The organism is Lentzea sp. NPDC037011, assembly GCF_055607425.1.
Genome location: NZ_JBVJRT010000003.1, coordinates 168,002 through 396,301, shown reverse-complemented (window position 1 = coordinate 396,301; position 228,300 = coordinate 168,002). Strand labels below are relative to the sequence as shown.

At 71.2% G+C, this 228,300-nt stretch carries 204 protein-coding genes and 1 pseudogene (2 of these 205 only partly in view); 81 read left to right on the top strand and 124 right to left on the bottom strand.

The window, feature by feature from the left end; genetic code table 11:
* A protein-coding gene (locus tag ACZ7CH_RS10380; protein WP_470373654.1) for an APC family permease crosses the window boundary here: on the top strand, positions 1 to 790 show its 3' portion. 458 nt of this gene lie to the left of the window's left edge; the window shows 790 of its 1,248 coding nt (coding positions 459–1,248); its start codon lies beyond the left edge, outside the window; its stop codon occupies positions 788 to 790.
* Positions 787 to 2,364 (top strand): tyrosine 2,3-aminomutase, encoded by a 1,578-nt coding sequence (gene cmdF, locus ACZ7CH_RS10375; RefSeq protein WP_470373653.1) that lies wholly within the window; start codon positions 787 to 789, stop codon positions 2,362 to 2,364. Before ACZ7CH_RS10380 ends, cmdF begins: the two co-directional genes overlap by 4 nt.
* 421 nt (positions 2,365 to 2,785) lie before the next feature.
* Here cmdF and ACZ7CH_RS10370 read toward each other — a convergent pair whose 3' ends face one another.
* Positions 2,786 to 3,556, bottom strand: a complete 771-nt coding sequence (locus ACZ7CH_RS10370; RefSeq protein ID WP_458431790.1) for a dioxygenase family protein — start codon at positions 3,554 to 3,556, stop codon at positions 2,786 to 2,788.
* A gap of 558 nt (positions 3,557 to 4,114) precedes the next feature.
* Here ACZ7CH_RS10370 and ACZ7CH_RS10365 point away from each other — a divergent pair.
* From ACZ7CH_RS10365 to ACZ7CH_RS10355, 3 genes are all read left to right on the top strand, one after another.
* Positions 4,115 to 4,609 (top strand): NucA/NucB deoxyribonuclease domain-containing protein, encoded by a 495-nt coding sequence (locus ACZ7CH_RS10365; RefSeq protein WP_458431789.1) that lies wholly within the window; start codon positions 4,115 to 4,117, stop codon positions 4,607 to 4,609.
* Between the two features lie 9 nt (positions 4,610 to 4,618).
* Entirely contained in the window at positions 4,619 to 5,248 is a 630-nt protein-coding gene (locus tag ACZ7CH_RS10360; protein WP_470373652.1) for a hypothetical protein, read from the top strand.
* 241 nt (positions 5,249 to 5,489) lie between these two features.
* The gene (locus ACZ7CH_RS10355) at positions 5,490 to 5,885 is read left to right on the top strand and encodes a hypothetical protein (protein WP_470373651.1); all 396 of its coding nucleotides are present in this window, start codon (positions 5,490 to 5,492) and stop codon (positions 5,883 to 5,885) included.
* Positions 5,886 to 5,941: 56 nt separating this feature from the next.
* Here the strand turns inward: ACZ7CH_RS10355 and ACZ7CH_RS10350 are convergent, their stop codons facing one another.
* Positions 5,942 to 6,214, bottom strand: coding sequence for a hypothetical protein (locus ACZ7CH_RS10350; protein WP_470373650.1), 273 nt, complete (start codon positions 6,212 to 6,214; stop codon positions 5,942 to 5,944).
* Positions 6,215 to 6,727: 513 nt separating this feature from the next.
* On the opposite strand from ACZ7CH_RS10350, the gene ACZ7CH_RS10345 reads away from it, so the two are divergent.
* The gene (locus tag ACZ7CH_RS10345) at positions 6,728 to 7,054 is read left to right on the top strand and encodes an MFS transporter (RefSeq protein WP_458431787.1); all 327 of its coding nucleotides are present in this window, start codon (positions 6,728 to 6,730) and stop codon (positions 7,052 to 7,054) included.
* 47 nt (positions 7,055 to 7,101) lie between these two features.
* Here ACZ7CH_RS10345 and ACZ7CH_RS10340 read toward each other — a convergent pair whose 3' ends face one another.
* From ACZ7CH_RS10340 to ACZ7CH_RS10300, 9 genes are all read right to left on the bottom strand, one after another.
* Positions 7,102 to 7,677 (bottom strand): NADPH-dependent FMN reductase, encoded by a 576-nt coding sequence (locus ACZ7CH_RS10340; protein ID WP_470373649.1) that lies wholly within the window; start codon positions 7,675 to 7,677, stop codon positions 7,102 to 7,104.
* A gap of 16 nt (positions 7,678 to 7,693) precedes the next feature.
* On the bottom strand, positions 7,694 to 8,218 hold the full coding sequence (locus ACZ7CH_RS10335; protein WP_458431785.1) for an NUDIX domain-containing protein: 525 nt from the start codon (positions 8,216 to 8,218) through the stop codon (positions 7,694 to 7,696).
* 90 nt (positions 8,219 to 8,308) lie between these two features.
* On the bottom strand, positions 8,309 to 9,622 hold the full coding sequence (locus ACZ7CH_RS10330; RefSeq protein ID WP_470373648.1) for an NtaA/DmoA family FMN-dependent monooxygenase: 1,314 nt from the start codon (positions 9,620 to 9,622) through the stop codon (positions 8,309 to 8,311).
* A 2-nt stretch (positions 9,623 to 9,624) separates the two neighbouring features.
* The gene (locus ACZ7CH_RS10325) at positions 9,625 to 10,407 is read right to left on the bottom strand and encodes a creatininase family protein (RefSeq protein ID WP_458431783.1); all 783 of its coding nucleotides are present in this window, start codon (positions 10,405 to 10,407) and stop codon (positions 9,625 to 9,627) included.
* On the bottom strand, positions 10,404 to 11,270 hold the full coding sequence (locus tag ACZ7CH_RS10320) for a beta/alpha barrel domain-containing protein (RefSeq protein WP_458431782.1): 867 nt from the start codon (positions 11,268 to 11,270) through the stop codon (positions 10,404 to 10,406). The genes ACZ7CH_RS10325 and ACZ7CH_RS10320 overlap by 4 nt, the downstream gene beginning before the upstream one ends.
* Positions 11,267 to 11,836 (bottom strand): nucleoside 2-deoxyribosyltransferase, encoded by a 570-nt coding sequence (locus tag ACZ7CH_RS10315; protein ID WP_458431781.1) that lies wholly within the window; start codon positions 11,834 to 11,836, stop codon positions 11,267 to 11,269. Before ACZ7CH_RS10315 ends, ACZ7CH_RS10320 begins: the two co-directional genes overlap by 4 nt.
* 226 nt (positions 11,837 to 12,062) lie before the next feature.
* Positions 12,063 to 13,607 (bottom strand): MFS transporter, encoded by a 1,545-nt coding sequence (locus tag ACZ7CH_RS10310; RefSeq protein ID WP_470373647.1) that lies wholly within the window; start codon positions 13,605 to 13,607, stop codon positions 12,063 to 12,065.
* 114 nt (positions 13,608 to 13,721) lie between these two features.
* Positions 13,722 to 14,099: a winged helix-turn-helix transcriptional regulator gene (locus ACZ7CH_RS10305; protein ID WP_470370422.1), complete on the bottom strand. Its 378-nt coding sequence runs from the start codon at positions 14,097 to 14,099 to the stop codon at positions 13,722 to 13,724.
* 111 nt (positions 14,100 to 14,210) lie between these two features.
* Positions 14,211 to 14,510: a hypothetical protein gene (locus tag ACZ7CH_RS10300; protein WP_458431778.1), complete on the bottom strand. Its 300-nt coding sequence runs from the start codon at positions 14,508 to 14,510 to the stop codon at positions 14,211 to 14,213.
* Between the two features lie 279 nt (positions 14,511 to 14,789).
* On the opposite strand from ACZ7CH_RS10300, the gene ACZ7CH_RS10295 reads away from it, so the two are divergent.
* Both ACZ7CH_RS10295 and ACZ7CH_RS10290 read left to right on the top strand, forming a co-directional pair.
* Entirely contained in the window at positions 14,790 to 15,662 is an 873-nt protein-coding gene (locus ACZ7CH_RS10295) for an SDR family oxidoreductase (RefSeq protein WP_470373646.1), read from the top strand.
* Between the two features lie 28 nt (positions 15,663 to 15,690).
* On the top strand, positions 15,691 to 16,197 hold the full coding sequence (locus ACZ7CH_RS10290; protein WP_470373645.1) for an LLM class flavin-dependent oxidoreductase: 507 nt from the start codon (positions 15,691 to 15,693) through the stop codon (positions 16,195 to 16,197).
* Between the two features lie 393 nt (positions 16,198 to 16,590).
* Here the strand turns inward: ACZ7CH_RS10290 and ACZ7CH_RS10285 are convergent, their stop codons facing one another.
* A complete protein-coding gene (locus tag ACZ7CH_RS10285; RefSeq protein WP_470373644.1) occupies positions 16,591 to 16,965 on the bottom strand; it encodes a DUF6927 domain-containing protein in 375 nt (124 codons plus the stop codon).
* Between the two features lie 69 nt (positions 16,966 to 17,034).
* On the opposite strand from ACZ7CH_RS10285, the gene ACZ7CH_RS10280 reads away from it, so the two are divergent.
* A complete protein-coding gene (locus ACZ7CH_RS10280; RefSeq protein ID WP_470373835.1) occupies positions 17,035 to 17,460 on the top strand; it encodes a nitroreductase family deazaflavin-dependent oxidoreductase in 426 nt (141 codons plus the stop codon).
* A 40-nt stretch (positions 17,461 to 17,500) separates the two neighbouring features.
* Here ACZ7CH_RS10280 and ACZ7CH_RS10275 read toward each other — a convergent pair whose 3' ends face one another.
* From ACZ7CH_RS10275 to ACZ7CH_RS10220, 12 genes are all read right to left on the bottom strand, one after another.
* Positions 17,501 to 18,922, bottom strand: coding sequence for a cellulose binding domain-containing protein (locus tag ACZ7CH_RS10275; RefSeq protein ID WP_470373643.1), 1,422 nt, complete (start codon positions 18,920 to 18,922; stop codon positions 17,501 to 17,503).
* Between the two features lie 162 nt (positions 18,923 to 19,084).
* Positions 19,085 to 20,392 (bottom strand): jacalin-like lectin, encoded by a 1,308-nt coding sequence (locus ACZ7CH_RS10270; RefSeq protein ID WP_470373642.1) that lies wholly within the window; start codon positions 20,390 to 20,392, stop codon positions 19,085 to 19,087.
* Between the two features lie 161 nt (positions 20,393 to 20,553).
* Positions 20,554 to 21,216: an NADPH-dependent F420 reductase gene (locus tag ACZ7CH_RS10265; protein ID WP_458431772.1), complete on the bottom strand. Its 663-nt coding sequence runs from the start codon at positions 21,214 to 21,216 to the stop codon at positions 20,554 to 20,556.
* 317 nt (positions 21,217 to 21,533) lie between these two features.
* Positions 21,534 to 23,546, bottom strand: a complete 2,013-nt coding sequence (locus tag ACZ7CH_RS10260) for a cellulase family glycosylhydrolase (protein ID WP_470373641.1) — start codon at positions 23,544 to 23,546, stop codon at positions 21,534 to 21,536.
* A 24-nt stretch (positions 23,547 to 23,570) separates the two neighbouring features.
* Positions 23,571 to 25,052, bottom strand: a complete 1,482-nt coding sequence (locus tag ACZ7CH_RS10255) for a glycoside hydrolase family 43 protein (protein ID WP_470373640.1) — start codon at positions 25,050 to 25,052, stop codon at positions 23,571 to 23,573.
* A 3-nt stretch (positions 25,053 to 25,055) separates the two neighbouring features.
* Complete coding sequence (locus ACZ7CH_RS10250) at positions 25,056 to 27,095, bottom strand: alpha-galactosidase (protein ID WP_470373639.1); 2,040 nt, start codon at positions 27,093 to 27,095, stop codon at positions 25,056 to 25,058.
* Positions 27,092 to 29,080 (bottom strand): beta-galactosidase, encoded by a 1,989-nt coding sequence (locus tag ACZ7CH_RS10245; protein WP_470373638.1) that lies wholly within the window; start codon positions 29,078 to 29,080, stop codon positions 27,092 to 27,094. Before ACZ7CH_RS10245 ends, ACZ7CH_RS10250 begins: the two co-directional genes overlap by 4 nt.
* Positions 29,077 to 31,116, bottom strand: coding sequence for a glycoside hydrolase family 31 protein (locus tag ACZ7CH_RS10240; protein ID WP_470373637.1), 2,040 nt, complete (start codon positions 31,114 to 31,116; stop codon positions 29,077 to 29,079). Before ACZ7CH_RS10240 ends, ACZ7CH_RS10245 begins: the two co-directional genes overlap by 4 nt.
* A 62-nt stretch (positions 31,117 to 31,178) precedes the next feature.
* Entirely contained in the window at positions 31,179 to 32,207 is a 1,029-nt protein-coding gene (locus ACZ7CH_RS10235) for a LacI family DNA-binding transcriptional regulator (RefSeq protein ID WP_360389504.1), read from the bottom strand.
* A 6-nt stretch (positions 32,208 to 32,213) separates the two neighbouring features.
* Entirely contained in the window at positions 32,214 to 33,191 is a 978-nt protein-coding gene (locus ACZ7CH_RS10230) for a carbohydrate ABC transporter permease (protein ID WP_470373636.1), read from the bottom strand.
* Positions 33,188 to 34,135 carry an ABC transporter permease gene (locus ACZ7CH_RS10225; RefSeq protein WP_458431765.1) on the bottom strand — a complete coding sequence of 316 codons (948 nt, stop codon included), beginning with the start codon at positions 34,133 to 34,135 and terminating at the stop codon, positions 33,188 to 33,190. The genes ACZ7CH_RS10230 and ACZ7CH_RS10225 overlap by 4 nt, the downstream gene beginning before the upstream one ends.
* Positions 34,132 to 35,811: a type 2 periplasmic-binding domain-containing protein gene (locus ACZ7CH_RS10220; RefSeq protein WP_470373635.1), complete on the bottom strand. Its 1,680-nt coding sequence runs from the start codon at positions 35,809 to 35,811 to the stop codon at positions 34,132 to 34,134. The genes ACZ7CH_RS10225 and ACZ7CH_RS10220 overlap by 4 nt, the downstream gene beginning before the upstream one ends.
* A gap of 161 nt (positions 35,812 to 35,972) precedes the next feature.
* Between ACZ7CH_RS10220 and ACZ7CH_RS10215 the strand changes: the two genes are divergently transcribed.
* Together ACZ7CH_RS10215 and ACZ7CH_RS10210 are read left to right on the top strand one after the other, a co-directional pair.
* Positions 35,973 to 38,807 (top strand): glycoside hydrolase family 3 C-terminal domain-containing protein, encoded by a 2,835-nt coding sequence (locus tag ACZ7CH_RS10215; protein WP_470373634.1) that lies wholly within the window; start codon positions 35,973 to 35,975, stop codon positions 38,805 to 38,807.
* Positions 38,808 to 38,933: 126 nt separating this feature from the next.
* On the top strand, positions 38,934 to 39,920 hold the full coding sequence (locus ACZ7CH_RS10210) for an acetylxylan esterase (RefSeq protein ID WP_458431762.1): 987 nt from the start codon (positions 38,934 to 38,936) through the stop codon (positions 39,918 to 39,920).
* Between the two features lie 67 nt (positions 39,921 to 39,987).
* Here ACZ7CH_RS10210 and ACZ7CH_RS10205 read toward each other — a convergent pair whose 3' ends face one another.
* Together ACZ7CH_RS10205 and ACZ7CH_RS10200 are read right to left on the bottom strand one after the other, a co-directional pair.
* Positions 39,988 to 40,680: a GH12 family glycosyl hydrolase domain-containing protein gene (locus ACZ7CH_RS10205; RefSeq protein WP_360389519.1), complete on the bottom strand. Its 693-nt coding sequence runs from the start codon at positions 40,678 to 40,680 to the stop codon at positions 39,988 to 39,990.
* 139 nt (positions 40,681 to 40,819) lie between these two features.
* Positions 40,820 to 41,818, bottom strand: coding sequence for a LacI family DNA-binding transcriptional regulator (locus ACZ7CH_RS10200; RefSeq protein WP_360389522.1), 999 nt, complete (start codon positions 41,816 to 41,818; stop codon positions 40,820 to 40,822).
* 233 nt (positions 41,819 to 42,051) lie between these two features.
* Here ACZ7CH_RS10200 and ACZ7CH_RS10195 point away from each other — a divergent pair, with 233 nt between their 5' ends.
* Positions 42,052 to 43,053 (top strand): LacI family DNA-binding transcriptional regulator, encoded by a 1,002-nt coding sequence (locus tag ACZ7CH_RS10195; protein WP_470373633.1) that lies wholly within the window; start codon positions 42,052 to 42,054, stop codon positions 43,051 to 43,053.
* Between the two features lie 238 nt (positions 43,054 to 43,291).
* Complete coding sequence (locus ACZ7CH_RS10190) at positions 43,292 to 44,137, top strand: cellulose binding domain-containing protein (protein ID WP_470373632.1); 846 nt, start codon at positions 43,292 to 43,294, stop codon at positions 44,135 to 44,137.
* On the opposite strand, the gene ACZ7CH_RS10185 is transcribed toward ACZ7CH_RS10190, so the two are convergent.
* A complete protein-coding gene (locus tag ACZ7CH_RS10185; protein WP_470373631.1) occupies positions 44,138 to 46,357 on the bottom strand; it encodes a glycosyl hydrolase family 95 catalytic domain-containing protein in 2,220 nt (739 codons plus the stop codon). It lies immediately after the preceding gene.
* 72 nt (positions 46,358 to 46,429) lie between these two features.
* Positions 46,430 to 47,833: an RICIN domain-containing protein gene (locus tag ACZ7CH_RS10180; protein ID WP_470373630.1), complete on the bottom strand. Its 1,404-nt coding sequence runs from the start codon at positions 47,831 to 47,833 to the stop codon at positions 46,430 to 46,432.
* A 343-nt stretch (positions 47,834 to 48,176) separates the two neighbouring features.
* Here ACZ7CH_RS10180 and ACZ7CH_RS10175 point away from each other — a divergent pair, with 343 nt between their 5' ends.
* The gene (locus ACZ7CH_RS10175; RefSeq protein ID WP_360389536.1) at positions 48,177 to 48,551 is read left to right on the top strand and encodes a hypothetical protein; all 375 of its coding nucleotides are present in this window, start codon (positions 48,177 to 48,179) and stop codon (positions 48,549 to 48,551) included.
* Positions 48,552 to 48,556: 5 nt separating this feature from the next.
* The gene (locus tag ACZ7CH_RS10170; protein ID WP_360389862.1) at positions 48,557 to 49,033 is read left to right on the top strand and encodes a roadblock/LC7 domain-containing protein; all 477 of its coding nucleotides are present in this window, start codon (positions 48,557 to 48,559) and stop codon (positions 49,031 to 49,033) included.
* 95 nt (positions 49,034 to 49,128) lie between these two features.
* On the opposite strand, the gene ACZ7CH_RS10165 is transcribed toward ACZ7CH_RS10170, so the two are convergent.
* From ACZ7CH_RS10165 to ACZ7CH_RS10120, 10 genes are all read right to left on the bottom strand, one after another.
* A complete protein-coding gene (locus ACZ7CH_RS10165) occupies positions 49,129 to 49,446 on the bottom strand; it encodes a helix-turn-helix domain-containing protein (protein WP_360389539.1) in 318 nt (105 codons plus the stop codon).
* Entirely contained in the window at positions 49,443 to 50,831 is a 1,389-nt protein-coding gene (locus ACZ7CH_RS10160) for a nucleotide pyrophosphatase/phosphodiesterase family protein (protein WP_470373629.1), read from the bottom strand. Before ACZ7CH_RS10160 ends, ACZ7CH_RS10165 begins: the two co-directional genes overlap by 4 nt.
* Positions 50,828 to 51,910, bottom strand: a complete 1,083-nt coding sequence (gene eboE, locus ACZ7CH_RS10155; RefSeq protein ID WP_470373628.1) for a metabolite traffic protein EboE — start codon at positions 51,908 to 51,910, stop codon at positions 50,828 to 50,830. The genes ACZ7CH_RS10160 and eboE overlap by 4 nt, the downstream gene beginning before the upstream one ends.
* Positions 51,907 to 52,761 (bottom strand): TatD family hydrolase, encoded by an 855-nt coding sequence (locus ACZ7CH_RS10150; protein WP_458431755.1) that lies wholly within the window; start codon positions 52,759 to 52,761, stop codon positions 51,907 to 51,909. The genes eboE and ACZ7CH_RS10150 overlap by 4 nt, the downstream gene beginning before the upstream one ends.
* Positions 52,761 to 54,089, bottom strand: coding sequence for an EboA domain-containing protein (locus ACZ7CH_RS10145; RefSeq protein ID WP_470373627.1), 1,329 nt, complete (start codon positions 54,087 to 54,089; stop codon positions 52,761 to 52,763). Before ACZ7CH_RS10145 ends, ACZ7CH_RS10150 begins: the two co-directional genes overlap by 1 nt.
* The gene (locus ACZ7CH_RS10140) at positions 54,086 to 54,865 is read right to left on the bottom strand and encodes an SCO3242 family prenyltransferase (RefSeq protein WP_458431753.1); all 780 of its coding nucleotides are present in this window, start codon (positions 54,863 to 54,865) and stop codon (positions 54,086 to 54,088) included. Before ACZ7CH_RS10140 ends, ACZ7CH_RS10145 begins: the two co-directional genes overlap by 4 nt.
* Before the next feature lie 7 nt (positions 54,866 to 54,872).
* Positions 54,873 to 56,066 (bottom strand): substrate-binding domain-containing protein, encoded by a 1,194-nt coding sequence (locus tag ACZ7CH_RS10135; RefSeq protein ID WP_470373626.1) that lies wholly within the window; start codon positions 56,064 to 56,066, stop codon positions 54,873 to 54,875.
* A gap of 70 nt (positions 56,067 to 56,136) precedes the next feature.
* Complete coding sequence (locus ACZ7CH_RS10130; RefSeq protein WP_470373625.1) at positions 56,137 to 57,123, bottom strand: ABC transporter permease; 987 nt, start codon at positions 57,121 to 57,123, stop codon at positions 56,137 to 56,139.
* Positions 57,120 to 58,112, bottom strand: a complete 993-nt coding sequence (locus tag ACZ7CH_RS10125) for an ABC transporter permease (RefSeq protein ID WP_470370612.1) — start codon at positions 58,110 to 58,112, stop codon at positions 57,120 to 57,122. The genes ACZ7CH_RS10130 and ACZ7CH_RS10125 overlap by 4 nt, the downstream gene beginning before the upstream one ends.
* Before the next feature lie 5 nt (positions 58,113 to 58,117).
* Positions 58,118 to 59,602, bottom strand: a complete 1,485-nt coding sequence (locus ACZ7CH_RS10120; RefSeq protein WP_360389562.1) for a sugar ABC transporter ATP-binding protein — start codon at positions 59,600 to 59,602, stop codon at positions 58,118 to 58,120.
* Between the two features lie 156 nt (positions 59,603 to 59,758).
* On the opposite strand from ACZ7CH_RS10120, the gene ACZ7CH_RS10115 reads away from it, so the two are divergent.
* Entirely contained in the window at positions 59,759 to 60,934 is a 1,176-nt protein-coding gene (locus ACZ7CH_RS10115; RefSeq protein WP_470373624.1) for an ROK family transcriptional regulator, read from the top strand.
* A gap of 18 nt (positions 60,935 to 60,952) precedes the next feature.
* On the opposite strand, the gene ACZ7CH_RS10110 is transcribed toward ACZ7CH_RS10115, so the two are convergent.
* The 16 genes from ACZ7CH_RS10110 to ACZ7CH_RS10035 all read right to left on the bottom strand — a co-directional run bounded on the left by ACZ7CH_RS10110 (position 60,953) and on the right by ACZ7CH_RS10035 (position 83,307).
* Positions 60,953 to 61,933: a polyprenyl synthetase family protein gene (locus tag ACZ7CH_RS10110; protein WP_470373623.1), complete on the bottom strand. Its 981-nt coding sequence runs from the start codon at positions 61,931 to 61,933 to the stop codon at positions 60,953 to 60,955.
* Positions 61,930 to 62,574, bottom strand: coding sequence for a hypothetical protein (locus tag ACZ7CH_RS10105; protein ID WP_470373622.1), 645 nt, complete (start codon positions 62,572 to 62,574; stop codon positions 61,930 to 61,932). The genes ACZ7CH_RS10110 and ACZ7CH_RS10105 overlap by 4 nt, the downstream gene beginning before the upstream one ends.
* Positions 62,575 to 62,630: 56 nt before the next feature.
* Positions 62,631 to 66,068, bottom strand: a complete 3,438-nt coding sequence (locus ACZ7CH_RS10100; protein WP_470373621.1) for a ThuA domain-containing protein — start codon at positions 66,066 to 66,068, stop codon at positions 62,631 to 62,633.
* An 88-nt stretch (positions 66,069 to 66,156) separates the two neighbouring features.
* On the bottom strand, positions 66,157 to 67,005 hold the full coding sequence (locus ACZ7CH_RS10095) for a sugar phosphate isomerase/epimerase family protein (protein ID WP_360389577.1): 849 nt from the start codon (positions 67,003 to 67,005) through the stop codon (positions 66,157 to 66,159).
* Between the two features lie 74 nt (positions 67,006 to 67,079).
* Positions 67,080 to 68,309: an ROK family transcriptional regulator gene (locus ACZ7CH_RS10090; protein ID WP_360389579.1), complete on the bottom strand. Its 1,230-nt coding sequence runs from the start codon at positions 68,307 to 68,309 to the stop codon at positions 67,080 to 67,082.
* Positions 68,310 to 68,351: 42 nt separating this feature from the next.
* Complete coding sequence (locus tag ACZ7CH_RS10085) at positions 68,352 to 69,083, bottom strand: glycoside hydrolase N-terminal domain-containing protein (protein ID WP_470373620.1); 732 nt, start codon at positions 69,081 to 69,083, stop codon at positions 68,352 to 68,354.
* A 138-nt stretch (positions 69,084 to 69,221) separates the two neighbouring features.
* Positions 69,222 to 70,538: an RICIN domain-containing protein gene (locus ACZ7CH_RS10080; protein ID WP_360389585.1), complete on the bottom strand. Its 1,317-nt coding sequence runs from the start codon at positions 70,536 to 70,538 to the stop codon at positions 69,222 to 69,224.
* A 5-nt stretch (positions 70,539 to 70,543) separates the two neighbouring features.
* Positions 70,544 to 72,238, bottom strand: coding sequence for a ThuA domain-containing protein (locus tag ACZ7CH_RS10075; RefSeq protein WP_470370396.1), 1,695 nt, complete (start codon positions 72,236 to 72,238; stop codon positions 70,544 to 70,546).
* A gap of 37 nt (positions 72,239 to 72,275) precedes the next feature.
* On the bottom strand, positions 72,276 to 75,116 hold the full coding sequence (locus tag ACZ7CH_RS10070; protein ID WP_470373619.1) for a PQQ-dependent sugar dehydrogenase: 2,841 nt from the start codon (positions 75,114 to 75,116) through the stop codon (positions 72,276 to 72,278).
* A gap of 332 nt (positions 75,117 to 75,448) precedes the next feature.
* The gene (locus ACZ7CH_RS10065) at positions 75,449 to 76,612 is read right to left on the bottom strand and encodes an inositol-3-phosphate synthase (protein ID WP_470373618.1); all 1,164 of its coding nucleotides are present in this window, start codon (positions 76,610 to 76,612) and stop codon (positions 75,449 to 75,451) included.
* 37 nt (positions 76,613 to 76,649) lie between these two features.
* Positions 76,650 to 77,657, bottom strand: coding sequence for a sugar phosphate isomerase/epimerase family protein (locus ACZ7CH_RS10060; protein ID WP_470373617.1), 1,008 nt, complete (start codon positions 77,655 to 77,657; stop codon positions 76,650 to 76,652).
* Positions 77,658 to 77,670: 13 nt separating this feature from the next.
* Positions 77,671 to 78,810, bottom strand: coding sequence for a Gfo/Idh/MocA family protein (locus tag ACZ7CH_RS10055; protein ID WP_360389868.1), 1,140 nt, complete (start codon positions 78,808 to 78,810; stop codon positions 77,671 to 77,673).
* Positions 78,811 to 78,844: 34 nt separating this feature from the next.
* Positions 78,845 to 79,888, bottom strand: a complete 1,044-nt coding sequence (locus tag ACZ7CH_RS10050) for a substrate-binding domain-containing protein (protein ID WP_458431741.1) — start codon at positions 79,886 to 79,888, stop codon at positions 78,845 to 78,847.
* 44 nt (positions 79,889 to 79,932) lie between these two features.
* Positions 79,933 to 80,961, bottom strand: a complete 1,029-nt coding sequence (locus tag ACZ7CH_RS10045; RefSeq protein ID WP_360389599.1) for an ABC transporter permease — start codon at positions 80,959 to 80,961, stop codon at positions 79,933 to 79,935.
* The gene (locus ACZ7CH_RS10040) at positions 80,958 to 82,472 is read right to left on the bottom strand and encodes a sugar ABC transporter ATP-binding protein (protein WP_458431740.1); all 1,515 of its coding nucleotides are present in this window, start codon (positions 82,470 to 82,472) and stop codon (positions 80,958 to 80,960) included. Before ACZ7CH_RS10040 ends, ACZ7CH_RS10045 begins: the two co-directional genes overlap by 4 nt.
* A gap of 274 nt (positions 82,473 to 82,746) precedes the next feature.
* Positions 82,747 to 83,307 carry a DJ-1/PfpI family protein gene (locus tag ACZ7CH_RS10035; protein WP_360389605.1) on the bottom strand — a complete coding sequence of 187 codons (561 nt, stop codon included), beginning with the start codon at positions 83,305 to 83,307 and terminating at the stop codon, positions 82,747 to 82,749.
* Positions 83,308 to 83,634: 327 nt separating this feature from the next.
* Between ACZ7CH_RS10035 and ACZ7CH_RS10030 the strand changes: the two genes are divergently transcribed.
* Entirely contained in the window at positions 83,635 to 84,903 is a 1,269-nt protein-coding gene (locus ACZ7CH_RS10030; protein WP_360389608.1) for an SGNH/GDSL hydrolase family protein, read from the top strand.
* Between the two features lie 38 nt (positions 84,904 to 84,941).
* Here ACZ7CH_RS10030 and ACZ7CH_RS10025 read toward each other — a convergent pair whose 3' ends face one another.
* The 7 genes from ACZ7CH_RS10025 to ACZ7CH_RS09995 form a co-directional block, all read right to left on the bottom strand.
* On the bottom strand, positions 84,942 to 86,483 hold the full coding sequence (locus ACZ7CH_RS10025) for a glycoside hydrolase family 43 protein (RefSeq protein WP_360389610.1): 1,542 nt from the start codon (positions 86,481 to 86,483) through the stop codon (positions 84,942 to 84,944).
* Between the two features lie 13 nt (positions 86,484 to 86,496).
* Positions 86,497 to 87,504, bottom strand: coding sequence for an endo-1,4-beta-xylanase (locus ACZ7CH_RS10020; protein WP_458431737.1), 1,008 nt, complete (start codon positions 87,502 to 87,504; stop codon positions 86,497 to 86,499).
* A gap of 101 nt (positions 87,505 to 87,605) precedes the next feature.
* On the bottom strand, positions 87,606 to 88,625 hold the full coding sequence (locus tag ACZ7CH_RS10015; protein WP_360389615.1) for an endo-1,4-beta-xylanase: 1,020 nt from the start codon (positions 88,623 to 88,625) through the stop codon (positions 87,606 to 87,608).
* A gap of 19 nt (positions 88,626 to 88,644) precedes the next feature.
* Positions 88,645 to 91,707: a glycosyl hydrolase 115 family protein gene (locus tag ACZ7CH_RS10010; protein WP_470373616.1), complete on the bottom strand. Its 3,063-nt coding sequence runs from the start codon at positions 91,705 to 91,707 to the stop codon at positions 88,645 to 88,647.
* A 20-nt stretch (positions 91,708 to 91,727) separates the two neighbouring features.
* A complete protein-coding gene (locus tag ACZ7CH_RS10005) occupies positions 91,728 to 92,543 on the bottom strand; it encodes a carbohydrate ABC transporter permease (protein ID WP_458431735.1) in 816 nt (271 codons plus the stop codon).
* Between the two features lies 1 nt (position 92,544).
* Positions 92,545 to 93,522, bottom strand: coding sequence for a carbohydrate ABC transporter permease (locus tag ACZ7CH_RS10000; RefSeq protein ID WP_360389622.1), 978 nt, complete (start codon positions 93,520 to 93,522; stop codon positions 92,545 to 92,547).
* Positions 93,522 to 94,808 (bottom strand): ABC transporter substrate-binding protein, encoded by a 1,287-nt coding sequence (locus ACZ7CH_RS09995; RefSeq protein ID WP_470373615.1) that lies wholly within the window; start codon positions 94,806 to 94,808, stop codon positions 93,522 to 93,524. Before ACZ7CH_RS09995 ends, ACZ7CH_RS10000 begins: the two co-directional genes overlap by 1 nt.
* Before the next feature lie 141 nt (positions 94,809 to 94,949).
* Between ACZ7CH_RS09995 and ACZ7CH_RS09990 the strand changes: the two genes are divergently transcribed.
* Positions 94,950 to 95,963, top strand: coding sequence for a LacI family DNA-binding transcriptional regulator (locus ACZ7CH_RS09990; protein WP_470373614.1), 1,014 nt, complete (start codon positions 94,950 to 94,952; stop codon positions 95,961 to 95,963).
* A 14-nt stretch (positions 95,964 to 95,977) separates the two neighbouring features.
* Positions 95,978 to 98,287, top strand: a complete 2,310-nt coding sequence (locus tag ACZ7CH_RS09985; protein ID WP_470373613.1) for a beta-xylosidase/alpha-l-arabinosidase — start codon at positions 95,978 to 95,980, stop codon at positions 98,285 to 98,287.
* 189 nt (positions 98,288 to 98,476) lie between these two features.
* Here ACZ7CH_RS09985 and ACZ7CH_RS09980 read toward each other — a convergent pair whose 3' ends face one another.
* Genes ACZ7CH_RS09980 through ACZ7CH_RS09960 form a run of 5 tightly spaced genes read right to left on the bottom strand, consistent with a single transcriptional unit; the run spans position 98,477 to position 103,120 of the window.
* Positions 98,477 to 99,523: a pyridoxal-phosphate dependent enzyme gene (locus ACZ7CH_RS09980; protein ID WP_458431732.1), complete on the bottom strand. Its 1,047-nt coding sequence runs from the start codon at positions 99,521 to 99,523 to the stop codon at positions 98,477 to 98,479.
* Positions 99,520 to 100,320 carry a Rossmann-like domain-containing protein gene (locus ACZ7CH_RS09975; protein WP_470373612.1) on the bottom strand — a complete coding sequence of 267 codons (801 nt, stop codon included), beginning with the start codon at positions 100,318 to 100,320 and terminating at the stop codon, positions 99,520 to 99,522. The genes ACZ7CH_RS09980 and ACZ7CH_RS09975 overlap by 4 nt, the downstream gene beginning before the upstream one ends.
* 10 nt (positions 100,321 to 100,330) lie before the next feature.
* Positions 100,331 to 101,098 (bottom strand): ABC transporter ATP-binding protein, encoded by a 768-nt coding sequence (locus ACZ7CH_RS09970; RefSeq protein ID WP_470373611.1) that lies wholly within the window; start codon positions 101,096 to 101,098, stop codon positions 100,331 to 100,333.
* Positions 101,095 to 102,144 (bottom strand): FecCD family ABC transporter permease, encoded by a 1,050-nt coding sequence (locus tag ACZ7CH_RS09965; RefSeq protein ID WP_360389638.1) that lies wholly within the window; start codon positions 102,142 to 102,144, stop codon positions 101,095 to 101,097. Before ACZ7CH_RS09965 ends, ACZ7CH_RS09970 begins: the two co-directional genes overlap by 4 nt.
* Positions 102,137 to 103,120, bottom strand: a complete 984-nt coding sequence (locus ACZ7CH_RS09960; protein WP_360389641.1) for an ABC transporter substrate-binding protein — start codon at positions 103,118 to 103,120, stop codon at positions 102,137 to 102,139. Before ACZ7CH_RS09960 ends, ACZ7CH_RS09965 begins: the two co-directional genes overlap by 8 nt.
* A gap of 88 nt (positions 103,121 to 103,208) precedes the next feature.
* Here ACZ7CH_RS09960 and ACZ7CH_RS09955 point away from each other — a divergent pair, with 88 nt between their 5' ends.
* From ACZ7CH_RS09955 to ACZ7CH_RS09940, 4 genes are all read left to right on the top strand, one after another.
* Positions 103,209 to 104,420 carry an MFS transporter gene (locus ACZ7CH_RS09955; RefSeq protein ID WP_470370386.1) on the top strand — a complete coding sequence of 404 codons (1,212 nt, stop codon included), beginning with the start codon at positions 103,209 to 103,211 and terminating at the stop codon, positions 104,418 to 104,420.
* Positions 104,417 to 105,142, top strand: coding sequence for a TauD/TfdA family dioxygenase (locus ACZ7CH_RS09950; RefSeq protein ID WP_470373610.1), 726 nt, complete (start codon positions 104,417 to 104,419; stop codon positions 105,140 to 105,142). Before ACZ7CH_RS09955 ends, ACZ7CH_RS09950 begins: the two co-directional genes overlap by 4 nt.
* 136 nt (positions 105,143 to 105,278) lie before the next feature.
* Positions 105,279 to 106,691: a rifampin monooxygenase gene (gene rox / locus ACZ7CH_RS09945; protein ID WP_360389646.1), complete on the top strand. Its 1,413-nt coding sequence runs from the start codon at positions 105,279 to 105,281 to the stop codon at positions 106,689 to 106,691.
* Between the two features lie 190 nt (positions 106,692 to 106,881).
* Positions 106,882 to 107,793 (top strand): ArsR/SmtB family transcription factor, encoded by a 912-nt coding sequence (locus ACZ7CH_RS09940; RefSeq protein WP_458431729.1) that lies wholly within the window; start codon positions 106,882 to 106,884, stop codon positions 107,791 to 107,793.
* A gap of 30 nt (positions 107,794 to 107,823) precedes the next feature.
* Here ACZ7CH_RS09940 and ACZ7CH_RS09935 read toward each other — a convergent pair whose 3' ends face one another.
* The 4 genes from ACZ7CH_RS09935 to ACZ7CH_RS09920 are packed head-to-tail and all read right to left on the bottom strand — an operon-like array spanning position 107,824 to position 110,805.
* On the bottom strand, positions 107,824 to 108,870 hold the full coding sequence (locus ACZ7CH_RS09935; protein ID WP_470373609.1) for an ABC transporter ATP-binding protein: 1,047 nt from the start codon (positions 108,868 to 108,870) through the stop codon (positions 107,824 to 107,826).
* Complete coding sequence (gene modB, locus ACZ7CH_RS09930; RefSeq protein ID WP_470373608.1) at positions 108,867 to 109,655, bottom strand: molybdate ABC transporter permease subunit; 789 nt, start codon at positions 109,653 to 109,655, stop codon at positions 108,867 to 108,869. The genes ACZ7CH_RS09935 and modB overlap by 4 nt, the downstream gene beginning before the upstream one ends.
* A complete protein-coding gene (gene modA, locus ACZ7CH_RS09925) occupies positions 109,652 to 110,389 on the bottom strand; it encodes a molybdate ABC transporter substrate-binding protein (RefSeq protein ID WP_458431727.1) in 738 nt (245 codons plus the stop codon). The genes modB and modA overlap by 4 nt, the downstream gene beginning before the upstream one ends.
* A 17-nt stretch (positions 110,390 to 110,406) precedes the next feature.
* On the bottom strand, positions 110,407 to 110,805 hold the full coding sequence (locus ACZ7CH_RS09920; protein WP_470370381.1) for a TOBE domain-containing protein: 399 nt from the start codon (positions 110,803 to 110,805) through the stop codon (positions 110,407 to 110,409).
* A gap of 410 nt (positions 110,806 to 111,215) precedes the next feature.
* Between ACZ7CH_RS09920 and ACZ7CH_RS09915 the strand changes: the two genes are divergently transcribed.
* On the top strand, positions 111,216 to 112,232 hold the full coding sequence (locus tag ACZ7CH_RS09915; protein ID WP_470373607.1) for a gamma-glutamylcyclotransferase: 1,017 nt from the start codon (positions 111,216 to 111,218) through the stop codon (positions 112,230 to 112,232).
* A gap of 11 nt (positions 112,233 to 112,243) precedes the next feature.
* Entirely contained in the window at positions 112,244 to 112,876 is a 633-nt protein-coding gene (locus ACZ7CH_RS09910) for a VOC family protein (RefSeq protein WP_470373606.1), read from the top strand.
* Here ACZ7CH_RS09910 and ACZ7CH_RS09905 read toward each other — a convergent pair.
* From ACZ7CH_RS09905 to ACZ7CH_RS09885, 5 genes are read right to left on the bottom strand one after another with little or no spacing between them, the layout of a single operon-like run.
* Entirely contained in the window at positions 112,837 to 114,213 is a 1,377-nt protein-coding gene (locus ACZ7CH_RS09905; protein ID WP_470373605.1) for a cellulose binding domain-containing protein, read from the bottom strand. The two genes, ACZ7CH_RS09910 and ACZ7CH_RS09905, sit on opposite strands and share 40 nt — an antisense overlap.
* On the bottom strand, positions 114,210 to 115,649 hold the full coding sequence (locus ACZ7CH_RS09900; RefSeq protein WP_360389667.1) for a beta-N-acetylhexosaminidase: 1,440 nt from the start codon (positions 115,647 to 115,649) through the stop codon (positions 114,210 to 114,212). Before ACZ7CH_RS09900 ends, ACZ7CH_RS09905 begins: the two co-directional genes overlap by 4 nt.
* Complete coding sequence (locus tag ACZ7CH_RS09895; RefSeq protein ID WP_470373604.1) at positions 115,646 to 116,467, bottom strand: carbohydrate ABC transporter permease; 822 nt, start codon at positions 116,465 to 116,467, stop codon at positions 115,646 to 115,648. The genes ACZ7CH_RS09900 and ACZ7CH_RS09895 overlap by 4 nt, the downstream gene beginning before the upstream one ends.
* A complete protein-coding gene (locus tag ACZ7CH_RS09890) occupies positions 116,464 to 117,384 on the bottom strand; it encodes a carbohydrate ABC transporter permease (protein WP_470373603.1) in 921 nt (306 codons plus the stop codon). The genes ACZ7CH_RS09895 and ACZ7CH_RS09890 overlap by 4 nt, the downstream gene beginning before the upstream one ends.
* Before the next feature lie 26 nt (positions 117,385 to 117,410).
* A complete protein-coding gene (locus ACZ7CH_RS09885) occupies positions 117,411 to 118,652 on the bottom strand; it encodes an extracellular solute-binding protein (RefSeq protein ID WP_470373602.1) in 1,242 nt (413 codons plus the stop codon).
* Between the two features lie 180 nt (positions 118,653 to 118,832).
* On the opposite strand from ACZ7CH_RS09885, the gene ACZ7CH_RS09880 reads away from it, so the two are divergent.
* Positions 118,833 to 119,537 (top strand): GntR family transcriptional regulator, encoded by a 705-nt coding sequence (locus ACZ7CH_RS09880; RefSeq protein ID WP_360389679.1) that lies wholly within the window; start codon positions 118,833 to 118,835, stop codon positions 119,535 to 119,537.
* Between the two features lie 27 nt (positions 119,538 to 119,564).
* Here ACZ7CH_RS09880 and ACZ7CH_RS09875 read toward each other — a convergent pair whose 3' ends face one another.
* Positions 119,565 to 120,305 (bottom strand): class I SAM-dependent DNA methyltransferase, encoded by a 741-nt coding sequence (locus tag ACZ7CH_RS09875; RefSeq protein WP_470373601.1) that lies wholly within the window; start codon positions 120,303 to 120,305, stop codon positions 119,565 to 119,567.
* A 54-nt stretch (positions 120,306 to 120,359) separates the two neighbouring features.
* A complete protein-coding gene (locus ACZ7CH_RS09870; RefSeq protein ID WP_470373600.1) occupies positions 120,360 to 121,139 on the bottom strand; it encodes a bestrophin-like domain in 780 nt (259 codons plus the stop codon).
* 297 nt (positions 121,140 to 121,436) lie between these two features.
* Between ACZ7CH_RS09870 and ACZ7CH_RS09865 the strand changes: the two genes are divergently transcribed.
* On the top strand, positions 121,437 to 123,581 hold the full coding sequence (locus ACZ7CH_RS09865; protein WP_470373599.1) for a hypothetical protein: 2,145 nt from the start codon (positions 121,437 to 121,439) through the stop codon (positions 123,579 to 123,581).
* A gap of 31 nt (positions 123,582 to 123,612) precedes the next feature.
* Here ACZ7CH_RS09865 and ACZ7CH_RS09860 read toward each other — a convergent pair whose 3' ends face one another.
* Positions 123,613 to 124,380: an amino acid ABC transporter ATP-binding protein gene (locus ACZ7CH_RS09860; RefSeq protein ID WP_470373598.1), complete on the bottom strand. Its 768-nt coding sequence runs from the start codon at positions 124,378 to 124,380 to the stop codon at positions 123,613 to 123,615.
* Complete coding sequence (locus ACZ7CH_RS09855) at positions 124,377 to 125,843, bottom strand: ABC transporter substrate-binding protein/permease (protein ID WP_458431717.1); 1,467 nt, start codon at positions 125,841 to 125,843, stop codon at positions 124,377 to 124,379. Before ACZ7CH_RS09855 ends, ACZ7CH_RS09860 begins: the two co-directional genes overlap by 4 nt.
* An 82-nt stretch (positions 125,844 to 125,925) precedes the next feature.
* On the opposite strand from ACZ7CH_RS09855, the gene ACZ7CH_RS09850 reads away from it, so the two are divergent.
* Positions 125,926 to 127,419 (top strand): PIN-like domain-containing protein, encoded by a 1,494-nt coding sequence (locus ACZ7CH_RS09850; RefSeq protein ID WP_470373597.1) that lies wholly within the window; start codon positions 125,926 to 125,928, stop codon positions 127,417 to 127,419.
* Here ACZ7CH_RS09850 and ACZ7CH_RS09845 read toward each other — a convergent pair.
* Entirely contained in the window at positions 127,391 to 127,942 is a 552-nt protein-coding gene (locus ACZ7CH_RS09845) for a CGNR zinc finger domain-containing protein (RefSeq protein WP_470370370.1), read from the bottom strand. The genes ACZ7CH_RS09850 and ACZ7CH_RS09845 overlap by 29 nt on opposite strands.
* 41 nt (positions 127,943 to 127,983) lie before the next feature.
* Here ACZ7CH_RS09845 and ACZ7CH_RS09840 point away from each other — a divergent pair, with 41 nt between their 5' ends.
* From ACZ7CH_RS09840 to ACZ7CH_RS09815, 6 genes are all read left to right on the top strand, one after another.
* Positions 127,984 to 128,646 carry an AzlC family ABC transporter permease gene (locus tag ACZ7CH_RS09840; protein ID WP_470373596.1) on the top strand — a complete coding sequence of 221 codons (663 nt, stop codon included), beginning with the start codon at positions 127,984 to 127,986 and terminating at the stop codon, positions 128,644 to 128,646.
* Positions 128,643 to 128,951, top strand: coding sequence for an AzlD domain-containing protein (locus ACZ7CH_RS09835; RefSeq protein ID WP_360389705.1), 309 nt, complete (start codon positions 128,643 to 128,645; stop codon positions 128,949 to 128,951). Before ACZ7CH_RS09840 ends, ACZ7CH_RS09835 begins: the two co-directional genes overlap by 4 nt.
* A 150-nt stretch (positions 128,952 to 129,101) precedes the next feature.
* Positions 129,102 to 130,844 carry a non-ribosomal peptide synthetase gene (locus ACZ7CH_RS09830; RefSeq protein WP_470373595.1) on the top strand — a complete coding sequence of 581 codons (1,743 nt, stop codon included), beginning with the start codon at positions 129,102 to 129,104 and terminating at the stop codon, positions 130,842 to 130,844.
* Positions 130,841 to 132,055, top strand: a complete 1,215-nt coding sequence (locus ACZ7CH_RS09825) for a cytochrome P450 (RefSeq protein WP_470373594.1) — start codon at positions 130,841 to 130,843, stop codon at positions 132,053 to 132,055. The genes ACZ7CH_RS09830 and ACZ7CH_RS09825 overlap by 4 nt, the downstream gene beginning before the upstream one ends.
* Entirely contained in the window at positions 132,052 to 132,777 is a 726-nt protein-coding gene (locus tag ACZ7CH_RS09820) for a thioesterase II family protein (protein WP_360389713.1), read from the top strand. The genes ACZ7CH_RS09825 and ACZ7CH_RS09820 overlap by 4 nt, the downstream gene beginning before the upstream one ends.
* 14 nt (positions 132,778 to 132,791) lie before the next feature.
* Positions 132,792 to 132,959 carry an MbtH family protein gene (locus tag ACZ7CH_RS09815; protein ID WP_063798670.1) on the top strand — a complete coding sequence of 56 codons (168 nt, stop codon included), beginning with the start codon at positions 132,792 to 132,794 and terminating at the stop codon, positions 132,957 to 132,959.
* Positions 132,960 to 132,965: 6 nt separating this feature from the next.
* Here the strand turns inward: ACZ7CH_RS09815 and ACZ7CH_RS09810 are convergent, their stop codons facing one another.
* On the bottom strand, positions 132,966 to 133,991 hold the full coding sequence (locus ACZ7CH_RS09810; protein WP_360389717.1) for a PucR family transcriptional regulator: 1,026 nt from the start codon (positions 133,989 to 133,991) through the stop codon (positions 132,966 to 132,968).
* 340 nt (positions 133,992 to 134,331) lie between these two features.
* On the opposite strand from ACZ7CH_RS09810, the gene ACZ7CH_RS09805 reads away from it, so the two are divergent.
* Entirely contained in the window at positions 134,332 to 134,814 is a 483-nt protein-coding gene (locus ACZ7CH_RS09805) for a GtrA family protein (RefSeq protein WP_470373593.1), read from the top strand.
* Positions 134,815 to 135,099: 285 nt separating this feature from the next.
* Here ACZ7CH_RS09805 and ACZ7CH_RS09800 read toward each other — a convergent pair whose 3' ends face one another.
* From ACZ7CH_RS09800 to ACZ7CH_RS09790, 3 genes are all read right to left on the bottom strand, one after another.
* Complete coding sequence (locus ACZ7CH_RS09800; RefSeq protein WP_470373592.1) at positions 135,100 to 135,534, bottom strand: hypothetical protein; 435 nt, start codon at positions 135,532 to 135,534, stop codon at positions 135,100 to 135,102.
* A 44-nt stretch (positions 135,535 to 135,578) separates the two neighbouring features.
* A complete protein-coding gene (locus ACZ7CH_RS09795) occupies positions 135,579 to 138,269 on the bottom strand; it encodes an ATP-binding protein (RefSeq protein WP_470373591.1) in 2,691 nt (896 codons plus the stop codon).
* Between the two features lie 117 nt (positions 138,270 to 138,386).
* On the bottom strand, positions 138,387 to 138,632 hold the full coding sequence (locus tag ACZ7CH_RS09790) for a DUF2630 family protein (protein WP_360389728.1): 246 nt from the start codon (positions 138,630 to 138,632) through the stop codon (positions 138,387 to 138,389).
* Between the two features lie 58 nt (positions 138,633 to 138,690).
* On the opposite strand from ACZ7CH_RS09790, the gene ACZ7CH_RS09785 reads away from it, so the two are divergent.
* Positions 138,691 to 139,095: a PRC-barrel domain containing protein gene (locus ACZ7CH_RS09785; protein WP_360389731.1), complete on the top strand. Its 405-nt coding sequence runs from the start codon at positions 138,691 to 138,693 to the stop codon at positions 139,093 to 139,095.
* Between the two features lie 62 nt (positions 139,096 to 139,157).
* Here the strand turns inward: ACZ7CH_RS09785 and ACZ7CH_RS09780 are convergent, their stop codons facing one another.
* Complete coding sequence (locus tag ACZ7CH_RS09780) at positions 139,158 to 139,526, bottom strand: STAS domain-containing protein (RefSeq protein ID WP_360389734.1); 369 nt, start codon at positions 139,524 to 139,526, stop codon at positions 139,158 to 139,160.
* A gap of 151 nt (positions 139,527 to 139,677) precedes the next feature.
* Between ACZ7CH_RS09780 and ACZ7CH_RS09775 the strand changes: the two genes are divergently transcribed.
* The 4 genes from ACZ7CH_RS09775 to ACZ7CH_RS09760 are packed head-to-tail and all read left to right on the top strand — an operon-like array spanning position 139,678 to position 143,684.
* Entirely contained in the window at positions 139,678 to 140,511 is an 834-nt protein-coding gene (locus tag ACZ7CH_RS09775) for an MEDS domain-containing protein (protein ID WP_470370363.1), read from the top strand.
* The gene (locus tag ACZ7CH_RS09770; protein WP_360389740.1) at positions 140,508 to 141,410 is read left to right on the top strand and encodes a sensor histidine kinase; all 903 of its coding nucleotides are present in this window, start codon (positions 140,508 to 140,510) and stop codon (positions 141,408 to 141,410) included. The genes ACZ7CH_RS09775 and ACZ7CH_RS09770 overlap by 4 nt, the downstream gene beginning before the upstream one ends.
* Before the next feature lie 40 nt (positions 141,411 to 141,450).
* Complete coding sequence (locus ACZ7CH_RS09765; protein WP_360389743.1) at positions 141,451 to 142,212, top strand: IclR family transcriptional regulator; 762 nt, start codon at positions 141,451 to 141,453, stop codon at positions 142,210 to 142,212.
* Between the two features lie 29 nt (positions 142,213 to 142,241).
* Complete coding sequence (locus tag ACZ7CH_RS09760) at positions 142,242 to 143,684, top strand: aldehyde dehydrogenase family protein (RefSeq protein ID WP_470373590.1); 1,443 nt, start codon at positions 142,242 to 142,244, stop codon at positions 143,682 to 143,684.
* 196 nt (positions 143,685 to 143,880) lie between these two features.
* Here the strand turns inward: ACZ7CH_RS09760 and ACZ7CH_RS09755 are convergent, their stop codons facing one another.
* From ACZ7CH_RS09755 to ACZ7CH_RS09730, 6 genes are all read right to left on the bottom strand, one after another.
* The gene (locus ACZ7CH_RS09755) at positions 143,881 to 144,522 is read right to left on the bottom strand and encodes a response regulator (RefSeq protein ID WP_470373589.1); all 642 of its coding nucleotides are present in this window, start codon (positions 144,520 to 144,522) and stop codon (positions 143,881 to 143,883) included.
* Entirely contained in the window at positions 144,519 to 145,391 is an 873-nt protein-coding gene (locus tag ACZ7CH_RS09750; protein ID WP_470373588.1) for a sensor histidine kinase, read from the bottom strand. The genes ACZ7CH_RS09755 and ACZ7CH_RS09750 overlap by 4 nt, the downstream gene beginning before the upstream one ends.
* Entirely contained in the window at positions 145,379 to 146,665 is a 1,287-nt protein-coding gene (locus tag ACZ7CH_RS09745) for a serine hydrolase domain-containing protein (RefSeq protein ID WP_470373587.1), read from the bottom strand. The genes ACZ7CH_RS09750 and ACZ7CH_RS09745 overlap by 13 nt, the downstream gene beginning before the upstream one ends.
* 102 nt (positions 146,666 to 146,767) lie before the next feature.
* A complete protein-coding gene (locus ACZ7CH_RS09740; protein ID WP_470373586.1) occupies positions 146,768 to 148,321 on the bottom strand; it encodes an MDR family MFS transporter in 1,554 nt (517 codons plus the stop codon).
* A complete protein-coding gene (locus ACZ7CH_RS09735) occupies positions 148,318 to 148,941 on the bottom strand; it encodes an acyl-CoA-like ligand-binding transcription factor (protein WP_360389760.1) in 624 nt (207 codons plus the stop codon). Before ACZ7CH_RS09735 ends, ACZ7CH_RS09740 begins: the two co-directional genes overlap by 4 nt.
* Positions 148,942 to 149,016: 75 nt before the next feature.
* Positions 149,017 to 149,769 carry a DUF427 domain-containing protein gene (locus ACZ7CH_RS09730; protein ID WP_470373585.1) on the bottom strand — a complete coding sequence of 251 codons (753 nt, stop codon included), beginning with the start codon at positions 149,767 to 149,769 and terminating at the stop codon, positions 149,017 to 149,019.
* A gap of 334 nt (positions 149,770 to 150,103) precedes the next feature.
* Here ACZ7CH_RS09730 and ACZ7CH_RS09725 point away from each other — a divergent pair, with 334 nt between their 5' ends.
* The gene (locus ACZ7CH_RS09725; RefSeq protein ID WP_470373584.1) at positions 150,104 to 151,612 is read left to right on the top strand and encodes an alpha/beta hydrolase; all 1,509 of its coding nucleotides are present in this window, start codon (positions 150,104 to 150,106) and stop codon (positions 151,610 to 151,612) included.
* A gap of 36 nt (positions 151,613 to 151,648) precedes the next feature.
* Positions 151,649 to 153,130: an alpha/beta hydrolase gene (locus ACZ7CH_RS09720; protein ID WP_470373583.1), complete on the top strand. Its 1,482-nt coding sequence runs from the start codon at positions 151,649 to 151,651 to the stop codon at positions 153,128 to 153,130.
* Between the two features lie 120 nt (positions 153,131 to 153,250).
* Here the strand turns inward: ACZ7CH_RS09720 and ACZ7CH_RS09715 are convergent, their stop codons facing one another.
* Both ACZ7CH_RS09715 and ACZ7CH_RS09710 read right to left on the bottom strand, forming a co-directional pair.
* Positions 153,251 to 154,189 carry a sigma-70 family RNA polymerase sigma factor gene (locus tag ACZ7CH_RS09715; protein ID WP_360389772.1) on the bottom strand — a complete coding sequence of 313 codons (939 nt, stop codon included), beginning with the start codon at positions 154,187 to 154,189 and terminating at the stop codon, positions 153,251 to 153,253.
* A gap of 64 nt (positions 154,190 to 154,253) precedes the next feature.
* The gene (locus ACZ7CH_RS09710; RefSeq protein WP_470373582.1) at positions 154,254 to 155,537 is read right to left on the bottom strand and encodes a hemolysin family protein; all 1,284 of its coding nucleotides are present in this window, start codon (positions 155,535 to 155,537) and stop codon (positions 154,254 to 154,256) included.
* Between the two features lie 91 nt (positions 155,538 to 155,628).
* Between ACZ7CH_RS09710 and ACZ7CH_RS09705 the strand changes: the two genes are divergently transcribed.
* The 4 genes from ACZ7CH_RS09705 (at position 155,629) to ACZ7CH_RS09690 (ending at position 158,565) form a co-directional block, all read left to right on the top strand.
* Positions 155,629 to 156,018 (top strand): ATP-binding protein, encoded by a 390-nt coding sequence (locus tag ACZ7CH_RS09705; protein ID WP_458431700.1) that lies wholly within the window; start codon positions 155,629 to 155,631, stop codon positions 156,016 to 156,018.
* A gap of 93 nt (positions 156,019 to 156,111) precedes the next feature.
* Entirely contained in the window at positions 156,112 to 156,852 is a 741-nt protein-coding gene (locus ACZ7CH_RS09700; RefSeq protein WP_458431699.1) for a hypothetical protein, read from the top strand.
* A 10-nt stretch (positions 156,853 to 156,862) separates the two neighbouring features.
* Positions 156,863 to 157,963, top strand: a complete 1,101-nt coding sequence (locus tag ACZ7CH_RS09695; RefSeq protein WP_470373581.1) for a sensor histidine kinase — start codon at positions 156,863 to 156,865, stop codon at positions 157,961 to 157,963.
* The gene (locus ACZ7CH_RS09690) at positions 157,960 to 158,565 is read left to right on the top strand and encodes a response regulator transcription factor (protein WP_470373580.1); all 606 of its coding nucleotides are present in this window, start codon (positions 157,960 to 157,962) and stop codon (positions 158,563 to 158,565) included. Before ACZ7CH_RS09695 ends, ACZ7CH_RS09690 begins: the two co-directional genes overlap by 4 nt.
* On the opposite strand, the gene ACZ7CH_RS09685 is transcribed toward ACZ7CH_RS09690, so the two are convergent.
* Complete coding sequence (locus ACZ7CH_RS09685) at positions 158,562 to 159,203, bottom strand: GntR family transcriptional regulator (protein WP_360389789.1); 642 nt, start codon at positions 159,201 to 159,203, stop codon at positions 158,562 to 158,564. The genes ACZ7CH_RS09690 and ACZ7CH_RS09685 overlap by 4 nt on opposite strands.
* 109 nt (positions 159,204 to 159,312) lie before the next feature.
* On the opposite strand from ACZ7CH_RS09685, the gene ACZ7CH_RS09680 reads away from it, so the two are divergent.
* A complete protein-coding gene (locus tag ACZ7CH_RS09680) occupies positions 159,313 to 159,699 on the top strand; it encodes a VOC family protein (protein WP_458434378.1) in 387 nt (128 codons plus the stop codon).
* A gap of 100 nt (positions 159,700 to 159,799) precedes the next feature.
* Positions 159,800 to 161,047 carry a cytochrome P450 gene (locus ACZ7CH_RS09675; protein WP_360389795.1) on the top strand — a complete coding sequence of 416 codons (1,248 nt, stop codon included), beginning with the start codon at positions 159,800 to 159,802 and terminating at the stop codon, positions 161,045 to 161,047.
* On the opposite strand, the gene ACZ7CH_RS09670 is transcribed toward ACZ7CH_RS09675, so the two are convergent.
* Positions 161,031 to 161,627 carry a TetR/AcrR family transcriptional regulator gene (locus ACZ7CH_RS09670; protein ID WP_470373579.1) on the bottom strand — a complete coding sequence of 199 codons (597 nt, stop codon included), beginning with the start codon at positions 161,625 to 161,627 and terminating at the stop codon, positions 161,031 to 161,033. The two genes, ACZ7CH_RS09675 and ACZ7CH_RS09670, sit on opposite strands and share 17 nt — an antisense overlap.
* 196 nt (positions 161,628 to 161,823) lie before the next feature.
* Between ACZ7CH_RS09670 and ACZ7CH_RS09665 the strand changes: the two genes are divergently transcribed.
* From ACZ7CH_RS09665 to ACZ7CH_RS09635, 7 genes and pseudogenes are all read left to right on the top strand, one after another.
* Entirely contained in the window at positions 161,824 to 164,922 is a 3,099-nt protein-coding gene (locus ACZ7CH_RS09665; RefSeq protein WP_470373578.1) for a S8 family peptidase, read from the top strand.
* Between the two features lie 143 nt (positions 164,923 to 165,065).
* Positions 165,066 to 166,493, top strand: a complete 1,428-nt coding sequence (locus ACZ7CH_RS09660; RefSeq protein ID WP_470373577.1) for an alpha/beta hydrolase family protein — start codon at positions 165,066 to 165,068, stop codon at positions 166,491 to 166,493.
* 284 nt (positions 166,494 to 166,777) lie between these two features.
* Positions 166,778 to 170,482: a discoidin domain-containing protein gene (locus ACZ7CH_RS09655; protein ID WP_470373576.1), complete on the top strand. Its 3,705-nt coding sequence runs from the start codon at positions 166,778 to 166,780 to the stop codon at positions 170,480 to 170,482.
* Positions 170,483 to 170,507: 25 nt separating this feature from the next.
* Complete coding sequence (locus ACZ7CH_RS09650; RefSeq protein WP_470373575.1) at positions 170,508 to 173,840, top strand: CARDB domain-containing protein; 3,333 nt, start codon at positions 170,508 to 170,510, stop codon at positions 173,838 to 173,840.
* Positions 173,841 to 173,895: 55 nt separating this feature from the next.
* Positions 173,896 to 173,970, top strand: a pseudogene (locus ACZ7CH_RS09645) (hypothetical protein); the annotation flags it as partial.
* A 37-nt stretch (positions 173,971 to 174,007) separates the two neighbouring features.
* On the top strand, positions 174,008 to 174,748 hold the full coding sequence (locus ACZ7CH_RS09640; protein WP_470373574.1) for a universal stress protein: 741 nt from the start codon (positions 174,008 to 174,010) through the stop codon (positions 174,746 to 174,748).
* 6 nt (positions 174,749 to 174,754) lie between these two features.
* Positions 174,755 to 175,177, top strand: a complete 423-nt coding sequence (locus ACZ7CH_RS09635) for a hypothetical protein (protein WP_458431692.1) — start codon at positions 174,755 to 174,757, stop codon at positions 175,175 to 175,177.
* A gap of 63 nt (positions 175,178 to 175,240) precedes the next feature.
* On the opposite strand, the gene ACZ7CH_RS09630 is transcribed toward ACZ7CH_RS09635, so the two are convergent.
* The 3 genes from ACZ7CH_RS09630 to ACZ7CH_RS09620 all read right to left on the bottom strand — a co-directional run bounded on the left by ACZ7CH_RS09630 (position 175,241) and on the right by ACZ7CH_RS09620 (position 179,211).
* Positions 175,241 to 176,176, bottom strand: coding sequence for an alpha/beta hydrolase (locus tag ACZ7CH_RS09630; protein ID WP_360389818.1), 936 nt, complete (start codon positions 176,174 to 176,176; stop codon positions 175,241 to 175,243).
* 147 nt (positions 176,177 to 176,323) lie between these two features.
* Complete coding sequence (locus ACZ7CH_RS09625) at positions 176,324 to 178,309, bottom strand: neutral/alkaline ceramidase (protein WP_360389821.1); 1,986 nt, start codon at positions 178,307 to 178,309, stop codon at positions 176,324 to 176,326.
* A 41-nt stretch (positions 178,310 to 178,350) separates the two neighbouring features.
* Entirely contained in the window at positions 178,351 to 179,211 is an 861-nt protein-coding gene (locus ACZ7CH_RS09620) for an EamA family transporter (RefSeq protein WP_470373573.1), read from the bottom strand.
* A gap of 69 nt (positions 179,212 to 179,280) precedes the next feature.
* Between ACZ7CH_RS09620 and ACZ7CH_RS09615 the strand changes: the two genes are divergently transcribed.
* A complete protein-coding gene (locus tag ACZ7CH_RS09615) occupies positions 179,281 to 180,129 on the top strand; it encodes a LysR family transcriptional regulator (protein WP_470373572.1) in 849 nt (282 codons plus the stop codon).
* Here ACZ7CH_RS09615 and ACZ7CH_RS09610 read toward each other — a convergent pair.
* On the bottom strand, positions 180,117 to 181,052 hold the full coding sequence (locus ACZ7CH_RS09610; RefSeq protein WP_470373571.1) for a LysR family transcriptional regulator: 936 nt from the start codon (positions 181,050 to 181,052) through the stop codon (positions 180,117 to 180,119). The two genes, ACZ7CH_RS09615 and ACZ7CH_RS09610, sit on opposite strands and share 13 nt — an antisense overlap.
* 82 nt (positions 181,053 to 181,134) lie before the next feature.
* On the opposite strand from ACZ7CH_RS09610, the gene ACZ7CH_RS09605 reads away from it, so the two are divergent.
* Entirely contained in the window at positions 181,135 to 182,349 is a 1,215-nt protein-coding gene (locus ACZ7CH_RS09605) for an MFS transporter (protein ID WP_470373570.1), read from the top strand.
* Here the strand turns inward: ACZ7CH_RS09605 and ACZ7CH_RS09600 are convergent.
* Positions 182,330 to 182,986: a YwqG family protein gene (locus tag ACZ7CH_RS09600; RefSeq protein WP_360389834.1), complete on the bottom strand. Its 657-nt coding sequence runs from the start codon at positions 182,984 to 182,986 to the stop codon at positions 182,330 to 182,332. The two genes, ACZ7CH_RS09605 and ACZ7CH_RS09600, sit on opposite strands and share 20 nt — an antisense overlap.
* A 66-nt stretch (positions 182,987 to 183,052) precedes the next feature.
* On the opposite strand from ACZ7CH_RS09600, the gene ACZ7CH_RS09595 reads away from it, so the two are divergent.
* Positions 183,053 to 183,532, top strand: coding sequence for a hypothetical protein (locus tag ACZ7CH_RS09595; protein ID WP_470370342.1), 480 nt, complete (start codon positions 183,053 to 183,055; stop codon positions 183,530 to 183,532).
* 49 nt (positions 183,533 to 183,581) lie between these two features.
* On the opposite strand, the gene argG is transcribed toward ACZ7CH_RS09595, so the two are convergent.
* Positions 183,582 to 185,027, bottom strand: coding sequence for an argininosuccinate synthase (gene argG, locus ACZ7CH_RS09590; RefSeq protein ID WP_360401358.1), 1,446 nt, complete (start codon positions 185,025 to 185,027; stop codon positions 183,582 to 183,584).
* Between the two features lie 49 nt (positions 185,028 to 185,076).
* Positions 185,077 to 185,919 carry a polysaccharide deacetylase family protein gene (locus ACZ7CH_RS09585; protein ID WP_470373569.1) on the bottom strand — a complete coding sequence of 281 codons (843 nt, stop codon included), beginning with the start codon at positions 185,917 to 185,919 and terminating at the stop codon, positions 185,077 to 185,079.
* Between the two features lie 57 nt (positions 185,920 to 185,976).
* Between ACZ7CH_RS09585 and ACZ7CH_RS09580 the strand changes: the two genes are divergently transcribed.
* Both ACZ7CH_RS09580 and ACZ7CH_RS09575 read left to right on the top strand, forming a co-directional pair.
* Positions 185,977 to 186,342 (top strand): MerR family transcriptional regulator, encoded by a 366-nt coding sequence (locus tag ACZ7CH_RS09580; protein WP_360401352.1) that lies wholly within the window; start codon positions 185,977 to 185,979, stop codon positions 186,340 to 186,342.
* A gap of 201 nt (positions 186,343 to 186,543) precedes the next feature.
* Positions 186,544 to 187,293 (top strand): NPP1 family protein, encoded by a 750-nt coding sequence (locus ACZ7CH_RS09575; protein ID WP_470370340.1) that lies wholly within the window; start codon positions 186,544 to 186,546, stop codon positions 187,291 to 187,293.
* A 30-nt stretch (positions 187,294 to 187,323) separates the two neighbouring features.
* On the opposite strand, the gene ACZ7CH_RS09570 is transcribed toward ACZ7CH_RS09575, so the two are convergent.
* The 8 genes from ACZ7CH_RS09570 to ACZ7CH_RS09535 form a co-directional block, all read right to left on the bottom strand.
* A complete protein-coding gene (locus ACZ7CH_RS09570; protein ID WP_470370339.1) occupies positions 187,324 to 187,809 on the bottom strand; it encodes an NUDIX domain-containing protein in 486 nt (161 codons plus the stop codon).
* Positions 187,810 to 187,922: 113 nt separating this feature from the next.
* Entirely contained in the window at positions 187,923 to 188,645 is a 723-nt protein-coding gene (locus ACZ7CH_RS09565) for a polysaccharide deacetylase family protein (RefSeq protein ID WP_470373568.1), read from the bottom strand.
* Positions 188,642 to 188,995, bottom strand: a complete 354-nt coding sequence (locus ACZ7CH_RS09560) for an MOSC domain-containing protein (protein WP_470373567.1) — start codon at positions 188,993 to 188,995, stop codon at positions 188,642 to 188,644. Before ACZ7CH_RS09560 ends, ACZ7CH_RS09565 begins: the two co-directional genes overlap by 4 nt.
* A gap of 326 nt (positions 188,996 to 189,321) precedes the next feature.
* A complete protein-coding gene (locus ACZ7CH_RS09555; protein WP_470373566.1) occupies positions 189,322 to 189,675 on the bottom strand; it encodes a hypothetical protein in 354 nt (117 codons plus the stop codon).
* A gap of 14 nt (positions 189,676 to 189,689) precedes the next feature.
* The gene (locus tag ACZ7CH_RS09550; protein ID WP_470373565.1) at positions 189,690 to 190,367 is read right to left on the bottom strand and encodes an ABC transporter ATP-binding protein; all 678 of its coding nucleotides are present in this window, start codon (positions 190,365 to 190,367) and stop codon (positions 189,690 to 189,692) included.
* Between the two features lie 12 nt (positions 190,368 to 190,379).
* Positions 190,380 to 192,356: a hypothetical protein gene (locus tag ACZ7CH_RS09545; protein WP_470373564.1), complete on the bottom strand. Its 1,977-nt coding sequence runs from the start codon at positions 192,354 to 192,356 to the stop codon at positions 190,380 to 190,382.
* 127 nt (positions 192,357 to 192,483) lie between these two features.
* Positions 192,484 to 192,906 (bottom strand): lactococcin 972 family bacteriocin, encoded by a 423-nt coding sequence (locus ACZ7CH_RS09540; RefSeq protein ID WP_470373563.1) that lies wholly within the window; start codon positions 192,904 to 192,906, stop codon positions 192,484 to 192,486.
* Between the two features lie 1,318 nt (positions 192,907 to 194,224).
* Positions 194,225 to 194,389 (bottom strand): hypothetical protein, encoded by a 165-nt coding sequence (locus ACZ7CH_RS09535; RefSeq protein ID WP_470373562.1) that lies wholly within the window; start codon positions 194,387 to 194,389, stop codon positions 194,225 to 194,227.
* 289 nt (positions 194,390 to 194,678) lie between these two features.
* Here ACZ7CH_RS09535 and ACZ7CH_RS09530 point away from each other — a divergent pair, with 289 nt between their 5' ends.
* From ACZ7CH_RS09530 to ACZ7CH_RS09510, 5 genes are all read left to right on the top strand, one after another.
* On the top strand, positions 194,679 to 194,849 hold the full coding sequence (locus tag ACZ7CH_RS09530) for a hypothetical protein (protein WP_470373561.1): 171 nt from the start codon (positions 194,679 to 194,681) through the stop codon (positions 194,847 to 194,849).
* A gap of 314 nt (positions 194,850 to 195,163) precedes the next feature.
* Positions 195,164 to 195,517 (top strand): STAS domain-containing protein, encoded by a 354-nt coding sequence (locus tag ACZ7CH_RS09525; protein WP_360401340.1) that lies wholly within the window; start codon positions 195,164 to 195,166, stop codon positions 195,515 to 195,517.
* Positions 195,514 to 197,979, top strand: coding sequence for an ATP-binding SpoIIE family protein phosphatase (locus ACZ7CH_RS09520; protein ID WP_470373560.1), 2,466 nt, complete (start codon positions 195,514 to 195,516; stop codon positions 197,977 to 197,979). Before ACZ7CH_RS09525 ends, ACZ7CH_RS09520 begins: the two co-directional genes overlap by 4 nt.
* Positions 197,980 to 198,193: 214 nt before the next feature.
* The gene (locus ACZ7CH_RS09515; RefSeq protein WP_470373559.1) at positions 198,194 to 198,982 is read left to right on the top strand and encodes an MEDS domain-containing protein; all 789 of its coding nucleotides are present in this window, start codon (positions 198,194 to 198,196) and stop codon (positions 198,980 to 198,982) included.
* A complete protein-coding gene (locus ACZ7CH_RS09510; protein ID WP_470373558.1) occupies positions 198,979 to 199,923 on the top strand; it encodes an anti-sigma factor RsbA family regulatory protein in 945 nt (314 codons plus the stop codon). The genes ACZ7CH_RS09515 and ACZ7CH_RS09510 overlap by 4 nt, the downstream gene beginning before the upstream one ends.
* A 150-nt stretch (positions 199,924 to 200,073) precedes the next feature.
* Here the strand turns inward: ACZ7CH_RS09510 and ACZ7CH_RS09505 are convergent, their stop codons facing one another.
* Positions 200,074 to 201,117, bottom strand: a complete 1,044-nt coding sequence (locus ACZ7CH_RS09505; RefSeq protein WP_470373557.1) for a hypothetical protein — start codon at positions 201,115 to 201,117, stop codon at positions 200,074 to 200,076.
* A 449-nt stretch (positions 201,118 to 201,566) separates the two neighbouring features.
* On the opposite strand from ACZ7CH_RS09505, the gene ACZ7CH_RS09500 reads away from it, so the two are divergent.
* Both ACZ7CH_RS09500 and msrA read left to right on the top strand, forming a co-directional pair.
* Positions 201,567 to 202,079, top strand: a complete 513-nt coding sequence (locus tag ACZ7CH_RS09500) for a hypothetical protein (RefSeq protein WP_360401325.1) — start codon at positions 201,567 to 201,569, stop codon at positions 202,077 to 202,079.
* A gap of 115 nt (positions 202,080 to 202,194) precedes the next feature.
* Complete coding sequence (gene msrA, locus ACZ7CH_RS09495) at positions 202,195 to 202,692, top strand: peptide-methionine (S)-S-oxide reductase MsrA (protein WP_470373556.1); 498 nt, start codon at positions 202,195 to 202,197, stop codon at positions 202,690 to 202,692.
* A gap of 53 nt (positions 202,693 to 202,745) precedes the next feature.
* On the opposite strand, the gene ACZ7CH_RS09490 is transcribed toward msrA, so the two are convergent.
* Together ACZ7CH_RS09490 and ACZ7CH_RS09485 are read right to left on the bottom strand one after the other, a co-directional pair.
* Complete coding sequence (locus tag ACZ7CH_RS09490; RefSeq protein ID WP_470373555.1) at positions 202,746 to 203,900, bottom strand: AI-2E family transporter; 1,155 nt, start codon at positions 203,898 to 203,900, stop codon at positions 202,746 to 202,748.
* Between the two features lie 248 nt (positions 203,901 to 204,148).
* Positions 204,149 to 204,577 (bottom strand): SRPBCC domain-containing protein, encoded by a 429-nt coding sequence (locus tag ACZ7CH_RS09485; RefSeq protein WP_470373554.1) that lies wholly within the window; start codon positions 204,575 to 204,577, stop codon positions 204,149 to 204,151.
* 170 nt (positions 204,578 to 204,747) lie between these two features.
* Between ACZ7CH_RS09485 and lexA the strand changes: the two genes are divergently transcribed.
* The 4 genes from lexA to ACZ7CH_RS09465 all read left to right on the top strand — a co-directional run bounded on the left by lexA (position 204,748) and on the right by ACZ7CH_RS09465 (position 207,933).
* On the top strand, positions 204,748 to 205,404 hold the full coding sequence (gene lexA, locus ACZ7CH_RS09480; RefSeq protein ID WP_470373553.1) for a transcriptional repressor LexA: 657 nt from the start codon (positions 204,748 to 204,750) through the stop codon (positions 205,402 to 205,404).
* A 267-nt stretch (positions 205,405 to 205,671) separates the two neighbouring features.
* The gene (locus tag ACZ7CH_RS09475) at positions 205,672 to 206,829 is read left to right on the top strand and encodes an LLM class flavin-dependent oxidoreductase (protein WP_360401310.1); all 1,158 of its coding nucleotides are present in this window, start codon (positions 205,672 to 205,674) and stop codon (positions 206,827 to 206,829) included.
* Between the two features lie 10 nt (positions 206,830 to 206,839).
* A complete protein-coding gene (locus ACZ7CH_RS09470; protein ID WP_470373552.1) occupies positions 206,840 to 207,262 on the top strand; it encodes a MarR family winged helix-turn-helix transcriptional regulator in 423 nt (140 codons plus the stop codon).
* Positions 207,262 to 207,933, top strand: coding sequence for a CE1759 family FMN reductase (locus ACZ7CH_RS09465; protein WP_458431673.1), 672 nt, complete (start codon positions 207,262 to 207,264; stop codon positions 207,931 to 207,933). Before ACZ7CH_RS09470 ends, ACZ7CH_RS09465 begins: the two co-directional genes overlap by 1 nt.
* A 183-nt stretch (positions 207,934 to 208,116) precedes the next feature.
* Here ACZ7CH_RS09465 and ACZ7CH_RS09460 read toward each other — a convergent pair whose 3' ends face one another.
* Positions 208,117 to 208,449 (bottom strand): putative quinol monooxygenase, encoded by a 333-nt coding sequence (locus tag ACZ7CH_RS09460; protein WP_360401301.1) that lies wholly within the window; start codon positions 208,447 to 208,449, stop codon positions 208,117 to 208,119.
* A 133-nt stretch (positions 208,450 to 208,582) separates the two neighbouring features.
* Here ACZ7CH_RS09460 and ACZ7CH_RS09455 point away from each other — a divergent pair, with 133 nt between their 5' ends.
* Positions 208,583 to 210,553 carry an MDR family MFS transporter gene (locus ACZ7CH_RS09455; RefSeq protein ID WP_470373834.1) on the top strand — a complete coding sequence of 657 codons (1,971 nt, stop codon included), beginning with the start codon at positions 208,583 to 208,585 and terminating at the stop codon, positions 210,551 to 210,553.
* A 34-nt stretch (positions 210,554 to 210,587) separates the two neighbouring features.
* On the opposite strand, the gene ACZ7CH_RS09450 is transcribed toward ACZ7CH_RS09455, so the two are convergent.
* The 3 genes from ACZ7CH_RS09450 to ACZ7CH_RS09440 form a co-directional block, all read right to left on the bottom strand.
* Positions 210,588 to 211,607 carry a cobalamin B12-binding domain-containing protein gene (locus tag ACZ7CH_RS09450; protein ID WP_470373551.1) on the bottom strand — a complete coding sequence of 340 codons (1,020 nt, stop codon included), beginning with the start codon at positions 211,605 to 211,607 and terminating at the stop codon, positions 210,588 to 210,590.
* Positions 211,604 to 213,052, bottom strand: a complete 1,449-nt coding sequence (locus ACZ7CH_RS09445) for a PP2C family protein-serine/threonine phosphatase (RefSeq protein ID WP_470373550.1) — start codon at positions 213,050 to 213,052, stop codon at positions 211,604 to 211,606. The genes ACZ7CH_RS09450 and ACZ7CH_RS09445 overlap by 4 nt, the downstream gene beginning before the upstream one ends.
* An 82-nt stretch (positions 213,053 to 213,134) precedes the next feature.
* Positions 213,135 to 213,425, bottom strand: a complete 291-nt coding sequence (locus ACZ7CH_RS09440) for a DUF1905 domain-containing protein (protein WP_360401289.1) — start codon at positions 213,423 to 213,425, stop codon at positions 213,135 to 213,137.
* A gap of 197 nt (positions 213,426 to 213,622) precedes the next feature.
* On the opposite strand from ACZ7CH_RS09440, the gene ACZ7CH_RS09435 reads away from it, so the two are divergent.
* Positions 213,623 to 214,174 carry a TetR/AcrR family transcriptional regulator gene (locus tag ACZ7CH_RS09435; RefSeq protein WP_470373549.1) on the top strand — a complete coding sequence of 184 codons (552 nt, stop codon included), beginning with the start codon at positions 213,623 to 213,625 and terminating at the stop codon, positions 214,172 to 214,174.
* 5 nt (positions 214,175 to 214,179) lie between these two features.
* Positions 214,180 to 216,342, top strand: a complete 2,163-nt coding sequence (locus ACZ7CH_RS09430; protein ID WP_470373548.1) for an MMPL family transporter — start codon at positions 214,180 to 214,182, stop codon at positions 216,340 to 216,342.
* A 94-nt stretch (positions 216,343 to 216,436) separates the two neighbouring features.
* Here ACZ7CH_RS09430 and ACZ7CH_RS09425 read toward each other — a convergent pair whose 3' ends face one another.
* Positions 216,437 to 216,787 carry a DUF6292 family protein gene (locus ACZ7CH_RS09425; protein WP_360401280.1) on the bottom strand — a complete coding sequence of 117 codons (351 nt, stop codon included), beginning with the start codon at positions 216,785 to 216,787 and terminating at the stop codon, positions 216,437 to 216,439.
* Positions 216,788 to 216,925: 138 nt separating this feature from the next.
* Here ACZ7CH_RS09425 and ACZ7CH_RS09420 point away from each other — a divergent pair, with 138 nt between their 5' ends.
* Positions 216,926 to 218,629 carry an IlvD/Edd family dehydratase gene (locus tag ACZ7CH_RS09420; protein ID WP_470373547.1) on the top strand — a complete coding sequence of 568 codons (1,704 nt, stop codon included), beginning with the start codon at positions 216,926 to 216,928 and terminating at the stop codon, positions 218,627 to 218,629.
* Here the strand turns inward: ACZ7CH_RS09420 and ACZ7CH_RS09415 are convergent.
* Complete coding sequence (locus ACZ7CH_RS09415) at positions 218,610 to 218,990, bottom strand: hypothetical protein (protein ID WP_470373546.1); 381 nt, start codon at positions 218,988 to 218,990, stop codon at positions 218,610 to 218,612. The genes ACZ7CH_RS09420 and ACZ7CH_RS09415 overlap by 20 nt on opposite strands.
* 160 nt (positions 218,991 to 219,150) lie before the next feature.
* On the opposite strand from ACZ7CH_RS09415, the gene ACZ7CH_RS09410 reads away from it, so the two are divergent.
* From ACZ7CH_RS09410 to ACZ7CH_RS09390, 5 genes are all read left to right on the top strand, one after another.
* On the top strand, positions 219,151 to 220,725 hold the full coding sequence (locus ACZ7CH_RS09410) for an ABC transporter substrate-binding protein (protein ID WP_470373545.1): 1,575 nt from the start codon (positions 219,151 to 219,153) through the stop codon (positions 220,723 to 220,725).
* A 275-nt stretch (positions 220,726 to 221,000) separates the two neighbouring features.
* Positions 221,001 to 221,954: an ABC transporter permease gene (locus tag ACZ7CH_RS09405; RefSeq protein ID WP_360401268.1), complete on the top strand. Its 954-nt coding sequence runs from the start codon at positions 221,001 to 221,003 to the stop codon at positions 221,952 to 221,954.
* Between the two features lie 224 nt (positions 221,955 to 222,178).
* Positions 222,179 to 223,063, top strand: coding sequence for an ABC transporter permease (locus tag ACZ7CH_RS09400; RefSeq protein ID WP_470373544.1), 885 nt, complete (start codon positions 222,179 to 222,181; stop codon positions 223,061 to 223,063).
* A complete protein-coding gene (locus tag ACZ7CH_RS09395; RefSeq protein ID WP_470373543.1) occupies positions 223,057 to 223,959 on the top strand; it encodes an ABC transporter ATP-binding protein in 903 nt (300 codons plus the stop codon). The genes ACZ7CH_RS09400 and ACZ7CH_RS09395 overlap by 7 nt, the downstream gene beginning before the upstream one ends.
* A complete protein-coding gene (locus ACZ7CH_RS09390) occupies positions 223,941 to 224,588 on the top strand; it encodes an ABC transporter ATP-binding protein (RefSeq protein ID WP_470373542.1) in 648 nt (215 codons plus the stop codon). Before ACZ7CH_RS09395 ends, ACZ7CH_RS09390 begins: the two co-directional genes overlap by 19 nt.
* Before the next feature lie 113 nt (positions 224,589 to 224,701).
* Here ACZ7CH_RS09390 and ACZ7CH_RS09385 read toward each other — a convergent pair whose 3' ends face one another.
* The 3 genes from ACZ7CH_RS09385 to ACZ7CH_RS09375 form a co-directional block, all read right to left on the bottom strand.
* Positions 224,702 to 225,226 carry a class F sortase gene (locus ACZ7CH_RS09385; protein ID WP_470373541.1) on the bottom strand — a complete coding sequence of 175 codons (525 nt, stop codon included), beginning with the start codon at positions 225,224 to 225,226 and terminating at the stop codon, positions 224,702 to 224,704.
* Positions 225,226 to 225,963, bottom strand: a complete 738-nt coding sequence (locus tag ACZ7CH_RS09380) for a DUF4397 domain-containing protein (RefSeq protein WP_470373540.1) — start codon at positions 225,961 to 225,963, stop codon at positions 225,226 to 225,228. The genes ACZ7CH_RS09385 and ACZ7CH_RS09380 overlap by 1 nt, the downstream gene beginning before the upstream one ends.
* 73 nt (positions 225,964 to 226,036) lie before the next feature.
* Positions 226,037 to 226,909 (bottom strand): PfkB family carbohydrate kinase, encoded by an 873-nt coding sequence (locus ACZ7CH_RS09375; RefSeq protein WP_360401251.1) that lies wholly within the window; start codon positions 226,907 to 226,909, stop codon positions 226,037 to 226,039.
* A gap of 56 nt (positions 226,910 to 226,965) precedes the next feature.
* On the opposite strand from ACZ7CH_RS09375, the gene ACZ7CH_RS09370 reads away from it, so the two are divergent.
* Complete coding sequence (locus ACZ7CH_RS09370) at positions 226,966 to 227,445, top strand: hypothetical protein (RefSeq protein ID WP_470373539.1); 480 nt, start codon at positions 226,966 to 226,968, stop codon at positions 227,443 to 227,445.
* A gap of 6 nt (positions 227,446 to 227,451) precedes the next feature.
* Here ACZ7CH_RS09370 and ACZ7CH_RS09365 read toward each other — a convergent pair whose 3' ends face one another.
* Both ACZ7CH_RS09365 and ACZ7CH_RS09360 read right to left on the bottom strand, forming a co-directional pair.
* Positions 227,452 to 227,730, bottom strand: a complete 279-nt coding sequence (locus ACZ7CH_RS09365) for a hypothetical protein (protein WP_470373538.1) — start codon at positions 227,728 to 227,730, stop codon at positions 227,452 to 227,454.
* An 89-nt stretch (positions 227,731 to 227,819) separates the two neighbouring features.
* Positions 227,820 to 228,300, bottom strand: partial view of a GAF domain-containing protein gene (locus ACZ7CH_RS09360; RefSeq protein ID WP_360401242.1) — the final stretch only. 632 nt of this gene lie beyond the right edge of the window; only the last 481 of its 1,113 coding nucleotides appear in the window; the start codon falls outside the window, past its right edge; the stop codon is at positions 227,820 to 227,822.

Genomic DNA, 228,300 nt, shown 5'->3' with positions numbered 1-228,300 from the left:
TGTGGCCGCCGTGGGTGCGGTGATCGCGGCGATCTCCGTCGCCGGACTGCCCGATGTGCGGTCCGGGTTTCTGACGCCGTTTGTGCCGAACGGGTGGATGGCGGTCGGAGCGGCCGCACTGCTGATCTTCTGGTCCTACATCGGGTTCGAGATGGTCGTGCACCTCGCGGAGGACTTCCGCCGCCCCGGACGCGATCTGCCGCTCAGCATGGGGATCGCGTCGGTCGTGCTCTCGGTGCTGTACTGCGCGGCGGCGTTCGTGACCATCGGTACCGGCGCGTACCTGCAGGGCAACGGGCTGGCGCCGATGAGCGTGGCCGCCGCGTCCGCGTTCGGCCGGGCGGCAGGGGTGGCGACAGCGGTGTTCGCGCTGGCGTGCGCGTTCGTGGCCGTGCACACGAACATCGCAGGCCTCTCCCGCCTTCTGTACGCCCAGGCGCGCGTGGGCGAGCTGCCGAAAGCGTTGGCGCGGCTGCACTCCCGGCACCGCACGCCGTGGGTCGCGTTGGCGTGCCTGGGAGTTTTCTTCGCGGTGGTGCTGCTCGCGGACGCACTGCTGCGACCTGATCTCGGGGAACTGCTGGCATGGCCGAGCGCCACGTTCCTCGTGCTGTACCTGGCGGGCACCGCGGCCGCTGTGAAGGTGCTGCCACCCGACGACATCGGTCGTGTCTGCGCCGTGGTCGCGTTTCTGGGGTGCCTGCTGGTGCTGCCGTTCGGCGGGTGGGCGTTGCTGTACCCGCTCGCCGTGGTGCTGCTCGCAACCACACTGAGAAGGGGAATCAGTTGAGTCTGGTCGAGTTCGACGGTGAGCACCTCGACATCGCGGGTGTCCGTGGCGTCGCGGAGCTGGGGCAGGAGTGCGCGGTCGCACCGGCCGCGCTCGCGAAGGCGGCCACGAGCCGCGCGATGTTCGAGGACATCGCCCGGCAGAACATCCCGATCTACGGCGTGACCACCGGCTACGGCGAAATGATCTACATGCGCGTCGACGTGGCGAAGGAGGTGGAACTGCAGACGAACCTGGTGCGCAGCCACAGCGCGGGCGTCGGCCCGCTGTTCGCCGTCGACGAGGCACGCGCGATCGTGGCGGCGCGGCTGAACGCACTGGCAAAGGGGTATTCGGCGGTGCGGCCGGAAGTGCTGCAGCGCTTGGCGTTGTACCTCAACTCGGACATCACGCCCGCCATTCCGGAGATCGGCTCGCTCGGCGCGAGCGGTGACCTCGCGCCGCTCGCCCACGTGGCGAGCACGGTCATCGGTGAGGGTTACGTGCTGCGCGACGGCAAGCCCGTGCCGACCGGGGAGGTGTTGCGGGCCAAGGGCATCGAGCCGCTGGAGCTGCGCTTCAAGGAGGGTCTGGCACTGATCAACGGCACGTCCGCGATGACCGGCCTCGGCTCGCTGGTCGTGGCGCGGGCACTAGAGCAGGTGCGGCAGGCGGAGATCGTGACCGCGCTGATGATCGAGGCGTTGCGCGGCTCCACCAGCCCGTTTCTGGCCGAGGGTCACGACATCGCCCGCCCGCACCCCGGCCAGATCGCCTCGGCCGCGAACCTGCGGGCGTTGCTCGCGGGCAGCTTGTTGACCGTCGAGCACGCCGACCTGCGGCGCGAGCTGGAGGAGGGGCACGACGGCAAGGACGTGCAGCGCACGGAGATCTATCTGCAGAAGGCGTACACCATGCGCGCCGTCCCGCAGGTGGCCGGCGCGGTGCGGGACACGTTGCACGACGCCGTGCGCAAGCTGGAGATCGAGCTCAACTCGTCGAACGACAACCCGTTGTTCTTCGAGGGCAGGGAGATCTTCCACGGCGCCAACTTCCACGGCCAGCCGATCGCGTTTGCCATGGACTACGTGACGATCGCGTTGACGCAGCTGGGTGTGCTGTCCGAACGGCAGACGAACCGGCTGCTGAACAGGCACCTCAACTACGGCCTGCCGGAGTTCCTCGTCGCCGGCGATCCTGGTCTGAACAGCGGGTTCGCCGGGGCGCAGTACCCGGCCACGGCGCTGGTCGCGGAGAACAGGACGATCGGCCCCGCGTCCACGCAAAGTGTGCCGTCCAACGGGGACAACCAGGACATCGTCAGCATGGGCCTGATCTCGGCACGCAACGCCCGCCGCGTGCTGTCCAACAACACCCGGATTCTCGCCGTGCAGTACCTGGCGGCCGCGCAGGCCGTGGACGTGGCGGGGCGGCGGTCCGGGCTGAGCCCGCAGTCTGCGGCCACGTACTCGAAGGTCCGGTCGTTGGTGCCCACTTTGGCCGAGGACCGGTTCATGGCGGACGACATCGAGGTCGTCGCCGCCGCTGTCGCAGCGGGTGAGTTCGTGTCCGCTGTCGGGGTGGAACTCAACTGATCGGATTCACACGCCGGGGACGATCAGCACGTGATGGTGGTGGACCACGTGCTGGTCGTCGACGTCGAGGCGACCTGTTGAGCAGGAACGCCGCCGCCGGGCGAGTCGACGCAGATCATCGAGATCGGGATGTGCCCGGTCGAGGTGTCGTCCGGTGAACGCGGTTCGCGGCGCAGCCGGTGCTGACGACCTCACCGCGCATCGGCAAACCGCGCAACTCACTGCCTTCGACCTGCAAGGCGATCCCGGGCGGCGGCAGCAGCCCATTCATGAGGGCCACCCCGGAATCACCAGTGCCCGGTCAAGGGCAGTCGGGACTCTGCCGGTACCACTTCCCTTTCCCCGCCGACGACCTGACCGTCCTACTCGGACTGGAAGGGTGGAGTACAACGAGGTCGAGAAGGCCCGGCGAACGTCCCGATCAGTCGGGGAGGCCGACCTGGGTGTTGGACAGGTCGAGACCGATCGCGAAGTCCGCGCTGTAGCCGGTCCCGGTGCTGGTGGGGTTCAGCACCATCTGGGCACCACCCCTCAGGTAAATGGAGTCCCTGTTGTTGGTGGTGTCCGCAGGGCCTTTACGCGCGTACGGCTGGGTCTGGAGGTAGGCCGCGCCGAACGCGGTCGTGAAGTACAGCTGTGACGTGAACTCGTACGGACGGCCGTTGGTGCCAGTCGTCCGGATCTTGATGTGGATGTGGAGCGTCCTGCCGGTGTACCAGCCGGGCAGGATGGTGATGAATTGTGCCTTCCCATCCGTGTTGGTTTTCTGATAGCCGCGCAGGAAACGGCGACCAGAACTCCCCTGCGACGGGATGTCCGAGTAAAGCCCGAGCGCGTCGCACTGCCAGATGTCCACTGTGGCGTCAGGCAGGGGGGTGCACTGTCCCGGGCGGACCGACTGGACGGTGAAGTTGAGCGTCAGCGCCGTTCCTGGCGACGGCCGACCGGTGGCCGGGTCGGTTCGGATGTCGGACCGGTTGAGCATCCTGTCGACGAAATAGGGACCTTCCATCTGCTCCGGCTTGACCACGCAGTTCAGCGCCGGTGCGCAGACCTCGGGGCCGCCGGTTGTCTGGGTGGCGCCGGCCACGGGAGATCCCGCGACCGTGAGCGTCGCGCCTGCGGCGCCGAGCAGGATCAGCGCCTGCCGTCGGCCGAGTACACGGCCTACCGGCTCATCGTCGTCGTGCATGGAGTTTTTCCTTCCGGGCATACCGTTCGCTGTGCGTGGTGGGAACGGAATGCATGTGGTGAGTGGTTGCAGGAAACCGCGCACGATGGAACTGTCCAAGACCGCCAGAATCGCTGTCGAGAGGATTCACCCGTCTGCCGCCATCACGAAATACCGTTCGTGGGACTGATAGCCCGATCATCGGAATCCGCAGTCATTGCACATGGGGCAATTCACGTGGTCCGGGCCGTTCCCGGTTATATCTTCGTCACGCTGTTACCGCCGGACGGCGGCACGGCGACTGTCGCGGCGCCTCGACGTGGTCACGGACACCCAAGGGGTTGCGCACGCAGATCGGCGTCTCCGGATCGGCAATCGGACCTCGACCGCGCACCCACGCCACCGACCCTGGAGGACGGTGACAGTGCCCTTTCGGTGGGGGTGGATGAGCACGACCCCGCGCACCTCACAATGGGGTAGCAGTCACCGTCAAGCCGGACGGCTGGGGCGACCTCAACGGCTTGATTCCCCGAAGCGATCGCGTCATGCCCTATCGACTGCAGCGTCACGAGCAGCGACTTGCCCTACCGCCTGCTCAGCGACAACCCTCAAGGGGCCGTGCGCGCGATGTCGGACATCGTGCCGGGAACCGCAGGCACGATCATGGCGCACCAGAGCCGATGGACCATCATCTTCACGCAGATGGGCACACTCGGTTACCCCCACCTTGACCTACACAACGGAGAACTCGCCACGCACATCGCTGACACTCAACGCGCCGGCCTTCCGGGTTCCCCCGCAAGCGGGAGCCCACTGACACGGCAAACCGACCGAATCCTGATGGACAAGAACCGCAGCACGTCCTGTCCTTCAAGCCTCCCCCGGCCGGACGGGAAGCAGTGCGACGAGTATCCCTTCGCCTCGACCAACCAGGGCGCGTTCCTCGGCGGCGGCCTCTACAGCGCCAGGATGATCAAAGAAGAAGACAATGAAAAGGGTGGCAGGGAGCTGTCCGCGTTCTATCGTGACCAGCGGATCATCAACTTCGATCCCTTCTACGTCCAGATCGTCTGATCAGGAGGCATGAATGTGACACGGCAGCCGATCCGCCTGTCCGGCGAGGTACGAGTGTCCTACCACCAGTTCTTCATGCTGGACGAAGGCTTCTACCCCGAGGACGGCGGTCGGCTGTCGTGGCACAGCAACGGACTGGCCACCACAGCGTCAGGACTGCTCGGCATCAACGCCGGCATCCACACCGGGCCCGTCGAACTCGTAGTAGAGCGCCACACGGACCCGCCGGAGCCGGATCTGGACGCCTGGGAAGACGTCGTCGAGGTCTCCCTCGACGCACCCGCAGGAGCACTTCGAGTCAGCGCGCTGATGGACGACATCCCCGGACAACTCCGCACACCCGCGACCGAGACCGCCGGTCGCTACAGGGCTCGCGTTCACGCCACCGGACGCGACTCCGCCGTCGATGAATCCAGCCTCGACATTCTCGAGCACTACCTCATCCAACTGTGGCCAGACACCGGCGATCGCGCCGCGGAACTCCTCAAAGGGGCAAGCCGATACGGAACACAACGCCGTAAGGCATGTGGAATGGTTCTGTCCGGCCGATCGATGCCGGCGACAATCAACGAGGCGGCACCAAACTGGCAGGATTCTACGGCCAGAACCGCATCCTGGACAACGATGCGTTCTACGTGAACGTCATGTCCGGCTAAAGTGATCGGCACAATCTGGGCTTGCCCGCACACGCGGCAAGAGCTGCGGGCAAGCCCAGGCCACCTGATCGAACAACAGCGACAAGAGGGTGTGCCGTGCCGGGGCTACTGGGTCACCACGAGCTGATCACCGTGCCCGCCCACCGGTTGCTCACCGTGCGCGACCAGGACAACGAGCCGGCACAGGTCTCGACGAGGCCATCACACACGCCCAGGCGACCATCGTGGCGTCGACCGGCTATGAGCTGGTGATCAACTGTGCGCAGGACCTGCTGCCGGTGTCCGCACGCCTCGAGACGTGGTCCGCACCCCCTGAGGGAGCCGACGAAGGCGGCTGGTCGAAACCCCAGCTGTTCGAACTCGGGTGCCCGAGTGGCCTGCTCGTCCTCAGCTCCCCCACCGGCGACGCACTCGACGCGCAATTGCCGGCGGGACCAGGTATCTACGCGCTCGAGGTCACCTATCAGGCACGCGAACAAGCCCTCGCAGCACGGCAGGAGATCCTCGAACACGAGGACATCGCTGTCCACAGGGAAGCCCTCGTCACCGCACAGCCAGGCGGCTTCGAGCGGTACCGGATCCGAATGTGGCTCTCCGCGGCCTTGCCCGACGACGAGTAAAGCACGGCGCAACACCAGCTTCGCTGCTTCGGCACCGAACCGGAAATCGATGAGCCTTACCTGCGCTGACGCCGCACGAAACGGCTCATCACCGCTCCCACCGTCAGTGCTGCGCCGGCAACGACCGTGATCGCTGCCTGCCCCCAGAGGATCTCGGCGGCGTTGTACGGTGTCGGCGACAGAACATTAGCGGCGGGGACGCGATCGCGGACGGCAGCAGAGACCGACAAGGCCACACTGGCCACAGCCGCAGCCACCATGAGATCGGGCCACCGACGCCGCAGCGCCCACAACGCCATCACGGCCACCCCTGCGAACCCGACGATCACCGACTTGATCGGATCACCTGGGTACGCAGCGGGCCACTGCCCCCATCCGCCGGCAAGAAACCGGGTGGGACCCAGCCACGTGCTCGGCGATTCCCATCGGACGAAGCCCGTCGTAGAAGCTGAGCATGTCGATCCACCCGGCTACCCACGCGATCGCTCCCGCGCTGAGAGGAACCAGCGAATCGAAGCCGGCAGCATGCCGTCAGTCGGAACAACCCGGGACCGCGTAACAAGTACCGGAGCGGCAGCTGCCACCAGTACGACAGACACGCACCACAACGCGGCAGCTCGCCAAGAAGGATACGACGTCAGCGAAACGTCGAAACCAGTGTTCGCTGACGGTGTGAAAACAGCCATCCCGAGGCCCCACAACGCCACAACCGACAGGCCGAAGACCAAACCAGGGAAGGCCCGTTTCAGATCCGCTGACACAACGGCACAGTACAACGCCCTTCTGGTCCATCGACCCATCCGCCGACAGGTATCCGACGACTTGCTCGCTCAGTCCTCGCGGTGCCAGTCGGCCCCGCCTGGCTGGTCGTGCCGATCTTCTTCGCCGTCGCGTCGCTCGGGTTCGTCCTCGGTCCGGCCACGGCGCTCGCGCTCGACGCCGTGCCGCAGGCCGCGGGCACCGGGTCGGCGGTGCTGGGCGCGTCGCAGTTCGGGCTCGCCGCTGTCGTGTCACCGCTGGTGAGCGCGAGGGAGGGGCACTCGGCGGTGCCGATGGCGGTCACGATCGCCGTGCTCGCCACCATCGCGGCGGGCTTCTGCGCCTTGCTGGGACGTGCGGCCCGCCGCGCCGACGTGCCCGAGGCGGAGCTCCAGCCCGCGCGGACCTGAGCCGCGCCGGGGAGCGGGCGGGCATCCGTGCCCGCCCGCTCCCGTTGTCATGTCGGCATGGGAACACCGGCCTTCCTCGCCGTGCGCAGTGCACGCGCCCACCACGTCAGCTCGGCGAGCATCGTGTCCGCCGCGGCGTCAGCGATCTCCTCCTCCTTGGGCAGGCCGTCGGCTGTGAAGCACTTCTTGGCGCCGTGGAAGGACACCGTCTCCCGGACCGTCGTCGCGTACAGCTCGGCGAACACCAGCCGCAGGGACTCGACGGCGCGCAGGCCACCGGAAAGACCGCCATAGCAGACGAACGAGACGGCCTTGCGGTACCACTCCTGGTTGACGCTGTCGATCGCGTGCTTCAGCAGGCCGGGCGCGCTGTGGTTGTACTCGGGGGTCACCACCACGAACGCGTCGGACGCCGCCACGGCGTCGACCCACACCAGGTTGCGCCCCGGCTGCTCCCAGTGCTCGGGGGTGAGCACGTCCTGGAGGTCGAGGTGGGTGACGTGCAGGTCGGGCCGCCGCAGGGCGCGGGAGTGCACCCACGAGCTCACGACCGGGGCGAACCTCCCCTGTCGCAGGCTCCCGTTGACGATGGTGACGCGGATGGGGCTGTCGTCGTCTTCCATGGGCAACATCGCTCCCTCAGCTCAGCACGCTGATGGTCAACTGGTCGCTGTCGAGGTCGTCCTCCAGCACCCGCGCGGGAGTGCGGACGACACCCGCGTCGGAGAGGATGCGCCGGTCGGTGGAGTGCAGCCGGACGTGGTCGGGACCCGCCTGGACCACACCCCCTCCGTTGTCACCGACGAAGCCCGCCGGCAGGCGGTAGCTCCCCTCGGCCAGGTGGGCCGACAGCAGGACGTGGTAGCGCGGAGTGCCCGGCCAGTCGGCGATGATCTCGTAGGTGCCGATGCCGGTGACGCACGAGACCGGGACCTCGATGCCGGTCTCCTCCGCGCACTCGCGCACCGCCGCGGCCTTGGCCGCCTCGCCCAGCTCGATGACGCCGCCGGGGAGCATCCAGCGGCCGGCGAACGGTCCGCCCTTCTGGCGGACGAGGGTCGGCCTGCCGTCCTCACCGAGGACGACGAGCACCGCCACCGGGATGATCCCGGTGTAGCGCGCGGACGTCCGCCAGTCCGCCGGGCTGGTCAGATGAGTGGTCACTGTTCTCTCGCTCTCGGAAGTCCCGTGATCGACCTCCTGCCGGCCGGGCACGGTGTCGGACGGACGGAGGAGCGGCGGGACGAACGGGCATCAGAACTCGCGCAGGCGCTGCTTGAGCGTCTGGCCGGGCGTGTACGCGCTGCGCGCCAGGCCGCGGCGTTGCAGGGCGGGGACCAGGCCGTCGGTCAGGTCGGCGATGAAGCGGCGGTTGAGGCGCAGCAACGGGGTGGTGAGCATGAACCCGTCGCCGCCGACCTCCTCCATGACCTCACCCATCCGCGCCGCCACCGAGTCCGGCGTGCCGATCAGCTCCACAGAGGACACGAGGCCGCCCGCGTTCTCCGTGACCAGCTGCCGCAGCGTCTTCCCGCTGCCCCACTGCTGGAACTGGTCGAGGGTGCCCTTCTCCCCGTTGGTCTCCAGCTTGTGCGGCAACGGCTCGTCCAGCGCGAACTGCGCGAAGTCGATCTGGGTCAGAGCGGAGACCTGCACCAGCACGTCGGCGATGAAGTCGTCGTTGTCGACCATGCGCTGGTGCTTCTCGCGCGCATCCTGCTCGGTCTCGCCGACGGTCGGCGTGACGCAGAACAGGACCTTGATCTCGTCGGGGTCCCTGCCCGCGGCCTCCGCGTGCTTGCGGATGTCGTCGCGGAAGGCCTTCATCTCCGCCGGGCCGTTGGCGATGGCGATGACCGAGTCGGCGTTTCGGGCGGCGAAGGCCCGTCCCCTCGGCGACGCGCCCGCCTGCACGAACGCGGGCCGGTGCTGCGGCGACGGCACGGTGTTGAGGGGGCCGCGGCTGGAGAAGTACTTGCCGCGGAAGTGGATCGGGCGCACCTTGTCCGGGTCCGCGTAGACGCCCTTCTCCCGGTCGCGCACGACCGCGTCGTGGTCCCAGGACGCCAGCAGCTGCTTGACCAGGTCGACGTACTCGTCGGCCATCTCGTAGCGCTGCTCGCGGCTGGGCAGCGCGTCCAGGCCGAAGTTCTGCGCGGCCAGGTCCTCCGCGCTGGTGACGATGTTCCAGCCGAACCGGCCGCCGAGCAGGCTGTCCATCGTGGACGCCAGGCGCGCGGTCATGAACGGCGGGTAGGCCAGTGTGGACAGTGTCGCGACGATGCCCAGCTCCGTGGTCGACTTCCCCATCACGGCGGCCAGCGGCACCGGGTCGTGCTTGGGCGCGATCGCGGCCTGGCGCAACGCCGCCGCGGCGCTGCCGCCGTAGGTCTCCGGGACCATCAGCTTGTCCTCGATGATCACGTAGTCCAGGCAGGCGCGCTCAAGCGCCTTGGCGATCTCCATGTAGAACTCGCCGTCCCAGGTGTCACCGCCGGAGCCGAACTGGCCGCGCCAGTCGTCGGTGGTGAAGTTGAGGATGAAGGCGAGGTGGAACGTGGAGGCCATGCTCACTCCTTGTCGAACGGTGGTTGCCGGCGGACGAGCCCGAAGCCCTCTGCCACCGACTTCGCGGCACGCGCGCTCACGTGCTCGAAGAGGAGGGCACCGGACTCCGCGCTGGCACCGGAGGTGCGGCTGAGCACACCGCGGGTGCTCGCCCTGGAGACCTCCAGCGGGTGGACGTAGATCCCCGCGGGCGGCGGGGTGTCGTGGTCGGGCCGCACCTCGCGCACCAGGTCGGGCCGCAGGTGCAGCATCAGGCTGGTCTCGGTGTGCCCGGCGTGCTCGGCGTGCCAGCCGGGGAAGCCCTCGACGTGCTCGCGCGCCCACGCGTCGTCGACCAGGCTCCACCAGCTGAAGACCTGCACCTCGCGGTCGGACAGCGCACCACCGGGACGCGTGGCGTCGTCGACGGCGTCGAGCAGCAGCGCCTCGTTCTCGAAGTGCCCGTTGAGCACCACCAGTCGCGCCAGCGGCAGCTCCGCGATCGAGCGCAGCACCTCGCGAACGTAGGAGATCAGCTCGGCGCCGGAGGCGTAGAGCGTGCCGGGGAAGGCCAGTCCGCCACCGCTCTGCGGCAGCGAGCGCGCCGCGATGTCCAGCGTGGGCAGCAGCAGGCCGTCGACCCGTTCGGCCAGCTCGGCAGCGAACGCCTCGGCCAGCACGGAGTCGACCGACAGGGGCAGGTGGGGACCGTGCTGCTCGGTGGAGCCGATGGGCCAGATGACCGTCGCGCCCGCCAGCGCCTCGTGCACCTCGGCGCTGCTGAGGTCCGCGAAGTAGCGGCTCACACCACCACTCCGTCCGGCTCGTGCTCGACGACGCCCGCGACGATGGCGGCGAGCGTGGAGTACATGTCGGTGTGCAGCGCTGTGTAGACCTGGGTGACCGTCGCCCCGACCGCCAGGTACTCGCGCACGTCGTCGGCCGTGGCGATGCCGCCGATGCCCAGGATCTCCGCGCCGACACCAGCCCTGCGCAGGGAGTGGATCGCGGCCAGCACGAGCGGCTTGATGCCGGGACCCGAGTAGCCGAACACACCGCCCAGCTCCAGCTCGCCCGCGACGGACACGGCCGCGGCCGGGATGGTGTCGCTGATGCTCAGCGCGTCCGCACCGGCGTCGAGCGCGGCCTTGGACCGGTCGCGCAGGCTTTCGCCGATGGCCAGCTTCACCGCGAACGGCAACGACGTCGCCGCGCGCACGGCGCTGGTGTAGGCCGCCACCCGCTCCGGTGTGTCCTCCAGCCCGTCCTCCTCGTTCAGGCAGGAGATGCCCAGCTCCAGCGCGCGGCACCCGGTCTGCTCGACCTGTGCGGCCAGCTCCGCTAGCTCGGCCGGGCTGTCGGCGTGCAGGGAGGCGATCACGGGCAGGTCGTCCTCGGTGAAGCCGCGCAGGTGTCCCAGCCACTCCCCGACGGAGCGCTTGGAGTAGGTGGTGCTGTTGATCATTCCGGTGGGCAGCCTGAGGATGCGCTCGTCGAGGTCGCGCGGCGGGCTGGGGTGGATGGTCTTGGTGACCACCGCGCCCGCGCCGGTGGCGATGAGCCGCCGGATGTTGCGGGCCTGGTCCGTCAGCAGACCCGAGCCCACGACGACCGGGTTCGCCAGGTCCATGCCGAGCACGCGCGCGGTGGAGCCGCTGCGGGGGCTCACCGGCCCGCCACCGGGGTCTTCACCGCGACGGCGGAGGACCGCACGGCCTCGCGCTGGCGCGTCGTGGCCCGCAGCACGGCCTCGACCAGCAGGAACGGCGCGCGGGTGAACCGGTCGAGGTCGAGCACCTGCACGTTGCCGATGCGGTGCAGCCCCTTGAGCAGGTGGCTGGCCGACTCGACGATGGGCTGCCGGGTGACCAGCACGATCGGCCGCCCGAGGGCGGTGGCCCAGCCCAGCTCGATGTGGGTGCCGTCGGTGCGCATCAGCTCCTCGTCGGAGGTGGGCAGCACGGGGATGAAGACGTCGCACTTGGACATCCAGCGCAGATCCCGCGCCGACACCTGCTCGGGGCTGAACGCGGCGGTCCGCGCCCCGAACTCCTCGACGGTGTGCGCGGAGAAGATCGTGCCGCCCTGTCCGCGCAGCGTCTCGATCGCCAGGGAGATCGCGCTGCGCAGGTGCCCGGTGAACCCGTCGGGGCGGATGGCGTGCTGGATGGGACCGCCGACGAATAGGTCTAGACCAGTGAGCGCGGAATGTGGTGGGTGCTGCTCGGTCAGCATTTGTTCGCCCTTCGAGGTTGCGATGTCGAGAAGAATGGGAATGATCTGTCGACAAAGTTCGCGGCGACGGCTTTCAGCAATCAGTATCCGGCGCGAATAATCCGCGCCGGCACCTCCGATCGGGTGACTGTTCAGAGCCTAAACAAAATGCCTCGAAAAAGAATCGTGCGCGCGCCGAAAAACCGCGCGACAACGCGCGGGTGTTGTCCGGGCGACCGGTCGGACCTCAGTCGGGCGGGTCCTCCCCGGCGGACGGCGGCCGCAGCAGCACCGCCACGGCGGCGGCGATCACGAGCAGCACCGCCGCGGCACCGCCGACGGCCACGCGCACGCCGGTGTCGAACGCGGACTCGGCGGCGGTCGTCAGCGCACCGGCATCGGCCTGCGACAAGGTCGCCGCGACCTCCTGGGCCCCATTGACGGAACTGCGCGCGACGTCGCCCTCGCCCTCGGAGAGGAACGGCGGTGTGGTCAGGCTGAACCGGTAGACGACCGCCAGCACGCTGCCGAGCAGCGCCACGCCCATTCCCGCGGACAGCTCGAAGGACGTCTCCTGGATGGCGGCGGCCTCACCCGCGCGCTCGGGTGCGACGACGGCGGTGATGGAGTCGGCGCCGGAGGTCATGATGATGCCCGCGCCGAAGCCGGAGACCACCAGCACGCCGACCAGCGCGGGGTACCAGGTGGTCAGCGGGCTGGCCGCGAAGAAGGCGAGCGCGGCGGCGAACGCCGTGAGCGCGCCCGTCATCGACCAGCGGCTGCCGAACCGGTCGGCGATCCGCGGTGCGAGCGTGGCCCCGAGCGCGTTGGCCACGGCCAGCGGCACGATCGCCGCCCCGGCCTGCAACGGCGTGAACTCGCGCGCCTGCTGGAACCACTGCATGAGCAGGAAGAGCATCGCCACGTAGGAACCGAACGCACCGAACACGGCGATGATCGCGACGCTGAAGCGGCGGTTGCGGAACAGTTCGAGGTCCAGCAGCGGCTGGTGCAGCCGGCGTTGCCGCAGCACGAACCACACCAGCACCGCGATGCCGGCGACGCCGCCGGCGAGGGTGAACGGCGTCAGCCCGCCGGGGGCGGTGGCCTCCTTGAGCCCGTAGGCGAAGCCCGCGAGCCCGACCACCGACAGGACGACGCTCAGCGGGTCCCACGGCCTGGGCTCGGGGTTGGAGGACTCGGGGATGACCAGGGCGCCGACGACGAGCACGACGACCACGACGGGGACGTTGACCAGGAAGACCGAGCCCCACGGGAAGTGCTCGACGAGCGCGCCGCCGATCAGCGGCCCCAGGGTGGTGCCCACGCTGTGCGCGGCGGTCCACAAGCCGATCGCGAAGGCGCGCTCGCGGTCGTCGGGGAAGACGTTGCGGATGATGGCCACGGTGGCGGCCATGATCAGTGCGGTGCCGAGCCCGAGCACGGCGCGCGCGGCGATCAGCAGGCCGATCGACGGCGCGAACGCCGCGGCCAGCGAGGCCAGGCCGAACAGGGCGAAGCCGGTCAGCGCCACCCGGCGCCGCCCGATCTTGTCGGCCAGGGTGCCGCACACGATCAGGAAGGCGGCGACGGTCAGCGAGTAGACGTCGACGATCCACAGCAGTCCCGGCCCGCTGGGGTCGAGGTCGCGGGCGAGCGCGGGCACGGCGACGTGCAGGACCGTGAGGTCCAGGCCGGCCAGCAGCAGGCTCGTGCACAGCACGGCCAGGACCAGCCACCGCCGGTGGTGCTCGCTTTTGGCTTGGGAACGTGTGGAGGGCTTGAGACTCACTGACCCTTTGTCTACTTATCGTAACGCAGAGTCAAGCAGTGAACACGCTGTGTCATAGTGACAAGCTGTATACCTTTGCGGGCAGCGGCGATCCACGTTGCAATATGATCTCCGTCATATTTCGGCGGACTCCGTCACCGCCGCCGGTCGCGCGCTGTCCCGGTACTGCGCACCCCAGCTGTCGAGCTTGTCGACAAGCTCCCGCAGCGACTCGCCCAGTTCGCTGACGGAGTACTCCGTCCTCGGCGGCACCTCCGCGTACACGGCCCGCGTGACCAGTCCGTCGGTTTCCAGCTCCTTCAGCTGCCGGCTCAGCATCCGCGGTGTCACCGACGGCAGCATCTTCCGCAGCTCGCCGAATCGGAGCGTTCCGTCCAGCAGGTACTTCAGGATCAGCATTTTCCATTTTCCGCCGATCACCACGAGCGCCACTTCGACGTTGCACAGCTCGGGCATCTCGTCGATGTTCTCCCGAATTCTCACCTGTCTCACGGAGTGGAATTCTACGGCACCGCCGAGAATCGGGCAAATGAGACGAGCTTGATTTCGCGGCGGTTTACCTGGTGACAATCGACCCGAAACATTCGTGGTGACCCCGCCGGGTCAGTCCGCGTCGAGGTGCCGGCGGCGCGCGGCGGCACGGCCCGCGTAGCGGACCCCGCGGTTGGCGGCCTTCACCCAGCCCTGCCACTCCTTGTGCGCGGAGCGCTCCTGGGTCCGTGCGCAGCAACGCCACGGGGAGGCGATCCCGGTGACCACCGCCCAGCGGCACCGGGTACCCGTGTGCTCCCGCGGCGGGAGCGGGGGGAGGTCGCACGACCCGTGCCGGTGGTCGTGCAGGGGCAGGCCACCGTGCTCGCGGTGCCGCACCCACGCCGGTTTGGTCTTGTCCGTGCGGGACATCTCGTTCCTCCGGAACCAGCCACCCGTGCTCCCGGACCCTCCGGGCGGGCGGCTAAGGCATCCGCCGCACCACGACCACCTTCTTCTTCTGCGCTGTGGCGGAACGACCCGTGCCGCCCGCTCCTCGCACGGTACCGAACCGGCGAACTCGCCGAGGTCGGCCGCGCGGGCGATCTCGTGAACGGCGTGACGGCCCTGGCCTGCCGGCAGCCGCCGGAAGCGGAGACCTGACCGTCTCGTGGCTGAAGACCGGCGTCAGCGTTGCCGCGGTGCCGTGCGGTGCAGCAGCCGGTGGACGCGGCGCACCGACGCCAGCCGTTCCTCGCCGTTGAGCGCGAGCGCCCGCACCACCGGGTCGTCCGGGCCGCGTCGCCTGCGGATCTCCGCGAGCCGGAGCGCGCGAACCTGCCCGACACGGTCGAGGTCGTGCAGGGCGACCTCGCCGACCGCGAGGCCGTTGCCGCCGTGCTGAAGGGCGTCGACTCGGCGTTCTACGTCTCGCCGCACGAGGCCAACGAGATCGAGATCGCCACGATCTTCGGCGAGGAGGCCCAGCGCGCGGGCGCCCGTCTCGCGTTCGGCGGCTTCCACGTCGAGGACCCGGAGGCGCGCGCGGGAGCGGCCCAGGCGATGCCGGACTACACGGGGAAGCTGCGGCTCGCGGCGTTCCTGGCGGGCACCGACACGCGGCCGGCCATGTTCAGCCTCACCAACTTCGACCAGAACGACGAGGTCTTCCGCGCCGACATCGAGGCGGGTGTCCACCCGACGCCGCTGCACGCCAGGGGCGTCAACCGGATCGACCTGCGCGACGCCGCCGAGGTGATCACCCGCGCGCTCGTCGACCCCGGCTTCGCGGCCGGCAGCTACCAGTTGCTGGGACCGGAGTCGTTGAACGGCGAGCAGAGTGCCCAGATCTGGGCCGAGGCGCTCGGCCGCGAAGTCGTCTACACCGGGAACGACCCCGAGTGGCGCAAGGCGTTCGGGCGCAGGCTCTCCGGCCAGAAGCTCATCGGCTGGATCCACAGCTTCGAGCTGCTCAGCGCGGGACCGATCCTGACCGACCCGGCCCAGGTCGCGACCATGACCGAGCTGCTCGGCCACGCGCCGCGCTCCCTGCGCGACTACGTGCGCGACTCGGTGAACCGCTGATGCCCGCACCGACGGCGGCAGGAGCGTCGTGAAGATCGGCTCCACGCTGCCGCAGGCGGGCACGGCCGCCCGGCAGGTGCAGCGGGCGGGCCGCTACGCGAGCGAGGGCGAACGGCTCGGAGCGGACAGCCTGTGGGTGATCGACCGGCTGCTCGCGCCGGTCGCCCCCACGGCGGGCCACAACGGCGCCGACACGTTCCCGGACGAGTTCCGCGCGGTGCTCGACCCGTTCGTGCTGCTGAGCGTTGCCGCCACGGCCACGGAACGGGTGCTCATCGGCAGCAACGTCCTCAACGCGCCGTGGTACCCGCCGGTGGTGCTCGGCCGCGCGCTCACGTGCCTGGACGTGCTCAGCGACGGGCGCCTCGTGCCGGACCTCGGCATCGGCTGGTCACCGGACGAGTTCACCGCGGTGAACGTCGCGATGTCCGAACGCGGCAGCCGCCTGGACGAGACCCTGGACGTGCTGGACCAGCTCTGGACCCCCGGCCCTGCCGAGTACCGGGGCAGGCGTCGACGCCTCGGTACGGGTTGAACCCTGAGCGGGATCGGGACGATCGATTCGCGGGGGGCTGGAACGGTGGCCCTCCTCCGCCGCCGCAGCCCTACGCCTACGGATCTCGGCGCGTTCGCCGACGTCGAGGATGCGGATCGACCTCGCGTGGTTGACCTTGCCGTCCACCCGTGGTGAGAGCGTGCGGCGCACGTCGTAGACCGCCCAGGGCACCGCGGCCAGCAGCGTCTCGAACTGGTCGAGCACCTCGGCGGTGCAGTTGATCTGCAGCAGTCGTAGTTGTGTCGCACAGCGCTGGTGCGCGGGTCAAGGCGATGCCCGCTTCAGCGCCTCCGCTGAGCTCCGCGGGTCATCGCCTCCCGCGCCGTCGTGAGAGACCGGTCATCGGCCCGAGGATGTCCGTTTCTCGACCGGTCAGCTCGAAGCCTGAGCTGGCTCGATCTCCCACCGGAGCTCGTGTGCCCAGTCGGCACCAAGGCGGCAGGGGAACTGAGTGCCATCGTCAGTGATGGCCATCCATCCGAAGCTCCGACCGGTCGAGCTGAGGCACTGAAACCGTGACGCTTCCAGCCCGTTGTGTAAACGCAGCGGGCCGTTCAGCTTGATCGTCGTACCGACCACGACGTCCTTCAGACGCTGGCGCACTTCCGATCGTCTGGTGAGCCGGTTGCGGCACTTCGCACGCCACTCCAACGCGTACTCGTTGGTCGTGGGGCTGAGTGCGTCGAGGACCTTGGCCGGGGCGCTAGCTACTGCCCTCCCGGTCCGGCAGGACGCCGCGCAGTCCACGAACGTACAGTTCTCCGCTCGCTGGCCTGCGAGGGAACAGAAGTTGCCGCAGAATCGTTGATCGTGGACATGGCAGACGTGAAGCTCAGCCCCACTGAGTGGGTGCGGGACCAGACGGCGAAGATCCTGGAGACGGGTACCACCGAGGGCATCAAGGTCGCCGGCAGGCCGATCGTGCTGCTGACGGTGCGCGGCGCCAAGAGCGGCCAGCTGCGCTACACCCCGGTTATGCGCGTGGAGCACGACGGCAGCTACGCGGTCGTGGCCTCGAAGGGCGGCGCGCCCGAGCACCCGGCGTGGTTTCACAGCCTCAAGGCGTACCCCGAGATCAAGCTGCAGGACGGGACCGTGACGAAGGACTTCGTCGCGCGCGAGGTAGACGGCGACGAACGCGCCCAGTGGTGGGAGCGGGCCGTCGCGGCCTACCCGCCCTACGCCGAGTACCAGACCAAGACCGACCGGCAGATCCCGGTGTTCGTGCTCGAAGCGAAGTGACGCGCGGGCGGTCCCGGTGTCGCGGGACCGCCCGCCTCCGTCACCAGGTGATGCCCAGCCCGGCGAGGAAGTCGCCGAGCTTCGTGGCGATCAACCGGTGGTCGCGGGCGGAGAAGTGCCAGTCGCAGCCCAGCCGGTCGATGGCGGGGTCGGCGAAGTTCCAGTGGCGGACCCGGCTGTCGCCCTGGGCCGTGCGCTCCTGCACGACCTGGCGTGCGGCGTCGGCGAACACCCCGGACGCCTCCGGGACGCCCACGACGATCTCCGTGCCGGCGCCGTAGCGGGTCCGCAGCTTCGCGAGGAACCCGAGGTAGGCGCTCTTGTAGGCGGTGACCAGGCTCTCCTGCGTCGGCCACTGCTCACCGGGGTTGAGCGCGGTGGAGAAGTCGTTGGTGCCCAGGCCCACCACGACGACCTTCGGCTGCCAGCTCGGGGGCTTGACCCACACGTCGCCCTCGACGTGCAGCAGCGCCCGGTCGTAGTAGGTGCGGTAGCTGGTGCCCGGCTGGCCGCCCGCGTAGTTGCGCACCATGCCGCGCCCGGAGAACGCGTTGATCTGGTAGTCCGCGTTCAGCGCGCGAGCCGTGAGCGCACCGAAGCTGATGTCGGAGTTCGTGTTGCGGTCGACGCCGCCGTTGGCGGAGCAGTCCCGCGTGGTCGAGAGGTTGCCGTAGCCGGCGGTCAGCGAGTCGCCGATGAACTCGATCTGCCTGCTGCGCGCCGCCGGCCGGTCGAGCACCACGCCGCCGTTGGCCGCGACGAACCCGCCGAACTGCCCCGCGGCGTACGTGCTCTCCGTGCGCTTGACGAGCCGCACGCGGTGCTCGGCGTTGCTGAGCCCGCCGACCTGGTGCGTGACCCTGCCGGGCTTGACCAGCGTGGCCACCGTCGTGCCGTCGACCTGCACGTCGTAGTCGTTGACCGCGTCGTTGAGCACCACACCCACGCCGGTGCCGCGGAACCGGCCCTCGAAGTAGACACCGGGCCAGGTGTACTGGCCGGTGGCGGTGACCCGGCCGGCGGTGTGCGCCTGCGTCAGCGGGTCCGGCGCGGGCGTGTCCCCCGTGCAGGCGGTGCCGTTGAGCGCGAACCCGGTGGGAGCGGGCGTGGTGGCGCCGGTGGCGACGAAGCCGACCCCGGCGGTGGCACCGGTGCCGATGCGGGCGTTGTAGCCGGTGTCGGTGACGGTCACCTGGGCACCGGACTGCCGCACGGTCCCGTTCCACAGCTGCGTGACGGTCTGCCCGCCGCCGAACGACCACGTCAACTGCCAGCCGTCGACGGCGTCACCGAGGTTCGTGACCTCCGCCGAGGCGATGAACCCGCCCTGCCACTCGTTGGTCACCTGGTAGACCACCCGGCACCCGGCTGCGGCACCGGCCGCCGGCGCACCGGCGGAGAGGACGGCCGCTGTCATCGCGGCGGTGAGGACGGCGGCTGCCGTCGGCTTCAACCGGTGCACTTGCTCTCCTCGTTCGGCCGTCCACTGCGGACTGTGCGGGAACGCTCCCGGAACCTCGACCGTAGCGTCGAACGAGATCGAAAACGAGCCTGGCGGTGTTCGACGACGACCGGTCGAACCGGGTCGAAGCCGGACCTGCCGGCCGGTCGGACGACGCGTCGATCACCCGACGCGCGTGCAGACCACGCCCAGCGCGTCGACCTCGCTGCCCGCGCGGCCGTGGAAGCCCGCGATCTGGAACCCGGCCGGTGCCGTGTAGGTGACGGCGTTCGGTGTCTCAGTGCCGCCGGACAGCGTGCGGCCGGTGTTCGTGGTGAAGCGGGCGAAGAAGATCCGGGTGCGCCCGTCGTGTTGTCCGGAGTGGAGGGTCACCGACGTGAGGTGCTCCCCCGGTGCGAGGGTCAGCTGCTGAGCCGTGCCGCCGTTGCCGCCGTGGGTGAACGTCGTGCCGTCGGCGAGTGCGAGGCCCACCTGGTCGACCCGTGAGCCCGTGCGCAGGGTCAGCTGGGTCACCCGTTGCGCCGGCGGGACGGTGGCCACGTCGGTGAACGGAGTGCCGTGCGGGCCGCCCCACTGGTCGCTGAGCGACAGGGCCGGGTCGAGGGTCCACCGGAAGTCCGCCGCGATCGGGTAGTGGTCGGACAGCATCTTGTCGTCCGCGGTGCGGAAGGCGGCGTTCTCGTAGGCGTAGCGGGTGAGGCTGAGGGTGATGTACCGGTTGCCGCGGAACAGGACCTTGTCGACGACCTCGCACGCGTCGGTGACGTTCGCGTCGTCGCAGACCAGCGCCGGGCTGCCGGCCTCCGGCGGCACGCCACCCCGTTCCTCCTGCACCCACGCGTCGGTGAGGCCGTTGGCGGTGACCAGCTCGCGGATGTTGTCGCCGGCGCGGGTGTAGCGGGTGTTGGTGTCACCGGCGACCACGACGGCGTTGCCGGCGGAGTTCGCGGCGATGAACCGGGAGAGCTCGCTGATGTTGGCGCGGCGGGCGGCCAGGTCCGCATCGGTCGAGCCGGCGTTGGAGTGCACGTTGTAGAAGTCGACCAGCACGCCCTCGGCCAGCCTGGTGCGGGAGAAAGTGAAGCCCTTGGGCGTCAGGCAGTCCGTGCCGTTGCAGCGGTCCCACTTGTCGCGAACGAGGTCGGAGTACGGGTAGTTGGCGAGGGTGTTGAGGCCGTCGCCGAACGGGACGCCGCCGCTGGTGGGCGTGCGGAACGGGTGGGTGTTGTTGGCGTACAACGACGCGTGGTAGTTGAAGTCCTCCTGGACGTGCACGACGTCGTACGGCCGGATGCGCTGGCCGATGATCGGCGTGTTCACCCTCGGGTTGCCGCTGGACAGGCCTTCCGGCAGCCCGGCGACGTTGTAGCTGAGCACCGAGAACGTCCCACCGGCCGGCGCCGCCACGGCTGTGGCCGGGAGCAGCGCCGCCGCGACCAAGCCGGCGACGACGACAGTTCTGGTCAACACCTGCACGGCACCACTCCCGCCTCGCGATCGAGCACGACGCCGCGAGGCTAGAGCAACGCGAAGAAACTTCACATACCGTGGAGGTGACAACACCGCAACGAAGAACGGGAAACCGTCGAACGCGTCGAACGGCATTCGACGGTTTCCGTCCTAAGTGGACCTCAGATGACGAAGTCCGGCGTCCGCTCCCGGCTCGCGTCGGCCAGGGCCTTGGTGACCCCGTCGACGCCCTCGCGCAGGCCGTAGACGGGGGTTCCGGGCTGCTGGCGCCAGGACTCGTCGATGCCGCCCGCGTCGACCGTGTCGAACCCGAGCTCGTCGATCAGCGCGCGCACCTTCGCCTTCGCCGCCTCGTCGTCGCCGGCCACCGGCAGCGCCATCCGGTCGGGGGCACCGGCCGGGCGGGCCCGGTCGAGGATGTCGGCGGCGTAGGTGCCGTTGAAGGCCTTGACGACGGGGTGGCCGAGGTGGCGCTCGGTCCAGCGGCTCTCCGTGACCCCCTCGTCGAGGATCTCGGCGATCCGCCCGTCCCGCTGCTGCGGGTAGTAGTTGCCGGTGTCGATCACCGCGAAGCCCTCCGCCGCGTCGGCGAACAGGCCGGACGGCAGGTCGGGGATCGCCTTCAGCGGGATCGTGACGACGACGACCTCCGCGCCGCGGGCCGCCTCCTCGACCGCGACGGGCGTCGCTCCGGTCTCTTCGGCCAGCGCGGTGAGCGTCTGCGGGCCGCGGGAGTTCGCGACCGAGACGTCGTGCCCGAGCGCGGTCAGCCGCCTGGTGAGGTTGCCGCCGATGTTGCCGGCGCCGATGATGCCGATCTTCATGACAGGCCCTTCCAAGATCGATGGACCTGCACGTCAACACCCCGCCCCTCTCTCCTATTCCGCTCCCCGCCGAACCTCCCCGCCGAACTTCCCCACTCACACCACCGCCTCGTTCACCCCACTCCCGCTTCGTTCACCCCCACCCCCGGCCCGTTCACCTCTACCCCCGGCTCGTTCACCCCACCCCCGCCTCGTTCACCCACACGCCCCTCACGCGCCTCATTTCACCGCACGCGGGGAGCCTTCGTACTCCAGGACCGCACGAAAGGCCCCCGCGTGCGAACCGGGCAAGGGAGGGTGGGTGCGGAGAGTGAGGGTTAGGCGGGGGAGCCGGAGGCGGTGTCACCTGTCCTGGTGACGTGGTAGGTGACCTTGGCGCCGCTCCAGTAGTGGAACGTCAGCGTCACCCGCGCGCCGTCCCGCACGGCCGCGAAGAACTCCGCGGTCAGGCGGGTACGGGACTCCGAGTAGTTGGGGGTGAAAGCGCGGTCGTACTCCTTGAACGACGTCCAGTCGTGCGGGCCGGCGAAGGTGCCGTCGTCGTACTTCGCCTCCATGGTGGCGAGCTGGTCGCCGCGGAACGCGGTCGGGACGTCGAACGCCGCGGTCGAGCCGGTCGCGGCCGACAGCACCGGCGTGTCGTGCGTGATCACGTAGAACCGCCACGGCACGCCCTGCGAGAACCGGGCGGTCAGCACCGCGTTCGTGCCGTACCCGCGCGACCCGCCCAGCCTGGTCAGCGCGGCGGCCGTGAGGGTGAGCTGGTCGCCGGAGACCGTGTAGTCCCGGCCGCGGACCAGGGCGGTGTTCCCGTTGTGCAGGCCGGTGAACGCGGTGCCGTTCAGGTTGAGGGCGATCGTCCTCGCGGTGACGGGACTGGACTTCGCGAGGAACACCTGGTCGGTGAACGCCGTGCCGGAGCGCGTGGTCCAGCTCGACCTGATCTGCGCGTACAGCTCGGGATCGCTCCACTGGAACGACGTGCGGCCCAGGTGCTGGCCGTTGTCCCAGAGCATCGTGGTGATGTTCTTGGCCTTGGCGTAGTGGCCGAGCTGTTCGAAGAACTTGAGCTTCTCGCCCTGCTCGATGGTGCCGGTGTGCCGGTCGAAGCCCAGCAGGCCGTACTCGCCCAGCACCACCGGGATGCCGCGCGCGACCAGCGTGTCGTGCACGCGGTCGAACGAGTCGGTGAGGTCCTTCTGCGCGGTGGCGTCGAACCGGGTGCCACCGGCGACGTTCACGCTGAACGGCCAGTAGCCGTAGTAGTGCACGGTCGCGATCAGGTTGGGGTCGGCCAGGCTGCGGATCTGCTCCGCCAGCGGGTCGAGGTACTGCTGTTCGGACGAGGTGTGCAGGGACGGCAGGACGAGCAGGCGGGTGGCGTTGTTGCCACCGGAGCGGCGGACGACGCCGTGGAACGCCGCGTTCAGCTCGGCGTTGAGCGCGATCTCCTGCGGCTTGCCGGTGCTGCCGGTGAACTGCGGCTCGTTCCAGCTCTCGAACGCGAGCTTCGGCCCGTACGCGGCGAAGGCGCCCACCAGCTGCGTCCAGATCCGGGTGAACCGGTCGAGCACCTGGTCGTGCTCGGCGGGCATCCTCGACATCCACTGCCACGAGTCGTGATGGACGTTGAGCATCACGTACAGGTCGCGGGCCAAGGCCCAGCGCACGACCTCCTCGACACGGGCCAGGTACGCCGCCTCGACCGTGCCGTCCGGCCCGAGGTGCGCGCTCCACGTGACGGGGATGCGGATGCTCTTGAAGCCCTGCGCCTTCACGTTGTCCAGCAACGCCTCCGTGACCCGCGGGTTGCCCCACGACGTCTCGTCGGCGCCGGTCGAGTCGAGCGTGTTGCCGAGGTTCCAGCCCGGCTGCATCGCCGCGGTGTGCTGCGCGGCGCTGAGCTGCCTGCCGCCGTGCACGCACGTGACGCCGTTGAGCGAGAACGCCAGCGGCGCGGTGTTGGCGTGGTCCCAGCTGCCGGAGAAGCCGAACCGCGCGGTCGCCTGCGGTGCCAGCTCCGCGTTGTGCCCGGCGTTCGTGGCGGTGACCACCTCGTCGGGTGACTCGGTGACCGTCGCGTTCCAGGCGTGGCCCACCTGCTGGCCGGTCGGCCACTCCCAGCTCAGCCGCCACCCGTCGAGGGCGGGACCGAGGTTGGTGACGGCGACGTCGGCCGTGAAACCGCCGGGCCACTGGCCGGAGACCTCGTAGGTGACCCGGCAGCCCGGTGGTGCGGCGGCGGTCGCCGTTCCCGCGGTGAGTCCCGCGGACACCACGACGGCCACCACCGCACCGGCCAGCCTTCTCACACCGGTCGAGTTGAACATCAAGCGCCCCGCAATCGTCGTTGATCAGTCGAGCGGCTCGTAGTCGATCCAGTCGAGGTGGACGGTGCCGGTGGCGGCGTAGGCGCCGATGACCCGTCCGGTGAAACCGCCGGCCACCTCGGTCGAGAGGTACCGGCCGTCGAGCTCGGCGAGCGTGGTCGGGGTGCCGTCGGCCGCCTCGACGGCGAAGGAGACGGTGTCCGGGCCGGACCGCGCGTCGCGCAGCTCGCGCGCCTCGTCCACCCGCACCACGAGCACCACCGGCCCGGCCGGCACCGGCTGCACGGCCACGACCGTCCGGAGTGGACCGATGCGGACGTGCACGCGCACCTCGCCGGAGCCGGCCTCGACCTCGTAGTGGTGCTCCTCGTCGAGCCGCACCGCCAGCCCGCCGCTGCCCCGCTCCACGTCGACCAGTGCGCGGACCCGGCACGACCGGTGCTGCTGGCGGCGGCCGACGAAGACGACGGACGGGTCGTCCAGACCGGCGCCGCGGGCGTGCAGGGTCAGCCAGCCCGGCCGCACCTCGGTCGTGCAGTGCTCCTCGGAGCGGTCGCGCACGGAGATCCACGACGGCCGCAGCGCGCTGTCGTCGAAGTCGTCCCGGTCCGGCTCCACCGGTCCCGGTCGCAGCGGCCACGGCGGCGTGGCGGTCAGCGGGCCGGCCACCGGCCAGTCGTCGACCCAGCGCACCGGCGCCAGGAACGTCTCCCGGCCCAGCACGTGCCAGCCGGGGGTGCCACCGCCGGGCCGCACGCCCAGCAGCACCATCCACCACGACCCGTCCGGGCCCTGCACCAGGTCGGCGTGACCGGTGTTCTGGACCGGCTCGCCGGTGCCGCGGTGGGTCAGGACCGGGTTGGCGGGGCAGGGTTCGAACGGGCCGTCCGGGGCGGGACCGCGGGCGATCGAGACCGCGTGACCGCGTTCCGTGCCGCCCTCGGCGATGAGCAGGTACCAGAAGCGGCCGATCCGGTACAGGTGCGGTGCCTCCGGTGCCTTGGCCCGGTCGGTGCCGGACCAGAGCGGCTGCGGGCCGCCGAGGACGGTGCCGGTGGCGAGGTCGACGCGGTACTGGTGGACGCCCGCCATCGTGCACCAGCAGGTGCCGTCGTCGTCCCACGCCAGGTCCGGGTCGATGCCGTGCACGCCGGGCAGCGGGATCGGGTCCGACCACGGCCCCGCGGGGTCGGTGGCGGTGAACACCACCGTCCCGCCGCCGTGGCTCACGCTCGTGACGATCAGGTGGAACTTGCCGTCGTGGTGGCGCAGCGTCGGCGCGTAGATCCCGGCCGACGACGGCGTGTCCGCGGTCAGCAGCAGCTGGCTCGGCCGGTCCAGCGCGTTGCCGAGCTGCGTCCAGTGCACCAGGTCCCGGCTGTGGAACACCGGGACGCCCGGGAAGTACTCGAAGCTGGAGCACACCAGGTAGTAGTCCTCGCCGACCCGGCAGACGCTCGGGTCGGGGTACATGCCCGCGAGAACAGGGGTGGCGGCGCCGGTCACCGGTCACGCTCCCCGTGGGGTGAGGCGGTGGAGGACCGCGGAGGGGGCGGCGGGCAGCGTCAGGGAGAGCTCACCGGGCGACCACCGCACCTCCGCGGCGCTGTCAGCGGGGTAGAGCCGCTCCACGTCCACATCGGACAGTCCGGGGAACGGCAGCGTCACGGTGTCCGCGCCGCCGCGCCGCCAGACGGCCAGGTAGGTGGCGGACGGTGTGCTCAGCGCGAGCGCGAGCCACGGGTCCTCCCAGCCGGGCAGGCCGAGCGGCCAGGACGGCACCGCCCGCGGCAGGTCGGCGCGGATCGCCTTGTACACGGCCAGTGCTTCGTGGACGAGCGCTCGTGCCGGCGGGGTGAGGTCGGCGAGCTTGCCCGAGAGGTGGATGCGGCCGAGCAGTGCGCTCGTCAGGCCGAAGGCGACCTCGTCGAGCGAGTCCTCCGGTTGCGGGTAGGCCCAGACGGCGCTCTGCTCCGGGGTGATCGCGGTCGGCGCGGAGGCCGCGATCGGTGCGTAGCGGTCGTGGTTCTGCTGGTCGCTCGTGGACTGCAGCTGAAGCCGCGACAGCAGCGCGTGGTCGATCCGCATGCCGCCGGAGGCGCAGTTCTCCAGCACCAGGTGCGGGTGGCGGTCGAGGACGCCGTCGAGCCAGTCGAGGTGCGCCCGGTTGTGGCCGAGCAGGCCGTCCGCGGGACTCTCCTCCTCCTCCGCGCTCGTGCCGGAGCCGGGGTCGACGTTGTGGTCCAGCTTGAGGTAGCCGACGCCCCACTCGCCGACCAGCCGGTCCACCACCTCGTCGAGGTGGGCGCGGGCGGCCGGGTGGCGCAGGTCGAGGTGGTGGCGCCCGCAGTCGCCGACCCGCGTGCCCGAGCGGCGGAAGAACGCCTCGTCCGGCAACGACCGCGCGAGCGGGCTGCGCACCCCGATGACCTCCGGTTCCAGCCACAGCCCCGGCACCATGCCGCGGTCGCGGATTCGGTCGAGCACCTCGCCCAGCCCGCCGGGGAACCGGGTGCGGGACGGCTGCCACGCACCGACGCCGTCCCACCAGCTCTCGCCGATCTCGGCGTACCAGCCCGCGTCGATGACGAAGTACTCCGCACCGGCGTCGGCGGCGGCGTCGACCAGCGGCAGCAGCTTCGCCGTGGTCGGGTCGCCCATCAGGCAGTTCATGTAGTCGTTGAAGATGATCGGCAGGTCGTCGTGGTCGGTGTGCGGCCGCCGGGTGACGCGGCGGTAGCGGGTCAGCGCGGCGAACGCGTCGTCCGGCCCACCGCCGGCGCTGAACGCGAGCGCGACGGGCACGGTGCGGAACTCCTCCCCCGGTGCCAGCACCCGGTTCCAGCCGTGGTCGAGGTCGGCGGGCCCGGACAGCGCGACGTAGCCGCTGCCGTCCTGCTCACCGAGCTCCCACCGCCACCCTCCGCCGTTGTGCTCGACCTGCCACACCCACGAGCGGCCCGTCGCCCGGTCGGTGACGCCGCCCATCGGCAGGTGGCCGCAGCTGGACCAGACACCCCGCCCGGCGACGACCTCCGCTCCCTTGTGGCGGTAGTCGGGATGCCTGCCGTTGCGATCGGGCACCGTCAGGCGGGCGGGCTGCCGGCGCCACCGGCACTCCGCGAGCCAGTCGTTCTCCGCCCGCAGCACGTCGGCGGTGGCCAGCGGGCCGAGACCGCCCAGCACGAGGGAGGTGACGGACTCCAGCCGCAGCGGGGCGGTCCCGTCGTTGCGCACGAGGACTTCCCCGCGCACCACGGGAATGCCCTCGGGGGAACGGAGGGACACCTCCGCGGTCACGCCGCTCACCTCGTCGTGCAGCTCGACGACGACCCCCTGCCAGTCCTCTTCGGACAGTGCGCGGTGGCCGCGGTACCGCAGCCGTGCCCCGATGGCGGTGTCGACCAGGCGGCTGCTCGACCAGGTCCGGCCGTGGTCCGCCGTCGTGATCTCCACCAGCGGTGACGTGCTGCCGGCGTGGTGCACCCCGTCCTCGGTGACGTGCAGCTCGTGCTCGATTGCGGTGTGGCCCCAGCGGATCGTGGTCACGGCCGTCCTCCCCTCAGCACGGCGCACGCTCCGGGCGCCAGCGCGGTCAGCGGTCCACCGGTCAGCAGGTCGTGCGCGGTCTCCGGCAGCGGCACGCGTTCGGTGGTGTGGTTGAGCACCACGTGCCAACGCTCGTGCTCGCCCTGGCGGGTCACGGCCTCCACGCCGGGCGGCAGGCCGGGCAGCACGGGGCCGACGCCGGTGGCGTCCAGCAGCCGGGCGACCAGTGCCCGATAAGAAATGTCGTCAAGGCGGGTGGACAGGTACCAGCCCTCTCCCCCGCCGTAGCCGTAGCGGGTGAGCGCCGGGGAACCCGCGAGCGCGCCGTGGGCGTACTCGACGACCGCCTCGGCGCCCCGCGTGCGCAGCGACTCGCTCCACACCGTGCCGTGCGAGCCGTCGGAGAGGGTGATGCGCTCGTCCTGCCGCAGCGGCCGGTACTCCTCGACCCGGATGCCGAGGGCCGCGCGCAGCGGTGCGGCCGGGTAGCCGCCGAGCCGGGCGTGCGCCCGGTCGTCGACGACGCCGCTGAAGTGCTGCACCAGCAGCGTGCCGCCGCGGGCGACGTAACGCCGCAGGTTCTCCGCTCCCGCATCGGACAGCAGGTACAGCGCCGGGGCCAGCACGAGCCGGTAGCGGCCCAGGTCGGCCGTCGGGTGCGCGAAGTCGGCGACCACCCCGGCGTCCCAGACCGCGCGGTGGGCGGCCCGCAGCGCCGGGTGGTAGCCGAGGTCGGACGAGGGCAGGCCGTCGGCGTTCAGGGCCCACCAGGCGTCGGAGTCGTGCAGCACCGCCACCTGCGCGGTGACGGTCGAGCCCGCGAGCGGGGCCAGTCGCGCGACGGCCCTGCCCGTCTCGGCCACCTCGGTGAACACGCGGCTGTCCGGCCCGGCGTGCGGGACCATCGCCGAGTGCCACTGCTCGGCACCGGCCTTCGACTGGCGCCACTGGAAGAACAGCGCCCCCTCGGAACCGCGCGCGATGTGCCCGAGCGAGTGCCGCAGGACCTCACCGGGTTCCTTGGCGAGCACCCGGCCGTGGTCGTAGACGGTGCTGGTGCCCTGTTCCATCAGCAGCCACGGCCCGCCGCCGGCGAACGACCGGGCGCGGTCCGCGGCGAACGCCACGTCGGCGGCCGCGTCGAGACCCGGCCGGTCCGGGTAGTGGTCGACCGCCACCACGTCGACCTCACGGCCCAGCGCCCACAGGTCGACGTTCTGGTAGGCGGGCATCATCAGGTTCGTCGTCACCGGCCGGTCGCTGTGCGCGCGGATCGCGTCCCGCTGCTCGGTGTAGGCCGCGACCACCTCGTCGGAGAAGAACCGGCTGAAGTCGAGCGTGTGGCCGGGGTTGCGGTGCCACTGGGTGGCGCGCGGCGGCAGGACCTGCTCCCAGCTGCCGTAGCGCTGGCTCCAGAACGCCGTCCCCCACGCCTCGTTCACCGCCTCCAGCGAGCCGTGGCGGGCCCGCAGCCACACCCGGAACGCGGCGGCGGTGTGCTCGCACCAGCACAACGTCATGTACTCGTTGTGCACGTGCCACAGCGCCAGCGCCGGGTGGTCGCCGTAGCGCTCGGCGAGCGCGGCGGCGATCCGGCGGGCGGCGGCGCGGTAGGCGGGCGCGGTGAGGCAGTAGGTGTCCCGGCTGCCGTGCACGAGCCGGGTGCCGTCCTGGGTGACCGGCAGTGCGTCCGGGTGCGCGAGCGTGAACCACGGCGGCGGCGAGGCGGTCGGCGTGGCCAGGTCGACCGCCACACCGCCTGCGTGCAGGCGGTCCAGGTGCGCGTCCAGCCAGCCGAAGTCGTAGCGGCCCTCCTCCGGCTCCAGCAGCGCCCAGGAGAACACGCCGACCGTGGCCAGGTTGACCCCGGCCTGCCGCATCAGCTCGTCGTCCTCCTTCCACACCTGCTCGTCCCACTGCTCGGGGTTGTAGTCGCCGCCGAACGCGAGCCCGCCGAGCCGGTAGGTCAGCCGGCGTGCCGTCATGCGCCCTCCTCGCGCACCGGCAGCACCGCGCCGTCGCGCAGGAACAGCGGGATGCGCTCGATCGGCGCCGCGACGGTGACCGTGCGGCCGCCCTCGTGCTCCTCGCCGGTCCACGCGTCGGTCCACCGCGCGCCCGCGGGCAGGTGCACGTCGCGTTCCCGCACACCCGCCTCGGTGACCGGGGCCACCAGCAGGTCGGGGCCGAGCAGGAACGCGTCCTCCACCCGCCACGCCGCCGGGTCGTCCGGGAACTCCAGGAACACCGGCCGCATCGGCGGGACACCGGTCCGCGCCGCCGTGCGCATCTGCTCCAGCACGTAGGGCCGCAGGCGTTCCCGCAGCCGCAGGTGCGCGGCGAGGACCTCGTAGGCCTGTTCGCCGTAGGACCAGACCTCGTTGGCCAGACCGGTCATCGCGGGTTCCAGCACCTGTTCGGAGCCGCGGAAGCCGTGCAGCCGGAACAACGGGCAGAAGGTGCCGTACTGGAACCACCTGACGAGCACCTCGCGGTAGGCGGGGTCGTCCGGGTCGCCGCCGTGGAACCCGCCGATGTCCGTGGTCCACCACGGGATGCCGGACAGCATCACGTTCAGCCCGGCTTTGATCTGGGCGCGCAGCGTGGCGAAGTCCGTGCCGATGTCACCGGACCACAGCGCGGCGCCGTAGCGTTGCGCGCCCGCCCACGACGACCGGTTGAGCGAGATGACCTCGGTCTCCCCGGCCGCTGTGAGTCCGTCGTGGACGGTGCGGGCGTTCTCGCGCGGGTAGAGGTTGCCGACCTCCAGGCCGGGACCGGCGTGGTAGCGCAGGTTGTACTGGTGGCCGGGCTTGAGCTCGGGTTCGCCGGCGTCCAGCCAGAACACCTTGATCCCGAGGTCGTGGTAGCCCTGCCGGATGCGGTCCCACACGTACTCGCGCGCCCGCGGGTTGGTGGCGTCGTAGAACGCGACCTGCGCGGAGTAGGCCCCGAGCCCCTTGTCCGGCCAGTCGGCGTGCGCCATCGGCCCGAACTCCGTGCCGATGAACAACCCCTGGTCCAGCATCGGGTGGTAGGTCTCGCTCGCCGGGCTCACCGACGGCCACACCGACACCATGAGCTGGACGCCCATCTCACCGAGCTCGCGCACCATCCCGGCCGGGTCGGGCCACTCTGCGGGGTCGAACCGCCACTCGCCGAGGTGCGTCCAGTGGAAGAAGTCGCAGACGATCACCGACAGCGGCAGCCCGCGCCGCTTGTACTCGCGTGCCACGGCCATCAGCTCGTCCTGGTCGCGGTAGCGCAGCTTGCACTGCCAGAACCCGGCCGCCCACTCGGGCAGCTCGGGCGCGTGCCCGGTGGCGTCGGCGTAGGCGCGCAACACGTCGGCGGGCTGCCCCGCGGTGACCCAGTAGTCGATCTGGCGGGCGCTGTCGGCCACCCAGCGGGTGCCGGTCTCGGCCAGCTCCACGCGGCCGATCGCGGGCGAGTTCCACAGCAGGCCGTAGCCGCGGTCGGAGACCAGCAGCGGGATGGTGACCTCGGCGTTGCGCTGCACCAGGTCGATGACGGCGCCCTTCTGGTCCAGCAGCCCGTGGGTGTGCTGCCCGAGCCCGTAGAGGCGTTCGCCGGGGTAGGCGCGGAACCGCTGTTCGAGCCGGTGGTAGCCGTTGCCCGTCGCGGTCGCGAGCCGCGGTCCCGGCCACCAGAAGTGGGCGGGCTGTTCGGCGAGCAGCTCGCTGCCGTCCTCCGTGCGCAGGAACGTGAGCGAGCCGGCCGACGCGCCCAGCTCGGGGGTGAGCTGGCCCTCGGTGTGCGCGTCCACCCTGACCGTGATCCGGCCGTTGACGAGGGTGGCCCGGTGCTCGGTGATCTCGACCTCGGCCGCGCCGCCCTCCGGTGGCGCGTCCAGCAGCGCACCCGGCAGGCCGTCCAGCAGCGGGCCGCCCGGGGTGGCCCTGACCCGGACGGCGTCCGGGCCCCAGGCCTCGACGCGCACGGTCTCGCCCTTGGCCCGCCATTCCAGTGCGGTGCCGAGGTCTCGGAAGTGGTGGGGCATGCGGGAGCTCCCTCGCGTTCGTGAGTGAGGCGGAGAAGGTCGGGCGTGCGGTCGCCGGCGCGTCAGGCCGGGCGCGGTGCGGGTCCCGTGCTCTCGCGGACCGTCAGGGCAGGCGTCAGCAGCACCATGTCGTCGACCGGCCGGCCACCGTCGTTCACCGCGGTCAGCCGGCGCATCACCTGCTCGACGGCGACCCGGCCGAGCTCCTGCGCCGACCCGGTCACCGCGGTGAGCCGCGGCGCGAACTGCTCGGCGAGCTGGTCCTGGCACAGCGCGATCACCGAGGCGTCCTCGGGCACGGTGCGGCCGCTGGTGCGCAGCAACGTGAGCAGCGGGCCGATCGCGCCCTCGTTCTGCACGACGAACCCGGTGGTCGCCGGGCGGTCGGCGAGGATGCGGGCCAGCGTCCCGGCCGTGGACTCGTAGGTGCCCTCGCAGGAGCGGTGCAGGAACCGCAGCCCGCGCTGCTCGGCCCGGTCGCGGAACCCGGCGAGCGTGCGTTCGGCGTAGGCGGCGTGGCGGTGGTAGACACCGGAGCCGTAGCCGATGAACGCGACCTCGCGGTGACCGAGGTCCGCGAGGTGGTCGGCGCACTGCGCGCCCGCGGCCACGAAGTCGTGGTCCACGCAGGACAGCCCGCGGGTGTCGGACGGCAGGCCCATCAGCGTGGCCTGGGTGCCCTGGCCGCGCAGCACGGGGATGCGCTCGTCGTCCATCTCGACGTCCATCACGATCACGCCGTCGGCCAGTCCGCTGGCACCGATGCGGCGCACCCCGTCCGGGCCCTCGTCGTTGGTGATCAGCAGGACGTCGTAGCCGTGCTGGCGGGCCGCCACGGTCACGGCGATCGCGATCTCCATCATCACCGGCACGTACACGTCGGTGCGCAGCGGCACCATCAGCGCGATGATGTGCGACCGCCGCGCGGCCAGCGCCCGCGCACCGGCGTGCGGGTGGTAGCCCAGCTGCTGCACGGCGCTGCGCACCCGGTTGCGGGTCTCCTCGGAGATGGCGCGCTTGCCGCTCAGCACGTAGCTCACCGTGCTGGACGACACGCCCGCGTGCCTGGCCACGTCGGCAATGGTCACCATGAGTTCTCAGCCCTTGATAGCACCGGTCAGGACACCCGTGCGGAAGTGCTTCTGCACGAACGGGTAGACGACGAGCAACGGCACGAGCGTCAGCACGACCACGGCCATCTGCAGCGACAGCGGCGCGGTCTGCGACAGCGCGTCACCGAAGCCGTTGTTGACCGAGCCGGGCATCCCGTTACCGCGGCTGACGTAGGTGTAGAGCACGTACTGCAACGGCCACTTCTCGCTGTCCGTCGGCATGTACAGCATCACGTTGAAGAACGAGTTCCAGTAACCGACGCCGTAGAACAACGCCATCACCGCGGTCACCGCCCGCGAGGTCGGCAGCACGATGGACCACAGGATCCGCCACTCCCCCGCGCCGTCGATGCGCGCGGCCTCGATCAGGTCGGCCGAGGTGCTGGAGTAGAACGCCCGCAGGATCAGGATGTTGAACACCGACACCGCGCTCGGCAGGACCAGCGACCACAGCTGCCCGTACCCGCTGAGGCCGGTGACGACGAGGAACGTCGGGATCAGGCCGCCGTTGACGAACATCGTGACGATCAGCAGCGACAGCAGGAACCGGTGCCCGAACGACCGCGACCGGGACAGCCCGTAGGCGCACAGCACCGACACCACCATCGACACCGCCGTGCCGACCAGCGTGATGCCGAGGCTGACCACCAGTGCGTTGCGCACCGTCACGTCGCTGAGCATCACCCGGTAGGTCTCCAGGGTCAGGCCGTCCGGCCAGATCACCAGGCCACCGGCCCGGTTCACCGCGCCCTGGGTGGACAGGCTGGTGAGCACGACGATCCACAGCGGGACCAGCATGACCAGCAGCACCCCGCCCAGCGTGATGCCCTTGGCCGTCTCGCCCGCGACGGTCGGCGGCTCCTCCCAGACCGGGCGCTCGTTCCTGCGCCGCTTGCGGACCGGTTGCGGTGCGAGGGGTTCCGCGGCCGTGTCGCCGCCGGTGCGTTCGATCGCGAGTGTCATCTCCGGTACAACCCGTCTTCGCCGAAGGCGTGCGCCAGCTTGTTCGCACCCCAGATGAGCAGCAGCGAGATCACGCTCTTGAACAACCCCGCCGCCGCGCCGTAGCTGTAGTCGTTGGTGGCGATGCCGAAGTAGAACGAGAAGGTGTCCAGCACGTCGGCCGTGTCGTGGCCGACCGCGTACCGCTGGATCAGGAACTGCTCGAACCCGACGGTCAGCGCGTTGCCCAGGCGCAGCACCAGCATCAGCACGATCACGCCGCGCAGGCCGGGCAGCGTGATGTGCCACAGCCGCCGCCACCGCCCGGCACCGTCGGCGGCGGCCGCCTCGTAGAGGTCGGTGTTGATCGCGGCGAGGGCGGCCAGGAACACGATGATGCCCCAGCCCGCCTCCTTCCAGACCACCTGCGCGGTGACGAGCAACGCGAAGGTGTCCGGGTTCGTCATCACGTCCCAGGTCGCCAGGTCGTTGCCGCGCAGGAACTGGTTGAGCACGCCGGCGCCGCCGAGCATCTGCTGGAAGATCGTGATCGCCAGCACCCACGAGAAGAAGTGCGGCAGGTAGACCACGGACTGGATGAAGTTGCGGACCCGTTCGCTCAGCACGGAGTTCAGCAGCAGCGCCAGCGCGATCGGCACCGGGAAGAACAGGACCAGCTGCACGAAGCTGAGGTAGAGCGTGTTGCGCACCGCGCCCCAGAACAACGGGTCGGCGAAGAGCCGTTCGAACTGGTAGAAGCCCACCCACGGGCTGCCGGAGACACCGGAGAGCGGGTCGTACTCCTGGAACGCGGTGACGACGCCGAACAGCGGCACGTAGTTGAACACCAGCAACAGCAGGACCGCGGGCAGCGTCATCAGGACCAGCGAACGGTCCCGCAGCAACCTGGCCCGCCAGCCCAGCCGTGCCGGCCGGCCGCGGCGGCGCGCCCCGAGCGTGGTCACTGCCCCGTGCCGTGCTTCTGCAGGACGTTCTCGTCCATCCACGCGATCAGCCGGTCACCGCCGCCGCTGGTCTTCCAGGTCGCGACGGCGTCCCTGACGTCCTGCACCTTCTTCTTGCCGCGGTAGCAGTCCTTGACGGTGTCCTCGACGGCCTGCGCGGCCTCCGCGGTGGCCTGCGCCTGCGGCATGCTGACGTTCATGCTCCAGAACACCGGCTTGGCGAGCGTCTGCACGTTCGCGTTCTGCCAGGCGGTGTGGTCCCTGGTGACGCTGTCGCCGGTGGGGTTGCTGACCACGGCCGGCGACGAGGCCAGGAACGGGTAGGTCAGCGCCTGGACCTCCTTCTTGCCCGCCTCCGTGGGCGTCGGCACGCCGTCGACCGTCGTGAAGTGGGTCCCCTCGACGCCGAAGTTGACCATCGTGTACTCGGCGGAGCCGAACGGTGCGGCCAGGTAGTTCGCAACGGCCAGCAGCTCCTCGACCTGCTCCGGCTTCAGTGAGGCGTTGAGGTAGCTGAGGATGCTGGTGGACGGGCCCATGTCGACGCGCGGCTTGCTCGTGCCGTCGGCGGCGATGACGTTGAACGCGCCGCGCCGGTAGTTCGGGTTCGCGGCCCGGCCGGACTGGTGGTCGGCGAGGTTCCACGCGCCCATGCCGTCGCCGGTGATCAGCGCCTTGCCCGCGTAGAACCGGGTGGTGCCCGCGGAGTCGCCGGCCAGTGAGTCCGGGTGCACGTAGCCCGCGGTCGCGAGGCGGTGGTGCCAGTCGAGGGCGGCGAAGAACTCCTCGGTCTCGTACTTGTGGACGAGCTTGCCGCCGTCCACCTTCCACTTCAGCGGTGCGCCGAAGGTGGTGAAGAGGTAGGTCCAGACGTCGCCGAACGCCCAGACACCGCCTTTCGCGTCGGTCAGCTCCTTGCCGAGGTTCATCAGGTCGTCGGCGGACTTGACCTGGTCCGCGGTGATGCCCTTGGCCTCCAGCACATCACGCCGGTAGTACGTGGTGCCCGCGATCTCGAACCCCGAGGACACGCACGGAATGCCGTAGAGCTTGTCGCCCCACGCGCCGGCCCGCCAGGCCGCGGTGGGGATGGCGGCCAGGTTCGGGTACTTCTTCACCTTGTCGCCGGCCAGGTACGGGGTGAGGTCGGCAAGCTGGCTGCCGGCCAGGCCGCCGGTGTTGAAGTTCGCGTTCCACCACGCGGGCAGCTGAATCCAGTCCGGCAGCTTCTTCGCCGCGGTCATCGTCGAGACGATGGTGTTGTAGGTGTTGCCGTCGGCGGGCTTCATCTGCAGCTCGACGCCCAGTGCCTTGTTCATGGCCTGGTAGAAGGAGTTGTCCGCGGGCGGGGTGGTGCCCCACAGCGGTGTCACCGCCGCGTACCGGCCACCCGCGCCGGGCACACCGGGCACGGTCGCGACCCGGTCGGCCGGGTAGCCGAGGAACCCGGGCTTCGTGAGCACGTCGGGACCGCCCGCCACGGACGGGATGTCCGGCTTGATCGCCGTGTTCGGCACGTGGGCGGGCAACGCGGCCTGGAGCCCGGCCCCGGAGTTCACCCCCGCGCGCTGCGCCGCGCTGCCCCCGCAGGCCGACAGCAGCGGCCCCACCGCGACGAGACCGGCCGCGGAGACGGCGGCGCTCAGGAAGTTCCTGCGGTTCAACTCGATGCCCATGACGGATCCGATCCTTCGTCGTCGAAGTGTCGAAGCGCTTAAACAGATGCCCGGCACAGTAGTGACGCAGATCGCACGAGACAAGACCGTTGACAGCAGAAACCCAAGCGTGCCACCGTCGAAACGCTTCACTGCACGCGCCAACCCGGAGGGGTCACCACGTGGTTTCCGAGGCTGTGTCCGCCGTCGATCGGCTGCCTTTCCGCGACCCGTCGCTCCCGACGCGCAAGCGCATCGACGACCTGCTCGGGCGCCTCACGCCCGACGAGCGGCTCGCGATGCTGCACCAGTACTCGCCGGCCGTACCCCGGCTCGGCCTGGCCGCGTTCCGCACCGGGACGGAGGCGTTGCACGGCGTCGCCTGGCTGGGGCAGGCCACGGTGTTCCCGCAGGCCGTGGGGCTGGGTGCGACGTGGGACGAGGAGCTGGTGCACCACGTCGCCGAGGCCACCGCGGTGGAGCTGCGTGCGTTCCACTACCACCGCCCGACCGCGGTCGGCACCGGCACGAACAGCCTCCAGGCGTGGGCGCCGGTGCTGAACCTGCTGCGCGACCCGCGCTGGGGCCGCAACGAGGAGGGCTACTCCGAGGACCCGCTGCACACCGCGCGGCTCGGGACGGCGTTCTGCCGCGGTCTCGCGGGCGACCACCACCGGTTCCTGCGCACGGCCCCCGTGCTCAAGCACTTCCTGGCCTACAACAACGAGGACGACCGCTGCACCACCTCGTCCGGCCTGCGCCCGCGGGTGCTGCAGGAGTACGACCTGGCGGCGTTCCGGCCGGTGGTCGCCTCCGGTGCCGCCACCGGCGCGATGGCCGGCTACAACCTGGTCAACGGCCGCCCGTGCCACGTCAGCCCGCTGCTGGGCACCGAGCTGCGCCGCTGGGCGGAGCCGACCGGCCGTGAGCTGTTCGTGGTGAGCGACGCCGAGGCACCGTCCAACCTGGTCGACCCCGAGCACTACTTCCACGACCACGCCGAGTCCCACGCCGCCGCGCTGAAAGCGGGCATCGACAGCTTCACCGACCACGGGCAGGACAGCGCGGTCCCGGTCGGCCGGTTGCGCGAGGCGCTGCGGCGCGGGCTGATCGACCAGTCCGATGTGGACCGCGCGGTGCGCAGGCAGCTGGAGCTCCGCTTCCGCCTGGGCGAGTTCGACCCGGAGCTCGACCCGTACTCCGCGATCGGGCCCGAGGTGGTCGACTGCCCCGAGCACCGCGCGCTGGCGCTGCGGTCGGCGACGGAGTCGGTGGTGTTGTTGCGCAACACCGGGTTGCTGCCCATCGACGCGGCCGCCTCACCGCGGGTCGCCGTCATCGGGCCGTTCGCCGACACGCTGTGCGAGGACTGGTACAGCGGCACGTTCCCGTACCAGGTCACGGTGGCGGACGGGTTCTCGGCGGTGCTGGGGACCTACGGCGGCGAGGTGGTCGTCGCGAACGGCGCCGACCGGGTCGCGCTGCGCTCGCGCACCACCGGCGACCTGCTCGGCAAGACCGCGTTCGACATCCTCGACTGGGGCGACGGCGTGCTGACCCTGCGGTCCGCGGAGACCCGGCGCTACCTGAGCCTCCGGCGCGAGGACGGGACGCTGGCCGCGGACCAGGAGCAGATCAAGAGCTGGGACGTCAGCGAGACGTTCCGCCTCGTGCCCGCCGATGGTCCGGTGCTGCTGCAGAGCGTGCTCACGGGCCGATACGCCGTCGTCGACCCGGTTGACGGCCACGTCACCGTCACCGCGGAGTCTGCGGAGACCGCCGAGCGCTGGGAACGCGAGGTGCTGCGCGACGGCACCGCGGACGCGGTCGCGGCGGCGTTGTCGGCGGACGTCGCCGTGGTGGTGCTGGGCAACCAGCCGCTGATCGGTGGCCGCGAGACCCAGGACCGCGCGGGCATCGCGCTGCCGGAGTCGCAGGAAGCGCTGCTGCGCCGCGTCGCCGGGGTCCGCAGGGACACCGCGCTGGTCGTGATGAGCAGCTACCCCTACGCCCTCGACTGGGCCGACGAGCACCTGCCCGCCGTGGTGTGGACGTCCCACGGCGGGCAGGAGACAGGCCGCGCGGTCGCCGCCGTGCTGCTGGGCGAGGCCGAGCCCGCCGGGCGCTTGCCGCAGACCTGGTACCGCGGCGACGACGAGTTGCCGCACCCGCTCGACTACGACGTCGTCAAGGCGGGCTGGACCTACCAGTACCACCGGGCAGCGCCGCTGTACCCGTTCGGCCACGGCCTGTCCTACACCCGGTTCGAGCACCGCGACCTGTTCCTGTCCGCGGACACGCTGACCGCGGACAGCGCGGTCGACGTCTCGGTGACGCTCGCCAACACCGGCGACCGCACCGGCAGCGAGGTCGTGCAGCTCTACGTCCGCGCACTCGACGCGCGCTACGAGGCACCGCGGCTGCGGCTCGCCGACTTCCGCAAGGTCGTGCTGGCGCCGGGGGAAAGCCGCGTGCTGGCGTTCCGGCTGTCCACCGACCGGCTGGCCCACTGGGACGTCGCGACCGGTGCGTTCACCACCGACCCCGGCCGCTACGAGCTGCTCGTCGCCCGGTCGGCCGAGGACGTCGTGCTCACCGCCCCGCTCGCGGTGGCCGGCCCGGCTCCCGCACCGCGTGCCGGTGTCGACCGGCGGGTGCTCGCCGTGGACTTCGACGACTACGACAGCGCCACCCTCGCGGACGCCACCCGTGTGGACGGTGACGCGGTCACGCCCGCGGCCGGTGCGGCGACGCTGTGGTTCCGCTCCACCGACCTCTCCGGCGCTGTCCGCGTCGAGGCGGAGGTCGCGGCGGAGAACGACGAACCGGACGCCCGTGTCGCGTTCTGGACCGGCGAGGACCTGCTCGCGGAGCTCCCCGTGCCCTCCACCGGTGACCGCTACCGGTGGACGACGGTGTCGGCGGCGTTGTCCGCACCCGTGACCGGAGTCCAGGATCTGCGGGTGACGCTGCGCGGTTCGTTCCGGCTGACCGCGTTCCGCTTCGGATCCGCCTGAGACCGGTGGCCCGCCGAACCGGCGGAGGCGGGCCACCACCTTTCTCCAGGCCGCGCGGCCTGGCCGGGACCGGTGGCCCGTCGCTCGGCGGGGACGGGCCACCACCTTCCCCTGTGAGGAGCTGCGATGCCGCTGACGGACCTCTCGCTCGACGAGCTCACCGCGTACCACCCGGACCTGCCGGCGCCACCGGACTTCGACGCGTTCTGGGAGCGCACGCTGACCGAGGCGCGTTCGCACGACGGCGCGGTGACCGCGGAGCGCGTGACCGACCGGTACCGGCTGCGCACCGTCGAGGCCTACGACGTCCGCTTCCCCGGCTGGAACGGCGACCCGGTCGCGGCCTGGCTGCTGCTGCCGCGCGGCGCCGACGGCCCGCTGCCCGTCGTCGTCACCTACCTCGGCTACAGCTGCGGGCGCGGCGTGCCCACCGACCACCTGCTGTTCTCCGCCGCCGGCTGCGCCCAGCTCGTCGTGGACAGCCGCGGCCAGGGCCACGACACCCCTGACCGCCACGCGAGCGGCGGAACCCAGTGGGTCAAGGGTTTCCTGACCCGCGGCATCGACTCCCCCGACGACCACTACTACCGGCGGCTGATGACCGACTGCGCCCGCGCCGTGGACGCGCTGCCGCAGCTGCCGGGGGTGGACCCCGGCCGGGTGGTCGTCGCGGGCGGCAGCCAGGGCGGTGGGCTGACGATCGCGGTGGCCGGGCTGCTGGGCGACCGGGTGGCGGCGGCGCTGCCGGACGTGCCGTTCCTGTGCCACTTCCGGCGCGCGGTGGACATCACCGCCGACGGCCCGTACCCGGAGGTGGCCGAGTACCTGCGCCTGCACAGCCGGCACCGCGTCGACCCGGCGTTCGCGACGCTGTCCTACTTCGACGGTGCCCACTTCGCCCGGCGCGCCACCGCGCCCGCGTTGTTCAGCGTCGCGCTGATGGACCCGGTCTGCCCACCGTCCACCGTGTACGCGGCGTTCAACCGCTACGCCGGTGCGGACAAGACGATGACGGTGTGGCAGTTCGCCGACCACGGCGGCGGGTACGGCTCCAACGCCGCGGTCCAGCTGGAGTGGCTGCACGAGCGCGGGCTGGTGCCCGACGCCGGGTGAGCCCGTTCTCCGCACGAACTCCGCGTGGCCCACCGGGAACACCGGTGGGCCACGCGTTTCCGGGCGGTCAGCCCACGGACACCGAGTAGCTGTTGGTGGCGAAGTTGAGGCCACCGCTGGACGAGGTGATCTCGTAGCCGAACTGCACGGCACCCACCGTCACGTCACCGAACCAGCCGCGGCCGCGGATCCAGTCCATGACCGCCTTGACGTCCACGGTCCCGGCACCGGTGTTGGACGTGCGGACGAACGAGAACACCTCGTTGTGGCCGTTGGAACCGCGGTAGACGTTCCAGCTGTGACCGCCCACGGTGGCCGAGGCCTGCCACGAGCCGATCGGGCCGACGTTGCCGACCTTGTTCATCCACAGCATGATCTCGTAGGCGTTGTTGTTCGCCCAGATGTCGTACGCGGTGGTGTACGAGCCGGCGTTCGGGTAGCTGACGTTGAAGCTGCTGCGCAGGCTGCCCAGCGAGCTGAGCCTGCGGTTCACCATCTTCTCCGAGTGCGGGTACGACTTCACGCCACCGGTGTTGGGCTGGTTCGACCACACGCCCCAGTTGCTGTAGGAGTTGGCCCAGACGGTCTGCGGGCCGTACCCGTTGCCCCACACGTTGTTGCGGACCGTGTACCCGCCGTTCGACCAGGTGCCCCACCGGTCGGTCGAGCTCCAGGTCGCGGCGAGTGCGGTGCCGGCGCCCAGCGACACCGTCAGAGCGGCGACGACCGCGAGAACCAGATAACGCGCTTTCCCGTACATGTCCGATTCCTTCCGTGCTGCGTTGAACGGAATCCGCACCGCCGGCGTCGAAGCGGTTCACCACGAAGCTAACATCGAACAGATCGAATACAACCGCGCGAAATCGTTCGACCGCATTTGCGGCAAAACCACCTGCGAATCAGCTCAGGCGCTGCGGGCCGGTGCGCACGGACAGGTTCGGCGGCAGCAGCGTCAGCGGCGGCGCCTGCTGGCCGTTCAGCTTGGTGACCAGCAGCTCGACGGCCCGCCGCCCCAGCGCCTCGGCCGGCAGCTGGACCGAGGTGAGCCGCAGCCGTTCGGCGAGCTCGTCGGGGCAGATCGCCACCACGGCCACGTCGTCGGGCACTCGCCTGCCTTCAGCGCGCAGGCACTCCAGCACCCAGCCGAGCACGGCCTCGTTGTGCACGACCAGCGCCGTCATCCGCGGCAGCTCCCGCAGCAGCGTGCCCACCACGGCGTGCACCGAGTCGTACCGCGGCTCGGCGGGCAACGCGGTCGACGCGACACCGCGCCGCATGGCCGCGGAGCTGAACCCCGCCAGCGTCCGCTGGGCGAAGCCGGTATTGCGCGCGTAGACCACGCTCGGCGCGCCGAGGAACCCGATGCTGCGATGACCAAGCTCTGCGAGGTGGTCGACGCACCGCGCGCCCGCCGCCTCGAAATCCAGGTCGACGCAGGTCAGGCCCTTGACCGCGGCCGGGTGCCCGAGCAGGACGGCCGGGCGGCCCAGCTCGCGCAGCACCGGCAGGCGCTCGTCGTCCAGGCCGACGTCCATCACCACGCACCCGTCGACCCTGGCGCCGTTCGCCAGCCGCCGCAGTCCCGCGGCGCCCTGGTCGGCGGTCACCAGCAGCACGTCCATGTCGTGCTGGCGGGCGGCGGTGACGACGGAGGTGACGAAGCGCATGACCACCGGCAGCTGCACGCCCTCGCGCAGCGGCAGGACCAGGCCGATCACGTTCGAGCGGCTGCTCGCCAACGCCCGTGCGCCCGCGTGCGGGTGGTAGCCCAGCAGCTGGATGCTCTCCCGCACCCGGACCCTCGTGTCGGCCGAGACCGGGCGGTTGCCGGTGAGCACGTAGGAAACGGTGCTGGGCGCGACTCCCGCGTGCCTCGCCACGTCAACAATGGTGACCACGTCGACACCTCCGCAAATCGAAGCGCTTCGAACGTGGTTCAGTACCGTGACACAGTCGAAACGCGGGCGTCAAGAGAACGACTTCCGTTCGACGATTTCGACGAATGCCCACCGCTGTTCGACCGCCGGGTGGTGCCGCGAGGGCCGCGCCGGAGCCGCCGGACGTCTGCGCGACGCCGTTCCGCGCGCACTACGATGATCGCCACCACTCGTGGCGAACCCGAAGGGCGGGCATGATCACCATCAAAGAGGTCGCCCGCCACGCCGGCGTCTCGATGAGCACGGTGTCGTACGTGCTCAGCGGGAAGCGGAGCATCTCGGAGGAGACCAAGCGCCGCGTCGAGCAGAGCATCGTGGCGCTGGGCTACCACCCGAACGCCGGTGCGCGCGCACTCGCGTCGAACCGCTCGCAGGTGCTCGGCCTGGTCGTCCCGCTGCGGTCGGACCAGAACATGCCGGTGATCATGCAGTTCGTGTCGTCGATCGTGGCGTCCGCCCGCGGCCACGACTACGACGTGCTGCTGCTGACCAAGGAGGCGGGTCCCGGCGAGGCCCACCGGGTCACGGCGCGGTCCATGGCGGACGCGATCATCATGATGGACGTCGAGAGCGCGGACCCGCGGGTGCCCGAACTGCGCGCGGTCGACGCCCCGGTGGTGCTGATCGGCATGCCCGACGACCACGGCGGTCTGAGCTGCGTCGACCTCGACTTCACCAGCGCGGGCAGGCAGATGGCGGCGCACCTGGCCGATCGCGGCCACCGGTCGATCGCGTTGATCGGCTCGCACCCGTCGGTCTACGAGCGCGGCACCAGCTACGCCGCCCGGCTGCTGGCCGGGTTCCAGAGCGAGACCACCAGGCGTGCCCTGCCCGCGTCGGTGCACTCCTGCGCTCCCGGCTACGACTCGGTCGCGGCCTGCCTGGACGAGGTGCTGCACCCCGACCGCGGCACCACCGGCCTGGTGGTGCACAACGAGGCGGTCCTCGGCCAGCTGCTGCTCGAGCTGCGGCGCCGCTCGCTGGACGTGCCCGGCGACCTGTCGGTGATCACGCTGTGCCCTGACGACCTCGCGCAGGACCTGCCCGTGCCGCTCACGTCGATCTCCGTGCCCGCGCAGGAGCTGGGCGCCATCGCGGTCGAGATGGTGATGAGCCGCCTCGCGCACGACCACGCGCCGGAGGTGCGGCTGCTGCAACCCCGGCTCACCGACCGCGGCAGCACCGCCGTTCTCTGACAACGATTTCCCGTCCGCGTTCGATGCAATTCGACTCGAATGCGTCGAACGACAACGCGCATTCCAATAACGTGAAAGTTCTTCCGCGCCTTGGACGTGCGACGTAGCCTGCCGTGACGAGATCAGCCGTTCGGCCGAACCGGTTGTGGTACGAGCGCCGACGGCTCCTTGCCGCAGAGGGACGATGAGAAAACTACTGGGCGCCGTCAGGACAAGACCCGTCGCATCGCTGTTGGTCGTGGCCGTCCTGGTCGCCGGCGCGGCGAGCGCCTGCGGCGACGACGAGCCGCCGGCACCACCGGCCCAGCCGGTGCAGGCCGAGGTCCCCACCATCGAGCCGCCGCGCAAGGAGGCGCTGACCACGACCGTGCAACGGGTCCCGGACGTGCGGACCGTGCAGCTCTCCGACGGCGAGCAGGTCGAGGTCGAGGGCCTGGCCGAGCCCGACGCGTGCTGGTCGGACGCCGCCACGGCGTTCGCGCGGACGGTGCTGCTGGAGAAGCCGGTCGAGTCGACGTCGACCGGGTCGCTGCGGCTGGCCGACGGCACGGACTACGCGGTGCTGGCCGTCGAGCTCGGCATGGTGCGCAGCGAGGCGGGCGACGACCGCGTGCTGCGCGAGGCCGAGGCGTCCGCGTCGGCGAAGGGCCTCGGCCGGTGGGGGCCGCCGTGCGTCCGGCCGAGCACCCCGGTCCCGCCGCCGGCCCCAAACCCGGTCGTCCCGACGCCGGCCACGACCACGCCGGCCGCGCCGCAGCCGGTGACCGGCTGCTCGGTCGAGTACCGCGTCACGAACTCGTGGCCCGGCGGGTTCCGCACCGACGTCACCATCCGCAACACCGGCACGACCGACGTCACCGGCTGGACGTTGCGGTGGAAGTTCGCCAACGGCCAGACGGTGACGGAGATGTGGAACGCGACGCACCGGCAGACGGGCGCCGACGTGTCCGCGACCGCCGTGTCCTACAACCAGGCGATCCCGCGCGGCAGGACGGTGCCGGCCGGGTTCACCGCCAGCGGTGGCAGCACCAACACCGCGCCGCGTGCGTTCAGCCTCAACGGGTTCGCCTGCACGGTGGTGTGATCAGGTCACGTCCAGGTGGAAGAGGCGGTCGCGGTACCGCACCGCGACCGTCCGCGCCTCACCACCGCGCACGACCACGCCGGTCAGCTCCCCGTCGTCCCAGCCGATGTCGACGGTGAGCCCGCCGCGGGCCCGCAGCCCGCGCACCGAGCCGCGCCGCCAGGCCGGTGGCAGTGCGGGCAGCACGCGCAGCTCGCCGGTGTGGCTCTGCAGCAGCATCTCGGCGATCGCGGCCGTGATGCCGAGGTTGCCGTCGATCTGGAACGGCGGGTGGGCGCAGAACAGGTTGCGGTAGACACCACCGCCGTGCGCGCCCTCCGCGGTGACGTCGGTGAGGAAGAGCGCCAGCAGCTCCCCGGCGCGGTCACCGTCGCCGAGCCGGGCCCACAGCGCCGTCTTCCAGGCGAGCGACCACCCCGTGCCCGCGTCACCGCGTTCCAGCAACGCCTCTCGTGCCGCCGCCGCGAGCTCCGGTGTGCGGTGCGGGTCGATCCGGTTGCCGGGGTACAGGCCGACGAGGTGCGACACGTGCCGGTGACCCGGTTCGGCGTCCGGCAGCTCGGTGGCCCACTCCAGCAGCTGCCCGCGGCTGCCGATCGGCGGGGAAGGCAGCCGTGGCAGGAGCTCCCTCGACCGTCGCACGATCTCGTCCTCGACTCCGAGCACCTCGGCGGCCTCGACGAGACGGGCGAGGAGCTCACCGGTGAGCGTGAGGTCCATTGTGGACCCGACACCCACCGCGACCGGACGGCCGGCGCTGTCGAGGTAGTGGTTCTCCGGCGACGTCGACGGCGCGGTGGTGAGCCCGCCGTCGTGCTCGACGAGCCAGCCGGCGCAGAACTCGGCGGCCCCGCGCACCACCGGCCACGCCCGCTCGCGCAACCACCCCTTGTCCCCGCCGAACTCGTAGTGCTCCCACAGGTGCAGCGCGAGCCACGCCCCGGCCAACGGCCAGTTCGCCCACGCCGGGTCCCCCGCGCCCGCACCGACCGGCGTGGCGGGGCACCACGGATCGCTGTTGTGGTGCGCCGTCCAGCCGGGCAGGCCGTACAGCTCACGTGCGACCTGTTCGCCCCGGACGGCAAGCCGTTCGACGAACTCCAGCAACGGCTCGTGGCACTCGGGCAGACCGGTGACCTCGGCGGGCCAGTAGTTCATCTGCAGGTTGATGTTGAGCGTGTAGTTGCCGCGCCACGGCGGGTCGACGTGCGGGTTCCAGACGCCCTGGAGGTTGGCGGGCAGCGTGCCCGGCCGTGAGCTCGTGATCAGCAGGTACCGGCCGAACCGGAACAGCAGCGCGGCCAGCGCGGGGTCGGGCGCCGCGATCCGTTCGTCGGTGGGCAGGTCCGGCGCAGGCCCGAGGTCGAGGTCGGCCCGGTCGAACAGCTCCCGGTGTGCGGCAACGGCTTCCTCGCGCAACCGGGACCAGCCGAGCGCACGGGCCCGCCGCACGCGGTCGGTGGTGAGCCGGGCGCACACGGCGGGGTCGCGTTCGGGGTCGGTGGCGGGGCCGCGGTGGCCGGCTTCGGTGGCCACGTAGACGGTGACGGTGTGCGGGGCGTCGCGGTCGGTCCGGTCGGTGTGGTCAGCGTGGTCGGTCCGGTCGACGAGGACTGCGGCGGCGTAGGCCATGCCCACCGCACCGGCGAGCCCCACCACGTCCCCGTCCGCGAACTCCTCCGCGGCCAGCGCGCTGTCGAGCCGCACCCCGACCTCGACCGGCCGGTCCACCCGCACCCGCCACGCCAGCACGTGCAACCCGGGGTGGCACACCGCCTCCCGCACCACCCCGGCGCCACCGGCCCGGCAGCGCACCGAGTAGACCCCGGTCGCGAGGTCCAGCCGCCGCTCGTACCCCTCCGCCGCCGCGTCCTCCACGGCAGCGTCCCCGACCCGCAGCTCCAACCGCAGGTCCGCGAGCGGCAGGTACCGGGCCGTGTCCGGGCCCTGCACCGCCTTGAGCAGTTCCTCCGCCCCGACGGCATCCCCCGCCAGCGCGAGCCGCCGGGCCCGTTCCACCACCGCCGGATCACCCGCCACCGCGGCGACCGGCCCACCGGTCCACAACCGGTCGTCGTTCAGCTGGAACAGCTCCGTGCGCACACCGCCGAACGCCATAGCGCCCAGCCGGCCCGTGCCCAGCGGCAGGGCTTCCTCCCACACCGCTGCCGGCGAGCGAAACCACAGCGCCGAATCCGAAATCGAAGCGCTTCGATACACGTGGGAAAGGTGACCACGCCACCTTCCCCAGCGTCAAGGAATCGGCCCGAGGCGAATTCCGCGGTGACCGGCTCAGCCCGCCGGGAGGATCCGCCACTGCTGGTTCGTGCTGTTGCTGTCGGCCCACTGGCCGAGGTTCGCCGCCGTCGCCGTGCGTCCCATGCCGTCGAGGTAGAGCCCCGTGGCGCGGTTGCGGATGCGGACGTCGTTGCCCCTGGCCTTGCCGGTCACCACGGCCCACTGCTGGCTCGTGGCGGTGCTGCTCGCGCGCTGGCCGGTGTCGGAACCGTTGCCGGTGCGGCCGGCGCCGTCGAGGTACAGGCCGGTCACGGTGTTGCGGAAGCGCACGAACGAACCGGTGTTCTCGACCACCCAGCGCTGGCTGGCGCTGGTGCCGCCGGTGCCCTGACCGGCCGCGGCGTCGGTGCTGCGGCCGAGGCCGTCGACGTACCAGCCGGTCGCGACGTTGCGGATCTCGACGGTGGTGGAGCCGTTGTTGCCGAGGCCCCAGGAGTGCCGCAGCTGCTGGAGGCCGGACGGGTTCGTCAGCGTCAGCGCGGTGTTCTGGCCGGTGCCGCTGCGGGTGGTCATGCTGTACCAGTCGCCGTCGCGCAGACCGGGCCAGTAGACGCTGCCCATGCCGAGGCTGCGCAGCTTCGCGGCGACACCGCGGACGTAGTCGGCCATGTAGGAACCGCTGGGGACGCTGTAGTCAACCGCGTCGAAGTACACGCCGTTCTTGGTGCCGGGGCCCATCGCGCCGCCCCACTCGGTGGCGATGGTGCGGCTCGCGTAGGCGCCGATGTAGCTGCCGATGTGGTCGGCCCACTCGGTCTCGCTCTCGAAGCCGGCGAAGAACGAGTAGTCGTGCACGGCGAGCAGGGTGCCGTTGAGCCGGCTGTCGCCGCCGACCGCGGGGACGTTCTGGGCGAGGCCGGCGCCGTCGAGGACGACCCGGCCGCGCGGGACGGACGAGTACCTGTTCAGCCAGTCGTTGTACATGTTGTTGAGGTCGCCCGTGCTGTACCCGTGCGGTTCGTTGATGACCTCGAAGTAGGCGTTGGGGTGCGAGCCGTACTTGGCGACCACCCGGTCCCACATCTGCTGGAACGCCGCCTGGTTCTGCGGCCGGCCACCGGTGTGCGCCCAGTACGCGAGGATCACGTTGCCCTTGGTGAGCGCCGTGTCGATCGCACCGGTGTAGGTGCCCCAGTAGGTCGACACCGTCGGCTCGTTCACCGGCAACCGCACGGTGTTCGCGCCGGTGACGGCGTAGAGCCCGCCGACGACGCGGTCGGCGACGGTGGCGGCCGAGGAGTAGGTGTCCGAGGCGCTGAGCCCCGAGGGGTAGAGCACGCCGTTCACGAAGTTGTCGCGCTGGTCGGCCCAGTTGACGCCCCGGAACCCGGCGGTGGACGCCTGCGCGGCGGTCGTGCCCGCGGTCAGCAGCCCGGCCACGAGGAGGACGGAGGTCAACAGGCGTAATGTGGTAAGCGCTTTCCAAGGTCTCATCGGCCCATGAGAGCAGCGGTTTCGGACGAGCGTCAAGACGGCGGCCGGGGGATGACAGAACACCGCCACACCCCGTTCGGCAGCTAAAGTCCACACAGGACGTTTAGCACCGCTCCCGCAGAACGTTTGGGATCAGACGACGATCTGGGCCGTCCTGGGCGCGGTCCTCATAGGAGCACGGACCGTCCACACGTTGCTCCAAACGGCCATGGCCGGGCGACTCGCTGCGACGTAAGGTGATCCACCACGCGGCCCACGGGAGATGTCGCCGCGTGTGACCGTTCGCGCACGAGGGGAAATCGCCGGGATGAACATCGATACCGCGCTGAAAGAAGCCATGACCATCACCGGCGCGGTGGGGGCCGCGCTCGTCGACTACGACAGCGGGATGTCGCTGGGGTCGATCGGCGGTGGCGACTGGCTCGACCTGGAGGTGGCGGCGGCCGGGAACACCGAGGTCGTGCGGTCCAAGCAGCGGGTCATCTCGGCGCTCAAGCTGAACGACGAGATCGAGGACATCCTGATCACCCTGCAGCGCCAGTACCACCTGATCCGGCTGCTCTCCCCGGGCAAGCGGGGCTCGTCGATGCTCTTCCTGTACCTCGTGCTGGACCGGGAGCGGGCCAACCTGGCCCTCGCCAGGCACAGCCTGAGGGCCATCGAAGCCGACCTGACGGTGTGAACGAGATGTTCATCCACCCGTCGTCGTCCCCGGAAGCCCTGCCGACGCGCCGGCGCGGGGCGACGACACCGAGCCACGGCCCGGTCACCACTCCCCTGCCGGGCACCGACGCGAAGGTCATGACCGAGGCGCTGGCGGAGGTCCACGGGTCGATCGACTCGATCGCGATCAACGGCGTGCTGGTCGCCACCAGGGACGGCCTGGTGCTGTGCGCCGTCACCCGCGGCGTCCAGGACGACGGCGTGGCGGCGATGGCCGCGGCGGCGGCGGGTCTCGCGAACCAGTTCACCGCGCAGGCCGGTGTCGGCAGCCCGCGGGCGGTGTTCTTCGAGGGCGACTCCGGTCAGGCCGGGGTGTTCGGTGTCGACGCCGACACGTTGCTGGTCGTGCTCGGCACGCGTGACACGACGATGGGCATGTTCAACGTGGTGGCGAAGCAGGCGCTGTCGTTGTTGCAGGAGGCGGTGGCCAACCGCCGCTGACCCCCTCGCTCCGCACCTCTCCGGCATCTGCGTGGCGAGCAGGAGGGAGGCCCGCCTGCCGCTGCCGCGTCCCACAGCGGCCGGCGGGCCCGTTCTCACTCGCCCACGGCCTGCCGAGGCGGGGACACCACGAGCCACTCCAGCTCCGCGGCGAGCACGCCGAGCTGGAACCGGGACTGCACGCCGAGCAACGACTGCAGCCGCGCGATCCGCCGGTGCAGGGTGCGCAGGCTGACGTCGAGCTCGCGGGCGATCGCCCGGTCGGTGGCGCCGGTGCCCATGAGCCGCAGCAGGCGGCGGGTGGCGGCCGTGGGTTCCTTGCCGACGGCCACGGTGTGGTCCTGGCGCACCGCGGGGACCGCCGTCAGGTGGCTTTCCCGCCGGGTGGGGCGTGACGTGAGCGGTCTGGTCATCGGCTGAACTCCTCTGCGGGCATGCCCTGCAGCGCTAGCAACAGGTTCCGTACTTCGGTCGCGGCGACGCGCCCGGTGCGCTCGACCGACGGCGGCACCGCCGGGTCCGAGCAGAGCAGCACCGGGCCGTCGGCCGCGCGGTCGGGCGATCTGCCGTGCGTGCCGCGCACGCACGACGGGTCCAGCGGCACGACGTTCATCGCGTACCGCAGGCCGAGCTTCTTGCGGGCCAGGTTGAGCCCCGCCCTGGCCTTCGCGAGCGGGTCGGCCGGGTCGAAGAAGAGTTCCGCCGGGTCGTAGCCGGGCTTGCGGTGGATGTCCACGCCACGGGCGAAGTCCGGCGCACGGTTGTCGTCGGTCCAGTAGTAGTAGGTGAACCACGCGTCCGGCTCGGCGACCGCGACCAGCTCACCGGACCGTTCGTGGTCCAGTCCGACGGCCGCCTGCCCCTCGCGGTCGTACAGCACGTCGACGCCGGGCAGCTCGGCGAGCACGGCCCTGGTGCGCGGCACGTCGGCCGGGTCGGCGACGTACACGTGCGCGACCTGGTGGTCGGCCACCGCGAACGCCCGGGACGTCCACGGGTCCAGGTACTCCATCCCGGCCTGCGTGTGGACCTCCAGCAGACCGGCGGCGCGCAGTGCGCGGTTGACGTTCACCGGCCGGCGCGCGTCCGTGATGCCGTACTCCGACAACGCGACCACGGTGGCGTCCGCGACATCGGCCAGCAACGGCGCCAGCGCGCGGTCCACGTCCGCCGCCGCCTTCACCGCCTGCGGGGACGACGGGCCGAACCGCTGGAGGTCGTAGTCCAGGTGCGGCACGTAGACCAGCAGCAGGTCGGGCCGCTGCTCGGTGAACACCTTCCTGGCAGCGCCGATGATCCACTCGCTGGACGCCAGCGCCGCCGTGGGACCCCAGTACTGGAACAGCGGGAACTCCCCCAGTGCACCCACCAGCTCGTCGTGCAGGCCGGGTGGGCGGACGTAGCAGTCCGGCGACTTGCGGCCGTCCGCGTGGTAGATCGGCCGGGGCGTGACGGTGATGTCGGTGGACGCGCCCATCGCGTACCACCAGCAGATGTTGGCGGCGGTGTAACCGGGGTGGGCGCGGCGGGCGGTCTCCCACAGCTTCTCGCCGCCGACGAGCCGGTTGTGCTGGCGCCACAGGTGGACCTCGCCGAGGTCGCGGAAGTACCAGCCGTTGCCGACGATCCCGTGCCGTGCCGGGGTGAGGCCGGTGAGCAGCGTGGCCTGCGCGCTGCACGTCACGGCCGGCAGCACCGTGCCCAGCTCCGCCTGCCAGCCCAGCCGCGCCAGGTTCGGCATGTGGGCCAGCAGCGCCGGGGTCATGCCGACGACGTTCAGCACCACCAGTGGTTTCACGCCGCCACCCCCGCCGCCAGGTGCTGGTGCGCCCACCGCAGCTCCGCCGCGATGCCGTCGGCCAGGTCGCCCGCCCCCGGCAGCACCGTCCAGGTGTAGGTCTCGACCTCGACGTGGGTACCGGGGTCCACCGCGGCGACCGCGGCCACGAGCACGTCGGTGGTGGACGTGAGCGGTGCGGGTGGCACGGCGTGCAGCGGCACGTGGAAGTGCACCCGCCACGGGTGCTCGGCGGGCAGGGTGTGGAACGCCTCCGGCAGGTCGTCCGCGGCCAGCACGCCGCCCGGCGCGTTCTCCCGGACCTGGTGCAGGTACCGGGGTTCGCCGTAGGCCGCGACCGCCAGCCTGCCCTCCTCGGTGCCGGGTTCCGCGACTTCGAGCGCCGCCGACGCCTGCACCTTGACGATCGACAGCCCCGCCCGCCGGATCGACTCGACCGCCGCCACCGGGTCGGCGAACGACACCGCGAGGTGGCAGGTGTCCAGGCACAGCCCGACGAGCTCGGGGTCGGCCCGGCCGGCGAGCCAGCCGACCGCGTCGGCGACGGTGTCGAGCACGCAGCCCGGTTCCGGTTCGACGGCGAGCTTGACCGGCCGGCCGGGCAGTTCGCGCAGGAACCGGGTGAGCTCGGCGAGCGCGGCCGTCGCGGCGCCGTCGTCCATCAACGTCCACGGCTCCCGCCACGCCAGCGGCAGGGTGGAGATGCTGCCGTACGCGGCGGAGTCGGGCAGCAGGTCGGCCAGTACGGTCGCGCAGTCCTTCGTGTACTCGAGCCGCCGCGGGTCGGTCCACGTCGGGAAGTACACCTTGTGCTTGACGACCTCCTCGTGGAAGTCGCCGTACGGGAACGCGTTCAGCGTCGACACCGTCAGGCCGCGCGCCGCCAGCTCCGCCCCGAACGCCCGCCGCGCGGACACGTCCTCGGCGAGGCCGTGGGCGACCGGTGCGGGCAGCCACAGCCCCAGCGGGAGCGTGTCCGTGCCCAGCGCCTCCCGCACGCGCACGGCGTGCCGGTCGAGCTGGGCGAGGACGCCGGGCAGGTCGGGTGCCGGGTGGACGTTGGTGCAGTAGGCGATCACCGCTCACCCCGCAGCACCGAGCTGCCGGTGGCCGCGTCGACCGCACCCGCCGTCACCGGGTCGAGCGCGAGCCGGCCGCTCTGGCCGTAGAACTCGACCGGGTTGTGCCACAACACCTTCTCGACGTCGTCGGCGGAGAACCCGGCGTCCAGCATGGCCTGCCCGGTCTTGTACGTCTTCAACGGGTCGGAGCGGCCCCAGTCGGCGGCGGAGTTGACCAGCATCCGGTCCGTGCCGTGCTCGGTGAGCAGCGCGACCGTCCGCTTCTCGTCCATCTTGGTGTCCGGGTAGACGGAGAACCCCATCCAGCAGCCCGCGTCCGCGACCATCCGCACGGTGGTCTCGTTGAGGTGGTCGACCAGCACCCGTTCCGGTGCCAGCCCGGACTCGCGGACGACGTCGAGCGTGCGCCGGGTACCGGCCTGCTTGTCGCGGTGCGGGGTGTGCACGAGGACCGGGAGGTCGTGCCGCTGCGCCAGTTCCAGCTGGCGGGCGAACGCGTCGTCCTCCTCGGGCGTCATCGAGTCGTAGCCGACCTCGCCGACCGCGACCACGCCGTCCTTGGCGAGGTAGCGCGGCAGCACGTCGAGCACCTCGGCGCAGCGCGGGTCGTTGGCCTCCTTGGGGTTCAGCGCGAGCGCGCAGTGGTGGGCGATGCCGAACTGGGCGGCGCGGAAGCGTTCCCACCCGAGCAGGGCGTCGAAGTAGTCGACGAACGACCCGACGCTCGTGCGCGGCTGCCCGAGCCAGAACGCGGGCTCGACGAGCGCCTCCACCCCGGCGTCGCGCATGGCCTCGTAGTCGTCGGTCGTGCGGGACGTCATGTGGATGTGCGGGTCGAAGATGCGCATCACGAAGCCTTTCCGAGCAGGGCGAGGGCGTCGGCGGGCACGGGACGGCCGGCGGCACGGCGTTCCTCCGCGAACGCGGCCACCATGCGCAGCAGCTCCGGGTCCGAGTGCCGGTCCAGGCCGTCGACCGCGGTCAGCGGGATGCCCATGAACAGGCACTTGAGCACGCCGTGGCGCCACGCGTGCCGGCTCAGGTGCCGGGTGGCGAACGGGCCGAGCGCCGCCGCCACGAGGCCGGTCTCGTTGCTGCGCAACGCGTCCTCGACCAGCGCGACACCGGCGGCGGGAGCCCGGTCGCCCAGCTCGGCGAGGCCGCGCAGGACGCCGCGCCGTTCCGCGGAGGTGCCGTACCGGTAGAGCCGGGTGAGGCCGTCGACCGGGTCGCCGGTCGCGTCGGCGAACGCGGTGAGCAGCCGGACCCTGGCGGCGTCCTCACCCGTTCCGACCGCTCTGCCCACGGCCGGGAACAGGGTGTCGATCGCGTTCGGGTCGGTCCGCACCGCCCGTTCGGCGTCGGCCAGCCACCGGGCCGCGCGCAACGCCCGCAGCGCCCGTGCCGCCACGTCCGGTGCCGCGTGGCTGTGCCGGGGCAGCTCGACCGCGGCGACACCGGTGTACCCGATGTCGGTCAGCGCGGCGAGGGTGGCGGGCAGGTCCAGGTGCCCGTCACCGAACTCCAGGTGCTCGTGCACGCCCGGCAGCATGTCGTCGAGCTGCACGTTGACCAGCAGCTCACCGGCCTGCCGGATGCACGCGGCCGCGTCCTGCGGCTCGACGGCGACGCAGTGCCCGACGTCGAGGGTGATCCGCAGCTGTTCGGGGTCGCCGAGCTCGGTGCGCAGCCGCAGCGCCTGCTCCAGCCACTGCACGACCATGCCCGGTTCCGGTTCGAGTCCGATGGGGACGGACGGGCCGTTCTCCAGCACGGCGGCCACCCCCGAGCGCAGGTGGTCCCAGTCGTCCGGCGAGCCGATGCCCGACCAGAACGACACGCAGTCCGCGCCGAGGTCGACCGCGATCCGCTTGGCGCGCACCAGGAAGTCGACCCGGCGGTCCTGGTCGGAGCTGACCAGGGTCGGGTGGTGCTTGCGACGCGGGTCGAGCAGGTACCGCGCGCCGGTCTCCACCACGGCCCGCAGGCCCAGCTCGTGCAGGCGGGCGGCGAGCCGGTCGGTCTGCCGGGCGACGTCGTCGGCGAACGGGTCGAGGTGGTGGTGGTCGAGGGTCAGCGCCACGGCGGTGTAGCCGAGGTCGGCGATCACGGCGAGCGCGTCGCCGAGGCGGTGGTTGCTGAAACCGTTGGTGCCGTAGCCCAGGTGGAACGTCATGTCGGGCTCACCTTCCTGCTCAGCGCCTGCGCCAGCGGCAGCACGACCGGCAGTGCGGCACCGTGCTCGGCGAGCGCGGACTGCAGCAGCACCATGCCGTGGATGCCTTCCTTCGTGGCGGTGCGGACGTTCCGCGCGCTCGGGTCCTGGACCACGTTCCACTGCGCGCGCCCGACCGTGACCGCGTAGCCCAGCGCCCCCGCGATCCCGGAGATGCGCCGGGACGACACGGCCGCGGCGACGGCGGTGAGGACCGTGCCCGCCAGCACCGCCTTCGCCGTGGCGGGCGACGTGCCGTGCACCTCACCGCGCGACAACGCCGTGACGCCCAGGGTGTGCGCGGCCATCAGGCCCGCAGGCAGCACGGCCCGGCCGCCCAGCAGGACGTCCAGCGCACGGCACGCGGCCATCGCGAACGGCCCGGCGGGCGTGGCCTTCAACGCGGTGTCATAGGCCCACACGGCGGCGGCGAGCGGCAGTGCGTTGCGCCCGGCGGCCGCGGCGAGCCCGACGCCGAGCGCGGTCAGGCCCGCCGCCGTCGCCAGTGCCGCGTCCGGTGCGACCCGGCCGGACGGGATCGGGCGCTCCGGCCGTTCGGCCGCGTCCAGGTCCCGGTCGGCCCAGTCGTTGAGCGCCATGCCCGCCCAGTACAGCGACACCGATGCCAGCGGCAGCAGCAGTCCCCTGCCGCGCAACGGTTTCCGCGCGCCGACCAGGGTGTCCCCCAGCACGGTGAGCGCCGCCGGTGCGCGCACCAGCTCCACGTACGCCTTCATCACCGGGTCACTTCCACGGCGCGGGGTAGCCGGGCATCTGCTCGCAGCCGCACATCGCGTAGTGCAGCGGCGGCATGTCCTGCTTGATGAAGTCCTTCAGCGTGTCCTGGGTGACCTTGGGCTGCGGCAGCACCCACTCGCGCGGCACCTGCTTGCCGCCGAGCACGCGCAGCGCTGCGATCACCGGCGTGCGCCACTGGTAGGTCGGGTAGGTGGGGGCGACCGCGGTCATCTTCTCGTCGGCCCAGATGCGCAGGAAGTCCTGCTGGTCCTCGCCCACGAACGGCGGGATGGCCACCCCGGCGTCCTGGAACGCCTCGACCGCGGCCACTGCGGTGGCACCGGCGTCCATCCAGACGCCGTCGATCTTGCCCTCGCGCTGGATGTACTCGTTGACGATGCTCTTGGTCTTGGCGGCGTCGCCGTCTGTGAACTCGACGCCCACGACCTTCACCTGGCTGCCCGCGAACACCTCGTCGGCCGCGGCCCAGCGCTGCTCCAGCACGTCGACCCCGGGCAGGATGCGCAGGGCGAGGACCTTGCCTCCGGGCGCCACCTTCTCCTTGAGGAACTCGGCGCCGTCGGCACCGAAGGCGAACCCGCCGATCGGGTGGATGAACGTGACCGGGCAGCTCGTCTTCACGCCGCGGTCGAACACGATCACCGGGACGCCGGTCGCGCACGCGGCCTCGACCGCCGGGGTGAGCGTGGCGGTGGTGTTGGGCGAGACGACCAGCGCGCTGCACCCCTGGGAGGCGAGCGACTGGATGTCGCTGATCTGCTTGTCGTCCTTGGCCTCGGCGTCCAGGACGGTGAACTTGGTGATCTCCGGGTGCAGCTTCACCTCCTGCTGCATGGTCTTGAACCCGACCTGCCGCCACGGGTTGTCCACCGAGGCGTTGGAGAAGCAGAGGTGGTAGCCGCCACCGGGCTTGGCGTACTTGGCCGTGTCGGTCAGCTCCGGATCGAGCGCCTGCTCCCAGGGCCCCGCCGTGCCGTCCTGGCCGTCGAGCCCGGTCGCCTTCGCGGTGCGGAACCGCAGCTGGCGCGCGAGCTCCGCCTGGTCGTAGAACTCCGACTTCGCGGTGGCCTTCGCCGGTCCGGAGGTGCCGCCGGTGCCCGAGGTGGCGGGCAGGTCGCTGGAGCACCCGGCCACCACCAGCGCGCCGGCCAGGGCCACGACGGACCAATTCCTGTGCATGTGCTTGCTCCTCGGCTTCTTCGGCGGGGGCTCAGGCGGTGTGGTCAGGAGAGGTGGTGCGGCGGTGCGGTCACGTGCTGTCCACAGTGGTCTTGCGGTGCGGCAGCAGGCGGCGCAGCGCGGTGCCGCGGGCGGCGTAGGCCACGGCGGCGATGATGATCACGCCCTGCACGGCGGACTCCAGCGCACCGGAGACGCCGAGCAGGTTCAGCAGGGAGAAGAGCGCTTCGAGCGTCACGGCACCGGCGGCGGCGGCGACCACCGAACCCCGGCCGCCGCCGAGCAGGACCCCGCCGAGCACCACCGCGGTGATGGCGCGGAACTCCAGGCCCTGGCCGACCTGGGCGGAGACCCCGGCGAACCCGGCGAGCAGGATCGCGGCGACCGTGGCGAGCAGCGCCGACAGCACGAACGCGAGCAGCCGCAACCGGTCCACCCGGCCACCGGCGAGGTGGACCGCCTTCTCGTTGTCGCCCACCGCGACCAGCAGGCGTCCGGTCGGGCCGCGCATGAACCACACCGCCGCGCCGACCACGACCAGCAGGACCACCACCGACCACGGCACCTGCCCGAGCAGCGGCACGTCGGCACCGCCCCGGCCGGCCATCCGGAACGACGGCGACAGCGCACCGCGCGGTGCGCCACCGGTCCACAGGAACACCGCGCCGTCGAGGACCAGCAGCATCCCCAGCGTCACGATGAACGACGGCACCAGCAGCTTCGTCGTGACCAGCCCGTTGACCAGGCCGACCAGCAGCCCGAAGCCGAGCAGCAGCGCGACGACCCACGCGGTGTTGGCGTCGTCGCCGTCCACCAGCCGGGCCGCGATCACCACCTCGGCGGTCACCAGCGAGCCGACCGAGAGGTCGAACCCGCCGGACACGACCACGAAGTACTGCCCCACCGCGAGCACCACGAGCGGCGCCGCCCGCTTGAGCAGCGCGAGGTAGCCGCTGGGTTCGGAGTAGGCGGGACCGGCGAACGCCAGTGCCACCAGCAGGACCACGAGCACGACCAGCACGGGTGCCGTTCCGTCGGCGAGCCGCAGCCGGGTCACGACGACCTCCCCGTGTGCCGGCGGCGCGCGTACAGCGCCACAGCCACGACGAGCACGACACCGCGGACGACGTCCTTGAAGAACGAGTTCACGCCGAGGTCGTCGAAGATCGTGTCCAGGGTGGCCAGGATCAGCACCCCGCCGATGGTCCCGGCCACTCCGCCGCGACCACCCGCCAGCGCTGTACCGCCCAGCACGACCGCCGCGATGGACTCCAGGTCGTACCCGGCGTCGGTGCCGACGTACGGTGCGCCGGACCCCAGCCGCGAGGCCAGGAACACCCCGGCGAGCCCCGCCATGACGGCGCACACGACGTGCGCGGTGACGATCGTCCGCCCGGTGCGCACGCCGGACAGCCGCGCCACGTCGACGTCACCGCCGACGGCGTACATGTGGTAGCCGGTTCGGGTGCGGCGCAGGTACCACCACGCCGCCGCGGCGAGCGCCAGCATCAGCAGCGCGGACACCGGCACCGGGCCGATGCGGTCGTAGCCGAGGTGCTGGAACGCGCGCGGCACGCTGCCGGCCGGTCCGGTGTAGCTGTGCTCCAGGTAGCCGCGCAGGACGAGCGCGACGCCCAGCGTGGCGATGAACGCGTTGGCCTTCAGCACGGTGATCACCAGGCCGTTGACCAGCCCCACGACCGCGGCGACGGCCAGCGCCGCCAGCACGCCCGGCACGACCATGGCGGTGCTGCCCGCCATGGTCTCGGCGGCGATCAGCGAGCAGAGCCCGGCGAGGTAGGCCACGGACAGGTCGAGCGAGCCGGTGACGATCACCAGCGTCTGCCCGATCGCGACGAGGCCGAGCACCGTGCTGCGGGTCAGGATGTTGAGGACGCCGCCGTGGTCGAGGAGCACGCCGCCGTCGAGCGCCACCAGCACGCTGCCGACGACGAGCAACGCCGCCAGTGCCAGGTAGACGACCACGACCGGGGTGAACGCGACCGCGCGGTGCCGCGCGGGCAGCCGGCCGGCCGCCACGCCCACGGCGCTCACGCGGGTTCTCCGACCAGGTGTCCGGTGGCCAGGCCCATCACGGTCTCCTCGTCGGCACCGGCGGGCAGCTCGCCCGCGAGGGTGCCCTCGCGCAGCACGAGGACCCGGTCGCTCAGCCCGATCAGCTCCGGCAGCTCGGAGGAGACCAGCAGGATCGCGAGGCCGTCGGCCGCCAGGTCGCGCAGCAGCCGGTACAGCGCCTGCTTGGCGCCGACGTCGACACCGCGGGTCGGTTCGTCCACGAGCAGCACGCGCGGCCGCACGGCGAGCCACCTGGCCAGCACCACCTTCTGCTGGTTGCCGCCGGAGAGGTAGCGCACCTCCTGGTGCGGGCCGCGTGCGACGACGGCGACCGAGGCCAGCAGCTCCCGCAGGTCGGTCTCGCGGCGGGCGCGCGCACCGCGCGAGGTCGCCCGGCGGACGAGCAGGGTGTTGTCGCGCACCGACTGCCGCAACGCGAGCCCTTCGCCCTTGCGGTCCTCGGTGACGTACCCGATGCCCTTGCGCACCGCCGTGCGCGGACCGGTGACGCGGGCCGGGGTCCCGTCGAGCTCCAGCGTCCCGGTGGTGAACGGCTCGACGCCCCAGATCGCCCGCAGGAGCGCGGACCGGCCGGAGCCCTGCAGCCCTGCGACGCCGACGACCTCGCCCGACCGCACCTCGAACGTCAGGTCCCGCACCCGGTCGTTCCCCGCGCCGCGCAGCGCCAGCCGCACCTCGCCGGGCGCGGTGGCGCGCTCGGGGTAGAGCGTGTCGAGTGGACGGCCGACCATGTGCCGCACGACCTGTTCGGTGGTCAGCTCGGCGGTGGGCGCGGAGGTGACGAACGCGCCGTCCTTGAGCACCGTGATGCGGGTGCTGAGGTCGAACACCTCGCGCATCCGGTGCGACACGTAGAGGATCGCGATCCCGCGGTCGCGCAGCCTGCGCACCAGCCGGTACAGCAGCTCGACCTCGCCGTCGGCGAGCGCGGCGGTCGGCTCGTCCATCGCGAGGACGGTCGCGTCGGCCGACAGCGCCTTGACGATCTCCACGACCTGCTTGCGCGCCACGGAGAGCCGCGCCACCTCGGTGCCGGGGTCGATCCCGTCCTCGCCGAGCGAGCCGAGCAGCCGCCGGGTCTCCGCCTCCATCGCCCGCCGGTCGACCTGGCCGCGGCGCACGGGCTCGCGGCCCAGGAAGACGTTCTCGGCCACCGTGCGGTGCTCCAGCAGCGTGAGCTCCTGGTGGATGATCGCGATGCCCGCCGCCTGCGCGTCCCGCGGCGCGGCGAACGAGACCTCCTCGCCGCGCACGACGACCCGGCCCGTGTCCGGCCGGTGCACGCCCGCCAGCACCTTGAGCAGGGTGGACTTGCCCGCGCCGTTCTCGCCCACCAGCGCGTGGACCTCGCCGCCCCGCAGTGCGAGGTCGACGCCGCGCAGCACCGGCACGCCCAGGAAGGCCTTGCCGATCCCCTCCAACCGGACGACGTCCGTCACGCCGCCACCCCCGGTGTTACGCGGGTCACAGTCATGAGGCGAACGTAGAGTGGACTATTGGCGACTGTCAATCAAAAGTTGGCGCTTCTCTGCCAAAGGACACATGTCTTCGGGATGAATATCGCCATTACTCGGTCTATTTGGTTCACTGATCCGGTGCCGGACGTACCTTGGGCCCCCGCAGCATCGCCTGGACAGCTGCTGCGGCTGCTGCTCGACGGAGTGCCACGCACCCGCGCCGAGCTGGCCACCCAGACGGGCCTGACCCGCGCTGCGGTCCGGACCCGGCTCGACGCCCTGCAGGGAGCGGGATTCCTCACCGACCGCGTGATCACGGTGGCGACCGGCGGCCGTCCGGCCGGGCGGTTCGCGTTCAACGCGGGCGCGCGCACGGTGCTGGCCGCCGACGTCGGTGCCAGCCACGCCACGATCGCCGTCACCGACCTCGTGGGCGGGCTGCTGGCCTCCCGGCGCCTCGCCCTGGACGTCGCGACCGGCCCGGAGCGCGTCCTGGCGGCGCTGGCCGGGACGTGGCGGGAGATGGTGCGCGACGCGGGGCTGTCCGCGGTGTCGCTGGCCGGTGTCGGCATCGGCCTGCCCGGCCCGGTCGAGCACTCGTCCGGCCGCCCGAACCACCCGCCGATCATGCCGGCCTGGAACGGCTTCGACGTGCCGGGCCACCTGCGCGCCGAGTTCAGCGTGCCGGTGCTGGTGGACAACGAGGTCAACCTGATGGCGCTGGGCGAGCACGCGCACTCGTTCCCCGGCACCGACCACATGATCGTCGTGAAGGTCGCGACCGGCATCGGCTCCGGCTTCATCAGCAACGGCGTCCTGCACCGCGGCGCGGCCGGCGCGGCGGGGGACCTCGGCCACATCCGGGTGCCCGACGGCGACGGCGCCGACTGCGGCTGCGGCAACTCCGGCTGCCTGGAGGCCGTCGCGAGCGGCTCCGCGGTCGCGGCCCGGCTGCGCTCCAGGGGCGTCGAGGCGCACACGAGCGCCGACGTGGTCGCACTGGTCCGCGCGGGCAACGTCGAGGCGGGCCAGGCGATCCGGCAGGCCGGCCGCACCATCGGCGAGGTGCTCGCCGCGTGCGTCAGCATGGTCAACCCCTCGCTCATCGTGGTCGGCGGTGACCTCGCCGCGGCCGGTGAGATGCTGCTGGCCGGGGTGCGGGAGGCGGTCTACCGGCGCTCGCTGCCGCTGGCCACGGAGAACCTGCGGATCGTGCCGTCACGGGCCGGCGAGGTGGCCGGTGTGCTCGGTGCGGCGGCCATGGTCATCCACCACGTCCTGTCCCCCGCCGTCGTGGACCAGCAGCTGGGCTGACGCTTGCGGCGGGTGGCCTCACCGGTCCCTGGCCACGACGAGCCCCGCCAACGCGCGCAGCTCCGCCGCGCCGGCGGAGGTCGGGCAGGCCTGCCGCAGGCAGTCGAACGCGAGCCGCACCCGCCGGTCCGCCTCGGCCTCGGTCCAGGCCCGGCCACCGGCCTCCACGACGAGGTGGGCGAGCTCCTCGGGACCACTCGGCCGCACGGCGTTCCCGTAGCACCGCGCCAACCGCCGGGCCGCCGGGGTGTCCGTGGTCAGCGCCGCCACAACGGGCAGAGACCGGCGGCGTGCGCGGAGGTCGGCGTGGGCCGGCTTGCCGGTCCTGGCGGGGTCGCCCCAGATGCCGAGCAGGTCGTCGACGGCCTGGAACGCGACACCCAGGTGCACGCCGAACCCGCGGTAGTGCTCGGCCGTGGTCTCGTCGGCACCGGCCGCCACCGCACCGAGCCGGCAGGCGGCACCGAGCAACGCACCCGTCTTGCGTTCCGCCGTGACGAGGCACTCCGCCGGCGACACCGGCTCCGCCGCCACGTCCGCCGACTGCCCCTCGCACAGCTCGACCAGCACGTCGGCCAGCACCGGGGCCAGCGCGGGCGGCACCTGGCGCACCGCGAGCCCGATCAACGCGTCACCGGCGAGGATCGCGGCCGTGGTCCCGAACGCCATCCACGCCGACGGCCGGTGCCGCCGGGTCTCGTCGCCGTCCATCACGTCGTCGTGCAGCAGCGAGAAGTCGTGCAGCAGCTCGACCGCCGTGGCCACCGCGACCACCCCGGACGAGACCTCACCGCCGGCCGCACGAGCGCTCGCCAGCGCCAGCGCCGGACGCAGCGCCTTCCCCGTGGCCCGCGCGGGTCGGCCGTCCGCGTCCCACCACCCGATGTGGTAGCCGGCGACCCGTCGCAACGCGGGTCCCAGCCCGTCGACCGCCGCCCGCCGCACCGGCTCGACCGCCGCCCGTGCCTCGTCCAGCAGCCGCACCGGGTCAGCCGTCACCGCCCCTCCGGCGCACCGTCGACCGTGAGCCCGCCGGTGTCCCCGTCGCCGGACAGCTGCACGTGCACGTGCCCGCGCCCGGCCTCGATGTTGAGGACGTCGAGCTGCACCGCCGCCACCGACCACGTGCGGACCGCCAGCATCCGCTGCTCCTGCGCCAGTGCCAGCAGCGCGGCCCGGTCCGCCTCGGCCCCGCCGAACGCCAGCTCGCAGGTCTTCACCGCTGCCGCCAGCTGCTGCACCGCCGTGCGCATGCCGGTGCGCGCGATGTTGATCCCGTTGCCCGCCGACGGCGACTGCTCGTACGTCCCGGCCACCTCCGCCACGACGTCCCGCCAGCCGCTCACCGCCTCCGCGGTGGGGGCCTCGGCCATCGCCGCGAGCACCGGGGCCAGCCGGTCGCGGGTCTGCCGGGCCTGGTCGGACAACGGGCCGAGCTGGGCGGCGTCGCGGTCGGCCTCCTCGCGTTCGAGCTCCGCGATCCGCTGCTCGGTCGCGTCCGGGCCGGTCCACGACCCCACCAGGAACGCCACCGCCAGGCCGAGCAGGAACGCGGTCACGAGCCCCGCCCAGAACGGCCGTGCGGCGGGAACGGGCCGCGCGGCCGGTTTGACCGCACGGCTCCGCACGGTTTTGACCATCGAGTCCTCCTCCGGGAACAAGGGCGGCCGGCGGCGAGCCGCCGGCCGCCCTCCCGCTAGCGGAAGGTCCACCTCTGGTTGGTCCCGCCGTGACAGGTCCAGATGATCAGCTGGGTCCCGTCCGCCGAGCCGGCCCCGTTGGCGTCCAGGCACTTCGAGCCGTTGCGGATCGTGCCGTCGGACTGCGCGGTCCAGTTCTGGCCCGACCCGCCGTTGCACGACCACAGCCGCACAGCGGTGCCGTCGGTCTGGCTGTTGCCGGTGACCTCCAGGCACTTGTCCAGCGCGCGCAACGTGGTGCCGTTCTGCGTCCACTTCTGGTTGGCGCCGCCGTTGCACGTCCACAGCTGCACCTTGGCACCGTCGGTCGAGCTGGCGCCGTTCACGTCGACGCACTTGCCGGAGGCGCCGACGATCTCCTTGGCGCCACCGCCACCGCCGCCCGTCCCGACACCCGGCCCGACGTAGGTGATCGAGTCGAGGTCGAAGCTGGTCGACGAGGACGTGCGGAACACCGCGAACAGCTCAACGGAACCGGACGGCGCGGTCACGTTCACCGCGGGCAGGTTCACGTAGTTGTCCCAGCCGCCGGTGCTCGACACCGCCGCCGACGCGACCAGGGCGCCCGTCGGGGAACCCGACCGCAGCTCGATGGTCCCGCCACCGCCGGAGGGCGCGGACACCCGGAACGACACCTGGTTGATGCCGGTGAAGTTGACCGGGTTGAACGAGATCCAGTCGCCGTTGCCGATGTCACCGATCCGCGCACCGGACTCGGCACCGGACTGCGACACCACCCGCACGCCGGATGAGCCGGTGAAGAACTCGGCCTGCTTCTGCTTGGGCTGCAACACGACCTGGGCGCCGCCGGTCAGCGCCGGCACCCCGCTCGCGCCGCCGTCGGTGTACTCGGCGGACCCGATGACGTGCACGTTGAGGCCCTGGTGCCCGGAGTCGATGCCCGTCTGCAGCGTTCCCGTGCAGCCGGTCGCCGGTGAGCCGATCGGGTGCTTGTGCGTGTCGTGGCCCATGTTCGACTGCACGGTCACCCTGGAGCAGTCGATCGTGCCGTCCTCCGCGTCGGTCACCGACACGGTGTACGGGACGGTGTCACCGAAGTTGACCATGCCGCCGTCGGCTGGGCCGGTGAAGCGCACGACCGGTTCGGTGTTGCCCGCCGTCACGGTCACGTTCGCGGTGCCCGTCTTGCCCTTCGCGTTGGTCACGGTGAGCTGGGCGGTGAACCGGCCGCGGCCGGTGTAGGTGTGCGTCGGGTTCGCCTCGGTGGAGGTGCTGCCGTCGCCGAACACCCAGCGGTAGGTCAGCGCGGAACCACCGGGGTCGGCCGATCCGGCGCTGGAGAAGCGCACCGTCAGCGGCGAGCCGCCCGACAGCGGGGTGCCGGAGGCCTGGGCGACCGGGCTCTGTTCACCGGAGGCGGTGTAGTCGATGCGCCACAGACCCGCGCCCGGCAGCGGTTTGTTGTCGTCCCAGCCGGTGCCCCAGGTCAGCAGGTACATCGACCCGTCCGGCCCGAACTTCGCGTCCATCGGCGAGGCGAAGGACATGTTCGACAGGAAGTTGTTGATTTTCAACAGGTTTCCGGACGAGTCGAGCCGGAACTCCCACATCCGGTTGCGCGACCACTCGCCGAAGAACGGCGTCTGGTCGAAGTAGGCCGGGAACTTCGTGGTGGACGGGTTGTTCGCGTTGTACTGGTAGGCGGGGAACGCCATCGGCGCCTCGCCGCCGGTACCCATCTCCGGCCACACGTTGCCGTTGGCCCCGTTGCCGTACCACATGTCCGCGGCACGGGCGGCGGGCAGCGTGGTGAGACCGGTGTTGTTGGGCGAGTTGTTCACCGGTGCGGCGCAGTTGAACTTCGCGCCGGAGGTGTTGTTGGCGAAGTTCCAGTCGTTGTAGGCGATGTTGTTCGCCACGCAGTACGGCCAGCCGTAGTTGCCAGGCGACTTGATGACGTTCCACTCCACCAGGCCTGCCGGTCCGCGGTTGGGGTTGTCCGAGCCCGCGTCCGGGCCGTAGTCGGCCGCGTAGACCACGCCCGTGGTGGGGTGCACGCTGAAGCGGAACGCGTTGCGGAAGCCCATCGCGTAGATCTCGGGCCGGGTCTTGGCCGTGCCGGGCGCGAACATGTTGCCCGCCGGGACGGTGTAGGTGCCGTCGGCCTCCGGGTGGATGCGCAGGATCTTGCCGCGCAGGTCGTTGGTGTTGGCCGCGGTGCCCTGCGCGTCGTAGAGCGAACGGCCGGAGCGCTCGTCGATCGGCGCGTAGCCGGCCGAGTCGCCGTTGGGGTTCGTGTCGTCGCCGACGCTGATGTAGAGGTTGCCGTTCGGCCCGAACGCGAGCTGGCCGCCGGTGTGGCCCGGTTCCTCCCGCCGCGACGCGGGCAGGGTGAGCAGGACCTTCTCGGTCGAGGTGTCGAGCCGGTCGCCGTTCATCGTGAACCGGGAGATGCGCGCGATCTCCTGCGACCCGGTCGGCGAGTAGTTCAGGTACACCCACCGGTTCGTGGCGAACGCCGGGTCGAGCGCGAGGCCGACGAGACCGTCCTCCGAGGTCTGCCCGCCGCCGTAGACGCTGAGCGTGCCCGCGACGACCGTGGTCCTGGTGTCCGGCTTGTAGATCTTGAGGTTGCCGTTGTACTCGGTGAAGAACACCCGGCCGTCCGGTGCGACGTCGAGGGTGCTCGGCGCGATCGTGGAGCTGTCGAGCTGCACCTTCTGGAAGCTGCTCCACACCGTGGCCCCGCAGTCGGCCGAGACGACGCCGCCCGCGGACTCCACGCCGCCGGTGATGTGCTGGCGGAACAGGGGTTCGGAGTAGCTCGACGCCTGGTGGCCCATGCCGGTGGCCCACAGCCGGCCGCCCTCGTAGTTGCGGCACCAGGAGATCGGGTGGTCGACGCCCATCTTCGACGAGCCCGCGTCGTAGGTCGACTCGTCGGCGGTGACCAGGACGTGCACGTCACCGCGCGCGGAGCGGTTGAAGTTGTACCACTCCTCGGTGCGCGTCCAGCGGTCCGGCAGACCCGCGCCGGACGGGTGCTTGCGGTCGGCGACCTTCGCGGTGCCGGACACGACCGCCGAGTGCTGCGTCATCGTCATGCCGAGCATCTGGTCCCACCACGGGAACTGCGCCTCGATGTTCATGTCGGTGGCGTTGTGGATCGCGACCACACCACCGCCCCTGCGCATGTAGTTCTGCATCGCGGTGCGCTGTGCCGCGGTGTCCCACACCATGCCCGAGGTCTGCAGCATGACGACGACGTTGAACGTGGCGAGCGTGGTGTCGTTGAAGACCGACGCGTCCTCGCTCTTGGTGAGCTCCCAGCCGCGTTCGGCGGCCAGCTGCTCGAACATCGTGATGCCCGCGGGGATGGAGTCGTGCCGGTAGGCGCCCGAGGCGGTCTTGGAGAACAGCAGGACGTGCAGGCCGTGCGCCTGGGCGGGGGTGACCGGAACGACGAGCCCCATCACCACCAGGACACCGGCCAGCACTGACAGTAATCGCGTGAGTCTGCGTTGCATTGCCACTCCTCCGTGGTGGTGAGGCGGTCGGCGGTCAGGTCAGAGCGGCGGCGGCGGAACGCAGGAAGGCGAGCCCCTCGGCGGCGAGGGCGTCGGGCGAGTCGGCGAGCGGCCGCCAGATCGAGGCGGCGGTCGCGATGGCGGCGTTGTCCGGGGTGAACGACTCGATGCACAGCGGTCCCCGGTAGCCGGCCCCGGAGAGGGCGCCCAGCAGGGCCGGCCAGTCCTGGTGGTCGCGGCCCGGTGTGCCGCGGTCGTTGGCGCACACCTGGACGTGCGCGATCCGCGACCCGGCGGCGTGGACCGCCTTCACCGGTGCCGCTTCCTCGATGTTGAGGTGGTAGGTGTCGAGCGCCAGTCCGCAGCCCTCGTCCGGGAGCCCGGCCAGTGCCTCCAGCGCCTGGTCCACGGTGTTGAGCAGGCTGGTCTCGTAGCGGTTCAGCGGTTCCACGGCGACGCGGACGCCACGTGCGGCGGCGTGCTCGACGACCGGGGCCAGGTTCGCGCGCAGCTCCGCGTACACCCGCGGCCGGTCGTCGATCCGCCAGGTGCGGCCGACGGAGCTGTAGGCGGGACCGGCGATGACCGGGCTGCCCACGACCGCCGCGACGTCGACCACGTGCCGCAGGTAGTCCTGCGTCTCCCGCACGGTGTCCGCGGCGACCAGCTCGCGGCCCGGTGGCATGACCAGGCAGACGGTGGCGCGCAGGCCGAGCGCGGCGAGCAGGTCGGCCGCGCGGTGCGGGTCCCAGTCACCCGGCTGCTCGACCGGCAGCTCGATGACGTCGAAGCCCTGCTCGCGGACCTTCGGTGCGAGGGCGGCCAACCCGTCGTCGGTGAGCGGCGACGTCCAAACCCATGTGCTGACGCCAATGTCCCACATGAGCCTGAACGTAGGCCCGGACATATGACCGGGTCAATGCAGAAGAGCGTCGCTTCTGGCGTAACTTATGACGACTATCCGCCAAAAGTGCCGTGGACCTCCGCGGTGGCTACCCCGGCGACCCCCGCCGCGACGGCACCCAGCCGCGCGTCCAGCACCTCCGGCGACAGCACGTGCCGCACGACCATCGCCGCCGCGCCCAGCGCACCCGCGGTCACCCCGGCACCCGACGCGACGATCCGCAGGTTCTCCGTGGCAAGCGGCAGCGAACGCCGGTAGATCGACTCGCGCACCCCGGCCAGCAGCATCTCCCCCGCTTCGGCGAGCAGCCCGCCGATCACCACGAGCGCGGGGTTGAACATGCTCACGCACCCGGCGAGCACCTCGCCGATGTCGCGGCCCGCCTGCCGCACGACCCGGCCGGCCTCGAGGTTGCCCGACCGCACCAGGTGCACCACGTCGGCGGTGGAGTGCGCGGGCAGGCCCAGTCCCCGCAGCTTCGCCGCCAGCGCGGGTCCACCGGCGACCGCCTCCAGGCACTCGGTGTTGCCGCACCGGCACAGCACCTCGCCGCCCTGCGGCACCCGGATGTGCCCGAGGTCCCCCGCCGCGCCCGCCGCACCCCGGTGCAGCACGCCGTTGCTGATCAGCCCGGCACCGATGCCGGTCGCCGCCTTCACCACGATCATGTGCTGCACGTCCGGGTGGGACGCCGCGTGCTCGCCCAGCGCCATCAGGTTGACCTCGTTGTCGACGAGCACCGGGGCACCGAACTCCGCCTCGATCGCCGCGGGCACGTCGTAGCCGTCCCAGCCGGGCATGATCGGCGGGTTGTTCGGGCGCCCGGTGGAGTGCTCGACCGGTCCGGGCAGCCCGATGCCGACACCGGCGATCTCGGCGGGGTCCACCGTCCGCAGGAGCTCCCGCCAGGTCGCCACGAGCAGCGGCAGGATCACCGCGGGCCCGTCGGCGACGTCGAGGCCCACCTGCTCGACGGCCAGCAGCCGGCACGCCAGGTCCGCCACGGCCACGGTGGCGTGCGTGGCCCCCACCTCCGCCGCCAGCACGAGGTGCGCGCCGGGGTTGAACCCGAACCGGCTCGCCGGGCGCCCGCCGGTGGACTCACCCGTGCCGTTGCCGGTCACCAGTCCCGCGGCCACGAGCAGGTCCAGCCGCGCCCGCACCGTGGAACGGGCCAGGCCGGTCGCCGCCACGATCTCCGCTCGGGTGCGCGGCCTGCCGTCCATCAGCATGCGCAGCACAGCGGCCGGCGAACCCGCCTCGATGCCCTGGGTGCTCTCCATCAGCCAATTGTCACATCGCCACCGAAAGTACGGGTGCAGCTGTCACGGCCGCGTGTCACCGCCGCCCGAACCGGTGGCGTCGCGGTGGCGCGCGAACAACGCCGTGTAGTCCGCGTCCAGTCCGGCCAGCGCCGTGCGCAGCGCCTGGGTCACCCACGCCGTCGGCGACGCGTACCGGTCGAGCTTGGTGAGCAGCAGCAGCCGGGTCGCGCCGATGACGACCAGCGTGGTGCCGCTGGCGGAGATCGTGCCGTCGAACGCGACCACGCGCGTGACGCCCTCGCAGCCGGGGACGCCGTCGCGGACCGGGGCCGAGCCGCGCAGGTTGAGGTAGCCGGAGCCGCCGCTGACCGTGGCCCTGGTGGTGAAGCTCAGGCCACCGGGAAGGCCGTCGAGCGCGGTGTCGACGCTCAGCGTGGTGTCGACCGTGCGGCCGGGCGCGGGCAGCAGCTCGTGCACGATCACCCGGTCCACCCTGGACGCGAACGCCCGGCGGGCCCAGATGCCGTACCTGTCGATCCACGTCGAGATGACCTCGCCGGTGCGGTAGTCGGTGATCCGGCCGTAGCCGTCGACGGCGGTCATGCCGGGGCTGGAGATGCGGAACTCGTAGGCCGGGTCGCAGCCGGGGTGGTCGAAGACGACCTTCTCCATCGCGGGCATCCCGTACAGCAGGGCGCCGCACTCGTCGTTGTCGGTGCGGAAGCCGTCGGTCCTGGACACGGCCGGGCTCGTGTCGTGCCGGCCGCGCTCGCGGTCCACGGAGGTGCGCATCACACGACTCCTTCGTCAGTGATGGGTGGTCATGGCTGTGCGCGGCGTGTGGAACGGTGCCAGTCGTACCACGGAAGGCACGACTGGCACCGCGTTGTTCGACAGTTCGACTGTCAACCGGAACTGTCACCGGAACTGTCACTGGAACTGCGCGAAGAACCTCCAGATCTCGGCCTTCGTCCACGTCCGTGCACCGTCGTCACAGCCGCAGCCCTCCACCGGCGCGGGCGCGTGGCCCCCGTCGTAGGCGGCCCACTGCACCGGGTACCCGGCCCGGCACGAGTAGGTGGTCGTGACGTGCGTCCGGCTGCCCACCGCCGGTTCCCGCGGGCTTTGCGCGGCACAGCCGTTGTTGCGCACGAACCGGTCGCGCAACGACCGGCCCTGGCCGATGCCCAGCACGTTGTCGCTGACGCCGTGCAGGCCGAAGTACGCGACGGGCTGCGTGCCGCCGCTGCACCCGCTGATCTCGCCACCGGAGATCACGGCGACCGCGCGGATCGCGGTCGGCCGCGCGCAGGCCAGCGCGTAGCTCATGCCACCGCCCCAGCTGAACCCGAGGGCGAACCGCTGCGCCGGGTTGACGCACAGGTCGCCCTCGACGCGTTTGACGAGGTCGTCGATGAACGTGACGTCCTCACCGCCGGAGTTCGCCCACCCGTTGCCCTGGCCCTGCGGTGCGACGAGGACGGCGGTGTTGTTCGACTGCTCCTGCTGGCCGTAGTAGGCCCAGGCGGCACCGCTGCTGCCACCGGACGCGACGTCGTTGGCCGTGCCGCCGCGCCAGTGCAGACCGATGATCAGCTTGTAGCGGTTGGTGTTGTTGTAGTTGTCGGGGATGCGGAGGATGAAGCTGCGGGTCTTGCCGCCGCTCTGGATCGTGTGCGTGCCGTTGCGCAGGGTCGGTGCCTTGCCGCAGCCGCCACCGGTTCCCGGGTCGCCGCCACCGGACAGCTTGACGAGCTGCCACTGCTGGCTCGCGGCACCGGTGTCGGTGTTCTGCACGACGTCGGCGTTGTCGGCGGTCGACCCGCCGCGCACGTCCACCGCCTTGGCGCTGTGCCTGGCGATCAGCCGCACGTGGCCGCCGTCCGAGTCCGCGGCCCGGAACTGCTGGTTGGACCCGTTGTTGTCGGACCACTGCACGACCGCGGCACCGTCGGCCGCCGACGCGCCGGACACGTCGAGGACCTTGCCCGAGCTGCGGGACCTGATCCGGTAGTAGCCGCCGCCGGAGTCGACGAACTGCCACTGCTGGTTCGCCGCGTCCGTGCGGCTCCACTGGATGATCCGCGTGCCGTCGGCGGCCGAGGCGCCGGACACGTCCAGCGCCTTGCCGCTGTTGCGGTCGACGAGGACGTACCAGGCGGTGGTGTCGATGGTCGCAGCCGACGCCGGTGGACCGGCCGCGACCACCGTCCCCGCCACGACGAGTGCCGCCACCGCGGCGCTCACCCGCCTCACGGCAGGGTCCAGCGCTGGTTGGTCCCGCCGTGGCAGGTCCAGACGATCAGCGACGTGCCGTCGGCCGAGCCGCCGCCGTTGGCGTCCAGGCAGCGGCCGGACTGCTGGTGCACCAGCGACCCGTTCGCGCCCGGCGCCCAGTTCTGCGTGCCGCTGCCGTTGCACGTCTGCAGCTGCACCTGCGCGCCGTTGCCGCCGGCGGTGGTCATGCACTTGTTGAACGCGCGCAACGTGTTCCCGTTGACCGTCCACTGCTGGGCGGCGTTGGAGTTGCAGGTGTAGAGCTGGATGCGGGTGCCGTCGGCGCTGCTGCCGCCCGCCACGTCCACGCACTTGCCGGAACCACCGGTGATCCGGCCGGTGCGCGGCGTCGTCCCGCCGAGCTCCTTGATCCGGACGTTGCGGAACGACACGTCGTCGCCCGTACCGTGGTTCTGCAGGCCGATGTGGCCCGACGTGAGCGAGCGGGCCGGGTCGGCGTTGGTGAAGTCGTTGATCTTCACGCCGTTCAGGAACACCTGCAGCCGTTCGCCCTCGACGAGCAGCTCGTAGGTGTTCCACTCGCCCGGCGGGTTCAGCGCCGCGTCCCTGGCCGCGATGTCCGCGCCCTTGACCCCGTAGATCGCGCCCGTGGTCTTGTCCGCGGTGTCGGTGGCGTCGATCTGGACTTCGTAACCGCTGGTCAGCGCCGAGTCCGGGGTGCTGCCGGCCGGGAACCCGAGCACGACACCGGAGTTGTCGTCACCGGGCACCTGCCAGTCCAGCTTCAGCGAGTAGGACCGCAGCTCCTTCGCGCTGTACCAGAGCATGCCCATGCCGTCGTACGACGTGAGCGTGCCGTTGGTGTTGGTGAAACCGCCGGGGCCCGCCTGCGTCCACCCGCTCGTCGAGCCGTTGTAGAGGGTGGTGTACCCGGTCTCGGGCCGGCAGTCGGCCTTCGTCCGGTTCGCCGCGTAGCGGATGCCGCCGAGGACCATCGAGCGGAACGCCGGGTCGGCGTAGCTCTCCCTGGTGTGACCGGTGCCGGTGTAGAACGACCGGCCGCCGCTCAGGGTCTTGCACCAGGTGATCGGGTGGTCGCCGCCCATCGACCCGCCGGAGTAGGTCGACTCGTCCAAAGTGGACAACACGCGGGCCGTGGAGCGCGGGTTGCTGCGGTAGTTGTACCACTCGTCGGTGCGCGACCAGGCCGGGCTCAGGTGCGCGGTGGCCGCGTGCGCCCGGTTCTCCGTGCGGACCGTGGCCTGCTGGATCGCCGGGTGCGAGGAGAAGTACGCGCCCACCAGCTCGCCGTAGAACGGCCAGTCGTACTCGGTGTCGGCCGCGGAGTGGACGCCGACGTAGCCGCCCCCGCCGCGGACGTAGGACTCGAACGCGGTCTGCTGGGTCGCGTTGAGCACGTCCCCGGTGGTGTTGAGGAAGACCACGGCCTCGTACTGCGCGAGGTTCGAGGTCGTGAACACCGCGGAGTCCTCGGTGGCGGTCACGGTGAAGTTGTTGCCGGCGCCCAGGTCGCGGACCAGCTGGATGCCGGTGGGGATGGCGTCGTGCCGGAAGCCCGCGGTCTTGGAGAACACCAGCACGTCGTACGGTGCGTCGGCAGCCGCCGCCGGTGGCGCGGTGACGACCGCCCCGGCGACCAGTGCCGCGGCGGTCGCGCTGAGCGCCCGCCGGAGTGCCTGGTACCTCATCTCATCCTCCTTGATGGTGAAGCAGGCGGCGGAGTCGTCACGGCAGGGTCCAGCGCTGGTTCGTGCCGCCGTGGCAGTTCCAGATGATCAGCGCGGTGCCGTCGGCCGTGCTCGCCCCGTTGGCGTCCAGGCACTTGCCCGACTTCGTGTTCACCACGGAACCGTTGGCGCCGGCGGACCAGTTCTGGCTCGTGGCACCGTTGCAGGTCGTCAGCTGCACGGTCGTGCCGTCGGCGGTCGCGCCGCCGGCGGTGTCCATGCACTTCGACAACGCCCGCAGCGTCGTGCCCTGGACGGTCCACCGCTGGTTCGTGCCGTTGTTGCAGGTGTAGAGCTGGATGCGGGTGCCGTCGGCGGTGCTGCCGCCGGTCACGTCGGCGCACTTGCTCGCGGGGCCGGTGATCGGCCCGGTGCGGCCACCGCCGCCGGTGGAGGTGTCGAACGTGAAGGCGTCCAGGTCGAACAGGTAGCCCGTGCCGCTGCCGGTGAAGGTCAGGTACAGCCTGCCGGTGGTCGCGGGCACCGAGCTGAGAGCGGTCGAGACCTCGGTGAAGGTCTCCCAGCCGCCCGTCACCGGCGCCGTCAGCGTGGCGATGGCCGTGCCGGTCGGGGAACCGGCGCGCACCGTGATCGTGCCACCCGCGCCGGCCGAGGACACCCGTGCGGTGAACCGGTTGGCGCCGGTGAGGTTGTAGTTGTCGAACGCGATCCAGTCGCCGTTGTGGACGTCGCCGACGGTCCGGCCGCCCTCGGCCGGGGTCTTGTCGTACAGGGCGACACCCGACTGCGCCGCGTAGTGCTCGGCCTGGCGGTGGCGCGGCTGCAGCACGTGCTGGGTGTGCGTGGTCGCCGCCGGGACGCCGTTCGCGCCGTTGTCGGTGTACTCGGCGTCGAAGACCGCGTAGATGTTCGCCGCCGTGTCGTGCTCACCGTCGACCGGGATCGTCAGGGTGCCCGAACAGCCGGTGTTCGACGTGATCGGGTGGCCGTGGCTGTCGTGGCCGAGGATGTAGGACAGCTTGACCCGCGTGCAGTCGATCGTGCCGTCCTCGGCGTCGGTGACCGTGATCGTGTACGGGATGGTGTCGCCGTAGCTGAACAGGCTGCCGTTCAGCGGTGCGTTCAGAGTGACGACCGGTGCGGTGTTGCCCACTGTGACCACCACGCTGGTGTTGGCCGTCGCCCCGGCGGGGTCCGTCACCGTCAGCGTGACCGTGTACTGGCCGTTGGCGGTGAAGGTGTAGCTCGGGTTGGCCGCCGTGGAGGTGGCGCCGTTGCCGAAGTTCCACGAGTAGGTCAGCGCGCCGTTCTCCGGGTCGGAGGAGCCCGCGGACGAGAAGTTCACGGTCAGCGGAGCGGCACCGGACGAGCGGTCCGCGCTCGCCTTCGCGACCGGCGCCCGGTTGCCCGACGGCACGTACTCGATGCGGTAGAGCGCGGAGCTCGCGTCACCGCTGCCCCAGCCCGTGCCGTAGTCGAGCACGTAGAGCGCGCCGTCCGGGCCGAACGCGGCGTCCATGACCTGCGTGCCGCGCCACGGGAAGTCGCCGACCGTGCCGGGCGTGCCGTCGGAGTTGACGTCGATCGTCTTGATCCAGCGGCGGCCGAACTCGGTGGCGAACACGTGCCCGTCCAGGGAGGCCGGGAACTTGACCGTCGACGGGTTCGTCGAGTCGTAGCGGTACACCGGCGCCGCCATCGGCGACTCCGAGCCGCAGCCGAACGCGGCGAACGAGCAGTTGTCGTACTTGATCCACGCCGCGCGCGCGGGCGGCAGGTTCGTCAGTCCGGTGTTGTTGGGCGAGTTGTTCACCGGGGCCGCGCAGTTGAACCGGCTGCCCGACGGACCCGACGGGAACGTGTAGTCCACATAGGTCTCGTTGGTGGTGTTGCCGCCGGTGCAGTACGGCCAGCCGTAGTTGCCCGCCGAGGTGATCCGGTTGAACTCGACCTGACCGGCGGGACCGCGGGTGGACGTCGTCGACCCGGCGTCCGGGCCGTAGTCGCCGAGGTAGATCGTGCCGGTGGCCTTGTCCACGTTGAAGCGGAACGGGTTGCGCAGGCCCATCGCGTAGATCTCCGGGCGGGTGCGGGCCGTTCCCGGCGCGAACAGGTTGCCGGCCGGGATCGAGTACGACCCGTCGGCGTTCACCTTGATCCGCAGGACCTTGCCGCGCAGGTCGTTGGTGTTGCCGGCGCTGCGCTGCGCGTCGTAGACGGGGTTGCGGCCGGAGCGCTCGTCGATCGGGGTGTAGCCGCCCGAGTCGAACGGGTTGGTGTCGTCACCGGTGGACAGGTACAGGTTGCCGGCCGCGTCGAAGTCCATGTCACCGCCGACGTGGCAGCACATGCCCCGGCTGGTCGGCACGTCGAGCACGGTCACCTGGCTCGCCATGTTGACCGTGAAGTCGGTGTTGAGGGTGAAGCGGGACAGCCGGTTCACGCCGTTCCACGCCGAGAAGTTCGTGCCGGTGGCCGGAGCGTCACCGGACGGTGTCGACAGCGGTGGCGCGTAGAAGAGGAAGATCTGCCGGTTGGTGGCGAAGTTCGGGTCCGCCGCGACGCCCTGCAACCCCTCCTCGTCGTGGGTGTAGACGGGGATGTTCGCGATCACGCTCGTGGTGCCGGTCGCCGTGGTGCGGCGCAGCGTGCCGTTGCGGGAGGTGTGCAGGACGGAGCGGTCCGGCAGCACGGCCATCGACATCGGCTCGCCCATCTCGGCGACGCCCTTGGCGAGTTCCACCTGCTGGAAGTCCGCCGGGTTGACGACGTGCGCGGCGGCCGGTGGGGCGGTGGCGACGGAGGCGGCCGTGACGGCCACCGCTCCGGCCACGGTCAGCAGTGCGGCGGAGAACGCCGCGGAGAATCGTTTTCTCATGACAGGTGACAACCTTCGATCTCGTTCGCGCGCGGGCAGCGCGCGGTCCGCTGTGGACGGTCAGGGCGTCGGCGCGTCGAGTCGGTCGGTGTGCGGGCGCGTTCGCCAGGGAAAGCCCTCTTCTGGGAGCGCTCCCAGAAGAGGGCGGCCGGAACGGCCCTGTTCACCGCCGGGGGAACGCGGGCCGGGAGGGGTTACGCGCGGGCCGAGGAGGTGCCGGAGAGCGGGACGACTCCTCGGGGGCGGACGCGCCGCCATGACGTTCTGTTCACGCTTGGCTCCTTCGCAGGGAAAGGGTCGCGCAGCGGAAGCGAACCGGAACGGTCGGTGGGTCAGTCGGTCTGGCGCGAGCGCGGGTCATCCAGTCCCCGCGCCCACTCGTGCAGTTCGCGGGCCTGTTCGGCGAGCCGGTGCTCGTCGCTGCCCAGCGGGTCCTTGAAGAAGAACGCGAGCGCGCCCTGCGCACCGCTGCGGCCGGCCGCGTGGGCGGCGGCGAGCAGGCGGGCGAGGTCGAGCACGAGCGGGGCGGCCAGGGACGAGTCCAGGCCGCTCCAGGTGAGCTGCAACGACATCCGCGCGCCCAGGAACCCCTCGAAGGACACGTGGTCCCACGCGGTCTTGCGTTCACCGAGGTCGGGCACGTGGTCGATGTGCAACGGCGCGGTGACCTCCGCGCCGAGCAGGGCGGCCAGTCCCCTGGCCTTGGACGCGAGCTTGCTGTCGGCGTGCGCCGGGTCCTCCAGCGTCGCACCGTCACCGCCGCCGAGCAGGTTGGTGCCGGTCCAGGACAGGACCTTCAGCGCCCGCGAGGTGAACATCGGCGCGATCGCCGCGCGCAGCAACGTCTCCCCCGTCTTGCCGTCACGGCCGGCGTAGGGCAGCGACCGCGCCCGCGCCAGCTCGTCCAGCGCGGGCAGCGCCACACCGGTGGACGGGGTGAAGTCCACGAAGGCGCACCCGGCCTGGAACGCCGCGTAGGCGACGAGGGAGCTCGGCGGCAGCACGGCGTTCCCCGGCACGGCGAGCGCTTCCTCCAGCTCCGCCAGCGACTCGTGCGGCACGTGCACGGGCGGTTCGGTCGACGCCACGTTCACCACGACGACGCGGGCGAGCCCGTGCCGTTCGCGGAAGCCGGTGATGTCGGCCGCCAGCCGCCGGGCGGCCTCGGCCTGGCTGCCGGCGAACGCGGCGGGGTCGTGGCCGGGCCGGATCTCCGCGTCCACGGCGTCCAGCCCGTCCGCCACCCACCCCGCCAGGTCGTGCGGCAGCACCCCGTCGCGCACGAGGCCCTCCACCCGCTTGACCAGCGGGGTGTCCACGACGTCGTGCCCGCCGGCCACGAACGCCTCCCACGGCGGCAGGTCGGCGTCCAGCAGTTCCGAGGCGCAGCCCGTGGGCGGCACGAGCCCCTCGCGCAGGGCGAGCAGCCCGCTGACCGCTGTCGTCGCCACCGACCCCCTGGCACCGTTCAGCCACAGGCCGATTCGTTCGGTCACGACCGTCTCCTCTCGTCAGCGGGCCCTCGCCCGCGCGTCACCCGCCCGAGCTGAACGCGGCGTCGAAGGAAGCCGACGGCGGGTCGAAGGCGTTGCGGCGGATGAACTCCAGCGCCTCGGGCGCGCCGACGAGGCGGTCCATGCCGGCGTCCTCCCACTCGACGCTGATCGGACCGGAGTACCCGATGGTGTTGAGCATCCGGAACGACTGCTCCCACGGCACGTCGCCGCGTCCGGTCGAGACGAAGTCCCAGCCGCGCCGCGGGTCCGCCCACGCCAGGTGCGAGCCCATCCGGCCGTTGCGGCCGTTGCCGACCTGGCGCCGGGCGTCCTTGCAGTCGACGTGGTAGATCCGGTCGCGGAAGTCCCACAGGAACCCGACCGGGTCCAGGTCCTGCCACACGAAGTGCGACGGGTCCCAGTTGAGGCCGAACGCGGGCCGGTGCCCGATCGCCTCCAGCGCCCGCACGGTCGTCCAGTAGTCGTAGGCGATCTCGGACGGGTGGACCTCGTGCGCGAACCGGACGCCGACCTCGTCGAACACGTCCAGGATCGGGTTCCAGCGGTCGGCGAAGTCCTGGTACCCGGCGTCGATCATCGACTGCGGTGCCGGCGGGAACATCGCGACGGTCTTCCAGATCGACGAGCCGGTGAAGCCCACGACGGTGTCGACGCCGAGCCTGGCCGCGGCCCGCGCGGTCGCCTTCATCTCCTCGGCCGCGCGCTGCCGCACGCCCTCGGGGTCGCCGTCGCCCCAGTTGCGGGCGGACAGGATGCCCTGATGGCGTTCGTCGATCGGGTCGTCGCAGACGGCCTGGCCGGTGAGGTGGTTGGAGATCGTCCACACCTTCAGGTCGTGCTTGGCGAGGACCTCCAGCCGGTCGGCGACGTAGTCGTCGTCCTCCGCGGCCCGCCACGGGTCGAGGTGGTCGCCCCAGCAGGCGATCTCCAGGCCGTCGTAGCCCCAGCCGGAGGCCAGCCGGCAGACCTCCTCGAACGGCAGGTCGGCCCACTGGCCGGTGAACAACGTGATCGGGCGTGCCATCTGTTCTGCCTCCTCAGACCTGTTGCCACGTGCGGGACTCGGCACTCGTCTCGACCGCCGCGAGCACCCGCTGCACCTGGAGGCCGTCGGCGAACGACGGCGCCGGGTCGGTGCCCGCGGCCACGGCTCGCACGAAGTCCACGGCCTGGTGGGTGAACGCGTGCTCGTAGCCGAGGCCGTGCCCGGCAGGCCACCACGCGGACACGTACGGGTGCTCCGGCTCGGTGACCACGATCCGGCGGAACCCGGCGACGGACGCGTCCTCGGTGCCGTCGAAGAACTGCAGGACGTTCATGTCCTCGAAGTCGAACGCCAGGCTGCCCGCCGAGCCATTGACCTCGATGCGCAGCGCGTTCTTGCGGCCGTTGGCGAAGCGGGTCGCCTCGAACGAGGCGAGCGCGCCGCCGGTGAAGCGGGCCAGGAACAGCGCGGCGTCGTCCACGGTGACCGGGCCGGTCTCGCTGCCCGCGGCGGTGCCCGACAGCCCGGAGTGGGCGGCCGCGACGGGCCGCTCCGGCACGAACGTCTCCATGGTCCCGGTCACCTCGGCGACGGTGTCGCCGAGGATGAACTGGGTGGCGTCCACGATGTGCGCGCCGATGTCGCCGAGCGCGCCGGAACCGGCCTTCTCCTTGTCCAGCCGCCACGACAGCGGTGCGGCCGGGTCGACGATCCAGTCCTGCAGGTACTGGGCGCGCACGTGGTGGACGCGGCCGAGCCTGCCCTGCGCGACGAGGTCGCGGGCCAGGGCGAGCGCGGGCACCCGCCGGTAGCTGAAGCCCACCATCGCCCGCACCCCGCGTTCGGCGGCGCGTGCGGCCGCTTCCGCCATGGCGACCGCCTCGGCGACGCTGTTGGCCAGCGGCTTCTCGCACAGCACGTGCTTGCCCGCCTCCAGGGCGGCGACCGCGATCTCGGCGTGCGTGTCACCCGGTGTGCAGATGTCCACCACGTGCACGTCGTCGCGGTCCAGCACGGACTTCCAGTCGGTCGCGGCGTCGGCCCAGCCGAGCCGGTCGGCGGCGGCGCGCGTGCGGCCGGGGTCCCGGCCGCACAGCACCGCCATCACCGGCCGCACCGGCAGGTCGAAGAAGCGGGGGGCGACCCGCCACGCCTGGGAGTGAGCGGCTCCCATGAACGCGTGGCCGACCATTGCGATGCCCAGCGTCGTCACAGTGCGTTCCCTCTCAGGACTCGAAGGCGGTCGGCAGGTAGCGGTCGACGTTGTCCTTCGTCACGACCGGCGCGTACAGCTGGACCTCGCGGGGGACCTCCACCTCGACCAGGTCGCCGAGGCTCTTGCCCTGCACCGCGAGCCGGGCCAGCCGGATGCCGTCCGCACCCTGGGTCGACGGGTAGACGACCGTCGCCTTGTGCGGCCCGTTGTCGGCCTTGATCTCGCGCATCACGTTCGCCGAGCCCGCGCCGCCGACCATGAAGAACTCGCCGCGGCCGGAGTTCTTGACCGCGGCCGCGACGCCGACGCCCTGGTCGTCGTCGTGGTTCCAGATGGCGTCGATCTTGCGCGCGGCCTGCAGCAGGTTCGCCGCTGCCCGCTCACCGCTCTCGACGGTGAACTCGGCGGCCACCCGGTTGGTCACCTTCAGGCCGCAGCCCGCGAGCGCCTCGGCGAAGCCCTTGCTGCGGTCCTGGGTCAGCGGCAGCGAGTCGATGCCGGCGATCTCCGCGACCACGGCGTCGCCCTTGCCCTTGAGCCGCTCGCAGACGTAGGTGCCCGCGGACACGCCCATGCCGTAGTTGTCGCCCAGCACCGTGGACCGCGCCGCGAACGGGCTGTCGAACCGGCGGTCGACGTTGATCACGGTGATGCCGGCCTTCATGGCCTTGAGCGCGACCGGGGTGAGCGCGGCGCCGTCGAACGGCAGCAGGACGATCGCGTCGACCTTGTCGTTGATGAACGTCTCGACCTGGCTGATCTGGAGGTTGGGGTCGTTGGTGCCCTCGACGACGCGCAGCTCGACGTCGGAGTACTTGCCGGCCTCCTTCTTCGCGGCGTCGGTGATCGCGGCCATCCAGCCGTGGTCGGCGGCCGGTGCCGAGAAGCCGATGACGACCTTCTTGCCCGGCTCGTCGTTGGCGACCCGCACCCCGCCCTGGTTGCCGCCACCTCCGGTGTCCTGCGGCGTGTTGCCGGTGCACGCGGTCAGCGCGGCACCGAGCGCGAGTGTCGCCGCCGCTGCGGCGATGCGGGTGGTTCTCTTGTGCGGCATGACTTTCTTGTCTCCTCGGGTGGCAGCGGTCTGGAGGGGCGGCGTCAAGCGCCGCTGCGTCGGGCGAGCCGCTGCTGCAGGAGGACGGCGACCACGATGATCGCGCCCTTCGCGACGGCCTGGGCGGAGATGGAGAGGTTGTTGAGGGTGAAGACGTTCGACAGCGTCGTGAAGATCAGGACGCCGAAGACGGTGCCCGCGATCGTGCCGCGGCCGCCGGAGAGCAGCGTGCCGCCGATGACGACCGCGGCGATGGCGTCGAGCTCGTACAGGCCGCCGTGGGTGGCGCTACCGGTGGTGGTGCGGGCGATGAGCATGACCGCGGCCAGCCCGCAGCACAGGCCCAGCAGCGAGTACAGCATCACGGTGTGCCGCCGCACGTCGATGCCGGCGAGCCGGGCCGCCTCCGGGTTGCCGCCGACGGCGAACGTCCTGCGCCCGAACGTCGTGCGGTTGAGCAGCACCCACCCGCCGACCGCGACCAGCGCGAAGATCACCACCAGCACCGGGACGCCCAGCACCGACGCGTCGAAGAACGCGGCGAAGCCCGGCACGTTCACGATCTGCGTCTTGCGGTTGGAGATGATCTCGGCCAGGCCGCGTGCGGCGGCCAGGCTCGCCAGGGTCGCGATGAACGCCACGACCCGGCCGTAGGCGATCAGCACCCCGTTGACCAGCCCGCAGGCCCCGCCCACCAGCAGGGCCGTGAACACCATGACGATCCAGTGGGTGTCGCCGGCCAGGCCCTGCGTGGCCAGCGTGGTCGCCCACACCGACGACAGCGCGACGATCGCGCCCACGGACAGGTCGATGCCGCCGCCGGTGATCACGAACGTCATGCCGATGCTCACCACGCCGATCACGGCCGCGAGCCGCAGGATCGTGAGCACGTTGTCGATGTCGGCGAACCGGTCCCCGGCGGTGACCACACCACCTGCGCACAGCAGGACCAGTGCGACCACGAGTCCGGTGTTGCGCCCGGCGGCGGAGCCCAGCAGGCCCGCGATGCCGGTCTCCTTGGCTGCGGGCGCTCTGCCCTGTGTTCGCGCGGGCACGGCGGTGTCCTCGCTCATGCGGCGTGTCCTTCCATGACCAGGTCGAGGACCCGGGACTCGTCGATCTCGCCGGCCGGCCCGTCGTGGACCACCCGGCCCTCGCGCACGACCAGCACCCGGTCGGCCAGCCCGAGGACCTCCTCCACGTCGCTCGACACGACGACGACGGCCACCCCCCTGGCCGCCAGGTCGCGGATCAGCTCGTAGATCTCGTTGCGCGCGCCCACGTCGACCCCGCGCGTGGGTTCGTCGAGCAGCAGCACCCGGCACTCCCGCAGCAGCCACCGCGCGAGCACCACCTTCTGCTGGTTGCCGCCGGACAGCCCGCGCACCACGCGGTCGACCCCGGCCGGGCGCACGTCCAGCGCCTCGGTCAGCGCGGTCGAGCGGGCGCGTTCGGCGCGGTCGTCGAGGAACCCGAACCGGGCGAAGGCCGACATCGACGACACGGTGATGTTGCGGTAGACGGCCTGGTCCAGCAGCAGCCCCTGGCTCTTGCGCTCTTCCGGGCACAGCCCCATGCCCGCGCGCACCGCCGCCCCGACACCACCGCGCCGCAACGGCCTGCCGTCCACCTCGACCGTGCCACCGGCCCGTTTGCGTGCGCCGTAGACGGTCTCCAGGATCTCCGAGCGGCCCGACCCGACCAGACCGGCGAGCCCGACCACCTCACCGGCGCGGACGGTCAGGTCCACGTCGCGGAAGCGGTCGCCGTCGGTCAGCCCGCGCACCACCAGCACCTCCGGCGCGGCCGGGTCGAGCGGCGGCCGGTCGGGGTAGACGTTGTCGAGGTCGCGCCCGGTCATCAACGCGATCAGCTCCGCGGTCCGCACCTCGCGCGCGGACAGGCCCGTCGCGACGGTGCGGCCGTCCTTGAGCACGGTCACCCGGTCGCCGATCTCCCTGATCTCGGCCAGCCGGTGCGAGATGTAGATGACGGCCACGCCCTGGGCGGTCAGCTCGCGGATGACGTCGAAGAGCACCCGCACCTCGTCCGGGTCCAGCACGGCCGACGGCTCGTCCATGATGAGCAGCTGCCCGTCCAGCGACAGCGCCCGCGCCATGCTGACGACCTGCTGGTGGGCCACGGACAACCGGCCGACGTCCCGGTCCGGCGCGATGTCGGGGTGGCCCAGCCGGTCGAGCAGCGCACGGGTCCTGCGGTGCGCCTCCGCGCGCCGGCTGAAGCCCGCAGTGGACAGTTCGTGCCCGAGGAAGACGTTGTCGGCCACCGAGAGGCCCGCGACGAGGTCCAGCTCCTGGTAGATGGCGGCCACCCCGCTGCGCATCGCGGCGGTGGGGTGGCCGAACGACACGACCTCGCCGCGCCAGCGGATCTCGCCCTCGTCGGGGCGGTGCGCACCGGACAGCACCTTGATCAGCGTCGACTTGCCGGCCCCGTTCTGCCCGAGCAGGCAGTGCACCTCCCCCGCGCGGACGTCGAAGTCCACCCCGCCCAGGGCCGTCACGCCGGGGAACCGCTTGACCAGGCCCCTGACCGACAGCAGTGCCGCCGCCGGGACCGTCATCCGGTCACTCCCGTCCACAGCCGACCAGACGCGCGACCGCGCACGGGTGAGCCCACCATCGAAGTCCTCCGAGCCCCGGCAACCGCTGTGCCAGCAGGGAAATCCGGCCTTGTGAACCGTCAACCTAGGTTCGGCCGAGCCCGGGGACAAGGTGGTGGAGGTGGCACATATCGGCCAATTTTTCCCTTGACCAGGGGCCGTTCGGGAGCGATGGCGACGCGGGCCGGGAGTCGTCCCGGCCCGCGCCGGACGTGCGGTCTTCCACTGTGGAGGATCAGCTGCCGTTCGTCTTCGCCAGCACCCGCAGGAACGCGCGCGACCACTCCGGCAGGTCCGGCCAGCCGCGGCAGGAGACCATCACGCCGTCCACCACGTCCGGTCCGTCGGCGAACGTCCCGCCGGCCTGCTCCACGTCGGCGCGCAGCGGCGGGTAGGCCGCCGTGGTCCGGCCGCGCAGCAGCCCGAGCGCCGCCGGGACCTGCGGTCCGTGGCAGATCGTCCCGACCGGGCGGTCGTGGGTGAAGAAGTGCTCGACGATGCGCGCCACGTCCGGGTCGACGCGGATGTACTCCGGTGCCCGGCCGCCCGGGATCACCAGCGCGTCGAACTCCTCCGGCCGCACGTCGGCGAACGCCAGGTCCACCGGCAAGCGCCGGCCGGGCTTCTCCGTGTAGGCGTCGCAGCCCGGCTCGAAGTCGTGCACCACCAGCTGCACCGGGCGGGTGGTCGGTGCGGCGACCACCACCTCGTGGTCGTCCTCCCGCAGGCGGAACAGCGGGTACATCGAGTCGAGCTCCTCCGCGGCGTCACCCACCAGCATCAGCACTCGTGCCATGCGCACTCCTCGTCGTCAGCGACTGCGGACACGGCGGTTCCACGGCGAGGGCGCCGGTGGCACCCGGAGAGTTGTGTCCACAAAGGACTACATCGGTCTTCGGCAGAACAGCTCCCACGGTAGGACCGCCGACACCCGCGGTCAACCGGCCGAGGTGGCAGGTGCAGGCCATTCCCGCGGCGTGCGCAGGGCAGCGCGAGGCACACCTCCGGCCCCCGCCCGGCGCACAGGTGTTCTGCCGATTTCCCTTGTGTCACTTCATTGACGGCGTTGCCGCGGCCCTCCTAGGTTCGATCACGGACGCCTTCCTCCCGAAGGGTTGGGACAATGCGCAGACGCTCCTTCCTCGGCGCCGCGGCCGCCACGGTCGTCGCCGGATCCACCACCACCGCGGTGGCCGCCACGCCACCGCGGGGCCGGGAACGCTGGGTCGGCACGTGGGCGTCGATGCCCCAGCTGACCGAGCCGCACAACATGCCGCCGGCGCCGTTCACCCAGGACGGGCTCGTGCTGGCCGACGCGACCCTGCGGCAGACCGTCCGGGTCACGATCGGCGGGCGGCGGCTGCGGTTGCGGTTCTCGAACGCGTTCGGTGGCGCGACGCTGCCGATCACCGCGGTCACCGTCGCACTCCCCGCGGGCGGCCGGGCCGGTGTGAGCGCCGTCGAACCCGGCAGCACGCGCCGGGTGACGTTCAACGGCTCGCCGTCGGCGGACCTCACGCCCGGCATGCTCGTGGTGTCCGACCCGCTGGACTTCCCGCTGGCCGCGGGCTCGATCCTCACCGTCACCACGTACCTCGCCACCGGGCAGGCGTCGAACGACATCACCTCGCACCCCGGTTCGCGCACCACGTCCCACCTCCTGGCGGGCAACCACGTCGAGGCGGCCGACCTGCCCGGCGCGACCCCCACCGACCACTGGTACTTCCTCAGCGGTGTCGAGGTGGTCGCGGGTGCGGGCACGTCGGCCCTCGTCGTGATCGGCGACTCGCTGACCGACGGCCGCGGTTCGACCACCAACGGCAACGACCGCTGGCCCGACCGGCTCGCCGACCGGTTGCGCGCGGACCGACGCACCGCCGGGGTGGCGGTGCTGAACCAGGCCGCGGGCGGCAACCGGGTGCTGGACAACGGCCTGGGCCCGAGCGTGCTGGCGCGGCTCGACCGCGACCTGCTGGCGCAGAGCCGGGTCGAGTGGCTGCTGCTGTTCGAGGGGATCAACGACATCGGCACGGCCGCCGCGGACCAGGCGTCGCAGCAGCGGGTCGCCGAGCGCCTCATCGCGGGCTACCAGCAGGTCCTCGACCGGGCCCATGCGCACGACCTGGCCGTGTACGGCGCGACGCTGCTGCCGTTCGGCGGCAGCTTCTACGACGACGCGGGCGGGTTCCGCGAGACGGCGCGGCAGGCGGTGAACCGGTGGATCCGCACCAGCCGCCGTTTCGACGCCGTGGTCGACCTCGACGCCGCCGTGCGCGACCCGGCCGCACCGCGGCAGCTGCTGACCGCGTTCGACGTGGGAGACCACCTGCACCTGAACCCGGCCGGGTACCGGGCTCTGGCGGAGGCGGTCCCCCTGCGCCTGTTCCACTGATCAGCTCCTCCGGACAGCCGGTGCCGCGCGGGCACCGGCTACTCCAGGCCGCGGTAGGTGAAGCTGTCGAAGTCGGCCCACGACTCGCTCGGCACGCCCTCGGAGGACGCGTACAGTCCGATGTGGACCCCGGTGAACCCGCCGGCGACCGGGGTGCTCAGCACCCGCCCGTCGAACGGGTCGCCGAGCAGCTGCCAGCCCTCGGTGCCCGCGGCGACCAGCGCCTGCACGTCCTGGCCGACCGCCTCCAGGCACAGCCGCACCGCGCCCTCGCCGACCGCCGTCCGCGCGAGCTCCTCGTCCTTGCCGCCGAAGCGGCGCACGAGGACGACCTCCCGGTCGGCGCCGAGCAGCAGCCGCACGTGGTGCTCGTCGTTCTGCAGCAGCACCAGCCCCGCCACCTCTGACGGTCCCGCCGGGGCGAAGTCGAGCACGCAGGACGCGTGGAAGCTGGCGTGCTGCTGGCGCCGCAGCACGATGCTCGGCGTGACCGCCTCGGTGACCGACTCCGGCCGGACCCGCAGCCGCAGGTGCCCCGGCCGGTCAGCCAGCGACCAGAACGGCTCCTCCGGCGTGCGCAGGAACATCCACACCGGGTCGAGCCCCGGCCCGTCGAAGTCGTCGGTCCTGTCCGGTTCCGGCCACGGGTGCGGCGGCAGGTCGGGCACGTCGTAGGACGCCTCGACCCTGCCGGTGCCGGGGCTGAACACCGGGCCACCCGCCTCCCACCTCACCGGCACGAGGAACGTCTCGCGGCCGAGGTTGTAGTAGTAGCCGCCGTACGGCCTGGTCGCGAGCAGCACGGCGTACCACTGGCCGTTCTGCGTGCACACCAGGTCCGCGTGCCCGGCCGCCGCGATCGGGTGGTCGCGGCCGAGGTGGCGGTGGGTCAGCACCGGGTTGAGCAGCGACCCGCGGTACGGGCCGGTGACGTGGTCCGCCGTCGCCACGACGACCGAGTGCTCGAAGTCCGTGCCGCCCTCCGCGGTCAGCAGCACGTACCGGCCGTCCACCTTGTACACGTGCGGTGCTTCGGGCCAGACCGCGTCCCTCATCGCGCCGCGCCACACCACGTGCTCGTCCCCGACCAGGTCGAGGGTGGCCGGGTCGAACTCGCGCAGCCAGACCTCGGTCTCACCGGGCGGGCGCACCAGCCGGGTCGCGGTCCACCACGCCCGGCCGTCGTCGTCGAAGAACAGCGACGGGTCGAAGCCGTCGGCCTCCGGCAGCCACTTCGGTTCCGACCACGGACCGGCCGGGTCGGTCGCGGTCACGACGAAGTTGCCGGACTCGCTCTTGCCGTGCACCAGCGTGCAGACCACGTAGAACACGCCGTCGTGGTGCCGGATCGTCGGCGCGTACAGGCCACCGGAGGCCGGCACGCCCTGCAGCGGCAGCTGCGACGGCCGGTCGAGCACGTGGCCGAGCAGCCGCCAGTGCACGAGGTCCAGGCTGTGGTAGACCGGCAGGCCGGGGAAGTACTCGAAGGTCGAGGTCACCAGGTAGTGGTCCGGTCCCACCCGGCACACCGACGGGTCGGGGTGCGAGCCGGGCAGGACCGGGTTCGAGAACTGTGCCAAGTGGGGGCTCCCGCTAGGGGTTGATGCGCTGGTAGGCGGGCTTGGGCCGCAGGTCGTCGTCGAACAGGCACGCGTCGTCCTCGCCGGGGAACACACCGGGCACCCACGAGTGCCGGTCGGTGAAGCCCCACGTCGTGAACTCCACGCACCGCTTGACGGCGTGGCAGGCGTCCCAGGCCTGCTCGAAGAAGTCGGCCTGGGCCTCCAGCTTCGCCGCGTCGGTCGGCTGCGGGATGCGCACGTCGGCCTCGGTGATGGCGACGTCGACGCCGAGCTTCGCGAACCGCTCGATGTTCTGCTTCATCGTGGTCGGGAAGCCGTACTGCAGCGCGAGGTGCGTCTGGATGCCGACGCCCTCGATCGGCACGCCCTGCCTCTTCAGCTTGCGCACCAGCTCGTACACCGCGTCGCTCTTGGGGTTGAGGCCCTCGATGTTGTAGTCGTTGATGTACAGCTTGGCCTTCGGGTCCGCGGCGTGCGCGTGCCGGAACGCCTCGGCGATGTAGCCGTCGCCGAGCTTCTCCTGGAACACCGTCGGCCGGCGGGTGCCGTCCTCGTTGAACGCCTCGTTCACGACGTCCCACGCGCGGATCTTGCCCTTGAACCGCCCTGCGGTGGTCTTGATGTGCTCCTTGACCACCTTGCGCAGCTCGGGTGCCTCCAGCCCGGCGACCCAGTCGGGCAGCTGGCTGTGCCACACCAGGGTGTGCCCGCGCACGGACTTGCCGGTCCGCTTGGCGTAGCTCACGATCGCGTCGGCACCGGACCAGTCGTACTGGCCGCGGGTCGCCTCGACGACGCCCCACTTCATCTCGTTCTCCGGGGTGACGCTGTCGAACTCGCGGGTCAGCACCGCGCGGTAGTCAGCCTCATCGGCCAGCGGGCCGGCGGCCACGGCACTGCCGACCCACCTGTTCGTGCTGTTCTTCAGCGGTCCCGCCGCCGACGCGGGCACCGCCTGGCTCGCCACCAGCACGGCCGCCGCCGCGGTGATCACGAGGACCCGGGGTAAGCGCAACATCATCGTCGCTCTCTCCTTGACGTGGTTCTGGGTGCGGTCCGCCGGTCCTGCCCGGCACCGCTCGGGTGCCGGGCAGGACGTGGCCGACGGGGGGTCGGTCGTTACGGGTTGATCCGGGTGTAGGCGGGTTTCGGCCTCAGGTTCGAGTCGAAGAGGCAGGCAGCACCCTCACCGGGGAACGTCCCCGGCACCCACGAGTGGCGGTCCGTGTACCCCCACGTCGTGAACTCCACGCACCGCGAGACGGCGTGGCAGGCGTCCCAGATCTGCTTGTAGTAGTTGGCCTGCTGGTTCAGCTTGTTCGAGTCGACCGGCAGCTGGACGCGGACGTCGGCCTCGGTGATCGCGATGTCGACGCCGAGCGCGGCCAGCCGTTCGATGTTCTGCCGGAAGCTCGACGGGAAGCCGTACCGGGTGGCGAGGTGCGTCTGGATGCCGACGCCGTCGATCGGCACGCCCTGCTGCTTCAGCGTGCGGACCAGGTTGTAGACGGCGTCGCTCTTGGCGTTGATCCCCTCGGTGTTGTAGTCGTTGATGTAGAGCTTGGCCGACGGGTCGGCGGCACGCGCCCAGCGGAACGCGTCGGCGACGAACCCGTCACCCATGCGCGTCTGGAAGATCGACTGCCTGCGCGAGCCGTTCTCCTCGAAGATCTCGTTGACGACGTCCCACGCGCGGATCTTGCCGCGGTACCGGCCCATCTCGGTGTTGATGTGCTGCTGGGTCACGCTGCGCAGCTCGGAGCCACCGAGGTTGTTGAGCCAGCCGGGGTACTGGCTGTGCCACACCAGGGTGTGCCCGCGCACGGTCTTGCCGTTCTGCTGCGCGTAGTTGACGATCGCGTCCGCACCGGACCAGTTGAACTGGCCGCGGTTGGGCTCGACCACCGCCCACTTCATCTCGTTCTCGGGCGTCACGCTGTCGAACTCGCGGGTCAGCACCGAGCGGTAGTCGGCCTGGCTGCCCAGCGGCCCCGCCGCCACGGCGCTGCCGACCCACCTGTTCGTGATGTCCTTCAACGGCCCCGCGGCCGATGCCGGGACCACCTGGCCCGCCGCGATCGCGGCCGCCGCCGCCGTGATCGCGAGTAACCGCGTGGTCCTGGTTGAGTGCAACTTCATCGTCGCTCCCTTGGATTGACTACATGCGCTTGCTCTCCGGCGGTCCGAGGTAGCTCGCGCGCAGGCCGCCGGTGTCCACGACCAGCTTCTGCACCACGAGCGTGGGGTCGACCATCCAGAACCGGAGCACGTGCGGGCCGGGCCTGGTGATCGTGTGCCTGGTGGCGGTGCGGTTGACGTTGTCGGAGGTCATGCGCTCCCACGGCCGGTTCATCAGCGAGTGGTCCGCGCCGTGCACCTTGATCGCGTCCACGACCTGGGGCACCTCGTCGTCGAACGACACCGCGTAGCGCAGGCCCGGTGTGGGCAGCACCCCGGCGCGGGGCGAGAGGTGCGCCCACACCGTGACCTCACCGGGGGCGAGGAGCGTGAGCCGGTACTCCAGCCGCGGCCCGCGGCCGGGTTCCTGGCTCGGTGCGGTGACCGGGAACGGCTTCATGCCCGCACCCGTGCGGCCGAGACCGGGGATGCGCCGCCACCGCACGCCACCGGCGGCGACGTTCGCGCTGTGGTGCTCGGCCTCGATCGACACGCACCCGCCGGCCTCCACGAACCCCTCGCGCCACGAGTGCGGCAGCGCCGGGTTGCCGATCGGGGCCCGCACGGTCACCGTGCGCCCCGCACCGGACACCACGACCGGCACGCTGGTCGTGCCCTTCGGTGCCCGTGACCAGTCCACGGAGAGGGTGGCGCGCAGCTGCTTGTCCACCCGGCCCGACGCCGGCCGCACGACCAGCCACGGCGCACCGGAGGTGATGGTGCAGTCGAACGGCTCGGTGCCGCGGTTGAAGACGTCGACGAACGGCGCGGGCGCGCTCTGGAACGGGCTGAGCTCCGGCAGCACCGGCGGCTCCTGCGAGGACGGCCACCACTGCTCGGACCCGTCGATCGCGACACCCATCTCGGCCGGACCGGCCGGGGTGATCCGGCGGACCGGCGGGAAGACCTCGTCGGGCAGCGCCACGTTGTCCTTCTCCGGCTGCTGCCACGGCGCGTTCGGCCCGTAGCGTTCGACGTCGCCGTACCCGATGTGCGGCTGCGTCTGGAAACCACGCCACTTGCCGCCCGCGACGACGTTGTTGAACCGGTCCGCGAGCGCCAGGTCGTCGGCGAACCGCGCCTCGGTGGTCGCGGCGAGGTCGTTGGCCAGCGCCCGGCCCTGCGCGGCGTAGAAGAGGTTCGTGAACTCCGCGTGCCGCAGCTCGTAGAGGTTCGCGGTGGCCTTCACCTGGTACAGCACCAGTTCGAAGTAAGCGTCGCGGTAGGCGGCGGGCAGACGCGCGCCGACCTGCTCGGCCTTCTGGCCCAGCCGCTTCCACTCCTCGGTGACGCGGTCGAGCTCGCGGTAGTTGACCAGGCTGAACGGCGTGGCCCTGTCGTCGTTGACGATCGTGGTGCCCTCGACGGTGATGCGGCGGTTGAGCAGCTCGGGCTTGCGCCGCGCCTGCAGCCGGCCGTACTCGTTCAGCACCTCGGCGATGGCCGCGGCCTCGCGCCTGCCGAAGTTCTGCTCGGCGTACTCGCGCTCCCAGGTGGACAGCCGTTCCAGCGGCAGCGCCTGCGGGTTCCAGGCGTAGTCGAGGAAGAACTGCGTGGGCAGCTCGTTGCCCTTGAAGTCGCCGACGTTCGCGACCCACAGCCGGGAGATGCCGTACTCGGCCGCCTGGTGCAGCTGCTCCCACAGGTTCGCGATCGCGCAGGTGTCGACCCACTTGTAGTTGCGCCCCACGCCGACGTAGTCGAAGTGGTAGTAGAGGCCGTACCCGCCGGCGCGCTCCGGCAGCGAGCGGTCCGGCAGCTTGCACAGGTTGCCCCAGTTGTCGTCGGGGAAGACGACGGTGACGTGGTCGGGCGGGCGCAGGCCCTTGTCCCAGTACCGCAGGACCTCCTTGTAGAGGGTCCACACCTGTGGGATCTGCGCCGGGTCGCGCCCGGTGACCTGGGCGAGGACCTCCTGCTCGGCCGCGATGATCGACTGCATGAGCTCGATGCTGTCGCCGTCGGGCAGCTGGGTGTCGCCGTTGCCGCGCATGCCGACGGTGACGACGCCCTCGATGTCCTCGTCCACCATGCGGCGGATGCCGTCGGTCCAGTACGCCTTGATCGCGTCGGCGTTGCGGCGGAAGCTCCACTCCCCCGTGCCGCCGTACGGGTCGTGACCCGGCTTGGTGATGACGCCGTTCGCGTCGCGCACCGCGGGCACGGCGTGGCGGTTCCACTCCTCGATGCCGCGCATCATCGGCGCCTCGTGCGAGGTGCCCATGACGATGCCGTAGCGCGTGGCGGTGGCGTGGTTGAGCGGGTCGTCCTCGGCGAACGCCCGTCCCCACACCGCGGGCCAGACGTAGTTGCCCTTCAGCCGCAGGAGGGTCTCGAAGACCTTCTCCCAGAACAGGTGGTTGAAGCCGCCGGGGTGACCGGGTGCGTGACCGGGGCCGAAGTAGCGCGGCGCCCAAGTGCCCAGCGCCGGGTTCTCGTCGTTGATGAAGATGCCGCGGTACTTCACGAACGGCGGGCCGGGGCTGTGCCGCTCGGAGCGCACGTGCAGCTCGTCGCGGTGCTCGACGGGCACGTCGTCCCACCAGTACCAGGGCGAGACGCCGATGGCGCGGGAGAGGTCGTAGGTGCCGTAGACGGTGCCGCGCTGGTCGCTGCCCGTGATCACCAGCACGCGCCGCCCGCCGGTGCGGACCTCCTGCGTCAGCGAGGTCTCCCACCTGCCGGCGATGCCGGTGACGTCGAGCGCGCCCGCCGCCACGAGCCGGTCGACGAGCGGGCTGCCGACCGTGCCGATGAGCACGACGTCGCCCTTGTCGGGCAGGGAGTGCACGAGCGCCGGCTTGACGCCGGTGACCCGTTCCACGTCGGCCTGCAGGTCACCGGCGACCCGGACGACGCCGGGGTGGTCGGCGGTGCTGACGACCAGCACCGCCGACCTCCCCCTGGACACGAGCGGGAACCGGCCGGACCCGCCCTGCGCCGAGACGAGCTCGGCGGCAGCAGCGGTTCCGGTCGCGCTCGCGGTCGCCGTGAGCGCGGCGAGCAGTTGCAGGAAGTGACGCCGGGCGAAGGACGAGTTCATCGTCGAGCTCCTCCGAGGTGTCAGCCCTTCACCGAACCGGTCAGGCCACCGACCATCCGTCGTTCGGCGAGCACGAAGAACGTGAGCGCCGGGATCATGGACAACGCGGTGAAGGCGAGCACCTTCGCGGTGTCCTGGGTGTGCTCCGACTGGAACATGGCAACGCCCAGCGGCAGGGTGAAGTTGCTGGAGTCGTTGAACACGAGCAACGGCAGCAGGAAGAAGTTCCAGCTGCTGACGAACGCGAGCACGGACACGGTCGACAGCGCGGGCCCCGACAGCGGCAGCAGGATCCGCCAGAAGAACCCGAGCTTGGCCGCGCCGTCGAGCAGCGCGGCGTCCTCCAGCTCGGCCGGGATGGCGTGCATGAACGGCCGCAGGATCACGATCGTGATCGGCAGCGAGAACGCCGCCTCCGGGATCGCGACACCGAGCGGGTTCTCCAGCAGACCGAGCTGGCGCAGCCACAGGTACAGCGGCAGGGTCGCCACTCCCAGCGGGAACAGCAGGCCGAGCGTGAACAGCGTGTAGAACGCCTCCCTGCCGCGGAAGGCGTAGCGGGACAACGCGAACGCCGCCATCGCCCCCAGCACGACCGCCAGGGTCGTCGCGATCACGGCGATCAGCGCGCTGTTGCCCAGCAACCGCCAGAACACCGGTGAGGTCGCAACCTCGGCGTAGTTCTCCCACACCCACGGGCCGGGGAGGCCCGCCGGTGCGGAGTTGATCTGCGCCGTGGTGCGGAACCCGCCCAGCAGCACGAAGAGCAGCGGCACCACCGTGATGCCCACGACGGCGAACGCGGCGAGGTAGCCCGCGGTGTTGCGACGTGACAACTCAGCCCACCGCCCTGGTCAAGGCGCCCTCGGTGTCCCTGCGCAGCGCGAACCGCTGGTAGAACAACGCGAACGTGAAGCAGATGATGAAGAGGATCACCGCGACGGCGCTGCCGAAGCCGAACTCGTAGCGCTTGAAGCCGTGGTCGATCAGGTAGGTCGCCATGGTCGAGGACGCGTTGGCGGGACCGCCGAGCGTCATGATCCACACGAGGTCGAACAGCTGCAGCGAGCCGATCACCGACAGGAAGATCCACACGCGGATCGTGGGCCCCAGCAACGGGAGCACGACGTGCCGGGTGGTCTGCCACGCGGTCGCCCCGTCGAGGGCGGCGGCCTCCCGCAGCTCGGGCGGCACTCCCTGGAGCCCGGCCAGCAGCAGGATCACGCCGAACCCGATGTACTTCCACGTGATCACGACGAACAGCGTGTAGAGCACGATCGACGGGTCGGCCAGCCACTGCTGGACCAGCGAGCCGAGGCCTGCCGACCGCAGGACCTCGTCGACGAACCCGCCCGGTTGCAGCATCAGCAGCCAGATGACGGCGGTGACGGCCTCCGACAGCACGTACGGCGCGAAGACCACCATGCGCAGGAACGTCCGCCCGCGCAGCTTCCGGTTGAGCAGCAGCGCGAGGCCGATGCTGAGCGGGAGCTGCACGACGATCGACAACGACGCGATGATCAGGTTGTGCCCGATGGCGCCCTGGAAGACGTCACCGGAGAAGGCGTCGACGTAGTTCTTCAGGCCGACGAAGTCGGTCAGCGGGCCGAACCCGTTCCAGGAGTACAGGCTGTAGACCGCGGCCACCCCGATCGGCACCAGCACGAACCCGGCGAACAGCACCAGGGCCGGTGTGAGCAGGAGGGCGAGCTCGAGACGTGTGCGGGTGCGGGACCGCCGCCGCCGGGTGCCCCCAGCCGCTGGCGCGGGCGAGCTGGGGGCGGTCAACGGCCGCGAACTGGTCGCGGTGCTCATCACTTGTTCCCGGCGGCTGCCTTGGAGACCGACTGGACGATCGTGTCAGGACCGCCCTGGCCGGCGAAGAAGTTGGCGATCGAGTCGTTCAGCGCCTGGCCGACGTTGGTCGGGAAGGCGATGTCGAAGTAGAACTGCAGGTGCGGTGCCTTCGTGACGTACTCGGAGATCTGCTTGTGCGTCTCGGTCTTCAGCGACGCCACGGCAGCCGGGTGCACGGGCAGGCCGGAACCGGTCGCCGCGAGCTTCTTCTGCACCTCTTCGCCCACCAGGTAGCCCAGGAAGTCCGTGCAGGCCTTGGCCGCACGCGAGGTGCACGAGAAGCCGTCACCGCCGCCGAGCACGGCGTCCGGCGCACCCTCGCCGCCGGGCACCGACGGGAACGGGAACCAGCCGATCTTCGAGTCCAGCTGCTTGTCCTCCGACAGGGCCTGCATCACGTCCGGGTTCCAGTCGCCCTGCAGCTCCATGGCGGCCTTGCCGTTGGCGAGCATGCCTGCCGAGCTGCCGGCGCCCTGCTGGGCCGGGGTGCCGACGAAGCCGTCCTGGAACGGCTTGGTGTCGATGAACGCCTTGAGGTTCTCGCCCGCCTTGGTGAAGCACGGGTCGGCGAACTCGGTCTTCTCCACGGCCTTCTTCAGCGCGTCGACCGAGCACTGCCGGATCGCGAAGTAGTTGTAGTAGAAGGCGTCCGGCCAGCGGTCCTTGCCGCCGACCGCGATCGGCACCAGGCCCGCGGTCTTCAGCTTCGCGACCGCGGCGTTCAGCTCGTCCAGAGTGGACGGTGGCGCGGTGACGCCCGCGGTGGCGAAGAGGTCCTTGCGGTACCAGAAGCCCACGGCGTGCATCTGGTACGGCACACCGTACTGCTTGCCCTTGACCTGCCAGCCCTGCGCCGCCTGGCCCAGCGGGCCGATCCAACCGGAGGCGCCCTGCGTGATGTCCGCGATCTTGCCGGAGCTGAGCTGTGAGGCGAGCCCGCCACCGCCCCACTGCTGGAAGATGTCCGGCGGGGTGTTGCCCTGCAGGGCCAGGGGCACCTTGGTCTGGAACTGCTCGTTCTGGATCGGCTCGATCGTGAACGAGACGTCCTGGTGGGTCTTGTGGAAGTCGTCCGCGATCTGCTGCCAGATCGACTTCATCGGTTCAGTGGTCCGGTTGTGCCACCAGGTGAGCGTGACCGGACCGTCAGCGGAGGCGTCGCCACCGCTGGAGCCGCTGCACGCGGCAAGCACGAGCGTCGCGGCTGCGGCGAGAGCGACGGACAACTTGTGCACAGAACGCATTGGGGTCCACTCCTGACGACTTCGGCCGAGTAGGACGGGGCGGGATCGAACACATGCCCTGCGGTGGCTAGAGAGAATTCCGCTTCGAAGTCGCTGTGTCAATCGTTGTCGATAACGTTTTACACGGCTAGTCTCAGCCCCGTGTCCCCTCGCTCTCGTGTCACCATCCGTGACGTCGCCGCTCAGGCCGGCGTCTCGGTGGCCACCGTGTCCAAGGTCCTCAACCAGCGCTACGGCGTCTCCGCCGACACGTTCGCGCGGGTGACGGCGGTGATCAAGGAACTCGGCTACGAGGCGAGCCTGGTCGCGCAGAGCCTGCGCAACCACCGCACGAACGTCATCGGCATCCTGGTCGCCGACATCGAGCCGTTCAGCACCGAACTGCTCAAGGGAGCGGCGGATGCCATCCGCGGCACCGGTTTCGAGCTCGTCGTCTACTCGGCGGGCGGCCGGACCGGTGACCCGCAGGGCTGGGAACGCCGGTACCTGAGCCGGTTGAGCGGCACCCTGGTCGACGGCGCCGTGCTCGTCACGCCCGCCGTGGACCTGGAGGAGGTGCCGGGCACCCCGGTCGTGGCGGTCGACCCGCACACCGGGCGGGCGGCGCTGCCGACCGTCGACTCCGACAACCTGACCGGTGGCCGGATCGCCACCGAGCACCTGCTGGCGCTGGGCCACCGCAGGATCGCGCTGCTCACCGGCCGCGCGGACCTGAAGTCCGCCCAGCAGCGCGAAACCGGGTACCGCAGGGCGCTCGCGGGTGCGGGCGTCGAGGTGGACGAGGACCTGGTCCGGCCGGGTGACTACGACCGCGACGTGGCGGCCGCGTCCGCGCGGGAGCTGCTCAGCCTGCCCGACCGGCCGACCGCCATCTTCGCCGCGAACGACGTCACCGGCATCGCGGCCATCGAAACCGCTGTGGCAATGGGGTTGCGCGTGCCGGAGGACCTGTCGGTGGTCGGCTTCGACAACATCCCCGAGTCGGCGCTGTGCGCCCCCGCGCTGACGACCGTGGAGCAGCCCATCCGCGAGATGGGGCGCCGCGCGGTCTCGTTGCTCGTCCGGCTCATCAACGGAGAGACGCCGGACGGCACTCACATCACGCTCGGAACCGAGCTGATCGCCCGGCACTCGACCCGAGCGCTGTCCTCCTGACCCCTGGAGATCATGTGACGACCGAAGCCACCACCTCGGCAGAACTCTGGCGCGACCCGCACGCCGCCGCGGCGGACCGCGTCCGCGACCTGATGGCCAGGATGACCCTGCCCGAGAAGATCGCGCAGCTGCAGGGCATCTGGGTCGGCATCGACTCGGCGGGCGAGATGGCGCCGCACCAGCACGACCTGATCGTGGAGCCGCCGGACTTCGACGAGCTGACCCGCCACGGCATCGGCCAGCTCACCCGCGTGTTCGGCACCCGGCCGATCGCGCCGGAGGTGGGCGCGCACAGCCTCGCCCGCAGCCAGCGGCAGATCATCGCGAGCACCCGGTTCGGGATTCCCGCGATGGTGCACGAGGAGTGCCTCACCGGCCTGGCCGCGTGGCAGGCGACCGCCTTCCCGTCACCGCTGTGCTGGGGCGCCTCGTTCGAGCCGGACCTGGTGCGCCGCATGACGTCCCTGATCGGCGACTCGATGCGCCGCCTCGGCGTGCACCAGGGTCTCGCGCCGGTGCTGGACGTGGCGCGCGACCTGCGGTGGGGCCGGGTCGAGGAGACCATCGCCGAGGACCCGCACCTGGTCGGCACCATCGGCGCCGCCTACGTGGCGGGCCTGGAGTCCGCGGGGATCGTGGCCACGCTCAAGCACTTCGCCGGTTACTCGGCCTCCAGGGGCGGCCGCAACCTCGCGCCGGTGTCGATCGGCCCGCGCGAGCTGGCCGACGTGCTCCTGCCGCCGTTCGAGATGGCCCTGCACGCGGGTGCCAGGTCGGTGATGAACTCCTACACCGACAACGACGGCGTGCCGGTCGCGGCCGACCCCGCGATGCTCACCGACCTGCTGCGCGACGGCTACGGCTTCACCGGCACCGTGGTGGCCGACTACTTCGCCGTGCCGTTCCTCTACCGCCTGCACTCCGTGGCGACCGACAGGGAGGACGCCGCGGCACAGGCGCTCGCCGCCGGCATCGACGTCGAACTGCCCACTGTGGACTGCTACGGCGACCCGCTGCTGACCGCCGTGCAGGAGGGCCGGGTCGACGAGGCGCTGGTGGACCGGGCGCTGACCCGCGTGCTGGCGCAGAAGTGCGAGCTCGGCCTGCTCGACCCGGACTTCTCCCCCGAGCCCGACAACGGTGCCGCGGGCATCGACCTCGACGACGCCGACTCCCGTGCCGTCGCCCGTCAGCTCGCCGAGCGCTCGATCGTGCTGCTGCGCAACGAGGGCGTGCTCCCGCTGACCTCCCGCCGCCGCGTCGCCGTGGTGGGCCCGCGGGCGAACGACCCCGGTGCGATGCTGGGCTGCTACTCGTTCCCGCTGCACGTCGGCAAGCACCACCCCGAGGTGCCGATGGGCATCGACGTGCCGACCGTCCTGGACGCGCTCGGCGACGACCACGACGTGGTGCACGCCGCCGGCTGCACCGTGCTCGGCGGCACCGACGCCGACCTGCGCGCGGCCGTCGAGGCGGCGGCCGGCGCGGAGGTCTGCGTCGCGGTCCTCGGCGACGAGGCGGGCCTGTTCGGCGGCGGGTCCTCCGGCGAGGGCTGCGACGCGAGCGACCTGCGCCTGCCCGGCCGGCAGGAGGAGCTCCTCGAAGCCCTCATCGCCACCGGCACCCCGGTCGTCCTGGTGCTGCTCTCGGGCCGCCCGTACGAGCTGTCCCGCCAGATCGACCGCCTCGCCGCCGCCGTGTGCGGCTTCTACCCCGGCGAGGAGGGCGCGGCGGCACTGGCCGCGGTCCTCAGCGGACGGGTGAACCCGTCCGGGCGCCTCCCGGTCAGCTTCCCCGGCGCCGGTGCCACCCAGCCGTCGACCTACCTGACCGCACCCCTGGGCGCGCGCAGCGACGTGAGCACGGTCGACCCGACCCCGCTGTTCCCGTTCGGCCACGGCCTCACCTACGCCCCGGTCACCTGGGTGTCCGTGACGGCCGACGCGGCGGAGTGGCCGACCGACGGCACGTGCCGCGTGGTCACCACCCTGCGCAACGACACCGAGCTGCCCACCACCGAGGTCGTGCAGCTGTACCTGCACGACCCGGTCGCCGAGGTCGCCCGTCCCGTGCAGGCACTCGTCGGTGCGGTGAAGGTCGACCTCGAACCGGGCGAGACCCGCACCGTCACCGCGGTGGTGCACGCCGACCAGACCTCCTACACCGGCCGTGCCGGTCGGCGCCAGGTCGACCCCGGTGCCGTCGAGCTGCGGGTGGGCCGGTCGAGCGGTGACATCGACACGGCGATCGGCCTGACGATGACCGGTCCGCGCCGCGAGGTCGGTTTCGACCGGGTGTTCACACCGACGTTCGACCTGAACTGACCACCTCCCCAGCATCTGCAAGTACCACCAACTCGACATCAACACGCACCTTCCTACTACCAACAGCTCCCCCGTTCCCCGGGGACAGGGGAGCCTGCTTCGGCGAGCGGCAAACGTGTTGGTGGTGGTCAGCGGCGATTCGATCATGTGTTGGTGGTACTTGCAGACGCCTTGGCAGCAAGGAGCCTCTCAGGATGCGACGGGGATGGGCTGCCGGGCCGAGGCCGCGGGTGGTGCCTCGGCGCGGTTCCAGTGCATCCGCGACCACGGCAGGTCCATGTCGGCCAGTGCCGTGATGTCGTGCGGCTCCAGCTCCGTCAACGGCAACGCCTCGGAGTGGCGCGAGTAGGCCGCGTCCACGTAGCGGTGACCGGTGTCCGGTGCCAGCAGCACGACGTGCCGGTCCGGGTCGAGCTGCTGTTCCCACCGCGCCGCGAGGTAGGCCGCGCCGGCGGAGAGCCCGGCGAAGATCGCGTGCTCGCGCAGCAACGCCACCGCGCCCGCCAGCGCCGCGTCGAAACCGACCCAGTGCACGGTGTCGTACAGGGTGTGGTCGACGTTGGCGAACGGGATCGAGCTGCCGATACCGGCGATGATGATCTCCGGGTCGTGCACGTGCTCGCTGCCGAACGTGACGCTGTCGAACGGTTGCACGCCGACCAGTTCCACGCTCGGATCGGACTCCCGCAGGAACTTCGCCAGCGCACCGGTCGACGCGCCCGTGCCCACGCCGCCGACGACGGTCAGCGGCACCGGGCCGAGCTCCGCGCGGACGGCGTCGGCGATGGGCCGGTAGCCGAGGTAGTGCACGTCGTCGTGGTACTGGCGCATCCAGTGGTGGCGCGGGTTGTCGCGCAGGATCTCGTGCACCCGCGCGACCCGGCGGCTCTGGTCGAGCTTCAGGCTCGCGGTGGCGGGCATGGGTTCGACCGTCGCGCCCAGGATCTCCAGCTGTGCCCGCAACGTCTTGTCCACGGTGGTGGAGGCGACGATGTGGCAGTGCAGGCCGTGCCGGTGGCAGGCCAGCGCCAGTGCGTGGGCGTAGATGCCGCTGGAGCTGTCCACGAGCGTGTCGCCCGCGCAGACCGTGCCGCACTCCAGCAGGTGGCGCACGGCGGCCAGCGCGGAGGCGACCTTCATGGTCTCGAACCGCAGGCAGGTGGTGCGGTCGTCGAGGCGCACCAGGGCGGGTCGGCTGAGGGTGTCGGCGATGTGGTGGTCCACGACGGGGCTCACGTCCGGGTCCGGTAGCGGTGCAGGACTGTCTCGTCGGCGCTGAACTGGGAGAACGGGAACGGTTCCGCGGACAGCGCGGTCACCCCGTTGCCCAGGAACTGCCGGGCGACGGCACTGGCGGTCTGCGCGTAGACGACCAGCGGTATGTCTCGCGACCGGCAGGTGCGCAGGATCTCGTCGAACGTGCCGTTGCCGATCGTCATGCCGGTGGCCACGACCGCGTCGGCGACACCGAGGACGTCCCTCATGTCCGGTGTCACCGGGTCGCCCCACTGGGTGGTGCGCAACGACAGGTCGCACGGCAGGCACTCGGCCCCGCGGTCCCTGATCGCCGCCACCAACGGGTTCACCACACCGATCAACGCGACCTTGGCACCCGGCTCGACGTCCAGCAGCCCCGCGACCGCCGCGTCACGGGCACGAGCCCGTTCCTCCGGCGTGCCAACGGGGAGCACGACCCGTTCGGCGCCCGAGGTCCGGTGTGGACGAACCGAGGCGAGGTACGCGTCCAGCGCCGCGACCCGCACCGGCGCCGGTGCCTCGGTCAGCAGCGCGGAGACCGGCGCGCCGCTGTAGTCCGCGCACACCGCCGGGTCGGCCTCGCCCTCGGCGAACGCGCAGGCGCCGAACGCCGACCCGATCCGCACGAGCACGTACTGGTTGCGGTAGGTGGTGTCACCGCCGGCCAGCCGGGTGCCGTGGTGCACCCAGAACACACTGGTCGCCACCACGGCTCCCGGATCAGGCCCGTGCCTGTTCGCGAGCACCTCGGCGACCAAACCATCCACTGTGGTCACAACTCCCCCTTCAACGAGCCGGTTCGCGGTAGCCGACGGCCAGGTGGCCCAGGCCGTCGCGACCGATCTCGGCGTCCACTTCGAACACTTCACGTAACAACGGCGCCGTCAACACCTCGGTGGCACTGCCCTGCGCCACCAGGGCACCGCGGTGCAGCAGGACCAGCCGGTCGCAGTAGCGGGCGGCCTGCGCGAGGTCGTGCAGCGCCACCACGACGGTCTGCGGTGTGGCGCTGACGAGCTCCATCAGCTCCAGCTGGTGCCGCACGTCCAGGTGGTTGGTCGGCTCGTCCAGCAGCAACGCCCGCGTCTCCTGGGCGAGCGCGCGCGCCAGGTGCGTGCGCTGGCGTTCGCCACCGGAGAGCTGCTTCCACGGCCGGTCCGCCAGCCCGCCCAGGTCGAGCCGGTCCAGCGCGGCCGCGACCACCTCCCGGTCGTGCGCGTCCGGTCCGCGCCAGCTCGACCGGTGCGCGGTGCGGCCGAGCATCACGACCTCGGCGACGCGCAGGTCGCTGTCGGTGTCGGCGGTCTGCTCGACGAAGGCCAGCCGCAGCGCGCGGTCGCGGGGACCCAGCGACGCCACGTCCGCACCGTCCCAGCGCACGGCTCCGGCGACCGGTGTGCGCAGTCCGGCCAGGCACCGCAGCAGCGACGACTTGCCCGACCCGTTGGGGCCGATCAGCCCCACCGTCTCACCGGGCTCGACGACCAGCTCGACGTCCCGCACGATCGCCTTGCCCGGCACGCCCCAGTCCAGGTGCTCCGCGGAGATCCTCACAGCTCTCCTCTCCTGCGCAGCACCAGCAGGAACAGCGGCACGCCCAGCAGCGCGGTGAACACGCCGACCGGCACCTCCAGCGGCGCGAACACCACGCGCGTCACCGCGTCGGTCCACACCAGGAACACCGCGCCGACCACCGCCGACAACGGCAGCAGCCGCCGGTGCAGCGGCCCGACCAGGAACCGCACGCCGTGCGGCACGATCAGCCCGACGAACCCGACCGCCCCGACGGCCGCCACGGCGACGGCGGTCAGCACCGACGTCGTCACCAGCAGCACGATCCGGGTGGTCCGCACGTCCACACCGAGCGAGGCGGCGGTGTCGGTGCCGAACGCGAACCCGTCCAGCGCCGCCGAGCACAACCACACGACCAGCAACCCCAGTGCGAGCACGACCGCGCACACGGCGACCGACGACCAGCGCGCCGACGCCAGCGACCCGAGCAGCCAGTGGGTCACCGCGCGGATGCTGTCGGCGTCACCGGAGGACAGCAGGATCAACGACGTCAGCGCCGCGAACAGCTGCCCGACCACGACACCGGTGAGCACGACCCGCACCGAGTCCAACCCGGTGCGCCGCAACAGCAGCATCAGCACGGAGAACGCGACGAGCGCACCGATCAGCGCACCTCCCGTGACCCCGAGCCGCGACCCGCCGAACCCGAGCACCACCACGACGACGGCGCCGGTCGAGGCACCCGAGGACACCCCGAGCAGGTAGGGGTCGGCGAGCGAGTTGCGGGTGACGCTCTGCAGCGCGGCACCGCACACGGCGAGCGCGGCGCCCACCAGCGCGGCGAGCAGCACCCGCGGCACCCTCAGGTCCCAGATCAGCGAGTCCTGCAACCGGGACAGCGGCACGACCGGCACCCCGAGGCGCCCACCGACGGCCCTGCCGATCTCCGCCCAGCCCGTGCCTGCGCCGATGCGGACGGCGAGCACGAGCGAGAGGACGAGGAAAGCGAGACACAGCACCGTGGTCAGCGTGCGCCTGACCGGTTCCGGTGGTGCGGGTGGTTCAGCGAGCACAGCGGTGTCAGCCACCCGCGACCTCGTCGAGGCCCTTGCTGAACGCGCGCAGCGCGTCGACCGTGCGCACCGACGGGTCCATCTCGATGCCGGGCAGCTCGATGACCCTGCCGCCCTTCAGCGCGTCCAGCTGCGCGACCGCCGGGTGCTCGCGCATCATTGCGAGCTTCTCGCTCGCCTTGTCACCGGGGTTGCCGCGTTCGGACAGGTCACCGACCACGATCACGTCGGGGTTGCGCCGCGCGATCTCCTCCCACGACACCTCCGGCCACTCCTGCGCGACGTCGTCGAACACGTTGACCGCGCCCGCGATCTTGCTCATCTGGCTCGGCATGCCGTCGCGGCCGGCCACGTACGGCACGTCCTTGAACACCGAGTAGATCCACACGACCTTGGGCGCCCTGGGTCGTTTCGCGCCCGCGGCCTGCACTTCGGCCACCGCGGCGCGTTGTTCGGCGGCAAGCGCGTTCGCCTTGTCGGCCACCCCGAGGAACTTGCCGAAGTTCTCGTAGTCGCGGAACAGCCGTTCGAACGGCGGCGTGGTGCCGTCCGGGCAGTTCACCGCGCTGACGTAGCTCGGCACGCCCAGCTCCGCGAGCTCGTCGCGGGTGCCGGCGCGGTCGGTGGTGAAGTGCTCCTCGAACGACGACACCACGACGTCCGGGTTCGCCGCGCGCAACGGTTCGGAGGTCAGCACCTTCGGTGAGAGCACCGGGATCTTCGCGTAGGCCTCGGCGAACCTGGGCGACACCTTGGTCTTGAGGTTGGCCGTGCCCGCCATGCGGTCGGCGACCCCCAGTGCCAGCAGGGTTTCCGTGGAGTTCTGGTCCAGCGTGACGACCCGCTGCGGCGTGCCGGTGAAGGTCAGCTGCTTGCCGCAGCTGTCGACCACGACCGACGACGTCGGCGCGGCCCCTCCTCCCGGTGCGGCGCAGCCGGCGACGAACGCCGCGGCGGTGAGCGCCAGGCCGAGCCGGGCGGCGTGTGACATCGGATCCTCCAGTGCGAGACGACAGCGGTGTCCGTTACTGTAACGACAACCATTTTCAACACAAGCCCCAATCCGGAAGGTCGGCCGCGTGGTTCACGACACACTGCCCCCACCCGCCCCCGTGCTCAGGAACGTGGCGTTCCTGCGGCTCTGGACGGCGACCACCGCGTCCGGCATCGCCACCTGGGCGTTGCCGTTCGTGCTCGGCCTGGCCGTGCTCGACCGCACCCTCACCGCGGTGGAGCTGGGCGTGCTGCTGGCCGCACGCACCGCCGGGTTCCTCGCCGCGGTGCCGATCAGCGGCGTGCTGGCCGACCGCTACGCCCGTCGCCGCGTGGTGCTCTGGTCGGGGCTCACGGCGGCCGTCGCGGCACCGGTGCTCGCGTTCTTCGTCGGGAGCTCCCTGCCGCTCATGGCGGTTGCCGCGGTGGCGATGGGCGCGGGCCAGGGCGCGTGCCGCCCGGCGTTCCAGGCGCTGACCGCCGAGGTGGTGCACGAGGACCAGCGCCAGCGGGCCAACGCCGCGATGACGCTCTCGGTCCGCGTCACGACGCTCGTCGCACCCGGCCTCACCGCGTTGCTCGCGCTCGTCGCGACCACCGAGGCGCTGCTGCTCGGCATCGGCGCGCTGTGGCTGGTGGCGGCGCTGGTTCCGCCGCGCGGCAACGACTTCGCGGGCACGGCGGGCAGGCCGCGGTTCTTCGCCGAGTTCGCCGAGGGCGTGCGGGAGGCCCGCCGGCACCCCTGGTTCCTGGCCGGCCTGGGCGCGCTGACGGCCGTGATCGCCACCGGCTACTCCGCGACCGGCGTGGTGCTGCCGCTGGTCAGCCGCGACCGCTACGGCACGGAGGCCGTGCTCGCCGGCGCCCTCACCGCCTACACGCTCGGCGCGCTCGCCGGCGCCCTGCTGATCGCGCGCTGGCGGCCGAAGCACGCGGGCTGGACGGCGTTCGCGGGCCTGGCGCTGTACGGGTTCGCGCCGCTGAGCCTGCTGCTGCCGGTGCACCCGGCGGTCGTGCTCGCCGCCTACGCGGTGGCCGGTGTCGGCATCGAGCTGTTCAACGTGCCGTGGTTCACCGCCACCCAGCGCGAGGTCGAACCGTCCAAGCTCGCCCGCGTGTCCTCTTTGGACTTCCTGATGTCGTACGGCCTCGCGCCCGTCGGCCTGGCGCTGATCGCCCCCGCCATCGCGCACTTCGGTGCCACCGCGGTGCTCGCCGGGTGCGCCGTGGTCTGCTTCGCCGCTCCCGCGGTGGCCGCGCTGGTCCCGTCGGCGCGCGACTTCCGGGCCAGGTCGTGATCCCGGCCCGGCTGCCGGCCACCTCGCCCCAGGCCCGTGCCGCGCTGACCGGCACCGGCGCGGTGGTCCTCACCGGGCTGCCGGTCGAGCCCGGCTCGCTCGCGGTGGCGGCGGCGGTGTTGTTCGGCAGCGGGGTGCGCGAGCTGTACCCGCACCGCACGCGCAGGTCCGTGGACGGCGGCCCGCTGCCGTTGCACGCCGACAGCTTCGACGTCGTCGTGGACGTCGGCGGCAGGCAGGTGCGGCGGCGGCACCCCGACGAGGACTTCGTGCTCCTGCAACTGGTCGAGCAGGCGCCGTCGGGCGGTGAGTCGTTCGTCGTCGACGCGCACGCGTTCACCGACTCGCTGCCGGCGGACCTGCGGGCGTTCCTCACCGACGTCGACGTCGACCTGTACGGGCGGTGGGCCGGCGTCCGCGGCCTGCCCGCCACACCGCGGGTCGCGCGGCACGTCGAGCACACGCGCACCGGGCGGCGCATCACCCGCCGCACCGACGGTGCCGCTCCCCTGCACCGCGACCCCCGGAGCGACCACGTCACGGCGATGCTGCGGCGCCTCGACGAGGAGGTGGCCCGCGTGCAGCCGGCACTGCCGAGGTTCCGGCTCGACGAGGGCGACGTGCTGGTGCTCGACAACTACCGCTGCTGGCACGGCCGCGACGCGCACACCGGCACACGCTCGGTGCACATCCAGACGATCCGCACGGACGACGCCGGCTGAGCGGGTCCACACACGACAAAGGGAGGAAGCGCGCTTCCTCCCACTTCAACATATAGCGCACAGGGGGCCTTGCCACAAGACCCCGTGCCTGCCCCACACTTCACCGCGCATTGCTTGGTGAACGGGGGAGCAACACATGTATGACGTGATCATCGTCGGCGGCGGGCCCACCGGCTTCATGCTGGCCGGGGAGCTGCGCCTGCACGGTGTGCGCGTGGTCGTGCTGGAACGGGAGCAGCAGCCGACGCCGGTGGTGCGGGCGCTCGGCCTGCACGTGCGCAGCATCGAGCTGATGGACCAGCGGGGGCTGCTGGAGAAGTTCCTGGAGCTGGGGACGAAGCACGAGGCGGGCGGGTTCTTCGCCGGCATCCTCAAGCCGTGGCCCGCGGACATGGACACCGCGCACGGCTACATCCTCGGCATCCCGCAGCCGCTGACCGACCGGCTGCTCACCGAGCACGCCGTCGGGCTGGGCGCCGAGGTCCGGCGCGGCAGCGAGGTCGTGGGCCTGACGCAGGACGACGAGGGCGTGACGGCCGCGCTGGCCGACGGGAGCACGGTGCGCGGCCGTTACCTGGTGGGCTGCGACGGCGGCCGCAGCGCGGTCCGCAAGCTGCTCGGCATCGGCTTCCCCGGCGAACCCGCCCGGCTGGAGACGTTGCTGGGCGAGATGCAGGTGACGATGCCGCTCGACGAGCTCACGGCGCGGGTGGCGGAGATCCGCAGGACCAACCCGTGGTTCGGCGTGGGCCCGATGGGCGACACGTTCCGCGTCGTCGTCTCGGCCGATGACGTCCGGCAGGACCGCACGCCGCCGACCCTGGACGACTTCCGGCGCCGCCTGGTCGCCGTCGCGGGCACGGACTTCGGCGTGCACTCGCCGCGCTGGACGTCCCGGTTCAGCGACGCGACCCGGCAGGCCGAGCGCTACCGGTCCGGCCGGGCGTTCCTGGCGGGCGACGCGGCCCACGTCCACCCGCCGGCCGGTGGCCAGGGCCTCAACCTCGGTGTGCAGGACGCGGTGAACCTCGGCTGGAAGCTCGCCGCGGCGGTCCGCGGCTGGGCGCCCGCCGACCTGCTCGACAGCTACCACGCCGAACGGCACCCGGTGGGCGCCGCCGTGCTGGACAACACCCGCGCGCAGGTGCAGCTGATGACACCGGAACCGGGTCCGCAGGCGGTGCGCAGGCTGCTCGGCGAGCTGATGGACCTGGAGGGCGTCACCCGCCACCTGATCGAGAAGATCACCGCGGTCGGCATCCGCTACGACTTCGGCAGCGACCACCCGCTGGTCGGGCGGCGGCTGAAGGACGTGCGGCTCAAGGACGGCCGCCTGTTCGAGCTGCAACGCACCGCCCGCGGCCTGCTGCTCGACCAGACCGGCAGGCTCTCGGCGCGGGGCTGGGCTGACCGGGTCGACCACGTGGTCGACGTGAGCGAGGAGCTGGACGTGCCCGCCGTGCTGCTGCGGCCGGACGGACACGTCGCGTGGGCCGGTGACGACCAGGACGACCTGGAGGAGGTGCTGCCCCGCTGGTTCGGCGCCTGAGCGCCTGAGCGCCGGTGCGGCGCCGGGAGACCACGACCCGCAGACGGGTGCGGCACAAGGGATTGACTCCCCCGGTACGGTTGCTGGCGGTGACCTGTTCAGGGGGAGGTTGCTTTTGCTGCGTATCCATTTCTCGGCAGGAGATCTGGAGCGGACGCAGGTCGCGGATCACGTCGATCCGTTGTGGGAGATGGTGTTCAGCTGGTTGCGGCTGACCGAGCGGGACAGCGGCCTGCTGTTCGAGCCGTGGTTGCGCGCGGTCCGGCGCGGCCCCGCGCGGGAGGCGGTCCGCGCCGGCGTGGGCGTGCTGTCCGTGCTGGCACCGCTGGGCCCCTACTTCCCGGACTTCCTCACACCGCCCGAGGGTGCGCACGGGCTGTCCAGCGCGCTCGCCGCGATCAGGTCGACTCCGCGCGCCCGCCTGCGCGCGGAGTTCTCGCTGCTGGCCGCGATCCGCCCGACTCCGGAGTGGACGCGTCCGCTCGTGGAGGGCGACGGCGCGGCACTGGAGGACCTCACCGGCACCCTCGCCCGCTACCACTGCGCCGTGATCGAGCCGTACACCGACCTGGTCGAGGACGCGGTGGAGACCGACCGCGTGCACCGCGCGGGCTTCGACGGTGTCGAGGGCCTGCTGCGCGGCATGTGGCCGTTGATGAACTGGCGCCCACCCGTGCTGGAGGTGCAGTACTCCTACGACCGCGACCTGCACCTCGGCGGCCGCGGCCTGCGGCTGGTGCCGTCGTACTTCTGCCGCCGCACACCGGTCGCGCTGGCCGACCCCGGTCTGCCGCCCACGCTCGTCTACCCGGTGCACCACGACTGGACGTGGCGCCGCCAGCTCTCCTCCGGCAGCCGGCCGGAGGGCGCGCTGGCCGCGTTGCTGGGCACCACCCGCTCGTCGGTGCTGGCGGCGGTGGGCACGGGGGCGACGACGACGGAGCTGGCGGCGCGGCTGGGGGCGTCGCCGTCTGCGGTCAGCCGGCACACGACCGTGCTGCGGGAGGCGGGTCTGCTCACGACGGTCCGGCGGGGACTGTCCGTGCTGCACCGGCGGACGGCGCTCGGGTCGGCGCTGCTGTGCGGGCACGACCACCGCTGAGCGGCGGGGAGGTCGTGACGGCGGTGGGGGTCAGACCGGGTACGTGTGCGTCTCGGTCGCCTTCACCGCCGCCCACACCTCGTCCCCCGGCCGCAGCCGCAGCTCGGCGAGGGTCGCCGTCGTGATGTCGGCGAGCACCGACGCCTTCCCGTCCAGCCGCACCCGCGTGGTGTGGGCGTGCTGTTCGACGGCGGCCACGGTCACCGGCCACGTGTTGCGCGGGCTGCCGGTGGGCCGGTCGAGGTGCAGGCCCACGGCGGTGGGCGGGAACGCCACGTGCACCGCGCCGTGCGCGGGCGTGGCGACGACCAGGGTGCCGCCCTCGTCCAGCGCCACCGCGGTGCCGTCGGCGGTGCCGCGGTAGAGGTTGAGGCCGACGAGGTTCGCCACGTAGTCGGTGCGCGGGCGGCGGGCGACCTCCGCGGGCGGTCCCTCCTGGACGGCGCGGCCGTCCTCCAGGATCACCAGGCGGTCGGCCAGCACCATGGCGTCGAGCGGGTCGTGCGTGACGAGCAGGGTGTGACCGGTGAAGCCGGTGAGCACCCGGCCGAGCTCGGCACGCACCTGGAGGCGCGTGCTCGCGTCGAGGGCGGCCAGCGGTTCGTCGAGCAGGAGCAGGCTCGGGCCGGTGGCGAGGGCACGGGCCAGCGCCACCCGCTGGGCCTGGCCGCCGGACAACGCGCGCGGCTTCGCCCCGGCGTGGTCCGCGAGGCCGACGCGGTCGAGCCAGGTCGCGGCCACCGCACGGGCCTCGGCCCTGCGGGTGCCCCGTGCGCGCAGGCCGAACGCGACGTTCTCCAGCGCCGACATGTGCGCGAAGAGCAGGTAGTCCTGGAACACCACGCCGATCGGGCGTTCCTCGGCCGGCAGGTACCGGCCGGGACCGTCCCAGACCGACTCCCCCACCGCGATCCGCCCGCCGGTCAGCTGCTGCAGCCCGGCCAGCGCGCGCAACGCGGTCGTCTTGCCCGCGCCGTTCGGGCCGAGCAGCGCCACCACCTCGCCGGGGGCGATGGTGAGGTCGAGGTCCAGGTCGAAGTGCGCGCGGGTGACCCGCAGAGACGCGGTCAGGGTCATGACGGCCCGCTGATCCACCGGTCGCGCAGACCGGCCAGCACGCCCACGGACACCACCAGCAGCACCACGCTCAGCACGACAGCGGCGTCCGGGTCCGTCTCCAGGGCGAGGTAGACGGCCAGCGGCATGGTCGTGGTCTCGCCGGGGAAGTTGCCCGCGAACGTGATCGTGGCACCGAACTCGCCCAGCGCCCGCGCCCAGCACAGCACCGCGCCCGCGACCACACCGGGCAGCACCGACGGCAGGGTGACCCGCCGGAACGTGAGCCACCGCGACGCCCCGAGCGTGGCGGCGGCCTCCTCGAACCGCGGGTCGGCGGCCCGCAGCGCCCCCTCGACGGAGATCACGAGGAACGGCATCGCCACGAACGCCTCCGCGAGCACCACCCCGGCCGTCGTGAACGGCAGCGAGATCCCGAACCACGCGTCCAGGTGCTGCCCGACCAGCCCGCGCCGCCCCAGCACCAGCAGCAACGCCACACCGCCCACCACCGGCGGCAGCACCAGCGGCACGGTGACGAGCGCACGCAGGAACCCCCGCCCCGGCAGCCCCGAGCGCGCGAGCAGCCAGGCCAGCGGGATGCCGAGCACCAGGCACAGCGCGGTGGCCATCGACGCGCAGACCAGGCTGAGCCGCAACGCCTCCCCGACCTCGGCGCTGAGCAGCCCCGGCAGCTCGGTCCACGGCGCCTTCACCAACAACCCGGCCAGCGGCACCAGCAGGAACGCCAGCCCGAGCAGCGCGGGCAGCAGGAGGACGACCGGCAGCCGGTGACGCCTGGTCACGGCCCGTCGAACCCGGCGGCGCTCAGCGCGGACCGGCCCTTCTCCGACAGCACGAGCTCGACGAAGGCACGGGCAGCGGCGGCGTTGGGGGCCTTGGCGAGCGGCGCGATCGGGTAGTCGTTGACGGCCTGGTCGGCTTCGCTGAAAGCGATGCCCTCGACCCTGTCCCCCGCGGCCTGGGCGTCGGTCTTGTAGACCAGGGCCGCGTCGACCTCGCCGAGCGAGACCTTGGTGAGCACCGCCTTGACGTCCTGCTCCAGCGTGTCCGGCTGCGGGGTCACCCCGGCGAGGCCGAAGACCTTCTTGGCGGCGGCACCGCACGGCACCTGCTCCGCGCACAGGGCGATCTTGCGGTCCCGGTCGGCGAAGTCGGCCAGCCCGGTGACCTTCCCCGGGTTGCCCTTGGGCACCACGATCCGCAACCTGTTCCTCGCGAACGTGCGCGGCGCCTCGGTGATCGCCCCGGTGTCGGCGACCTGCTGGAGGTTCGCGGGCGCGGCACTGGCGAACACGTCGGCGGGCGCGCCGTTGGTGAGCTGCTGGGCGAGCGCCGAGCTGCCGCCGAAGTTGAACCTGACCCTCGTGCCGGGGTGGGCGGCCTCGAAGTCCCTGCCCAGCGCCGTGAACGTCTCGGTGAGCGACGCGGCGGCGAACACCGTGACGTCCCCGCCGATCCCCCCGGCCGCCGGCTCGGCGGACCCGCACCCCGCGAGCCCCAGTGCGATGAGTGCCACGAGCGGACGACGCACGGTCAGGCCTCCGGGATCTCGACGACGACGTGGGTGGACTTGATCGACGCGACCGCCACGCTCCCGGCCTCGAGGCCGAGCTCGTCCGCGGCCTCCCTGCTCATGAGCGACACGACCCGGAACGGCCCAGCCTGCATCTCGACCTGCGCCATCACACCGTCCTTGAGCACGCGCGTCACGATCCCCCGCATCCGGTTGCGCGCCGACGCCGCCACCGTCGCCCCCGCCTCGGCGCCCTCGGCCACCCGCTGCGCGAACGCCGCGAGCTCCTTGCCGTCGATCGCCTTGCGCCCGTTCTCGGCCACGGTGGCCGCGAGCCGCCCCTGGTCGACCCACCGGCGCACGGTGTCGTCGCTGACGCCCAGGAGGGCGGCGGCCTCGGTGATCCGCAGATTCGGCATGATGCGCATCCTATGTCCCGCGCCTGCGGACACAAGAGCCACCCGATGGCGGCTTCTGCGGAACACACCGCCGGGTGCTCGCCCGTCCGGCGCACCACCGCGCGTCCTGCCCCCGCCAGCCACCGCACCCGCGTGCCGGTGCACCCGCGTCCCGCAATCCCGCCCGCCCCAGCGCCCCCGCACCCCGCGCACCCCGCGTCTCGGTCAGCCCAGCCCGCCCCGCACCCCCGCACACCCCCAGCGCGCCCGCGTCCCGCAATCCCGCCCGCCCCCGCACCCCGCGCACCCCGCGTCCCGCTCAGCCCAGCCCGCCCCGCACCCCCGCACACGCCCAGCGCGCCCGCGTCCCGCTCCCAGGCGCACCCCTGGCACCCCGCGTCCCGCTCACCCCCCGCCCGTACCCTGATCCCATGATCACTTCCACGGCGCGGGCCAGGGTCGTGGCCCGGATCGCCGACCACCTCGCGAGCCGGGACCCCGGACACCCGCTGCGCGTGGCCGTCGACGGCGTCACCGCGGCCGGCAAGACCACCCTCGCCCGCGAGCTCACCGCCGCCGTCGCCGAGCGGGGCCGTCCCGCCGCCCACCTGTCCATGGACGGCTTCCACCACCCGCGCGCCCACCGCCACCGGCGGGGCCGCGACTCCGCGGACGGCTACTACGCCGACGCCTACGACTTCGCCGCGGTCGCCCGCGAGGTCCTCGGCCCGCTCGGTCCCGGTGGTGACCGCCGCTACCGCGAGCGCATCCTCGACCTGCGCGCCGACACCCCGGTCGACGAACCGCCGCTGACCGCCGCCGACGACCTCGTCCTCGTCGTGGACGGCAGCTTCCTGCAACGCGACCTGACCTGGGACGAGGTCGTCTTCGTCGACACGGCGTTCGAGGTCGCCAAGACCCGCGGCACCCGGCGGGACGCCGAACTGCTGGGCGGCGCGGCGGAGGCGGCGCACACGTTCGAGCACCGCTACCACGCCGCGAGCCGCCGGTACCTCGCCGAGGCGAACCCCGTCGGCAGGGCCACCGTCGTGGTCGGCAACGACGACGTCGCGCACCCCGTGCTGCGCCGCATCGGCGGCCCGGCCGGCGCCACCGCCCGGCTGTTCTCCTACGGCACCCTGCAGCTGGAGGCGGTGCAACGCGAACGCTTCGGCCGGGTGCTCGCGGGCGAACCGGACGTGCTGCCCGGCCACCGGCAGGACTGGGTCACGATCACCGACCCGGACGTGGTCGCGGTCAGCGGCACCGACCGGCACCCGATCGTCCGCCGCACCGGCGACCCCGCCGACACCACCAAGGGCACCGTACTGACCGTCACCGCCGAGGAGCTGGCCGCGGCGGACGTGTACGAGGTCGACGACTACCGGCGCGTGCTCGTGGCGCTCGGTTCCGGCCCCGCGTGGGTATACCTCGCCAAGACGGACTGAAGGAGGCGCTCGTGCGGATCGACCACCTGGTGTACGCGGTCCCGGACCTGGAGGCCGGGGTCGACGAGTTCGAGCGGCTCTTCGGCGTCCGCGCCGCCGGCGGCGGGCAGCACGTCGGCATGGGCACCCACAACCGGTTGCTCGCCCTCGGCCCGCACACCTACCTGGAGCTCATCGCCCCCGACCCGGCGCAACCCGAGCCGGCCCTGCCCCGGCCGTTCGGCGTGGACGGCATGACCGGACCCGGTCTCGTCGGCTGGGCCCTCGCCACCGACGACATCGACGCGGCACGGGACCACGCGGCGGCGAACGGCCACGACCCCGGACCCGTCATCGACGGCCAGCGGCGCACCCCGGAGGGTGGCCTGGTCACCTGGCGCCTCACCACGAACGCGCTGCAGGGCGGTGTGATCCCGTTCCTGATCAGCTGGGGCACCACCCCGTCACCCGCGACCACCGCACCGCAAGGCCTGGAGCTGCGGCACTTCCACGTCGAACACCCCGACGACATCACCCCGCAGCTGCGCGCGCTGCAAGCCGACGTGGAGACGGCGAAGGGCCCGGAGCCCGCACTGACAGCGCGGATCTCCGGGCCCGGGGGCACTCACACGTTGTCGACGTGGTCCACGCCGGAGCCGCGGTAGCCGTTCACCGCGGACGTCACCTGCGCGGGCGAGAGGACGCGGTCCTTCGCGAAGTACACCCAGTCGACCTCCTGCTGGTAGGCCCGCTCCGCACCGCTGCCGACCAGGCCGCCGGAGATGAACCACAGGTTGAAGTTGATCGACATCGGCGTCTCCGGGTAGTACCTGTCACCGTGGTCGGCGACCTGCGTGCCGTCGATGAAGTACTTCACCCGGCCGCCGCCGACCTGGATCACGAGGTCGTGCCAGCCCGCCCAGCTCTGCCGCTGCTCGGTGTGGACGTTGTCGGCCACCCACGGCTCGTTCTGGTAGGTCTCCCAGGTCGTCTCGTACATGATGTTGGCCGGTTCGCCCCAGCCGCCGTTGGGCAGGTACTCGAAGTCGAGCTCGCCGTAGTTCGGGTCCATCGGCGCGTTCAGCGGCGTGATGGTGAAGAACGTCTGCACCACGTGGTCGCCGTCCGGGCCGAACACGGGGGCGTCGGAGAACTTCACGCGCGCGGCGTAGGTGCCCTCGAAGAACTTGCGCTGGTGGAACACCTCGGTCTGCGCGGCGGCCGAGCCGTTGTTCCACGAGTCCAGGCGCATGACCTTCTGGCCGCCCACGGTCGGGAACGTGACCCGCGACGGGTCCCAGGTGGCACCGGGCACGCCGGGGCCGCCACCGCCGGAACGCACGGTCCAGCCGCGCTGGGCGATGCGGCTGTCGCCGGAGCTCGCGTAGTTGAAGTCGTCGAAGAGCGCGGGACCGCTGCCGGGGTTGGACGGCGTGGTGGTCGTCGTGCTCGTCGTCGGGCCGGTGCCGCCGGGCGGGGTGCCCCACAGCAGGGTGCCGCCGCGGTGCACGGTCACCCGGTTCCACGCCGAGTAGGTCGAGTCGGCGCGGTAGGAGTAGTCGTCGCTCTGGACGATCCGGCTCCAGTTGCTGCGGTAGAACCGCAGTTGCAGGTCACCGGTGTCGGTGCCGGGGCTCAGCGTGCCGGCGCCCGCGGTGAAGCCGACCTCCAGGTAGCGGTCGGCGGGGCCGCCGGACAGGGTGCCGAACTGGCCGGTGACGTTGCCGCAGCCGCGCACGGCCCACGAGCAGGCGAACCGGTAGCCGACGTCCGGGGTGTCGGACTGGAAGTAGTAGCGGACCTTCACCTCGGACAGCGGAACGGTGGTGGTGCCGGTGTTGACGACCTTCAGCCACGGTTCGACCTGGTCGACGGACGCGGCGGCGGCGCTGGTGCGGTGGTGCGCGGTGAGGGCGTCGGCGGCGAACGCCGACGGCGCGGTCGCGAGGCCCGCGACCGTCAGCGCGGCTGCGGTGAGTGCGGTCAGGGTGCGTTTCTTCACGAGTCTCTCCTGGGTACGGCAGGGGTGGACCGGGAGACGAGCTCCTCTCTGGTCTGGAGTGGACGGAGGCCCAGCTCGGCGAGCCGGGCGTTGTGCGGCCGCATGCGGGTCACGAAGCCCTCCCACGACGGTGTGGCGGCCCAGAGCGTGTCGGCGAGGGCGGCCAGGCGGGGGAAGGCCTGGTGTTCCAGGTGGTGGCGGGTGCGGACGTGCTCGGTCCAGAGCTGGCACTGGGCGCCGAGCACGCCCTCGGGCAGCGGCACGTGGTAGACGTCCTGCGCGGTCACCACGAAACCGGGCTGGCCCGGTGGTTCGCCGGGCGAGTCGGACTGCGGGTAGTCCAGGTAGGTCGAGGTGTGCGGCGCCATCACGACGTCCTGGCCGCGCCGCAGCGCCGCCACGGCCTGGTCGGCGTCGCGCCACGGCATCACGACCGACCGCGGGTCGCCGGTCGGTTCCCACGCGACCGGTGTGCGGCCGTTGTCCAGCAGGAACTCCACGGCCTGGCGCAGGAACCAGCCCCGTTCCTCCTCCGGCAGCGGGCACTCGTCACCGCCGATGTGGACGTGCTGACCGGGGAAGATGTCAACGACCTCGGCGAGCACGTCCCGGCAGAACCGCACCGCGTCCCGGTTGAACGCCGAGTCGCTGATGCCCCAGCCGGTCCAGACCGGCAGGTTCCGCCCGTCACCCAGCTCGGGGTAGGCGGCGATGGCGGCACGGGCGTGACCGGGCATCTCGACCTCCGGCACGATCCGCACCCCGCGGTCGGCCGCGTGCGCCACCAGCCCCTCCAGCTCGGCGCGCGTGTAGCTGCCGCCGTGCGGGACGCCGTCGCCGTTCGTCTCCGGCCGCCACCCGCCGACCTCGGTCAGCCGCGGGTAGCCGGGCACCGGCAGCCGCCAGCCCTGGTCGTCGGTCAGGTGCAGGTGCAGGACGTTCAGCTTGTGCACGGCCATCAGGTCGACGAACCGGCGCAGCACGTGCACCGGCTGGAAGTGCCGTGCGACGTCGAGCATCAGCCCGCGCCACGGCAGCCGCGGCACGTCCCGCACGTCCACACCCGGCAGCACCCAGTCCACATCGGACACCCGCGTGGACCGGTAGACCTGCGGTGGCAGCAGCTGCCGGATCGTCTGGACGCCGTGCCCCAGGCCGGCGGTCGTGCCGGCGCGCAGCAGGACGCCGTGCTCGTTGACGGTCAGCGCGTAGCCTTCTGCACCGAGCCCGACGAGCCGTTCGTCCAGCGCCACGACGATCCGCCCGTCGGCGGTCGAGGGCAGCGGCAGCCCGGTGGCCGGTCGCAGCACCGCGCGCAGCAGCCGCGCGGCGCCCTCCGCACCGGGGGCGGGCCTGATCCCGGTCTCCGCGGTGAGCGTGAACCCCTTGCCCCTGGCGACCACGCGCATGGGCTGTGGCACGAGCACTGGTGTCATCCCTTCACCGCTCCCCCGACGATGCCGGTCGTGACCCGGCCCTGCAGCACGACGAAGATCAGCAGCACCGGCAGCATGAACAGCGTCGAGGCGGCCATCGTGGCGCCCCAGTCGGTGCCGAAGGTGTTCTGGAACGACGACAGCCACACCGGCAGCGTGCGGTCGTCCTGGTCCTTGATGATCAGCACGTTGGCGAACGCGAACTCGTTCCAGGCCGTGATGAACCCGAACAGCGAGGTCGCCAGCAACCCCGGTGCGAGCAGCGGGAAGACCACCCGCCGGAACGCCTGCCCGCGCGAGCAGCCGTCGACCAGCGCCGCCTCCTCCAGGTCCGGCGGGATGGCCGCGAGGAACCCGCGCAGCGTGACGATCGTGAACGGCAGCGTGATCATGAAGTAGACCAGCGTGAGCATCCAGAGCGTGTCGAGCATGCCGGTGTCGCGCGCGATCACGTAGATCGGGATCAGCAACGCCTCCCACGGCGTCATCTGCGCGATGAACACCATCAGAACGAACGCCCGCCGCCCCCGCCACCGCAGCCGCGCCACGGCGTAGGCCGCGAGCAGGGCCACCAGCAGCGCCAGCAGCACCGCGCCGCCCGCCACGAGCAGGCTGTTGCGCCAGAACGAGGAGAAGCCGTGCGCCGAGATCGCGGTGCCGAAGTGCTCGAACGTGACCGACACCGGCAGGAACGTCGGTGTCGCGCTCTGGATGTCCCGCGTCGGCTTGATCGCGGTCAGCACCATCCAGTACACCGGGAACACCGCCACGGCGAACACGACGAGCGCCGCGACCGTCCTGAGCACCCGCCCGGTCATGCTTCCCGCTCCTGCCGGTAGAGCACGCGGAAGTACGCGAGCAGCGCGATCACCAGCAGCAGCACCATGAGCATCGACACCGCGGCGCCGAGGTCGTAGCGCTGCAACGACTGCGCGACCTGGAAGGCGTACACCGGCAGCGTCGTCGTCGACTGGCCGGGCCCGCCCTGGCTGACCACCCAGATCTGCACGAACGCCTTGGCCACCCAGATCACCTCCAGGCACGTGACCAGGCCGAACATCGCCCTCAGCAGCGGGAAGGTGATCGTGGTGAACACCCGCCACGCGCCGGCGCCGTCGATCCGCGCCGACTCGTACAGTTCAGTCGGCACTGTGACCATCGCGGCGTACAACGACAAGGCGGCGAACGGCACGGACTGCCAGACGACCAGGCCGACGAGGATGCCGAACGTGGCCTCGCCGTCGGCGAACCACGTGTAGTCGCGGTAGTGCTCGAACCCGAGCGCGACGAGCAGCCAGTTGACCACGCCCAGCCGGGACTGGAAGAGCCACTGGAACACCGTGGTGGCCGCGATGACCGGCGTGGCCCAGGTGAGCACCAGCCCGCCCATCACCAGCAGCCGCAACCACCTCCCCAGCCGCATCAGCAGCAGCGCGACCAGCGTGGACAGCACCATGATCAGCACGACGTTGACCGCGGTGAACCACAGCGTCCTGCGCACCACGGCCCAGAACTCCGGGTCGGCCAGCACCTCGGCGTAGTTGGCGAACCCGACGAACTGCGCGTCACCGCGCACCAGCTCGGGCAGCCCGAACCGCTGGAACGAGATGACCACGTTGCGCACCAACGGGTACACCAGCAGGTACGCGGTGGTGAGCACGGTCGGCGCGATCAGCAGGTACGGCAGCACCACGCGCTTGCGGCGCTTCGGGGAGGGTGGAGCGGCCGCTGTCACCGGCCGCTCCACCACGAGCGTCGCCACTACTTGCCCGAGTTGAGGGCTTGGGTGATCACCGCGTCGGCCCGCGCCGCGGCGGTGGCCGGGTCGGTGCCGGTCAGCACGGCGGTCTGGAACTCCTTGATCGGGTTGCGCGCCTCGACGGCGGCCCAGTTCGGCGAGTTCGGGGTGGCGTGCCCGTTGGCCGCACCCTTGGCCATGGCGGTCGTGCCGGGGTCGTCACCGATCTTCGTGGCGAGCGACCTGCGGTTCGGCACGTAGTTCATCGTCTTTGCCAGCTCGACCTGCCACTGCTCGCCCGCGAGCGCCTTGACGACCTCGTAGGCACCGCTCTGCCGGCTCGACGCGAGCGGGATGATCAGGTCGGAACCGCCGGTGAACACCGCGCCCGGCCGGTCGGCGGTCTTGCCGGGGACCGGGAAGAAGCCGAGCTGGTCGGCGAGCGCCGGGTTGGCCTTGGCGACGAGCTTCGCCGAGCCGGGTGCCGCGATGTACTGGGCGACCTTGCCGGTGGCGACGACGTCGGTCTGCTGCGGCTTGGCCTCGTCGGAGTCTCTGGGACCGTCGCCGAGTGCTTGGAGCTGCCGGTAGAAGTCCATGCCCGCCAACGCCTGCGGGGTGTTGAGCGCGCCCTTCCAGCTGCCGCCCGACTCCTGCGCGAGGTCGCCGCCCTCGTCCCAGACGAAGCCGGCGAGGGTGTACCAGTTCTGGCCGGGCAGGTAGATGCCCTGCTGGTCGCCCTGGTCGAGCTTGCGCGTGGTCTCCAGCCACTCCGCGCGGGTCGTGGGCGGCGTGACGTTCGCGGCGGCGAAGAGGTCCTTGCGGTAGATCACCACCCGGTTGGCCGCGTAGAACGGGACGCCGAACTGCTTGCCGTCCACCGCGCCGGGTTCGGCGAGACCCGGGACCCAGTCGTCACCGCCCAGCTCGGCCTTCTTGTCGCTCAGGTCGGTGACGCCCTTGCTGGCCACGTACTGCGCGACCTGGGTGTTGCCGACCTCGATCACGTCGGGCGGGTCGGTGCTGGCCAGCGCGCTGGTCACCTTCTGCGTGATGCCGTTCCACTCCTGGATCTGGACCTTGACGTCGAACCCGGTGTGCTCGCGTTCGAACTCGGTCTCGAACCGCTGCACGAACTCGTCGGTCGCGGTGTCCCTCATCAGCCAGACGGTGATCTCCTCCCTGCCCCCACCTCCCCCGCCGGAGGTTCCGCAGGCGGACAGCGCGAGAGCCAGCACGAGCAGGGCGGCAGAGCGACGCGGCACGGCTCACCTCTCCGGAGTGATGTGACCAATTGGTCAGGTCCGATGGGTGAGGTAGAAAGTGGCATAGACCACTTCGCACGTCAATAGCCTGGTTAGACGCGTGAGAGCGCTCTCGATCTTCGACGGACCAGGTACTTACCAGTGGTATGCAATACTGGCCGCCCAGCCAGCGGAGGTGCCATGGGAGAGCCGATCCTCAAGCGCGAGCGGGTCCGCGACCACCTGCTGGAGCTCATCGAGACGCACCCGACCGGCGCCCCGATCCCGGCCGAACGCGTGCTGTGCCAGCAGCTCTCGGTGTCGCGGCCGACGGTCCGCAGCGCCGTCGAGGAGCTCGTCAACCTCGGCCTGCTGGTCCGCCAGCACGGCCGCGGCACGTTCGTGGCCCGCGCCAAGATCACCCAGGAGCTGGTGTCCGACTCGCACGCCATGACCGCGCCCGCCGCCTCCGGCACGTGGTCGAGCCGCGTGCTGGAGCACGCCAAGATCCCCGCCGGCGCCCGCGTCGGCCGCCGGCTGCACGTCTCCCCGGCCGCCGAGATCCACTACATCGCCCGGCTGCGGCTGGTCGACGGCGAGCCCATGGCGATCGAGCACCTGCACGTGCCGGTCGCGGTCGCACCGGGCCTGACGTTGCACGACATGGAGTCCGGTGACTTCTACGAACGGCTGCGCGAGCACGACGTGCACGTGACCGAGGCCGTGCAGTCGATCGAGCCGACCGTCACGAACGACACCGAGGCCGCGCTGCTGGCCGTGCCGGTGCTGGCGCCCGCGCTGCTGTTCGAACGCCTGACGACGGACGCCCAGAGCCGCAACGTCGAGTACGTGCACTCGATCTACCGGGGCGACCGGTACCGGATCGTGTCGCGCCTGACGTTCTGAGCCCTCCGGGAGGGTGCTGTCGCGGTCTCAGACCGGCTTGCGCCACACGGAGATGTGCTTCGCGGAGTCCTGGGTGAACGGGGTCCCGTCCCAGTCCGCGACCCGGCGTTCCAGCTCGAGCCCGGCGATCCGGGCCATCAGGTCGAGCTCCGTCGGCCAGGCGTACCGGTGCCGGGAGCTGCCGCGGCGGTAGCGGCCGTCGTCGCCGTCGCGGGTGAGGTGGTGCGAGACGAGGACCTGCTCGACCAGGTCGAAGGTGTCGAAGCCGAGGTGCTGCTCGGAGACGTCGAACGGCACCGCGACCTGACCGGGCGGCAGGAAGCGCAGCGGCGGCACCCCCAGCTCGATGACGAACCGGCCGCCGGGCCCCAGGTGCCGTGCGGCGTTGCGGAAGCACTCGACCTGCTCGTCCTGGGTGAGCAGGTTCGTGATGGTGTTGTAGACCAGGTAGACCAGGCTGAACTCACCGGGGACGACGGTGGTGGCCATGTCCCCGATGACCACCGGGAGCACGTCCTCGTCGACCTTGCGCCGCAGCACCGCCGCCATGTGCTCGGACAGCTCGATGCCCGCGACCGGCACGCCGCGTTCCCGCAGCGGAACGCCCACCCGCCCGGTGCCGATGGCGAACTCCAGTGCCCGGCCGTCTCCCGCGAGGCCGGCGAGGAAGGCGAGCGCCGGCCCGAGGACGGCGGCCGAGAACATCTCGGTCTCCTCGGCGTCGTAGCGGTCGGCGGTGGCCCGGCTCCACAGTTCGCTGCTCGTCACGGGCAACCACTCTGCCGAGCACTGTGGGCGCTGTCGACGCATTTAAGCCGGTGCTCAGGGGTTCTTGTCGGCCGGGATCTTGTCCAGCTCTTCGGAGACGCTCACGAACGCGTCCGGTCCGACCTGCAGCCACCCCTTGTACGGGTGCGACATGCCGACGCACACCGCGCACACCGCGGCGAGGACACCCGCGGTGATCGCGATCTGCACGACGTGCCGTGCCCGCGCCGTGAAACCCATGAGCAGCGGGAACACGATCATCGCGACGGCACCGACCAGGGTGGCGGCGAGCATGATCTGTCCGGTCGTGCTCAGGCCCTGGGCGGCGTCGACCCGTTCGCGGCGCTGGTCGCGGATGTCGCGGACGCGTTCGACCATCCTGTCCCTGGCGCTCTTCACCTGCTCCGGCGTCGCGGGGAGGCTGACGACCTCCAGGTGCAGCGCGTCGAGCACGCGGTCGGTGCGCTCGTCGGTGGCTCCCTCGGCCAGCCGCGGCCACTCGTTGTCCACAACGGACTTGGCGTAGTCGCGCAGCAGCGTGCGGACGCGGTCGCGCTGCGGCTGCGGGAGAACCGCGGTCTGCCAGTAGGAGTCGGCGATGGCGGCGGCCTCCGCGGACGAGGTGTCCTCGACCGACGAGGCGTCCTCCCACACGATCACCGTGTAGAAGGCGAGCGCGACGATGAAGAGCCCGCTCAGCACCGCGCCGAGGAAGCCGCGCGAGTCGGCGTCGCGGTCGTCGGCCTGCTCGTGGTCCCTCGACCGTCCGACCAGGACGGTCACGACCACGGTGACCACCACCGCCACGCCGGTGATGGCGAGGATCATCAGCATGCGGCCGGGTCCTTCGCTGTCGGGAGTGCGGTGTCCATCATGGGCACAGTCCGGTGGCGGCCCGCCAGGACGGGGCCCGCGAATCACGCTTTGCGGTGGTGGTTGCGACCCGGTCGAGTGGTGGGAGCCGGTTTGGGTGCCTTCCGGGGTCAACCGTCCGGGTGACGGCACGCGGTTGTCCACCCGAACCAGGGAACCGAGGCCGTTCAGTCCTCTACGGACGGTGAGGTTCGCGGTGCTCGCGTTCCCGGCGGATGTGCCATCCTGGCCCGCGCCCGTCCGGTGAGGAGTGGTCGCGTGCGCGTTGTCGTCGTCCTGTCCGCAATCGGGGTGTTCCTCGCCCTGTTCGCGCCGGCGCCGCCCTCCAGAGCGGCGGAGACCTGGCACACGCAGTTCGACGCGGCGGTCTACGGCGACATGGCGGTCGTCGGCAACGCGGTGGTGACGTGCCCGACGCCCGAGCAGGCGGGGCCGCACCCCAGGTACCCGCCGCAGGCCTGCGTGGACGCGCAGCGCCGGGTCGGCCAGGGCCGCGGCGCCCTCAACAACAACCACCGGATGGTGTGGGCCGACGTCGACGCCGACCCGGCCACGTTCAACTCCTCGCGTGCCCGCGTGACGATCCCGGACGGCGCCGAGGTCGCCTACGCCAAGCTCGGCTGGGCGGGCAACGCCCGCTGCCTGAACGGCGAGGCGCCGCCCGGTGACCCGCGCACCCAGCCGGTCACCCTGGTGGTGAACGGGACCTCGGGCGTGGTCGACCGGTTCACCGCGGTGGTCGACGACCCCGGCTCGATCGGGCACACCGACAACCGGTTCTACAGCGCGGAGGCCGACGTGACGGCCCGCTTCGCCGCCGTCCACGGCAGCGCCGAGCTCACCGCCGGCAACATCTGGACACCGCAGGGCCCCGACTGCTTCGGCGGCTGGTCGGTGACGGTCGTGTGGCGCTTCGCCACCGCTGTCCCCGCGGCTCCGGCGCAGCGCCGGGTCGTGGTGCACGGCGGTCACGTCCGCCTCACCACCGCCGTGAACACCATCCGCACCCAGGTCTCCCCCACCCGCGCGGCCGGTGGCGTGACCCGGTTCGGCGTCGTCGGCTACGAGGGCGACTGGGGCACCGGCGGCGACCGCCTGCTGATCAACGGCTCCGCGCTGGGCGACCGCGACAACTTCTTCGTCTCGGCGGCGGACGGCGCGGTGGCACCGGCCGCGCTGAACAACATGAGCGTCGACGCGCGCACCCTGTCCGTGTCGAGCGAGCAGCTCCCACCGGGTGCGCGCACCGCCGAGCTGACCCTCGCCCGCGACGAGGACGCGTTCCTGGTGCAGAGCCTGGCGTGGTCGTTCCCGCTGCCGGCCCTGACCGTGACCGTCACCCCCGGCGCGCTGGCCGCGTACCCCGGCGGCGAGGTCAGCCGGACCGCCGTGGTGACCAACGCCGGTGACGCGCCCGCCGCGGCGGTCGTGGTGTGCGGTCAGGACGCGGGAGAGCTGGCACCGCACGCCTCGGTGTCGCGGACCTGCGTGTCGAAGGCCGGGCAGGACGACTTCACCGCGGTCACCGACGTGTCCGGCCGGTCGCTCGCCGGCGACCCGCTGACCGCCCGCGCCACGACACCGGTGGACGTGCTGCACCCGGCGCTGAAGGCGTCGGCCACGGCATCACCCTCGACGGTGTTGCCGGGTGCTCAGCTGACGCTCACGACCGTCGTCACCAACACCGGTGACGCGGTGCTGTCCAGCGTCTCGGCACGGGCCTCCGCGGACTGCGGCACGGTCCCGCGGCTCGACCCCGGCGCTTCGTCCACCGTGGAGTGCACGGTCGTCGCGGGCGAGGAGAGCGGCAGCGCGGTGGTGACCGTGACGGCCGCGGACCAGCTGGGCGGCACGGTCCGCACCGAGGCGTCGGCGCAGTACACCGTGGTCTACCCGAGGCTGACCATCACCGCCGTCTGGTCCACCGACCGCGCACGCGAGGGCGAACTGGTGACGATCACCGTGACCGTCGGCAACCCGTCCTCGATGCCCATCACTGACGTGCGCGTCACCGGCGAACCGGTGTCCTGTCGCCGGAACATCCCGGTCCTCGCCCCCGGCGAACGCCTCACCTACACCTGCGTCGCCGCCGCACCGCTGAACACCCGGCTGCTCGTGTCCAGCGCCGCCACCGGGACGGCGATCAGCGCCTCGGCGGACGTGCGGGTCGCCTCCCTGTCCGAGCCCGTGCCGGCGCCGGTGGTCCAGCCGCCTGCGGTCCAGCCACCCGCGCCCCAGCCGCCGGTGGCCCAGCCGGCGCCCGCCGAGCCGGTCCCGGCCGCGCCGGAGCCGGTCGCGGACGTGCAGCCGATGCCGAAACCGGTGGTCGGCGGGGTGGCGGCGATCATCAGCGCGGTGGTGATGGCGATGGTGGCGAGCGTGCTGTCCGGGATCAGGCGCTGAGGTCCGCCGGCGCCGCCGTGCCGGTTGGACGTCAGCCCGGGTCGAGGACCCGTTTGAGGAACCGCCGCGTCCGCTCCTCCCGCGGGTCGCCGATGACCTGCGCGCTGGGCCCGTGCTCCACGATCAGCCCGCCGTCGAGGAACAGCACCTGGTCCGCGACGTGCTCGGCGAACCGGATCTCGTGCGTGACGACCACCAGCGTCCAGCCCTGCGCGGCCAGGTCCCTGATGACCGCGAGCACCTCCCCCACCAGTTCGGGGTCCAGTGCCGAGGTCGGTTCGTCGAACAGCACGACCCGCGGCTTGAGCGCCAGTGCCCGCGCGATGCCGACGCGTTGCTGCTGACCACCGGAGAGCTGGGACGGGTAGGCGTCCGCGCGGTCGGCGAGGCCGACCTGGTCCAGGAGCCGGCGAGCGTCGGCCACGGCCTCCTCGCGCGGGCGGCGCTGCGCGACGACGGGCCCCTCGATGATGTTCTCGAGGACCGTGCGGTGCGGGAACAGGTTGTGCGACTGGAACACCATGCCGCTCTGCGCGCGCAGCCGCTCCTTCTGCGCACGGCCGGCCTTACCCGCGGGCAGGGCGGCGAAGTCGACCTCCACGTAGTCGATGCCGACGACGCCGCGTTCCGGGGTCTCCAGCGCGTTGAGCGAACGCAGGACCGTCGTCTTGCCGGAGCCGGACGGTCCGATGAGGACGGTCGCGGTGCCCTGCTCGGCGGTGAGGTCGACACCGCGCAGCACCTGGTTGTCACCGAAGGACTTCTCCAGGCCGTGCACTCGGATGCGGGGCTCGGTCATGCGATCACGTACCTGCTCAGTCGGGTTTCGAGACGTTTCTGGGCACCGGACAGGGCCACGCACACCACCCAGTAGTAGAGGCCGGCGAACGAGTACAGCACCAGGAACTCGTTGCTCTCCGCGGCGGCCAGCTGCGACTCGCGGAACAGCTCCGTCAACAGCACCACGGACCCCAGCGACGTGTCCTTCAGCAGCGACAGCAACGTGTTCGACAGCGGCGGCACCGCGGTCCGCGCCGCCTGCGGCAGGACGATGCGCCGCAACGTCTGCGGGTAGTCCAGCCCGATCGTCTGCGCCGCCTCGAACTGCCCCTTGGGCACCGCCAGGATCGCCGACCTGATCACCTCGGCCGCGTAGCCGGCGACGTTCAGGCTGAACGCGATCACCGCCGCGGTGAACGGCGGGAACTTCAGCCCCACCTGCGGCAGCCCGTAGAACACGATGAACAGCTGCAGCAGCAACGGCGTCCCGCGGATGACCGAGATGAACGCCCGCGCCAGCCCGCTCAGCACCCGGTAGCCGGAGATCCGGGCGAGCGCGACGAGCAGGGCGAGCGCGAGGCCGATCGCGAAGCTCAGCGCCGTCAACGGCACCGTGACCTTCACCAGCCCCACGAACATCGGCCACGCCGTGCTCCGGACGACCTCCCAGGTGCTGCGCGGCCCGCGGTTCTGGCTGAGGTCGGCCTCGCCGCCGTCGGGCACGGACACGTTGGCCCTGAAGTACTTCTGCGAGATCGTGCCGAGCGTGCCGTCGGCCTTCAACGCCTGGACCGCCTGGTTCGCCTGCGCCCTGAGCTGCTCGTCGGCCTTGCGGAAGGCGAGCACCTGCTCGCTGCCCGCGTCCCCGGCGTCGCCGGCGATCTCGATGTCACTGGACCCGGTCGACGCCAGGTAGTCGAGCACCGCGATGTTGTCGTTGACGATCGCGTCGACCCGCCCCTGCACGAGCAGCGCGGCGGCCTGCGCGAACCCCTCGACGGCCTCGACGTTCGCCCCGGCGTCCTTGGCGACCTTCGCCCAGTTGCTGGTGCTCGACTGCGCGGTCGTCCTGCCCTTGACGTCCGCGAGCGACTTGATCCGGTCGTCGCCCTTGCGGCGCACGACCACCCCGCGCGAGTACGTGTAGGTGTCGGACAACCCGTACCTGGCGTCCCGCTCGGCGTTGCGCGACACCTGGTTGGCGATGACGTCGATGCGGCCGGCGTCCAGCGCGGGGAAGATCGCGTCCCACTGCGTCTCCACGAACTCGACCCGCCACCCGGCCTTCGCCGCGACCGCCTCGACGACCTCGATGTCGTAGCCGGTGAGCTCCTGCGAGCCCGGGTCGTGGAAGGAGAACGGCGGATACGTCCCCTCGGTACCGACGCGGACCACGGTCTGCTCCTGGCTCGCGCTCGCCGGCGCGGCCCCGGTCGCCACCAGCAGGAGGAACAGCACCGCGCCCTTGAGCACGTGTCGCATGCACGGAGCGTAGAGGCCAATCGGGTGAGCCCGCTCGTTGATCCACTATGCGGGAAGCTCCGTTTCGGTACGCTTCCCGGCCGTGACGGGTGGGATCTTCAACGGTTTCGAGGACTACCGGACCGCTACCGAGGACGACTACCGTCGGACGCTGACCACCGGCATGGTCGTGTTCGACGCCAACGTGCTCTTGAACCTCTACCGCTTCAACAGCACCACGCGCGCCGACCTCATCAAGGTCATGCAGTCCCTCGGTGACAGCCTTTGGGTCCCGCACCAGGTCATGCGCGAGTTCTGGCGCAACCGCGAGTCCGTCATCGACCAGCTTGGCGAGACGCCCAAGGAGTCGCTCACCAGGTTGGACAAGGCCCGCCAAGACGCCGAGGAGGCGGTGCGGGCGTGGAGCAACCGGATCTACCTGCCGGAGGGCGAGCGGGACGGGCTGCTCACGCGGTTGAACGGCGCTTTCCAGGCGGTCCGGCACGCGATCAGCGAGCAGGCGGCGACCAACGCGCACCCGCACGACACGAACGCCGATTCGATCGTGTCGACGCTGGAACCGATCGTCGCGGGCCGGACAGGTGCCGCACTGCCTGTCGACGACCACGACGCCGCGGTGGCGGAGGCCGAACGCCGGATCGCGGCGAAGGAACCGCCGGGGTACCTGGACAAGGACAAGCCCGACGCGGAGGGACGGGCGGGCGACTACCTGGTCTGGAAACAGATCCTGGTGGAGGCTGCGCAACGACCCCGTGACGTGCTGCTGGTGACCAGTGACGGGAAGGACGACTGGTGGCGACGTGCCAAGGGGCAACTGCGCGGGCCGCGGTGGGAGTTGATGGCGGAGTTCCGGCGGTCGACTGGGCACCGACTGTTCATGATCACGGCGTCAGAGCTGATCAGACGGGCTGACTCGCTGACGGACGTGCACGTGAATCCGGAGTCGGCCGAAGAGATCGAACGCGTCGAGAACACCACCGCGGAGCTCATGCCACCGGAAGTGGTGAGAAGTCTGGTCGCCGACATCTATCGAAGGATCGCGGAGCAGCACGACTCGATGCTCGTTTCGTCGAACAAGCACCGTGTGATCAGCGAGTGGATCGAGGACCCGGCGATCGGCGGGCTGCTGTTGAACTACATGACCGCAGAGGACGCCTGGAAGTGGATCGACGCCAGGCGATCCGAGCACACCCTGCACGCGCTCTACGGGCGGGGGCCTTTCGCCGATCTGGTCCCAGTCCGCTATCAGACGATCGACGACATAGTCACTACCGCTTGCGGACCAGGCTGGTACCCGGAGCCCGGCACAACGCGCGGTGACATATCAGGGCACTGCGTCGCCACCAATGGCACGAGCACCCGATACGTGTGTTGGGGTGATGAGGGTGACTTCAACACCCTGCTGGACGCAGTGGCGCGTGAGGGCAACACGCCGCACGGCAAGCCTGCGATGGTGATCGTCGACTTCGGACGGCTCTCCGATCCCGCTTACTACTCGTCAGTGGCCCATAAAGCCGGAGTCGACTTCACCCACATCAAGCTGGAGCTCAGGCCGAACCCCGACTACGCGGGCTGACGCCCTTCCGCGCCCGGTGCGCCTTCACGTGCACCCGGTTCCCGCACACCGCCGGACTGCAGAACACCCGCGACTGGTTCCGCGACAGGTCCACGAACACCGCGTGGCAGTCCGGCCCCGCACACCGGTGCAACCGCGACACCCCACCCTGCTCGACCACGGCCAGCAACGCGAACGCCGCCTGCCCGGCAACCCAGGCCGGCAACGCCACGGCCCCCGTCAGGTGCAGGTGCCACGACAGCCCGTCGTGCTCCACCAGCTCCGGCACCAGCCCCGACGACGCCACCAGCTCGTTCGCCGCGGCCACCGAGTGCGCCTCGAACACCGCCCGCAGCGGCGACCGCAGCGACCGGACAGCCACAACGTCCGCAGGAGAAGCGTCAGCGCCGGTCCAGCCGCGAGCACGCGCGAGAGAAGTCAAAACAGCAGGTGAGAGGTCGTCCACGCCGACGCTGTGGCGGTAGGAGTTCACGACGTCCTCGGCCAGCGTCACCACCGGATCCGCGTAATCACCGAAGCGCATCTTGACCCCTTTCCCCGGCCATCCTAGCGTAAGTAGTCATTATGGCTGATGCTAATTACACGAGCGCGCGGACGATCAGACTGCAGGCCATCGCGCCGGTGGCCACGGCCGCGTTCCTGTTCGGGATCTCCTTCGGCGCCGTGGCGACGACGGCCGGGTTCGGCATCGAGTCCGCGCTGGTCATGTCGGCGACGACGTTCGGCGGTGCGGCGCAGGTCGGGAGCGCGGCGGTGCTCGCGGCGGGAGGTGGGACGCTCAGCGCCATCCTCGCGGGTGTCCTGCTCAACCTGCGGTACCTGCCGATGGGCGTCACGGCGTCCACGGCCTACCGGGGCCCCTGGTACTCGCGGGCCGCGCAGGCGCAGCTCCTCGGCGACGAGACGTGGGCGCTGAGCCGGACGCCCGACGGCGGGCACGACGCGCGGTTGCTGTTGCAGGCCGGTGCGACGGTCTTCGTCGTGTGGCTCGCGGGCACGGCGATCGGGGTCGTGGCGTTCAAGGACGTCAGCGTCGAGGCCTGGGGGCTCGACATGGTCAGTCCCGCCATCTTCTTCGCACTGCTGTGGAACCAGCTCGACTCACCGCGCACGCGCGTCGCCGCGCTCACGGCGGTCGCGGTGGCCCTGGTGCTCGTTCCGTTCACCCCGGCCGGCGTGCCGATCGCGGTCGCCAGCCTCGTCTGCCTGATGGGACTCGTCAAATGAGCGCGGTGTGGTGGGTCGTGGTCGTCCTGGGTGTGATCACCGTCGTGATCAAGGCGGCCGGGCCGGTCGCACTGGGCAACTGGACGCCCTCGGACAAGGCGAAGCGGGTGCTGGCACTCGTGTCACCGGTCGTGCTGTCGGCGCTGATCGCCGTGCAGGTGTTCACGAGCGGGCAGCACTTCCAGCTCGACGAACGGGCCGCGGGACTGGGTGCCGCGCTGGTCGCCCTGCTGCTCAAGGCACCGCTGCTGGTCGTCGTGCTGGTCGCGGTCGCGGCGACGGCGGTGACGAGGGCGCTCGTCTGACCGTGCGGGAAACCGGGTGAACGCACAGAAACCCGGGTCGATCGTTGTGCGAACGTCCATGGCCCGCCGCCACGGGCCCCAATAGCGTCGAGAGGGTAGGACCAGCACCACCAGCTGTCCTGTTTGGACGAACAGGCTTGGAAGGATGCGATGGACTCCACCCTCACTCTCCCCGAGCTCTTCGCGGCCAGCCGCGCCCGCCACGGCGACCGGCCCGCGGTGAGCGACGACGACACCACCCTCACCTACGCCGAACTGGACGCGCGCTCGGACCTGCTGGCGGACGTGTTGGCCGGCAAAGGGGTCCAGGTCGGCGACAACGTCGGCATCCTGCTCGACAGGGGCGCGCTGGTCGTCGTCGCCATGCTGGCGGTCGCGAAGGCGGGCGGCGCGTACCTGTCGATCGACTCCAACTACCCGGCGCAGCGGCGGGACGTCATGCTGCGCGACGGCGGCGTGAAGCTCGTCATCGCCCAGTCCGCCACCCGGCTCCCCGACGGCGTCGAGGCCGTCGAGTGGAGCATCGACCGGACCGGCGACGCGGAACCGGCCGGCACCCGGCTCATCCCCGAGGACGCGGCGTGCGTGCTGTACACGTCCGGGTCGACGGGCGAGCCGAAGGGGATCGTGTTCGAGCACCGCAACATCGCGGCGCTCGCGGTCAACCCCAGCCTGCCCAAGCTCACCCAGGACGACAAGGTCGGGCAGATCTCCAGCGTGTCCTTCGACGGCATCACGCTGGAGGTGTGGTCCGCGCTCGCGGTCGGCGCCGAGGTCGTCGTGCTGCCGCGGATGGGCTCGCTGCTGCCCACGGACCTGCAGCGGGAGCTCAAGCGCCGCAAGGTGTCCATGATGCTGGTGCCGGCGACCGTGCTGAACGAGGTCTGCCGGGTCGACCGCAACACGTTCGCCTCGCTCAAGCACCTGTGCAGCGGCGGCGACGTGATCCTGCCCGCGACCTGCCGGGCGATCCTGGGCGGCAAGTTCAAGGGCGACTTCTACAACCTCTACGGGCCCAGCGAGATCACGACGGCGGCGACGGCGTTCCGGATCACCGAGGTCCCCGACGACACCGGTTCCATCCCGATCGGCACCGCGATCGACGGCTACGAGACCTACGTGGTCGACGAGAACAGGCAGCCGGTCCAGCGTGGTGAGGCGGGCGAGCTGCTCGTCGGCGGCGTCGGCGTGGCCAGGGGCTACTTCGGGCCGCCGCGGCTGACCGCGGAGCGGTTCGTGCCCAACCCGTTCGGCGCCGCCGGCACCCGCGTCTACACGACCGGTGACCGGGTCAGGGAGAACGAGCAGGGGCAGCTGGAGTTCCTGGGCCGCCTCGACGGGCAGCACAAGATCCGCGGCCACCGGGTCGAGCCGGCCGAGGTGGAGCAGGGGATCTTCGCGCACCCGCAGGTGCGGCAGGCCGCCGTGCTGGTCGAGGAGTTCGACGGCGACCGCAGGCTGGCCGCGTTCGTGGTCCCGGCCAGCGACGACCTGTCCACGGTGGAGCTCAAGGAGTTCGTCACCGCCAAGCTCCCGCCTCACATGGTTCCGGCGTCGTTCACGGTGATCCAGCAGATGCCGCTGACGTCGAACGGCAAGCGCGACCGGGACGCACTGGCCGAGCTGCGCGGCAAGGCCGTGCAACGCCTCGCGCGCCGCGTCGAGCCGGAGACCGACACCGAGCGGTGGCTGGTCGCGTTGTGGGAACGCCTGCTCAACATCGAGGACGTGGGTGCGGAGGACGACTTCTTCGACCTGGGCGGTCACTCGCTGCTCGCGTTCCGCGCACGCAGCGCCATCTCGCGCGAGTACGGCATCAAGGTCGACGCCGGCGTCCTGTTCGAGCACAGCACCCTGCGCGGCCTGGCCCGCGTGATCGAGGAGGCCAAGTGACGACGACCCAGATCGACCTCGGCGGCACCGAGCTGTTCGCCGACGGTGACCCGATCGAGGCGTACAAGTGGTTGCGGCACAACGCACCCGTCTACTGGAACCCGACGGCCGACGGCGGTTTCTGGGCGCTGACGAAGTACGACGACGTGGCAGAGGCCTACCTGAACACCGAGGTCTACAGCTCGTCCAAGGGCACCATGCTCGGCGGCTCGTACCGCAGCCAGACCGATACGGCCAGCGGGCAGATGCTGATCGCCACCGACCCGCCGCGCCACCAGCACCTGCGCCGGTCCGTGCACAACGCGGGCTTCAACCCGTTGAAGATGGACAAGGCGCGCGAGGGCGTCACGGCGACGGTCAACGCCGCGCTGGACAAGATGGTCGCGGACGGCGGTGGCGACTGGGCCACCGAGATCTCGCTGGCGCTGCCCACCGGCGTGCTGCTGGGTACGATGGAGCTGCCGCTGGACAAGGCGTCCATGCTGCAGCGCCTGACCCGCACGATGATCGGGTTCCGCGACAGCGAGTACCGCGGTGACGCGACCGCCGCGCAGACGCTGATCCGCGCGCAGGTCGACATCTTCGAGTTCTTCTACGACCTGATCGAGGAACGCAGGGAGAACCCGGGCGACGACCTCATCAGCCTGCTCACGCAGGCGGAGGTCAACGGCGAGCCGATGAGCGAGTCGGAGATCCTCTACAACTGCATGAACGTCGCGGTCGGCGGCAACGAGACCACCGCGCACACCTCGTCGTACAGCGTCATGACGTTCCTGGAGCACCCCGACGCCTACGAGCAGCTGCTCGCGCACCCGGAGCTGCTGCCGACGGCGATGGAGGAGCTGTTCCGCTGGACCGCGACGAACACGTACGTGCAGCGGCACATCACACGGGACATCGTGATCCGCGGCCAGGAGGTCAAGGAGGGCGACGCGGTCACGCTGTGGAACTCCTCGGCCAACCGCGACGAGGACGTCTTCCCCGACGGCGACGTCTTCGACATCACCCGCAACCCCAACAAGCACCTCACGTTCGGTCTCGGCCGGCACCACTGCATCGGCGCCGTGGTGGCCAGGCTGGAGATGGAGCTGCTGCTGGGCGAGATGGTCAAGCGGGGCCTGCGGTTCCGGCTCGCAGGCGAGGTCGAGAAGCTGCACTCCAACTTCGCCCTCGGCATCCGGCACCTCCCGCTCGAGGTCTGGGCGTCGTGACCTGGTTCCCGGAACCAGGAGACGGCGCGGTCCGGCTGATCTGCTTCCCGTACGCGGGCGGGTCGGCGTCGGTGTTCCGCGGCTGGGAACGGTCGGTGCCGCCGGGGGTCGAGGTGCTGGCGGCCCGGCTCCCCGGCCGCGCGGAACGGTGGCGTGAGGAGCCCTTCACGTCACTCGACCTGCTCGTGGACGCGCTGACCGAACCGGTGAAGGCGGTCGCGGACCGGCCGTTCGCGTTCTTCGGGCACAGCATGGGCGCGGTGCTCGCGTTCGAGCTGGCGCGGCGGATGCGGCGCGAGCTCGGGACGGAGCCGGTGCACGTGTTCGCGGCGAGCTGCAACCCGCCGCTGCCGGACGTGCCGATGCCGGTGCTGGGCACGCTGGACGAGCCTGCGCTGCGGGCGACGCTCGCCGACCTCGGGCTCGCGGAGGAGGTCATGGCCGACGAGGACCTGATGGAGATGCTGCTCCCGTTGGTGCGCGCCGACCTGCGCATCGCGGACGGCTACCTGGACCGCGACGGCGAGCCGCTCACGTGCCCGCTGACGGCGTTCCACGGCCGGCGGGACCCGATGGTCAGCGCCGAGGACATGGCGCAGTGGGCCGTCGGCACGACGGGTCCGTTCCTGCTGCGGCAGGTCCAGGGCGCGCACCTGTTCTCCGACGACGGGTGGCGCGACGTGCTGACGGCGGTGTCGGACGAGCTGGGTGTCTTGGTCTGAGAAGGGATTGCGCAATGGACACGACCGTTGTGGTGAACGCCGAGGAGCAGTACTCGGTGTGGCCTGCCACCGCCCAGCCGCCCGCCGGGTGGCGCGTGGTCGGTGAGCCGGGCACGCGGGCCGAGTGCCTCGCGCGCATCGACGAGCTGTGGACCGACATGCGGCCGCTGAGCCGCCGGTGACGCCCGTCAGGTGACAGCGCGCATCGCGAGCCAGAGGTTGACACGGGCCTCGACCGAGCTGAGGGAGAGGCCCGTGACGCGCTCGATCTGCTCCAGCCGGTAGCGCACGGTGTTGCGGTGCACGAACAACTCCTTGGCGGCCAGCTGCGGTGAGCCGCCGGTGGTGAGGAACACCTCCAGGGTCCGCATCAGCTGCCCGCCGTGGTCGGCGTCGAACGCGAGCAGCGGCTGGAGCACCTTGCGGGCCACCTCGCGCACGGGGAGGTCGGGGTTCGACATGAGCAGGCGCGGCATGTCGATCACCCGGCCCTCGTGCACGCCCGGTCCCCTGCTGACGGCCTCCTGCGCCTCCAGGAACGCCCAGCGCAGCCCGTGCACACCGCGGTAGGGCCCGCCGACACCGACCGACGTGGCGCTCTTGGCCAGCAGCCGGGTGAGCTCGTGCGGTGACCGGTTCCCTTCCAGCACAACGGCTTCGTACGGTCCGACGCGGGCGACCACGACGTCGGTGAGGTCGTCGAGCTCGACCGGTGCGTCGGTCACCAGCAGCACGCTGTGCGTCGCGGCCGGGTCGACGCCCGCCGCGGTGAGCCTGCGCGCCGCCTCGCTGGAGGAGATGGCGGACCGCACCAGGTCCTCGATCACCTGCCCGGTCAGCTCGCGCCGGCCGGCCCGCAGCGCCTGCACGCGGGCGAGCTCGAGCCGGACCAGTCCGGCGACGTGGCCCGCGAGGTCGTCGGCGAACGACGTGCGGCCGGTGGCGAACAACGCGTGCGGCACGTCGGCGTTGATGGGCAGCAGTTGTGCGCCGTCCGCGTCGTCGGGTGGCCACCGGAACCCCGGTGGCGAGCTCGCGATCACCTGGTCGGGAAGCCTGATGAGGGCACAGGGTTCGCCGGTCGCCCCGGTGAAGAGGGCCAGCAGACCGTCGATGCCCCGCTCCGCCAGGCAGTCGAACATCGCGCGCTGCACGTCGCGCAGCCGTTGTCCTGTCGTCAGGACAGGCGTACCTCCTTCGAGCAGCTCAACCATGGTTCCCATCATGCACATCCGGGTCCACTGCGGATAGCGGGCGCGGCGGCGCGGACCACGGCCGCTGATCGGTGGGACCGCTGTCGATGCTGGTCAGGATCGTTGGAGCGCAAGGAAGAATGGGCGCGGGCGGACCGAGGTCCTTGACAGTGCGCGATGTTCGCCTGCGGTGTGCCGTCGAACTCGGAAACGGTTGGGCCGACACAGCCGCGTTCTCATCATCGACAATGGACCTGGGGTCGCTCTCACGCGATCGGTCACGTGAAGATCGCCCGAACACCGGCTGAACACACCGGCGTTTCGCCGGTCTCCGCGCTCCCGGTCGTGGCACCGTCGTGCCATGACCGGCGGGCACACCCTGAACGACCAGCGCACCGACCCGGGACAGCAGTTCCACGCCTGGACGGCCGCGGTGGTCCGCCACCTGCCGTTCGGCCTGTCCCGGCTCGTCCCGCCCAGCCTCCTCGGGTTCGCGCTCATCAACGGCTGCACGTTCGGCGTCGACCTGCTGCTGCTCACCCTGTTCCGCTCCGGCCTGGGCTGGCCGGTACCGGTGGCGTTCACCGTCGCCTACGTCATCGCGTTCGGCCTGAGCTTCGTGCTCAACCGAGCGCTGAACTTCCGCTCGCACGCCCCGGTCGGCCCGCAGGCCGGTCTCTACGCGGTGGCGGTCCTCGTCAACTACCTGGCGTTCATCCTCGGCGCCGGCACCGCGCTGACCGCTCTCGGCGTCCAGTACCACCTCTCCCGAATCGTCGCCGGGATCTGCGAAGCGGCGTTCATGTACAGCGCCATGCGGTGGCTCATCTTCCGCCCCCGCTGACCTCTCCCCCTTGCTGCCATGGCATCTGCAAGTACCACCAACCCTCGATCAAACCGCCGCTGACTACCACCAACCTGTTCGCTGTCCCACGAACCAGACTGCGGGCCCACTTGCAGATGCCGGCAGAGGCTTGGGCGCGATGCCACGGACGGCGAACCGCGCCCGTCGAGGCGCCGGTCGCCACCCCCAGCGGCGACCGGCACCAGGTCGTGCTCCTCGATCCTCGCCCGGCGTGCCCTCACCCCGGAAGGGCCGCGGACGACACCGGACGGATCCGGACAACCGTCACAGGTACCAGGGCGTGCAGCCGGCCTCGCCCTCGCCGACGCAGACCCGCAACCAGAACCGGTGCATCTGGTCGGCCGAGAGCCACTCGACGGTGGCGGAGGTGCCCATGCCCGACGCGCTCGCGATCGACTTCACCACCTCCTGCGTGCCACCCGGAACGATCTTGAAGTACCGGACCCACAGGTGGGCGGCCATGCCGTCGTCCGCGGTGTCCTCGATGTACGACGGCGCCTTGATGTGCGGTGTCTTGTCGATGAACGTGCCCTTCGCCACGGCGCTGGCGCCGGGCAGGACGTGGTACAGGTCGATCTGGAACGTGGTCGAACAACCGGTTCCCGGGTCGTGCACGGGATCGCAACCAGCCTGCGCGGGCGCTGTGGAGCACAGTCCGGCCACCACCGCGGCGGCCACGGACACACTCAGCTTCATCATGGTTCCCCCTTGTGCGTGTTGATCTACCAAGCGCCGTGCCGCGATCACAAGCCGTTCGGACGATCCCGGACACCGAGCAGTGATCGCACGCGTGCGGCTTCGTCGCTGCCGATGGACTCGAAGATGTCCAACGCGCGCTGCCACGCCGCCACGCCGTCGTCCGATGCGAGTCCCAGGTGCAGCAGTGCTCGCGCCAGGCCCAGCCGGTACCCGGCGCCCTCCAGCACCGCCACGGCGGCCTCGCCGGCCTCGACCGATCCCTCCGCCGCGCACACCGCGGTCAGCGCCAGCCCCTCCAGGATTCGCTGGCCGGTCGCGGCGGCGTGGTCGCGGGCCTGCGCGGCGGCGGTCGCGGCGGCCGGGCGGTCACCGGCCGCGAGCTCCAGCCAGGCCAGCTCGACGAGTGCGTCCGCCATGCCGTGGCCGTACCCGGCGGCCGCCGCCTGCCGGGACGCGCGCAGCAGGTCGTCGCGGCGGCCGCGGACGGCGGCGACGGTGATCCGCGCGTCGATCTCCACCCGGCCCGACGCCAGCGAGAGCGCCTGTTCCGCGCACCGCAGGGCCTCCTCGGGACGGCCGGCGTCGCGGTGCACGCGGGCCAGGTCGTCGAGGGCCGCCGCCTCGCCGACGCGGTCCTGGTGGTCGTGGTTGAGCTGCCGGGCACGGCACAGGTGGACCACGGCCTGGCCGGTCTCGCCCAGGTACCGGTGCACGATGCCGAGCGCTCCCAGCGAGTTCGCCGCCGACCGGGTCTCTCCGATCGACTCGCGCAGCTCCACGGCCGCGCGCAGGTGGGCGGCCGCGTCGGCGAGCGCGCCCAGGCGCAGCTGGGCGAGGCCCAGGTTGCCCAGCGCGCGGGCCCGCCGGGCCGAGTCGCCGATCTCGGTGTAGAAGGCCAGCTCGCGGGTGTAGCAGTCGGCCGCCTCGGTGAGCGCGCCCAGCTCGGAGTGCACGCCGCCGAGGTTGCCGAGCGTGCTGAGCTCGCGGTACCGGTCGCCCGCCACCCGGCTCGCCGCGACGGCCCGCTCGAAGTGCTCCGCGGCCACGCGCAGCTCGCCCGCGCTCCACTGGGCGGTGCCGAGCGACAGCTGCATCGCCGCGGTCGCCCGCGCGTCGCCGAGCCGGTCGGCGGCGGCGAACCCGGCCCGTGCCACGGCCAGCCACTCCGCGGTGTGCCGGCGCAGCCAGTAGCAGCCGCGCAGCGCGTCGGTGAGCAACCACGCCATCGGCGCCTGACCGAGCTCGACGGCCTTCTCGACGGCGGTCACGAGCGTGGCGCGTTCGGCGTCGAACCAGCGCAGCGCGTCGGCCGCCGTGGCGAACGCCTGCCGCGGCTCCACGTCGGACAGCACCAGGAAGTCCGGCCGCACCGCACGGGCGGCCGCGACCGACGCGTCCAGCAGGTGCGCGTAGAACCGCTCGACCGCCGCCGCGGTGGCGGCCGCGGTCTCCTCGGCGGCGCACCGGTCACGGCCGTACAACCGCAGCAGGTCGTGCAGCCCGTACCGGTCCGCCGTCCTGGCCTCCACCAGGTGCGCGCCGACGAGCGCACGCAGCACGGGCGCCGTCTCCGCCTCCGACCGGTCGAGCAGCACCGCGCACGCCCGCGTGGACAGCTCGGGGCCGGGCACGAAACCCGCGCGGCGGAACAACGTCCTGGCGAGCGGGTCCAGCGCCGCGTACGAGTGCCCGAACGCCGTGCGCACCGCCGCGTCCGTGTCGCCCTCGATCTCGAACGCGCCGAGCCGGTCACCGGCCAGCAGCTCGGCGACGTGGTCCGCGATCGTCTGGTGTGGACGGTCGGCCAGGTTCGCCGCCGCGATCCGCAACGCGAGCGGCAGGTGCCCGCACAACCGGACCAGCTCCTCGACCGCGTCCTCCTCGCGCAGCACCCGTTCCGGGCCCAGCACGCCGATCACGACCGCCGGGGCCTCCTCGGGTGTGAGCACGCCCAGCTCCAGCCGGTGCGCGCCCTCCCGCGCCACGAGCCCGGCCATCCGGTCCCGGCTCGTCACGAGCGTCATGCACCCGGACCCGCCCGGCACCAGCGGACGCACGTGCGCGGCACTCGGCGCGTTGTCCACGACGAGCAGAGCGCGCTTGTCGGACGTGATGGACCGGTACATGCCGACCATCGCGTCCTGCTGCAACGGGATGTCCTCACCGGGCACGCCGAACGCGCGGATCGCGAGCGCCAGCGCCTGGTCCGGCGTCACCGGCGGCCCGGACGAGTACCCGCGCAGGTCCAGGTGCACCTGGCCGTCCGGGAAGCGGTTCGCCACCTGGTGCGCCCACTGCACGGCCAGCGCCGTCTTGCCCACGCCGGGGATGCCGCACACGACCGCGAGCCGGCTGCCGTCCTCCAGCAGCGCCGACAGCTCCTTCAACGCCTTGGCGCGCCCGGTGAACCCCGGCACCACCGCGGGCAGCTGCCGCGGCACCACGGCCCGGGCCACCGGTTGCGGGGCCGGTCCGGTCTGCACCCGGCGCCACGCGGCCAGCCAGCCCTCGGTGTCCGTGACGCCGAACGCCCTGAGCAGGCCGCGGAAGACGTCGACGGCGGGCGCTGTCCTCCGTTTGGGGCTCAACGCGTCCGCGAGCGTGCTGCGCGCCAGCCCGGACAGCTTCTCGACCTGGCGCAGCGACGGGTTGCCCGCCCACACCTTCAACAGGCGCAACGCGGCGATCAGCTCGTCGAGCGTCTGCACCTGCTCTGGTCTGGGGCGGTCCGGCACGCTCCCGAGCCTAGTGATCTCCCCGCGCGCCGCGTGGGGCGCGCCGCACCCCGGGTCCCGCGTCGAGCAGGTCGCGATGGTGCGGCGGTCCTCGACCGCGCACCGTGAGCGCGGGGACTACTGCAGGTAGCCCTCGACCTCGCCCACCGACCGCGCCCGCACGTCGTCGGGGTCACCACCGGCCGACCGCGCGGTCCGGCGCCGGCGCAGCAGGTCCCAGCACTGGTCGAGCGACTCCTCCAGCGCGCGCAGCCGGGCGCGCTCCTCCTCGGAGGAGATCTCGCCGGCCGCCAGCGCCTCCCGCAGCCGGTGCTCTTCCTCGACCAGCTCGTCGATGCGGCCCAGCACGTTCTCATCGGTCATGTTCACCACCTAAGCACGAACGGGTACCCGAAGCCCGTCAACGAGATGGAGGGTCCACATGCAACCGATTCCGTTCGTCCCGTTCGTGTGGCGCGACCAGTCCTGGTTCGGGCAGGACGACGACGCGACCGACCTGGCCCACCGCCCGGACACCGGCCTGATCGGCTACGAGGTCGAGGCGACCGACGGCAGCATCGGCAAGGTCCACGACGACAACGCGGAGGTGCCCGGCGACTGCCTGCTCGTCGACACCGGGCCGTGGATCTTCGGGCACAAGGTCGTGCTGCCCGTCGGCACGGTGCGGCGCGTCGACCACGACGAGCGCAAGGTGTGGGTCGACCGCACCAGGCAGCAGATCAAGGACGCGCCGGAGTACGACGCGGACGCCGACCCCGAGGATCACCGCAGGCGCAGCGGCGAGTACTACTCCGAGTCCTACCGGCTGATGCCGCCCATGTTGTAGGGCTCATCGCCGCGGCATCGCGCACGCCGGGCCTGGCACCGCACCCTCCTCGGTGGACGTTGTCAGGCCAGCGGGACTTCCTGGCGGCGCAACGCCTCCGGCACGGAGGGCCGCACGTTCAGCACGTCCTCCAGCTCCAGCACCCGCAACGGCCGCAGCACCACGGCACTGGTCGCGACCACGGCGAACGAGCCGCCGTCGCGCACGCACCGCTCGTGCTGTTCCAGCAGCACCCTGATCCCGCACGCCCCGAGGAAGTGCAGCCCCGTCAGGTCGAGCACCACCGGCGCGGACGGCCGCACCACCTCGCCCAGCCGGTCGGAGAGGTCGTCGGCGGTGACCTGGTCGACCTCGCCCGCGACGTGCACGACGACCGCGGCTCCCACGCTCTCGCTCGTGATGCTGCAGGGGGCTTGGTCGTCGGTGTGCACGTGGCAACCTCCAGATGGGCAGCGCGGCCTGTCTGCTGGACCCGGTTCACGACGGTAGCGCAGGACCGGTCCGCGCGCGCCGTCACGCACGGACCGGCCGGCCGGAGGATCGCCAGGGTGGAGGATCGTGCTGCGCGTAGGATCAGGCGCCATGCGCACGTCCGGTGTTACCGACGTCGTCGTCGGGATGAGCACGAGCGACCACCTCTGCTGGTCGTTCGACGACTTCACCGACTTCCGCGCACGGGCGGCCGAGTTCCTCGTGGACGGCCTCGTCAGGGGCCAGCGCGCCTGCTACGTGGCCCGCGGCGACGCCCGCGAGCTGGCCGGGCACCTCGCGTCGTCCCCCGTCCTGGCCGCCGCGCTGCGCGACGGTTCCGCCGAGGTGATCCCGCTCGAGTCGCGGTACCGCTCCGGTGCCACGGTGTCACCGAACGACCAGGTCGCCGCCTATGCGGAGGCCACCAGCGCCGCACTGGCCGACGGCTTCACCGGCCTGCGGGTGGCCGCGGACGCCACCGCGCTGGTGAGCTCACCGGCCTCGCTCGACGCGTTCTGCCGCTACGAGCACCTCATCGACCGGTACATGACCGGCTCGCCGTTCTCCGCGATGTGCGCCTACCACCGCCCGGAGCTCGCCGACGGCACCGTCGAGCAGCTCGCGTCGATGCACCCGGTCAGCAACGCCCGCGGCGCCCCGTTCCGCCTGCACGCCACCGCCGACGGCCTGGCCCTCGTCGGCGAGATCGACCGCGCGAGCCGCGAGCTGCTGCCGCTGGCCCTGCTGCGCGCGGAACCGCCGGTGGACCGCAGCGAGCTCCGCGTCGACGCGACCGGCCTGCGCTTCATCGACCACCACGGCCTGCTGGCCCTGCACGACTGCGCGCGCTCCCACGCCGCGACGCTCGTGCTGCGCTCGGAGAAGTCCGCCCTCGCACGCCTGGTGTCCATCCTCGGGCTGGAAGACGTGGAGTGCGTCCGATGACGGCGGGGTTCTTCCACGAGTGCGCGCTCTACGACTCGGAAGACACCTTCCTGGCGCTCGCCGTGCCGTTCGTGGAGGACGGGCTGCGGGCGGGCCACCCGACCTTCGTCGCCTGCGCGGAGGACAACACGGCCCTGCTGCGCGGAGCACTGGGCCGCGACGACGCCGTGACCTACCTCCCCGCCGCCGACCAGTACGCCCGTCCCGCGGACGCGATAGCGAGCTACCGCGAGATCTGCGCGAAGCTCGTGTCCGCCGGTGCCACCGGCATCCACGTGGTCGGCGACGTCCCCCACCCCGGCGTCGGCGCCCCCTGGGACTGGTGGGCCCGCTACGAGGCCGCCGTCAACCGGGCCTACGCCGAGTTCCCGCTCCACGGCCTGTGCCCCTACGACACCAGGACCACCCCGGACTACGTGCTGGCCGACGTCGCCAGCACCCACCCCAACGTCGCCGGTCAGGGCACGCCGAACCCGCACTACGGCGCTCCGCTGAGCGCACCACGCCCCGACGTCCTCGAACAGGCGCCGCCGCTGGTCGAGCTCGTCGACCCGACCCCGTCCGCCGTGCGCGGTGCCGTCCTCGCGGCCATCGCCGGCGTCCGGCTCGACGAGGACAGCGCGCACGACGCGGTCTACGCGGCCAGCGAGATCATCACGAACGGACTGACCCACGGCGTCGGCCCGGTCCGGTTCCGGCTGTGGGCGGACGCGGCACGGGTGGTGGTCGCGACGACCGACCACGGTACGGGGCCGTCCGACCCGCTCGTGGGGCTGATGCCGACGGAGGCCACGCAGACGGCGGGCCTGGGGCTGTGGATCCTGCACCGGACGTGCAACTACGTGTCGATGGGACGCGGTGACGACGGGTTCACGGTGCGGGTGAGCGTGGGCGCCTGAGCCCGGAGCGCCCGTCGCGGGGAGGGGGCAGAATTCCGGCGTGAGCGCCACCGTCTCCGCCAAGCTGCTCTCGCTGCTCGGCACCTTCGACACCCGCCACCGCGCCCAGACCCTCAGCGGCATCGCGCGCCGCAGCGGCCTGCCGGTCAGCACCACCCACCGCCTGCTCGCCGAGCTGGAGGGCTGGGGCGCGGTCCGGCGGCTCGCGTCCGGGGAGTACGTCATCGGGCGCCGGATCTGGCGGCTCGGCCTGCTGGCGGCGGGCGAGGTGGACCTGAGCCGGGTCGCGGAGCCGTTCCTGCACGACATCCACGCGGCCACGCGGGCCGTGGTGCACCTGGCGGTGCGCGAGGGTGCGGAGGTGCTGTACCTGGACCGGGTGTCCGGGCACGCGTCGGTGCCGATCGTGAGCACGACGGGCAGCAGGTTGCCGTTGCACGCCACGGGCGTCGGGAAGGTGTTGCTCGCGCACGCGCCGGCGGAGGTGCAGGAGGAGGTGCTGGCGCATCGGCTGACGCGGTGCACGGCGTTCACGATCGTCGATCCGGCCCGGTTGCGCGCGCAGCTGCACCGCATCCGGCGGGACGGGTACGCGCAGACGTTCGAGGAGATGACGCTCGGCGCGTGCTCGGTGGGGGTGCCGGTCGAGGTGCGCGGCGGGGTCGTGGCCGCGCTCGGGATCGTGGTGCCGGACCTGCGCAGCGTGCGGGGGCGGCTGGTGGCGGCGTTGCAGGTCGCGGCCCGCGGCATCGCCCGGACGATGGAGTCCGGTTTCCACCCACCGGAAAGCGGGGTTGGATGATCAGCTCGCCTGCGGCTCTACTCTGCGCTGTGGCGAGCGAAAAGCGTGAACTCTTCATCGGCGGCGAGAGCGTTCCGGCACTGGACGGCCGCACGACCGAGGACCTCAACCCCTACACCGGCGACGTCTTCGCCGTGGTGGCCGCGGCCGGCACCGCCGACGTGACCCGTGCCGTGGACGCGGCCCAGGCGGCGTTCGAGCAGTGGTCGGCGACCTCCCCGGCCACGCGGCGCGCGATCCTGCTGCGCGCGGCCGACCTGCTGGAGGCCAGGGCACCGGACGTCGTGCGGGTCATGGCCGCCGAGGTAGGCGGTGTCGCCGGGTGGGCCGGCTTCAACGTGGCGCTCGCGACGAACGTGCTGCGCGAGTCCGCGGCCGCCGTCACCCAGCCCGTCGGCGAGGTCCTCACGACCGAGACCGCGGGCCAGCTGTCGCTCGCGGTGCGCGAACCGCTCGGCGTCGTCGCCGCTTTCGCACCGTGGAACGCGCCGGTCATCCTCAGCACCCGCGCCGTCGCCGCCCCGCTCGCCGCCGGCAACACCGTGGTGCTCAAGCCCAGCGAGGACGCCCCGATCACCGCCGGTCTGCTCATCGCCGAGGTGCTGCACGAGGCGGGGCTGCCCGCCGGTGCGCTGAACGTCGTCACCAACGACCCCGCCGACGCCGCCGACGTGGCTGCCGCGCTGATCACCGACCCGCGGGTGCGCGCCGTGAACTTCACCGGCTCCACCGAGGTCGGCCGCACCGTCGGCACCCTGGCCGCCCAGCACCTCAAGCCGGCGGTGCTGGAGCTCGGCGGCAAGAACGCCCTGCTGGTGCTGGAGGACGCCGACCTCGACCACGCCGTGAACGCGGCCGTGTTCGGCTCGTTCCACAACTCCGGGCAGATCTGCATGTCGACCGACCGCGTCCTCGTGCACCGCTCGATCGCCGAGGAGTTCACCACCCGCTTCGTCGCCAAGCTCGCCGCGCTCCCCCACGGCGACCCGAGCGACCCCGGCACCGTCTTCGGCCCGGTGATCAACCGGCGTTCCGCGGACCGGGTGTCCGCGCTGGTCGAGGAGGCGGTCTCCGCGGGCGCCCGACGGCGCACCGAGGGCACCGGACCGACCGTGCTCGACCGGGTCACCCCGGACATGCGGATCTTCCGCCAGGAGATTTTCGGCCCGGCCGTCGTCATCGTGCCGGTCGCCGACGACGACGAGGCCGTCGCCATCGCCAACGACACCGAGCACGGCCTCACCGCGGGCATCCTCACCGAGGACACCCGCCGCGGCCTCGCACTGGCCCGCCGCATCCGCACCGGCATCGTGCACGTCGGCAACCAGACCTTGGCCGACGAGCCGCAGGCACCGTTCGGCGGGGTGAAGTCGAGCGGCTACGGCCGGTTCGGCGGCCGGTGGGGCGTGGAGGCGTTCTCCGCGACCCGCTGGGTCACCGTCGCCGGCTCCCACGGCCACTTCCCGTACTGACCTCCCCCTTGCTGCTGCCGGCATCTGCAAGTACTGCCAACCCATGATCGAATCGCCGCTGACCACCACCAACATGGTCGCCACTCGCCGAACCAGGCTGCGTGCGCAGGTCAGCCGCAGGCGCTGTTGGTAGTGGAAAAGTGCTTGTTGATGTTGAGTTGGTGGTACTTGCAGACGCCGGCAGAGGCAGGGGTGGCTAGGTGCGAGGGGGCAGACCGGCCTCGTGGGCCACGATGGCCGCCTGCACCCGGTTCTGCGCCCCGAGCCGGGTCAGGATGGCGCTCACGTGCCCCTTCACCGTGCCCTCGACCAGGTCCAGCCGCCGGGCGATCTGCGCGTTCGACAGGCCCTCGCCGAGCAACGCGAGCACGTCGCGTTCGCGGGCGGTCAGCTCCTCGACCCGCGCGCGGGCGGCGCCGGTCCGGGTGCCGCGGAACCGGGTGATCATCCGGGCGGCGACCTTCGGGGCGAGGTAGGCGCCGCCGGCGGCCAGCGCGTGGACGCCCGCGATCAACTCGCGCGGGTCGCCCGACTTGAGCAGGAACCCGCGAGCGCCGCCGTCGAGGGCCTGTTCGAGGTAGCCGTCGTCGTTGAACGTCGTCAGCATCGCGACGCCGAACCCGTGGCGCACCAGCGCCTCCGCCGCCCGCAGGCCGTCGAGGCGGGGCATGCGGACGTCCAGCAGCACGACGTCGGGGCGGTGCCTCAACGCGAGGTCGACGGCCTCGTGACCGTCGGCGGCCTCGGCGACGACCTCGACAGCCGGGTCGGCGCTCAGGATGGCGCGCACGCCGGCCCGCACCATGGCCTCGTCGTCGGCGAGCAGTACGCGGATCACTGGTCCCCCGGCTGTGGCAGCGTCGCGACCAGCTCGAACCTGCCGTCGCCACGAGTGGTCCGCAGCGTACCGCCGGCCAGCCGCACCCGTTCGCGCAACGCCACCAGGCCGAGCCGCGACCCGGCGGCCCGCCGTCCGCCCAGCGCGTTGCTCGCCTCCACGACGGTCGTGGCGTCGGCGGTCGTGACGGTCAGGTGCAGCACCGAGTGCGGCGCGTGCTTCGCGGCGTTCGTCAGCGCCTCCTGCACGACCCTGCGCACGGTCGGCTCCACTGTGGACGGCACAGGTCCGTCCGCGGCGAACCGGACGTCCAGGCCCGCCCGCACGGCCCGGTCCACGAGGTCCCGCACACGCTCGACCGCGGCCGGCTCACCATCGCGCAGCAGGAACACCAGGTCCGCCAGCCGTTCCGTGGCACCGGCCGCCGTGCGCCGCAGCTGTGCGGCGGACTCGCGGTGCTCCGGCGGCAGCGTCATCTCCAGCGCCCCGGCCTGCAGCGCCAGCAGGCTCAGCTCGTGGCCGAGGCTGTCGTGCACCTCGTGCGCGATCCGGGTGCGTTCCCGCAGGTGCGCGGCCTCGACGGCAGCGGCGGCCAGTGCGGCCTGCTGGTGGACCACCCGGCCGAGGAACCACGGCAGCGCCACCGCGACCGCCACGATCCCGGCCGCCACGCCTCCCGCGAGCGCCCCCAGCGGGAACAGCACGGCCGGCCACAGCACCGCCGTGCGCCGCCCGAGCAGGAAGGACACCGCGAACAACGGCACGCACACCGCAGCCGTCCACGGCGGCACGGAGTCGTCGATCGCGAACGACACGGCCGCCGCCACCGCGACGCACGCCGCGAGCGCCGCCGCCTTCACCGCCGCCACCGCACGACCGCGACGCTGATGTTCATCACGCTGGACACGCCCAACCACACCACGAGCGGCAGCGAATAGTGCGCCAGTTGGAAGAACGTGATGTCGCGCCCGCCGCCGTAGAGCAGCCCCAGCAACCACGGCGCCGCCACCAGCAGCCCCACCGGCACGAACCGCAGCACCTGCCACGGCCTGGGCCACCGCCGCGGCCGCCGCAGCGCCCGCACGCCGAGCGCCACCGACAGCAGGGTCAGCGCCGCCAGCACGAGGTCCGTGAGCAGCCGGAACGACGACGGCTGCGCGGGCACCTTCCCGTCGAGGAGGTCCGCGATCCCGTCCTCCAGCTGCGAGGTGCCCTCGTTGCCCAGTCCCACACCGCTGTTGGCCATGACCGCGACGCCGTACCCGGACGACGTCAGCAACTGCCCGGACGTCGCCGTGAACCAGATGCCGTTGTGCCGCAGGCCGCGCCCGTCGCGCACCCAGCCCAGCCCCTCCTGCGGCCGCAGCCGCCCCTGGGCCGCCAGCCACCTGCCCATGTCCGCGGCGGTGGTGACCACCCCGTCGGACCCGGCGACGAACCGGTGCGGCTCGGTCACCGCGACCGAGAACCCGTACGCGTACCCGTGTCCCGTGCGGTAGCCGGCCGGCAGGTCGCGCGGCGTCACGTCGATCGCGACCGTTTCGCGCATGTCCAACGGCTCGAAGACGTGCTTCCTGAGGTGGTCGTCGAAGTTCTCACCCGACACGACCTCCACCACCCGCGCGGCGACGTGGTAGTTCGTGTTGGTGTACCGGTGTTCGGCACCGGGATCGGCGGCGAGCGTCGCCTGCTGCGCCCGCCGGACCGCCCCGTCGAGGGTGTCCGGCTGCGGCAGGCTCTTCTCCGGCAACGTCCGGTCGGTGATGCCCGAGGTGTGCTCCAGCAGGTGTCGCACGGTGATCCGCCCGCCCCGCGGGTCGGCGACCTCGAACTCGGGCAGGTAGGTGCGCACCGGCCGGTCCAGGTCGAGCTTGCCCGCGTCGGCGAGCTGGCGGACGGCCAAGGCGGTGAACGACTTGCTGACCGAGGCGATCGCCATCTTCGAGTGCTCGGTGAGCGGCGCGCCGGTCGAGTCGCGGCCGTAGCCCTTGGTCGCGATCACCCTGTCCCCCTTCGTGATCGCGACCGCGACTCCGGGGTAGGAGGCCTCTGCGAGGTACGCGGCCACGTGACCGTCCACTGCGGACAGATCGGGTGGGGAGACCAGTGCGGCGACCAGGCCGATCGCCCAGATGCTGTTCATGGTCGTGACCGTACGAAGCGCGGGCCCGCGGCACCCGACCCGGAAGACGGGGCGGACCCCCGACGAAAGTCAGGGGTCCGCGCCGGTGCCGAACTACGAGGATCAGTGCCCCGCGGTCATCTCCGCCGCCAGTCGCTCGTCCCCGCTCTGCTCCTTGAGCGGCTTCTCCTTGATGAACACCACCGCGAGGAACGCGAGCACCGCGAACGGCGCCCCCACCAGGAAGATCTCCGCCGTCGCCGTGGCGTAGATGTCGGCGATGACGGCCTTGACCTCCGGCGGCAGCTTCGTGATGTCCGGTACCGCGTTCTCGCCGCCGGCGGTCGCGATCGGGCCGAACTTCTCCTCGGTCAGCGACGAGACCTTGCTGGCCAGCACCGCGCCCAGCGCCGAGACGCCGATCGCGCCGCCCAGCGAGCGGAAGAACGTCAGCGTCGAGGTCGTGGCGCCGAGGTCGCGGGCGGGCACGTCGTTCTGCGCCGCCAGCACGAGGTTCTGCATCAGCATGCCGACGCCCACGCCGAGCACGAACATGTCGACGCCCACCATGAACACCGTGGTATGCGCGGTGATCGTGGACAGCAGCAGCATGCCCGCGACCATGACGACGCCACCGGCGACCAGGAACGCCTTCCACCGGCCGTACTTCGTGATCAGCTGGCCCGCGACGGTGGACGACACCAGCAGGCCGAAGATCAGCGGCAGGCCGAGCAGACCGGCCTGGGTCGGGGTCTTGCCGAGCGAGAGCTGGAAGTACTGCGACAGGAAGACCGTGCCGCCGAACATCGCCACGCCGACGAGCGCGCTCGCGAGGGTGGCCAGCGAGACCGTGCGGTTGCGGAAGATCGACAGCGGGATGATCGGGTCGTGGGCGCGGGACTCGACCCACACCGCGGCGACGAGCAGCACCACGCCGAGCGACACGAGCAGCGCGGTCCAGCCGGAGGCCCACTCGAACTTCTGGCCGGCCAGCGAGGACCACACCAGCAGCGTCGACACACCGGACACGATGAGGAACGCGCCCAGGAAGTCGATCTTCGTGTTCTCGTTGCGCACGACCGGGAGGTGCAGGGTGCGCTGCAGCAGCCAGATCGCGGCCAGCGTGAACGGGACGCCGATGAAGAAGCACCAGCGCCAGCCCAGCCAGGAGGTGTCGACCAGCAGGCCGCCGATCAGCGGGCCGGCCACGGTGCCGACGCCGAACACGGCGCCGAACAGACCGGAGTAGCGGCCGAGCTCGCGCGGCGGGATCATCGCCGCCATCACGATCGTGGCGAGCGCGGTGACACCACCGGCGCCGAGGCCCTGCACGACGCGGCTGACGATCAGCATCTCGATGTTCTGCGAGAAGCCCGCGATCAGCGAGCCGACGACGAACAGGCTCAGCGAGGCCTGGATCAGCAGCTTGCGGCTGTAGAGGTCGGCGAGCTTGCCCCACAGCGGCACGGTCGCGGTCATCGCGAGCAGCTCGACGGTGACGATCCAGGCGAAGATCGACTGCGAGCCCTTGAGGTCGGCGACGATGCGCGGCAGGGCGTTCGAGACGATGGTGCTCGCCAGGATGGACACGAACATGCCCATCATCAGGCCGGACATGGCCTGCAGGACGTCGCGTCTGCTGTGGGCGGGTCTTGGCGCTTCGGTTCCGGTGCTCATGAGGGTCCCCCTTCGTGGTGGTGCGGTGCGTGAGCCAGTCCGGCACCGAGCAGGTCGAGCGCCTCGGAGATCAGGTCGCCCAGCGCGACCTCGTCGTCGAGCGCCCAGCGGGTGACCGCGCAGCGGAACGCGACGGTGCCCGCGGCCACCAGCAGCCGCGGGTACAGGTGGTCGGCGGGCAGCCCGCTGCGCTGCGCCACCGCCGCGCCGATCAGCTGCTCGGCCTCCGCGCTCGACGCGAACGCGCGGACCAGCAGGTCGGGGCGTTGCATCAGCACGTCCTTGCGCAGCAGCCACAGGTCACGCGCGTTGTTCAGCTCGTCGTCGATCTCCGCCAGCACGGCGGCGCGGAACGCCTCGAAGGGCGTGACCCCGTCCGCGGCGAGGACGCGCTCGGCCATGCGCGGGCCCGTCTCCGGGTCCGCGCCGATCAGCGCGTCGTCCTTGCTCGCGAAGTAGTTGAAGAAGGTACGCACCGAGACGTCGGCCTCGGCGGCGATCTCCTCCACGGTGACGTGGTCGAAGCCCCTCTCGGCGGAGAGGCGCAGCGTCGCCCGCTCCAGCGCGGCACGCGTGCGGCGCTTCTTGCGGTCGCGCAGGCTCTCCCCCGACTGGTTCACGGGTCGACAGTACAGGATATTTTTGCAGTCACTGCAAGTTTGCAGTGTGTGAAGGGTCTCGTCGGCGCGTGCTGGTCACGACCAGGGCGACTTCGGCCGTTCCTGCAGCTCACCGTCCAGGTGCAGGTCGACCTTCTCGCTGTAGAAGCACGCCAGCCCGGCGACCTTCTGGCTCTCCGGCAGCGGGGTGCGGTAGATCCACACGAGGTCCTCGTGCAGGACCCCGCCGATCTCGACCGACCAGTACGTCGCCGTGCCCTTGTACGGGCACCGCGTCTGCGTGGCGGAGGGGCGGAGCAGGTCGAACCGGACATCACTCAACGGCAGGTAGTACCTCGGTGGCAAGCCGGTTTCGAAGAGGACGCGCGGCTGGGCCGAGGCCGCCAGCGTGACGCCGTTCAACGCCACCCGCACGTGCCGCGAGCTGTTCAGCACGTCCACGCGCGTGTACGGGTCGCGCGGGTGGACGTAGACCGGCTCGTCCTCCTCCAGCCACTCGTCCATCGCCGCGAACTCGAACCGCACGAGGCCCCTCAGTTCCTCGACCGGCGAGCCGGGGTAGGTGAGCGCGACTCCCTCGGCCACTCCGCCCCTGGTGACCACGTCGTGCAGCACGCCCTCGCCCCGGCTCGGCGAGTGCCGCGTCTCCCCCGTCGGCCTCAGCTCGGCACGCACGGACGCCAGCGGCAGGTAGTACGCCGGGTAGTGCGGGATCTCCCAAACCAGCCGCGGCGCGGTCGTGTCCGCGACCAGCTCGCCACCGGAGTACGTGCGGACCCGCTTCGCCGAGTGCTCCACGCGCACGCGGCCACGCTGCTCGTTGTCCATGTACCGGCACAACAAGACGCGATCGGCGGCTGTTCCGCGGCCCGCCCTCGGCGCGGGGCGCAAATCGCTCGATCGGGTATCACCTACTGGGGTACAAGGAAGGTGAAATCCCGGTCGGCGTCGTTGGGGGGTCAACGACCTTGCCTACGCTCCTCGCATGCCGGAGGAAACCGACAAGGCTGGTCCGACACCTCCCGCCGCACCGGCGGGACCGGTCGTCATGAGCACGCCGATCCACGACCAGATCGCCGCTCAGCTGGGAGTTCGTCAAAAGCATCGACGGCCCGACTGATCACGGCTATGAATGGCTCCTCAGCCCGCTGGAAGGGGAGCCATGCGCGCGTTCGTGCCCAGGTTGGTCGCGGCGGTCGCGGTCGCGGTGTCCACCCTCGCGCCCGCACCACCCGCGTGGGCCGCGGTGCCGCCGATCGCCTGGCAGGCGTGCGGCCCCGACCACCCCGGCTTCGAGTGCGCGCAGCTCGTGGTGCCGCTCGACCACGACCACCCGCGCGGCGCCACGACGACGCTCGCGCTGACCCGCCTGCCCGCCGCGGACCCGGCGCGGCGGATCGGGTCGCTGCTGTTCAACCCCGGCGGCCCCGGTGCCTCCGGCCTCGACTACACGTGGGCGTGGGGCGCCCGGATGTCGGCGGGGACCCAGGGCCGGTTCGACGTGGTCGGCTTCGACCCGCGCGGCATCGGCCGGTCGGACCCGTTGCGCTGCTTCGCCTCCGAGCAGGAGCGCGCCGAGTACCTGGCCGACCTGCCGCTGTTCCCCTACCGGCCGTCGATGCAACGGCCGTTCTTCGACCGGTACCGTGCCCTGGCCGCCAAGTGCGACCAGCCGATCGCACGGCACATGAGCACCGCCGACGTCGCACGCGACATGGACCTGCTGCGCCGCGCGCTGGGTGATCGCAAGCTCACGTACTTCGGCCACTCCTACGGCTCGTACCTCGGCACGACGTACGCGAACCTGTTCCCCGGCAACGTCCGCGCGCTCGCGATCGACGGCGTGCTGGACCCCGAGCGGTACTCGAGCGGCCGTCAGATCGAGTCGGACCGCGTCGCCGGCGAGGAAGTGCTCGACGAGTTCTTCCGGCTCTGCGACGAGGCCGCCTGCCCGCTCGCACCCGCCTCGCGGGAGCGTTACGACGCGTTGCTCGCCGCCGCGCGGGCCAATCCGGTCCAGCTCGGCGACGAGGTGTGGACCTACGACCAGATCGTGGGCCACGCACGACTCACCGGGTACGCATCGGAGCTGTGGACGGTCATCGCGACCACGCTCGCCCAACTCGCCGATGCCGCGGCTGAACCTGGCGTCACCGCACTCGTGACTCCGCCTTACGACAACATGTTCGACGCCAACCTCGGCAACATGTGCGCGGACATCGAGTTCCCGCGCAACTTCGAGACCTACCGCGCCATCGGGCGTTATGCGGAGGCAGGTTCCGAGTTCGGCCCGTACTGGTGGTGGACGAACTCGGCGTGCGCCGACTGGCCAGCAAACGAAGACCGTTACACGGGCCCGTGGACCGCGCACACGTCCGCACCGGTACTGGTGGTGGGTGGCTACTTCGACGGAGGAACGGACTACCGCGGCGCACAGGCCGTGGCCCGGCAACTGCCCAACAGCCGGCTGCTGTCGTACGCGGGCTGGGGACACGTGTCGTGGCGGCGCAGCCAGTGCGCGGCCGACCACATCTACGCGTACCTGCTGGACGTGACGCTGCCCGCGCCTGGCACGGTGTGCCCGGCGAACCCCAACCCGTTCAGCACTGCGCCGTCCCAGTCGGTCGAAGACGACTTTCGTCGCTACACGCACCCCGCCGCAGCGAGATAGGAAGAGCGCTCCTGGCTGACACGAGGGGACTCGTCCATGCGAACAACCGCGCTCGTCGCGCTCGCAGCGCTCATGGTCACGCTCACCCCGGTGGCGCACGCCGAGCAGGGCGCGCCCGGGATCGACTGGCAGGCCTGCGGACCGGAGCACCCCGGCTTCGAGTGCGGCACGGTCCGCGTGCCGCTCGACCACGACGACCCGCGCGGCGCCACGACCACCGTGGCGCTGACCCGCAAGCCCGCCACCGACAAGGCCCGCCGCATCGGGTCGCTGTTCCTCAACCCCGGTGGTCCCGGCGGGTCCGGCGTCGACCTGGCCCACTCGATCGGCGACCAGCTCTCGGCCGCACTGCGGGGCCGCTTCGACGTGGTCGGCTTCGACCCGCGTGGCGTCGGCCGCTCCGACCCGCTGCACTGCTTCCCGAGTGAGGAGGCCCTGGACGAGTTCTTCGAGGGCCTGCCCGGCTTCCCGTACCGGGCGGCGCAGGAGCGCCCGTTCTTCGACCGCTACCGCGCCCTCGGCCCGAAGTGCCGCTCCGGCGAGCCCATCGCCCGCCACATGAGCACCGCCGACGTGGCCCGCGACCTGGACCTGCTCCGCAGCGCCGTCGGTGACCGCAAGCTCACCTACCTCGGCTTCTCCTACGGCTCGTTCCTCGGCACGACGTACGCGAACCTGTTCCCCCGCAACGTCCGCGCGCTCGCGATCGACGGCGTGCTCAACCCCGTGCTGTGGTCGGGCGGCCGCCAGATCGAGTCGGACCGCATCGCCGGCAAGGAGGTGTTCGACGAGTTCCTGCGCCTGTGCGACGAGGCGGCGTGCCCCCTCGCCCCGAACTCAGCCCAGCGCTGGAAGGCCTTGCTCGCCGCGGCGAAGGCCAAGCCGATCCAGCTGGGCGACCAGACCTACACCTACGACGCCATCATCGGCACGGCCATCGGCACCGGCTACGCCCCCGACGCCTGGCCCGCCATCGCCGCCCTGCTCGACAGGCTCTCCGACGCTTCCACCGGCACCGTGCTGACCGCCGCGGAACCGGACTACGACAACTTCTTCGACGCCTACAACGGCAACGCGTGCGCCGACATCGAGTACCCGCGCAACTTCGAGACCTACCGCGCCATCGGGCGTTATGCCGAGGCGGGTTCGGAGTTCGGCCCGTACTGGTGGTGGGGCAACGCCGCGTGCGCGAACTGGCCCACGAACCCCGACCGCTACACGGGCCCGTGGAACGCCCGCACCTCCGCACCGGTACTGGTGGTGGGCAACTACTTCGACGGTGCGACCGACTACCGCGGTGCGCAGGCCGTGGCCCGTCAGCTGCCCAACAGCCGGTTGCTCACCTACGCGGGATGGGGTCACACGGCTTATGGGGTCAGTGCGTGCATCACGGACCACATGAACGCGTACCTGCTCGACGTGAAGCTGCCTGCGGCGGGCACGGTGTGCGCGGCCAACCCGAATCCGCACCTGCCCGGTTCGGCGGCGTCCGTGCCGTTGTACAAACACCGCCGCTGACCACTCGCCGCCTCATCGCTGCCCAGGCATCTGCAAGTACTTGCAGATGCCTGGGCAGCGGGGGCGGGCCGATGGGCCTGTGGGGCGTTCGTGCGCGGTTGTGAGACAGCACAGGCGGCTTTAGCCGGCGAGAGCGAAGAGCTCCTCCGGGCGGCCGGTGGACTTCAGGACGGCCAGCGACTGCTTCTCCAGCTGGCGGATCCGTTCACGGGTCAGGCCGAGCTCGTCGGCGACCTCCTGCAGCGTCCGCTCCCGGCCGTCCTCCAGGCCGAAGCGCAGCCGCATGATCCGCCCCTGGCGCTCGGGCAGGACCTCCAGCAGCGACCGCACGCCCTCGACGAACTCCTGCTGCTCCACCAGGTCCGGCGCCGACACACCGTCACCGTCCTGGATCAGGTCGCCCAGCACCGAGTCGCCCTCGTCGCCGACCGGCGTCTCCAGCGACACGCACGTGCGGGCCGCGTCGCGCAGGTCATGCACGCGCTGCGCGGACACCTTGGCGTGCGCGGCGATCTCCTCCACGGTGGCCTCGCGACCGAACTCGGCGGAGAGCTTCTGCCCGATCCGGTTGAGCTTGTTGACCTCTTCCACGACGTGCACCGGCAGGCGCACGGTGCGGGTCTGGTCGGCCAGACCGCGTTCGATGGCCTGGCGGATCCACCACATGGCGTAGGTGGAGAACTTGTAACCCTTGGCGTAGTCGAACTTCTCGACCGCGCGGATCAGGCCCAGGTTGCCCTCCTGCACCACGTCCAGGAACGGCAGGCCGCGGAACGAGTGCTTCTTCGCGACCGACACGACCAGGCGCAGGTTCGCGCGGATCATGTGGTCCTTCGCGCGCTCGCCCTCGGCGACCAGCCGGCGCAGCGTGCGCCGGTCCCGCGTGGTGTCGCCGGAGTCGAGCAGCTGCTGTGCGTACAGGCCGACCTCGATCGCCTTTGCGAGCACGACCTCCTCCGCGGCGGTGAGCAGCGGCGTGCTGCCCACGTCGCGCAGGTACTGGCCGACCAGGTCCGCGTCCTGCTGTCCGGACGCGCGGTTCTTCAGTTCTGCAGGCATGACAGATCCCCCGTTTCCGATTGGCAGGTGGTGCGGGCGAGCTGGCCGCCTCTGGTGTAACGGTTCAGACCTCTTGGTCATTCCGCGTTTTCGGTTGTGACCTCAGCCTCACCCGTGTGATCGCGTGGTGTTCCACGCGTTGCACGGTGATCTCCCAGCCGGAGACGTGCACCACGTCTCCGGGTCCTTCCGGGATTCTCCCGAGGACCACCAGGACCAGACCCGCGATCGTCGCGTAGTCCCCCTCCGGTGCCTCCGGCAGCTCGACCCCGATGTCAACGAGGTCGTGCACCGGAAAAGTTCCCGGCAGGATCAGCGAACCGTCCGCTTCGGTGCGGACGTTCGCGACATCGCGGTCCGTCTCGTCGTAGATCTCACCGACGACCTCCTCGAGCAGGTCCTCCAGCGCGACGATGCCGTCCACCGCGCCGTGCTCGTCCACCACGAGCGCGAGCTGTTCGCGCTCGGCCTTCATGCGGCGCAACGCGTCGGTCACGCGCAACGAGTCCGGCAGCATCAGTGCGGGCCGGGCCACGTCCTTCAACGCCGCCGTGTCGTCCAGCACGTCGCGCAGGTGCACGACGCCGATCACGTCGTCCAGGTGGCCGTCCCGCACCACCGGCGCCCGTGAGTGCCCGGACTGGGCCAGGGTTTCCCTCGCCACGGGGATGGTCAAACTCGCGTCGAGCACAACCACCTGCCGACGGGGCACCAGCACCTCGCGCAGCCGCCGTTCGTGGATCTCCAGCGCACCGGTCATGATCTCCCGCTGCTCGGCGTTCAGGTGCTTCTGCACGGCCACCAGCTCGCGCAGCTCGTCGGGTGACATCTGCTCCTCGTCGGCGTTCGGGTCGCCGCCGAACACGCGCACCACGAGGTCGGTCGCCTTGCTGAGCAGCCACACGGCCGGGCGGGAGACGGTCGACAGCACGTCGAGCGGCCGGGCGATGATCTTCGACCAGCGCACCGCGTACTGCATCGCGAGCCGCTTGGGCGCGAGCTCGCCGAACACCAGCGTGACGAACGTCAACAGGATCGTCACCAGCGCGATCGCCACGCCGTTCGCCGCGCTGCCGAGGAACTCCAGCGCGGGCACCAGCGGCTGCGCGAGCGACACCGCCGCGGTCGCGGAGGCGAGGAACCCGGACAGCGTGATGCCGATCTGGATGGTCGCGAAGAACCTGTTCGGATCCCGTGCCAGTCGCACGAGCGTGCGGTGCCCATCCCGTTCCAGCGCGCGCAACTGCCCCTCACGCAGCGACACCAACGCCATCTCGCTGCCCGCGAACGCAGCGTTCAACAACACCAGCACTCCGACCAGCGCAAGGTCGAACCCGAAGCCGTCCATGCGTTTGGGTTAGCACCCGCAGTGGTATTTCGCGACCTGACGGCCGTCTTGAGCAGCCAGGGCAGCCAGAACGTGAACGGGGTGGATCGAGATGGACGCTCCCGAGGTGCTCCGCACCTCAGCGCGATATCCCCTGCCCGACTCCGACCCGGATCTGGCAGACCTGCGCTCGTGGGCTTCGACGTTGCTGGCCGACCTGTCCGAGGACGTGCTGCTGGACGTGCAACTGGTGTGCACCGAACTGGCCAGCAACGCTTATGAGCACGCGGCCGCTCCACGGGTGGTGCGCATGTCACGCACCGATGAGGTCATTCGCGTCGAGGTCGAGGACGGGACACCCGCCGAACTGCCGCAGCTGGGCGAGTCGCGCATCGCCGACTCCCGCGGGCGTGGCTTGGTGTTGGTCGCCCATCTCTCTCGTTGCTGGGGTACGCGCGAGGCCGCCGACGGCAAGACCGTCTGGGCGGAGATCAGCGTCTGAGCTCAGGCGCACGGTTCGGCTGTGCGTTTCGCACGGTGAAGACATGACATCGCGCGGATGGATGTTGCCGGGCGTCGGTTCGACGCTCAGTGCATGACAACGACGACAACTTCCGCGGTCCGGCCGCTGGTGCGCCACGGCGTCGAGATGCTCGTGGCGATGCTCCTGGGAATGTCCCTGCTGGGACCCCTGTGGACGCCGGACTCGATCGAGCTCACCGTCCTGTGGATGGCTGTGTCGATGTCCGTGCCGATGGCGCTGTGGATGCGCTATCGCGGTCATGGGCGCGTGGTGGAGATGTGCGCCGCGATGGCGGTGCCGTACCTCGTGCTGTTGGTGCCCTACTGGTCGGGTGCGGTGGACCGCGATGCCGTGCTCATGGGCGGTCACCTGCTCATGGTGCCCGCGATGATCTTCGTGCTGGTCCGCTACCGCCACGAGCACGGCGTCGCGTCCACCAACCCGGCCATCCGGTTCCTGGGCGACCGTTGGCCGACGATGGTCGCGCTGGCGCTGACGTTCGACTTCTGGCAGGCGGCGCTGGTGCCCCCGGTGTGGACGCTGCTGGTGTGCCAGGCCGTCTACCTGATGTGGGGCCGGCGGGCACCGCGCGTGCAGCTGGCCGTGTTCGGGGCCTACGCGGCGCTCGCGGCCGTGGTCACCACCTCGTCGGCCGACCTCGGCGTGGTGCTGATCGCCGCCGGGTGGGGCGCGCACGCCGTCTGGGACCTCGTGCACCACGTCCGCAACGCCGTCGTGCCGCGCTGGTGGTCGGAGTTCTGCGGGGTGTTCGACCTGGTCGTGGCGGTCACCATCATGATCGCGTGGCTCTAGGGTGGTGGCGGTGACCGAGCTTTCCCGGACCGAGCTATCCCGGACCGATCCGGCACGGGCTGCGTTGCGCTGGACGCTGCACTCGCTGTGGGCGGCCTCGCTGGTCGTGCCGCTCGTCGCGGTGCTGCGCGAGCCGACGGCCACGCGCTGGCTCGGCGGGCTGGGCCTGGTGCTGCTCGCGGCGGCGTGCGTGGTGGCGGTGCGCACCGGGACGTTCTGGGTCCTGGGTGCGGCCGCACTGGTGTCGATCCCGCTCGTGGCGCCGGTCGGACCGGCCGGTCTGCACCCGTGGGCGTGGGTCGGCGGGGTCGCGGCGGGGTTCGCGCCGCTGCTGCTCACCGGCGTGTGGCGGTGGGCGGCGGCAGTCGCCGGGGTGGCGCTGGCGGGGGTGGTGGGGTTCGCCGTCGGTGGCATGCCCGCGACCCACCTGCTGATCGCCGCCTCGGTCGCGGCCACGGTGATCGCGATGGCCGGGCTGCCGACGTGGTACGCCGGGCTGCTGGAGCAGGCGCGGGCGGGCCGGGAGGCGCGGGCGGCGCTGGCGGTGAGCGAGGAACGGCTGCGGTTCGCCCGCGACGTGCACGACCTGCTCGGGCACCGGCTGACCGTGATCGCGCTGAAGGCCGAGCTGGCCGGGCGGCTCGCCGGCACGGACCCGCAGCGGGCGGCGGCCGAGGCGTTCGAGGCGCAGCGGCTGGCGTCCTCGGCGCTGAGCGAGGTGCGCGCCGCCGTGGACGGCTACCGGGCGGTCGACCTGGCCGAGCAGCTGGCGGCGGTGCGCGGCGTCCTGCGGGAGGCCGGCATCCGGTGCACGGTCCCCGACAGTGGCGGCCTCACCGGTGACAGCGCCACCCAGCTCGCGCTGGCGGTGCGGGAGGCCTGCACCAACGTGCTGCGCCACAGCAGGGCGACGTGGTGCATCATCGACCTCGCCGAGCGGGACGGGGAGGTGCTGATGACGGTCACGAACGACGGCGTCGACCCGGACGCGCCCGAACGCGGGGGCAACGGCCTGCGCGGCCTGGGCGAACGGCTGGCCGCGCACGGCGGCCGGATCTCCGGCGAGCGCTCGGCCGGCACCTTCACGCTGCGGGTCGTGGTGCCCGCGTGATCAGGGTGCTGCTGGCCGACGACGAGGAGCTCATCCGCGACGCCCTCGCCGCGCTGCTCGACCTCGAACCGGACCTGTCGGTGGTGGCCAGCGCCGGTGACGGCCGCGCCGCCGTCGACGCGGCGCTGGCCCACCGCCCCGACGTCGCCGTGGTGGACCTCCAGATGCCCGCCCTGGACGGCTTGGAGGTCACCGCGGAGCTCGCCCGCGTGCTGCCGTCGTGCGCCGTCGTGGTCCTGACCGGCCGCGGCCGCCCGCCGCACCTGCAGCAGGCCCTGCGGGCGGGCGCGAAGGGCTTCCTGCCCAAGGGCTCCCCCGGCGGCACGCTCGCCGACGTCATCCGCCGCGTGCACTCCGGGTCCCGCTGGGTCGACCCGGCGCTCGCGGCCGACGCGCTCGCCGCTCCCCCGTGCCCGCTGACGCAGCGCGAGCTGGAGGTGGTGCGGCTCAGCGGGTTCGGCACCCCGGTGGCGCAGATCGCGGCCCGCACGTCGCTGTCACCGGGCACGGTCCGCAACCACCTGTCGGCCGCGGTGGCCAAGCTGGGCGTGGCCGGCCGGGGTGAGGCGTTCCAGGTGGCGCAGGAACACGGCTGGCTCTAGTTCGACGTCAGCACGTCGAACGCGTGCTTGCGGTGCACCGCGAAGAGTTGCAGAGCACCCTCGACGTCCCCGGCCCGCAAGGCTTCCACCAGCGCACGGTGTTCGTCACGCACGTGCTCCAGGTAGCCCTCCGTGCTCACCGCAACGCGCGTGAGCAGGAACAGGTGCACCTGCGACCGGATGGCCTCCCAGGCGTGCACGAGCCGTGAGTGGTCGGCGGCGGCGTAGACGGCGTCGTGGAACTCGATGTCCAGCTGCACCATCTCGTGCGGGGTGCGGGCGCGTTCCATCTCCTGCGCGGCCTTCTCGACGGCGGTGAGGTCGGCGGCGGTGTCGACGACCCGGCGCACCGCGAGCACCTCCAGGGCGCCGCGCAGGCTGTCGAGCTCGGCCACGTCGCGGGCCGACAGCTCGGCGACCGTCGCGCCGCGGTGCCAGCCGGTGCGGACGAGCCCCTCGCGTTCCAGCTGCTGCAGCGCCTCGCGGACCGGGCCGCGGCTGACCTCCAGCGCCTCGGCCAGCTCCACCTCGCGCAGCGGGCTGCCGGGCGGGTAGCGGCCGTCGAAGATCGCCGTCCGGATCGCGTCCGCGACCTCGCTGCTCAGGCCGCGCCTGCGGGCGGGCTCCAACCGTGCCATGGCGCAATGTTAACAAGCGCACATTCCACCGACCAGCCTCGTTGTCTTAATGTCAACATTCAGACAACAGAAAGGCGCCAGCGTGAGCATCCCCCGCTTCCACCTCGCCATGCCCGTCGACGACCTCGCCGCCGCCCGCGCGTTCTACGGCGGCGTCCTCGGTCTCGACGAGGGCCGCAGCTCCGACACCTGGATCGACTGGAACCTGCACGGCCACCAGTTCGTCACGCACCTGGCCCCGCGGGTCGAGCGGGTGCACAACCCGGTCGACGGGCACGACGTGCCGGTGCCGCACTTCGGGTTGCTCCTCACGCCCGACGAGTTCCAGGTCCTCGCCGCGAGGCTCACGGCGGCCGGCACGCGGTTCGTCATCGAGCCCTACCTGCGCTTCGCGGGGCTGCCCGGCGAGCAGTGGACGATGTTCCTGCTGGACCCGGCGGGCAACGCGCTGGAGTTCAAGGCGTTCGCCGACGACGCGCAGGTGTTCGCGACGTAAAGGGCGGCCAAAAATCTTGCACGATGCGCAAGTTTCGGTAGCGTGGAGGTGACACCGAGCGACGGCCCCGTCACGCGGGGCCGGGGACGGGAGCGCTTCCATGACCACGGCAGAGCGGCAACGCACCGCGCAGGAGCTGATCCGGCCCCAGCTGCCCGCTGAGCTGACCCGGCGCGGCCGGTGCCCGTTCGACCCGGCGAAGGGGCTGCTGGAGCTGAGCGGGCAGGGGCCGGTGCACCGGGTCGAGCACGGCGGCGAGGCGGTCTGGGTCGTCACCGGGCACGACGAGGCGCGGGCGGTGCTGGCCGACCCGCGGATGAGCGCCGACCGGTTCGGCAACCCGCGGGTGCGGGCGCGGATGTCGCCGGAGCTGTTCAACGAGATCTTCCCGCCCGAGCGCCGCGCCGGGTCGTTCATCTCGATGGACGCCCCCGAGCACACCCGCTACCGGCGGATGCTGACCGGGCAGTTCACCGTGCGGCGCATGCGGCAGCTGGAGCCGCGCGTGCACGAGATCGTGACGCAGCAGCTGGACGCGATGGTCGCCGCGGGCCCGCCGTCGGACCTGGTGCACGACTTCGCTCTGCCGGTGCCGTCGCTGGTGATCTGCGAGCTGCTGGGCGTCGACTACGGCGACCGCGACGAGTTCCAGCGCACCACCTCGAAGCTGCTCAGCCTGACGACCACGATCGACGAGCAGATCAAGGTCGGCACCGAGCTGCGGCGCTTCATGCAGGGCCTGGTGCGCGCCAAGAGGGCCAAGCCCACCGACGACCTGCTGTCCGGCCTGGTCACCGAGACCGACCTGACCGAGGACGAGCTGGTCGGCATCGCGAACCTGCTGCTGATCGCGGGCCACGAGACGACAGCGAACATGCTGGCGCTGGGCACGTTCGCGCTGCTCGAACACCCGGAGCAGCTGGAGCTGCTGCGGGCCCGGCCCGAGCTCACCGAGAACGCGGTCGAGGAGCTGCTGCGCTACCTGTCGATCATCGCGTTCGGCGTGCCGCGGTTCGCGAAGGAGGAGAGCGAGGTCGGCGGTGTCACGATCCCCGCGGGTGAGACGGTCCTCGTGGCCGTGCCGGCGGTGAACCGCAGCCCCGAGCAGTACGAGGACCCGCACGAGCTGCGCGTCGACCGGCCGCGCGGGCACCACCTGGCGTTCGGGCACGGCATCCACCAGTGCCTGGGCCAGCAGCTCGCCCGCGTCGAGATGGTCGTCGGCTTCACCGAGCTGCTGCGCAGGCTTCCCGGCCTCAGGCTGGCCGTGCCCGCGACGGAGGTGCCGCTGCGCACCGACATGGCGATCTACGGCGTGCACGCGCTCCCGGTCAGCTGGGACGCGTGAGGCCGGTGCCGAGCTGGTCGATCCACCGGTCGATCAGCTCGGCACCCGACCACGTCCTGGTCGCCTCCGGCGAGTCGAGCCACCACTGCACGACCGAGCGCAGCGACGACGTGATCATCGAGGCCGCCACCACCGGGTAGGGGTCGACCTCCGGGTCCAGGCCGGTCCGCTCGGCGATCACCGCGGTCAGCTCCTGCTCGCGCGTCGAGTAGGCCGCGAGGACGTGCGGCAGCAGCGCGGGCGTGCGGCGCAGCTCCCGCAGCTGCCGCAACCGGTCGAGGTCGAGGTGCTCGGGGAACGTGGACTGCAGTGCCGCCCGCAGCGCGGCCAGCAGCGGTTCCTCCGCCGGGCGGGACGCGAACGCGCGCACGAACGCCTCGGCCGCCGTGGAGTCACCGGCGACCACGGCCTCCTCCTTGGACGAGAAGTAGTTGAAGAACGTCCGCAGCGACACCCCGGCCGCGTGCGCGATCTGCTCCACGGTCACGCCGTCGAGGCCGTGCTGCACGCACAGGCTCCGCGCGGCGTCCCCCAACGCCTCCCGTGTCGCCGCCTTCTTGCGCTCCCGCAGGCCAGTCATGCCGCACACCCTAGGTCCTCGCGCCTGTCGGCGCCGTAACCGGGCGACGCGCGCGGACCTGCTGAGACGGTTGACCGAACCATCGAGCGCAGGTGTCAAAATTGGTCTGGACCGGATCTGCTCCGATCCCTTGTCACCCGCGTGAACACCTCACTACGGTCCGTGAGATCGCTCTCACAGACCCACGGAGGACCGGGTGCGCGTACTCGGAGTCGTCGTACTGACCGGTGCCCTGCTCACCGCGGTCCAGGCCACCGCCGCACCCCCGCAGCCGCCGCGGACCACCGCCGGCGCCGCACCGGTCACGCTGATCACCGGCGACCGGGTGCTGCCCGGTCAGCGCGCGGTGCAGCCGGCGCCGGGCCGGGAGCGCGTGCTGTTCACCTCGTACACGGCGGGCGGGCGGGAGTTCGTGGTGCCGGACGACGCCATGCCGTTCATCGCCGACGGCCGCCTCGACGAGCGGCTGTTCGACGTCACCGAGCTCGCGGGCCACGGCGGCGCGCTGCCGGTGATCGTCACCTACCCCGAGGGGGCGCCGCGGGCCCACTCCGGGCTGGACCTGCCCAGCATCAACGGTGTCGCGTTCGACGCGGCCAGGACGCCGGTCACGGGACTGACCGCGGCGGGCACGTTCTCCCTGTCCGGTGTGGAGAAGGTCTGGCTGGACGCGAAGCGCCACGCCACCCTCGACCGGAGCGTGCGGCAGATCGGCGCCCCCGCCGCGCACGCCGCCGGGTACACCGGTGCGGGCACGACGGTCGCGGTGCTCGACACCGGCGTCGACCAGACCCACCCGGACCTCGCCGACCGCGAGATCGGCGAGCGGAACTTCACCGGCTCGCCGGACGCCGGTGACCACCACGGTCACGGCACGCACGTCGCGAGCATCATCGCGGGCACCGGCGCGCGGTCCGGCGGCAAGTACCGCGGTGTCGCGCCGGACGCCCGCATCCTCGACGTGAAGGTGCTGGGCGACAACGGGTCCGGGCAGGACAGCCAGATCATCGCCGGCATGGAGTGGGCCGTCGAGCAGGGCGCCCAGGTCGTGAACATGAGCCTCGGCGGCTTCGACACCCCCGAGGTCGAGCCGCTGGAGGAGGCCGTCAACCGGCTCACCGCCGAGAAGGGCACGCTGTTCGTGGTCGCGGCGGGCAACAGCGGTCCCGCGGGCGGCACGCTCGGCTCCCCCGGCACCGCCGACGCCGCGCTGACCGTCGGTGCGGTCGACGACCGGGACCGGGTCGCCGAGTTCTCGAGCCGCGGCCCGGCGCAGGCAGGCACGCTGAAGCCGGACCTGACCGCGCCGGGTGTGGGCATCGTCGCCGCCCTGCACTCCGACGGCCGCATCGGCGCCCCCGTCGAACCCGGCTACACCGCGCTCGACGGCACCTCGATGGCCACCCCGCACGTGGCGGGCGCGGCGGCGTTGCTGCGCCAGCGGCACCCCGGCCTGAGCGGTCCCCAGCTCAAGGCGCGGCTGACCGGCAGCGCCACGCCGGCCGCGGGCGCGACGCCGTTCGAGCAGGGCTCCGGCCGCGTCGACGTCGCGAAGGCCATCGCGCGGAACGTGACGAGCTCGCCCGGCAGCCTGAGCTTCGGCCGGCACCTCTGGCCGCACACCGGCGAACCCGTGGTGGCCAAGGAGATCGCCTACACCAACGCGGGCACGGCACCGGTCACGCTCGACCTCACCACCGACACGAACGGCGCGGTCTTCTCCGTCTCGCCGGCACAGCTGACCGTTCCCGCCGGCGGCACCGCCACCGCCACCGTGACCGCGGACGTCGCGCGGCAGCCCGCCGGTGGCGTGGTCGGCGGCGCGGTCGTCGCGTCCGGCGTCCGCACGGCCGTCGTGGTGGACCTGGAGAAGGAGAGCTACGACCTCACGATCAACGCCGTCGACCGCACCGGCGCCAAACCGGGCCACCTCAGCGCGTTCCTCGTGAACGTCGGCACCGGCGCCCGCGCGTGGCCCGGCAGCGCCACCGGCGTCGTGCGCGTCGAGAAGGGCGACTACCTCCTCAGCGGCAGCGTCCTGGGCTCCGCGGAGTGGACGCACGACTCGTTCAGCTACCCGAACCTGAGCGTGACCGGCCCGATGACGATCGACCTGGACGCCCGCACGGCCAGGCCGGTCGACGTCACGCCGCCGGTCGACGCGCGGCTCAGCCTGCTGCAGACCGGTTTCGAGCGGGTGCACGGCGGAACCGCCTACACCGTCGGCAACTTCTCCGTCGGCGGCTCGATCGCGCACCTCGGCCTCGCGCACCTCGGCCCGGACTCGGAGGAGGTCACCGGTCAGGTCGCCACGTTCTGGACCGCAGGCACCGACTTCTACGGCCTGGCCTGGTACCGCGCCGGCGGCACGTTCACCGGGCTGTCGAAGACCGTGGCCGCGAAGGACCTCGCCGTGGTGAAGGTCGACCTGCCCCCGTTGCGGGACGGCCAGACCGCCACCATCGGCCACACGGTCGCCCCTCGCGGCCGTGCAGCGTGGACCTACGGCTCGCTCGACGCCCTGGTGCCCGGCCCGCGCACGGAGTACTACGGCGGTGAGGGGGCCGACTGGTCGCGCCGCCTGACCCTGTTCTCCCCGGCCGGCTACGCGGGCACCCTCGACGGCCCGCTGCGCCACTACCGCCCCGGCAGGCACTACGGGGAACCGTTCCACCGCGCCGTCTTCGGCCCCGCCCTGCCCGCGACCCGCGACGTGCCGCACTCGTTCCGCACCGGCGACCTGGTCCGGGTGACGATCCCGCTGTTCGGCGACTCCGCGGGCAACGCCGGGTACAGCCCGGTCACCTCGGCCCGCACGACGGTCCTCCGCGACGGCGTCCGCGAGTTCGAGACCGGCGAACCCGGCTGGGCGGTGTACGACACCGCGCCGGGCGAGGCCGGGTACGAGGTCGTCACCGAGGCCGTCCGCGACAGCGCGCTGAGCACGAAGGTCTCGGGCAGGTGGACGTTCCGCTCGGGCACGACCTCCGACCGGACCGCCCTGCCGCTGTCGGTGGTCCGCTTCACCCCGGAGCTCGACGACAACGGCACCGCACCCGCCGGCCGCGCGTGGGGCGTGCCGGTCACCACCCAGTCGCTGACCGGCGACGTGCGGGTGACGTCGGTCGAGGTCTCCTACGACGGCGGCACGACGTGGAAGTCCACCCCGGTGCACGGCAACCGCCTGCTGCTGGCGCACCCGCGGGACGCGAAGTCGGTGTCGCTGCGCGCCCGCGCGGTGGGAAGCGGGCAGACGGTGGAGCAGACGATCATCAACGCCTACCTGCTGCGGTGACGCGCTGAGCCGGTCCGCGTGCCCTGGCAGCTCACGAGGCGACAGGGCACGCGGGCCTCCCTTCCCGCACCGGACGACCTGGCCACGACCGGGGGCGCCGTGGTCAGCTGAGGAGCAGAGCCCGACGGCAAGGGGGTACCGCGGTGCGCGAACTGACCGACGAGATGGTCGCCGACTGGACCGCTGCACGCCCGGCGCCCGCCGCCGAACCGCCCCAGCTGGTCCCGCACCGCCACGTCGCCCGCGCCGGTGACGTCGCCGTGCACCCCGACGGCCGGCGGGCGGTGCTCAGCTGGTCGGCTCCGCGGATCGACCCCGGGCTGCTCAACCCCGCTCTGCACGTCGTCGCCCCGGACGGCACCGTGACCGACCTCGGGCCCGCACCGGCCGACGCGCGCACGCCGGTGTGGTGGGGCGACCGGATCTTCTACCTGGCCCTGACCCCGCCGGGCCTGCAGGGCGGGATGGCCGTGTTCGACCAGGACCACCGCAACCTCACCGCGGACCTGCCCGCGTGCCCGACCGACCTCGTGCAGACGGACGGCGCACCGATCGTGGTGGTCGCGACCGGGCTGGACACCGAGTTCCACCGCCTCGACGACGCCTGGGCCGACGCGAGGCCGGGTGGAACGCCCATCGCACGCGTCAAGGGCTCCCACCGCCCCGGCCGCAGGGCACCGCTGGACATCCCGCTCGGCCCCCAGCACCGCCTGCGCTACCGGGCGCACGACGGTCTCGGCCTCGACGCCCTGCTCGTCCTGCCCACCGGCACGACCGGCGCGGCCGACGGCCCCTTCCCCCTCATCACCCTCGTGCACGGCGGCCCCTACGACCGCTGGGCCGACGACTTCCAGCTCGGCTGGGTGCCGTCCGCCCAGTGGTTCGCCCAGCAGGGCTTCGCCACCTTCCTGCCCAACCCGCGCGGCGGACTCGGCCGCGGCCACGCGTTCGCCGCGGCCGTCAGCCACCGCGTCGGCCTGGAGGAGTGGCAGGACGTCGAGACCGGCGTCGACCTGCTCGTCGAGCGGGGCATCGCCGACCCCGACCGGCTCGGCATCGCGGGTTGGAGCCACGGCGGGTACCTGGCGGCGTGGGCGACGACCCGGACCGACCGGTTCAAAGCGGCGTTCGTCGGTGCCGGCATCTCGCACTGGCCTCGGCAGGTCGCCACCGGCGAGTGGGGCCGGTTCGAGGCCGCGCTGAGCGACAGCCTCGACACCAGCCCGATCACCTACGCCGACCGCATCCGCACGCCGCTGCTGATCGTCCACGGCGCCGACGACACGAATGTGCCGCTGGAGCAGGCCGAGCTGCTGCACGCGGCCGTCCCGCACTCCGAGCTCGTCGTCTACCCCGGCGAGGGACACACCTTCGCGCAGCGCGCCAACAAGATCGATCTGCTGAACCGAGCCAGAGCGTTCTTCGCGAAGGTCAGGGACTTGCGCAAGCCTTACGCAACGCCCGCAACCGAACCGCAAACCACCGCAAGCGGACACCTCGACGCCGAAGCAATTTCCCCGCACCGTTCGGACGCGAACCGAAGCCGTCCGACTTCACAGCATGGCTGGTGATCGAGCGTCCTGACCGCAAAAGGCCACTCAACCCCACCTCGAAGCACCCGTCTTTCCTGTTCAGAGCGCTCTGTCGCAAATTTGCGCAATCACGTCGAGATATTGCGGTAATCTGCTGGTCACTTCTACGGTGAGGCGCGCCACACCCCCTCGCGTCCCCACCGAGAAGGGCCAAGCACGCCATGTCACCGACGACACGCGCTCGCTCCCTGCTAGCCCCGTTAGCCGCAGCAACCCTCACCGCCGCGACGCTGGTCGTCGCCCCTGCCGCACAGGCCGCGCCGGTGAGCCTGGACCTCGCGCAGCAGACCAGGATCGACGAGGTCACCCTCACCAAGGCCGGTGCCGGCACGGAGACGTTCGCCGTGCAGACGAGCCTGGACGGCAGAGGCTGGTCCACGCTCGTCGCGGAACAGCCGCACACCTTCCGGGACGGCAAGGTCACCTTCCGCGTCGACCCGACCCTCGCCAAGCACGTCCGCGCCACGAAGACCACGGCGAAGCTCCAGGTCCACGAGGCGCAGGCGAGCGTCAAGCTGGCCGCCACCCTCACCGCCAGCAGCACGAACCAGGGCTACGGGCCGAGCAACGCGGGCGACGGCGACCAGTCGACGTACTGGGAGAGCGCGAACAACGCGTTCCCGCAGTGGATCCAGGCCGACCTGGGCTCCGCGACCAAGGCCGACCGGGTCGTGCTGAAGCTGCCGGCCGCGAACTGGGGCACGCGCACCCAGACGATCGCCGTCCAGGGCAGCACGGACGGCAGCTCCTTCACGGACCTGGTGGCGGCGCGGGGCTACGAGTTCAACCCGGCCGCGGCCAACACCGCCACCATCGACTTCACCGCCGCGACCACTCGGTACGTCCGGCTCCGCATCACCGCGAACACCGGCTGGCCCGCGGGGCAGCTGAGCGAGTTCGAGGTGCACGGACCGGCGACCGGTGACACGCAGGCGCCGTCCGCACCGGCGAACCTCGCGTTCACCCAGCCGCAGTCCGGTCAGGTCCGGCTCACCTGGTCGGCGAGCACCGACAACGTGGGCGTCACCGGGTACGACGTCTTCGCCAACGGCAGCCTGCGCACCACGGTCACCGGCACCACCTACACCGACACCCAGCCCGACGGCCTGCGGGTGACCTACCACGTCGTCGCGAAGGACGCGGCGGGGAACCAGTCAGCCGCCAGCGGCTCCGTCACGCGCGAGGGTGCGACGGGCCAGAACCTGGCGCAGGGCAAGCCGGTCACCGCGAACCACAACGTGCACACCTTCGTCGCCGCCAACGCCAACGACGGCAACGTGCAGACCTACTGGGAGTCCAACGGCTTCCCCGGCACGCTGACCGTCGGGCTCGGCTCGAACGCCGACGTCTCGTCGGTCGTGGTCAAGCTCAACCCCGACCAGGCCTGGGGCGCCCGCACGCAGAACGTCGAGGTCCTCGGCCGTGCGCAGGACGCCACCGCGTTCACCAGCCTGGTGGCCGGCCGCGACCACCGCTTCGACCCGGCGAGCGGCAACAGCGTCACGATCAGCGCGGCCGCCAGGGTCGCCGACGTGCAGCTGCGGTTCACGTCCAACACCGGCGCGCCCGGCGCCCAGGTGGCGGAGGTCCAGGTGTTCGGCACCCCTGCCCCGAACCCCGACCTCACCGTCACCGCGACGTCGTTCACGCCCACGGCCCCCGTCGAGACCGACCGGATCACGCTCAACGCCACCGTCCGCAACGCCGGCAGTGCCGCGTCGGGAGCTACCGACGTGACGTTCTTCCTCGGCACCACCGCGGTCGGCACGGCTCAGGTCGCCGCCCTCGCGGCCGGTGCGCAGGCGAACGTGAGCACCGCGGTCTCCGCTCGTCCGGAGGGTTCGTACGAGTACACCGCCAAGGTCGACGAGACCGGGAAGGTGGCGGAGCAGAACGAGACCAACAACGCCCGCGTCCACCCCGACCGGCTCGTCGTGACACCGGTCCCGAGCTCCGACCTGGTCGCCGTGCCGTCCTGGTCCCCGAGCAACCCGGGCAACGGCCAGACCACCACGTTCAGCGTCGCGCTGAAGAACCAGGGCAGCATCGCGAGCGCGACCGGAGCACACGGCATCACGGTCACGGTCCTGAACAGCAGCGGCCAGACCGTCCGCACGCTCACCGGCAGCCACACCGGCACGATCGGCGCCGGTGCGACGACCGCCCCGGTCACCCTCGGCACCTGGACCGCCGCCAACGGCCGCTACACCGTCCGCACGGTCATCGCGAACGACGGCAACGAGATCCCCGCCAAGCAGGGCAACAACACCAGCGAGCAGTCGCTGTTCATCGGCCGCGGCGCGAGCGTCCCGTGGCAGCACGTGGAAGCCGAGGACGCGACCGCCGGCGGTGGCGCGCAGGTCCTCAGCCCGAACCGCACGATCGGCGACCTCGCCGGTGAGGCGTCCGGCCGCCGTGCCGTCACGCTGACCGGCACCGGTCAGTCGGTCGAGTTCACGACGTCCGTTCCGACGAACACGCTCGTCACCCGGTTCTCCATCCCGGACAGCTCCGGTGGCGGCGGCATCACGAGCACCCTCAACGTCTACGTCAACGGCCAGTTCCACAAGGCGATCGACCTGACGTCGAAGTACATGTGGCAGTACGGCAACGAGGCCGAGCCGGGCAACTCGCCGGGAGCGGGCGGGCCGCGCCACGTCTACGACGAGGCCAACGTGGTGCTCGGTTCCACGTTCCCGGCGGGCACGAAGATCAAGCTGCAGAAGGACGCGGCCAACACCACGAACTACGCGATCGACTTCGTGAACTTCGAACAGGTGACGGCCGCCGCGAACCCCGACGCCGCACGCTACGCCGTGCCCGCCGGGTTCACCCACCAGGACGTGCAGAACGCCCTGGACCGCGTCCGGATGGACACGACCGGCACCCTCGTCGGCGTCTACCTGCCCGCGGGCACCTACCAGACGGCGCAGAAGTTCCAGGTCTACGGCAAGGCGGTCAGGGTGGTCGGCGCCGGCCCCTGGTTCACCCGCTTCCAGGCACCGCTGTCGCAGGAGAACACCGACATCGGCTTCTCCGCGCAGTCGTCCGCCAACGGCTCGACGTTCAGCGGGTTCGCCGTGTTCGGCAACTACACCGCCCGCATCAACGGACCGGGAAAGGTGTTCGACCTCGCGGGCGTCCAGAACATGACCATCGAGAACATCTGGGTCGAGCACATGATGTGCCTGTTCTGGGGCAACAACGTCGACAACAACGTCATCCGCGACAACCGCATCCGCGACATGTACGCGGACGGCCTGAACATGACGAACGGCTCGTCGGGCAACCGCGTCGCCAACATCGAGGCCCGCTCGACCGGTGACGACGCGTTCGCGTTGTTCGCCGCCACCGACAACGGCGGCAGCGGCCAGCAGAACAACGTCTTCGAGAACCTGTCGGTGCTCACGCCGTGGCGCGCGGCCGGTCTCGCGGTCTACGGCGGCAAGCTCAACACGTTCCGCAACATCTACGTCGCCGACACCCTGACCTACTCGGCGGTGACGATCAGCTCGCTCGACTTCGGCTACCCGATGGAGGACTTCGGGCCGGAGCCGACGACGTTCAGCGGCCTCACCCTGGTCCGCTCCGGCGGTCACTTCTGGGGTGCGCAGACGTTCGGCGCGATCTGGATGTTCTCCGCCTCCAAGAAGTACACCGGCATCCGGGTGAGCGACGTCGAGATCATCGACCCGACCTACAGCGGGATCATGTTCCAGACCAAGTACAACGGCGCCGCCGAGAACGTCTTCCAGGACACGGTGCTGTCCAACGTGAGCATCTCCGGAGCGCGCAAGTCCGGTGACGCTTTCGACGCCAAGTCCGGCTTCGGCATCTGGGCCAACGAGATGCCGGAACCGAACCAGGGCCCTGCCGTCGGCGAGGTCACGTTCAACGGCCTGCGCTTCAGCAACAACTTCCAGGACATCAGGAACACGACGTCCACCTTCAAGATCACCATCAACTGATACCCCTGCCGCGAAGGACAAGTCCATGAAATCCACGCTCATGAGGCGTGCGGTGAGCGCTGCGGTCGTCAGCGCACTCGCACTGTTCGGATTGACACCCACGGCGGGAGCAGCGGTCGTCCGCCTGTCCGCGAACCTGACCGCGTCCAGCAGCAACGGCCCGTACGGGGCCGGGAACGCCGGTGACGGCAACCAGGGCAGCTACTGGGAGAGCGCCAACGGCGCATTCCCGCAGTGGCTGCAGGCCGACCTCGGTGCCGCGAAGAGCGTCAGCAAGGTCGTGCTGCGGCTGCCCTCGAACTGGGAGCAGCGCACGCAAACGCTGGCCGTGCAAGGGAGTTCCAACGGCTCGCAGTTCAGCGACCTGACCGGGTCGAGTGGCAGGGTGTTCGCGCCCGGCTCGAACAACACGGTGACGCTGGACTTCGCGGCGACCAGCGCCCGGTACGTGCGGGTCACGGTCACCGCGAACACCGGCTGGCAGGCCGCGCAGCTCAGCGAGTTCGAGGTGCACGGCGAGTCCGGCTCGGTCGACCCGCCGCCCACCGGCGCCAACCTCGCGGCGGGCAAGCCGGTCGAGGAGTCCGGGCACGTGCACGACTTCGTCGCCGCCAACGCGGTCGACGGCAGCACCGGCTCGTACTGGGAGTCCAACGGCCTGCCCGGTCACCTGACCGCGAAGCTGGGCTCGAACGCGGACATCACCTCCGTCGTCGTGAAGCTCAACCCCGACTCGGCGTGGGGTGCGCGGACGCAGAACTTCGAGGTGCTGGGCCGTGAGGCGAGCGCGACCGCGTTCGCGACGCTGAAGGCGCGGGCGGACCACCGGTTCGACCCGGCCACCGGCAACACGGTCACCATCGCGGTGAGCGGCAGGGCGTCGGACGTGCGGCTGCACTTCTACTCCAACACGGGCGCGCCCGGCGGCCAGGTCGCCGAGTTCCAGGTGTTCGGCTCCTCCGCACCGGCGCCCGACCTGACGGTCACGAACCTGACGTGGTCGCCGGCCAGCCCCAGTGAGGCCGACTCGATCAGTCTCTCCGCCACCGTGCGCAACGGCGGCACGGTCGCCTCCGGCGCGACGACCCTGAACGTCGCGCTCGGCGGCACGACCGCGGGCACCGCGCAGGTCGGCGCGCTCGCGGCGGGCGCCACGACCACCGTCACCGTCAGCGCCGGCCGGCGGGGCGCCGGGTCGTACGCGGTCTCGGCCACCGTCGACCCGGCCAACCAGGTCGCGGAGACCAACGAGGGCAACAACACCTTCACCTCCGGCTCGCCCCTGGTCGTCGGCCAGGCACCGGGTCCGGACCTGCAGGTCACCGGCATCACGCCGAACCCGTCGTCCCCGGCGGCGGGCCAGCAGGTGACGTTCGCGGTGCAGGTCAACAACCGCGGCACGTCGGCGGCGGGCGCCTCGGTGACCCGCGTGGTCGTCGGCGGCAGCACCCTGAACGCCACCACCTCCGCCATCAACGCCGGTCAGACCGTCACGGTCACCGTCGGCACCTGGACCGCCACCAACGGCGGCGCCACGGCCACCGCGACCGCCGACGCCACCAACGTGGTGGCGGAGACCAACGAGAACAACAACACCGCCACCCGGTCCATCGTGGTCGGACGCGGCGCGTCGGTGCCGTTCACGAGCTACGAGGCCGAAGCGGGCCGCCACAACGGCACACTGCTGGAGGCCGACGCGAAGCGCACGTTCGGGCACACCAACTTCGGTTCCGAGTCCTCTGGCCGCAAGTCGGTGCGCCTCGACGCGCAGGGCCAGTTCGTGGAGATCACCTCGACGGTCAGCACGAACTCGATCGTCGTGCGCAACTCCATCCCGGACGCGGCCGGTGGCGGCGGCCAGGAGGCGACGATCAGCCTGTACGCCAACGACCAGTTCGTGCGGAAGCTGACGTTCTCCTCGCGCCACAGCTGGCTCTACGGCACGACCGACGACCCCGAGGGCCTCACGAACCGCCCCGGTGGCGACGCCCGCCGGTTGTTCGACGAGTCCCAGGCGCTGCTCGCGAGCTCCTACCCCGCGGGCACGAAGTTCAAGCTGCAGCGCGACTCCGGTGACACCGCGCAGTTCTACGTGATCGACCTGATCGACCTGGAGCAGGTCGCACCGGCGGCGCAGAAGCCGGCCGAGTGCGTGTCGATCACGCAGTACGGTGCCACGGCCGACGACCAGACCGACGACACCGACGCCTTGCAGCGCGCCGTGACCGCCGACCAGAACGGGGAGATCCCCTGCGTCTGGATCCCGGCCGGCCGGTTCCGCCAGGAGAAGAAGATCCTCACCGTGTTCAACAGCGGCGGGGACAACCAGGTCGGCATCCGCAACGTGACGATCCGCGGCGCCGGCATGTGGCACTCGCAGCTGTTCTCGCTGATCCAGCCGCAGGACGCGGGCACGATCAACCACCCGCACGAGGGCAACTTCGGGTTCGACGTCGACGACAACACGCAGATCTCCGACATCGCGATCTTCGGCTCCGGCCGGATCCGCGGCGGTGACGGCGGTGCCGAGGGCGGTGTCGGGCTCAACGGCCGGTTCGGCAAGAACACCAGGGTCACCAACGTGTGGATCGAGCACGCCAACGTCGGCGTCTGGGTCGGCCGCGACTACACCAACCTGCCCGACCGCTGGAACCCCGGCGACGGCCTGCAGTTCAGCGGCATGCGCATCCGCGACACCTACGCCGACGGCATCAACTTCACCAACGGCACCCGCAACTCCACGGTCTTCAACTCGTCGTTCCGCACCACGGGCGACGACGCGCTGGCCGTGTGGGCGTCGAAGTACGTGAAGGACCAGAACACCGATGCCGGCAGCGGCAACGCGTTCCTGAACAACACGATCGCGCTTCCGTGGCGTGCCAACGGGATCGCGATCTACGGCGGGTCGAACAACCGCGCGGAGAACAACATCATCTCCGACACGGCGAACTACCCCGGCATCATGCTGGCGACCGACCACGACCCGCTGCCCTTCGGCGGGACGACGACGCTCGCCAACAACGCCCTGTACCGCACCGGCGGCGCGTTCTGGGGTGAGGCGCAGGAGTTCGGCGCCATCACGCTGTTCTCGCAGAACCTGCCGATCCCCGGCGTCGTCATCCGCGACACCGAGATCCTCGACTCGACCTACGACGGGATCCAGTTCAAGGGCGGCGGCTCCGGCATGCCGGACGTGCAGATCACCAACGTCCGCATCGACAGGTCGAACAACGGCTCCGGCATCCTCGCGATGGCCCAGGCCCGCGGTTCGGCGAAGCTGACGAACGTGACGATCACCAACTCGCGCGACGGTGACGTCACGATCGAGCCGGGCTCGCAGTTCGTCATCAACCGGTAGATCCTCTTTAGAACCACCTCCAAGCGGGTATTACCCCGTTTGGAGGTGGTTTTCCATGTCGACGGTCGTTGTCGGGTTCGACGGCTCTGACCAGGCGAAGCGCGCGGTGCTGTGGGGCGCGGAGGAGGCTTCCCGGTGCGGGGCGGCGTTGCGGGTGGTGCACGGGTGTGCGGGCCCCGCTGCCGGAACCGGTGTTCACGCCGGTGTCCGCCCCGGTCCCCGAGTTCGTGACCGAGGAGACGATGGCCCGCGCAGCCGAGGACCACCTCGCCGAGCTGGCGCAGGAGGTCCGGCAGACCTGGCCCTCGCTGCAGCTCTCGACGGACGTGAAGATCGGCCGCCCGGTCGACGTGCTGGCCGACGAGCCCGGTGCGCTGCTGGTGCTCGGTTCCTCCGGCCGCACCGGCCTCGCCGAGATGTTCCTCGGCTCCACCGCCGCCGAGCTGGTCTCGATCGGCGGCCGGCCGGTCGTGGTGACCCGCAGCGGCCCGCTCGACGGCCGGGTGGTCGTCGGCATCGACGGCTCCGAGACGTCCGCGGAGGCCATCGAGTTCGCGTTCTCCTTCGCCGAACGCCACGGCCGCGACCTGCTCGCGGTCTACGCGTGGACCGACGTCGGCTGGGCGGAGCTGCCCGAGCAGGACTGGGACCACGTGCGCGCGGACCTCGCGAAGGTCCTCGACGAGCAGCTGGCCCCGCACCGGGAACGCCACCCCACCGTCCAGGTGGCCGCGGAGGTCGCGTTCGAGGCACCGGCCCGCGCACTGCTCCAGGCGGCCGACGGCGCCGCCCTGCTCGCGGTGGGAAGTCACGGCCGCGGCGCCGTGGCACGTGCAATTCTGGGCTCGGTGAGCCACGCTGTGCTGCACCACGCGCCGTGCCCGGTCGCGGTGGTCCACCGGAGGTGACGTGAGATGCGCGGGGTGGCCGTGCTGGTGACGTGCTTGGCCCTGACCGGATGCGCCGGCGCGGAACCACCGGGGGTCCCCGGTTCGAGCGTCACGACCCCGACACCCTCGACGTCCGCACCGGCGGCGTCATCGAGCCTCCCCGCGCCGCTCCCGCCCTCCTCGACCCCGTTGCCGCCCAGGACGACGCCGTCGCGTGCCCTGGAGCCGGGGATGACGGTGCGCGGCACGGTCTCCGGTGGCGTGGAGTCCGGGTGCCTGCTGCTCGACACGGGCACCGCCCAGTACCTCCTGCTCGGCGCCGACCCCGCCATCGCGGTGGCCGGTGCCGTGGTGGAGGTGAGCGGGCGTGCGGAGCCCGGCGCGATGACGACCTGCCAGCAGGGCACGCCGTTCCAGGTCACGCGCACGCAGCGGGCCGGCGGCTGACCGGCCCGGACGGCGACCGGTCCTGCCACGCGCGGTGGCAGGACCGGAGGTCGTGGGCCGTGACTACTTCGCGAGCGCCTCGCGCAGGAACGCGACCGCCTGCTTGATCGCGGCCTCGGCGGCGTGCGTGCCGCGCAGCGCGTTCAGCATCACGAAGTCGTGGATCACACCGGCGTAGCGGACGGCGGTGACGGGGACGCCTGCCTCGCGCAGCTTGTCCGCGTAGGCCTCGCCCTCGTCGCGCAGCACGTCGGCCTCCGCGGTGATCACCAGTGCCTGCGGCAGCCCGGCGAGCTGCTCGGTCGTGGCGCGCAGCGGGGACGCGGTGATCTCCGCGCGCTCCACCGGGTTCGTCGTGTACTGGTCCCAGAACCACTGCATGGCGTCGCGGCGCAGGAAGTAGCCCTCGGCGAACTGCAGGTAGGAGTCGGTGTCGAAGGACGCGTCGGTCACCGGGTAGAACAGCACCTGGGCCTTGAGCGGCACGTCGCCGCGTTCCTTGGCCTGCAGCGTCAGCGCGGCGCTCATGTTGCCGCCGACCGAGTCACCGGCGACGGCGATGCGGGTGGCGTCGAGGCCGTGCGCGGCGCCCTCGGCGACGACCCAGCGCGCGGCGGCGTAGTTCTGGTCGATCGCGACCGGGTAGCGGGCCTCCGGCGAGAGCGAGTAGTCGGGGAACACGACGGCCGCGCCGGTGCCCGCGGCGAGCTCGCGGACCAGGCGGTCGTGGGTGTGGGCGTTGCCGAACACCCAGCCGGCGCCGTGGATGTAGAGGACCACGGGCAGCGGGCCGGTGGCACCGACCGGCTTGACGACGCGGACCCGGAAGCCGTCGAGCTCGACCCACTCCTCGTCGACCTCGGGCTTGGCGATCTCACCGGACTGCACCTCGTCGACCGTCCTGCGGCCCTCCTCCGGTCCCAGGTCGGACAGGAACGGCGGCTTCGCGGTGGCGGCGGCGAACTCGGCGGCGGCGGGTTCGAGGACGGGGCGCTTCATGACTTCCTCCTGGCGTTCCGGGGTGGTGCCATAAAACTAGTGCGCGATTAAATCGTACACAACGTAATCACTGCCTCATCGCAGCCCGGAATAACTGCGGCGGGGCACGTCGTCGGACGTGCCCCGCCACCTCCCCGCACAGGCGGTCTAGCCGACCGTGAACGCGGAGGTCGCCCCGGTGAAGCCGGTGACCCTCCCGGTCCAGCCGGACTTCTCGTCGCCGTGGTGCACGATCCGGTAGGTGCCCGCGGGCGTGTCCGCCGGGACCTGCCAGGTGATCGTGGCGTTCGAGAACGCGATCCCGACGCGTTCCCACCGGTAGCGCGTCGCCCAGTCGCCGTCGTCGGCCACGCGCACCCAGGTGCCGTTCACCTGCCGCTGCACCTCCAGGAACGTCCCGTTGCGGCGCAGGTTGTTCTTCGGGTGCCCGGTGACGAACACGGCCGTGACGGTCTCACCGCGCGCGTAGGACGGCTTGAGCGCGTTCAGCACCGAGCCGTAGCTCTTGTCGGCGGGCTTGTCGTCCAGCACCACACCGGTCTGCAGGTTGATGTCGGTGAACGGCGGCCTGCCCGGCACCGGACCGGCGGGCAGCGTGGTGCCGTTCTTCATCGACGCCGCCAGCTTGCCGAACTCCTGCTGGTAGGCGGGCGTGGTGTTGCGGCCGAACAGGGTGGAGCCGCCCTCGTACTGCTGCGAGTCGTACTCCTCCGGCGTGGTGACGTACTGGCTGTAGTCGTTGGCGTAGCCCTGGATCAGGACGGTGCGCACCGGCACGCCCAGCTCGGCGGCCACCGACTGGCGGATGCGCAGGCCCGCGGTGATCGTGACCTCACCGGGCACCGCCACGAGGTGCAGCTGGCCGATGCGGACGAGCTGCAGCGGCAGCACGTTCGGCGTCGCCGCGACCAGACCGGTGGGCACCAGGGACGCCTTGGGGAACTGGCAGTCCCGCAGCCACTGCGGCACCTCGACGTTCAGCGGCTCGAACAGCTTCTTCAGCGGCGACTGCATGCCCTCGGAGAAGCCGGGGATCGCGGGGCCGTCCTCGACGCTGCCCGCGATGGTGGAGGCGCCGACGACGCCCGAGCAGGTCGTGCCCGGCTGGCCGGTGGTCGTGTAGCGGCCCTCGACCTGCACGGTCGACATGTCCACGAACCGCATCCGCGAGTCGACCCCGCCGGACAGCTCCGCGCGCGGCCCGTTGTAGATCTCCTGAGCCTTGCGGTTCTGGCGCTCGCCGATGATGCGGGCGTTCTCCCACTCGTTCTCGGTGGGACCGGAGCCGGGCTTGAGGTTGAGGTTCGGCGACATGTCGCCGGCGTTGGTGTTCGGGAAGGCGGCGACGAAGCCCGGTGCGTTGTCCAGGTACCGCACGCCCTCGTCGTCGTGCTCCCACTGGTAGGCCGCGTAGCCCTTGTTGTCCGGGGAGATCAGCGTGTTGGCGTTGGTGACCGAGGTGTTGTGCGTGGCGAACCAGCTGATCGCGCCGACGTCGGCACCGGACTGCCTGAACCGCAGCACGGTCATCTGCGGGTCGATGCCCTGCGGGAAGAACCCCTTGTCCGGGTTGCGGTCGAACGCCACCCGCGACCGGTTGACCGAGGCGTTGGTCAGCTCGCCGAAGCCCAGCGACACCGAACCGGGCCTGAGGTCCTCGTGCGCCTCGACGATCGACTCGGTGATGCCGTCGACCACGGCGGCGAGCGCCTGCGGCTGCATGCCGAGGATCGACAGGTTGTAGGCGAGGTTGTGCGAGTAGCCGCCGGGGCCGGAGTGCGTGTGGGTGGCCGACAGCAGCAGGTTCTCGCGGGTGTAGGTGGTGCCGTAGCGCGGCTGGAGCTTCGCGAGCACGCCCTCCTGGACCGCGCGGAAGATCATCGCGAGGTCGGCGTTGACGTACGCGACGCGCTTGTTCGTGGCGCGGTCGACCACGATGTAGGCCCGCGACCGCAGCCGCTGGTGGATTCCTGTCGTCTTCTGGTCGAACTTCGAGTAGCCCATCATGCCGTTCTCGGCGGCCGGGCCGGTGACGTCGGAGATGCCGCGGCCGACGAGGTAGGGCTCGGGTTCCGCCCACGCGGACGGTCCGCTGACCAGTGCCGCTCCCGCCAGTGCCGCAACGACCGTCATGACTGCTGTCCGCATGGACACCCCGCTGAAGTGAATGGGATTCACATTTCAGGAGCCACGGTAGGTGATCCAGACCACTTCGAGCAAGTGACGGCGAGTGCGTTGGCGGTCACGACGAGCAAGATCCCGGCCCAGTGGTGCGGTGCCAGCTCCTCCCCGAGCACCACCAGCCCGGCCAGTGCGGCGAGCACCGGGTGAACGCTCATCGCCAGCCCGAACAGGCGCGCGGGAACTTTCCGGAGAGCGATCACATCGACCGCGTAGGGCACCACGCTGCAGAACACACCAGCGCCGATCGCGTACAGGACCGACATCCCGGTCAGCTTCCCGTGCACCACCAGCAGCACCGCGACCGGGACGTAGAGCGTCGCCGACATCGCCGTCGCGACGGCGGGCGCCTGCAACCCCGGCAGCCGCGCGCCGACCAGCCGGTTGAGCAGGATGTAGGCGGCCCAGCAGCCCGCGGCCAGCAGGCCGAGGCCGACACCGAGGTAGTCGCTGCTCGGGCCGGGCAGCACGAGCACGTACACCCCGACCGCCGCGACCAGCACGAACAGCACGTCGCGGCGCGTGCGCGACCCGGCCAGCGCGACGCCGAGCGGCCCGAGCACCTCCAGCGTCACGGCGAGGCCGAGACCGATCCGGTCGATCGCCGTGTACAGGCTGAGGTTCATCGTCGCGAACACCAGACCGAGCGCGATCGTCGGCCACCACTGCGCCCACGTGAACCGGCGCAGGTTGGGCCTGGCCATCGGCAGCAGCACGGCGGCGGCCACGAACTGGCGCACCGCCACCACCCCGGCCGGTCCGATGGCGGCGAACGCGTGGGCGCCCACCGCGGCGCCGAGCTGGTTGCTGGCCGCGCTGGCGGTCATCGTCGCGAACGCTCCCGTGCTCTTCATGCGCACCAGCCTGCGTCGGCCGCATCGATGCGGGAAATGCATGAGCCGCACGACCTATACGCTGAACGCATGGATCTCCGGTACCTGCGCGCGTTCGTGGCGGTGGTCGACGCGGGCACGTTCACCGACGCCGCCGCCACGCTCGGCCTGACGCAGGCGTCGGTCTCCCGGTCGGTCGCCGCGCTGGAGGCGGCACTCGGTGCCCGGTTGCTGCAACGCACCACCCGGCACGTGGCGCTGACCCCGACCGGCACGCAGGTGCTGGCCGGTGCCCGCCGCGTGCTGGACGAGGTCGCGCACCTGCACCTGGTCGTCGAGCAGTCCCGCACCGAGCTGCGCGTCGGCTACGCCTGGGCCGCGCTCGGCCGGCACACGCGGCGCGTGCAGAAGGCCTGGGCCGCGGCCCATCCCGGCTTGCCGCTGGTGTTCGTGCACTCGAACTCGGCGTCAGCGGGCCTCGCGGAGGGCGCGGCCGAGGTCGCGGTGGTCCGCCGCGCGCTCGACGACCCCAGGTTCGAGACGGCCCTGCTCGGCACCGAACGCCGCTACGGCGTGGTCGCGACGGACAACCCGTTGGCGCGCAAGCGTTCCCTCAAGCTCGCCGACCTGGCGAAGTACGCGATGGCGATCGACGACCGCACCGGCACCACCACGCTGGACCTGTGGCAGCCCGGCGGGGCACCCGCGGTCGTGCGCACCACGAGCAGCGTCGACGAGTGGCTGACGCTGATCGCGGCGGGCCAGGCCGTCGGCATGACGTCGGAGGCCACCGCCAACCTCAACCCGCGTCCCGGCGTCGCCTACCGGGTCGTGCGGGACGCGCCGCCGATCGCGGTGTGGCTCGCGTGGTGGAAGGACCAGCCGCCGCGGCACCTCACGGACCTGGTCGCGCTGGCCTGCGAGGCCTACCGGGGGTGAGGAAGCGCTCCCGTTCCCGTCCGGTGCGGACCTGCCCGTCGCGCCATCACCTCGTGCACCACCGCGATCAACGCCCTGGTCGCCGCGGTCGGGGCGCGGTCGGCGGGCCGGGCCAGCCCGATCGGCCAGCGCAGGTCCGCACCGGTCACCCGCAGCGTCGCCACGCCCCGCGCGCCACCGAGGACGTAGCCGGGCAGCAACGCGATGCCCAGCCCGTTGCGGACGAAGTCGACGCCGGTGACGATGTCCGAGATCTCCAGCGTCACCCGGCGCGGCACGGCGGCCGCGGTGAACGCGCGGTCCGCGACGGCCCGGTTGCCGTAGCCCAGCGGCGAGTCGATGAAGTCCATGCCCGCGAGGTCGGTGATGGGCACCTCTTGCCGGCACGCCAGCGGGTGGTCGTCGGGCACCACCAGGTCCATGACCGAGTGCGCCAGCTCGTCGAGGACGATCCCGGCGGGCACCTCCCCCGGCAGCGACACGAAGGAGAGGTCGAGCCTGCGGTCCAGCAGCTGCTCGACCAGCCCCACCGAACCCCCGGTCGCCGCACGCGTGCGCACCTGCACGCCGGGGTGGCGGCGGTGGAACTCGCCGAGCAGGCCGGGCAGGTCGACCAGGGTCATCGCGGTGAGCGTGCCGATCCGCACCGTGCCGGTGAGCCCGTCCTTCACCTGCGCGACGGCGTTCCTGGCCTCGGTGGCGGCGTCCAGCACGGCCTGCGCCCTGGGCAGCAGCGCCGCCCCCGCGTCGGTCAGCAGCACCCGCTTGGAGTTGCGGTCGAGCAGCGGCGCGCCGAGGTCGCGTTCGAGGGTCTTGATGGCGGCCGAGACCGCCGACTGCACCACGTGCACGCGGGCGGCGGCGCGGGTGAAGTTGCCCTCTTCGGCGACCGCGACGAAGTACTCCAGCTGACGGAGGTCCACACCAGCGAGTATCTCAGAAGGTGATGATCGCGAGCTGCAACTTTCGTTGGACGTGATGATCCGCCGGGCACAGGGTGGGGGCATGTCCGTGCTCCTCGAAACACCGGTCGCCCCGACCGTCACCAGCAAGCCCCACGGCCGCGGTTTCTGGGCCGTCGCCTTCGCCTTCGCCGTCGCGATGGCCTACTCGACCGTGCCCGCACCCCTCTTCCCGCTCTACGTGGCCCGCGAGGGGTTCTCGACCTTCGCCGTCACCGTCGTGTTCGCCGCGTTCGCGGCCGGCGTCGTGATCAGCCTCGTGCTCGCGGGTCACGTCTCGGACTGGGTGGGCCGCAAGAAGGTCCTGCTCCCCGCGCTCGGCCTGGAGGTCGTCTCCGCCGTGCTGTTCCTGACCAGCACGGCACTGCCCGTCCTGGTCGTCGCCCGCGTGGTCAACGGGCTGGGCGTCGGCATGATCGCCGCGACCGCCACCGCCTACCTGCACGACCTGCACACCCGGCACCGCCCCGGTGCCTCCCCGCGCCGGTTCGAGATCGTCTCCACCGCGGCGAACATCGGCGGCCTCGGCACCGGCGCCCTGCTCGCGGGTGTGCTCGCGCAGCACTCGGCCACCCCGCTGAGCACCCCGTACGTCGTGCTGGCCGGGCTGCTCGTCGTGGCCCTCGCCGCCGTCGCCCTGACGCCGGAGACCGTGCAACGCCGCAGGGTCCCCTACCGCCCGCAGCGGATCAGCGCGGACCACGGCGACCGCAGGGCCTACTTCGCCGCAGCGGCCGGCGCCGTGTCCTCGTTCGCGGTGTTCGGCGTCTTCTCCTCGGTCTCCACGGGTTTCGTGGCGGGCGAGCTGCACCACCCGTCCCGCACGCTGGCCGGGCTCGTCGTGTTCATCGTCTTCGGCGGTGCCGCGCTCGCCCAGACCGCGACCGGCGGCCTCTCCCCCGCCGCCCGGCGCGGCGCGGGACTCGGCGGGCAGGCGCTCGGCGTCGTGCTGGTCGTGGCCGGCATGACCGCGACAAGCCTCCCGCTGTTCCTGCTCGGCGGCGCGGTCGCCGGGGTGGGCGCGGGCGTGCAGTTCAAGTCCTCGGTGGGCGCGGTCGCGGCGATGGCGGCCCCCGCACGCCGCGGTGAGGCGCTGGCCGGTCTGTTCTTCCTCGCCTACCTGGGCATGAGCGTGCCGTCGCTGGCGATCGGCCTGGCCACCCGCTGGCTCGCGCCGACCACCGCCATGACGTGGTTCGCCGGGCTCCTGCTCGTGCTGCTGGCCGGGGTGGCGGTGCTCAGTCGACGTGCGTCGTGACCGGGTGCCGCACGTCCGCGGTGCAGGTGAAGACGTTCAGATTCCCCTCGCGGCCGAACACCCACTCGACGTCGTCACCGGACGGCTCGTGCGTCGCGAGCGACAGCGTCTGGCGCTGGAGCGCACCGCACTCGGGGCAGTGGAACTCGACGGGGCCGCTCTGCCACCACGCGGTCCAGCCGCCGATCTTCGTGCCACCCGAGACCTTCTCGGCGCTCTCGGTGTACCGGATGGGTTCGAGCACGTTGACCGTGGGGACGTAGAGCTCCTCCTGCGCAGACGGCTCCGGCTCCTCCTCGACCAGCTCGACCACCGCCGCGGAGTCGCGCCACACCAGCCGCACGTCCGGCCCGTAGGCGTGCGGGAGGTCGTGGTGCAGGGTGCAGAGGAAGACCTGCAGCACGTCGGTGCCGTCCGGGAAGGGCAGCTCCGGGAAGTCGCGCCGGTAGAGCTGCACGGCGCCGACGAACGGCTCGCCCCCGCTCGCGGGGTCGTGCGCGGCACCGTCGCACCACGGCCACGGCTCGTCGATCGGCCACAGCACCGGGCCGCCGATGTGGCTGTCGGCGTCGGTCGGATCGCCTTCCAGCGGGTTCAGCAACACCGCGGGACGCGCCTGTTCGTCGGTGGTCGGCACGAGCCGGAAGGCTAGCGGCCGGGCAGCGGGGTAACGATGGCGCGGTCGGCACCGACCTCAGCGGGCATGAGGTTCTTGATCACACCGGTGCTCCTGGCCGTCCTCGCGACGGGCTGCACCTCGGAGGTCACCGGGTCCGGTACCGGCGCGGACACCACCACCACGACCACCACCACTGCGGCCGACCCGACGACCAGGCAGGTGGAGACGCCGACCACCACGGCGGGCAAGGCGACCGCACTGGACGGCGTGCCTCCCGAGCAGTACGAGAGCCTGCCCTCGCAGTTCTGCGACCGCCCCTTCGCCGGCGCCCGCGGCAAGCCGATGCTGGCCGTCGTGGTGGAGACCCCCGCGGGGAGGCTGAACTGCGACCAGGCAGCGGCCGTGCTGGTCGACTACTACACCGAGCGCCGGGAGCCGATGTCCGGCATGCCGCCGGTCGAGATCGGCCCGATGTCGTGCAACCAGGCCCCCGAGGGGATCATGCCGCAGGTCGTGTGCGCCGACGAGGACAACGTCATCTACTCGATGTGGCCGCAGACGTGACACGGCGGGGGTGGGCGAGGAGATCGCCCACCCCCGCCGGCACGGGACGTCAGTCGGTTCCGGACTCGATCGCGGCCGCGTCGAGCAGCGCGTCGGCCTCGGAGACCTCACCGCGCGAGGCGATGACCTCGGCGCCGCCGTCGGGCACGTCGCCGATCAGCTTCGTCGGCTCGACCTGGGCCGAGATGAGCTCGGACTGGCGGGTGCCGACCATGCCGAGGCCCGCGAAGAGCTCCAGCTTGGCGCGCGAGTCCGCGATGTCGAGGTTGCGCATGGTCAGCTGGCCGATGCGGTCGACCGGGCCGAACGCCGAGTCCTCGGTGCGCTCCATCGACAGCTTGTCCGGGTGGTAGCTGAACGCCGGGCCGGACGTGTCGAGGATCGAGTAGTCGTCGCCCCTGCGCAGCCGCAGCGTGACCTCGCCGGTGACCGCGGAACCGACCCAGCGCTGCAGCGCCTCGCGGATCATCAGCGACTGCGGGTCGAGCCAGCGGCCCTCGTACAGCAGCCGGCCGAGCTTGCGGCCCTCGGTGTGGTAGCTCGCGACGGTGTCCTCGTTGTGGATCGCGTTCACGAGGCGGTCGTAGGCGATGTACAGCAGCGCCATGCCGGGCGCCTCGTAGATGCCGCGGCTCTTGGCCTCGATGATGCGGTTCTCGATCTGGTCGGACATGCCCAGACCGTGGCGGCCACCGATCGCGTTGGCCTCCAGCACGAGGTCGACGGAGCTGCCGAACTCCTTGCCGTTGATGGTGACCGGGCGGCCCTGCTCGAACCCGATGGTCACGTCCTCGGCGGCGATCTCGACCGACGGGTCCCAGAACTTGACGCCCATGATCGGCTCGACGATCTCGATGCCCTCGTTGAGCAGCTCGAGCGACTTGGCCTCGTGCGTCGCACCCCAGATGTTCGCGTCGGTGGAGTACGCCTTCTCGACGCTCGACCGGTAGGGCAGGTCGCGCTCCAGCAGCCACTCGGACATCTCCTTGCGGCCGCCGAGCTCGGTCACGAACTCCGCGTCCAGCCACGGCTTGTAGATCCGCAGCGACGGGTTCGCGAGCAGGCCGTAGCGGTAGAACCGCTCGATGTCGTTGCCCTTGTAGGTCGAGCCGTCGCCCCAGATCTGGACGTCGTCGTCGAGCATGGCGCGCACGAGCATGGTGCCCGTGACGGCGCGGCCGAGCGGGGTCGTGTTGAAGTACGCGCGGCCACCGGAGCGGATGTGGAACGCGCCGCACGCCAGTGCCGCGAGCCCCTCCTCGACGAGCGCCGAGCGGCAGTCCACGAGACGCGCGATCTCCGCGCCGTACGTGCCCGCGCGGCCGGGGACCTTGTCGATCTCCGGCTCGTCGTACTGACCGATGTCCGCGGTGTACGTGCACGGCACCGCGCCCTTCTCACGCATCCACGCGACCGCGACGGAAGTGTCGAGACCACCGGAGAAGGCGATGCCGACGCGTTCGCCGGCGGGAAGTGAAGTGAGCACCTTGGACACGACAATGATTATGCACAACTGTGTATGAACATGCACGCCGGGGTGGCTGTTAGTTGTGCCTCAGGTAGTGCTCGGCGATGTCGTCGCTGGTCGTGAGCCACACGTCGGGTGCGGCAGCGAGGTGGGCGAGCGCCCGGTCGAGGTACTTGTGCCGGAACGCCTGACCGGTGACGAACGGGTGCAGCGCCAGCGCGAGCACCCGGCCGCCCTCGGCGTGCAGCACCTCGTACTGGTCCTCGACCATCCGCAGGAAGTCGGGCCCGGAGCGGTCGAGCAGCATCAGGTCGTTGAGCTCCACCGAGTACGGCACGCTGATCATGCCCGGGACGGTGAGCCGGAACGGCTGGTCGTCGGCGGTCCAGTCGAGCACGTAGCTCAGCCCGAGCTCGGCGAGCAGCTGCGGCGTGCGGGAGGTCTCGGTGAGCCCCGGCCCCATCCAGCCGCGCGGCCGGGTGCCGGTCGCGTCCTCGATCGTGTTCACGACGTCGGCGAGCACCTCGCGTTCGCGTTCCTCCGTCAGACCGGTGTGCAGCTTGGAGTTCGTCTCGCCGTGCGCGAGCCACGCCCAGTCGCGCTCGACGCCGGCCTCGACGATCCGCGGGTACCGCCTCGCCGCCAGGGAGTTGAGCAGGACGCTGGCGCGCAGGCCGTGGCGGTCGAGCGCGTCGATGGTGCGCCAGATGCCGACGCGGGGGCCGTAGTCGCGCCAGCCGTGGTTGAGCGGGTCGGGCGTGAGCTCGGCGGTGCCCGGCCAGATGCTCGTGGACGGCGTGCCGAGCAGGAAGTGCTCCACGTTCAAGCCGACGTACACGGCGACCCTCGCGCCGTTGGGCCAGGCCAGCGGCGGGCGGTCGATGATCGGCGAGTAGTCGTAGAGCTTGTTCTCCGTCATGTCCCGACGGTAGGAGTTGACATCAATGTCAGGTTCAAGTCCGTTCCGGAGGCGGGGATGCGCATCGGCGAGCTGGCGCGGCGCACGGGCGTGAGCGAACGGTCGCTGCGCTACTACGAGCAGCAGGGCCTGCTGGCGCCGACGCGGACGGCGGGCGGGCACCGCGAGTACCCGGACGGCGCCGTCGACCGGGTGGTCCGGATCCAGGAGCTGTTCGCGGCGGGCCTGTCGAGCAGGAAGGTGTTCTCGCTGCTGCCGTGCCTGCGCGACGCCGACGGCGGCCCGTCCGAGGTCGCGACACCGCGGCTGGTCGCCGAGCTGGAGGACGAACGCGCGCGGATCGACCGGATGATCGCCGACCTGCGCACGACCCGCGCGGTGCTCGACGACGTGATCGACACCGCCCGAGGAGAAAACACCTAGGCACGCCCAGGTCTTCGAGCAGTTCGTCGTGACCGTCCCGGCCGTCGAGTCGTTCGCGGTCACCGGCCGCGAGCTGATCCCGGCGTTGTGAATTTCCCGGTACGGCAAAGATTCAGTGAACCACCTAGACGTGAACGCTGTTCATGTACAACCTTTTGCCTGCACGCCTCTCCGCTCCCCTGCTCCCGGAATCGAGGCCCTGTGAGGAAGAAGCTCCTGCCGGCCCTGCTCGGCGCACTGCTGGTCACCGCGCTGTTCCCCGGCGTCGCGCTCGCCGACCCGCCCCGCGCCATCCCCGCGAACTTCACGGCGGAGGACGGCAAGTGGCAGCCGGCGTTCGACTACGACGGCGACGGCTGCTACCCGACCCCGGCGATCTCGCCGACCGGCCAGGTGGCGCCGGGCCTGAAGAACTCGGGTGCCCTCAACGGCGACTGCCACGACCAGTCGGACCTGGACAACACCAACTCCTACAGCCGGTCCAAGTGCAACAACGGCTGGTGCGCCTACCTGTACGACCTGTACTTCGAGAAGGACCAGGCCGTGCCGCTGTGGGACTGCTGCGGCCACCGGCACGACATCGAGCACGTGGTCGTCTGGGTGCAGAACGACGTCGCCCAGTACGTCTCGGTCTCGGCGCACGGCAAGTACAACACCTTCTCGCGCGACAAGGTGCAGTGGGAGGGCACCCACGCGAAGGTGATCTACCACAAGGACGGCGCCAGCACGCACTGCTTCCGGCTCGCCGGCTACAACGAGCAGGCGGAGAACCACTACGGCGTCTACCAGTACCCGGACCTCGTGAGCTGGGACCGGTTCCCCGGCGGTGTGCGCGACGTCCTCGTGAACGCGGACTTCGGCAGCGCCTCGCTGGCGATCAAGGACAGCGCGTTCAACGGCAACCTCGCGAGCGCCAAGCCCGCCGGCATCGCGTTCGACCCGCACGCCTGAGCCGCGCCGCGCTGGGCCCGGTCTCCGGGCTCAGCGCACCGGCCGCCCGTGCTCGCACAGGACGACCCCGTCGGAGCCGACGGCGTGCAGCGCGGCCTCGACCCGGCGCGCCAGCACCGGTTTCAGCAGGCCGCGTGCCTCGTCGAGGGGGAACAGCCCGGCCGAGCGGATCTCCGGGTCGGTCAGCTCCAGTGCGGCCACCTCGGCCGCGGTGACCAGGCCGCCGTCGAACACGAACGCGAGCCCCTCCGGCATCGGCCCGTCCGCGGGGACGTGGTCGACCACCAGCAGCCGCCCGAGCGGCCGCTGCACCCCGAGCTCCTCGCGCACCTCGCGCACCGCCGTGCGCCACGGCGCCTCACCGGCGTCCACCGCACCGCCCGGGATCTCCCACCACCGCTTGTAGGTGGTCTCCACCAGCAGGACCCGCGCCCGGTCGTCGCGGAACAGCACCCCGGCCGCAGCGCGCTTCCTGCTCAGCGACGCCGCGTACTCCGCGTACGGCAGAAGATCCACACCCGCGGAGGCTACTCGGCCACGCGGTCGTCCCACTCGCCCAGGAGCTCCCTTCCCGGCCCACCTTGCTCTGCTGGCGTCTGGTACTTGCAGATGCCGGTGAAGCCAGGGGGTCAGCGGCGGGCGGCGAGGAGTGCGGACACCGTGACGAACCGGAACCCGCGCTCCTTCAGACCGGCGATGATCGGCCGCAGCGCCTGCCGGGTCTGGTCCCGCCCGGCGTACATGGGGTGCAGCAGGACGATCGACCCCGGCTTGGTCTGCGCGAGCGTCTCGCTGACGACCCGGTCCTTCGGCGGTGTGCCCGCGGAGTCCGGTTCCACGTCCCACATCACCGTGGTCCGGTCGTGCTGCTCCAGGTAGTACGGCAACGCGAAGAGCTTCTTGCCGTTGGGCGGCCGGAAGTGGATGGCACCGCTGTAGCCGGTCCTGCGGATCGCCGCGTCGGTGTCCTCGACCTCCTTCGCCACGAAACCCGGTGTCACACCGAGCATCCGCTCGTGCGAGAAGGTGTGGTTGCCGATCTCGTGCCCGGCCCGCGCGATCCTGCGCCCCAGCTCCGGGTGCTCCTCCAGGTCGCGGCCCACGAGGAAGAACGTGGCCGTCACGTCCTCGGCGGCGAGCACGTCGAGCACCTGCTGCGTGCCGGCCGGGTCGGGACCGTCGTCGAAGGTCAGCGCGACGACGTTCTCGGTGGTCTCGACCCGGTGCACGAGGTCACCGAAGAACTGGAAGGTGCGCGACCTGCTGACGTTCCACAGCACCACCGCGGCGGCCAGCACGACGACCACGCTGACGGCGGTGATGATCGTCGGCTTGCGGGACAACCACTTCATCCGCCCACTATCCCGAGGACCGCCGTCCCGACGCGCAGCACCCCGTCGTCGAGCGGCACGCACCGCACGCCGCCCTTGCCGCGCAACGCCTTGAACGCTCCTGGCGCGATCACCCGGTCCATCCACGCGCACGGGTTCGCCGGCCGGTGCACCTCGAACCGGACCGGCCCGTCACCGCTGTCGAGGCTGAACGCGGTGCCGCGCACCAACGCGTCCACGTCGAACCCGCGCACCACGACGTTGCGCCGCGCGACCAGCGGGTCCACCGGCCACGGCGCGAGCGACTCGGCGGCGAGGAACGTGACCGCCGCGTTGCGGTGCGCCGGGTGGTTGAAGTACCGGTCCCCCACGATCCCGAGCTTCGCGCACCTCGACGTGGTCGTGCGAGACGGGCCCCGGATCGGGACGCGGCCCGTCCGACGGACGGCCCTCGTAGGCGTGCACGGCGGAGGCGTGCAGCGCGACGATCTCCACCGCTTGCCCGGTTGCCGTTCCGGCCTCAGGTGGTGACAGGTGCAGCCGTTTGCCGGAGGCGTCGACCGCATGGCGCAACTCGACAACGGCTCCAACATCAAGGTCGTGCTCACAACGAGGGCGGGCGCCTTGACCAGCATTGGCATGAACGTCAAGTCCCGAGAAGGACTGCTTCAACGGTCGTGGCGGCATGTAGACACGGTCAGATCTTGACCAAACGCACCGGGACACCGAACCCGTCGCGGTTTCCGAGCAGGTTGCCGATCGCCTCACGCTCGGAGTCCGATTCGTAGGTCACTTCGATAAGCGCGCGATCCTGTCCGGCGGGGCACGGCTTGCCCACCTTGACCGAAGTACTCTTCCCCAATGCCTTGATCTCGTCAGCCAAAGCCTGGTTGGAGGAAAGCCCTGAAGTGGCTTCGGCCGTCGTCGGCAACTGCTCGCATGGTGGATGGGTGTCTCCGCCGGAGGAGAGCACGCCGCTGAACCACATGATTCCTGCGCCGAGCAGCGCTACCGCCACGATACCGATAGCGATCTTAGGGGCGAGCTTCATGGTGATCCTCTGCGCTAGTGCGATGGTTGGTCTGCGAGACGCGGGGATGATGGGTTCGTCCCGATTTCATGTCGAGAGCCGCATGCGTTGATCATTTCAGCGTCGTGCGTGGACACGATGACCGTGCAGCCATTTTCGGCAAACTCTGCGAGCAGACCGATGACCTTTTGTCGGTTGGAGGCGTCGAGTGAGGCGGTGGGTTCGTCGACGAACAGAACACTGGCCCGCTTGTACATGGCTCTTGCCAGCGCGAGTCGTTGTTTTTCGCCACCGCTGAGATGGCTAGCGGCTTCGCTTTGGCGTCCCGTCAGACCCATCCGCTCAAGTACCTGCGTCAGTCGCTCAGGATCACCTTTAGCCCGCTTGCGCAGAACGCTGGATTCCATTGTGATGTTGAACGCCACAGATTCTTCGTCCATGATGCCGTAATCCTGGAGGACGAATGCGGCGTGATCACGCCAGAACCTACGCCGGGTGGCCGAGCTGTACTTGGTGGCGTCGTCGCCGTCAATCAGAACGCGTCCTCGATTGACTGGGAGCAGCAGCCCGAGGCTGTGCAGCAAGGTGGTTTTCCCTGAACCACTGGGACCGACCAGTGCTGTCGTTGTCCCAGGCTCGCAGCAAACAGACTCGCCGTCGAGCACTGGCCGCCCACCTATCACCACTGAAAGGCTCTCGGCCTCGATGAGCATCACTGACTCCGATTAGATTCGACGCTTGCCGACGCCAGTGAAACACCAGCGCGCGGTACCCAGATGACTCAACGGAACGATGATGGAGCCGACCAGCGCAGCCAATAGCACCGGACCGATCGAGTCAAAACCCTGAAACAGCAAAATAATGGTCACGAGAACCGCGCCGGCCACTAGTTCCCTGGCCACTCTACTCTGAAGAATTCGCGGCCACGACCGTCCGGACAACCTCAGCGGGAAGTCGCGTTTTGCCTGCAGCAGGGAGGTGATCAGAGCACTGACTGCAGCAGCGACGACAAAGGCGATGAAGAGGGCGATCAACGCAAGGTTCATCAGCCACACAACATACGCGGTGAACTGTGCGCGCAAAATTCCTTCTTCTGCGATGTAGACGACACCCAGTTCTCCCTTGAACCCCTGATTTCGCAGTGCCTGCACAGAAAGCCCGCTGCGCTCAAGCAGTTGCTGGGTGTTCGCTGCGCCAGTGAACACTAGATTGCCGGTCGACGTCATAGAGGTCAGGTTCCTGTCGTTGAACGTGTCGTAAACCGACGGCACGACCGCGATCAGGACATCACCAAGGAACCGGAGGCTTTGACCACTGCCACCTTCGGACACAGGCAGTCGAAATTCGCCGCCGGGTCGCAGATATCTAAATTCCGAGAGTGGTTTCCCATCTGACATCTCGCTACGTGTCATAAGCGCGAGTTGTTTATCCAGACCGCTGGAGCGCATCAAATCCCGAGCGCTGTCAGACGGCACCGACCTAAGCGCTTCAGGCGGCGCTGCGCCTGTCATCAGGTCGAGCCAGCGCTGGTTGACAAAGGATACCGCAGAGTACTGACCGAAATCCGTCTGGAATGCGAACTCTGTGAAGGTGTAAGAAAAAGCGGCCTCGTGACGCAACTCGGCATCCTGGATCATCTTACCGATTTTGGGCTCAACGGCGGTCATCTCTTCATCACTCATCCCGAAGGTGATGGCGACCTGATCCGCGAGTTGCTTCCATTGGGCCGTCTCAGCCGCTGTGGCCGAGGAGCTTCGATATGCCGACCAAGCAGGCCCAGCTGCCGACACCACCAGGACAAACGTCAGTGCCTGAACCACGATGGCCGCCGTACGCAGACTCTTCACCGCAGGTTGCCGGGTGGCGAGCATGATCGCGCTCGGCCATGCGGACGCCGACATCGCGAGCGCCGCGAGCAGCGATATCACAATGACCGCGAACTCGAGACCGATGAGCGAATTGAGGAAGTAACCAACGTATAGCCAGCCACGAGAGGCACCGATATAGACAGCGGCGATGGTGGTGACCACCGACGCCGAAAGCAGCAGTCCTCCCGCGAAGCCACCCAGGTCCTGCATCTGGACTCGGATAGTCGGGCAACCACCGAGCACACGGAGCGCGCGGCTGCGCGCCTTCATCGACAACCAAAACAGCGCCAGCGTTGCAATCAAAGCAAATGCGGCGAGGATCGCTGCACCGAAACTACCTTCTTTCATGACAAACTCGAAGCTGTTGGTGACTGATGCGTCAGTTCGAGTCACACGCACACCCGCATTACTCAGCTCATCTTCAAGATCGTCGAGCTGCGCACTTTCACCTGTTACGAGGTAGGTGCCGTCGGGTGGAGAGTTGGCCAGGCGTTCCCTGCCGACCACCCTGCCGGCTTCGTCGCCACTGAACCAGCCGAACGAGGCAGGGAGGTTTCTATCGTTCAGGGTTGCGAACACTCGCTGGTCGCGGTCGCCAACAAGATCTGGCGCAATTTTCACCAAGCCAAGGTTCCAGCGTGCGTCGAGTTCGCTGAGCTTTCCAAGAACCTCTTTGTCGGCAAGCTGGGACTTACTTAAGTCAACGCCTATTCTAGCTTGCACGCCAAGCGCCTGAGGAAAGTCTCGGTCAAGGATGTCAGTAACAATGGTTGCCACCAAAGCAAGCAGGCCGAACAATGATCCCGCGACCATTATCACCACACGCTTGTGCATGCCTCTCCCGAACGATTCGGCGATACATCATCTCCGAGGGTACTCACCCCCAGTGGTCGCGCGACCACTGGGGGTGAGACTCCACATCGGCGCCATCAGGCTGGAAGTCAACCTGACGTCGGACTTGCTAGCAGGTTCGGTAGTAGTAACCCGCTTCGAGCCCAGGCGAGTTGACAGTCGAGATCTCTGCGGTTGATCTGACGCCAGAGGCCGTGTCGATGCTCCTCGAGCGACTCGTCTCCTTGCCGTCGATGTACCTGATCACGGTCGAGCCGTGACACTTGTTGACGGTGTAGTAGGAGCGCAGCTTGACATCCCAGAAGCCGTACTGCCAGGTCCCGCCCTCCGCTGGGTACTGGGTGTGCGTGCCTGGATTCACCCAGGCCTGCGCGGGTGCGGCAGTGACCCCCAGGACGGCGACGGACATCATGACGCCGGCAAGGGCAGCCTTGATCACTCGTTGCACAAAATCCCCCTTCAGTGTTCTCGATTCAACGTTGAGGTCAGATGAAATAAGCTCCTGCCGTGAGCCAATTTCTGCGGTCAGCACACATTCCACCTGACCGTAAGCACTGTACGAAGTACCTTTCGGCACGCAAGTGCCCCACGAATCAGAGGCTAGTTGCACCTGACTCGTTGCAATAGGTCTCATTGGAGTAATTCAAAAGCTAAGAAGAGCAGTATCAACCTGTTCTATTGGAATAATTTTACGACAGTACTGCATGTGAGTGACGCACATGACCAACAATTGACATCTTTCTGTCCACAACTCTCGGCATGATCTACCTGAGTACGCGTGACGCCACCTGCGGCCCGGATCGCGCCTTGCTCTTCTTGATGTGCAGGCGGTGTTTGTCCGGAGTCGACCCAGTCAGCCACTTCGAGCGAGGCTGTTCTCCGCGTGCGCGAGGGCGATCCCAAGTTCAGCCTCCACAAAGAAAGGGACAAGTTCTCCTCGGACGCGCGAGGGTACTTCCGGTCTCACAATGCTTGACAGCGTCAATATATTCGTCCTGCACGCACGCCTTCACCATCAGCATCGACCCCTTTTCCGAACTCCTGTGCACCGCGCTGCAGCTGCACGGCAGCTCCACGAGGAGGTCAACGGCAGGCTGCTCGCATATTGACTGATGACGCCACAGGCTCCGTACGCACACTGGGCCACTAGTGAGAGGTACGTGATCACTGCCACGTCGACTACGATTTTTTACTAGCGCTATGGCCAGCAAATTCGATGTCCAGCCTCCAACACTGTTCCGGAATAATGGACAGAAGTAGGTGGCTCACTGGAACGGTCTACTCAAGATGCGACTTGAGCAGCCAGTGGCCGCCGTCCGTGAGCACCAGCTCTGCCTTCAACCAGGTAGGCGAGCGCGGATTCCTCAGGCATGTAGCCGTGGTGCGAACCGCTGAAACTCAGGCGTTCGCCTCGGCCGACTGGTAGCGGCTGCACATGCGCACCCACTGATTCATGCTCGCTTCGCTAATCCTCGCCATGCCCTGCCGTCCAAGATCCGCCTCAACGAGTCGCTGCTTGGGGCGATGTGCTCGGACCGGCTATACTCCCCCATCACGGCGCTGAACATGGTGGAACAGGGCGTAAGGCGAAGTCGGCGGGCAGAATTTGACCACCAAGCCGCCAAGGCTGCGACCTCAGCGACGTTAGCTATCCTGACTCGGGCGCAGTCCACAAACCTCTTTGAGGCAAGGCGATCACCGCAACCAGCATCGCTCGGACCGATGCCACTACCTGGGGCGGCGACAGTATGGCTTCGGTTCGTGACATAGCTCCGGCGAACGCAAACGTACCGCTGGAGCACTGCGGGTGCTGAAGTCTGGGCATAGTCCGTTGATGACCACGAGGGTGGCTAGTGCTCGACAGCACGATCGGTGAGTACCTCGATCAGCTGGCTGCGCGACGGCGGGGTGAGCGTGTCGGCCGGCTGCTCCAGCGTGGCGAGCGCCACGCGCGAGCTCGGCGGGCCGCCGCGGCTGGACGGAAAGGCCCTCGACATCGTCCAGAACAAAATCATTTACTCACCCGCACAGGCATAATGCATCGTCTCGTTGCGCTGCCATAGCTCAATTGGCCTGTGTACACCTGGACCGCCCGTCGGGGCGCCGATCAGCCTCTTGAGCCCTCGCCTACGCGAGACCTCACCATCATGACTCCTGGTCCGGTGCCACGGGAACCGCTGAACGCGGCCGCCTGCACACATCGGCGGACAGCGCTGCGGTGCCGCACGCCGCGCCTGCGTCGCATGTGGACGATTTCACAAGGATCATGGACTGGGAGGCCACGGCACCCACGTCCTGGAAGCCGTGGGACACATGCCCGCCTACGACCAGGCGTTGGGCGTCGTCCGCTGCAGTGGTGTCACCAGCCGCGTCGGTGTCCCGCAGTACGAGCGGGCTCCGATCGGCTTCGGCAGCCTCTTCCGCCACAACATCCGCCCTCGCGGGCGGGCGCGCACCGGTGCGCGCCCGCGTTGAGGAGCTGATGCCCGGCATCCTCGGCGGCTACGGCGCGGAGGTGATGGTGAGGGTGGCGGCCACCAAGCCCAGGACGGTGGCCGCTGTGGTGAGGAGACCGGCCATGACCTTGAGTGAACGCATTCGTCGCTCCGAGGGTGAGGTGCGCGGGAACCCGAAGGCGCCGTGAGGCCGCCCGTTCCGTGGATCGCCACTCCGATCGGCTCGTTACTCGGATTCGGGACCGCAGGTCGCGGGAGATCGCGTGCCGGGCGTGCGGCCCGTTGTGGCCGTGCGGGTACGTTGGACGGGTCCGCGAACGAGGAGAGGCGAGGATGAGCCAGGCGCTGCCGTTGGAGATCGGGGTGCACGACCGCGGTGCCGACACGGTCGCGGCGGTCGTCGGGGAGCTCGACTTCGGCACGACCCCTCGGATGCTGGAGGTGGTCGAACCGCTCGCCGCCCAGGGCGGGACGCTGGTGCTGGACCTGTCCGGGCTCGACTTCTGCGACTCCAGTGCGCTCAGCGCGCTGGTCAGGTTGCACAAGGTCGCCCTGGCAGCGGGTGGCGCGCTGCACCTGGCCGCATTGCGGCCCCAGGTCGAGTCGGCAATCAGGCTCACCTCGCTGCACCAGCTGCTGACGATCCACGCGCACGTGCCCGACGCACCTGGTGGATCAGCCCGGTGAACGACTTCTCCCCCCGGCCTGCCCGGGACGGTGGCGACTTCGCCTCGTTCGGCCTGTCGGACGTGGTGCGGCTGACCGCGGGACTCCGCGCCGCGGCCGAGGACGCCGACGACTTCGGCTCCGCCGCCGCTGAGGTCGTGGAACGGCTGCGCGGCCACTTCACGGACGAGCACGGGAGCTCGGTCGTGCTGTCGGCGCGGTTGTTCTCCACCCGCCGTTTCGCCGAGCTGCCCGAAGCGCTCCGGGAGGTCGCGCGCCGATCCGAGCCCGATGAGGCCGGTCCGGACACGTGGTGCCTGGTGCTGGAGGCCGGCTCCGGTGCGGAACCCGGCCAGAACGCACCGGTCGTGCGCCGCACACCCGGTGCGCTGGCACCGACCTCGGCCGAGGCCGCCGCTGCGGCGCCGATGGCCTTCGCGCTGGCCGCCGCGCTCGGCGTGCGGGACGCGGGCGGGCTGGCGCTGGACGCGGGCGAGCGGTGCGGTGTCTTCCTCGTGGCCGATGCCGACGGCAGCGAACACGTTCCGGACCAGGGCTTCGTCCGGGACCACGGGGTGCGCTCGGTGCTGGCGTTCGGTGGCGCGCTGCCGGACGGTGGCCTGTTCTGCGTGGTGCTGTCGGTGGGCGTGCCGATCTCGCCGCAGACCGCGGAGATGTTCCGGGCGGTGGCCGTCAGCGTCCGCACCGGGTTGCTGGCCCACCCCCTGGCCGGTCGCGGCGAGGTCGACGTGGCTGCCCAGCGCGACGCCCTGCTCGACCACCTCCGCGTGCTGGAGGACACCTCCCGTGAGCAGGCGACCGACCTCGAAAGCACGGTCGACCGGCTGCGCGCCGAGGCCGAGCTGGTCGACACCCTCCAGGTCGTCGGTCGCCGGCTGACCTCGCAGCTCGACCTCACCACGCTGGTCCAGGACGCCACGGACGCCGCGACCAAGGCCACCGGGGCGGAGTTCGGCGCGTTCTTCTACAACCTCGTCGACCAGTACGGCGAGTCCTACACCCTCTACACGCTGTCCGGCGTGCCGAAGTCGGCGTTCGAGCGCTTTCCCATGCCCCGCAACACCGACGTCTTCTCCGTCACCTTCAACGGCGAGGGCACGGTCCGCTCCGACGACATCACCCGGGACCCGCGGTACGGCCGCAACGACCCCCATCACGGGATGCCGCCGGGGCACCTGCCGGTGTGCAGCTACCTGGCCGTCCCGGTGGTCTCGCCGTCGTCGCGGGAGGTGCTGGGCGGGTTCTTCTTCGGTCACCACGAGGCCGGGCGGTTCACCGAGCGGCACCAGCAGCTCGCCGAGGGCATCGCGGGCTACGCGGCGATCGCCCTCGACAACGCGCGCCTGTTCGACCGCCAGCGCTCGACGGCGTCGGAGCTCACCCACAGCATGCTGCCCGCGGTGCCGCACGTGAGCGGTCTGGCCATCGCGTCCCGTTACCTGCCGGCGGCCACCGGCTCCGAGGTCGGCGGCGACTGGTTCGACGTGCTCGAACTGCCCGCCGGACGCACCGCTTTCGTGGTCGGCGACGTCGTGGGCCGGGGTGTGACGGCGGCGGCCGTGATGGGGCAGATGCGTACGGCCGTGCGTTCCTACGCGCTGCTGGACCTCCCGCCCTCCGACGTGCTGCGGCACGCGACGGCGCTGGCCGGCGTCACCCCCAAAGCCACGTTCATCACCTGCTTCTACGCCGTGCACGACCCCGCGGACGACACGCTGACCTTCGCCAACGCCGGTCACCTGCCGGCGGTCCTGACCCACCCCGACGGCACGACGGACCTGATCGGCGAGGGGCTGGGCATGCCGTTGGGCGTCGGCGAGACGTTCCTGCAGCGGCAGACGTCGTTCCCGGTGGGCGCACGGCTGACCCTCTACACCGACGGTCTGGTCGAGAGCCGGGTCCGCGACCTCACCACCGGCATCAACGCGCTGCTGGCCGAGATCGGCTCCCTGCCGCCCGACGTGGACCTCCAGGTCGCCTGCGACAAGCTCATCGACCGCCTCACCGCCGGGCGCCACGACGACGACGTCGCCCTGCTGCACGTGCAGCGCCTGGCGGCGGACCGGCAGGTGGCGTCCATGCCGCTGGACACCGGGCCGGGCGTCGCGGCACGCGCCCGCGCGTTCGTCAGCGAGCAGCTGACCCGGTGGGACCTGGCCGAGGTGCGAGACGCGGCGCTCACCGTGACCAGCGAACTGGTCGCCAACGCCGTCCAGCACGCCGACCGCCCGGTCGTGCTGCGCCTGCACCTCGAGAACTCCCGGCTGTTCATCGACGTCGCCGACCACGGCACCTCCGGGCCCCGCCTGTTCAACGCCGGTCCGCAGGACGACCGGCACCGCGGGCTGCTGCTGGTCGACGCCTTCGCCACGCGGTGGGGCACCCGCGCGACCGAGGAGGGCAAGGTCGTCTGGGCCGAGATCGCCGCGGCGCAGAACCGCGGCCCACGAGGAAGGTCGTGACCGCGTTCCGGGTCACCGCCGGTCGCACCCTCCGAACTGCCCGCGGCCGGGAGTACCTTCTACCGGTGGGCGCGTCGACGACGTGCGGCCTCGGCTCGATCCTGGCCGGTGGTCGCGACGATCGCCGCGGCGCAGGTGAGAGGCGGCTGAGGTGACGCGCAAGCGCAGGTCGGGGTTCGCCGGGCACGGACGGGGGTTCGGACCCCATGACCACGTGTGCTGGCGATACCGCGACAGGCACGATTTCCGGCACCGGGTCCGCGAGTTCCTGTCCGAAGGCCTGACCCTCGGTCACCGGGTCTGCTACATCGGCACCGGCACCCACGGCTCCCTGGTCGAGGACCTCGACGGGATCGACGGGATCGACGAGGCGCTGAAGAGCGAGACCGCGCAGGTCGCCTCGCTGGACAGCACCTACCCGGTGGGTGCGGTGGTCGAGCCCGCGGCGCAGGTGCGCACCTACGTCGCGGCGACGGAAGCGGCGCTGGCCGCCGGGTTCACCGGGTTCCGCGTCGCGGCCGACTGCACCTCGCTGGTGCGCACCCCGGCGCAGCTGGACGTGTTCGCCCGCTACGAGCACCGGATCGACCGGTACATGGTCGAGAGGCCGTTCTCGGCGATGTGCGCCTACGCCGCCGACGAGGTGGACGACCACGCGTTCGCGCAGCTGGCCTGCATGCACCCCAACGCCAACACCTCCTCCCCCGGCTTCCGGCTGCACGCCGCCGATGACCGGAGCACGGCCTTCGCCGGCGAGGTGGACCAGCTGAGCGAGGACCAGTTCGCCCTGGCCCTGCACCGCGCCGAGCTCCGTCCCCGCGACGGGCGGCTGGTGTTCGACGCGACCGGCCTCACCTTCCTCGACCACCGCGCCCTGCTGCGCCTGTCCCGCCACGCCGCTGATCGGGACGCCTCCGTCGTGCTGCGCACCTCCTGGCCAGGGGTGGCCGTCCTGGTGGACCTGCTCGACCTCACGAACGTCCGAGTGGAGAGCGCCGCATGACGATCACCGACCTCCCGCTCCCCGGCGAGTTCGTCCACCCCGCCGTGTTCTACTCCTCCGACGAGGAGTACCTGCACCTGTTGGTGCCCTTCATCGCGGAGGGCTTGGAGCTGGGCCACCCGGTCGCCGCCTCCGTGCCGGCCCGGCAACTGCGGCTGCTGCGCGAGGGCCTCGGCGCGAGCGCCGACGACGTGCTGCTGCTCGACATGGAGGTGGAGGGCCGCAACCCGGGCCGGATCATCCCCATGGTGCTGCGCCGGTTCGCCGACCGCCACCCCGGGAAGCACGTCCGCATCATCGGTGAACCCATCTGGGCCGCCCGCACCGACGTCGAGTACCCGGCCTGCGCCCAGCACGAAGCCCTGATCAACCTCGCCTTCGCCGGTCGTGACGTGACCATCGCCTGCCCCTATGACACCGCCGCGCTCGACGAACACGTCGTGGCCGACGCACTGGCCACCCACCCGTTGGTGTGGGAGACCGGCGGTCGCCACGGCAGTGACCGCTACGCCCCCGACGCCGTCGTCGACCGCTACAACCAGCCCTTCGACATCGCCCCGGACGCCGTCACGCTCGACGTCACGTCCTCCGCCGGCATCCGCGACGCCCGCCGCTTCGCCACCGCGCAGGCCAGCCGGCTCGGCCTGTCCGAGACCCGCACCGCCGACCTCGCGCTGATGACCACGGAACTCGTCTCCAACAGCCTCCGGCACGCCGGCGGCACCTGCCGGCTGAGCATCTGGCAGGCCGGCGACCACCTCGTCTGCACCGTCCAGGACGACGGCCACCTCGCCGATCCCCTCGCCGGCCGCCACCCCGCGGCCCTCGACCAGGAGGGCGGTCGCGGTCTGCTGCTGGTCAACCAGCTCGCTGACCTCGTGCGCGTCCACACCGTCCCGCGAGGGACGACCACCCACGTCTTCCTGCACATCGTCTCCTGAGGGCACCACGCCGCGGTGGCGTCAACGCGACGACGAGGTCGTCGAGCTTTCGAAGGAGGCGCGACGCTGATCCCGGCCGCCCGCCGCGCCAGTGCCACCAGCCCTGCCGATCAATCGGCAGGGCTGGTGGCCGGTCGTGGTGGTGCGGTGTCAGCCGGTGGTGAACTGGACGGTGCGCTCCACCATGTCGCGGTTGCGACCGGTGGTGGAGGGCCACTGCTCGTAGACCAGCGTGGCCTGCTGGCCGGCCTCGCTGCTGGAGGTGCCGATGAGCTGCGGGTAGCCGACGGTCTTGCCCGCGGCGGCGGTGAGCAGCGTGGTGGCCGCGCCCCAGGTGATGCCGTCGGCGCTCGTCTTCATGTACACGTGGGTGTTGTCGCCCCAGTTCTTGTAGACCAGGACGAACTTGCCCAGGTACGTGTTCCAGGTGAGGTCGCAGTCGGAGATGTCGGAGCCCAGCGAGGACAGGGGCTTGGTCTTCCCGGCGTCGCTGGAGGTGGAGGGCATGGACACGGTGAAGGCACTGCCGTCCCAGCCCTTCCAGGTGCCCGGCGCGGCACCGGGGTCGGTCGAGGCGTAGGCGATGCCGTGCCCGATGCCCAGCCACCGCTTGTTGATCGGGTCGTAGACCACCGAGTTGATCTCGTGGCCGCCGTTCTGGGCCGTCTGGGGCTGCGGCGTGCCGATGATCTGCCCCTCCTTGGTCCACGTGACGCCGTCGTCGGTCGAGACCGCCAGGCCGGTGGAGTTGTACTCGTAGCCGGTCACGCCGTCGGCGAAGACGTGGTCCTCGGCGTGGTAGAACCCGTAGATGGCTCCGGACGGGTCCCCGGGGTCGCGCACCGCCTGGAACAGCCACGCGCCGTTGCCGTCGAAGCTCCCCCTGGGGCCGGCGCTGAGCACGGCCGTCGTCGGGTTGACCGGGCTCATCGTGTCGAGCGTCTGCCCGGTGCTGCGGTAGTTCACGCCGTCGACCCAGAACGCGAGGTTCGCCGCGCCCGTGGCGTTGGGCAGGTAGGGGAAGGTCGAGTCGTTGGCGTACCACCGCACCTGGCTGTCCGGGATCGGGACGACCTGCGGGGAGCCGAGCGCGGTGGTGGTCGCCGCGCTCGCCGGCACGGCGGCGGAGGCGAGCAGGACCGCGGTCACGGCCAGCACGGGGGCGGTCCATCGGGTCCGGGGGTGGGTGCGCATGTCGATTCACTCCTGATCGGTCGTGTTCGTTGTTTGTTTCTGACCAACGAACAATAAGACCGGTATGACAGGGCGCGAATATAATCCATTCGAGTGAACAGAGTTCAAACTTTTCTTTTCTTACAGCTCCTACCTGCGCAAACGTCACCGAATTCGCCGATTTGTGTCACCGCTCACGGTGCTCCCGGTCACTTATCCAATTCTCAGATGTTTATCAGGCGCCTCTGCGGTTGTGAGTCCGTTGGACGCATTGCCGCCTTTGCCGACCGGAATGGAATTTCCGCGTCGAACGGCGTGCGTGCCATTCGGGTGGTCGGCCGCAACTCCATCGGCTGATTGTCGTCGATCATCGCGCGTGGTCGGGTGGTCGTGGCTGGACATCCGCGCAGGAGGAGGCGTCAGTGTCGATTCACCGAAGAGTTCCGAGGGGCCGGTTCAGGACCTGGGCCGTGGCCGCCGTGTCGGTCCTCGTGCTCGGGTCGGCCGGAGCACTCGCGCCGCCGGCTCACGCCGTGGTCCCCCACCTCACCTGCAACGTCAACGTGCAGCTCAGCTTCAGCCCCGCGCTGACCGCCGTGCAGACCACGGCGTCGGTGACGGCGGTGGCGAACCTGGTGAACTGCCTGTCCCCCAACGGTTCGCACCCGGAACTGGCCGGCGGTGCGGTCACCAGCGCCACCGGCACGGCCACCAGCCTCGGCGGCGTGCCGTGCAACCTGCTGCTCACCCTCACCGGCTCGGCGACCATCCTGTGGTCCCCGGGAGACGAGCAGACCACTTTCGACTTCACCGTGCGCACCAACGTGCTCGACGGCACCGTGCAGCTGACGACCTGGCAGACCAGCGGTCCGCTGATCGGTACCACCTCGCAGACGGTGGGGGCGGCCAACCCCAACCTCGACTGCCTCCTCAACGGCCTGTCCGGTCTGGCCGTGCCGATCGGACAGACCACCTTCCTCTGACCAGCGCTGGACGGTTCGGCCGCGTCCGTAATGGATACGTCACATCATGGCGGGGATGAACCGGCCGACACCGAACGTTCTCCTGGGTGAGAACCGAAGGCAGAGGAGTGACACTGTGACGGAGAAGGCAGTTCTCGCGGGCGGCTGTTTCTGGGGCGTGCAGGACCTGTTCCGCCGCCACCCCGGCGTCGTCTCCACGCGCGTCGGCTACACCGGTGACCCCGAGACGCCGAACGCGACCTACCGCCGCCACGGCAACCACGCCGAGGCCATCGAGATCGTGTTCGACCCGGCGCAGCTGAGCTACCGGCAGGTCCTGGAGTTCTTCTTCCAGATCCACGACCCGTCGACGCGCAACCGGCAGGGCAACGACATCGGCGCCAGCTACCGGTCGGCGATCTTCTTCGAGACCGACGAGCAGAAGCGCGTCGCCGAGGAGGTCATCGCGGAGGTCGACGCCTCCGGCAAGTGGCCGGGCAAGGTCGTCACCGAGGTCACGCAGGCGACCGACTTCTGGGAGGCCGAGCCGGAGCACCAGGACTACCTGGAGCGCTACCCGAACGGTTACACCTGCCACTACGTCCGGCCGGAGTGGCAGCTGGGCGAGCGGTAGAGATCGCCGCACGCATCGACGAGGGCCGTCCACCGGACGGCCCTCGTCGGCGTTCACTCAGAAGAACGTTCGGGCTTGGCCGGTTCGTCGCCGACGGGTCGTGACGTGTCCACTGCGGGCTCCTCCGCGACCGTGCGCGCCTCGATCACCTCGCCGAGGTACCGCACGACCACCGCCACGGCCGCCGCGACCGGGACGCTGAAGAACGCGCCCGCGATGCCGTAGAGGCTCGTGCCGGCGGTGACGACGAGCAGGACGACCGCCGCGTGCAGCCGCAGCCCGCGCGACTGCAGGATCGGTTGCAGCACGTTGCCCTCGACCTGCTGCACCACCACCACGATGACCAGCATGATGATCGCCGTCGTCGGCCCGTTGCTGACCAGCGCCACCAGCACCGCGAGCGCACCGGCGACGAACGCGCCCACGATCGGGACGAACCCGCCCAGGAACGTCAGCGCGGCCAGCGGCACCGCGAGCGGCACCCCGAGGATCAGCAGCCCGAGCCCGATCAGCACCGCGTCGATGAGGCTCACGGCCGCCTGGCTGCGGATGAAGCTGCCGAGCGTGGCCCACACCCGCTCCAGCACCGTGGTGACGTGCCCACCGGCCCGCTGCCCGATGATGCCGCGCAGCCACGGCGTGAACCGCATGCCGTCCTTGACGAAGAAGAAGGCCAGCAGCAACGCCACGACCGTCGTGACCAGCCCCGACGTGACGGCGCCCGCGCCGGTGAGCAGCCCGGTCGCGATCGAGCCGATGCTCGACTTGACCTGCTGCACGCCCTGGTCGATCAACCGGTCGAGGTCGGTGCCCTTGAGGTTGAACGGCGGCCCGGCCACCCACCGCTGCGCCTGCTGCACCGCGTCCTGGGCGCTGCGCGCGATCTCCGGAACCCCGGACGCGATCGACGACGAGATCGCCGCCACCACCCCGCCCAGCACCACGAGCCCGCCGAGCAGCACCGTCGTCGCGGCCAGCGCGGCGTTCCACCCCTTCGACATCAGCCACCGCGCCGGCGGCCACAGCACCGTCGTGATGAGCAACGCCAGCAACACCGGCATCACCACCACCCACAGCTTGCCGATCAGCCACGTCAGCATCCAGAAGCCGAGCGCGGCCAACGCCACCCGCAGACTCCACCGCGCGAGCCAGCTCACGCCGTGCCCGATGGCCTCGCCCTTGTCCGTCCAGCTTCGATTGCGATCCACGAGGTCAGTCTCTCGTGATCTAGCCCGAACGGGTGTCAGGACGCGCGACTCCGTTACGACTTCGCGGCCCGCCCCCAGAACGCGTCCTCCTCGGCGAGGTCTGCGGTGAACAGCCACACCTCGACCACCTGCTCCCCCTCGACGCGCCCCGGCACCGTCCATCGCGGCACCGGGGCGCGTCGCGACCTGTCCCTCGCGGACCTCGCCGGCCCGCATCGCCAACACGTGGACGGCGGCGTCGACCTGACTCAGCTCTCCGCCTTCTTGGTGAACGCCGCGAGCACCTCGGCCCACCCACCGGTGTTGTCCTCGTGCGCCCGCACCCGCACCTCCTCGGACGCCGCGAGCGCCGCGAACCCGCTCTCCACCACCCGCAGCCGCACACCGGCCTCCTCCGGCGTGAGCGTGAACTCGACCAGGGTGGTGTTGTCCGCGGTCAGCTCCGCGCCGGCGAACGCACTGGCCCACCGGTACGCGACGTAGGACTGCGGCGTCACGGTCTCCACCCGAACCGGGTAGTCGCCGTGCTGCTCGTTCCTGCACAGCGTCGTCTCCCCCTCGACCGCCGTGCCGGACGGCTGCGACGCCACCCAGAACCCCGGCTCAGTCACCAGCTGCCAGACCCGGTCCAGCGACGCCTCGATCAGGGTCTCGCGTTCGATCCGGTCCACGCTCACGACAGGCTCCTCAGTCCGGCTTTATTTGCAACCTCAGGGTTGCACATCATTCGACCGATGTGCAACTGCCAGGTTGCACCAAGTGTGGCCGCGGAACGCGGTCGAGCACCCGTTTCCCCCGGCGAGGGCGGCGACCGCCACCCGGACGAGTGACGACTAAGATCACCGCGGTGACCACCTACGACGATCTTGAGCACCTCGACACGTCGGTGCTGCCGGAGCGCCAGCAGAAGATCCTGGTCGCCATCCGCGACTGGGTGGTCGAGCACGGCTACTCCCCCAGCACCCGCGAGATCGGCGAGGCGGTGGGCCTGCGGTCGTCCTCCTCGGTGTCGAAGCACCTGGCGGCGTTGGAGGACAAGGGTTTCCTCAAGCGGGGCGCCTCGGTGACGCGGCCGATGGACGTGCGGGTCTTCCTGCACGAGCCGGCGACCGCCCGCTCCTCGGCCGACTCCGTCCCGGTGCCGGTCGTCGGTGACATCGCCGCCGGGTCGCCGATCTCGGCGATCGAGCACGTTGACGACGTGCTGAGCCTGCCGCGCGGGCTGGTCGGCCACGGCAGCAACGTGTTCGCGCTGCGCGTGCGCGGTGACTCGATGGTCGGCGCGGCGATCTGCGACGGCGACATGGTGGTCATCCAGCAGACGCACGAGGCGCACAGCGGACAGATCGTCGCCGCGATGATCGACGAGGAGGCGACCGTCAAGGTCTACCAGCGCCGCAACGGGCACGTGTTCCTGGAGCCGCGCAACCCCGCCCACGAGGTCATCGACGGGGACAACGCGACGATCCTCGGGGTTGTCGTGTCGGTGCTGCGCAGCGTCTGAAGCAGGAGCTGCACCACGCCCAGCAGGTACAGCAGCAACGGCCCCCGGCTCACCTGCACCAGCAACCCGATCGGCACCGGTCCCAGGACGCCGAAGTGGCACCACACCGCCACCACCGCCGCGAGCACGGACAGTCACAGCCGCCGCAGGCCTTGCCGATCCCCCGCACCTCCACCATGCACCCAGGATCAGTGGGAATAGCCGGGCGCCCCACGCGTTAAGGTAGATGCAAACGCATAGAACTTCAGACAGAAGGAGGCGGGGACCGTGCAGTTCGGAGTGTTCTCGGTGAGCGACATCACCAGGGATCCGGTGAGCGGCGAGACCCCCAGCGAGGCCGAGCGCATCGACGCGATCGTCCAGATCGCGCAGAAGACCGAGGAGGTCGGGCTCGACGTCTTCGCGATCGGCGAGCACCACAACCCGCCGTTCTTCTCGTCCGCGCCGACCACCCTGCTGGCCGCCATCGCGGCGACCACGCGGAAGCTGGTCGTCAGCACCGCCACGACGCTGATCACCACCAACGACCCGGTGCGCATCGCCGAGGAGTACGCGATGCTGCAGCACCTGGCGAAGGGCCGCATGGACCTGATGCTGGGCCGCGGCAACACCGCGCCGGTCTACCCGTGGTTCGGTCAGGACATCCGGCAGAGCCTGCCGCTGGCGCTGGAGAACTACAACCTCCTGCACCGGTTGTGGCGCGAGGACGTCGTGGACTGGGAGGGCAAGTTCCGCACGCCGTTGCAGGGCTTCACCTCCACGCCGCGACCGTTGGACGACCTGCCGCCGTTCGTGTGGCACGGGTCGATCCGCACGCCGGAGATCGCGGAGCAGGCCGCCTACTACGGTGACGGCTTCTTCGCCAACAACATCTTCTGGCCCAAAGAGCACTACATGCGGCTCATCAAGTTCTACCGCCAGCGGTTCGCGCACTACGGCCACGGAACGGAGAAGCAGGCCATCGTCGGTCTCGGCGGGCAGGCCTACATCGCCAAGCGGTCGCAGGACGCGCTGAACGAGTTCCGCCCGTACTTCAACGAGGCCCCCGTCTACGGCCACGGGCCGCGGATGGAGGACTTCATGGCGCAGACCCCGCTGTCGGTCGGCAGCCCGCAGGAGGTCATCGACAAGACGCTGACCTTCCGCGAGCACTTCGGCGACTACCAGCGCCAGATGTTCCTGATGGACCACGCCGGTCTGCCGCTCAAGACCGTGCTGAACCAGCTCGACCTGCTGGGCGAGGAGGTGGTTCCGGTGCTGCGCAAGGAGATCGAGGCGCGGCAGGACCCGGAGACCGCCAAGCCGCCGACGCACGCGGTGCGCCTGAAGGCCAAGTACGGCGACGGACCGGTCCGCCAGCCGCGGCCGAACGCCAACCGCGGCGACAACGTCACCGGTGGCTCGCCCTACCAGGACTCCGAGTGAGGTAGGCGCGGTGACCAGGGCGAACGAGGCGTGGGAGGCGCTGATGACCTCCTACGCCGTGCTCGTGAAGCGGTTCAACGCCGAGGACGTGTGGGGTGACCTGAGCATGCGCGAGTACGACGTGCTCTACACCCTGTCCAAGTGCGACGGTCCACTTCGGATGAGCGAGCTGAACCGGCACGTGCTGCTCAGCCAGCCCGCCCTGTCCCGCATGGTCGACCGGCTGGTCGACCGCGGGCTGGTGGACCGCTGCCCCGATCCCGGCGACCGGCGGGGTGTTCGCCTGTCGCTCACCCCGGCCGGCCGGGAGACCCAGCAGGCGATCGGCCGCCCGCACGCGCGCAGCGTCACGCGCGCGTTGAGCGTCCTCACGCCGCAAGAACTCGACCAACTCGCCGCGATCTGCGGCAAGCTCAGCCAGAGCGAGGAGTAATGGGCACCACCTTCCAGCTCGCCGTCGTGTCGGCGGGCACCAGCGACCCGTCGTCCACCCGGCTGCTCGCCGACCGCGTCGCCGGCCGCGTCACCGCACTGGCCGGGCAGCGGTCGCTGACCGTGCGGACGCAGGTGGTCGAGCTGCGCACGCTCGCCACGGAGATCGCGAACGCCCTGGTGTCGAACCACGTCGGCCCCGGGCTGCAGCAGGCGATCACCACGTTGCAGCACGCCGACGCGGTCGTCGCCTCGACGCCGGTCTACAAGGCGGGCGCGAGCGGCCTGTTCACGTCGTTCTTCCAGGTCCTCGACAACGACCTGCTGATCGCGAAGCCGGTCGTGCTCGCCGCGACCGCCGGCACCGCCCGGCACGCACTCGTGGTCGACGACCAGATCCGCGGGCTCTTCGCCTACCTGCGGACGGTGGTCGTGCCGACGTCGCTGTTCGCGGCCACCGAGGACTGGACGGACCCCGCGCTGAACAAGCGCATCGACCGCGCGGCGCTGGAACTGGTGGCGCTCATGGCCTCCGGTTTCGAGAAGCAGGTGCGCGAGGAGTCGTGGGGCAGCTACCAGCACGAGTTCGGCAGCGCGGGCGGTACCGAGCTGTCGATCGACCTCGACTCCGACCTGATGCGGCTGGCCGCCGGCGGTTCGACCGGCAAGTAGCGCCGCGCCAGAGGCCCGCGCCCGCGCGAGAGCTCCTCGCGCGGCACGGACTTCGCGGCCGAGTAGAAGCCGTTGTCCCCCAGCACCTTCGCGGTGAGCGAGCCAGCGAACCCGGCGGGCATCTCCACGAAGGCGTCCACGCCCGCCATCCTCGCCCCGGACCCCGGTGGTGCACCCCGGGCCTCACCCGCGTGGCGCGACCTCCATCTCGCCGAGGCGCGACCAGTCGTCCTGCTCGACGACCTGGCTCACGATCCGCGGCGTCTCCGCGAGGTACTGCGGCAGCTCGGCCTGCGCGGCCTTGAAGTGGTCGGACTGCACGTGCGCCGCTCCCGCGTCACCGTCGCGGAACGCCTCCACGAGCACGTACTCGGTGGGGTCGTCGAGGCTGCGCGACCAGTCGAACCACAGGCAGCCCGGCTCGGCCCTGGTCGCCTCGGTGAAGGAGCGGGACAGCTCCGGCCACGCGTCGGCGTGCTCGGGCAGGACCGGGAACTTGGCGGTGATGAAGATCAAGGAGGCCTCCTTCTGCGGTGATCACCACCGAGCCTAGGGGGTGCCGGGTCGGCCCACAGCCCGGCCGGTGGAACCCGGCCGCGGTGCGCGGCACGCGCTGCGGAGTGCGCCGACCTGCGCGACCATCGGCGCCGTGCCCGAGATCGACACCCGCAGGCGGAACCTGGTCGTCGCCGCCGTCCTGCTCGCCATGCTGCTGGCGGCGCTCGACCAGACCATCGTGTCCACCGCGCTGCCGACGATGGTCGCGGACCTCGGCGGTGGCGCGCACCTGTCGTGGGTGGTGACGTCCTACCTGCTGGCCGAGACGATCATGACGGTCCTGATCGGCAAGTTCGGCGACCTCTACGGGCGCAAGCGGACGTTCCTCATCAGCGTCGTGCTGTTCCTGGTCGGCTCGTTCTTCGCCGGCTGGTCGGAGTCGATGGGGATGCTGATCGCGTTCCGCGCGGTGCAGGGGCTGGGCGCCGGCGGACTGATGGTCACGTCCACGGCGATCATCGCGGACGTCGTTCCGCTCCGGGAGCGCGGCAAGTTCCAGGGGTTCGCCGGTGCGGTGTTCGGCATCGCCACGGTCGCGGGGCCGCTGCTGGGCGGGCTGTTCGTGGACCACCTGAGCTGGCGGTGGGCGTTCTACGTCAACATCCCGCTCGGCGTCGCGGTCATCGTGGTCGCCGTGGCGGCGCTGCCGGCCATCAGGACGGACGCGCGGCCGAAGATCGACTACGCGGGCATCGCGCTGATCGCGCTCGCCGCGACCGGGTTGACGCTGGTCACGAGCTGGGGCGGCACCGAGTACGCGTGGACCTCGCCGACGATCGCGGGGATGGCGGCGGGTTCGGTCGTGCTGCTCGTGGCGTTCGTGCTCGTGGAGCAGCGGGCCGCGGAACCGATGCTGCCGATGCGGTTGTTCCGCAGCCGGGTGTTCACGGTGTCGGGCATCCTGAGCTTCGTCGTCGGGTTCGCGATGCTCGGCGGCATCACCTACCTGCCGATCTACCTGCAGTACGTGCGCGGCGAGTCGGCCACGGCGTCCGGGCTGTGGATGCTGCCGCTGATCGCGGGACTGATGGCCACGGCGCTGCTCACCGGCACCACCATCAGCCGCACGGGCAAGTACCGGCTGTTCCCGCTCATCGGGTCCGCGGTGCTGACGGCCGGCCTGTTCCTGATGTCCAACCTCGGCACGGACACCAGCTACTGGCTGATGGGCGCGTTCATGGTGGTGCTGGGCGCAGGCATCGGCCTGGTGATGCAGGTGCCGGTGATCGTCGTGCAGAGCACCACCGGCTACAGCGACCTCGGCGTGGCCACCTCGGGCATCAGCTTCCTGCGCACGATGGGCAGCTCGTTCGGCGTCGCCCTCTTCGGCACGATCTACGCCAACCGGCTGCCGGAGAACGTCGTCGTGCCCGACGGCGTGGACCCGCGGGCCATCGCGAGCCCCGCGGCCGTGCACGCGCTGCCCGACGTCGTCCGTGCGCCGATCGTCGCCGGGTACGCCGAGACGGTGCAGACGATGTTCCTCATCGCCGCCCCGATCGGCCTGGTCGCACTGCTGGTCGCCGTGTTCCTGCCCGAGGTGCCGCTGCGGGACACCTCCCGCGCCGCCGCGACCGGCAACAGCGGTGTCGGCGAGAGCTTCGCCGCGCCGCCGTCGAACTCCTACGACGAGCTGCGCAAGCTGGTGTCCGCGGTGGTGGCGAGGTCGTGGGAGGACCCCGGCGCGGCGGTGCTGCGGCGCTCGGGAGTCGGCCTGCCGCTGGAGCAGGCGTGGCTGCTCGGCCGGGTCTACAAGGCCTCCGCCGACGACGGTGTCGCGACGTTGGACGAAATCGCCGCTATGACGCAGGTGCCCGGCGGGATCTTCGCCCCGACCGCGCAGGCACTGGTCCGGTCGGGGCACCTGGCGTTCCACGACGACGGCTACCGCTTCACCGACCAGGGCGCCGAGGTGTTCACGCAGCTCGTGCGGGCGTGGCGGCGGTGGCTGCTCGACCAGCTGCAGGACTGGCACGAACCCGACCACCGGGACTTCGCGCGGGCGCTTGACTCGTTCACCGACGAGCTGATCGAGAGCGGTCGCGCGCTGAGCCGCACCTGACGCCGGACCTCCACCGCGGCGAGCGGCCGGCGAGCTACGCCGGCATCGACTGGTCCAGCTCGACCCCGGCCAGCATCCGCTGCGCTCGTGGGAAGTCCCGCAACTGCACGGAAAGCAGGTCCAGGGCCGGTTCCAGCACCCGCACGGGCACCCCGCGCGCGTTGAGCACGTCACCGGTCCACGCCATGAAGCCGTGGAACAGCGAGTCGTCGTCGACGTACAACGCGGTCGCGAGGAAGTCCACGATGTGCGCCAGGTCCTCGGCGGTGTGCTGGCGCTGCTCGGAGCTGTAGGCGCGCATCGCGGGCACCCGCTCCTCCAACCCGCGGAACACCGCGCGCACGAGGTCGTTCGCGGTCCGCTTGACCAGCGTGTACTCCTGGTCGGCCAGGTGCGGCAGGTCGTCGATCGGCTGGTGCGGCGAGGTCGGCACCGGCAGCTTCTGCGACAGCAGCATGTCCGCGGCGGACCGGGCGTCGGCGGCCCACGCGTTGGCTCCGAACCGGCGCGCGTACTCGCCGTCCCGGCCGAAGGCCGCGCCACCGACGATCACCGGCACGCCCGCCGCCTGGCACGCCGTCATCGTGGCGTGCGCGACGGGCAGCCTGGTCGCGATGGAGCTGGACAGCGCCAGCACGTCCGGGCCGGTGCGGTGCAGGTGGGTGATCAGGTGCGGGGTCGGGACCTGCGCGCCGAGGTAGTCGACGGCGAACCCGCGCAGCGACAGCACCTCGGCCAGCAGCCGGGCGGGCAGCGCGTGCCACTCGCCGTCCACGCAGGCCACGGTCACGCGCCCGTGCGTGGGCTGCTGCCGCGGCCGGGTGATCGTGAGCGCCGTGACCGCGCGTTCGTTGATGGCGGTGATCGCGTGCTCCTGCGCGACGCTGATCCGGTTCGCCGCCCACTCGCGGCCGACCCGCTGCTGCACGGCGCCGATCACGTCGAGCAGCACGAACTCGTGCCCGTACCGGTCCGCGGCTTCGAGCACGAGGTCGGTCGCCCGGTGCTCGTCACCGTCCAGGACGGCCTCCCAGAGCGCGTCGAGCGCCGTCACGCGGACCTCCGCCGGGGTGCGGTGACCGACATCACCGCGATGTCGTCGTGGGCACCCGCGCCGACCCAGTTCGCCGCGAGCATGTGCACGTGTTCGACCAGCGCCTCGGCGGGCATGCCGCCGCACGACGCGAGCGCGCGCCGCAGCCGTTCCTCGCCGAACTCCTCGTCGCCGAGCGGTCCGCCCACGGCCTCGATGATGCCGTCGGTGTAGAGCAGGCAGGAGTCACCGGGGCCGAGCAGCACCTCGTCGGTGGTCGTCGTGATCTCGGGCAGGATGCCGACCAGCGTGCCGCGCGTCTTCGCGGCCTCGACCAGGCCGTTCGCGCGCACGATCAGCGGCGGCGGGTGCCCGCCAGAGGTGAGGGTGAGGCGCAGGCCGTCGTCGACCGGCCGGACGGTGCCGACGACCACGGTGATGAACCGCGACCGGTCGGTGGTGAGCAGCGCCTGGTTGAGCGCGCGCAGCACCCGGTCGTGGTCGTCCACGACCTGCAGCAGCGCGTGCAGCGTCGTGCGCACCTTGCCGGTCTGCACGGCCGAGTCGAGACCCTTGCCGCACACGTCGCCGAGCACGACGAACAGCTCGTCGTCCGGCAGCTCGTGCACGTCGTAGAAGTCGCCACCGACCCGCTCGGTGTCCGCGGCCGCCCGGTAGCGCCCGGCCAGCTCGACCCTGTCGTAGCGGCGCAGCACCGGCGGCAGCAGGTCCCTGGTGAGCCGTTCGGTGATGACCGCCTGCTGGGTGAACAGGCCGGCCGCCGACATCGCGACGCCCGCCCGTGAGGCGAAGAGCCGCGCGAACGCCTCCTCGTCCTCGCTGAACGGCTGGTCGCGGCGCACCAGGATCAGCGCACCGGCCGGCACCCCGTGACCGGGCAGCGGCGTGACGACGATCGACACGACGTCCTTGGCCAGCCAGTCCGGCGCCGCGGCCGGGTCGATCCACCGCGACGGCACCGGCGGGAACCCGCGCAGCGCCTCGCCGAGCCCGATGACCTGCTCGACGTCGAGGTGCTGCAGCTCGTGCGTGGGCGACCCGCCGCGCACGCAGCGCGTGACGGGGTGCCCGTGGTTCGACTGCGGCGCGATGACCAGCGCCTCGTCCGCGAGGTGGGTGGCGGCGAGCTCGGCGACGACGGTCATGCAGCGCTCGGGGTTGAGCGAGGTCATCAACGCGCTCGACATCCGCGTCAGCAGCGCCGTCCGCTCGCGCTCCAGCTTGAGGTCGGTCTCGTCGAGCAGCCACCAGGTGACCGAGCCGTCCTCGTTGTCCACCCGGTGTGCGGCGTAGGTGCGTTCGGAGACGCTGACGGAGTCACCGTGCTGCCACTGCAGCTCGGCGACCTGGGAGGGGAAGATGCTCTTGGCTGCCTCGTTCATGCCGTGCACGGCACCGGCGGCATCGGCGACGAGTGCGGGGCACGGCGAACGCAACCAGTTCATGACCGCGACCACGTGTCCCAGTGTCTCACCCGAAACTGATCAAGAACAACGTTTGGCAGCCGCGCGGCGCGGGTAGGGACCCTCACACGACCTCCACCGTCACCTCGATGGTGTCACCTGGTCCAACCTGTTCCTTCTTCCGGACGGCGGCTTTGACCGGCAGGACGTAGCAGCCGCTCGCCTTGTCCGGGAACACCGAGGTCGACCAGCTGCTGGTGCCGACGCCGGCCCGGACCTTGACCGAGCCGAAGCCCGCGCCGGGGGTGGCCAGGTCGCGGATCTCGTCCGAGACGTCCTCGGGCAGTGTGACGAACGTCCAGGTGTCCAGGCGGCGGGCCTCCCACAGCCAGAGCTCCGCGTCGAAGACGAACATCGGTCCATTGTCCCGTAGTCGGTGGTTGCCCCCAGAGCGGCATCAAGCCCGTCCCGGTTCATCCATCCGGCAGCACGAGGTGACCACCAGTCATCTCAACCCGCTCGATGATTCCCCCGTTGTGGTGACGAAGGCCACCGACCGAATCGGTCGGTTTACCTACCGAATCGGTTGGTGAACACCGTAAAGTCGGGTTCATGCCACGCCAGCCCAGGACCGGAGTCGACGAGTCGATCCTCGACGCCGCTGCGGCGTTGTTCGCCCGCCACGGCTTCGAGCAGACCTCGCTCAAGGCCCTCGCGGACGCCGCCGGCCTGTCCAAGGCGGGGCTGCTGCACCACTTCCCCAGCAAGGAAGCCCTCTTCGAGGCCGCGTGGGAGCAGAGCCGCGTCATCTGCCGGCACGTGCTCGACCTGGTCAGCGACCTGCCGGCCGGACCGGCACGTGAACGGCGGGCGCTGGAGCTGCTCACCGACTACGCGCTCGACCGGCCGGGCATGGTCGCGCTGCTGTTCCGGTCGATGACGGCACCGGGCGAGGACCCGCAGCAGGCGCAGGACGAACTGCTGCTCAACGAGATGTTCGTCATCGAGCCCGAGCAGGAACTGCCCCGCGCGATCCGGATCGTCGGCGCGCTCAGCGCCATGGCCGTGCTGACCCTCCTGGCCAACCAGGAGGGCGACAAGACGACGTGGCGCCCCTTGATCCTCGCTACCTGTTATGACGCACTCGGGCACCGGGAGGCCTGAACACCATGGCGAAACTGCTCTACCGGCTCGGACTCGGTGCCCACCGGCACCGCCTCCCGGTCGTCCTCATCTGGCTGCTCGTGCTGGTCGGGTCCGGTGTCGGCGCGTTCACGCTCGGCGGTGAGACGTCCAACGCGATGTCCATCCCCGGCCAGGAGTCGACGACGGCGCTGGAGCGCATCCAGCAGAAGTTCGGCACCGGCGAGACCGCGCAGGCTCGCGTCGTCGTGTACGCGCAGGACAAGCTGCCCGCGCACGCCCAGGCCGTGACCGAGCTGGTCGGAGACCTGGGCAAGCTCGACGGCGTCACGTCCGCGACGAACCCGCTGGACCCGGCCCGGCCGAGCGTCAACAAGGACGTCGACACCGGCTACAGCACCGTCACCTACGACGTGAAGCCCGGCGAGGTCACCGCTGACCAGCGGACCGCGTTGCTCGGCGCCGTCGACAAGGCGCGGGCGCAGGGCCTCACGATCGAGGTCGGCGGCACCGCGATGCAGGAGACGCCGCACGTCGGCGGCCCGACCGAGGCCATCGGTGTCGTGCTCGCCCTGGTCGTGCTGGCGCTGACCTACGGCTCGCTGGTGACCGCCGGCATGAACCTGCTGAGCGCGGGCATCGGCGTCGGCATCGGCACGCTCGGCATCACCATCGCCACCGGGTTCATGGACCTGCAGTCGACCACGCCGATCCTCGCCTCGATGCTGGGGCTCGCGGTCGGCATCGACTACGCGTTGTTCATCATCAACCGCTACCGGCAGGAGCTGCGCCGGGGTGCCGACGTCGGCCACGCCGTCGCCACCGCGGTCGGCACCGCCGGGTCCGCCGTCGTCACCGCCGGTCTCACCGTGGTGATCGCGCTGGTCGGCCTGGTGATCGCGGGCATCCCGTTCCTCACGCAGATGGGTGTCGCGGCCGCCGCCACGATCGTCGTCGCCGTGCTGATCGCCATCACGCTGGTGCCCGCGGTGCTGAGCATGCTCGGCCGCCGCGTGCTGACCCGCAAGGAGCGCTCCGCGTCCGAGGCCGAGCCGGTCGAGCCGAAGGACCGCGGTGTCATCCGCGGCTGGGGCGGCCTGGTCACCAAGCGCCGCGTCACCGCGCTGCTGCTCTCGGTCGTCGCGCTCGGCGTCGTCTCGATCCCGGTCGCGTCCATGGACACCACGCTCATCCAGCGGCCGCCGGCCGGTTCCACCCAGGAACGCGCTGACCAGCTGCTGGCCCGCGGGTTCGGCGAGGGCTTCAACGGCCCGATCATCGTGCTCGTCGAGGGCGACAACGCCGCCGCGACCGCGACCAAGGCCGCCGAGCCGCTCTCGAAGCTGTCCGACGTCGCACTGGTGACGCCGGCCCAGCCCAGCGCCGATGGCGGGTCCGCCATGGTCACCGTCATCCCGAAGTCCGGCCCGGACACCGCGGAGACCGAGCAGCTCGTTGCCGACCTGCGCACCGAGCTGTCCGACCTGGACGGCGGCAAGGCCTACGTCACCGGTGCCACCGCCGTGAGCGTCGACGTGGCCACCTCGCTGGACCGCGCGCTGCCGATCTACCTGGCCGTCGTCGTGGGCCTCGCGCTGGTGCTGCTGGTGCTGGTGTTCCGCTCGCTGCTCGTGCCGCTGGTGGGCGTGCTCGGCTTCCTGCTGACCATCGGCGCCTCCCTCGGCGCCACGGTGGCGGTGTTCCAGTGGGGCTGGCTGTCCGGCGCGGTCAACCTCGACGGCACCGGCCCGTTGATCAGCCTCACGCCGATCCTGGTGATCGGCATCCTGTTCGGACTCGCCATGGACTACCAGATCTTCCTGGTGTCGCGGATGCACGAGGCGCACCACCGCGGTGCGAAGCCGATCGAGGCCATCACCACCGGCTTCCGCCAGGCCGCACCGGTCGTCGTGGCCGCCGCGCTGATCATGTTCTCGGTGTTCGCGGGCTTCGTGCCCGCCGGCGAGCCCACCGTGAAGTCCATCGCCTTCGCGCTGGCGGTCGGCATCTTCGTGGACGCGTTCGTGGTCCGCATGGTGCTGGTGCCCGCCGCGCTGGCCCTGCTCGGTGAGCGCGCCTGGTGGCTGCCGAAGTGGCTGCGCTGGCTGCCGGAGCTCGACGTCGAGGGCACCGCGCTCGACGACTTGCCGGCCGCGAAGAAGGCGCAGGAACCCGTCGCGGTGAGCTGACCCCGACACGCGACTCGCCCCAGAGCTCTTGACGGAGCCCTGGGGCGAGTTCGTCGTTGCAGGCCAGTCTCGTTCAGGTCAGTCTCGGTGCAGGTCAGGCGACCTGTCCGGGGTGGGTGTGCGTCTCGGTGGCCGCCGTCTGCCGGTCGGCGCGGGCGAGCACGCGCCGCACCCACCTGGCCACCGTGCGCGGTGGCGGCTCCACCGCTCCCCCGAGGTGCTCGACGACGGTCACCTCGGCCGTGTCGGGTCTCTCGACCGCGATGGCCCAGCCGTGGCACTCGGTCCACAGCAGCGCCACCTCGTGGTCGGGGTGGCCGGGCAGCCGCCCCTCCACCGCGATGTAGAGCCTCAACGGCTTCTCGCTGTCCACACAGGAGGACTCTCCGCTGAGGCCGAGCTCCCGCGTGACGCGGAGCGCGTAGTCCAACGCCGGCGTCATCATGCCGTCACCGCCTCTCGTACCAACGGGGCAACAGCGCCGACTGCTTGACGCAGGGGCCGAGTACCCCGTTCTGCGGCAAGGCAACCGCGCGAACGCCAGGGCTTGCGCGCCACCGCCTGCGCCCCGTACGACAGGAGGGTGACCCTCCGCAGCGCGCACTGGTACGCAGGGCAGGACCGCAACGCCTACATCCACCGCGCCTGGATGCGCCGCGGCACCCCCGACGACGCGTTCTCACGTCCGCAGATCGCCATCGCCAACACCGCCTCCGACCTCACGCCGTGCAACGCGCACCTCGGCGAGGTCGCCGCCGCGGTGTCGAACGGCGTGTACGAAGCCGGTGGCATCCCGTTGAACCTGCCGGTGGTGTCGCTCGGCGAGACCAACGTCCGCCCCACCGCGATGCTGTGGCGCAACATGGCCGCGATGGCGGCCGAGGAGATGCTGCGCGCCAACCCGGTCGACGGCGTGGTGCTGCTCGGCGGCTGCGACAAGACGATCCCCGCGCTGCTGATGGCCGCCGCGTCCGTCGACATCCCGGCCGTGGTGGTGCCCGGTGGCCCGATGCTGACGGGCACGTTCCGCGGGGTGCCGCTGGGGTGCGGCACGGACGTGTGGCGGCTGTCGGAGGAGGTGCGCGCGGGCACGTTGTCGCAGGAGCAGTTCCTCCGCTCCGAGTCGGCGATGATCCGCAGCCGCGGCCACTGCAACACCATGGGCACCGCCTCGACCATGGCGCTGGTGGCGGAGGCGCTCGGCACCGTCGTCCCCGGTGTGGCGGGCACCCCGGCACCGGACAGCAGGCTGCTGGAGGCCTCCCACGGCACCGGCCGCCTCGCCGTTCAGCTCGTGGCGGAGGACCGGCGCCCCAGCACGTTCCTGTCGAAGGCGTCGTTCCACAACGCGATCGTGGCGCTCGCGGCGATCGGCGGCTCGACCAACGCCGTGGTCCACCTGCTCGCCATCGCGGGCCGCCTCGGCGTCGACCTGGTGCTCGACGACTTCGACCGCATCGGCTCCGGGGTGCCGCTGCTGGTGGACCTCCAGCCCGCCGGCCGGTTCCTGATGGAGGACTTCCACCGCGCGGGCGGCCTGCTCGCGGTGCTGCGCGAGGTCCGCGACCTGCTCGACCCGGCCGGTGTGACCGTGACCGGCCGGCCGCTCGTCGACCACCTCGACGACGCCCCGATCTGGGACCCCGAGGTGATCCGCAGCCGCGCGCAGCCGATCATCGCCGAGGGCGGCATCGCCGTGCTGCGCGGCAACCTCGCCCCGCAGGGCGCGCTGGTGAAACCGGCGGCCGCGTCACCGGAGCTGTTGCGGCACAGGGGAAGGGCCGTGGTGTTCGACAGCATCGAGGACTTCCACGCCCGCATCGACGACCCGGACCTCGACGTGGACGCCGGCTCCGTGCTGGTGCTGCGCGGCTGCGGCCCGCGCGGCTACCCCGGCATGCCGGAGGTGTCGAACATGCCGTTGCCCAAAAAGCTGCTGGAGCAGGGCGTCCGCGACATGGTGCGGATCTGCGACGGCCGCATGAGCGGCACCGCCTACGGCACGGTCGTCCTGCACGTGGCCCCCGAGGCCGCGGCAGGCGGGCCGCTCGGCCTGGTGCGCACCGGTGACGTGATCGTGCTCGACGTGGCGAACCGGCGCATCGACGTGGAGGCACCGGACTTCCTCGACCGCACGCCGAGCCCGCGGATGACCGCCGCGTTCGCGGCTCCCCGGCGTGGCTGGGAACGGCTCTACGTCGACCACGTGCTCGGCGCCGACACCGGTGCCGACCTGGACTTCCTGCTGGGGTCCAGCGGGTCGGAGGTCAGGAGGGAGTCGCACTGAGCCGCTTCGCGTCCCAGACCAGGAACAGCCCGAGGAGCAGCCACAGCACGGCGAAGACGCCGTGTTCGAGGTGGTCGCGCGACGACCCCGGCTCCGTCGCCAGCGACACCACCTGCGCGAGGTTGGTCGTGATGCTGAACGCGATGAACGCCACGCCGATCCCGGTGAGGACCCGCACCCCGGCGGGCCTGGGCAGCAGGCCGCCCGCGTAGGTCCCGAGCGCCACCGGACCGGCCAGCACCCCCAGCAGGCCGGCGTTGACGAGCGCCGTCCCCGCACCCGGCACCAGTGCCGTCACGGCCAGCAGCACACCGCTGGTCACCGCGACGACGGCGAACACCCGGACTGCGATCTTGAGCACGACCTCTCCCCCCGACTGCTCCGAACCTAGCGCGTCCGCCCTTCTCCGGCGTGCAAGCGTCCTCCCCGTCGATCTTGGTGTGGTGTTGCCAACTATTGCCTGTTGCAACTTCATTGCTGTTAGCTGCACCCGGCAACACGGACACCCCGGGAGGAACTGCATGCGCCGAACGGTCCTCGCACTGCTGACCGCCGCACTGGCGGCGACGGCGTGCACGTCACCGGACGGCGCGGTGACCGGCTCGGCGACGTCCATCGTGATCGGCGCCGGCAGCGAACCGGAGAACCTGAACCCGGTGCTCGGCTACGCCCCCGACGGTGCCGCGAAGGTCTTCGACGGCCTGGTCGCCCGCGACGCCGCGCTGAAGCTGGTCCCCGCACTGGCCGCCGAGCTGCCCACCGCGTCGGCCGACGGCCTCACGTGGACGGCGAAGCTGCGCACCGGTGTCACGTTCTCCGACGGCACTCCGCTGACCGCCTCGGACGTCGTGTTCACGTACAAGTCCGTGCTGGACAAGAAGGTGAACTCCACGATCGCCTCCCGCTTCGACGCCGTCGCCGACGTCGTGGCCGTCGACCCGGCGACCGTGCGGTTCACGCTCTCCTACCCCTACGCCCCGTTCGCCCAGCAGCTGACCCTGGGCATCGTGCCCGCGGCGAAGTTCGCCGGCGCCGACGTGAACACCGCGCCGTTCAACACCGCCCCCGTCGGCACCGGCCCGTACGCGGTGGCGGAGTGGCGCAAGGGCGACCGCCTGGTTCTCAAGGCCAACGAGCAGCACTGGGCCGGCGCCCCCGCGATCAAGACCGTGACCGTGGTGTTCGTCCCCGACGACAACGCCCGCGCCACCCGCATGGCCGCCGGCGAGTTCGACGGCACCGTCCTGCCCCCGAAACTCGCCCGCTCCTACACCGACCGCTCCGGCTACCGCGTGGTGCGCAACCCGTCCGCCGACTACCGCGGCATCGGCCTGCCCTCGGAGCTCCCCTTCACCTCCGACCCCCGCATCCGCCGCGCCCTGAACCTGGCCATCAACCGCCAGGCCATGATCGACACCGTTCTCGCCGGCTCCGGCACCCCGGCCGCAACCCCGGTCTCCCCGCACCTCTCCGCGTGGCACGACCCGTCGGCGACCTTCCCGTTCGACACAGCGGAAGCCGCCCGCCTGCTCGACGAGGCAGGCTGGCGCCAGGGCCCCGACGGCAAGCGCACCAAGGACGGCCAGCCAGCCCGCCTGCCCGTCCTGTACCCCGCACCCGACGTGCTGCGCAAAGAGCTCGCCCTGGCAGCCGCCTCCGACATCGCCAAACTCGGCATCGACGCCCCCGCCGAAGCCACCACGTTCGACGTCATGCTGCAACGCCAACGCGAAGCCGCCTCGATCTGGGGCGGCGGCGACCCCTACGACCCCGACACCGCCGCCTACACCCTGCTGCACTCCCGCTACGCCGGCCAGCCCGGCTACGTGAACATGAGCCACTACCGCAACTCCACAGTGGACACCGCACTCGACACGGCCCGCCGGTCGCTCGACCCGGCCGTGCGCAAGCAGGCCTACTCCGACTTCCAGCAGGCCTACGTCGCCGACCCGGGGTGGGCGTTCCTCGTGTTCCTGGAGCACACGTACGTGGTGCGGGACAAGTGGAACGGGCAGGAGACGCAGGTCGAGCCGCACGACCACGGGCTCGTGCACGCGGTGTGGTGGAACCTTGAGCGCTGGACGCCGAAGTCGTGACTCGGGCTTCGGGTGGTGAGCCGGAGGGCGCTGAGGGGATTGTTGGCGGTCAGGCGGCCGGGGTTTCTGCCGTCGGCGGTCAGGCGGCCAGCAACCCTGCCGTCGTCGCCCCGCAGGACGGCGACGGGCCCGGCTCACCGGCGGCTGCCGCGCACCCGCAAGCCCCGGCGGCGCGGCGTTCCTTGGCTGGTCTGCCTTCCTTGGCCGGTCGACGTTCCTCGACCGGTCCTCGCTTCTCGGGTCGTCCCCGGACCAGGTCGCGCGCCCTCGGCATGATGGCGTTGCGCCGCCTGGCCTTCGCGGCCCCGGTCCTGCTCGTGGTGAGCTTCGCGCTGTTCGTGCTCGCCAAGGCCTCGCCGTTCGACCCGGTCGAGCGCTACTTCGGCGTCCGCATCATCGGCGCCTCCCCGGAACGCGTCGCTCAGCTGCGCGAGAACTGGGGCGTCGACCAACCCGTGGTGGCCCAGTACTGGGCCTGGCTGCGGCACGCGGTGGTCGGCGACCTCGGCGACTCGCTCTCCCTGCAGCAACCCGTGTCCGCCGTCATCGGCGACCGTCTCGGGTGGACGGTGCTGCTCGTGTCGGTCGGCTTCACCCTGGCGTTGCTGCTCGGACTGCTGCTGGGCACGGCCGCGGCGTGGCGGCAGGGCACGTGGCTGGACCGCGTGGTCACCGGCGGCTGCTACGCGCTGGAGGCCGCGCCCGTGTTCTGGGTGGGGCTGGCGGTGCTGTACGTGTTCGCGCTGCAGCTGCGCTGGCTGCCCGGCGGCGGCGTGACGAGCGGGGCGGAGCCGGTCACCGTCGGCGGGGTCGCGGTGCACATGGTGCTGCCGGTGGCGGTGCTGGCGATCTCGCAGGCGCCGTGGTTCGTGCTGTTCGTGCGGCAGAACCTCCTCGAGTCCTTCACGCAGGACCACGTGATCGGCGCGCGGGCCCGCGGGCTGCCCGACCGGCTGGTGGTCACGGGGCACGCGCTGCGCACCTCGCTCCTGCCGTTCCTGACGCTGCTCGGGGCGCGGCTGCCCGAGCTGATCACGGGGGCGTTGCTGGTGGAGACGGTGTTCTCGTGGCCGGGCATCGCGCGCGCCACCGTGGAGGCGGCGCTGAACGTGGACTTCGCGTTGCTCGGTGCCCTGACCGTGATGGCCACCGCTGTGGTGCTGGTGGGGAACCTCCTCGCCGACGTCCTCTACGCGCTCGCCGACCCGAGGGTGGCGGTCGATGGCTGACGGACTCCTGACTGCGGCCGGCTGCCCCTCGACCCGACTGGCGGCCCCGACCCGACTGGCAGTGCCGGGGCGACTGGGCAGCGGTCCGCCCCCATCCGCGCTTCCTCACTTCGCGGGCGAACGAGTTGGGTACTTCCGGACATCAACCAGACGCGGCCAGGCGCGGATCAGGACAACGACCACCCGTCCGGGTGACGTACGGCGGGCGGAGACGGGAGCGGACCATGGCTGACCTGGCCTGGCGCAGTGCGCCGCGGTCGCGGCTCACCGCCGCTGGACCGCCGCGGTCGCCTCGGCTGCGGCTGGTTCCGGCAGCGACCGTGCTGGTGGTCGTCGCGCTGGCGACCATCGTCGTTCCGCTGGTCGTCGACCTCAATGAGCAGTACGTCGACCTCGCCGTGGCCAACCAGGCGCCGTCGGCGGCGCACCTGTTCGGCACCGACGAGCTTGGGCGGGACGTGCTGCTGCGGTGCATCTATGCGCTGCGTGTGTCGCTGACGGTGGGCATTGTCGCGGCGACCATCTCGGCGGTTGTCGGCACTGCGGTGGGTGCGCTGGCCGGGGCGGTCGGCGGGTGGGTCGACCGGGTGTTGATGCGGCTGGTCGACGCGATGGCGTCGGTGCCGCACCTGTTGCTGGGCATCGTGATCGTCGCCGTGCTGCGGCCGAGCCTGACCGCGGTGATCATCTCGATCGCGCTCACCCACTGGCTCACGTCCGCGCGGATCGTGCGGTCGGAGGTGCTGTCGTTGAAGTCGCGGCCGTTCATCGACGCGGCCGTCGTCGGCGGTGCCGGCAGGACGAAGGTGCTGACGCGGCACCTGTTGCCGAACGTGGCGCCGCAGGTCTTGCTCGCGACCACGCTCATGGTGCCGCACGCGGTGTGGCACGAGACGGCGTTGTCGTTCCTCGGGCTCGGGCTGCCGCCGCACGCGGCGAGCATCGGCAACATGATCAACGATGCCCAGCGGTCGCTGCTGGTCGGCGGGTGGTGGATGTCGTTGGCGCCGGGGTTGCTGCTCGTCGTCACGACGCTCGCCGTGTCGGGCGTCAGCGGGGTGTGGCGGGACCGGTTGAACCCCAAGCGGCGCACGGAGCTGACGTGGTGAACCTCGAGGTCGAACGGCTGTCGGTGCGGTTCGCGTTGCCGGGGGCGACGGTCGACGCGGTCAGCGACGTGTCGCTGACCATCCAGCCCGGCGAGTGCGTCGCGCTCGTCGGGGAGAGCGGGTGCGGCAAGACGGTGCTGGCCAGCGCGCTGCTCGGGTTCCTGCCGGGCAACGCCCAGACCCGCGGGGCGGCACGGCTCGGCGAGCTCGACCTGCTCCAGGCCACGGACCACGAGCTGGCCACGAAGGTCCGCGGCCGGCAGATCGGGCTCATCCCGCAAAGCCCGGCCAGCCACCTCACGCCGGTGCGCACCGCGCGGTCGCAGCTCGAAGAAGCCGCGCGCACGCTCGGCGGCGACGCTGCCAGTGCCGCCGAACGCGCCGGGCTGCTGCCCGAACACCTCGACCGCTACCCGCACGAGCTGTCCGGCGGCATGGCGCAGCGCGTCGCGAACGCGTTGGCGCTGGTCGGCGACCCGTGGCTGCTCATCGCCGACGAACCGACCACCGGCCTGGACCGCGACCTGGTCGACGGGTTGCTCGACGAGTTCCGGCGCATGGTCGACGACGGGCACGCCGTCCTGCTCATCACCCACGACCTGGAGGCGGCGCACAAGATCGCCGACCGGATCGCGGTGATGTACGCGGGGCGGATCGTCGAGCTCGGACCCGCCCACGACGTGCTCGACAACGCGCGCCACCCCTACAGCCGCGGCCTGGCGGACGCCCTGCCCGACCGCGCCTTCACACCCATCCCCGGCCTGCCGCCGCTGCTGACCGACCTGCCGGTCGGTTGCGCGTTCGCCCCTCGGTGCGAGCAGGCCATGGCGATCTGCGAGGAACGGCCCGTGCTGACCGACGACCCGCACGCCGTCGCGTGCCACCGCCCGTGCTGAGCGCGCACGGCATCACCGCGGGCTACCGGCACCCGGTGATCACCGACTTCAGCCTCACCATCCCCTCCGGACGGACGATCGGGCTCGCCGGCCCGAGCGGATCCGGCAAGTCCACTGTGGCGCGGGTGCTCGCGTTGCTGCACAAGCCGTTCGCGGGCACCGTGGAGATCGACGGCGACACGGTCACGGGCTACCGGTTCCGGGCACCGCAGCGCACCAAGATCGGTGTGCTGTTCCAGCAGCCGCGCCTGTCCGTCGACCCGCGCTTCACCCTGCGCAGGGCCATCGCCGAACCGCTCGGCAACAACCCCGGCCGCGTCGCCGAGCTCGCCGACCTCGTCATGCTCACCGAGGACCTGCTCGACCGCCGCCCGCACGAGGTGAGCGACGGCCAGCTGCAACGCGCCTGCCTCGCCCGCGCGCTCGCCCTGCGGCCCCGGTACCTGATCTGCGACGAGATGACCACGATGCTCGACGCCTCGACGACCGCAGCGCTGGTCGGCGTGATCCACGCCTACCAGGCCGAGACGGACGCGGGCGTGCTCGCGATCTCGCACGACTCCCGGCTGCTCGCCCGGTGGGCCGATCAGACGTTCACCACCGCCTCCACGGTGACGTCGTCGCGGTAGCTGTCCGACGCTTGGCGGCACGTCGCACGCGGCGTTGGTCGGCATGAACCACACCCACCAGACCGAGACGGACGCGAACATGCGCGTGACCTCTCACGCACACAACGGTCTGGTCAGGCCTTCAGCACCGCCTCCACGATGACGTTGTCGCGGTAGCTGCCCGCCGCACGGTCGAACTCGCCGCCGCACGTCACCAGCCGCAGCTCCGACAACGGTGTCGGGCCGTACACGCCCGCGGTCGGGAACTCCACCTTCTGCGTGGAGTACGACCTGTTCACCACGAACGTCAGCGCGCTGCCGTCCTCGCGTTCGACCAGCACCTCGGCGCCCGGTTGCAGCTCCGGTAATCGGTAGAACACGCCAGGGCCGGTCTTCGAGTCGACGTGGCCCGCGATCACCGCCGGGCCCGCGTCGCCCGGTTTGACGCCCTTCGCGTACCAACCGGCCTGGTCGGCGCGGGTCGGCGGTTCGAGTGCGCCCGCGCCGTCGACCGCGAGGGCCTGCAGCTTCGTCTCCACCCCGATCGCCGGGATGCGCACCGTCACCGGCTCCGGTGCCTGGCCCGCACCGGGGCCCTTGACGATGTAGATGAGCGCGACCACGACCGCCGCGGCCATCACCAGCTTGCCCTTGCCCATCAGCCGAACCGGAACAGGCGGTCGCGCACCGAGTACATGGCGAGGCCGACGACGAGCGCGATGACGAGCGCGGTCAGCCAGTCCCAGCCGCCCGCCATGCCGCCGAAGCCGGTCTCCTGGCCGCCGCTCGGCACGACCTCGGCGCTCTTCGCGTCGGTCCGCAGCTCGATGCGGCGCGCGCTGACCAGCAGCGAGTAGACCGCGCCGGGTTCGGTCGTCACGTCGAGCTGGGTCGAGTCCTTGCCGCGCGGCAGCACCTGCAAGGGGTCGTCGTCGGGCAGGAGCACGACGTACCCGGTCGTGCTGTTCGCCTGCACGCCCCGGTGGATGAACGAGCCCGACCGCACGACGTCCATCTCGGCGTCACCGGCGTTGATCACGCGCAGCCGCGCCTGACCGTTGACCGGCAGGCTGATGTCGTCCTCCAGGACCTTCATCGTGCTCGCCAGGTCGACCACCGTGTACGCCTTGCCCTCGACGGCCTGCACGAGCACCGAGCGCAGCACCGGCGCGTTCGGGTCCGCGGTGCGGAACTCGACGAGGTGCTCGCCGGGGGCGACCCGCCGGTAGTCGTCGAGCGCGGCGTAGTCGAAGCCGCCGAGCGCCGTGCCGTCCAGGCTCACCTCCACCCGCGCCTGGTCCACCGAGAAGTGCCCGATGCGGATGTACGTGCCACTGGCAGCCTGCGCCGGCGCGGCGCTCAGCAGCAACAACAGCACAACGGCGATGAACCGCACGGCAGACCTCCCCTCACCGGACCACGCCAACGGTAGCGTGCCGCACCGACAATTCTCGCGTCGTTCCCACCGCTCACAACCCGGCCAGATCCGGTCGCCCGCCGGGGCGAGTCACCGTGTCGCCCGATGCCTTCACCGCGAGCCGTGCGGCTTCTTCCGGCGTGGAACCGTTCGTGAGCGCATAGGTCAACGCCGCGATGAACGCGTCTCCTCCTCCGGTCGTGTCCACCACCTCCGCGTCACCCAACGGCAGCACCAGCTCGCCTCCGTCCCAGACGAACACGTTGCCCTCGCCGTTGACCGCGAACGCCACGAGCCCCGGCCCTTCGACCGAACGGGCCGCCGCCAGGGCGTCGTCGGTCGAGGTGATCTTGCGTCCGGTCAGCAGCTCGGCCTCCCGGTGATCGGCCCGCAGCACGTCCGCGCAGGCCAGCAGCTCGTCGCGGAACTCCTCCGGCGCACCGTCGAGCACCACGACACCGCGTGCCGACCGGGCCGCCTTGAGCGCCACCTCGGGCGGTAGCTGGAGCTGGACGACGACGGCCTTCGCCGCGGCGATCACGTCGAGCGGGAGGTCTTCCTCGCGGACCGGCTCCCGCAGGTCCTCCAGGTACCGCCACCCGTCCGCCACGAGGTCGACGATCAACGCCGACACGCCCCGTCGCACCACACCCGCCGTGCCGATGCCGTCCGCGGCCGCCCGCGCGACCAGCCGCTCACCGACGCCGTCCTCCCCGACCACGCCGACCAGCTCGACCGCCGCACCGAGCTGGGCCAGGCCGACGGCGATGTTCGCGCCCTTGCCGCCGAGCATCTCCCGGCGCTGCCGCACCTGGCTCGTGCCACCGGAACCGGGCACCTCGTCGACGACGAGCACCAGATCACGCGCTATCTGCCCCACCACGACGATGTTGTCCACGGCGCCGGGGTACCCAGCCTGCGGCACGGGACCTCCGGATTCACCCGGCGAATAACGGTTGCGCGCCTTCGCATACTGGCCTCGTGACGCGACACCTCGCCGAGCTGCAGACCCTGAAGCGGCACCGCCGCGCCTTCACCCTCGACCACGAGCGCGCCGCGTTCAAGGAACAGGTCCGCGCCCACCGCGCCGCCCTGGCCGAACGCCGAGCCGCGCGCACCACCCTCACGCTGCCCTCGCAGCCGAAGCGCTCCCAGCCCGCGCTGCCGCACTTCGTGTCCGACAACGGAACCCCGGCGCGGCTCTGCCCGCAGTTGCCGGACCCGGCGTCCTACGCCGTCGTGGTCATGCTCCCGCAGGTCCGGGTGGTCGACCGCATCGAGGCGTTCTCGTTGCACGCCCGCAAGTCCGCCGCTCTCAAGCGGATCGTGCTGGGTGCGCGGGAGGTGTTCGCGTCCGTGCTCGGCCTGACGCACCCGGCGGCGCGTTCGCTCACGCCCTCCGGCCGGTACGTGCACACGTCGCCGCACCCGGTTCGCGGGCGGGACTTCGGCACCGACTGACGGCGCTCAGCCGGGAGCGAAGCGGTCCGTGACGTCCTCACCGCCGGGCAGCACCAGCACGGGCACGGCGCCGTGCTTGACGTGCCCGTACACCCGGTCGGCCTGGCCGCGGCCGAACTTGAGAACCCTGCCGTAGCGCACCAGGTACAGCAGCCCCGCCTCGTCGGACCGCGAACGCTTGCGCAGCAACGCGACCTCGCCGGTCTCGTCGTCGCGGTCCCACGTGCCGCGCGACTTGGTCAGCCAGCGGAAACCGGTCCACGGCAGGCCGTGCACAGCAGGCACCAGGCGACGTCAGCGATTTCCTTGCGCGGCAACCTGGTCATGCAGTTGGTGCACTGCTTCACGTTGTCGTCCTCCCCCGGCGGGAAGGCCTATTCCAACGCTCGGCGCAGCCGTGAGGAGACCAGTGCGTGCCGCGGGTCGGCGGCCGGCAGCAGCCCGTGCAGCCGCTCCAGCACCTCGGCGTCCTCCACGTTGTCCGCGAACGACACCAGCGCGTCGACGTCACCGGCGTCGATCACCTGCCGGCGCAACGCCGCGGTCAGGTCGTCGCGTTCCTCCCGCACGACCGGCGCGTCCGACCGGGCCAGCAGCTCACCGGGGTAGGCGGCGACGGAGCGGCCCTCGCGCAACGCGGCGCGCACGTCCAGGAAGTCGCCGCTCAGCTCCACGTTGAGGCGGTAGGGCCTGGTCAGGAGCGCGGTGCCGAGCTGGGCGCGCAACCGGTGCAGCTCGGCGCGGACCGTCGTCGGGTTGCCGCGCTCGCCGTAGAGCTGCAACGCCAGCTGTTCCGCGGTGAGGCCGCGCGGGTGCAGCGCCAGTGCCGTGAGCACCTCGGCGTTGCGCAGCGTG

What these genes read in the sequence shown, in the direction of transcription:
- ACZ7CH_RS10370 (WP_458431790.1), bottom strand. Translation starts at nt 3,556, where the DNA reads ATGCACGACGACGATGAGCCGGTAGGCCGTGTACTCGGCCGACGGCAG.
- ACZ7CH_RS10360 (WP_470373652.1), top strand. Translation starts at nt 4,619, where the DNA reads ATGAATGTGACACGGCAGCCGATCCGCCTGTCCGGCGAGGTACGAGTG.
- ACZ7CH_RS10340 (WP_470373649.1), bottom strand. Translation starts at nt 7,677, where the DNA reads ATGGAAGACGACGACAGCCCCATCCGCGTCACCATCGTCAACGGGAGC.
- ACZ7CH_RS10330 (WP_470373648.1), bottom strand. Translation starts at nt 9,622, where the DNA reads ATGGCCTCCACGTTCCACCTCGCCTTCATCCTCAACTTCACCACCGAC.
- ACZ7CH_RS10315 (WP_458431781.1), bottom strand. Translation starts at nt 11,836, where the DNA reads ATGCTGACCGAGCAGCACCCACCACATTCCGCGCTCACTGGTCTAGAC.
- ACZ7CH_RS10300 (WP_458431778.1), bottom strand. Translation starts at nt 14,510, where the DNA reads ATGTCCCGCACGGACAAGACCAAACCGGCGTGGGTGCGGCACCGCGAG.
- ACZ7CH_RS10280 (WP_470373835.1), top strand. Translation starts at nt 17,035, where the DNA reads ATGGCAGACGTGAAGCTCAGCCCCACTGAGTGGGTGCGGGACCAGACG.
- ACZ7CH_RS10265 (WP_458431772.1), bottom strand. Translation starts at nt 21,216, where the DNA reads ATGAAGATCGGCATCATCGGCGCCGGCAACATCGGCGGCAACCTCACC.
- ACZ7CH_RS10260 (WP_470373641.1), bottom strand. Translation starts at nt 23,546, where the DNA reads ATGTTCAACTCGACCGGTGTGAGAAGGCTGGCCGGTGCGGTGGTGGCC.
- ACZ7CH_RS10245 (WP_470373638.1), bottom strand. Translation starts at nt 29,080, where the DNA reads ATGACGGCACGCCGGCTGACCTACCGGCTCGGCGGGCTCGCGTTCGGC.
- ACZ7CH_RS10240 (WP_470373637.1), bottom strand. Translation starts at nt 31,116, where the DNA reads ATGCCCCACCACTTCCGAGACCTCGGCACCGCACTGGAATGGCGGGCC.
- ACZ7CH_RS10235 (WP_360389504.1), bottom strand. Translation starts at nt 32,207, where the DNA reads ATGGTGACCATTGCCGACGTGGCCAGGCACGCGGGCGTGTCGTCCAGC.
- ACZ7CH_RS10230 (WP_470373636.1), bottom strand. Translation starts at nt 33,191, where the DNA reads ATGACACTCGCGATCGAACGCACCGGCGGCGACACGGCCGCGGAACCC.
- ACZ7CH_RS10220 (WP_470373635.1), bottom strand. Translation starts at nt 35,811, where the DNA reads ATGGGCATCGAGTTGAACCGCAGGAACTTCCTGAGCGCCGCCGTCTCC.
- ACZ7CH_RS10210 (WP_458431762.1), top strand. Translation starts at nt 38,934, where the DNA reads ATGCCGCTGACGGACCTCTCGCTCGACGAGCTCACCGCGTACCACCCG.
- ACZ7CH_RS10205 (WP_360389519.1), bottom strand. Translation starts at nt 40,680, where the DNA reads ATGTACGGGAAAGCGCGTTATCTGGTTCTCGCGGTCGTCGCCGCTCTG.
- ACZ7CH_RS10195 (WP_470373633.1), top strand. Translation starts at nt 42,052, where the DNA reads ATGATCACCATCAAAGAGGTCGCCCGCCACGCCGGCGTCTCGATGAGC.
- ACZ7CH_RS10175 (WP_360389536.1), top strand. Translation starts at nt 48,177, where the DNA reads ATGAACATCGATACCGCGCTGAAAGAAGCCATGACCATCACCGGCGCG.
- ACZ7CH_RS10170 (WP_360389862.1), top strand. Translation starts at nt 48,557, where the DNA reads ATGTTCATCCACCCGTCGTCGTCCCCGGAAGCCCTGCCGACGCGCCGG.
- ACZ7CH_RS10165 (WP_360389539.1), bottom strand. Translation starts at nt 49,446, where the DNA reads ATGACCAGACCGCTCACGTCACGCCCCACCCGGCGGGAAAGCCACCTG.
- ACZ7CH_RS10150 (WP_458431755.1), bottom strand. Translation starts at nt 52,761, where the DNA reads ATGCGCATCTTCGACCCGCACATCCACATGACGTCCCGCACGACCGAC.
- ACZ7CH_RS10145 (WP_470373627.1), bottom strand. Translation starts at nt 54,089, where the DNA reads ATGACGTTCCACCTGGGCTACGGCACCAACGGTTTCAGCAACCACCGC.
- ACZ7CH_RS10140 (WP_458431753.1), bottom strand. Translation starts at nt 54,865, where the DNA reads ATGAAGGCGTACGTGGAGCTGGTGCGCGCACCGGCGGCGCTCACCGTG.
- ACZ7CH_RS10135 (WP_470373626.1), bottom strand. Translation starts at nt 56,066, where the DNA reads ATGCACAGGAATTGGTCCGTCGTGGCCCTGGCCGGCGCGCTGGTGGTG.
- ACZ7CH_RS10105 (WP_470373622.1), bottom strand. Translation starts at nt 62,574, where the DNA reads ATGGTCAAAACCGTGCGGAGCCGTGCGGTCAAACCGGCCGCGCGGCCC.
- ACZ7CH_RS10100 (WP_470373621.1), bottom strand. Translation starts at nt 66,068, where the DNA reads ATGGGGCTCGTCGTTCCGGTCACCCCCGCCCAGGCGCACGGCCTGCAC.
- ACZ7CH_RS10095 (WP_360389577.1), bottom strand. Translation starts at nt 67,005, where the DNA reads ATGTGGGACATTGGCGTCAGCACATGGGTTTGGACGTCGCCGCTCACC.
- ACZ7CH_RS10090 (WP_360389579.1), bottom strand. Translation starts at nt 68,309, where the DNA reads ATGGAGAGCACCCAGGGCATCGAGGCGGGTTCGCCGGCCGCTGTGCTG.
- ACZ7CH_RS10085 (WP_470373620.1), bottom strand. Translation starts at nt 69,083, where the DNA reads ATGCGCACCTCCGTGGACCGCGAGCGCGGCCGGCACGACACGAGCCCG.
- ACZ7CH_RS10075 (WP_470370396.1), bottom strand. Translation starts at nt 72,238, where the DNA reads ATGAGGTACCAGGCACTCCGGCGGGCGCTCAGCGCGACCGCCGCGGCA.
- ACZ7CH_RS10070 (WP_470373619.1), bottom strand. Translation starts at nt 75,116, where the DNA reads ATGAGAAAACGATTCTCCGCGGCGTTCTCCGCCGCACTGCTGACCGTG.
- ACZ7CH_RS10060 (WP_470373617.1), bottom strand. Translation starts at nt 77,657, where the DNA reads ATGGCACGCCCGATCACGTTGTTCACCGGCCAGTGGGCCGACCTGCCG.
- ACZ7CH_RS10055 (WP_360389868.1), bottom strand. Translation starts at nt 78,810, where the DNA reads ATGGTCGGCCACGCGTTCATGGGAGCCGCTCACTCCCAGGCGTGGCGG.
- ACZ7CH_RS10050 (WP_458431741.1), bottom strand. Translation starts at nt 79,888, where the DNA reads ATGCCGCACAAGAGAACCACCCGCATCGCCGCAGCGGCGGCGACACTC.
- ACZ7CH_RS10045 (WP_360389599.1), bottom strand. Translation starts at nt 80,961, where the DNA reads ATGAGCGAGGACACCGCCGTGCCCGCGCGAACACAGGGCAGAGCGCCC.
- ACZ7CH_RS10040 (WP_458431740.1), bottom strand. Translation starts at nt 82,472, where the DNA reads ATGACGGTCCCGGCGGCGGCACTGCTGTCGGTCAGGGGCCTGGTCAAG.
- ACZ7CH_RS10035 (WP_360389605.1), bottom strand. Translation starts at nt 83,307, where the DNA reads ATGGCACGAGTGCTGATGCTGGTGGGTGACGCCGCGGAGGAGCTCGAC.
- ACZ7CH_RS10030 (WP_360389608.1), top strand. Translation starts at nt 83,635, where the DNA reads ATGCGCAGACGCTCCTTCCTCGGCGCCGCGGCCGCCACGGTCGTCGCC.
- ACZ7CH_RS10020 (WP_458431737.1), bottom strand. Translation starts at nt 87,504, where the DNA reads ATGTTGCGCTTACCCCGGGTCCTCGTGATCACCGCGGCGGCGGCCGTG.
- ACZ7CH_RS10015 (WP_360389615.1), bottom strand. Translation starts at nt 88,625, where the DNA reads ATGAAGTTGCACTCAACCAGGACCACGCGGTTACTCGCGATCACGGCG.
- ACZ7CH_RS10010 (WP_470373616.1), bottom strand. Translation starts at nt 91,707, where the DNA reads ATGAACTCGTCCTTCGCCCGGCGTCACTTCCTGCAACTGCTCGCCGCG.
- ACZ7CH_RS10000 (WP_360389622.1), bottom strand. Translation starts at nt 93,522, where the DNA reads ATGAGCACCGCGACCAGTTCGCGGCCGTTGACCGCCCCCAGCTCGCCC.
- ACZ7CH_RS09995 (WP_470373615.1), bottom strand. Translation starts at nt 94,808, where the DNA reads ATGCGTTCTGTGCACAAGTTGTCCGTCGCTCTCGCCGCAGCCGCGACG.
- ACZ7CH_RS09960 (WP_360389641.1), bottom strand. Translation starts at nt 103,120, where the DNA reads ATGTCACACGCCGCCCGGCTCGGCCTGGCGCTCACCGCCGCGGCGTTC.
- rox (WP_360389646.1), top strand. Translation starts at nt 105,279, where the DNA reads ATGTATGACGTGATCATCGTCGGCGGCGGGCCCACCGGCTTCATGCTG.
- ACZ7CH_RS09940 (WP_458431729.1), top strand. Translation starts at nt 106,882, where the DNA reads ATGGTGTTCAGCTGGTTGCGGCTGACCGAGCGGGACAGCGGCCTGCTG.
- ACZ7CH_RS09935 (WP_470373609.1), bottom strand. Translation starts at nt 108,870, where the DNA reads ATGACCCTGACCGCGTCTCTGCGGGTCACCCGCGCGCACTTCGACCTG.
- ACZ7CH_RS09920 (WP_470370381.1), bottom strand. Translation starts at nt 110,805, where the DNA reads ATGCCGAATCTGCGGATCACCGAGGCCGCCGCCCTCCTGGGCGTCAGC.
- ACZ7CH_RS09915 (WP_470373607.1), top strand. Translation starts at nt 111,216, where the DNA reads ATGATCACTTCCACGGCGCGGGCCAGGGTCGTGGCCCGGATCGCCGAC.
- ACZ7CH_RS09900 (WP_360389667.1), bottom strand. Translation starts at nt 115,649, where the DNA reads ATGACACCAGTGCTCGTGCCACAGCCCATGCGCGTGGTCGCCAGGGGC.
- ACZ7CH_RS09895 (WP_470373604.1), bottom strand. Translation starts at nt 116,467, where the DNA reads ATGACCGGGCGGGTGCTCAGGACGGTCGCGGCGCTCGTCGTGTTCGCC.
- ACZ7CH_RS09880 (WP_360389679.1), top strand. Translation starts at nt 118,833, where the DNA reads ATGGGAGAGCCGATCCTCAAGCGCGAGCGGGTCCGCGACCACCTGCTG.
- ACZ7CH_RS09870 (WP_470373600.1), bottom strand. Translation starts at nt 121,139, where the DNA reads ATGCTGATGATCCTCGCCATCACCGGCGTGGCGGTGGTGGTCACCGTG.
- ACZ7CH_RS09860 (WP_470373598.1), bottom strand. Translation starts at nt 124,380, where the DNA reads ATGACCGAGCCCCGCATCCGAGTGCACGGCCTGGAGAAGTCCTTCGGT.
- ACZ7CH_RS09855 (WP_458431717.1), bottom strand. Translation starts at nt 125,843, where the DNA reads ATGCGACACGTGCTCAAGGGCGCGGTGCTGTTCCTCCTGCTGGTGGCG.
- ACZ7CH_RS09845 (WP_470370370.1), bottom strand. Translation starts at nt 127,942, where the DNA reads ATGCGCTTCGGTGATTACGCGGATCCGGTGGTGACGCTGGCCGAGGAC.
- ACZ7CH_RS09840 (WP_470373596.1), top strand. Translation starts at nt 127,984, where the DNA reads ATGGCTGATGCTAATTACACGAGCGCGCGGACGATCAGACTGCAGGCC.
- ACZ7CH_RS09835 (WP_360389705.1), top strand. Translation starts at nt 128,643, where the DNA reads ATGAGCGCGGTGTGGTGGGTCGTGGTCGTCCTGGGTGTGATCACCGTC.
- ACZ7CH_RS09830 (WP_470373595.1), top strand. Translation starts at nt 129,102, where the DNA reads ATGGACTCCACCCTCACTCTCCCCGAGCTCTTCGCGGCCAGCCGCGCC.
- ACZ7CH_RS09815 (WP_063798670.1), top strand. Translation starts at nt 132,792, where the DNA reads ATGGACACGACCGTTGTGGTGAACGCCGAGGAGCAGTACTCGGTGTGG.
- ACZ7CH_RS09810 (WP_360389717.1), bottom strand. Translation starts at nt 133,991, where the DNA reads ATGGTTGAGCTGCTCGAAGGAGGTACGCCTGTCCTGACGACAGGACAA.
- ACZ7CH_RS09805 (WP_470373593.1), top strand. Translation starts at nt 134,332, where the DNA reads ATGACCGGCGGGCACACCCTGAACGACCAGCGCACCGACCCGGGACAG.
- ACZ7CH_RS09800 (WP_470373592.1), bottom strand. Translation starts at nt 135,534, where the DNA reads ATGATGAAGCTGAGTGTGTCCGTGGCCGCCGCGGTGGTGGCCGGACTG.
- ACZ7CH_RS09790 (WP_360389728.1), bottom strand. Translation starts at nt 138,632, where the DNA reads ATGACCGATGAGAACGTGCTGGGCCGCATCGACGAGCTGGTCGAGGAA.
- ACZ7CH_RS09785 (WP_360389731.1), top strand. Translation starts at nt 138,691, where the DNA reads ATGCAACCGATTCCGTTCGTCCCGTTCGTGTGGCGCGACCAGTCCTGG.
- ACZ7CH_RS09775 (WP_470370363.1), top strand. Translation starts at nt 139,678, where the DNA reads ATGCGCACGTCCGGTGTTACCGACGTCGTCGTCGGGATGAGCACGAGC.
- ACZ7CH_RS09770 (WP_360389740.1), top strand. Translation starts at nt 140,508, where the DNA reads ATGACGGCGGGGTTCTTCCACGAGTGCGCGCTCTACGACTCGGAAGAC.
- ACZ7CH_RS09745 (WP_470373587.1), bottom strand. Translation starts at nt 146,665, where the DNA reads ATGAACAGCATCTGGGCGATCGGCCTGGTCGCCGCACTGGTCTCCCCA.
- ACZ7CH_RS09740 (WP_470373586.1), bottom strand. Translation starts at nt 148,321, where the DNA reads ATGAGCACCGGAACCGAAGCGCCAAGACCCGCCCACAGCAGACGCGAC.
- ACZ7CH_RS09730 (WP_470373585.1), bottom strand. Translation starts at nt 149,769, where the DNA reads ATGGACAACGAGCAGCGTGGCCGCGTGCGCGTGGAGCACTCGGCGAAG.
- ACZ7CH_RS09725 (WP_470373584.1), top strand. Translation starts at nt 150,104, where the DNA reads ATGCGCGCGTTCGTGCCCAGGTTGGTCGCGGCGGTCGCGGTCGCGGTG.
- ACZ7CH_RS09720 (WP_470373583.1), top strand. Translation starts at nt 151,649, where the DNA reads ATGCGAACAACCGCGCTCGTCGCGCTCGCAGCGCTCATGGTCACGCTC.
- ACZ7CH_RS09715 (WP_360389772.1), bottom strand. Translation starts at nt 154,189, where the DNA reads ATGCCTGCAGAACTGAAGAACCGCGCGTCCGGACAGCAGGACGCGGAC.
- ACZ7CH_RS09710 (WP_470373582.1), bottom strand. Translation starts at nt 155,537, where the DNA reads ATGGACGGCTTCGGGTTCGACCTTGCGCTGGTCGGAGTGCTGGTGTTG.
- ACZ7CH_RS09705 (WP_458431700.1), top strand. Translation starts at nt 155,629, where the DNA reads ATGGACGCTCCCGAGGTGCTCCGCACCTCAGCGCGATATCCCCTGCCC.
- ACZ7CH_RS09700 (WP_458431699.1), top strand. Translation starts at nt 156,112, where the DNA reads ATGACAACGACGACAACTTCCGCGGTCCGGCCGCTGGTGCGCCACGGC.
- ACZ7CH_RS09685 (WP_360389789.1), bottom strand. Translation starts at nt 159,203, where the DNA reads ATGGCACGGTTGGAGCCCGCCCGCAGGCGCGGCCTGAGCAGCGAGGTC.
- ACZ7CH_RS09680 (WP_458434378.1), top strand. Translation starts at nt 159,313, where the DNA reads ATGCCCGTCGACGACCTCGCCGCCGCCCGCGCGTTCTACGGCGGCGTC.
- ACZ7CH_RS09675 (WP_360389795.1), top strand. Translation starts at nt 159,800, where the DNA reads ATGACCACGGCAGAGCGGCAACGCACCGCGCAGGAGCTGATCCGGCCC.
- ACZ7CH_RS09670 (WP_470373579.1), bottom strand. Translation starts at nt 161,627, where the DNA reads ATGACTGGCCTGCGGGAGCGCAAGAAGGCGGCGACACGGGAGGCGTTG.
- ACZ7CH_RS09650 (WP_470373575.1), top strand. Translation starts at nt 170,508, where the DNA reads ATGAAATCCACGCTCATGAGGCGTGCGGTGAGCGCTGCGGTCGTCAGC.
- ACZ7CH_RS09635 (WP_458431692.1), top strand. Translation starts at nt 174,755, where the DNA reads ATGCGCGGGGTGGCCGTGCTGGTGACGTGCTTGGCCCTGACCGGATGC.
- ACZ7CH_RS09630 (WP_360389818.1), bottom strand. Translation starts at nt 176,176, where the DNA reads ATGAAGCGCCCCGTCCTCGAACCCGCCGCCGCCGAGTTCGCCGCCGCC.
- ACZ7CH_RS09625 (WP_360389821.1), bottom strand. Translation starts at nt 178,309, where the DNA reads ATGACGGTCGTTGCGGCACTGGCGGGAGCGGCACTGGTCAGCGGACCG.
- ACZ7CH_RS09620 (WP_470373573.1), bottom strand. Translation starts at nt 179,211, where the DNA reads ATGAAGAGCACGGGAGCGTTCGCGACGATGACCGCCAGCGCGGCCAGC.
- ACZ7CH_RS09615 (WP_470373572.1), top strand. Translation starts at nt 179,281, where the DNA reads ATGGATCTCCGGTACCTGCGCGCGTTCGTGGCGGTGGTCGACGCGGGC.
- ACZ7CH_RS09605 (WP_470373570.1), top strand. Translation starts at nt 181,135, where the DNA reads ATGTCCGTGCTCCTCGAAACACCGGTCGCCCCGACCGTCACCAGCAAG.
- ACZ7CH_RS09595 (WP_470370342.1), top strand. Translation starts at nt 183,053, where the DNA reads ATGAGGTTCTTGATCACACCGGTGCTCCTGGCCGTCCTCGCGACGGGC.
- ACZ7CH_RS09585 (WP_470373569.1), bottom strand. Translation starts at nt 185,919, where the DNA reads ATGACGGAGAACAAGCTCTACGACTACTCGCCGATCATCGACCGCCCG.
- ACZ7CH_RS09580 (WP_360401352.1), top strand. Translation starts at nt 185,977, where the DNA reads ATGCGCATCGGCGAGCTGGCGCGGCGCACGGGCGTGAGCGAACGGTCG.
- ACZ7CH_RS09565 (WP_470373568.1), bottom strand. Translation starts at nt 188,645, where the DNA reads ATGAAGTGGTTGTCCCGCAAGCCGACGATCATCACCGCCGTCAGCGTG.
- ACZ7CH_RS09555 (WP_470373566.1), bottom strand. Translation starts at nt 189,675, where the DNA reads ATGAAGCTCGCCCCTAAGATCGCTATCGGTATCGTGGCGGTAGCGCTG.
- ACZ7CH_RS09550 (WP_470373565.1), bottom strand. Translation starts at nt 190,367, where the DNA reads ATGCTCATCGAGGCCGAGAGCCTTTCAGTGGTGATAGGTGGGCGGCCA.
- ACZ7CH_RS09545 (WP_470373564.1), bottom strand. Translation starts at nt 192,356, where the DNA reads ATGCACAAGCGTGTGGTGATAATGGTCGCGGGATCATTGTTCGGCCTG.
- ACZ7CH_RS09535 (WP_470373562.1), bottom strand. Translation starts at nt 194,389, where the DNA reads ATGATTTTGTTCTGGACGATGTCGAGGGCCTTTCCGTCCAGCCGCGGC.
- ACZ7CH_RS09525 (WP_360401340.1), top strand. Translation starts at nt 195,164, where the DNA reads ATGAGCCAGGCGCTGCCGTTGGAGATCGGGGTGCACGACCGCGGTGCC.
- ACZ7CH_RS09510 (WP_470373558.1), top strand. Translation starts at nt 198,979, where the DNA reads ATGACGATCACCGACCTCCCGCTCCCCGGCGAGTTCGTCCACCCCGCC.
- ACZ7CH_RS09505 (WP_470373557.1), bottom strand. Translation starts at nt 201,117, where the DNA reads ATGCGCACCCACCCCCGGACCCGATGGACCGCCCCCGTGCTGGCCGTG.
- ACZ7CH_RS09465 (WP_458431673.1), top strand. Translation starts at nt 207,262, where the DNA reads ATGGGCACCACCTTCCAGCTCGCCGTCGTGTCGGCGGGCACCAGCGAC.
- ACZ7CH_RS09445 (WP_470373550.1), bottom strand. Translation starts at nt 213,052, where the DNA reads ATGAACTGGTTGCGTTCGCCGTGCCCCGCACTCGTCGCCGATGCCGCC.
- ACZ7CH_RS09440 (WP_360401289.1), bottom strand. Translation starts at nt 213,425, where the DNA reads ATGTTCGTCTTCGACGCGGAGCTCTGGCTGTGGGAGGCCCGCCGCCTG.
- ACZ7CH_RS09435 (WP_470373549.1), top strand. Translation starts at nt 213,623, where the DNA reads ATGCCACGCCAGCCCAGGACCGGAGTCGACGAGTCGATCCTCGACGCC.
- ACZ7CH_RS09430 (WP_470373548.1), top strand. Translation starts at nt 214,180, where the DNA reads ATGGCGAAACTGCTCTACCGGCTCGGACTCGGTGCCCACCGGCACCGC.
- ACZ7CH_RS09425 (WP_360401280.1), bottom strand. Translation starts at nt 216,787, where the DNA reads ATGATGACGCCGGCGTTGGACTACGCGCTCCGCGTCACGCGGGAGCTC.
- ACZ7CH_RS09410 (WP_470373545.1), top strand. Translation starts at nt 219,151, where the DNA reads ATGCGCCGAACGGTCCTCGCACTGCTGACCGCCGCACTGGCGGCGACG.
- ACZ7CH_RS09405 (WP_360401268.1), top strand. Translation starts at nt 221,001, where the DNA reads ATGGCGTTGCGCCGCCTGGCCTTCGCGGCCCCGGTCCTGCTCGTGGTG.
- ACZ7CH_RS09400 (WP_470373544.1), top strand. Translation starts at nt 222,179, where the DNA reads ATGGCTGACCTGGCCTGGCGCAGTGCGCCGCGGTCGCGGCTCACCGCC.
- ACZ7CH_RS09385 (WP_470373541.1), bottom strand. Translation starts at nt 225,226, where the DNA reads ATGGGCAAGGGCAAGCTGGTGATGGCCGCGGCGGTCGTGGTCGCGCTC.